Genomic DNA, 230,686 nt, shown 5'->3' on the forward strand with positions numbered 1-230,686 from the left:
TGATAGTAAGGCTTAAAAGTAGGTCTTTGAGATGACATATATCCTTTTTGTTTACACTATAAATATATGAAAATCAAACAATTAAAACAAATTATAAGCCTTAGATAATGCAAAAAAAAGAGACTGTCATTTTGAGACAGCCTCTTTTTGTGATTTAAACGGTCTATGTTTTATCATTTTTTTCGAATGGAAATCGCATTTTTATGCGCCTGCAAACCTTCAAGTTCAGCGAGTATTTCAACTACAGTCCCAAGGTGTTGGAGCCCAGTTTCGCTAATATGTTGGAAAGTAACTTTTTTTACAAAAGAATCCACCGATACGCCCGAGTAGGAGCGTGCATATCCCGATGTAGGCAGCGTATGATTAGTACCCGAAGCATAATCACCCGCGCTTTCCGGGGTTAAGTGTCCTAAAAATACTGAACCAGCGTTACTGATATAGCGTGTTATAGACTCCCATTGGTCCGTTTCCAAAATAAGGTGTTCCGGAGCGTAATCATTTGAAAATTGTAGCGCTTCATGAAGGTTATCAACAGTTACCGCATAAGAATTGTCAATAGCTTTTGCAGCAAGTTCCTTGCGCGGTAAGACCGCCAATTGGGCTGCCAGTTCTGTGTTGACCGCATCAACTATAGCCGTAGAAGTTGCAACCAAGACAGCTTGGCTGTCGACGCCGTGTTCGGCTTGTGCCAAAAGATCGGCGGCAATAAAAGCCGGATTAGCCGAGTCATCAGCGACGACCAATACTTCGGATGGGCCGGCAGGCATATCTATGCTAACATTTGCCAGACCCTGTATAATGGATTTTGCCTTTGTGACAAATTGATTTCCAGGGCCAAAAATCTTATCGACTTTGGGTATTGTCTGTGTTCCAAATCCCATAGCAGCAACAGCCTGAGCACCTCCAACCAAGTATATTCTATTTATCTTCAGTAATTTTAAACAAAAAGCGACAAACCCATTAATTTTTCCGTTGGATTGGGGGGGAGAACAAACGACAATTTCTTTGCACCCAGCTATTCTTGCGGGAATACCAAGCATTAAAAGTGTGCTAGGTAAGACCGCTGATCCTCCAGGGATATAGAGACCGACTTTTTCAATAGGGCGCACCTCCCGCCAGCATTTTACGCCGGGCATGGTTTCAACAGTGCGTTCTCTTTTTAATTGCGTACTATGGAACTTATGAATATTTTGAAAAGCAATTTCCAGTGCTCTTTGCTGATCACGGTCTATGGTAGATGCTAACGCATCGATATCGTCCTCGTCCAAATACAGTCGCTCGAGTTCAACATTGTCAAATTTAGCAGCATATTCGCGTAACACGACATCTCCTTGCTGGCATACCTGTTGAATAATTTCCTGGACAACCTCTTGTATCGCATTGTTCGGATCCGTGTTCCTGGCAACCAGTTGTTGAATTTCGGATTTTCCTAACGTCTTGTAATCATATTTTTTTAACATGGTTGTATAAGTGCATCAAGTTTAAAGAATGATTTTTTCAACGGGCATCACAACGATACCTTGGGCACCTTCAGCTTTTAATTTGTTGATCTTATCCCAAAAGTCATCTTCGGTGATAACGGTATGTACGGCTACCCAGCCTTCTTCTGCAAGTGGAACAACCGTAGGGCTCTTAACGCCGTGGAGTAAAGAAGTAATAGCTGGCAAATTCTTCTTTTCGACATTCAATACCACATATTTGGTTTCTTTTGCTAAAAGAACAGATTCGATGCGTTGTACTAATTCAGTCAAAACTTCATTACCCTCTAATCCTTTTCTTCCCACCAAAATGGCTTCTGAATTCTTCACATCAGCAAAAGGTTTCAAACCATTGCTTTTTAACGTTCCACCCGTAGATACGATATCACAGATTGCATCACTAAGGCCCAAGCCGGGAGAAATCTCAACGGAGCCAGAGATCAAACGGATGTCTGCATTAATATTGTACTCGTTTAGAAAGTTCTTGAGGATATTTGGATAAGAGGTCGCGATTGCTTTACCATTAAGGTCTTTAATGTCCTGAATGCTACTATCTTTGGGGATAGCTAATTTCAATGTGCATTTTCCAAAACCGAGCCTCTTGATGTATTCTACTTGGGATTCAGTCTCATCAATGATGTTTTCACCGACGATACCAAGATCGGCTATGCCTTGTTCTACATAACCCGGAATATCATCGTCTCTCAAAAACAATATTTCCAATGGAAAATTTCCCACAGTGGTAATTAAAGAGCTCTTGTAGTTCTCGAAGTCTAAACCACAGTTTTTCAGTAATTGAACAGATTTTTCGTTTAACCTACCCGATTTTTGGATAGCAATTTTAAGATTTTTCAACGCTTTATAATGTTAGCAGTAAATTATTAATAATAAGAAATCAAACAAGAGGGAAGGTATTCTACGTAAGAACACATTAAATTAACATATCGCCACAACGGCGATGATGGAAATGAAAATGATGTACGTAAGTATAAACCATGTTTGTATTAATAACTGTAAGCAAATGTATAGTAAATTAATTGGAAATCCAAGGCCATCATTTTAAAATTGTCATCTAAACAGGCTTATTATTAAGCGGATTCTAATTTGGATACAAAAATAAGTGGAAAATATGGCGAGTGTAGACTACATGCCAAATCTGGGCGTATGACAATACTGATTTGATAGCTTGGAGCATACTGTTTCGTATACTTTACAGACCAGTAATGAGTTTGATTCAAATTTAAACGTCTTTAATAAGGTGACAACTCACATAAATTTCCTTATTTTTAAGGGGTGAAGAAATTATAAATAGAGAGATTATTTACTGGATGAAAAGATTAGTTTTTATTTTTGTTTGCTGGTTGAATTGTTCCTATATCGGCGCTGTAGCGCAGGAAATACCTGCTTCTACATTAGATATCCGGATATTGGAGTCGATTGCTGAAACCAGGACTGTGCCTCAAACACAAACATTTAAAGTGCTTTCTGATATCAATAATTATGTTCAGATTGCAGTTCCCGTCGGTTTACTGGTTGCTGGTGCAGTCAATGATGATAAAATAATGCGTCAGAATGCTTTGTATGTTGCTAGCAGTACGGCTGTAACTGCTTTGGTGAATGTGGGTTTGAAACATTTGTTTAAGCGCAGTAGGCCTTTTAAAAAATATCCTAATTTCATATCGGTTCGTACGGCCAGTGGATATTCCTTTCCCTCTGGGCATACGTCTTCCGCTTTTGCTACCGCAACTGCTTTGTCACGTGCCTATTCGAAGTGGTACGTCGTCGCCCCATCCCTTTTATGGGCAAGTAGTGTTGGTTATTCACGGATGTATTTGGGCGTACATTTTCCCACCGATGTATTGGCTGGTGCTGCACTGGGAACAGGAGCAGCATTCGCTTTAGATGGATTAAAGAGATAATATAAAAAGAAAAAATGATGCAACAGGTTGTTAAAATATTAGTTGTTGGATGTGGAAATATGGGCGCATCTCATGCAAGGGCTTATCACGATTTAGATGGCTTTCAAATTGTAGGTCTAGTAGCTCGTGGAGAGAGCAAAGGTAAGCTGAATGAAGAATTGGGAGGAAACTATAAATTATTCTCGTCTTATGAGCAGGCACTTCAGGAAACGAAACCGGATGCCGTGTGTATAGCCACCTATCCAGATACGCATAGAGATTATGCTATAAAAGCCTTTCAGGCTGGGGCTCACGTCTTTATCGAGAAGCCTATAGCTGAAAACGTAATTTCAGCACAGCAGGTAGTGGATGCGGCAATAAAATACGATAGAAAATTGGTTGTTGGTTATATCTTGAGATACCATCCATCCTGGATCAAGTTCATCGAGATTTCTAAAACGATGGGAAAGCCACTTGTTATGCGTATGAACCTCAATCAACAGAGTCATGGATATATGTGGGATGTGCATAAAAATTTAATGTCTAGTTTAAGTCCCATTGTTGATTGCGGGGTCCACTATATTGATGTCATGTGTCAAATGGTGGGCGCAAAACCATTGTATGTATCTGCAATAGGTGCACGATTAACCGATGAGATTCCAGCTTGGAACTATAACTATGGGCAACTTCAGTTGCATTTTGAGGACGGTTCTGTAGGATGGTACGAAGCCGGATGGGGGCCAATGGTGAGTCAGAACGCTTTTTTTGTAAAAGATGTTTTTGGACCAAATGGTGCAGTTTCCATTGTCGCTAACAAAGCCAGCGATGAGGGGAAATCGGATTCGGTCGCCTCCCACACACAAACGGAAAGCCTAAGAATACATTATAGTGATTTAGATTCAGCCAATGAATTTAAGAAGGCCGATGAATGGATTAACTTATCGGATGAGCCTGATCATCAAGAATTATGTAATCGGGAGCAGCTATTCTTTCTGCGGGCAATTTTAGAGAATTTGGATCTTACTGATTCAATGGAAGATGCTATCAACAGTCTGCGAATCGCTTTGGCATGCGATGAAGCTGTGAAAACTAGATTGATGATAAAGTTGTAGTGCTTTTTTATTAAATATCTTGTGAATATTGTACTAGAATATACAGCAAGAAAGCGCTTAAATAAAAAAATAGCTTAAAAAAATAGACTTTTTGGTCTGTCTTTTGTTATTTAGCTACATATTTAACATTCTTATGAATAATTTACTCAAAGTTGCACTATTATTTGGATTATCAATTTCGACAACTTATGCGCAAGATAAGCAATGGCAGATGGAGTTGGTTTTTAAAGGTGAAGTGTCGCCTGAAAAGTTTGAAAATGACGTTCCAGAATTTGCAAAGGAGTTTTATGAGCCATTTCTGAAAGGAAAAATGGCTTATCTGAATGTAGAGGTTTTGGCTGATGCCGATTATTCTTCCACTATAGTGAATCAAAAGGCACATGCTGTTTTAAATCGAAAGTTAGCAAAAACGTATTCGTATTCAGCAGGAGATGATGTCGTCACTGCTGAAGCATATCATCCATCGTATAAGATTGTTGGTGTAAAGCCGGAAGAATCCGAAGGCCCTTATGTGCAGCTGCAAGATATGGGCGAAATAGAATCAATAGCGGGCATTACCTGTAAAAAAGCAAAGTTGTTTTTTAAAAACAATGCGGATTCGGCTATCGCAACCGTTTGGTATTCGGAAGCAGTACCGACTTATTATTTGACTGCCTTTCCATTTATAAATGATTTGCCTGGTGGTGTGCTTAAATTGTCTTTAGGTGAAAGCAATGAGCTTGGTTTCGAAACAACAAAAGTGGCCAATACATCTTTTGTTGCAGACTTTCAATTGCCTAAAAACGCGAAGGTTATTGATATCTCCGGGGGAGATAATGATAGCCAGGCAGAAGATGTCGGTTTATTTGAAGACACTTTTCCATTGGATAGATCACTTAAATGGACGATGGTTAAGGATAAAAATACCAATGATGAATATTATGGTATAAAAAACACGGCAGGAGAAGAAGTATTGCCTTGCTCTCTTTTCTCTTTAGCATACTTTAACGATCAAACTGCCATTGTTTCAGATAAAGATAATTATTTTTGGTTATTGGATAAGAAGGGGGGAAAGGTAAATAAAGAAGGATTTGACTGGCTGACGCCAGCAAATCAAAAAATTGCCATATTCCAAAAAGACGGTAATTTTGGATTGGTCACAGAAGAAGGGAAAATTCTGCTCGATAAGAAAGAAAACATCAGTAAATTTTTGGACAATTATCTGATGTTCTCTGAAAATGGTAAAATTGGATTGCTGGATGAACAGGGAAAGATTATATTAAAAGCGAATCTACTATTTCTAGATGCTGATCACGTCGGGAATGTTTTGATTCGCGAGAAAGAGGGCGAAGAAACGAAGAAGATGGACTTAAATACTTTCTTAAATTCTTATGTTAAGTAATTTTAAATCCATACAATCTATGTTTTAGCGGTTACAAAAAAAGGCTTTCAATAGGATGAAAGCCTTTTTTTGTAACCGCTAATTGAGAAGATATCCAATTATTAGGGAATGTTTAAAAACTTATGTGTTTGTAGCGAAATATCCCATTTCGGATTTTCTTTTACATATTCAATAATAAAAGGGGTCATTTCTTTTGATTTTGACCATTCAGGTTGAAGATATAATCTGCAGTTTGGTCCAACGAGTTGTCCGTATTCTTCTCCCCATGCGAAATCGCTTTTATTGAAAACGATCACTTTAAGTTCACCAGCAGCTTCTAATACATCTTTGCGAGGCGCTTTGAATTTCTTAGGCGATAAACATATCCAGTCCCATTCACCACTCAGAGGATACGCACCCGAGGTTTCAATAAAGGTCTTAATGCCCGCCTGATGGAGCCCTTTCGTTAGGTAATCCAAATTATAGATAAGAGGTTCTCCACCTGTAATGACAACTGTTTTCGCAGGATATTTGTTTGCGTTTTCGATGATCGAATCTGCTGTTGTAAGCGGATGTATCGAAGCATCCCAGCTTTCCTTTACATCGCACCAGTGGCAACCCACATCGCAGCCCCCCAATCGTATGAAATAAGCAGCAGTCCCGGTGTGGTAGCCCTCACCCTGAATAGTGTAAAATTCTTCCATTAAGGGCAATAGTGTTCCGTCTTCTGGTACTTGATTTGACATAATTAAAATTTCAGTCTGCAAAAGTAGCAAATATTAATGAGATGCTCAATTTGTCAACTGGCTTTTATCGGGCTTGCTATCATTTTTTAGTCATTCCAATTAACTATTGGATTTATTTATCACATTACTTTACAATAAACTGCTTTCGGAGGTGTAGTGGTAATCTCAACAGCGAGTCAAATGGATACCACTTAGTATACTAACAACGAGAAAACACTCCTTTTACAGGGGGATAAAAGGGGGATACAAGGGTATACCCCTGTTATCCCCCTGTTAACCCCTTGTTATTACCCTGTCAATGTTTAAATTGGTGCGAAGTAATTATTACAACTTACTCCAAGGAGTGAGTGGCTTTCCTTGGCCATAATACCGGTGCCCCACTCGAGTGTAAAATAGAAATGAGCAAGAGAACAATTATAATTAGGCCAAATAGGTAAAATGTATTTAATTGATGGGCGGGAGTGAAAGGAGGGCTGGCACGAGTACAGCGGCCCGTTCAGCACAAAGACATATTATTTATCAAAAATTTTACTAAATTTGTGACACAATTTATTTATTGAAACATAAGTGTAATAACATAATTGTACATGTTGTTTTATGTTTTCTATTTTTTAACGATTTAAAGATCATAGTTGTAAATGATTGATATTACACTACCTGATGGTTCCGTAAGAGCGTATAAACAAGGGATCACTGCTGCAGAGATTGCGTTATCAATCTCGGAGGGGCTTGCAAGAAACGTCCTTGCTGCCGAAGTAAATGGTGAAGTGTGGGATTCTGCCCGTGCTATTGAAAATGACGCTACTGTCAAGTTATTGACCTGGAATGATACCAAAGGTAAATCCACTTTTTGGCATTCTTCAGCCCACTTATTGGCTGAGGCTTTGGAGGCATTATATCCTGGGATTAAATTTGGTATTGGTCCCGCGATTGAAACCGGATTTTACTACGATGTTGATTTTGGTGATCGTGAATTCTCGTCTGATGACTTTAAAGCGATCGAAGACAAGATGCTGGAGCTGGCCAAACGAAAAGAAACATTTGAACGTAAAGCTGTTTCGAAATCGGATGCATTTGCTTACTTTACTGAAAAAGGAGATGAGTATAAGCTAGATTTAATCAAAGATTTGGAAGATGGAAAGATTACTTTCTATACTCAAGGGGGATTTACAGATTTATGTCGTGGCCCTCATATTCCAAATACTGGGTTTATCAAAGCGATTAAATTGACTAATGTTGCCGGTGCTTATTGGAGAGGTGATGAGTCTCGCAAACAGTTGACACGTATTTATGGTGTTACGTTCCCGAAGGCATCGGAGCTTACAGAATATTTGAAATTTATAGAAGAGGCGAAAAAACGCGATCACCGTAAACTGGGGAAAGAGTTGGAACTTTTTGCTTTTTCTGAAAAAGTTGGCGCGGGGCTGCCTCTTTGGTTGCCTAAAGGTGCTGCATTACGTCAAAAGCTTATAGATTTTTTACAGAAGGCACAGTTGAACTCAGGGTATGAACCTGTTGTTACTCCTCATATTGGGCATAAACAACTCTACGTGACTTCTGGACACTATGAGAAATATGGTGCAGACTCATTTCAACCAATAAAAACTCCTATCGAAGGTGAAGAGTTTTTATTGAAACCCATGAATTGTCCGCATCACTGTGAGATTTATAAAGTAAAACCACGTTCTTATAAGGATTTACCTGTCCGTTTCGCTGAATTTGGTACGGTATATCGTTATGAGCAATCTGGTGAGCTTCATGGTTTAACAAGGGTCCGTGGGTTTACTCAGGATGATGCGCATTTGTTTTGCCGTCCAGATCAGGTTAAAGATGAATTTAAAAAAGTAATTGATTTAGTTCTTTATGTATTTGGCGCGCTTGGATTCAATGATTATACTGCACAGGTATCGTTACGTGATCCTGAGAATCGCACAAAGTATATTGGTACCGACGAAAACTGGGCTTTGGCTGAGTCTGCAATTATTGAAGCCGCAGAAGAGAAAGGGTTACCAACCGTAGTGGAATATGGTGAAGCTGCTTTCTATGGGCCTAAACTAGACTTTATGGTGAAGGATGCTTTAGGACGTAAGTGGCAATTGGGAACGATACAAGTAGATTATAATTTACCTGAACGTTTTGAATTAGAGTATACTGGGAGTGACAATATGAAACATCGTCCAGTAATGATCCACCGTGCACCGTTTGGATCTTTAGAACGTTTTGTGGCTGTATTGATTGAACATTGCGCCGGGCAGTTTCCGTTATGGCTTGCGCCTGAGCAATTTATCGTCTTACCAGTGTCAGAAAAATACGAAGAATATGCGCAAAATGTTTTAAATTCGCTAAATAATTCCGATATTCGCGGACTGATAGACTTACGTGACGAGAAAGTGGGCAGAAAAATCAGAGACGCCGAAGTGAAAAAGCTTCCTTATATGTTGATTGTTGGGGAGAAAGAGGTAGAAAATGGCACAGTTTCTGTACGTAAACATGGCTCAGTGGAATTAGGAACTATGACTGCTGAGGCATTTAGAGATATATTAATTAAGGAAATAACCGTTTAATTTTTAAACATTTGGCATTAAAAAGACCAGGTGGTCCAAGACCACCAATGAGAAAGAAAGAACCAGATCACCGCATTAATGAGTTAATCAAGGTACCTGAGGTACGCTTGGTGGGAGATAATGTGGAACAAGGAGTTTTCCCTACGCGCAAAGCGTTAGAGTTGGCTGATGAGTTGGAACTTGATTTAGTGGAGATTTCGCCAAATGCTGTACCGCCGGTTTGTAAGATTATCGACTACAGTAAGTTTGTTTACGAACAGAAGAAGAAACAAAAGGAAATCAAAGCTAATGCAAAACAGACTGTTATTAAAGAAATTCGTTTCGGACCTAACTCTGGTGAGCATGATTTTGAGTTCAAATTAAAACATGCAATTAAGTTTCTAGAAAGTGGAGAGAAAGTGCGGGCGTATGTACATTTTAAGGGCCGTGCTATTGTACACAAAGATCAAGGTGAGATTTTATTGTTACGCTTCGCTCAGGCTTTGGAAGATTATGGAAAAGTGGAGCTTTTACCGAAATTAGAAGGTAAGCGCATGTTTTTAACAGTAGCTCCAAAGGCTCCAAAAAAATAAAAAGAATTCTAACAGATTGATATAAAATTTATAAGTATTATGCCAAAAGTTAAAACCAATTCCAGCGCAAAGAAACGTTTCAAATTGACTGGAACAGGTAAAATTGCAAGAAAAAATGCTTTCAAAAGCCACATCTTGACAAAAAAGAGCACAAAACGTAAACGTAACTTAACACAAACAAGTTATGTATCTGATGGCGATATGGGCAACGTAAAACGTATGCTTGCTATCGGTAAATAAGTTTTATTCGATTTTATTTAATAATAATTTTTTAACCGGGTATAGGGTCGTAAGTTCATTGAAATACATGGCACCTTCTACCAAACTAATTTTAAAAATATGCCACGTTCGGTTAACGCAGTAGCTTCTAGAAGAAGACGCAAAAAAATCCTAGGCCTTGCAAAAGGGTACTTTGGATCACGTAGCAAAGTTTATACTATTGCTAAAAATACAGTAGAAAAAGGTTTACAATACGCTTACCGCGATCGTAAAACCAAAAAACGCGAGTTTAGAGCTTTATGGATTCAACGTATCAACGCTGGAGCTCGTCAACACGGAATTTCTTATTCCCAATTGATCGGTAAATTAAATGCTAAAAATATTGGTTTGAACCGTAAGGTTTTAGCTGACTTAGCTTTAAATAACCCAGAAGCTTTCAAAGCAGTTGTAGACGCAGTAAAATAGAGTTTTTAATCCGCTATCAATTTGTTAGAGATATTAAAGGAGCCTAAAAGGCTCCTTTTTTTGTTTTAATGACCTAACTCAATGCTATACTTGATTTTATTTCCAATTGCCTAATGCTACTTTTAAAAGAATTACAATAATATATTATCGCTCCTCTCCCTGTATTATTTTTAATTAGGTTTGATTTTTGCTAATCTATAAAAAAGCAAATGATGAACTTGAGAACAATTATATTTGGATTTTCGCTTCTAGTGGTCGGGAGCGTGATGATTGCAGCTATGGATCCAGCTTCCAAAGCTGTAAACAACGTTGTTGTTAATCAGCAAGCAAAAGTCATCTTGATTGAAGGCGTGAACAATAACCGTACGATAGAGGCCAAAGCAGGAGAGGTCGTGCAAATAAGTGGAGCTGACAATAAAGTGGCCATCCGTGGCAATGTGAGCAAATTGATTATTGAAGGGAAAGGGAATATGGTAACGGGGAATGATATTGCCGCAATTACGATAGAAGGCGCAGACAATATGGTTAATATTGGCTCAGTAGAGACTGTTCAAATTGAGGGGATCAAAAACCATGTTCATTACAGGTCTACAAAAAATAAATCTGGACAGGTGAAAGTGTCTACAGAAGGTGCAGACAATATGGTAATGAAAGTGAAATAGTATATAAAGGAAAATGGGCTAATACAACAAGTATTAGCCCAACGTTCCACTATTTTTTATCATTACAATTTACTTTCTCTTTTTTTCTTTTTCTTGACAACTTTAGGCATGTGAGCTTGCTTTAACTCGTATTGTCTTTCAATGTATTGTATTATTTCGGAGGCGATATCCTTTTTGGTTGCTTTCTCAATACCTTCCAAACCAGGAGATGAATTAACCTCGAGTACTAAAGGACCGCGATCTGAAGGGATCATATCCACCCCACAAACTGTAAGTCCCAATTGTGCCGCTGCAGCAACTGCTGTTTCTCTTTCGGCTTTACTTAACCGGATAATCTGAGCTGTTCCACCACGGTGTATATTAGACCTAAACTCACCTTCCTTAGCTGTGCGTTTCATTGCGCCAACTACTTTTCCGTCCACCACGAATGCGCGAATATCAGAGCCCTTAGATTCTTTTATGAACTCTTGAATAAGAATATTGTTGCCAAGACCGTAGAACGCTTCAATAACAGAAGACGCAGCTTTCTTAGTTTCAGCAAGTACAACACCGATACCTTGGGTTCCCTCCAATAGTTTTATGACTAAAGGTGCTCCGCCAACCATACTGATGAGATCATCTACATCGGAGGCTGTGCGTGCAAAACCTGTAATCGGGAGTCCGATACCTGCGCCAGATAAAATTTGTAGACATCTTAATTTGTCCCGGGATCGGGTAATGGCTTGACTGGGATTGGCAGAAATAACATCCATGACCTCAAATTGTCTGACAATTGCAGATCCATAGAATGTTACTGAAGCTCCTATGCGAGGAATGATCGCGTCAATATCACTAAGATCCTGTCCTTTGTAATGGATACTGGGTTTACCTTGCTGAATACCGACATAACACTTGCTGTGATCAATGACGACACATTCGTGCCCTCTTTGTTGTGCGGCTTCTACGAGACGACGAGTTGAGTATAAACTCTTTACTGTCGATAATACGGCAATTTTCACGATTTGTATATTGAGTATATTTTATGCTAAGATAACAAAATAGCTTGGCTATTTGTTTTATTTTACCAGGGTCTTCCTGGATAGATTTTCTTTGGAAACATCAACCAAAAATCTTTTGTATAAGAAATTTTTACCCAAAAGCATGGGATAAGTCATCTGAGATCGATTTCTAAACGAGATCTTAATGTTAAATACCTGATTGTATAATGCAGCTGTTGTGCGGATATAGAAGCGCTTTTCTTCTTGACCGAATGAACTTTTTACCAGTTTTGTTCTATAGAGTTTTAACTTGAGCGTTTTTGTTTCTTTTGTCTCAAAATTTATGATAAGTTCGCAGATAATCCAGTCCTGACCATCTTCCTTAACTACCTTGTACGAGTTGCAGTGTAGTACCGATGAAGCAGCGCCGGTATCGACTTTTGCTTCTATACCATATATTCCCAATTCAGGTAAATCAAGGGTCTCTTTCCAACCCACAAGAAGTTTTTCTTTCATTTATACCAAATTGAAAAAATAGCCCTGTCCCATGTATAAGCAGGGGACAGGGATAAAATCTTTTATTCGTAGATAAATTCTCCGTAAGGAGAGGTTATAGTTACTCTTTTACCTGTAGATTCTTCTACCCGGCCTATGATCTGAGCCGGAATTCCGAATGACTCTGAAATGGCGATGATATCCGATGCAATCGATTCTGGGACATATAATTCCATACGGTGTCCCATATTGAATACTTTGTACATTTCTTTCCATTCCGTATCGGATTCTTTCTGTATCAATTCAAAAAGGGGTGGGATAGGGAAAAGATTGTTTTTTATGACGTGAACATTATCGACAAAGTGTAATACCTTCGTTTGTGCTCCACCCGAACAATGTACCATACCATCAATTTGCGAGCGGTACTTGTCTAGTATTTGCTTAATTACAGGCGCATAAGTACGCGTAGCAGAAAGAACCAACTTACCCGCGGTTATTTTTTCTCCTGTTTCCACTTCGATCTCATTGGTAAGAGCTTGGCTTCCTGCAAAGACCAACGGATAAGGAACAGCTGGATCATACGCCTCAGGATATTTTTCAGCTACTTTTTTGTTAAATACATCATGACGCGCAGACGTTAGTCCATTAGAACCCATTCCGCCATTGTAGGTCTGTTCATAAGTCGCTTTTCCATTGGACGCTAATCCAACAATGACGTTGCCGCCTTTGATACGATGATTTGAAATAACATCTTCACGTTTCATCCGACAGGTTACAGTACTATCCACAATGATGGTGCGAACCAGGTCACCAACATCAGCCGTTTCACCACCAGTAGAATAGATGCCGATTCCCAATTCGCGAAGCTCAGAAAGGATTTCTTCTGTACCATTGATAATTTCCGCAATCACTTCTCCGGGAATGAGGTTTTTATTTCTGCCAATGGTGGAGGAGAGAAGAATATTGTCAACAGCCCCGATACAGAGGAGGTCATCAATATTCATGATGATAGCATCTTGTGCAATACCTTTCCAAACAGAAATATCACCTGTTTCCTTCCAGTATACATATGCTAATGAAGATTTAGTGCCAGCCCCATCAGCATGCATAATATTACACCATTCTGGATCTCCACCCAAAATATCTGGAATTATTTTGCAAAATGCTTTGGGAAACAGTCCCTTATCTATGTTTTTTATCGCATTGTGCACATCCTCTTTCCCTGCGGATACGCCGCGTTGATTGTATTTTAAATCTGACATCTTACGGCAAAAATAAGGAATAGGACTGAATTAATGAATCTAATTCGTGTAATTTAATCACTTATTATTATACGCCAGTGTTCAATCAAATCTTCGAGATTGCTTTTTGCATTAGCTGGACTTGTGCTTGGTAAACAGCTATAAATAATGCCTGCCTTTTTCTCGAAATGCTTCAGATACAAACTGTATGCTTTTTGTCCATTAAAGATAATATGTTTGATTGAAGTGTGGGTCTCTAACAGCTCTGCAATCGCATTGGGGCGTTCATTTTGTATGGCTAAATCCATGCTTCCAGGACGAGAGGCTTCAGCACAAACATCCCAAAAACCAATATTGTTTCTGAGTAAGATACCTATCCGCTCGGTATAACTTATTGGCTCCGGTGCATTGAACAGATATTTGATGACTTTCCAAAATCGATTTTGGGGATGCGCATAATATTCATTTTCCACAAGCGATTTATCTCCGGGTAACGAGCCAAGGATGAGGATCTGGGTAGTCGAACTTACTATAGGCTGAAAGGATCTTTTGAGCATAACCAAAAATAGTAATTTTAAAATTTCATTTGACATATGAAAATATAATAGTATATTTATGATATTAAAATGATATCAAATATATATTAAAAAATTATGGAAAAACTTATTAAACCTATGTCAGGCTATTTAGCTTTATTGATTGCTGTTTTCTCTTTTGTCGCAGCAATATTTTCATTTGCTAACGTAGAAGAAAGCTCACTGTATGTCGTATTGGGAGTATTGTTGATGATCGCTACTTTTTTTATTCTGAAAGGATTAATGATCATTAATCCAAATCATTCCCGTGTATTAAATTTCTTCGGAAAATATGTTGGTACAGTAAAAGAGAACGGTCTTTTCTTTGTCAATCCCCTGTATTCGACTATACGGATAAGTCTTCGTTCAGATAATTTGCAGGGCCAGACATTGAAAGTAAATGACAAGATGGGAAATCCTATCGAGATTGGGGCCGTGATTGTTTGGCAAGTAGGAGATACCTATAAAGCCGCCTATGATGTAAGTAATTACACCTCATATGTGCGTACACAGAGTGAAGCAGCCGTAAGACATTTGGCTGGCAGTTTCCCCTATGATAATCTTGAGGATGAAGGTGCTGAAATTACATTACGAGAGGGTGGAGATACCGTAAACCATATTCTTGAACAAGAATTGTCGGATCGTTTGGCACCAGCTGGGGTTATTATTAAGGAGGCAAGAATAAGTCATTTGGCTTATGCTTCTGAAATAGCCGGCGCAATGCTTCAAAGGCAACAAGCAGCAGCTATTGTGGCAGCAAGGGCAAAAATTGTGGATGGAGCCGTTGGGATGGTCGAGATGGCCCTAAATAAGTTGTCAGAAAAGGATATCGTAGTGCTAGATAATGAGAAAAAAGCAGCGATGGTCAGCAATTTAATGGTGGTACTCTGTGGAGAGAAAGCAGCGACACCAATTGTGAATACAGGTACGTTGTACCAATAAACGAAATAGAATGGCGGATAAGAAAAACTTTATGCTGCGCTTAGACGATCAAATGTACAAAGCATTAGAAAAATGGGCGGCGGATGAGTTTAGAAGTGTGAATGGGCAGATAGAATATCTTTTACATAAAGCGCTACAAGAAAATAAAAGATTGGGTGCAGAGAAAAAGACTGCTGATAAGAAATAGGATACAATAAGCAACGAAAACTGTACCTTTGGCTTCGCATTTGACAAAGCTAAAGGTACTTTTTATTTAATGTTTTAACGAAAGAAGATGAAGATTAATCCAGCATATAAGTTATTGGTCGTAAGCACAAGTACAATTTATGGTAGTGAGTTTTTAGAATATATTAAGCACGACTTTGTCGAATTTATTCAGTCAGACGAATTATTGTTTATCCCTTTTGCGAGACCTTCGGGCATCTCATTTGATGCCTATACGGCTAAAGTTCAAGAAGCCTTAACAGATAGGGGGGTAACCGTCACGGGATTGCACCAGTTCCCGAATATGAAGAAAGCAATTCAAGATGCGAAGGCTATTTTTATTGGCGGCGGGAATACATTTTTACTTTTAAAAACCCTTTATGAACTGGATTTAGTCCAGCAATTGCGTTTACAAGTAGCAAAGGGAATTCCATATGTTGGCACATCAGCGGGTTCCAATTTAACAGGGCTGACTATTGGAACTACAAATGACATGCCTATTGTTTATCCGCCCAGCTTTGATGCGCTTGGTTTTTTACCATTTAATATCAATCCACATTATTTGGATCCATATCCAAAGTCCACGCATCGAGGGGAAACGAGAGAAACGCGAATTAAGGAATTTCATCAGCTGAATACGCAGCCCGTCATTGGTTTACGTGAAGGTAGCTGGTTGCATGTAAATGATGGAAAAATACAGCTGCAAGGTAATTTGGCTGCGTTGCTTTTTAGGCCTGGCCTAGAGCCAGTGGAGCTGGCGCCTGGATTAATTAATTTTTAAGCTATTGTAAAATCTATAGCGCTATTAAACCAAATACATCCGTCCACGCAGTATTAGGGGATTTAAGGCTTTATTAGCCCCAACTATCATTAGAAAAAATAGTGTTTCTATTTGTTGGAAATAATACAAAATAAGCTACTTTTGCCCTAAATCCATTAATTATCTTCCAATGGAACAAAATTCAGCATTACACCCAGCCGATATCGCGGAAGAAATCTCGCGTTTAAGCAAAGGCGAACAACATCAGCAATTTATAAGTTATCCTTTGGAGGATAGGTTGGAAATCTTTTGTTTTCTTGAATTGGATGTTCAATACACATTGATCAAATCAATGACGGAACATGAACTCTCCGAATTGCTGAATAATTTAAAACCAGATACCCGTAATGATCTATTGTCGGAACTGCCGGATGATTTAATTAAATACCTGATCAATCTTTTAAATGAGCGCGAAAAGCAAATGGCCTTGGAGCTGATTGGTTATAAGGAGGATAGTATCGCCCGTCTAATGACGCCAATGTATGTGCAAGTTCGCCCTTATTATACAGTTGACGACGTCTTTCGACATATTAAAGTGTTTGGAAAAAAGGCTGAAACACTCAATTTTATTTATGTTGTTGATGAGAAAAACGTGTTGATCGATGATTTGAAAATTGGTCAATTACTGCTATCAGATTCTTCGACAAAGATTTCTGATTTAATTGACTATAATTTTGCAGCGATTAAAGCTTCAACACCAATGGAGGAAGCTTTCGAGATTTTTCAGAAATATGACCGAAGCGCTTTGCCTATCATCACAGAAGCTGGCGTATTAGTCGGAATTGTCACATTCGATGATGTGCTAGACCGAATTGAAGATCGAGACACAGAAGATATACAGCGATTTGGAGGAATGGAAGAACTAGATCTGGCGTATACCAAAACCCCTTTATTACAATTGATTCAAAAAAGAGCCGGCTGGTTGATCATCTTATTTTTTAGTGAGATGCTTACAGCCTCAGCAATGGGATTTTTTGAAGGGGAATTGGAAAAGGCCGTTGTGCTAGCGTTATTTGTTCCCTTAATTATATCCAGTGGTGGTAATTCCGGATCGCAGGCCGCATCGTTAATTATCCGTGCAATGGCGCTAGGAGAATTAAAGCTTAAGGATTGGTGGTACGTGATGAAGCGTGAAGTCTCGTCAGGTTTGATTCTAGGGGGGATATTGGGGACGATCGGCTTTCTACGGATATTGGCCTGGCATTTTCTAGGTCTGTATGATTATGGTCCCTATTGGATTGCCATTGGTTTTACGGTAGCAGTTTCCCTATTGTTTATCGTTCTATGGGGAACGCTTTCAGGTTCGTTTATTCCATTTATTTTACGTCGGTTCGGATTGGACCCTGCTACAGCGTCGGCACCATTTGTTGCTACTTTGGTGGACGTTTCGGGATTGATCATATATTTTACTGTCGCTGCTTTCTTTTTGCAGGGAAAGTTATTATAGTTCGATGCTAAAGTCTACCATGAAGAGCCTAAATCATACCGCTCATTTTAGGCTCTTTTAACCGAATAATTTCTTTTTTTGTTAGTGAACTTCCTCCGTTAAACCATTCATTTATGCCTGCTTTATAAAGGGCGTTTGTTGAACGATGCGTTTGTAGTTAAGGCCGTTGCTATTACTATCGTTATTAAACGTATAGCGCTCGAAAGCACAGATCCTGTTTATAAATTGAGTCTTCGGTAGATTCTTTCCTTTAAACCGCCTTTTTGCGCAATATAAATTCCTTTTTTTCCTGAAAATATAAAAGCGACTATACATGCTATTGCTATAAATAAAATAGGTTGAATCCCAAATAGTTCATAGCCCATTACAATACAGGCAAGGGGCGTATTTGTAGCACCTGAAAATACAGCAACGAATCCCATCGCAGCCAAGAGGGCGACTGGAAGCGGAATAATCATGCTTAATGCGCTTCCTAAGGTTGCTCCGATAAAGAAAAGTGGCGTGACTTCTCCACCTTTAAAGCCAGCAGAAAGGGTGAAAGTTGTTAAAAGCAATTTGATGATAAAATCATAATAGTTCGACTGATTTACAAATGCATTCTGAATTGTTGGAATACCAAGCCCAATATAGCTGTTGATGTGAAATAAAGTAATAATGATTACCAAAATAATACCACCAAATACCGGTCTAAGCAGCGTGGATTTAATCCGTTTGAATTGCAGACTAAAGAAGTCACCGCACCATCTAAAAAGCCATGCAGTAATACCAAATAGGATGCCTGCGATGAGGCTAAATCCAATATTGGTCAAGGATAGTGCGGGAATAGCCCCATGAATTGGATAATGAGTGTGTGGGATATTCCACAATTGACAGCTGAAATTCGCTAAATAAGCGGTGAATAAACAGGGAAGAATACCGAATTGCCTTTTTTTGCCAATAAGTAAAACTTCCAGTCCAAATATCGTTCCGGCAAGGGGAGTGCCAAATACAGCCGCAAAGCCAGCGGTGATTCCGATAGATATCAATATACGGCGTTCAGTTTTATCGAAGTCAAACCAGCGATTGAGCTGATCGGAAATCGCTCCTCCAATCTGTACAGCTGTTCCTTCACGGCCTGCCGAGCCGCCAAACAAGTGAGTCAACAAAGTGCCGAATAAAGCTAAAGGTACCATAGTAAGGGGGATGCGGCGCTGAGGATGAAGGTATTCTTCAATGAGCAGGTTATTCCCTTTGCTTGAAGTATTACCCCAATACGTATAGGATAACGCGATAACTAGTCCCGCTAAAGGAAGGCCATAAATTATCAAAGGATGAGCTTCTCGGTAATGCGTTACCCAATTGAGGGAAAAGAGAAAAAACGCACAAATAGATCCTACGATAAAACCTATCACACTACAGGAGATAAGCCATTTAAGAAAAAAATGAAGATTGCTTTGATTTAAATGTATTATAGCCATCAGTCTACACTTTATATAAAATTGTCTTTTTATATTAAAATAGTAGACGTCATCAGCTTCGTAAGGCGGTTCAGGGCAGACATCATTGCCATATGTAATTCAAATTTACAAAAAGCGAATGATAATAGCAACCCAACCAGCGATCATAAGCAATCCACCAAGTGGCGTAATCGGACCAAGAAACTTAAGATTCTTCCTCCAATACTCGGCGAACGATAAAAAATAGATACTTCCGGAAAATAAGATAGTTCCTAAAGTGAAGAGATAAAATGCAACTCTTTCAGATTGATATTCAAAGGAAAGATTAAATCCCAAAGCCAATAGGGTTAGCGCAGTATACATTTGATAGCGAACGCCTACTTCAAACGACTCGATCTTCTCAGCTGATAAGATTTTTTTGAATGCATGGGCTCCAAAAGCACCGAGGATAATAGCGATACCACCAAGTAGGGCGGCTGTGATAATAACAAAATTTTGCATGCCTAAATTCACTAAATTGAGGGTTTGATCATATCAATATGTAGAATTCCAAAATCGGGGTAGGGGTCGGAAATTTGTTTAAATCCTAGCTTTTCATAAAAAGACTTTAAATGAAATTGCGCACCTATCTGTATCTCGCCTGCACCAAACTCTTCGTAGAGAACGGTAATCGAATGATTCATTAATTGTTGACTTAGTCCTGTTCCACGAGCCTGCTCTGCGACAATGACCCGTCCAATGGACGCTTGTGGGTAGGAAAGCCCGGGGGGGACCAACCTGGTGTATGCCATAATTTGATCATTTTGCTCCGTCCAAAGATGAAGACAAGCGAAATCTTTATCGTCCAATTCAGGGTATAAGCATTTTTGCTCCAAAACAAAAACATCCATTCGAAGCTTTAAGATGCGATACAATTCTTTCGTATTGAGTTGGTCAAATTTCTTGAGATTCCACTGAAAATCCATAATTGAAATAAAAAAAGAGTCAAATTATGCAATTGAGATATCAGGGCAGATGTACCCAATTTTATTTGACTCTATAGGTTTGAAAGATTATGCTAGAAGACGCTTAACAACTTCAGAAATAGTTTTACCGTCCGCTTGTCCAGCAAGCTTTTGATTTGTCGCTGCCATTACTTTACCCATATCTTTAATGGATGAAGCACCTGTTTCGGTGATAATTGCTTTGACGATGGCTTCAACTTCTTCCTTGCTTAATTGTTTTGGTAGATAGGCTTCAATAACTTTTTCTTCCTCAACTTCAATTTCATAAAGATCTTCGCGGTTTTGACTTTTATAAATTTCAGCAGATTCGCGACGTTGCTTTACGAGTTTTTGTAAAACTTTAACTTCCGCCTCCTGGGTAAGATCTTCACTGTGACCTTTTTCGGTTTTTGCAAGTAGAATTGCTGCTTTAATTGCTCGTAAACCACGTAATTTTGCGGTGTCTTTTGCGATCATTGCGGCTTTAATGTCTTGATTTATTTGTATTTCTAATGACATGATATTTAATTTATTTTCGATTGACAATGGTGCCCGTAGCTTGTGCAGTAGGCATTATTAATAGATCGTTGATATTGACATGCGCAGGTCTAGTAATGACAAAGAGGATGGTTTCGGCAATGTCTTTTCCTGTTAGAGGTTGCACACCATTATACACATTTTTAGCTTTTTCGCGATCTCCGTGGAAACGAACTTCTGAAAACTCCGTCTCGACCATTCCAGGGTCGATGGATGTTACTTTAATTCCTTGAGGCAGCAAGTCAATGCGCATGGCTTTGGTCAACGCATCAACAGCATGTTTAGTGGCGCAGTATACATTTCCATTCGGATAAACTTCTTTTCCTGCAATAGATCCCAAATTGACAATATGAGCACCGTTTCCAGCATCCATAAGTGGTATTACAGATTTACTCACATAAAGTAAGCCTTTTATATTCGTATCAATCATTCTATCCCAATCTCCGATATCTCCATTTTGAATCGGATCCAATCCTTGGCTCAAACCCGCATTGTTGATTAGAATATTTATATTTTTCCACGCTGAAGGTAGACCATCAATTTGATGCGCAACCTGCTCTGCATCTCGAACATCAAGTTCAAAAATGTGGATTTGAATTGTCGGGTAGGCAGCAAGAAGAGTATCTTTTAATTTTTCTAAACGATTTAGCCTACGGGCGCAGAGTAAAAGATTGTAGCCCTCTTTCGCTAGTAGCTCAGCGCAGGCCTGACCGATTCCAGAACTTGCTCCTGTGATAAAAACTGTTTTAGTCATATATTCTCACTCTTTGATAATAAAATATAATTAGATCAGCCTCAAACAATAGTAGCAGCATTGCGCTATTTTGTAGCAATGTAAATCGTACAGATACCAAATGTTTGCGTTCTAACAATAGTTTCATTGAAACCTGCCTTTTTGTTGATAGCAACAAATTTTTGTCCATCCGGAAATTGAGCAACAGATTCTGGTAGGTATTCATACGCGCTGGAATCTTTTGAAAAAAATTTTCCAATGGTCGGCGTGATAAACTTGAAATAAAAATTGTAGAGTTGTTTAATGGGGAATTTTTTAGGATTTGAAAATTCTAAAATCACAGCCTTTCCACCTGGTTTTAATACGCGGTAAATGTCTGACAGCCCCTTTTCTAAATTTTCAAAGTTTCGGACTCCGAAAGCTACTGTGACAGCGTCGAACGTGTTATCTTCAAACTGAAGCCTCTCAGAATCACCTAGTGCAACTTCAAATTGATTGCCCAAGCCCTTACTGGTTATCTTCTTCTTAGCGACCTCAAGCATTCCTTGGGATATATCAACTCCGATAATCTTTTTTGGATTCAGGATTTTAATTGATTCCAATGCAAAATCACCGGTTCCTGTCGCTACATCCAACATCAGTTGCGGTTTTATGGATTTCAAAGCGTTGATGGCTTTTTTGCGCCAGATAATGTCGATTCCCAAAGACAGGAAATGGTTTAAGAAATCATAGGAATGGGAAATGTTATCAAACATATCTGCTACCTGTTTTTTCTTTCCATCCTTGGTGTCTTTATAGGGTTTTAATGTTGAGGAGTCGTGCGTCATTTTACAAAGATACGATATATGAATATTTTTTAGTGCTTAAAAAGGGATTTGTTTTATGCAAAAGTGAGTTTGTTTCGATGATAGTGGCAGCTATTGATTTATTCAGTATCATTTTGCTTATTCACAATAACTTAAGTTATTAACATTTATTAATGTACTGGTTTTTAGTGTTATTTTTTTGTTTTCAACATTTTTTCAACAACACATGTTGAAAACTGTCGGTATAAAACTGTGTTCTTCAAAGCTTTTTGAGGTTTAGATGCCGTTCTTTAAATTTTGCTGTGTGTAACTATGCATGGCGGTGAATTTTATTTTTTATACATTTGTTATCCTATCTAGAATTTGTAAGGATAGCAAAGCTATATTTCTGATATAATATCATGATGAACGACAGTAATTTTGAAGCGAATAATACGGATAATAACAAACGGGGAAGTTATGGTGAACGCCGTACCAAATTAAATAATTTGGTGAGCGGTTTGGGCAAACTTCCGCCGCAGGCAGTAGATTTAGAGGAGGCTGTTTTGGGTGCTTTAATGCTTGAAAAGAATGCGCTGAGTGAGATTATCGATATTCTGAAACCGGAATCGTTCTATAAGGAATCACATCAAAAGATCTTTGAAGCGATTTTTGGTCTTTTTCAAAAAACTTCCCCAATTGATATTTTAACCGTTACTTCTGAACTTAGACGGATGGGCGCCCTTGAGATGGTCGGCGGTGCTTATTACATTACACAGTTGACGGATCGAGTCGTATCGGCTGCTAATATTGAATATCACGCACGTATCATTTCTCAAAAATATATTCAACGCGAACTTATTAAAGTTTCGACCGAAATTATTAATAGTTCATATGATGAGACCTCAGATATTTTCGATCTTCTAGATCATGCTGAGAAAAGCTTATTTGATATCGCGCAGAATAACCTGCGACGAGATTCGAGAAAGATGGATGATATTATGCGTGAAGCGATTTCAAATCTTGAAATGCTTCGAGATCGTACTGATGGTCTGACTGGTGTACCTTCAGGCCTAACAGCATTGGATCGAATGACTTCAGGGTGGCAACCTTCTGATCTTGTAATTATTGCGGCACGTCCAGCCATGGGAAAGACGGCATTCGTGCTTTCCGTTGCACGTAACGCCGCTGTGGAACACGGCAAAGCAGTTGCTGTATTCTCGTTGGAGATGTCATCGGTTCAGCTAGTCAATCGTCTTATCGCCGGTGAAACCGAAATTGAGCAAGAAAAATTGAAAAAAGGAAATCTAGCTGATCATGAATGGCAACAATTACATTCGCGAATCGGACGGTTGACTGATGCGCCTATTATTATTGATGATACTCCTGCACTGAATGTGTTTGAATTTAGAGCAAAATGTAGGCGTCTAAAAGCACAATACGACATTCAAATGGTGATCGTCGATTACTTGCAGTTGATGCACGGAAAAGCTGAAGGTAAAGGTGGTGGTAACCGTGAACAAGAGATTGGTAGTATTTCTCGTGCGTTGAAGTCTGTTGCAAAAGAATTAAATATTCCTGTGCTTGCATTGTCGCAATTGAGTCGTGCGGTGGAATCAAGGCCAGGTAATAGCAAACGTCCTATGTTATCCGATTTAAGGGAGTCTGGATCTATTGAGCAGGATGCGGATATGGTACTTTTCTTATATAGACCAGAATATTACGGCTTAACAGAAGATGAAGAAGGGCGTCCTACTGCTGGTGTCGGCGAAGTTATTATCGCCAAGCATCGTAATGGTGAGACCGGAATTGTTCCACTTCGTTTTGTCGGTAAATTTGTAAAGTTTGTGGATTTAGAAGATGAGTTTTCTGGTATGGGTGGGGGAGATGGATTCGGTGATGCACCTGCTACATTTTCTGCTTCGGCATTGAACCCATCACCAAACTTTGCTGATGATTTTAGTGCCGGAGGTTTCAGTGGCGGTATTACCATGCCATCTCGAATGAATGATATGCCCGATGATGCACCATTTTAGTGATTAATTTTACATATGTATTCCTAATAATAAAAAACCGAATGATTTAAATTCGGTTTTTTCGTTTAAAACGGTCATGTGCCTTATACTGCCTATGTGGGGGGGGCTTGTTATCTAGGTAGGGTATGAGTATCTGTCGATTGTCTGTATATGCTGTGGTTTATTTGATACACTTGTTAAATGCAGAATAGATGAAAAGTGAATGAATATAGGAACAATCGGAGTGAACAATTCTTGCCTTTTTGATTGGCTTTATTTTAAATAAATTAGAACTTTACTTAATTTGTACACATACCCAATTTATTAAGATTTTAGGGCTTGGCTAAATGTTGTGATCCGATTTAAAAGTGTCGGAAACAAGACAAGCGCTATTTTATTGCAACACTTATAAAATGTCTAGATGAAGATAACATTACTTTGCATAGGTAAGACGGATGAAAAATACCTGCTTGAGGGAATTGAAAAATACACTAAGCGATTAAAGTTTTATGTCAACTTTAGTATTGTTGTTCTTCCCGATATCAAAAATGTTAAGAGTCTTTCTGCTGAACAGCAGAAAGACAGGGAAGCCCTTTTGATTTTAAAGCAACTGCAGCCCCAGGATTTTGTTGTTCTGTTGGATGAACATGGAAAAGAATTTAGGTCCTTAGAGTTTTCTGCTTATCTGGAGAAGATGATGATACAAAGTGTCCAACATCTGGTGTTTGTCATTGGAGGGCCTTATGGTTTCGATCAAAAAATTTATGATCGAGCGAAGTCAAAAATCTCGCTATCCAAAATGACATTTTCCCACCAAATGATAAGATTGTTTTTTACAGAGCAGCTATATCGAGCTTTTTCCATCATGAAGGGCGAGCCTTATCATCACGAATAATATGGAAAAAAGTTGTTAACTTCATCATGAATAAAAACAAGCTTATGAATTTGCCAAATAAACGAGATTATCACTATAAAAGTGACGAAGGAGAGAAAAATAGCCAATTGAATAAATACATTATGATTGCTTGTATCATTATAGTAATCATATTGGCATTTTTTTTCGCATAGGTTGATACCTCGCCATACGGATGTTAGTAAAAGAAATAAATCTCTTACTTAATATCCGTATGGAGGATATCAGCAGATGATTTTAATAAAATTTAATTGAAGTATTTAAGCTAGAACGCTTAAATTTTTGGAGAAGGTTGGCAGGTTTTGCGCGTTCTTTTTGGCGTAGTGTTGTTTACGAATCCCCAATTAGTCATGTAGAACGATAAGGGATTGATCTCTAATAATTTTTTCATTTTTTCTTTTTTAACCATATAATAATTTATTGATACATTATGTATAACATCAATAATCGAGCCAAATTCCATTATTTGCCATTTTTGGCTAAATAACTACCTCTCTACTGCGGCTATTTGTGAATATAATTTAAGTCTAATTGAAAAAAGCAGCCCCGTGGGAAAGGGCTGCTCTAGATCAATTCATTTATTTTTTATCAATTTTATATAATTTTCCGAGGTCTGTTATAGCATACAAAGCACCATCTTGACCCTGAGTAATATCTCTAAATCGCTGTCCTTCATTACCTAATAGACGCTCTTCTCCAACCACCTTGTTATCCTTTAGTATAATTCTAGCAATATGCATGCTGCTTAGTCCGCAAATGAAGAGATTATTCTTCCATTCTGGAATGTTTTGCCCAGTATAGAAAGTAATTCCACTCGGAGAGAGGACAGGATCCCAGTAATAAACGGGTTGTTCTAATCCATCTTTTTGCTGTATACCCTCACCAACTTTATCCCCTTTATATTCTATGCCATACGTAATCGTTGGCCAGCCATAATTCTTACCAGATCCAATTCTATTCAATTCATCACCTCCACGTGGGCCAAATTCGGTTTCCCAAAGATCGCCAGTTTCCGGATGTAAGGCGAGTCCCTGAGGGTTGCGATGCCCATAGCTGAGAATTTCAGGGCGTGCATTCGATTTGCCCAAAAATGGGTTCCCTTGGGCAGGTTTTCCATCGGTGGTAATACGTAAAATCTTTCCTAATGCTGCATTTAAATCCTGCGCCAGAGGTCTTGTAACCAAATCAGACCTCTCGCCTGTGCTGACAATAATATTTCCATGTTTGTCAAATATAATGCGTCCGCCATAATGCAAGTTGCCTTTATGAGCAGGAGTGGCTTGATAGATCACCTTAGCACCTTCTATGGATTTTTCATCGGCAGATAGTTTTCCCTTTGCAACAGCAGTTAATGTTCCGGCGGCTGTATTATCGGAAAAAACCCAATATACCATACGGTTTGACTCGAAATTTGGGTCAAGTCGTACTCCCAAAAGTCCTCCTTGCCCGCTGCTATTGACCTGAGGTAAGCCCTTAATTGGTTCACTTAATTTCCCTTCTGCTGTTGCAATTCGGAAATCGCCCTCTTTCTCTGATATCAATAATCGGCCATCAGGCATTGCGGTGATGCCCCAAGGTGATTTTAATCCCTCTGCAATCACTTTACCGTTATAAGGTGTGGTGGTTTTTGCACCCTGAATTCTAGTTTGTCCTGCAAATGCCGGTTTATAATTTGTGTTTGCCTTTTGGGTTTCTACAGCAGGATAGCTTGTTGTATCCATCGGAGCATTCGCACTACTATCCGAACCTGAAGTCGAATTGGCAGGGCTTGAATGGCATGCCGTCAATCCTAATGATACTGTTAAAAGGCTTATAGTCAATTTGGTTTTCATTATCTGTAAGTTGTTTTGGTTTGATTATCGATTTGAAGATATTAAAAATTAACGAAATATTATTTTACGGGAATGTAATATTATAAATAGGATTACAGCCTATCCCAATGAAGACAGATAGATCGATCCTTTAACAGATGATTACAACTCGTCAAGACACTATTTTCCCGAAAGGCAACTGTTTACGATCTGCTGTAGTTCACTATCCTTGTTGATGTAATAATCACTTATATCCAGAATCGTATTGGTGTTTAAATTATATGTACATACAGGAAGGTAGTTGGGTTCTGCAGAGGTTTCCAACGTTTTAAAATACTCCGCACTTTCCTGAATACTTGAAAACTCTTTAGATTCGCAATGCTGTGTTTCCTGATTATATGCAATGGTTATAAAGTTCTTTTTCATGTTATCCACCTTTTAACAGAATAACGAAAATTGCGAAGTAAAAGTTTTAGAAATTTTTCAATTTAAAAATTATTGCCTCCTATTTTATCAAACGGTGATATGGCTGGCATCTATTGACTGTCCAAAAAATATCTTTGCTTTGCTTTCAAAATCTAGCGGATCATCGGTCGTATAAAATGCCAATTGTTCCTTTTGGGAACAAATCGTCTCAATTTCTTTATGTCTATTAAGATAGTCTTTTAAGCTAGCCGCGACAATAGGGCCTTGAGAGATGATCTGTATATGGTTTGGTACATATTTCTTGATTACAGGCAATAATAGCGGGTAGTGCGTGCAAGCAAGCACTATGGTATCAATCTGAGCCGATTGATGTAAAAGTTCCCGTATATCCTTTTCGACAAAATAATGGGCGCCTTCGGTATTAATTTCGTTGTTCTCCACTAGTGGCACCCAAAAAGGGCAGTCGTGCTGAAAAACCTCAATTTCAGGGTTAAATTTGTGAATTTCTATTTTATAGGATTCTGATTTTACGGTCCCTGTAGTGGCTAAAATACCAATTTTATTGGTTTTGGTAAAATTATGAACCATTTCGGTAGTGGGTCTAATTACTCCAAGTACTTTCTTTCCCACGGGAAGATCGTTTTGTTGAATGGTTCTTAATGCTTTAGCTGAAGCTGTATTACATGCCAGTATAACAAGGTTACATCCCAGGTCGAATAGTTTAAAAACACATTGTTTGGTGTAATTATAAACAGTCTCAAACGAGCGTGTACCATAGGGAACACGGGCATTATCACCTAAATAGATATAATCGTATTGAGGCAAAAGGTGTTGAATTTCTTTGAAAACGGTGAGACCGCCATAACCAGAATCAAAAATGCCAATAGGACCGGGAGCTTTTAAATTATTCATAACGTACTGTTATAAGTTCTTTCACTTATAACAGTACGTTACAAGATTCAGATTTATTGAAGCAAAGATGGTTTCTCTTTATATATTTTCCAAATTAATTCGCCAAATAATGTATTCGTCCAAGCAAACCAATGTCTTGTGAACTTTTTCGGATCGTCTTTATGAAAAGATTCATGCATAAAGCCGGTTCCACCATGAGTATTTACCAAAGTCTTAATACAGTTACGAATCTCCTCATCATTTGTCGAAGTCTGTGCCCGCATGATAATGGACATCGGCCAGATCATATCTCTGCCTATGTGAGGACCACCAATTCCTTCTGCTGCGGTTCCTTTGAAAAAGAATGGATTTTTATCGGACAGCACAAAGTTACGGGTACGTTGATAAACTTCATTATTAATATCGACAGCTCCTAAGTACGGTAAGGCCAGTAAGCTGGGGATATTGGCATCATCCATCATCAGATGACTCGAAAACCCGTCCACTTCGAAGGCATATATACGACCTAGTGTTGGGTGATCGATGATACCGTACTTATTTACTGCTGCTTCTACCTCGTTTGCAAGTGCTTCCATTTTATCGGCGAGTGCCTGTTCATTTTTGACTTTTTTCAATATCTCTGCAGATTGCCTAAGACTCACAATTGCAAACAAATTGGAGGGAATCAAAAAGGAGAAAATGGTAGAATCGTCTGAAGGTCGAAAACTAGAACAGATCAATCCAACTGGATTCACAGGATACCCATAACCATCAACCTGCAACGTATCTGATCCTCTTGAAGTAGTGCGCTCAAATTTATAAGGACCGAGACTGTCATTTCGTTGTTGCTCAACGAAAGTTTGATATATTTTATGTTGGGCGTCCAGCCATTCCTCATTAAATGGACTACTGTCTTTGGTTTCTTTCCAGTAATGATAGGCTAATCGAATTGGATAACACAACGAATCGATTTCCCATTTCCGTTCATGAATCCCAGGTTTCATGTCGGTATGATCGCTAAACCATTCGCCCTTTTTGGTTGGATCATTATAAAATGCATTGGCGTAGGGGTCAATATTGATGCATTTACTCTGCTTTTGGATTAGTCCAACAATCAGATCCTGTAGTTTTTTATCCTTTTTCATAAAGGGAAGATAGGGCCATACTTGCGCACTGCTATCACGTAACCACATGGCGTCTATATCTCCTGTAATAACGTACGTGTAGTTTCTTCCGTTTTGGACATAGGGGAAAACTGTGGTGTCAAGGGTATTGGGAAAACAGTTATTAAATAACCACGACAGCTCCTTATTTTTAACATTTTTCTGAAATTCTACAATAGCATCCTCTATTACTTTACTCGAAAAAAGCCTCTTCTCTTTGACGGTACGCACTGTAGGAAAAGAATGTTCTTGAGCAAATGAAAATTTGCTGGTAAGTGCACCCGCGGTTAACAGGCTTGCGTTTTGGATAAATGTTCTGCGCTTCATGCTTATTAGGACTGTTTATTTATGATATAAGGTTATTTAATAACATGCAAGATATAAATATTTTTGAATAAAAGGAATAGCAAATACGATTTAGCATTTTAAAATTGACCAAAGATGTGAATTAAGTCATTTTTATTCGGTTAATTTGCGTTTAGGAATGCATTTTGCTATAAAAAACAATCTTTTAAAAAATTTTATGAGGCTTAATATAACAAAAAACAATAATTTACTTCGATTGACGTTGGCAAGCATTGGAGTAGGCGTTTCCTTAGGAGCTGTTGCCCAAATTAAGAGCCAGCCTTATTCGTATCATTTTTATCAGAAAATGAACGATGCAGTTTATTCTACGGAAACCAGGATCCATACTTCCGCTAAACCCTTCGTCATTAAAGACTCTTTATTGTTAGCCAAGTTTGATTCAATTCAATCCAACAAACCCGTGTCTTCGTCCAACTGGTTTATGCGCAAGATTTTTAATGAACATCTTGTCCAAGTCGAGAAGGACGATTATACATTCTATGCTGATTTTTTACCAGATCTTTATATTGGAAAAGATATGCTAGGAGATAAACGGCGTACTTGGATGAATAGTAGAGGATTTCAGGTGGGTTTAAGTGTTGGGAACAAATTTACTTTCAATACGTCAGCATTTGAAAGCCAGGCAGTTTTTCCTAAGTATCTGGATGACTACATTGTTGCGAATAAAGTTGTTCCTGGCCAAGGAAATACGAAATTTCAGTCTAAAAATAAAATGGACTGGATGTATGCGACAGCGAGCATGACTTATGATGCACATAAATATATCCAGGCCACTTTGGCTTACGACAAAAACTTTATTGGAGATGGTTATCGCTCGATGCTTTTGTCCGACTTTTCTTCGAACTATGCCCATCTTAAATTGACCGGAACAATAGGAAATGTTCAATACACTTCAATTTGGGCCTATATGAACGATCCGACACACCCTAGACAAGATTTAACGGGCACATATCCTATGGAGGGGCAAAATAACACCCGCTTGGGAGATGGAAAGAAATGGGGGGCCTTTCAATATTTGGATTGGAATGTAACCAATAAATTATCTGTAGGTTTTTTCCAATCCGTTGTTTGGGCCGCGCAGGATGAAGGAGGAAGAAGAGGTTTTGATTTTAGTTATCTGAGTCCGGTTATCTTTATTCGTCCTGTCGAAAGTAATAATACGACTTCGCCGGATAAAATGTTTTTGGGCTTAACTTCCAAATATAAGCTTCCATATCGATTGACAGCATATGGCCAGTTCCTGTTAGGAGAGTTTACGGCGAAAGAATTTTTTGCAGGAAATGGATACGCACATAATAAATGGGGTGCACAGCTTGGCGTAAGAGGGTATGATATGTTTGGCGTAAAGAATTTAAACTTTCTAGCCGAATACAATACGGCTAGACCATATACCTACGCGCACTTTAAATCGTATTCAAACTATAGTAACAACGCCGAGCCATTGGCGCATCCAAAAGGGGCAAACTTTAGAGAACTTGTTGGACTGGTTAATTACGCATGGGACAGATGGGACTTTTCATTGCAGGGAATTTTTACTCAAAATGGGCTGGATCTACCCGACGGAAGTAATATGGGGGGAAACATCTTTCAGTCTTATAATACAATACCAAACTTATATGGCAATCATATTGCACAAGGTATAAAGAATAATATCTATTATGCAGACGCGAAGGCAGCCTATGTACTTAATCCAAAGTATAATCTTCGTCTAGAACTCGGATACACCCAACGTTATGCAAAAGCGAAATACGAAACGCCTATCGTCAATAAATCTGGCGTGATCTCATTCGGCCTTCGCTCAAGTTTCAGGGCAATTTATAATGATTTATAACAATGATATTCCGATGAAAAAAATCCTTATACTGAATGGCCCAAATTTGAATTTATTGGGTGTAAGAGAAAAATCAATCTATGGTAGCCAGGATTTCCTTAGCTATTTTGAGGAGCTTAAACAGCAGTTTGAAAGTTTGCAACTACACTATTTTCAAAGCAACTCAGAAGGAGGCCTAATCGATAAGATCCACGAGGTTGGTTTCGAGTTTGATGGAATTGTATTGAATGCCGGAGCGTATACACATACTTCCGTTGCGATTGGTGATGCGATTGCAGCTATTACGACACCTGTTATAGAGGTCCATATCAGTAATGTCCACCAAAGAGAAGAATTCCGCCATCACTCGTTTTTAGCGAAGAACTGTAAAGGCGTAATTTGTGGTTTTGGTTTAGACAGCTATCGATTAGGCATCGAAGCTCTTATCAAATAGAAAAGCGGGAATTTCCCGCTTTTCTATTTGATAATCAAGACGCTGCTCTAACCAATAAGACTTCTAATTTGGGCTTCGTCCGCTCTGATCTGCTCTTTCATTGCTTCTAACGAGTCGAAACGTTCGTCATGACGGATAAAGTGAAGGAATTTTACGCGCAGTGTTTTACCGTAAATATCCTGATCGAAATCAAATAGGCTGATTTCGATAGCTCGGTTCATGCCATCCACGGTGGGTCTAGTTCCTATATAACCCATACCTTTGGCAATTGAAACAGGGCTTTCTTCCTTGTATTCACCAGTAGTAATGTTTTGGATGTGATTGTAGATATGTACCTCAACTGCATATATACCATAGGCTGGTATAAGTTTATGCGGTTCGTGAACCTGTAAGTTTGCCGTAGGAAATCCGATCGTACGTCCGATTTGATCGCCTCTAATCACAGTGCCTGTCAATTCAAAAGGATAACCCAAATATAGATTTGCCGTTTTTATGTCACCCTTTATAAGTGCTTCGCGCACCCGTGTTGAGGATACGGCAATATCATTGATATCCTGCTCGGGGATTTCGTCGACACTGTAATCAAATATGGAGGCAAACTGTTCTAAATCACCCATACTACCCTTTCGATCCTTTCCGAAATGGTGATCGTAGCCTATCACAATTTTTTTGGTGCCGAGTTTTCCTACAAGAACATTACTAATATATTCTTCTGGAGTTTGATTGGAAAAATCACGGGAAAAGGGAATGATAATCAAATGGTCAATGCCAACTTTACTCAACTGACTGACCTTTTCTTCGATATCGTTGATTAAGCGTAAGCTATCATCATCTGGATTGATAATCAACCGAGGGTGTGGAAAAAAAGTAAGCAAAATTGTCTCCCCATTGATTTTATGAGCAGCTTCCTTTAAGTGGGCCAATATTTTTTGGTGGCCAATATGAACACCGTCAAAAGTGCCGATGGTTACAACTGCATTTTCAATAGGTGAGAAATCATCTAAACTTCTGTAGATTTTCATTTATAGGAGTTTTTGCAAAAATAAGATAAAGAATCAATAAAACGGGTTGGTAAAGTTATTTAATGATCTCTTTATGACGTTTTATTTCCGCGATAAGTTTTTCTAAATTCCAGGCATTTTCTACTGAATAATCCCCACTTTTGGTGCGCCTCAAAGAACTTAGATGTGATCCACTCTGTAAGGATTTTCCGAAGTCATAGGCCAGAGATCTAATGTATGTTCCCTTTGAACAGGATATGCGAAAATAAACGTTGGGGAGCTCGATCTTTTCAACAAGAAAGCTATTGATTCGAACTTGACGGGATTTTATTTCAACCTCTTCGCCACGGCGTGCCTTCTCATAGACACGTTCGCCATTGATTTTAATAGCCGAATGAGCAGGCGGAAATTGTTGAATTTCGCCTTCAAATGCTTTCGCAGCTTGCAGTATCATGTCATCTGTAATATGATCGATAGGAAATGTTTCGTTAATTTCTGTTTCCAGATCATAGGAAGGCGTTGTGGCACCCAAAGTAATGGTTCCAGTATATTCTTTGTCTTCGGCTTGGTAACTATCTATTTTCTTTGTGAATTTGCCTGTGCAGACGATAAGTAAACCGGTCGCAAGCGGATCTAAAGTTCCTGCGTGACCGACTTTTAATTTTAACGGCTTGATGGAGTTTCTGATTTTACCAACCACATCAAAACTAGTCCAAGTTAAAGGTTTATCAATCAACAACATTTCTCCTTCAGCAAAATGAAACTTCGCTGAGTTTTCACTAACCTCTATATTTTCCATCAAAAGATTTTAAATAATTTGTAAACTATGACCCGAAAGTAGGAGGGCAAGAATAATAACACCGACGATTATTCGATACCATCCAAATGCTTTAAAACCGTATTTAGTCAAGAAGCCGATAAAAGATTTAATCGCAACGATTGCGACAACGAAACCAATTAGATTGCCTATAATAAGCAAATTAAGCTCTTCGCCATTAAAGGTGTTCCCTTCTTTAAAGAACTTTAGCAGCTTTACAGCAGAAGCACCAAACATCATCGGCAAGGCAAGGAAGAAGGAAAATTCTGCAGCAGCTTTACGTGTCAGTTTTTGGGTCATACCACCGATAATTGTACTAGCAGATCTTGACGTACCAGGGATTAACGCAAGGCATTGATATACACCAATCATAAAAGCTTGTTTGTACGAAACTTTGTCGGAATCTTCTACGGTTGGCTTGTTAAACCACCTGTCGACAAAAAGTAACACTACGCCGCCCACAACCAACATGACCGCGACCATTAGAGGACTTTCCAATAGGGCGTCAATATAATCGTTGAAGAGCAAGCCCAACACTGATGCTGGAATAGCCGCAATGATCAATTTATAGTAAAATGAGAGCGATTTAAAAAAACGTTTGTAGTATAATACCAGAACGGACAATATCGTTCCCATCTGGATGACAATCGTAAATAACTTGACAAATGCCGAGGGTTGGATACCCATTAAGGCAGTGGCTATGATCATATGACCTGTCGAAGACACAGGCAAAAACTCCGTTAATCCTTCAATGATAGCAAGGATGATAGCTTCAATAATAGACATCTGTTAGAATTAAGATTATGCTTTAATTGGATTTGTTTTTGGGACGGTATAAAATTGCTGCAAAGCCTATTGCAAAACCGAGAACAACAACAATCGGTGCCAAAGTAATCTTGGTAAAGCTATAGATATCGGTTTCACCGGACATCAATGTAAAGCCAATGATTACAACCAATACGCTAGCTATAAACAGTTGGTAATTTATTTTGGAGAATACAAACGAACCTTTATTGACTGATTCGGTAGATTTCTTTATTTGAGCCATTTTTTTATCTGTATAAATCGTTAGATTGTGCCTTTAAGTACTTTGTTACAGCGAAATAAGTGCTAAGTCCCGAGATGAGAATCCCAATCAGGATTACTCCTAAAAATATTACAGCAAATTCAAACCAGTTGCGTAAAAATACCAGTTCGGGTATCTGCTGTTGCGCAAACTTCAAGGTTAAAATAAGCAGTAGAATCGCGATCAAGGAACCGAGTAAACCATGAATAATACCATAAGTTATAAATGGTTTACGGATAAAGTTTTTAGTAGCTCCGATGAGCTGCATACTTTTAATTAAGAAACGTTGCGAGTATATAGCAAGACGTATCGTGTTGTTAATTAAAGCTACGGCGATAATTAGCAGGATAACAGCAAATGCAAGTACAATCATCCCTATGATCCGAACATTTTTGTTCACCATGTCAATCAGAGACTCCTGATAAACCACTTCTTTAATTTTATTATTTTTAGAGATCTTCTCAATAAAAGTTTTAATACTATCTGTATTGGCATAATTCTCTTTCATATAAACATCCAAGGAAGGTAAAAGAGGGTTATGCCCCAGATACTGTACAAAATCTTCGCCAAGGTCTTCCTTTAGATTTTTTGCCGCTAACTCTTTACTAATATATTCGGTACGGAGCACATAGTTATCTTTTTCGAGGTCTTTTTGCAATGAAAGAACATCACCTTCGCTCGTGCCATCATTCACGATGACATTTAAGACAATATTTTCCTTAACGTATTTCGAAAGATTTTTAGCATGCACCAAGAGTAATCCCAACATACCTGTTACCAATAACACCAGAGCGATGCTGATAACCGTAGATACATATACAGATTTTGTTTTTCTTTTTTGTGTGCTTAATTCGTATTCTGACATAATAAGCGAAAATTTATTTGCGAAAGTAACTATTTGAGTGGAAGATTTCGAATTAATCTTATAATTACTTTGATAAAAATCAATCCGAACCCCGTTTTCTATCTATGTTTAATTAACTTTTCAATACTATAATTTATTGTTCAAACTACAAAACTTTTATCACATTTCAGTATTAAATCGTAATTTCGCCAGTCATAAAAATTCCTTAAGAATAAAAATGGAGTATAATCACAAATCATTAGAGAAAAAGTGGCAAAAATTTTGGGCGGATCATCAAACGTACAAAACGTCTGATACGCAACAAAAGCCAAAATACTATGTATTGGATATGTTTCCTTATCCTTCCGGAGCGGGGTTGCACGTTGGTCATCCGCTGGGCTATATTGCTTCGGATATCTTTTCAAGATATAAACGTTTAAAAGGTTTTAATGTATTGCATCCGATGGGCTATGATTCTTTTGGTCTTCCTGCGGAGCAATATGCGATTCAAACTGGCCAGCATCCTGCCGTAACGACCGAAGTCAATATCAATCGTTATCGGGAACAGATGGATAACATTGGATTCTCTTATGATTGGAGCCGCGAAGTACGTACTTCAGATCCTTCCTATTACAAATGGACGCAGTGGATTTTTATGAGATTGTTTGATTCTTGGTATAATAAAGAATCAGATAAAGCCGAACCGATCGAAACGTTGGTTGCAAGGTTTGCTAAAAATGGCTCTGCTGCTATTGCAGCAGTAGCTGATGAAGACGTTTTGGAATTTAGCGCCGAAGATTGGAAATCTTTTGATGAAGAAAAACAACAACGTGAATTGCTGAAGTACCGGATTGCTTATTTACGTGAAAGTACAGTAAATTGGTGTGCTGCGCTGGGCACAGTATTAGCGAATGACGAGGTAATCAATGGGGTTTCTGAGCGTGGAGGATTTCCCGTCGAGCAAAAGAAAATGATGCAATGGTCTATGCGTATCACGGCTTATGCCGATCGCCTACTAAGAGGATTGGATACGGTTGATTGGCCCGAACCTTTGGTAGAAATGCAACGTAACTGGATCGGAAAATCGGTGGGCGCTTCCGTGAAATTCCCCGTACCACAATTAGATACGGTCATCGAAGTTTTTACGACGCGTGTAGATACAATTTTTGGTGTTTCATTTGTCGTTTTAGCTCCAGAGCACGAATTGGTACCAGCATTGACTACCCCACAGCAACAATCGGAAGTAAATACCTATATCGAGAAAACTTCCAAAAAATCTGAATTGGATCGTATGGCTGATACGAAAACAGTTTCAGGAGCTTTTACAGGTTCGTATGCCAAGCACCCACTTTCGGGACAAGACGTACAGATTTGGATCGCAGATTATGTATTAGCCGGTTATGGAACAGGTGCTGTTATGGCTGTACCTAGTGGCGATCAACGGGATTATGTATTCGCTAAACACTTCGACCTTCCTATTATTCCTATTTCAGATACCCAAAATATTGAAGAAGAAGCTGATCCTAATAAGGATGGAAGATATATTAATTCCGATTTTATCAATGGTATGACTTATCAAGAAGCTGTACCTGCTTTAATTGCGAAGTTGGAGGCGATTAAATTGGGTAAGGCGAAAATAAACTTCCGTATGCGCGATGCCATTTTTGGACGTCAGCGCTATTGGGGCGAACCCGTGCCTGTATACTTTAAAAATGGATTGCCTTATTTAATTAAAGAGGAAGAATTGCCCCTATTATTGCCCGAAGTTGATAAATATTTGCCAACGGAATCAGGCGAGCCCCCTTTAGCAAGGGCAAAAGGTTGGAAATATGAAGATCAATATGAGTATGAATTGAGTACAATGCCCGGATGGGCAGGCTCTTCGTGGTATTGGTTTAGATATATGGATCCGAAAAACGACGGTGACTTTGTGTCAAAAGAAGCGGTAGACTATTGGAAAGCCGTAGATTTATATATCGGTGGTTCGGAGCATGCTACCGGGCACCTGCTGTATTCGCGCTTTTGGAATAAATTCTTAAAAGATTTGGGCTACCAGAACGAAGAAGAGCCATTCCGTAAATTGATTAATCAAGGAATGATTCAGGGGCGGTCCAATTTTGTATATCGTGTGCTAGATGAGGACGGGAGAGGTACAAATCAATTTGTGTCTTACGGGTTGAGAGATGAATATAAAACGATACCGTTACATGTTGACGTAAATATTGTCCAAAATGATGTGTTGGATTTGGAAAAATTCAAAAACTTCAGACCTGATTTTTCAAATGCTGAATTTGTATTGGAGAATGGTAAATATATCTGCGGTAGCGAAGTGGAAAAAATGTCGAAGTCCAAATTCAATGTAGTCAATCCAGATGATATTATCGAATCATATGGAGCGGACACACTGCGTCTGTACGAAATGTTTTTGGGGCCTTTGGAGCAAGCTAAGCCTTGGAATACTAACGGTATAGAGGGCGTTTATAAGTTTTTACGTAAAGTGTGGCGTCTGTTTCATGACGCCGAGGGCAATTTCAATGTTTCCGACGAAGAGCCTTCTAAAGCAGAATTTAAAGCCTTACATAAAATTATTAAAAAGGTAGAAGATGATATTGAGCGTTTTTCTTTCAATACTTCAGTTTCAGCTTTCATGATCTGCGTGAATGACTTAACAGATTTAAAATGCAATAAGCGACAGATACTGGAACAGTTAATTATCACGCTCCAACCGTATGCACCGCATATTACGGAAGAGCTGTGGACGCTATTAGGAAATGAAGCTGGCACACTTTCTTCCGCTTCTTACCCTATATTTAGACCAGAATATTTAGTCGAATCAGAATTTGCGTATCCGGTATCCTTCAATGGGAAGATGAAATTCAATCTATCGTTAACACTCGATCTAGATCAAAAGGCGATCGAAGATATCATCAGAGCACATGCCGATGTACAACGTCATTTAGATGGCAAAGCCATAAAAAAGATTATTTTTGTTAAAGGGAAAATAATCAATATTGTGGTCTAAACAGATTCACTTCCTAACAAAAAGCCGTTTTATCCATTCGATAAAACGGCTTTTTTATGCTAATACATCTTGAAACGCTATTGTCTTTTCAAAGATAGCTTTCGCATATGGGCAATTGGGAACAATTTTCGCATCGTTCTTTCGTGCGTAGTCAACTGCCTCCAGCACTAATTTTTTGCCTACACTCATTCCTCTATACTCTTCGTACACTTCGGTGTGGTCGATCGAAAATTCATGATCATTTTGCCACGTGTATTCTAAAATTCCGGCTTCACTATTTTCAACCTCCGCAACGAAATTGCCTCTGTCGTCTGTCTCGATGTTTCTTATTTCCATAATTTTTTTTAAAAAATAACGTCTTAAAGGGCGTTTTGTTTTACGTAATTTTTAATTTTTTGCTCACTGTTATGTTTGTTTTCCACTACGTTACCAGGTTTCCTTGATTAAAGCGAAGCACTTGGTATCGAGGACCAGCAAAGCGAATATGGATAGTCAATATGTATTTTTTTAAAGAATTTTTCGTATATTTGCAATTATCTCCTTAGAACACATCGCATTTTTATCTTTTCAACGAAGCTCTAAAGGTCCGAAACCTCCTCGGGAACATTTACTTTAATCCATATTGAATGAGCAAAAGCCAAATCACATTTAACAAAAAAGAACGAGAAAAAAAGAAATTACTCAAGAAACAGCAAAAAAATGAGAAGAAGGAATTCAATAAAACAAACAATGACAAGGGAAAATCTTTGGAAGAATTGTTTGCTTATGTTGATGAACACGGGAATATCTCAGACAGGCCTGCAATAAAATTGAAAGAAGGTGAGAGTCCAAGTATGGTCTCCAATCATCATGATGAGTATTCCTTTGGAAAAGTTGTCCACTATAACAACGATTCCAACTATGGATTCATCAGAGACAACGAAACCCAGCAATCTGTTTATTTCAACGACCGCCTGGTCGGGCAGAAATTGAATTTGAATCAGAAAGTGAAGTTTAAATTTAAGAGTGCTAAGCAAGGCGCGCAAGTGACTGAAGTCTTGATCGAATACTAGCAAGAAGAAAAAACACTGGAAATTTCAGGTGTTTATGATAGTAAGGCCCTTTGTTTGATGTCAAAGTTGTTGAAGTCAAACAAAGGTTTTTTTTTGCATGTTTAAATACTGTGCGTAGGAAACAGACCAATCCTCCTAATATGATTTATGGCACGGTTACATGATTTACTTTTTGCGCAGCTTTAATGTTACCGATTAGTTTTCCATTCAGATTTTCTAATCTGCATGTTGAGGGTTTTCCAGGTTTCACCCTCAATGGATAGTTCCGAACTAATGTTTTCGTTGGTCCGAAAACCTACTCCTTCATAGCATCGAATCGCATTGGAATTCCATTCATAGACATTCAGATCAGCTGTGTCATAGTTACCCTCTATAAAAAGTAGTCTAAGGAGTGCATTTACAGTGCTTTTGCCATAGCCTCTATTCCGTTCGGAGCTTTTTGCAATTAAAATACGGCAAAGTCTCGGGGTATTCCGCTCGAAGTTTAATTCACAATGACCAATAATTTCTTTAGTTGCTGTATCAGCTATTTTAAAGATTTGTCGCTTTGGATCTGTAATGTATTTTTCAAGTTGCTGGTCGGTAAGCGGAAAAGAAAAATAAGGTCCTGCAAACTGCAATAGTTCCCTTGCTGATCCAATCCACGATTTAAATAGTGGGAAATCTGACTTTTCGAATTGAAGGAGTGTTACCATGATTGTTGTTTTTTGTAGCCATTCGGATAGCGCAGATCCAATTTAGACAATTTTGGCAACCAATTCCAAAAATAACCCCTAATTTTACGAATCTTTTAAACACGTTATATGCGAAGCTTTCTTGAGGAGCGCAATCAGGTAATCAAAGAAGTTGCTGAATCAGGTCGTTATATAGCCTATATTCCAGACTAGCTTTTTTACTAGTGGGCGAAAGATTGATCGCCTTCGGTTAGCGCATTTTGCTATTGGTCTAAAATTTTATCGAAGGCAGCGTTGACCTTTCCTGTTGTTTTCCCGAAACAATTCCTGAGCTTTCCTGTATTTAATCATTCAGAGCAACGACAACCAGATTTGGATTTTTCTTACGAAGTTGCTCTTGTAAGAAGTCAAATGCCCCTTTTTGATTCATGGTAACTTGGTGGATTTTGTTGAATTCATTGTAGAAATAGACGCGATAGCTATTAGGGCCCCGGTAATTGCGTATGATTTTCGTTTCAATGCGATGGATCTGATTAATTTCAATACGTTTATTTCCGATCAGCGGGAAGAACAGAAGCTCATTTTTAAAAAAAACATAAGGTGCTATCGCTGAAAAGATGCGGGTCAATCGTTTGGTGTATTGCTCGTAGATAGTAAGGTCATCGATGTTTAGGTGTTGTAATGCCCGAATAAATTTTTGGTTCTTCCTATAAACTACCCAGCTTAAAAGTCCAAATACAAAACCTAAATAAATGAAAAGAAACGATAGGGTAGGGAGTGATTTATAGAAAAATGTAAGCCGATCTTCACTGCCTAACCAATGCTGGAAAAAGGCGGACAGGAAAAAGCCGTAGCAAAGTGCGAACATGGTGAGGAAAATTCCGACGATTACATTGCGGGTCTTTCTGACCTTCTTAAGCTCTGTTATTAAGAAAAATTTCAATGCTGAAGATTCGTTGCTCATGAAGTTTTGAAAAATTTAAATATAGTAAAAGGGTTTGTGTTCTTCCGTGAAAGTTGAATTTTAGCAATTTAAAAACTGGTTTTATATGATGTGTAGCTTTATATTTAGTTATTTATTTAATTGTATTATATCCTTTTATGTTTTAATTAATTCTCCTTTCTGTTGTTTTCTTTTTGTTAGACTTATTATTTACTAATGTGAAGCATCTTATTTTTAAATTTTTCTCGGTGCGGCAGTAATCACGCGATTAAGTTATTTTTAGCGCGTGTATGTTTTCTTTTTTATAAACGATATATCGGTCTTGCTACGTGAAGGAAAGTGTTTTAAATCGACTAAAAACACCTTTATAGGCTATATCTTAGAGCAGTATTGGCTTCGCTGCTTTTAGTTGAATCGACTATGCACTAAAATATGCAAGATTTCTATTATTTAAATCTTGTTTCCTTTACGGCAGCATTTAGAGGCTTTGTAGCTATTTTCTAACCCTTCTATACAAAGAGTTACCTTAATTCCTATTTATTGAGTTAGATCGCATCAAATAACTGCTAAATTGAAAGTTGCTACATTACCATGATCCATTCGGTCTATGTCGATTTACATCAATGTAGCATGGACAAGTCTAGAGAGGCATGGGGTAGGCGATCGCTCCAAACCGATGCTATTTAATACGGTGAAAAGGGTGGATAAAATTTTATCCGCCCTTTTCACCGTATTAAATAAGCCCTTAAAGTCATTTTTATTGCTAATTTTTTTGTTTATTTAAAATCTTAAAACTATTGTTTTTCAGATTTTAATAATTATTATATGTAGTATTTGTATGACCATGTGCTATATTATGCAAAATCGCCCTTATAGTCAGTAAATAGTCTTCTTTTTTTACCATTTAATCCAAAGGAAAGATGAAAGAAGGGGGTACTCATAGCATTATAAGCTCTTAGAAAATATAATCATTTTCCTCGTTTATAGTGCTTTTAACTATCATGTGTGTTATTCTCAATCGGTTATATTGGGACAGTACTTCATTGTCCTACCGATTTCGATATCATGACTGTTGCTTATGCTTTACGGAATTTATCGGTATATAAAACTATCGTATCGATTGAAGTTGGGTGCTATAGATGCGATTTTTTCTATCTTTTTTTTTATATATAGATCTTATTTTCAGTGTTATTATGTGGTTTATGTATATGGATGGTTGGTGTTTAAAATAAGGACATTTGGACATGACAATTAATCTGCGGACATGTTTGCAATCTTAATCTTTAGCCTGATAATTAAGTTTTATTCGGATGGATATGCATTTTAGTCAATAGAATTTTTCCGTTAATAAGCTCATCATTGAATTGGCCAACGGTCGTTTTTTGAAGCATTTCCGAAAGGTTATTGCGTATGGTCTTGAACTCGTGGTGTAGGGGGAAAGGATACTGTTCGGAACAAAATTCAAGCCCCATGCCGCAGCCGACAAACAGGCTTTCACCGTCGATGGCTTTAACGACTTCAGACAGTGGCGTAGACATATCTCCCTGGTCGAGGTAGAATCCACCACCAGGCCGTTTCATGGAGCGAATAATACCCGCTCTGCTTAGATTCTGTAATATCTTACCTAGAAAAGCTTCGGGAGAATGAATGTTTTCAGCTATTTCTTTTAGGGCCACACGCTTATTCTCTTAAGAGCTTTGAGCGATAAAGAAAACTGCCCGTATTCCATATTCACAAGTTTTAGAAAAAATGCCCATAATCTTCTTGCTTTTTTTGCAAATGTACAAAATCAAAAATAGCCATCGCTAATGATTAAAAATTAGAGATGACTATTTAAGGGATGGTGTACAGCTGTTAATTTAGTTGCAAAGATGCCGGGCGAAATTCCTCGAAATGTATGTTGTCAATATCAACACCCTGAGTGGTTAAATATTGAACGTGTTTTTTAATAAAGCCAGATGGGCCACAAAGGTAATAGTTTGCTTTCTGTGGAAGATGAGCGGCGTCTATCTTAGCCAGATCGACCCAGCCCTCGATTGCATTCGTACCTACATCTACTGCCTCATCGTAGAAAGAAAAACTAATCATGTGCTGCTGCTGGCTTTCCAATGTTTTTATCCTTTCTTTAAATGCGTGCAAATCCGGATTTCTACAACCGTGGATCCAGGTTAAAGGTGTCCCTTTTTTCTTGTCAGCCAACTGTTCCAGCATGGCAATTAATGGAGTCTGGCCAACACCGCCACTAATAAACACATGCGGTTTTTCATTCTCAATTAGCAGAAAAGAACCTGTTGGTGCTGTGAGTTCTAGTTGTTTGCCCACCTCCAAGTATTGGTGTAAAAAATTGCTCACCATACCTTCGGGAGTAAGTGTTGAGCTAGCAACCAGCCAAAGAGTTTAGTTCGATTCGGATCGCTTTAGGCTATTCCCAGGTTTTTAGGTTTTTCGGATAAAATGCCCATTCAGGAGTTTTTATCACGTTTTGATCTATATCATACCAGGGACTGAGTTTGCTATTGTTCCAATTGTTTAAAATTTGTATATCTTGAGCTGGCATGTAGCTTTGGGCGAGCAGCACGATTGTTTTCCCACTATCATCCTTGGCCAGATCAACAACGATAACTGCATGGCCAATAGGCGATCCTTTTTGAATGAAAGTGTCTCCAATTTTAACTTCTTGGGTAGTGTTTACATGATGAAGTTCGTCGTGTAGCGAAGCGGTATTAGCGTAGGCAAAGATGTACTCCAAGTACTTCCAATAGGTTAGGTAGGAGTAGTCTCCCTTTGCGTAGTTTGTATAGGCTCGGGGTTTGCCATCAGAGAGAAAGTTGAATTTTATATCCTTATAGCGCTTTTGTCCGTATAAATAATCCGCCCTGAGCCGCATGACTGCATCGGCACACTGATGTAAATCTCGTTTTCCTATGTCCAGTTTTACAACACTATTGTAGATATTTTGTCTACGTTTAATCTTTCCATTGTAATAATGTACCTCCTGATCGATAGGGTAAAGTGGAAGATTTTCAAGAAAATTCCCAAATGCATCAGCTTTGTATTGCAACCTTTTGAATCCTTCTGGTAATAAAAAGCGTGATTTGACCGTCATTCCATTGGGGTCAATAAATTGGTTTCCGTCAGTCCGTATAGCTTCCTTGGATGCTGAATCGATAGCTTGTGTTTTCGATGCGGTGATATTGGGCTGTCCACAACCAAGGAAAACCTGACAAGAGAACAAGGGAATGAGTATAGCTAGTGGCCTCATATTTCTACTTAGTGTATTGCAATCTAGCGAATATACTTAATTTTAAGCGGAAATGGAGGGAGGAGTGGAGCTTTAAAATTAAGAAATTTTTAAGCTATTGATTGGCCCTTTGGATCATTTTCTGATGTAGCTTAGCCGAAGTTAATAAGAATACGGTTATGTCAGAAAAACAGATTTTTCAGACGTCAAGCAAAAAGCGCTGGTACGCTTTTTCATGGATGAGCAGGGCATTGGTAATTGGTTTGATCATTGGTGTTATCGGTGTCGTTTACACATTGGGTAAGATCCAGATTCCTCCGTTTCCAACAATTAATACCAACACGCCGTTGACTGAAAAGTCTACTGCCAGATTAAAGAAATCAAAGCAATTCAAGGAATTTACAATTTTAAAATCCGAATTGGAGAAGATCAAACACGATCGTGATCTCAAGCATCTAAAACATATTGGCTCAAAAAGTAGGATCAATATGGGATTTTATGTCAGTTCCTGGTCAAACGAAGTCCGTGAGCAGTCCCTATCTGATTTACGCCGCAACATCGGTCATTTGGATATGGTCGCCATGGAGTCATTTTTTACAGTACCCAATCAGGATACGGTGGTAGATAAAGCGGATACTGCCGCGCTTAAGGTTATTCATAAGTATAAGCGTAAAGCTATCGCACAGATTTCAAATTTTAGTGGTAACGATTTTGACGGACAAACCGTAAAAGCAATCTTAGTTGATCCAGAAAAACAACAACGTTTTATAGACGATATTCTGTTAAAAGTGAAGCGAAATGGTTTTGGGGGAATAAATATTGATTTTGAAAACTTACAATTGGACGACCGGAAAACCTTAAATGATTTTATGGCACACATTTATACCGTGTTTCATACCGAGGGGCTGCTTGTGTCGCAGGATATTTCGCCCGAAAATGATGATTACGACCCGATCGCCTTACAGAAATACAATGATTACATTATCTTAATGGCCTATGATCAGCATTCCATTGAAAGTAATGCAGGCGCTATCTCCCATCAGGCATGGGTCGAAAAAAATCTCGATGAGCTCTGCAGTAAGGTCGATGCGGACAAGGTAATTTTGGCGCTGGCATGTTATGGCTATGATTGGCCTAAAGGTAGGGTTGGACAGACATTGACTTATGATAATGCCGTCATTTTGGCGCATAATTACAATGCCAAGATTGCTTTTGATCCCGAATCGGCAAATCTAAGTTTTAGTTATACCGACGGAGGAGGAATGTACCACGATGTTTACTTCACAGATGCAGCAACCTATTTTAATCTCATCCGTAAAGCAGATGACTGGGGATTAGCCGGTATTGCTCTTTGGCGTTTGGGTAGTGAAGATGCCCGTTTATGGTCTTTTATTTCAAGATCATTAAGTCAAGAAAGCTTAAAGAAAGATCCATTTGATTTTGGAAAGATACAACAAATCCTTGTTGGAGGAATTCAATATATTGGCGATGGGGAGATTTTGGATTTGGTAAATAGTCCCGCCCCTGGGGAAGCAAATTTCACTTATGACCCGTCGACGCTGATGGTAAAAGACCAGAAGTATGTAAAGACGCCAAGCAACTATGTGATCAAACGCTTTGGAGAAAGAGACAATACGGTAGTTCTTACATTTGATGATGGTCCAGATCCAACATACACACCGCAAGTATTGGATATTTTAAAAAAGGAACATGTACCAGGTGCTTTTTTCCTTGTTGGCGTGATGGCTGAGAAAAATATGGATTTGGTTCGTAGGGAATATCAGGAAGGACATGAAATTGGGAATCATACCTTTTTTCATCCTGATATGTCCACCATCGGACCTAATAGGGTCAAGTTTGAACTAAATGCAACCCGAAAAATCATTGAATGCATAACCGGTCACAGTACAATACTTTTTCGCGCACCTTTTAATGCCGATGCCGAACCACAGACCGTTGCCGAAATTCTACCGGTAGCTCAGAGCAGGAAGGAAAACTACATCAATATCGGAGAATATATCGATCCGAACGACTGGTTGCCCGGCCGTACCGCAGATGAGATCTATAATGAAGTGGTCAAACAGCGCGATAACGGAAACATTATCCTATTGCACGATGCCGGAGGCAATCGAGAAGCGACTATTGCAGCCTTGCCACGAATTATTCATTATTTCAAATCTCATGGTTATAAATTTGCAACGATTGGAGATTTAATGGGCAAAAAGCGTGATGAACTGATGCCTCCAGTAAAAAATGCGTCTGATTCAGGTTTCAGCGGATCTTCCAACCGTTTGTTTTTAGGAACCTTGTTTTATGGTAATATCTTCCTTAATCTGGTCTTTTCCATTGCCATTGTGTTGGCAATTTTTAGAACAGTAATGATTGCTTATTTGGCAATCCGACAAAAGCGAAGGAGTAAAAAGGAACGATTCCAATTGATAGTTGATCCTCAGGAGAAGGTTAGCGTTATTATTCCTGCCTATAATGAAGAAATAACCGTACTGGCTACGATACAAAGTCTTTTGAATTTGGATTATCCAGATTATGAATTGGTTTTTGTGGATGACGGATCGAAAGACAAAACGTTTGAGCTGGTTAGTAAGGTGTATGGCGACCACCCTAAAGTACGGCTGTTTACAAAACAAAATGGGGGCAAAGCTTCTGCGCTTAACTATGGTATCCAACAATCCCAAGCGCAGTTTGTACTCTGCATCGATGCCGATACGCAACTAAAGACAGATGCATTAAAACAATTGATGAAGTATTTCAATAAGGACCAGGTTGCAGCTGTTGCCGGAAGTGTGAAGGTCGGTAATGTACATAATATTTTGACACATTGGCAATCGATCGAGTACATCACGTCACAGAATATGGATCGACGAGCCTTTGATCTGCTCAATATGATATCGGTAGTGCCCGGAGCAATTGGCGCCTTTCGTAAATCCGCTGTTTTGGAGGTGGGTGGATTTACAACCGATACCCTGGCGGAAGATTGTGATTTAACCATGCGTATATTAAAAGCCGGTTATATCGTTCGTAATGCATCAGAAGCAATCGCGTACACTGAAGCGCCAGATACGGTTGGCATGCTCTTTAAGCAAAGATTCCGCTGGAGTTTTGGTGTATTGCAAAGTTTTTGGAAGAATAAACAGACCCTATTAAATCCTAGATACGGCTATTTTGGTATGGTTGGAATGCCCAATATTCTGATCTTTCAGATCATACTTCCGCTATTTGCGCCTTTGGCCGACATATTTATGTTGTTCTCCTTGGTGAGCGGTCTTTTCTCCCTAAGTGAGGTAAATGGTATCAGCTGGACAGGAATTGCAGGACTGTTTTCATTGCATACGGGGTTTGGTCAGGTGATGTTCTATTACTTCCTTTTTGTTGTCGTCGATATTTTCTTTGCGGCTATTGCGTTTAAGTTGGAAGGAGAAAAGCTCGTCAATTTAATTTATTTGTTTCCACAACGTTTTTTCTGGCGCCAACTGATGTACTTCGTTTTATTCAAGTCGGTCAGAAAAGCCATTAAAGGAGAATTAAATACATGGGGTACCTTGAAACGAACCGGAGGAGTGAAGCAGGTCACAGCAAGTGAATAGAAAGCACTCATTGACAGCGAAAGCATTGGATCGGCATGACATACTGCATGAGCATCACTATCCTTTGCCAAAAAGTATACTGATATTTTTATTTGATCTCAGGATTAGTTACTTTCAATAAAAATAAGAAGAACGATGAAGATACTATCCGCTCAGCAAATGAGGAGCATTGATGGCGAAACTTTAAAGGATCAAGGTATCAACAGCCTGGATCTTATGGAGCGTGCCGCAACCGTTGTTTTTGAGGAAGTTAAAAGACTTCATCCCCGGATGGAGTGTGAAACCTTTTACATTTTTTGTGGCAAAGGGAACAATGGTGGTGATGGTCTAGTGCTTGCTCGCTTATTGAATCAAGAGCAGGCATTGGTAAAGGTCTATCTCATCGATGTGGAGGAGTATTCCGCTGACAATCTTGCTAATCAAAAGCGTTTGTTCAACCAGTTAATCCAAAAGATCAATCCCGAAGAGCAGGTGGATATTCCTTCTAATGCAATCGTACTGGATTGCCTGTTTGGTTACGGGTTAAATACAGTACTCACAGCAGAATGGAACGGTATTATTTCTAGTATAAATGGATGCGGTGCAAAAATCTACGCAGTGGATATGCCTTCCGGGCTTCTCGCGGATAAAAATACCCCGCTTGAAGCTCTAGTTGTTAGGGCAGACTTTGTGTTTACTTTTCAGGCGCCCAAGCTTGCCCTGCTACTGCCAGAAAACCAATGGTACGTCAAAGACTTTAAGGTGTTGGATATCAATCTCAGTCGGCGGGCCATTGACGAAAAAGAAACTAATTTCTTTTATGTTGACCAGCTCCTTGTCGCCTCTTTTTATCGAAAGCGACGGAAATTTGATCATAAAGGGACATTTGGTCATACGTTGATCATTGGCGGGAGTAAGGGTAAAATGGGAGCTGTGCAGCTTGCACTACGAGCAGCCCTTCGCGCCGGATGCGGTTTAGCCTCAGCATATGTGCCCGCCTCTGGCAATACCATCTTACAGACTGCTGTACCCGAAGCAATGGTATTGACAGATCCTGAACAGGATTTTATTAGCCAAATCCCCAGCATCACGAGTTATCAGTCCATTGGCATCGGTATCGGTATGGGTACAACGCAATATACTAGTGATGCCTTAAAGGTATTTATTTCTAACGAAAGTAATACCCCGTTGGTATTAGATGCCGATGCATTGAATATTCTTGCTTGCGAACCTGATCTTTGGGCATTTGTACCGGCAGACAGTATATTGACTCCACATCCAAAAGAGCTTAGTCGAATATTGGGTCCTTGGAAGGATGATTTCGAAAAGATGGAAAAAGTAAAAGAGTTCGCCTTCAAACACCAATTTTATATACTGGTTAAAGGGGCCAATAGCATGATGGTTATGCCCGATGGGGCGCTCTATTTCAACAGTACAGGCAATGTCGGAATGGCGACAGGTGGCAGTGGCGATATACTGACAGGTATTATCACAGCGTTGCTTGGACAGGGGTATTCTTCCAAACAAGCTTTAATTATGGGAGTATATATCCATGGGCGTGCAGCAGATATTGCGGTAGAAAAGATTGGAGTCTATTCTTTGTTACCTTCCGACACGATCAATCATCTTTCCAATGCATTGATTGCAATAGAACAGGATTATGATGGATTGGTACATTGAACAAGTTTTTGCTGCCCGAACTTGGAAACTGCGAAAAGAAGTCTTTTCTCCCGGGGGGAAGCTTGGTGAAGTAATGCTAGATGGCGATTTTGAAGCCACGCATTTTGCAGCCTACGATGGAAATGATGTCGTTGGTGTTCTCAGCCTGATTTCTTTCGGCGATAACTACATGATCCATTTTCTTGCCGTTGCCCCACATCTTAGAATGAAGGGGATAGGCACGGCATTATTGGGCTATGCTAGACGATTTATAAGAACATTTAATGGTAAAGTTATCCTAGCCGAAGCCCTCCTTGATCAACAGCACTTTTGGAAAAAGAACGGTTTTGTTGCGGGAAAGCAAAATGATACCACTGTTACCTATTCATTAGCGCTAAAGTAATTTTATTCGCCAAGATTGGTAAATACGATAATAGGGTGCTACAGATCCATCCAGCATGTGTGACTTTACTAACTTTCGTCGTAGTTGATTCGATCAGATTCAGTTATCGGACGAAGGATCCGGCAAGGATTACCAGCCGCTATGACGTCTGATGGAATATCTTTAGTAACGACTGATCCAGAGCCTATCACCGAATTTCCTCCGATCCGTACGCCGGGATTGACAACAACATGCCCACCTATCCACACATTATCTTCGATAACGATTGGCAGCGCAAATTCCCAGCCTTGATTTCTTGCTTCAAAATGAATGGGGTGACCAGCAGTGAATAGGCTCACATTAGGTCCAAACAGTACGTTATCGCCGATAATAACTGGAGCACAGTCTAAAATAGTGCAATTATAATTGCTGTAAAAGTTTTCACCAATAGTAATATTATAGCCGTAGTCACAACGAAAGGGAGGCTCGAGAAAAAAACGGTGTCCTGTTGCGTTAAATAGTTTCTGAATAATCTGTTTTCTAAATTTAATTTGTTTAGGTTCCGAATCGTTAAATCGCTTAAGCTCTTCTTTGGCGTATTGCCTATCTTTAAATAACTGTCCATCCGAATCAAGGTAGGGAAGGCCGGCAATCATTTTCTCTTTTGGTGATTTCATTCAGTACTTACTTTTAGGTGGCAAACATAGATAAATTGATGATTAAATACAATACTAATTTGACGACCGTTCGTTGATGGGATTCAATCCCCAAGTACGTTTTCTTTGAATTCCTACCGATGTGACAAAACAATTTTCATCTGAAAAGCATTTAGATAGTGTAGCACACGTATGCTACGGCCTAGTTCTGGGCTTTATCCAATAATTATTATTTCAATGAAAATCGCTTATATAAGTACCTATTTACCCAAAGAATGTGGTATTGCCACCTTTACGTCAGATTTGTTGCAGGCTGTTGCGTTGCATAATCAGGAATTGACACAACATGTTTTTGCTGTTGCGGACCGGGATTATGTTTATCCCAGTGAAGTTGTTTTTAAAATAGACCAACATGCTCAGTTGTCGTATATTGAAGCTGCCAACTATATTAATGAAAATGGTTACGATTGTGTGCTATTGGAGCACGAGTACGGCATCTTCGGTGGTAATAGCGGGATGTATATCTTGTCCTTGATTAATGCGCTGCATATTCCATTACTGGTTAATTTTCACACCATCCTTGAAAAGCCGAATGTCGATGAAAAAGCTATTCTCATTGAAATCGTTAAGCGGGCTTCTATTGTTACTGTCATGAGCAATTATGCGATAACATTACTCAAAAATATTTATAGGGTCAATACGACAAAAGTTGTATTAATACACCACGGAGTGCCGGAATTTACCTTGGATCATGAACTTGCAAAGTTTAAAAAAGGCCTTTCGGGGAAGAAGGTTCTGTTGACCTTTGGTTTTTTGGGACGAAATAAGGGCATTGAAATGGTGATTGAATCCCTACCCGAAGTTGTCAAAGATGAACCTGACCTCGTATACCTCATCGTTGGTAAAACACACCCGAATGTATTGGCGCATTCGGGGGAGGAATATCGGGAGTATCTCGGCAGTCTAGTGGAAGCCTACCATTTGGAGGAACATGTTCGATTTATTAATTCCTTCGTTAGTCAGACCGATCTTGTCGAGTATCTATGCGCTTGCGACGTCTATGTCACTCCTTATATTAACGAGGCGCAGATTACCAGTGGGACGTTATCGTATGCCATCGGAGCGGGAGCAGCGGTAGTGTCTACTCCTTATTGGCATGCCAAGGAATTACTCGCCGATGGAAGGGGGGTACTGGTTGAATTTAAAAATTCCGCCAGAATGGCTGAAGTGCTTAAAAATCTGTTCTCAAATTTAGATTATCGCACCACATTACGAGACAACGCGGGTGCATTTGGAAAAGAGTTAACCTGGAAAAATATAGGCCTTCGGTACACGCGGGTTTTGGAAAAAATCATTCCAACCTCCGACGGCCTCAAAGAAAATGTAGCCTTTACAAAAGATGAAATGCCCAAATTCAGCTGGAAGCATATTGATCGACTTACTAATCAAGTCGGTATCTTACAGCATGCAACGTATTCCCTGCCAAACTACAAAGAAGGCTACTGCATCGACGATAATGCCAGAGCACTTCTACTCACCTTATTGGCTCAAGATGATTTTGCAGATAAGAAGTTAGATCGTCGTATCTCCACTTACCTCAGTTATATCTATTATCATCAGCGAGAAGATGGGCTATTTCATAATTTTATGGATTTCCAGCATAATTTTCTCGATGACGTCGGTTCGGAAGATTCCTTTGGTCGGACAATATGGGCCTTGGGCGTACTTCTTCGTAAAACTGAATTGACAAGCTACTACCAATTGGGACGCGAATTATTTTTTAGAGCTGTGCCAAATTTCAGTCAGTTGCGCTCCATCCGTGCGATAGCATATACCGTATTGGGAATTGCAGAATATTTGCAGGACCAATCCAACGATGAAGTAATGATAGAGTTGATGCGGACGCTTATTGGTAAGTTGGTGTGGGAATATGACGCCAGTTCTGATGAACATTGGCAATGGTTTGAGCCTGTATTGACTTATGACAATGCGATATTGCCCTATGCGTTATTGGCTGCTAGTTCATTTTTAAACGATGATAAAATAAAACAGTTGGGACTATCTACACTCAAATTTCTCGAAAGCATAACCATACAAAATGGCGCTCTTTCATTGGTTGGAAATCAGGAATGGGCCAAGCAAGGCAAGCATATCAGTAAATTTGGCCAGCAGCCTCTCGATGTAACGGCGATGGTATTTATGTATCGCGAAGCATTTAAACTGACGAATAAGAAAATCTATTTCAACCGAATGATTGCCTCGTTTCGCTGGTTTTTGGGAGAGAATGATCTTCGTCTTGGACTTTATGATGAGGAAACCAAGGGATGCTGCGATGGTTTGGAATCGTATGGCATCAATAGAAACCAAGGTGCTGAAAGCACCCTTTGTTTCTATTTAGCTTATGTTGAGGTATATCGTGCTTTTAAATATAGCGATCAGGGTTTAAGATAGCGAGTAGTAAATCTTCGAGTTTGATTGTTGCGTAAGTGGACTCATAATCAGACATCGCATAGGGTAAAATGAGGTGGTCATTGTGCACAATCGCTCCGCAAGAATAAATGACGTTGGGTACATATCCTTCCCGTTCTTCATCATTTGGGGTCATCAAGGGGCTATGTAGGCGACCAATTTCAACATGGGGGTTATCCAGGTCCAAAAGGGAGGCCCCCAAAACATACTCACGCATTGGCCCTACGGCATGGGTAAGGATCAGCCAGCCATACTGCGTTTCTATTGGTGACCCACAATTACCAATCTGCACAAATTCGTATGGATACTCGGGCTCTTGAATTCGGATAGCCGTTTCCTGCCATATATTAATATTGTTAGAGTAAGCAATATAATTGTTCTCGCCGTCAATGCGGCAGAGCATGGCATAGCGTCCGTTTATTTTTCGTGGAAATAGTGCTGCACCCTTATTGGCGATTTCACCATAAATAGGTTTCACTTTAAAATGGTAAAAATCTTTTGTGGTCAATAGTTTAGGGAGAATGCTAAATCCATCATAGGCGGTGTAGGTCGCATAATAGACGCTCTCACCTTTCTCATCTTTGAACTGGACAAACCGGGCATCTTCAATGCCTCTTTTTTCGGTGTCAGCGAGTGGAAAGATTACGCGTTCTGAAATGGAGGTGTCCCATGAGAACGTCATTTCATAATGCGAGGAAGCGAGCCAGAGCGCCTGCTGTAAAAATGTTACATTTTCAAGGTTTTCCTCGCTAACCTGGCGCACTTCATCAATATATCGCTTCAGTTCCTCGTAAGTAAAGGTATCTGTTAGTTTTGCCTCCAGTTTAGACTTCACTTCGGTGGGCTCGGCATGTAGCTCATTCATCTTCTTTAAGAAAGATTCCTTATGATAACGATGATTTTTGACTTGAATAGGTTTATCCAATAAACTACCGACATAGTCAATATGAATATTATTATTAACATCCAATGTGCCCGAGCGAAAAACGATAGAAGAAACATGGCCTTCACCAGTGGCCCTGAAACTTAAAATAATACGTTTTTCTCCTTTAAATAATTCTGTCTGGTCCGGATGTTCTATGATGGACGGATTAAATAAGGCCGCCGACTCTATCGAATACTCCATGGTAAAGTAAGAGCCAATCAGTAACTTGTCAATATGACTTAGTTTCTCTTTTGAAAAAGGAATCTTTGCCAATAAGTGGCTTACCCGATCAAAATTTCGTTCAAAGATATGAACAATGCTCCGATGTCTCTTGGTATAGCTTCGCAGGACCTGCCCAAAGACTTCTTTCCGCTGCGATTCGTTAAGGGATAAGATGCGTTGGATGACTTTGATTGTGCGATCATCTCCTAGAAAAAAGAAACGTGCTAGTACTCTTTTTTTATCTGGCTTAAAGTAAATATCTTTTCGTTCAACTTGTACTGGTTTATGCATAATATTATGTTCATGTTTACATCCTTATTAGAACGAATCGCGCCTGTCTTTTGTTTTTATTCCCAGTCAATAATCAAAGGATATCTGATAAAAATCGAGTAACTTTGGCTCAGGAAAATTTTAAGATATGATTGAAAATAGTTTAGATATGTTAGAGCCGAAAGCAATTTGGAGGAATTTCGCTGCTCTAAATAGGGTGCCAAGAGCTTCAAAAAAAGAAGCACTCGTGATTGCTTTTATGGTAGACTTTGGAAAATCACTAGGGTTAGCGACAAGCGTAGATGAGATTGGAAATGTGCTTATTAAAAAGCCCGCTACTGTGGGAATGGAAGATCGTAAAACGATTGTACTGCAGTCGCATTTAGATATGGTGCACCAAAAAAACAACGATACTATTTTTGACTTCGATACCGAAGGTATAAAAATGTATGTGGATGGTGATTGGGTAAGAGCAGAAGGCACCACTTTAGGTGCGGATAATGGTCTTGGCGTCGCGACAATCATGTCAATTTTGGAGTCATCTGCTATTGTGCACCCAGCTATTGAAGCCTTATTTACCGTTGATGAAGAGACCGGAATGACTGGAGCGTTAGGATTAAAAGGTGGCGTGCTCTCGGGCGAAATCCTGTTGAATCTGGATACCGAGAATGACACCGAGATTGATATTGGCTGTGCAGGAGGGATTGATGTAACAGCAACACAGTCGTATAGTGCAGAACCTTGTCCGTTTGACATGCTATCATTCGAACTTACGGTGAAAGGACTGCATGGAGGACACTCCGGAATGGATATTCATAAAGGTTTCGCGAATGCAAATAAGGTGATGAACCGCTTGTTATATAAAGCTTATCAACAGTATGGGCTTCGTATTGCGTCGCTGTTGGGCGGAAGCCTGCGCAATGCCATTCCGAGAGAAAGCGTTGCCAAGGTGGTTGTCGTTAAGGATAAGGCAAGTAGCTTTGTTCAGAATCTGACTCAATTGGCGCAGGATATTAAATTGGAATTTGCCACAACGGAACCGGCTATGGAAATAGTGGTGAGGCAGACTGATGCTGCTTACGCAACCGTAGTTCCGGTAGAGGTCCAGGAAAATCTAATCAACAGTGTTTATGCGGCCTTGAATGGAGTATACCGTGTGAGTGCCGATTTTGAAGACCTGGTAGAAACCTCCAATAATATTGCTAAAGTTGAAGTCGGTGGCGAAAAGGTTTCCATCAAATGTTTAACGAGATCTTCGGTCGAAACATCTAAATTTGATTTAGCCCAATCTTTGCAGGCTGCATTCGAACTAGGTGGTTTTAAGGTGGATTTTTCGGGTAATTACCCCGGATGGGCCCCTAATCCGAATTCTGAAATTTTGGAAGTTCTAAAATCCATTTACACGTTACAACACGGTGAAGCGCCAGAAGTCGTGGCCTGTCACGCTGGACTCGAGTGCGGTATTTTGGGCACAAACTACCCTGGAATGGATATGATTTCTTTTGGCCCTACTATCTTAGGCGCACATTCGCCAGCAGAACGCGTCTCCATTTCTTCCGTGCAGAAGTTTTGGAGGTTTATTCTCGAAATTCTTAAAAAGATTCCTGAAAAACAAATTTAAATAACAGCATCTTTAGTCCTCGACAGATAGTCGATATAATACGGCAGTAGATCATGAAAAAAGAAAGGTATGATGATAAACCATACCTTTCTGCTTTATACTAATTTATCTTTTTTATAGAAAAAATGAAAAAATATCCTTACTTTGAAACTGAAAAAACGATTTACTAGACCAAAATAATATGTAATCTCTCCATTCGAGAGAATCCTAATTATGATATAATGACTATAATCCTCATTGTAATCAGCATTTGTTTGCTCATCGTCTGCATCACTTATTTTAAGATCAATGCCTTTCTCGCTTTTTTGATTGTTTCGTTATTCAGTGGATTTTGTTTGGGTATTCCACCCGCAAAGCTATTGGGCACTGTCGAAAAGGGAATAGCCGGAGTGATGGGTAGCCTGACTTTAATTCTTGTCCTGGGGGCTATGCTGGGGAAAATTATCGCTGAGAGTGGTGCTGCTGAGATTATTGCAGAAAAAATGGTACGACTGATGGGGGCACGGCACCTCCAGTGGGGACTGATGTTGACAGGCTTTGTTGTTGGGATACCGCTATTTTATGGGATTGGATTTGTCCTGTTAGTCCCCCTGATATTTTCGATTTCTTACCGGTATAAATTGCCTGCAGTATATATTGGGTTGCCGATGCTGGCAGCCTTGTCGGTCACCCATGGATTTATTCCCCCACATCCTTCACCCGTTGCTCTCGTAGCCTTGTTTCATGCAGATATGGGATTGACGCTTATTTATGGTCTCTTAATTGCCATACCGGCAATCGTTTTGGGCGGACCTGTATTTGGGAGAAGTCTGAAAAACATACGACCAATTCGAGAATCAATTTTCCGCGAAAAAGATCGCTCAAATACTGCAGAATACCTCCGTCCGACTGTAGGCGTAAGTTTGACTGTCGCTTTGCTGCCGGTATTACTCATTGTTCTATTTACATTGCTTCCTTATTGCTATCACATAAGCGACGAGAAATTGGCGCAGGCATTAAAGTTTTTCGGTAACCCTACCGTTGTTATGTTGATCGCTATCGGTGTGGCCACTTATTTGTTAGGATTAAAACTGAGGCGATCGATGGCCAGTGTGATGACAGTCTATGAGTCTGCTGTGAAAGATGTTGCCATGATTTTATTGATTATTGCGGGATCTGGAATCTTTAAACAGGTGATGGAGGACAGTGGGGTAAGCCTGTTGTTGGCAAACATATTGCAGCAGCTTCCTATTTCGCCATTACTGCTGGCCTGGCTCATTACGGCCGTCATCCGAGGTTGTGTTGGATCAGCTACTGTTGCGGCATTAACGGCCGCAGGTGTTTTACTGCCTATTGTTACTGCGGGAAAAGCGGATCCCAATCTTATGGTATTGGCTATAGGAGCCGGAAGTCTGATGTTTTCACATGTCAATGATGCTGGCTTCTGGTTATTTAAAGAATACTTTGGCCTAAGCCTCAAAGATACGCTATACTCGTGGTCGGTGATGGAGGCGATTGTTTCCATCGTTGGGCTTTTAGCCCTTTTACTAGTACAATTAATTTTATATTAGCTATTATTTTAAATTTTAAAATCGTTAAAGATGTATAACGCAGATGAACAATTCGAAAAATTAGGTTTGACTTTACCTCCGGCGCCTGCACCAAAAGGCGTTTATAAACCATATGTTATCGATGGTAAATACCTCTATCTTTCTGGTCATGGTCCGGTGCAAGATGACGCCACGTTGATTATCGGTCGAATTGGAAGTGACATCAGTTCAGAGGAGGGCAAACTTGCCGCAAGACAAGTTGGTCTAACAATGTTGTCGACCATAAAAACCAACTTGGGATCATTGAACAAAATTAAACGGGTTATCAAAGTATTGGGTATGGTCAATTGCACCTCCGATTTTCTCTATCATCCCGGGGTCATTAATGGCTGTAGTGAACTATTTGCTGCAGTTTGGGGAGAAGAGAATGGTATTGGAACACGCAGTGCTGTTGGTTTTGGCTCTTTGCCCGATAATATTCCAGTAGAAATAGAAGCCTTATTTGAATTATACTAACCCGCTTCATATGGAAACTTGGTGTCATATAGATAATCTTGATCGGGTCGATTCGCCAGCTTTGCTTGTTTACCCCGACCGTATTGTAAAGAACATCGAAAGCGCTTTACTTAGGGTGCATGGGCAGGCTGACCGGTTGCGGCCGCATATTAAAACAAACAAGTGCCGGGAGGTATGCCAGCTTATGGTAGATAAGGGAATTACGAAATTTAAGTGTGCAACAATTGCAGAAGCAGAGCTGTTAGGTGCGATCGGAGCCAAAGATGTTTTGCTGGCGTACCAGCCTGTCGGACCTAAAATCGATCGTTTTCTCAATTTAATAGCGGCGTTCCCCGATACTCATTTTGCTTGTCTTGTGGATCATGTCGATGCTGCGCAGGATATTTCAAAGCGGAGTCTTTCGAAAGAATTATGCAGCGATGTTTATCTAGATGTCAATGTGGGCATGGGACGAACTGGCGTTTCGTTAGAGAGAATTGAACGGCTGGTTATGGATATCCATCTCTTGGAAGGAATTCAGCTTATCGGCCTGCATGGTTATGATGGTCATATTCATGATAAAGAGTATAAGTTTCGCCAAAAACAAAGTGAACGTTCTTATAGCATACTCGAAACCGCCTACCTTATGGCACAGGTGTCTACTTCGAAACCTTTAGCTAAAGTTATTGGTGGTTCACCAAGTTTCCCTTTTCACGCCGAGCGCACCGACGTAGAATGCAGTCCCGGAACGTTTGTGTTTTGGGATTTTGGCTATGCCGAAAATTATGTCGAGCAGGAATTTATACTCGCAGCAGTGCTTTTGACGCGTGTAGTTTCGATTGTTGATCACAATCACCTCTGTCTGGACTTGGGGTATAAATCAGTTGCATGTGAGTTGCCGCAACCCCGTGTCAAATTTTTCGATCCCCGTGTTGGACAAATAAAGATGCAAAGTGAAGAGCACTTGGTGGTCGAAGTTGCAAAAGCTTCCGAATTTAACATTGGCAATGCTCTTTATGCCGTACCACGGCATATCTGTCCTACGGTAGCTTGTTATGGCGACCTGCAAGTGGTTCACAAGGGGCAGGCAGATCAGGTTTGGACTGTTTACGCGCGAGATAAAAAGATAAATTATTGATATGTATGAATTTGAAATGCCATTCTTGGTAGACGCTCATTTGGATTTAAGCATGAATGCCATGGAGTGGAACCGGGATCTTCGACTTCCGATTACCGAACTTAATCGTCGGGAAGGGGGGATGAAAGACAAGCCAGATCGTGGTAGGGCAACAGTTACTTTTGATGAATTGCGTCGTGGTCATATTGGTTTGGTCGTTGCGACTCAAATTGCCCGTTTCGTGACACCTGAAAGTTCCTTGCCCGGTTGGTATTCCGCAGAACAGGCTTGGGCGCAGACCCAGGGGCAGCTCGCGTGGTATAGGGCAATGGAAGCTGACGGTCAGCTAAAAATGATTCGTACAAAGGCGGATTTGGATCAACATATGGTCCTATGGTCGGATGGTATTGATCATATGCATAAGCCGATTGGTTACCTGTTGAGTCTAGAAGGTGCAGATTCCATAGTGGATATCAGTAATCTGGAAACGGCATATAACTATGGTTTGCGAGCTATTGGGCCAGCACATTATGGGCCAGGTAGGTATGCTAATGGGACAGATGCATCTGGCAAGCTTAATGAGCAAGGCATCATGCTGTTACGCGAGATGGAGCGCCTAGGGATGATATTGGATGCGACCCACCTGAATGATGATGCCTTTTGGGACGCTGTCGAACGTTATCATGGCGCGATCTGGGCCAGCCATAATAATTGCCGCAAATTTGTGGACCACAATAGGCAGTTTAGTGATGAAATGATTAGAGCCCTTGTTGAGAAGCAAGCCGTCATTGGTGTGGCGCTAGATGCCTGGATGATGGTGCCTAACTGGATCCGAGGTATATCGGACCCTAAAACAAGCAATTGCTCCTTGGAAATCGTGGCCAACAATATTGACCATATTTGTCAATTGGCGGGAAATGTGAACCACGTGGGGGTGGGAAGTGATCTCGATGGAGCCTTTGGCCGGGAGCAATGCCCTTATGATCTAGAGACAATTGCCGATATCCAGAAAGTCTTTGGTATTCTCGGAAAACGAGGATATGGGAAAACCGATCTTGAAAAAATCGCCAGTAAGAATTGGCTTAATTTTATGCGAAATGTGCTGCCACAATCTTAAAGATAGCGTTGTGGCAGCATTGGGCACTGATGAAATCAATGACTATGTCAGGTATTTAAGATGTTTTAGGTTTTTAGTTACGCCGTTACGAGCGACATCACTTAGAAGACCTTATTGTCGCAGGACGCGTTGTTGTGTTTAGTAGAAAAATCAACTTCTTCCAATACTAATGAACAGATGAATCCAGTATTACGTGTGCAATTGTCCCTGATGATGTTTTTGACGTATTTTGTCAAAGGGGCTTGGTTTGTAACTTTGGGAACATACCTTATTAATTCGCTCAATGCTTCCGGTATGGAGGTAGCAAATATTTTTGCGACACAGTCGCTTGGAGCCGTATTTGCTCCTTTCTTTGTCGGTTTTGTCTCTGACAGATACTTTAATGCCGAACGCGTACTTTCAGCTTTACACCTGATTGGAGCGGTGCTACTCTATGGAATGTCACAGACACCCGATGCAACGCATTTCTATCCCTATGTATTTATTTACTTTATGGCATATATGTCGTCGCTGTCTTTATCTAATGGAATAGCATTCCGTCATATAGAAGATGCGAAGAAAGATTTTCCGGGATTGCGTGTTTGGGGAACGATTGGTTGGATCTGTTCGGGGCTTGTGATCAGTTATTTGTTTCGTTGGGACGCACCCGAATCGATAGCGGAAGGTGCCCTTCACAATACTTTTATTATGGGGGCGATTTGTTCACTGCTATTGGCATTCTTTAGTCTCGCATTACCAAAGACGCCGCCACAAGCCAACATTAAGGGGGAAAAATTTGATTTTGGAAAAGAGATTGGTTTAGATGCGCTAAAGCTTTTAAAGCAGCGGAGTTTTCTAATTTTTTTTGTAACAGCCATTGTCATCTGTATTCCGATTTCGTTTTATTACCAAAATGCTAATCCTTTTTTGGTAAATGTTGGCATCCCAAATCCGACTGCAAAGATGGCCATGGGGCAATTTTCTGAGGCAATTTGTCTGTTGTTGATCCCATTTTTCTTTAGAAGACTTGGGTATAAAAATATGATTCTATTAGGAATCTCCGCCTGGGCGCTCCGATACTTGTTTTTCGCATTCGGTGACGGTCAAGAAAGAGCATTCTTACTTGTATTCGGTATTTTATTGCATGGAATCTGCTATGATTTTATGTTTGTTGTCGGCCAGATCTATACAGATAGAATTGCTGGTGAAAAATACAAGGCTTCTGCACAGGGACTTATCACCATTGCAATGTACGGTGTAGGGATGTTGATCGGTTTTTGGGTTGCTGGTGCTGTATCGGATTATCTCAAAGCGGCCTATTCGTCACAATTTTGGGAATACCTTTGGTTTATTCCTGCCGGTATTTCTGGTTTTTGTCTTATGTTATTTGCCGTTTTTTTTAAAGAAGATAAAGCAATAGTGGATCGGGTAGTCAGCTAAAAAATGCGTTCTGCCCGATCAAGATCAGACTAGCCCGCATCCTTTAGCTAAATTCAGGGATATTTAAACTATTCGACTATACTTTCCAGTAACTGTTTTTCATGGAGTTCAAAATATTCACCTCTTTTCTCCATCAGTTCAGTGTGCGTACCTTGTTCAACAATTTCGCCTTGATCCATCACAAGAATATGATCTGCATTCTTGATCGTTGAGATGCGGTGCGCGATAAAAATACAAGTCTTGCCTTTCATAATGCGGCTGAGTGAACGGAGAATTGTTTCCTCCGTTTTTGTGTCCACGGCTGAAAGACAGTCGTCAAATATCAATACTTTGGGTTCTTTAATCAGGGCGCGAGCGATAGACACCCGTTGTTTTTGTCCACCAGAGAGGGTGATACCACGTTCGCCAACAGCAGTTTCAAAACCATCTTCAAAGGCGATAATATTGTCGTATACAGCAGCATCCTTAGCGGCCTGCTCCACTTGTTCCTGTGTAAATTGATCCAGGCCAAAGCCTATGTTATTAGCAATGGTATCCGAAAATAAGAAAACATCTTGTGGGACAAATCCAATTTGTTGGCGCAAGCTTTTGAAATCAAAAGCTTTGATCTCCAGATTGTCGTAATATATTTTTCCCTTATCGGTGTCATACATCCGGAGAAGTAAGTTGGCTAGGGTTGATTTTCCGGACCCTGTTTTTCCTATAATAGCAAGTGTTTTCCCGATCGGAATTTGAAAGGATATATTTTTAATGGCTTGAATGCCTGTTTCCGGATAAGTAAAGGAAATCTCCTCACCCCGGATTGCACCAGCTAATTCTTTGGTGCCTTTTCCATTTACAATTGGAGATTCCGTCTGAAGAAATTCATTGATGCGTTTTTGCGAGGCTGCGGCACGCTGCACCAGTGAAGTTACCCAAGCCAAGGACATCGCAGGGAAAGTTAATTGATTGACATAGATAATAAACTCCGCTATATTTCCAGCCGTTACAGTGCCTTTGGCAACTTCAATCCCACCAATGTAGATGGTAATTACCGTGCTGAGCCCAATAAGCAAAAGAATAAGCGGAAAGAAAACAGCCTGCACTTTGACAAGATCAAGAGCCGTATTTCGATAAATGGTACTTTCCTTCTCAAATTCCTGCATTTTATTTTGTTCTCTGGTATAGGTCTTGATGACGCGGATACCGGCAAATGTTTCCTGCACGAAAGAAGAAAGGTTGGCCAATTGTTTCTGTATTTTTAAGCTACGCTTGTTAATAATCTTATTGACAAATAAAATAATAACCGATAGAACCGGTATTGGCGCCAATGCATAGGTCGCCAACCGTCCATTGACGCTATACATCGCATAAATAACCATGATAGAAAGGACAACAGTGTTAATCGCATACATAATGGCAGGTCCCAGGTAGTTACGCACCTGATTGACATCCTCTGTGGCACGGCTCATCAGATCCCCTGTATTATTCTTTCTAAAGAAACCAAAGTTTAAATCCTGATAGTGGTTATAGATCTCATTTTTGAGATCGTATTCAATATAACGTGACGTTAAGATGATCGTTTGCCGCATAAAGAATAAGAAAATACCCCGTAAAAGCGAAAGAAGGAGCACGACGAAACCAAAAAACAGGAGACTGGTGCCAAATACCTGGTAGATGAGTTCCTGTCTTTCGAAACCATCAAATAGACGGTACAGATAGATGTTTTCCTGTACCAAATCAAATGCTTCGCGGATTACCTTTGCGGGCAATACCCCGAAATAGTTGGAGATGATAACAAAAATAACCCCTGGAATCAGTTTCCAGCGGTATTTATAAAAGTATTTATTTAAGTAGGCGAGATCCTTCATATTATGGATACAAAAGTAGAACTAATTCGTCAAAATGTTTTACGATTTAAGTGAATTTACTGTCATTCGGAAATCAAATGTTAAGTCTTGGATAAAAAAAGTTGTTACGCACAACGAATAATTTTCCTACTTTTGCATCAAGTGCCTTAAAAAATTAAAACAAATTAGAGTAGTACATTTTATGTCAACATCTCAAAATTCTATTTTTGAATTGATGAGCCAGTCTGGTCATCAAAACTTATTTTTCTGTAATGATGAATTAGTGGGCTTAAAAGCTATCGTTGCGATCCATGATACCACATTGGGGCCTGCGATAGGAGGGGTTCGTATGTTACCATACGAAAGTACAGAAGAAGCTATTGAGGATGCTTTACGTTTATCCAAGGCCATTACCTATAAGTCTGCCATCACCGGATTGAATCTCGGTGGGGGAAGTGCTGTGATAATCGGTAATAGCCGTTTGGACAAATCTGAGGTTTTATTGCGCCGTTTGGGCCAGTTCATTGAAGGATTGAATGGTAATTTCATTGCTTCTTTGGACGTAGGCACTACCCAACGCGATCTAGAACATATTTATACGGAGACCGACCACGTGGCTGGTTTGCCAAAAGCAATTCATGGTAGTGGTGTTGGCGATCCTTCGATCTTTGCTGCACAAGGTGTTTATTTTGGGATCAAAGCTTGTTTGAAAGAACTCTATGGGTCGGAGAGTGTAGCTGGCAAAAAGGTCATCGTCCATGGCGTAGGTGGAGTCGGTGAGCGTTTGATTGCGATGTTGCGTGAAGAGAATGCACGCGTGTATGTCAGTGATATTACAGAGGAGAAAATGTTGAAAGTAGCGGCCAAGTACAAAGCCGAGCCAATTCCCTACGGTGAAGTATTTGATCACGATTTTGATGTATATGCTCCTTGTGCATTGGGCGGTACAGTAAATCCAGAATCAGCGCAAAAAATGCAATGCAAAATTATTGCTGGTTCGGCAAATAATCAATTGAAAGATGAATTGATCACCAGTTCAATTCTGCATGAAAGAGGTATATTATATGCTCCGGACTATTTGATTAACGCAGGGGCATTAATTGGCTGTTATTCAGAAATTCAAAACTATGGTGTAGACCACACTGAATTTGTGATTAAAAATATTTATAATGCAACAAGAGACGTATTGAAAAAATCAAAAGAAGAAAATATCTCAACTTTTGAAGCGGCCAATCGCATCGCGGAGAAGCGTATCCAAGATATTAAAAAAATCAAGCGATAGTCTTCATTCCCAAAATCGTTCTTACTTATTATTTTATAAAAAAAATCGTTCTTTAAATTACTATGTTAAACAGGAGACACCTGAGGGTAAAAGTAGTGCAAACGCTTTATGCGTACAGTCTTTCGGAAGACAAAGACATCAAAACATTTGAAAAAGCACTATTAAAAAATGTGGATGAGGTCTATGAGATGTATATGTGGACACTGAATCTATTAGATGAAGTGTCAGATTACGTCTTAATAGATGCAGAGGGTAGGGCCAATAAATTCTTACCAACTGAAAAAGACTTGTCTTTAACGACCAAGTTAAGTACAAACACTTTTATTGAGTCATTGAGACAAAATCCACAATATGGAGAAGGTGTCAAAAAGTATAGGATTTCATGGAATTTTGATCCGGAGATCGTGCGTACCGTGTTTTTGCAATTAAAGGATTCTGAGGCTTATTTAGAATACTTGCAACAAGAAGATCGCTCGATTGGTACGGAAAAAGATATTATCAAACATATCTTTAAAAAGATCATCTTGAAATCGCCAGTTATTGAGCAGGTTTTTGAAGAAAAATTCATCAACTGGCAGGTGGATAAAGAAGTGTTGCAAGCACTTATTGCGAAGACATTTAAGAATTTCAGTTCGGAAGATCCGCGTAGAAATAAACTTGCAGAAATTACACAAAATTGGAATGACGATAGCGATTATATCATTACATTATTGGGTAAAACGATTCGCAATACAAATGAGTATCAAAAGCTTATCTCTGATAAAACAAAGAATTGGGAGTCAGATCGGATTGCTTTGATGGATACCTTATTGATGCGTATGGCGATATGCGAATTGATTAATTTTCCATCAATTCCCGTGAAAGTAACAATAAATGAGTATATTGAAATTTCTAAGGTATTCAGTACATTGAAAAGTAATACATTTATTAATGGTATCTTAGATAAAATATTGAACGATCTGAACCAGCAGGGAAGAATCCAAAAGGCAGGTCGTGGTTTAAGAGATTAACATCAATTCTGATAAATAATTTATACGAATGAAAAACTTTGGCAAATATTCGGTTTTAGCTTTGCTAGCAATGTTTTTCTTTTCTTGTGGAAATGCAAACAAGGGAAAAGAAGAAGGAGCGAGGATAGCAACTGACACCGCCGCTGCAGATAGCCTTTCTAAGGCTGCAGCACAATTGGGGAAAGTAGAATTTGAAGAATCTGCATTTGATTTCGGTCAGGTAAAGGAAGGTGCGCAGGTAAAACATACCTTTGCGCTTAAAAATACAGGTGATGCACCTATTATTATCTCGAAAGTGACAGCTTCATGTGGATGTACGCAGCCTGAATTTTCAAAAAGCCCTATTTTGCCGGGTGGAACATCTGAAATCCATGTAACTTTCAACAGTGAAGGACAAGTTGGCAAACAACAGAAGATCATTACGATTCAATCGAATGCTTCAAACGGTTTGACAACCGTGCAGCTAAAAGGCGAAGTATTAGCAAAATAACACATTATTAAACGATATAATTACAAATGAACACAGTATTATTACAAGCAGCGGGTGGCAATTTGATGAGTTTTCTACCAATGGTTTTGATTATCGTGGTATTTTATTTCTTCATGATCAGACCGCAAATGAAGAAGCAAAAAGATCACAAAAAATATATTGAAGAACTTGGTGTAAACTCTAAAGTAGTAACGACAGCTGGTATTCACGGTCGTATTGTAGAAGTATCAGATACTACATTCTTGGTTGATGTAGGTTCGGGCGTTAGAATTCGTTTTGACAAATCAGCAATCGCGTTAGATGCTTCTAAAGCTGCTAACAACACAGAGAAGAGCGCTTCATAAGCTTTTTCGAGAGAGAAATGAAGGCCAGTTTTTTAAGAAAACTGGCCTTTTTTTATTTTGGTTTATCAACGGAATGTCCATTTTTGTTAAAACCCCCGCTGAGTAAGAAAAAAATACGATATAAATTTTGTCGTTTTTAAAATTGAAGATTAGAACGCTGATTTTTATGCAAATTGATTAAGTTTGTATCATGGCGAATACAGTTCGAATAAATAAGATCCAACGGCGTAAGATAAATATCTTCATACGTTGTGTTGGAATTTCGTTGTTAGCTTGGCTATTATTTTCGATCTCCAACCAATATACTGTATCCGTCAAGGCCGCGATTGAATACGTTAATCTGCCAGAGAAGCGGGCGTTCCACCCGCAGCAGTCTGATACTGTAAAAGTTAAGCTGGAAATGACGGGATGGCAATTTTTATTTTCAAAAGCTGCTTTGGAAACACCTAAAGTTCAGGTCGACCTAAGCTCATTAAAAACCAAAGATTGGATCGTTTTTTCTAATCAGCTGGGATTTATTAATCGGCAATTTCCGCATGAACAGCGGGTCGTCTCTGTCAGTCCCGATACCTTGTTTTTTGATTTTTCGAAACAGACACAACGTAAAGTGCCTGTAAATCCCCTTGCTAATATTGCATTTAAACGGGGATACGGCTTTATCGCTGAAACCAAAGTTATACCAGCTTATGTGACCATCACCGGGCCTTATGAGGATGTCTCGGCAATTGAATACTGGGAAACCGATACCGTACGCGGGAAAGACGTGGAGACCGATGTACGAACTGTTGCAAATCTGGCGAGAAACCAAAAAGGGAATATCAATGTTTATCCAACGTCTGTTGAGGTGCTGATGCCAGTAGGTGAATTGACCGAGAAAGTAATCGAATTACCTGTCAAGGTGGAAAATGGACAACGGTATAGTTCGGTCAGACTTAGTCCAAGTAAAGTTGTTGTCACGGTATTGATGTCCGTAAAAGATTACAATAAGTATACTTCGCGCGATTTTGAGGCGGTGGTAGACCTTTCAGATTGGGAGAAGAATCAGGTACAGTACTTACCCATTTTATTGACCAAGGTTCCTGAATATTGTCAGATAATCAGCATTGTGCCCCAAAATGTAGACTTTTTTGTACGTAAATAACGATATTTTCATGAAGATTGGAATAACAGGCGGAATTGGATCAGGTAAAACATTTATCTGCAAGCTGTTTAAAGCCATGGCAGTACCTGTTTATAACGCGGATGAGGAAGCTAAAAAACTGATGAATACCGATATTCGGATTAAAAAACGCTTAATCGCGGAATTTGGAGCGGAGACTTATCCGGACGGGAAGTTGGATCGGGCTTTCTTAGCCCAACGGATATTTTCGGACAGAAAGAAGCTCGAACTTGTGAACGGAATTATACACCCTATCGTTATTCAGGAGGCGAAGGAATGGGCAGAACAACAAAAATCCCGTTATACACTCAAGGAGGCCGCCTTACTTTTTGAAAGCGGCTCTTATAAGGATCTTGATTATACTATTCTGGTTACCGCGCCTTTATCCGTACGTGTTCAACGCGTAATGGAGCGCGATAAGGTTACGGAAGGACAGGTCATGGAGCGAATTAATAAGCAACTCTCTGACGAAGAAAAGTTAAAATTGGCCGACTTTGTCATCGTTAATGATGGCACCACACCATTATTGCCACAAGTGTGGAATCTACATCAAAAATTTTTAAAATAATAGTATGTCTATAATATTGCCTGACTTCTTTGTCAGAAAGCCAGAAGGTTATTACTGCCGTTACGGTGATTTTTTTATCGATGCCAGCAATCCAGTTATGCATAATGTCGTATCTCATGCCCATGGCGATCATGCGAGCTCAGGGCACGACTATGTGTATGCTACCCATGCGACAACTTTGTTTATGAGCCACCGTTATAAGCAAAATCGGAAAGACTCCTATCAGGTTAAATTGTATAACAGCCCTTTTAAACTCGGTGCCGTCGAGATTACGTTAATACCGGCAGGACATATCCTCGGGTCGGCACAGATTCTAATGGAATATATGGGCGTGAGATATTTGTATACAGGCGATTATAAATTACAGCCCGATGATACCTGTGAACCCATCGAAATGCATCACGCTGATGTATTGATTACCGAAAGTACCTTTGCAAATCCAGCTGTTATCCATCCTGACCCGGCCGAGGAAATCAAAAAATTGGATGGTCACGCCAGTAATATCTTATTGGGTACTTATGTACTGGGGAAGGCGCAGCGAGTTACTGATTTGATCAATAGATACTGTCCGGATAGAAAAGTACTTGTGCATAGTGGAATATTACCGTACCACAGACTGTATGACGCATATGGACTGAAGAAATTAAATTACGAGCCTTATAACAGGAAGGAAATGAAACAGGGCGAACAGAATAAAGTTTATCTGGTTCCCCCAATGACATTTAATAGTTACTTCAGAGCGACCAAAGTATTGCGGGCGTTCGCTTCGGGCTGGAAGCGCCTGCAGGCACAGAATGATATCGAACTTTATATTTCCGATCACGTGGACTGGAACGACATTCTCCAGTATATCAAAATGGTTGATCCTCGGGAAGTATGGACACTCCACGGTGATGGAACGATTCTGAGAAGTTATTTCAATGATAAACTGATCGTCCGCGACGTCTTTCTGGCACAAGCATAAGTCTGTCAGTGTCGAAGATCTTCTGCAGGGTACACCCATGCCAAGAAAGTGGAGCAACTTATATCTTGGTGTCTCTATAACAGCGCCATACAACTGATTTCGATCGCTCATTTGAAAACTTCGCTGTATGACCAGCGAAGTTTCTATTTCATATTAACAATCTTGTCAACAACATAGACAGTATTTCCGCGCCAAGGAAGTACTCCATGATATTCTTTGTAACGTAGATCGAAATATTTGCCACTGTTTAGCTCCAATTGTTGAAAAACTGAATCGTCTTCAATAGAAAATTCAAATTGATTGCTGGCTATTCCTCCAGTTTTAATGCTTCCAAATCCTTCTTGGATGAGCTTGCCCTCATATGTCTTAAAAATATTACCCTTCCTTACAGCATAATTAAGATAGCCCGACTTGACACCCTCACCGAATACATAATAATATTTCCAGTAGGCATATGAGCCACCCCCGACGAGGATAAAGAGGATCAGGATGAGCAAAAATTTTTTTAATCCGGATTTCTTCTTTTGTTGTTCAGGTAAATTTTCCATTATGTATTTGAATTAAAATGGTTTGAAACAGTTTGTAAAACAATTAGAAATGTATTCTTTCGATACCCTATTGTGTAATTTCATCTAAAGATAAATAATGAACGGCATAAATGCTAGTGGTTTTTATTTAAAGTCAATGAAAAAGGTATTTTGGTGGATGCTAATTCTATTAGTTATTTTCTCCTTGGTGTGTGCTGTTATGCTAATTTTTGTAAATTTGTCTAATGGACTCAGCACGGGTATATCGCAAGATTATTCACTTGGATATGGACGCATTCTATGCATCTGTAGATCAGCGCGACTTCCCCGAATTTCGGGGGAAGGCAATCGCTGTCGGCGGATCTCCAGATGGGAGAGGGGTGGTTGCGACAGCAAGCTATGAAGCAAGAAAATTTGGTGTCAAATCTGCTATGAGCTCAAGAAAGGCTCTTCAACTGTGCCCTCATATTATCTTCACTTATCCTCGTTTTGATGTTTATCGGCAGGTTTCGTATCAGATCAGGGAGATTTTTCTACGGTATACGGACTTAATTGAACCACTTTCCCTGGATGAAGCATATTTAGATGTTACAGTGGATAAACAGGGAATCGGTTCGGCAATCGATATTGCCAAGGCGATTAAAGGAGCGATAAAGGACGAACTGAACTTAACGGTGTCCGCTGGTGTGTCTGTCAATAAATTTGTAGCGAAAATTGCTTCAGATATGGATAAACCCAATGGTTTGACATTTATTGGTCCTTCTAAAATTGTCAAGTTTATGGAGTCATTGCCCGTAGATAAATTTTTTGGCGTAGGGAAAGTCACTGCGAAGAAAATGCACGAATTGGGGCTTTTTACGGGGCTCGATTTAAAAAAACAGCGTGAAGATGATCTAGTCCGTTGGTTTGGAAAGACAGGTCATTTTTTTTACCGTATTGTCAGAGGTATCGATGACCGTCCAGTTGTTCCTAATCGCAGCAGTAAATCGATTGGTATTGAGGATACTTTTGAGGTGGATGTAGAAGCATTTGAAGAATTAAACAGCATTTTGCATCGACTCTGTAAACAGTTGTGGTTACGTATTGGGAAAAAGGAAGTTTCTGGACGAACGTTAACCTTGAAAGTTAAATATGCGGATTTTGTGCAGCTGACACGTAGCACAACCATAGAAAGTAGTTTCGACTCCGAAGACAAAATTTACGCTACAGCTCATCGTCTGTTAAACAAGGTTGAGCTGCTAAACAAGGTGCGTCTGTTGGGGGTTTCAATATCCAACTTTGTAGAAGAAACTGATTTTCCAAAGGAAGGTATACAGCTAAACCTTTTTGACCATCATCCTTAGTCAATAATCCGCACTATTGTTCGACTTTTGATAAGCTAAAGAATAAACAACATGTGAATTAAGCTTGTTACAGGCAAAATCATCGTTATTTGTCACAATTCTTTATCTTAGCCCAAATAATAATAAACATATCCAAAAAGTAATGAATACGGTATCAAGAGTACTCTTAGGTGCGTCTATCGTTTTTTTTGTGCACGAGACTGGTGTTGCGCAGAAGAAATTGGATTTTGCGCAGTCCTGGGGGCAAAAGCAATCTTTGACGGTCCGCACCAATCAGTATCCTGGCTGGGCAGACGGAACAGCTTACCTGGAGAATGATGTAAACGATGGTCGTTTGTATCAGGTCGACGTTAAATCAGGCAACAGAAGTATTTATACAATTCCTGCTAAAGAAGGAACGGTTGTCTACATCGATAACAACGATATCTTCCTAAAAAGCAGTGATGGAGCCGTAAAGAAGCTTACCAATTCGCCTGACATTGCCGAACAAAACCCCACGTTGTCACCAGATGGTAAATATGTGGCTTTCACGCGCAAAAGTAATTTATACAGCGTGGATGTGGTATCCGGAGAAGAGATGCAATATACACATGATGGTACTGACGTCATTTACAATGGTTGGTCATCTTGGGTGTATTACGAGGAGATTCTTGGGCGTCCGACAAAGTACAAAGCTTTTTGGTGGTCTCCAGATAGTCGTAAGATAGCATTTATGCGATTCGATGATACAAAGGTTCCGATGTTTCCTATTTATTCGTCGAAAGGTCAGCATGGTTATCTCGAGGAAACAAGATACCCTAAAGCGGGTGACCCGAATCCAGAAGTCAAAGTCGGTATAGTTCATCTTTCTGGGGGCAAAGTTACATGGGCTGATTTTAACGAAAAAGACGATCAGTATTTCGGTCAGCCTTATTGGGCCTTTGATAGTAAAAATCTAATGGTACAGTGGATGAACCGGGATCAGAACAATTTAAAGTTTTATCAGGTCGATCCGAACTCTGGTTTAAAAAAAGAAATCTATGATGAGCGTCAGTCTTCATGGATCAATTTGGATCACGATGAGCGTATAACTTATCTTGCTGATAATAAATATTATATCTTAAAATCGGACAAGTCAGGTTGGGCCCACTATTACCTCTATAAATTGGACGGTACATTGGTAAATCCCATTACCTCTGGTGAATGGCAGGTGACCGAATTGAAGCGGATCGATGAAAAAAACAAGGTGATCTATTTTACTGCACGTAAAGAAAACTCAGCGCGGTTTGATCTTTACCGTGTGGATTATTCGGGTAAAAATCTCAAACGTCTGACTTTTGGTGAGTACTCACACGATGTTAATGTATCGCCCAATGGCCAGTATTTTATTACTAAATATTCTAATGTAAGTACACCAGATAGATTTGCACTGTTGGATAATCGGGGTAAGGTCGTTAGGCAATTGGCGGATAGCAAAGCAGCAGATTTTGCTTCCTATACGTACGGTAAAACCGAATATTTACATATTAAATCGGATGACGGATTGTTCAATCTTCCCCTGACAATAACTTATCCGACAGATTTTGATCAATCGAAAGTTTATCCGGTTGTTTTCAGTATCTACGGTGGACCGGATGCTGGGACAGTAAAAGATACCTGGAAAGGGACAAACAACCAGTATTGGGCTAATGAAGGAGTTATTCAAGTCTCCGCAGATCACCGTGCTTCGGGGCATTTTGGCAAAAAAGGTGTTGCCTATATGCACCGTAATCTTGGTCATTGGGAGATTATTGATTATTCAACCATCGTTAAATGGTTGAAATCACAACCATGGGTGGCTAAAAACAAGGTGCTTATCACAGGGCATAGCTATGGTGGATACATGACCTGTTTAGCGATGACAAAAGCCGCTGATGTATTTGATTTCGGTATTGCAGGTGCGCCTGTAACGTCATGGGATCTCTATGATAGTCATTACACAGAACGATGGATGGATACACCGCAGGACAACCCGGATGGATATAAGGCCGGATCTGTATTGACTTATGCTAATCATTATAAAGGTGTGTTGCGTATTATGCATGGCGATATGGACGACAATGTACATCTGCAGAATACAATCCAGCTCGTCGATAAATTGACTGATCGAAATGTTCCTTTCGAATTGATGATTTATCCTGGAAGCCGGCATGGATTTGACCGATCGAAAAGCAAATATGATTTTAACGAACGTGCGCGTTTTTACTATCAATATTTACTGGAAAAGCCGCTTCCAAAAGAGTTTAAATAAGCCTAACTAAGGTGAAAATATAGCTTCCCCTGTCACTTCGATAGGGGATTTTTATTTTACGGAGTATTTTCATTTATTCACGCTGCCAAATATTCTCCATCGGGTTCTTCTTTATGTTAAATATGAGAAAAAAAGTGATTTTTCTGTGTGTGTAAATTGTTGAAAATTAAAAAATATGGCATCTTTGTAGAAGTTTATTCAAAGATAAAATGATTCAATTCCTAAAGGAAAGTACTTTTGCCGTTAATGAGGTTTTTAATAAGTCATTGGAGTTGCTGAAAAAGCATTATTTTTCGGTTGCCGGGCTTTGTTTTCTGTTATTTGTGACTTCTGGACTCTCCAATTATCTCGCAACATCGATTAGTGATTTCAATGTAGTGTTGAGTGGTTTTATGGCGTTTTTTTTCATGGTAATGTATTTCGGATTGAATATGACTTTGTTTAAGTATATTTTGAGTCTGATAGATGGAAATCATGATAAGAAACTGATTCAATGTATCCCAAGTTCAAAGGAACTCGTTTACTTTTTCGGAGCTATGCTCAGTATCATGGTGCTTTCAATAATGCTCTTACTGCTATTGGGGGCAGTTTCTTTACCCTTTCTTTATTTGTTTGAAAACGGTGAAAATCGTGTAGAGCTGATGAGCAATTTTACGATGTTTGTCGTTTTTGTGGCAGCCATATTGACCTTTCTCCTGATTATAAGAGTGGCATTTTATCCATTCTTCATTATTGATAAACACGCGGGTACTTTCAAATCTTTGCGTTTTAGTTTTGCACTGACAAAGGGTAACGTGTTCAAACTGTTGTTGATTTTGGCTGTGTTTGCTTTCTTTCAGTTGCTACAGATGTATTTTAATTTTTTAGAATATTACATAATTTTTATTATTTTGAACCTCGTGAGTTCTTTTTTGGTTGTACCTTTAGCTTGCATTGTCGTTTCGGTAGCTTATCGTTCAATGATGGCAGATTATCATGGTGGAGAGGATCCAAAGATTTTAAAAAATATATTTTAATTAATAGCAAAGGTTTTGAGTAAAAAAGGAATTGCCATTTTAGGGGCAACGGGAAGTATAGGCACACAAGCCTTGGATGTTATAAGAGCCTTTCCTAATCAATTTGAAGCAGTCGTTTTGACATGTGGTAGCAACGCTTCATTGTTAATTCAGCAGGCTTTGGAGTTTAAGCCCAAAGCAGTTGTTGTAACGGATTCCCTTCAATATAGTTATGTTCAGGACGCCCTAAAAGGGCATAATATCGCTGTTCTTTTAGGTGAATTGGGGTTGGTTGAAGTGGTTCAATATGAAGATGTTGATGTTGTCTTGAATGCGATTGTTGGGTCTGCCGGATTAAAGCCTACTGTGAAAGCGATTCAATCCAAAAAGGATATCGCTTTGGCTAACAAGGAAACACTGGTTGTCGCTGGCGAGCTGATTATGGCTTTGGTGCATGAATATGGCGTTCGAATGCTGCCTGTGGATTCAGAGCATTCGGCAATTTTTCAGTGTTTGACCGGAGAGGAGCATAATCCGATAGAGAAAATCTACATTACCGCTTCTGGCGGGCCTTTTAGAGGTAAAAGTAGAGCAGAGCTTCAATGTGTTACCAAGGCTCAAGCATTGAAGCATCCCAATTGGTCTATGGGAGCCAAAATCACGATTGATTCCGCTTCTTTGATGAATAAAGGCTTAGAAGTCATTGAAGCAAAATGGCTTTTCAATCTGTCGATAGATCAAGTTGATGTCATTGTACATCCTCAATCCATTGTGCATTCCCTGGTTCAGTTTCAAGACGGTTCTATGAAAGCGCAAATGGGGGTACCTGATATGAAATTGCCGATCCAATATGCGTTGACATATCCAGGACGTTTCGAAAATAATTTTGAGCGTTTTAATTTCATGGACTATCCAACGCTCAGTTTCGAAAAAGCAGATATGGAAACCTTCAGAAATCTGGCTCTTGCTTATGAAAGTTTGCGGGCCGGTGGCAATAGAAGCTGCGTATTGAATGCCGCCAATGAAGTCGTTGTAGATGCGTTCTTGAAAGATCGAGTTGGTTTTCTGGAGATGAGTGATGTTATTGAACAGACATTGGATCGAGTACAATTTATTGCTACACCGACGTTGGATGATTATCTGGAAACGGATCGTGTAGCAAGATTAATAACAAAGGAAATAATCAAAGATTAAATTTAAAAAGCATACATGGGTGTTTTAATTATGGTCGGACAAGTGATTCTAGGCTTGTCAATTTTAATTGTTCTACATGAGTTAGGACATTTTTTAGCAGCGCGTGCATTTGGTATCAAGGTAGAAAAGTTTTATTTGTTCTTTGATGCTTGGGGAGTGAAATTGTTTAAATTCAATTACAAAGGATGTGAATATGGTATTGGCTGGTTACCATTAGGCGGTTATGTCAAAATTGCTGGGATGATCGATGAGTCGATGGATACAGAGCAATTGAAGGGTGAACCACAGCCTTGGGAATTTCGATCAAAACCAGCTTGGCAACGTTTGATTGTTATGTTGGGCGGTATTATTGTCAATATTGTGGTCGGTGTTGTTGTTTTTTGGATGCTGACTTTTAAAATGGGCAATACGGATATCAAAATGAACCAGCTTGTAAACGGTATTGTGCCGGGCTCTATTGGTGAATCTATTGGTTTGAAAGCCGGTGATAAGGTGGTCGCAATTGATGGTAACCGCGTAGAGAACTACTCCGAACTGATCAGTTCCAAAGTCTTGATGGGCGGAGTTACACTCGCCGTCGAACGTGGTGGTGTGACTGAAGATGTCAAAGTTCCAGCCGATTTATTAAATACACTTTCTGACAAAAAAGGAGAGAAGTTTATTGAACCACGTGTTAGAACAACAAGCGTTGCTGAAGTTGCTCCGGGATCGGTGGCTAGTAAAATGGGTTTTGTGAAAGGCGACAGCATTATCGCTGTAAATGGTACGCAGGTTCCCTTCTTTGACCAATTTAAGACACAAATAAAAGCGAATATAAATAAAACTGTTGCTATTAAAGTACTGCGTAATGGAGAGGAAGTTTCACTGCAAGGAAATGTTCCTGCTGATGCTATGCTGGGAATAGGCATTAACCGTGATTATTCCATCAAGTCTTTTACAACACAATATACTTTGACAGAGGCACTCCCAATTGGTGCAAAGAAGGCTTTTACAGTGATTACCGATAATGCCAAAGGATTTGGCAAAATTTTCAAAGGTGAAGTGCGTGCTGATAAAGCCTTATCGGGTCCCATTGGTATCGCAACTTTGTTTGGTACGGAGGTGGATTGGATCCGTTTTTGGTCTTTGGTAGGCATGTTATCGATGGCATTGGCATTTATGAACCTATTGCCTATTCCAGCACTGGATGGTGGGCACGTATTATTCTTATTGATTGAAATGATACAAGGTAAGCCATTGAGCGAAAAATTCCTGGAAAAAGCGCAGATGGTTGGTTTCTTTATTCTTTTGGCTTTAATGGTCTTTATATTCGGGAACGATATTTTTAAGCTCTTTAAGTAACTCAATCGATCGCCAGCCGATGCTGACGGCATGTATATCATAAAGTAAAGGGGGCTAAATTCAAAGCCCCCTTTACTTTATGATATCGATACGCTTACAGGAAAAGGCTTCGCGTTGTATAATTATCTGCTAGCTGCATTCGCCCTTCATATGTTTTCATTTTATTTATTTCAGCCTTTAGGATGAAAATTTTTACAACAATAAATTCTCTATTTATATTGCTTTTGAAAAACAATTTTTCTAAGTTTGGTCATGGATGGAAGAAATAGAGCAGATGTAAAGCCTGGTATGTTGGTGAATATCGTCTTAAAAAAAGATCAACGTACTGGAAGTCTTACAGAGGGGATTGTGAAGGACTTGTTGACCTCATCCTCTTATCATTCGAGAGGAATTAAAGTGAGATTGACGGACGGCCAAATAGGAAGAGTGGCCGAAATTATTGAAGATGACTTTTAGCAGGTGTTCTACTGATCTTCCGCTCTTTTTTATTTAATCTTTCCTCATACTATTTATATGGAAAGATCTGCTGCCTATGGTGTTCTTTTTGAATAAATCAAATGTAAAGATTGTTGAATTATTATTAGTGGATATTTTGACATAAAACTTGCATAACGACATTATTATTACTAACTTTTTTCTGTATTTTTTATTTTATTACATATTTATATAATATTGTTTTTATAATTACTAAATGACGGTTTTTTCAAATGGATATCAAAAGTAAATGTACGATTGTCTATGCTGATGATGCATTGATTCATCATATACTGATGCGCGCAATGACTCAATCTCATTTATTGAATTTGGTTTATTGTGCTTCTAATGGGATGGACTTAATTGACTACCTCCATGACAACGGACATGAACTTCCTCAGATATGTATACTGGATCTACATATGCCCGTGCTAAACGGAATAGAAACGGCAAAAATAATGAAAGAAAAGTTTCCCTCCGTCAGAATATTCGGGCTGACATCGAGCAGTGATGAAAATGAACGGATGAAAATGCGGGACGCTGGGGCAGAAGAGATTTTTTCAAAGGAGCAAATGCCTTTATTAATGAAACAACTTGCTTCTTGAATATAAAAAGCTACACAAAAAAAGCCTAACATCTGTTAGGCTTTTTCTTTGGTTTCTAAAGCATCCTTGAATTTTAGCAGTCTAATCCAGGACGGACATTTACTTAAGTCTTTTTTCCATAAGCTTACATGGATAAAGCTTGTGCTTAAGAAGCGTTTAACGTCGAAGACTTGCATGTCCTGCTGTATTTCCAGCGTATCAGGAAGGTCTTTGGATTTAAAATATTGTTGTAATTCCTCTGGAGTCATACGACAAAAGTAAAGTTTTAAATCTTTATCTCCAACCTCCGCCAAGTGCGCGGTAAAGATCTACAAATGCATCTAAATGCTGCTGTCTTAACTCCACAAGGTCAAGGTCACTGTTTAATGCATTGCTTTGCGCAGTAATGACCTCTAAATAAGTGGCATATCCGCTTTTGAAGAGTAGATTCGCATTTTTTACCGCAAGTTGCGCATTATCCACTCTTTCTTTTGCCAGAGATAATTGTTCACGTTGTTTGTCTACTGTAACAACTGCATTAGAGACTTCGGCTACTGCCTCCACAACATTTTGCTGCAACTGAATTTCAGCCTTATCCCGTTCCAATTTGGCTACTTCATATTGTGTTTTTAATGTTCTGTTTTTGAAAATAGGTGTGGTTAAATTTCCAGTTATTCCGCCGAGTAATGCTCCAGGAATATGGAACCAATTTTTTGGAAGCATGCTATTAACCCCTAATACGCCACCGATAGTTAAGGATGGATAACGCATGGCCTGTTGGATATTAACGTTCGCATTGGCAGCCATCAATTGGAGCTCAGATGATCGGATGTCAGGTCTATTGCGAAGAATCTCTAATGGAGAACCGAGGGAGATGTCTTTGCTCTCGGCGAAGAGATGCTCGTAAGAGGTGCCTCTATTGATACTGTCGGGCAATTTTCCGGTTAGTGTCTGAAGGGCATTTTCCTGAATGACAATTTCCTTTTCCAGTTCGGGTACAAGGGACGCAGCTAAGAGACGCTGCGATTGTGTTTGTTGGATCGCCAAAGCGGTGATTTCACCAGCTTCATATTGTAACCTGATCATGCGGAGCGTACTATCGTTTAATTGGACGTTACGTTTAGCGACTTCTATTTTAGCATCAAGCATCAGAAGATTGAAATAGCCTTTTGCTACCGAAGTTATGATGGAGGTCTGTACAGCATTTTTTGCTTCCTCGGTATCCAAATATTCGGCCAATAGCTGCTCTTGTTTGCTTCCTATCTTCTTCCAGATATCTATTTCCCAGCTAAAGTTAATGTCTGAGCCAAACATTGACTGATAGACGAACATATTTTGAGGTGCTTTTTCACCTTTTTGATCATAGTATTTGGTCAGTGGGCCGCTGCCAAAATCCTGCGATCGCCAAGTCCGGTTTCCATTGGCAATGGTTGCATTTACACTCGGTAAGTAATTAGCCTTATTTTGCGCTAATAGCCGGTTTGAAATCTGCAGGTTGAGCAAGGCAGTCCTCATCTCAAAATTGTTTGATAACGCAGAATCAATTAATAACTTCAACGTCGGATCGTGGAAGAAAGATTTCCAATGAATTAGTCCCATACTGGAGGTGTCTCCGAAGAGGTCTAGTGTATCACCACGAAAATTTTCAGGAAGTTTTACTTTGGGCTGCACATAATCTTTTCCTACTTTACAAGCGTTCATCATTCCTAATAGGCCTATGATTATACCGATTCCCGAAATGTATTTTTTTATGTTTTTCATTATTCTTCCTCTTGTTTAGCTAGTTTATCATGTAGTTTTTCATCCAAGCTTTTAAATACGACAAATAATACCGGGATGATGAAGATACCAAACGCTACGCCAAAGAGCATACCGCCGGCGGCGCTGAAACTGATGGAGTGATTGCCGATAGCTGATGGCCCTACCGTCCACATTAGTGGTACTAGACCGGCTACAAATGCCAAACTGGTCATCAAGATAGGTCTTAATCTAAGCTTGGATCCATTGATGGCTGCTTCGACGATACTCTTACCATTTTTACGCTCCTGGACGGCGAATTCTACAATCAGAATTGCGTTTTTGGCCAAAAGACCAATAAGCATGATGAGCCCTACCTGAACATAAATGTTGTTTTGGAGTCCCACCAGGTTGATGACAGCGAAAACGCCGATCAGTCCCACTGGTATCGACAATAGTACTGCCCACGGAAGGATATAGCTTTCATATTGAGCCGAAAGCAGGAAGTATACAAAAAGAATACTAAGTGCAAAAATCAGCGCAGTCTGTGAGCCAGATTGGCTCTCCTCGTAGCTCATGCCCGTCCATTCAAATCCATAATTCCCAGGAAGGTTGCTATCGGCCATTTTTTGGATAGCCTGCATAGCGTCATCTGTACTGTAACCGTCGGCAGTGGTGATATTCACAGCGATAGCGTTGTACAAATTATAACGGGTTATGGTTTCGGGCCCCACCGTCTTCTCTAAGGTCAGGAGGGTATTTATAGGAACCATTTCACCTTTGCTATTCCGTACAAAAATTGAATTGAAGGATTCGGGATCTTTACGGAAATCAAAATCCGATTGGACATAAACGCGATACTGGCGGCCAAATCGATTGAAATCACTCGCTTGTACGCGTGCAAAGTAAGATCTGATGGTGGACATTAGATCTTTGATATCGACCCCCAGGGATTTTGCTTTCACAGCATCAATATTGACTTCATACTGCGGGAAGTTGGATTTGAAGCTTGTGTAGGCGCTTCGTATCTCTGGTAAGGTATTTAGCTGGTTTATAAATGTGTCGGCGATAGTATTAAAGTCTCTGATATCCCCACCCATCCGATCCTGAAGAACCATTTCAATTCCGGCAAAGTCTCCAAAACCCTGCACAGTAGGGCGAGGGAATACCGTAAACGTGGCTTCATTAATTTGGGATAGATCTTTTCTGATGGTATCCATAAAGGCATTGATATCCTGGATATGCTCACGCTTAGCGTGGGGTTTTAGGGTAATGTAACCAGCGGCAAATGCCGGACTTGAACTTCCATCTAGGGCATTAAAACCTGAAACTGTCGTCATTCCATTGATATCCTCTCTTTTCTTTAAAATACTATCGGCACGGTGAAGTACTTCCGTTGTCCGGCTCAATGACGCACCAGGAGGGAGGGCGATATTGTACGTGATAAAACCATCGTCCTCGGTCGGAATAAAACTTTTAGGGGTTTTGATCATAAAAAATGCGCCGAGTGCCGTAATCAAAATTAAACCTGTCCAGGCTATTTTTTTGTTCTTAATGAGAACTGTTACCACGGCAACATACCGTAAAGTAAGTCGATCAAAAGAGGTGTTGAACGCCTTGAAGAACCGGTTTTTAAATTGATTTATCTTGCTGGTTTTTTGATCGTTGTGATGTTGTGGCGTTTTAAGTAAGAGTGCACATAGTGCAGGGCTTAAGGTCAATGCATTGAGTGCTGAAATCAGAATTGCCGTTGCCAGCGTGTAAGCAAACTGTCGATAAAAGATTCCAGCCGGCCCTTCCATAAATCCAACGGGCAAAAATACGGCGGCCATGACCATAGTTATTGACAGAATGGCGCCTGTAATTTCGGACATCGTCGACAATGTCGCCGCTCGGGCTTTTAACCCTGTACTGTGCATTTTCTCGTGGATCGCCTCAACGACAACGATCGCATCATCCACCACAATTCCAATGGCCAATACCAAGGCAAACATGGTTAGGACATTCAGTGAAAATCCAAAAAGTTGCAGGAAAAAGAACGTTCCTACCAGCGATACCGGGATTGCAATGGCTGGAATTAAGGTAGACCTAAAATCTTGTAAGAAAATAAATACAATAACAAATACAAGGATAAAGGCTTCGAAAAGTGTGTGTTCGACTTGGTTGATCGATTCGTCGATCTGGTCCCTTACCGAGTACGTCACTTCGTAGTGTATGCCTTTTGGAAATGTTTTTGATTGTTCTTCGAGTACTTTTCTAACGGCAATATCAATATCATGAGCGTTAGAACCACTGGTCTGTGTTAGATTGAGGGTTAGGCCCGGATGTCCATTTACCTTATTATCGCTACTTAGATTGGTCGCTCCGAATTCTATTCTTGCGACATCCTTTAGATAGAGCACTGATCCATCTTCGTTGGTTTTAATCACAATATTTTGGAATTCCTCCGGTGTGGTGAAGCGCCCCTTATGGCGGATCACAGTCTCAAAAGCTTCGTCTGAAGTCTCCCCAAATTTACCAGGGGCAATCTCAAAGTTCTGATCTTTTATCGCGTCAGTGACATCCTGTGGAACCAAGTTGTAAAGGGCGAGCTTTTCGGGGTTTAACCAGAGTCTCATGGCATAATCCCTAGCCCCTAAGCGGGACACTTGAGCTACCCCATCTACACGTAGTAACGGGCGCATCAGGTTAATCTGTGCAAAGGCCTGTAGAAAAGTTTCGTCATAGGCGCTGTCTTGATGATCGGAGTATAAGTTGATGGTCATAATGACACCGGTTTGCCGTGGCATGACGGTGATACCCGCTTCATTTACTTCCGCGGGAATGGAGCTAATGGCTTTGGAAATCCGAGTCTGTACGTTAACGGAGGCAATGTCTGGATTGGTACCTGTCTTGAAATAAACAGAAACACTCCCAGACCCTGAGTTGGAAGCAGAGGATTTGATGTAAGTCATATCCTCTACACCATTGATGGCTTCTTCAATAGGTAATAAAACACTTTTTGCCACTGTTTCAGCATTCGCTCCAGGATAACTGAGTGAAACAAGCACACTGGGTGGTGCGATTTCTGGAAAGCGCGAGACAGGTAGCAATTTTAGGCCTACTAGACCTAAAATAACCAAGATAATGGAAACCACCGTGGCCAATACGGGCCTATTTATAAATGTTTTAAGCATATATATAGAATTTTAAACATGCTACTTTCAGTGCGCAGTATCACTGGCACAAGTAGCATGCAAAAATGATCAATAATTATTTCTGTAAAATTGGGGTTACCGGTGAACCGTCGGTCAATTTGTCAAAGCCGCTAGTAATAACACGATCGTTTTCCTTTAAACCTGAATAGACGATATAGTTGTTTTTACTTTTGCCCGAAAGCTGGAGATTTCGTTTCTGTGCCTTATTGTTTTGGTCCAATATATAGACAAAGGTTTTATCTTGCAATTCGTTTACAGCAATCTGAGGGATTTGAAGAACATCTTTCTTAATCTCAGCGATTTTAAGCGTACCGCTGCTTCCAGATCGGAGAATGTTATCATGATTTTGAAAGGTAGCGCGTAAGGAGATTGCTCCCGTGGTACGGTTGATTTGGCCATTGACCGCATCAACTATACCCTTTTTCGCATATTCTTCACCATCTGCGAGAACTAAAGTCACCTCGGGAAATACAAGTTTTTGATTCTGGTTGTATTTCTTACCTTCTAAGCTATCTTTTTTTGCCTGAGCTTTTGAAAAATACAGAAAATCAGATTCATTCATGGAAAAATAAACATACACTTCCTGAATATCGGAAAGATAGGTGAGGGGTTCTTTATCTCCCTTCGATACCAAATTCCCGATACGCTTTGGGATCCGGCCAATGTAACCGCTTACCGGTGCTGTGATAACGGTAAAATCCTTACTGATCTGAGCCGAGCGTACGGCCGCGATAGCTTGGTCGAGTGTTGCCTTGGCAACTTGATAATCTGACTTGGCAGAAGAAAGTCTGACGTCCGAAATAACATCATTTTGAACGAGCGGTTTCAATCGGTCTACTTCAAGTTGTGCGTTTTTAAGTTTGGCTTTAGCGACCTGTTCTGTAGCGATCATGTTATTCAGGTTTTCCTGATAGGTGGAAGGATCAACTTTAAATAGCTTTTGGCCTTTTTGTACAAAAGAACCTTCATCAACATAAATTTCCTGAAGTAATCCCTCGACCTGGGGGCGAACTTCTACATTAACCTTACCTTCGATTGTCCCCAAATAATCCTTGATGGTAATTGCATCTGATTTCTTTACGGTATAAACCGGTAAGGCGACGCTTTTTTCTTTGCTTTTATTTTCTTTTGAAGAACTTGAAGAACAACTTACCTGAGTGGCTAAGGCTGAACAAATCAATAGAGATACGTTAAAAATAGATAATGTTTTTTTCTTCACAATGATTGATTAATTTTTACGATATATGTGTGTGTAATATGAATATTACAATATAAACGTCAAATAGTTTAATTATTGTGAAGATTAACATTTGTTAACATCTCCAATTGGAGTTAATTATTGTTCAATTATTAACCAATATTAATGATTAATAGTTTCAGGTATTTGATAATGAAGTTTTTAGGGGAAGGAATACATCATATTTTCTCCCTTAGGAAAATATGATGTTATTGAGATAGAAACCTAAAATTTAAGGTGCTTTACGGTCAGCCCGTTATTAATAAGTTGTTTTAAGGCATCAATTCCTATGCTAATATGCGCTTCTACATATTTCGCCGTAACGGTTACGTCACTGACAGACGTTTTGACTCCTTCTGGAACCATTGGTTGATCCGAAACGAGCAGTAAAGCACCGGTAGGAATTTTGTTGGCAAAACCTACACTGAATATCGTTGCTGTTTCCATATCAACGCACATGGCACGGATTGATTTCAAATATTTTTTAAAGGCTTTATCATGTTCCCAAACTCGTCTATTGGTGGTGTATACCGTTCCTGTCCAGTAATCCCGCTGATGATCCCTTATTGTAGTTGATATAGCCTTTTGCATAGCGAAGGCAGGCAGGGAGGGCACTTCGGGCGGAAAATAATCATTCGATGTTCCTTCGCCACGGATAGCAGCAATAGGTAAAATCAATTCACCCACAGGAATCTTTTTCTTGATCCCACCCGTTTTACCCAGGAATAGTACTGCTTTTGGCGCAATGGCTGATAATAGATCCATAACCGTTGCGGCCATGGGGCTTCCCATACCGAAGTTGATGATGGTGATTCCGCCATCGGTGACCGACTGCATTGGTTTATCTTCGCCGTAGATGGGCGCATTATCATGCATTTCAGAAAACAGCTGTATATATTTTGAAAAGTTTGTCAAAAGGATGTATTCTCCAAACTCTTCTAACGGTCTTCCAGTATACCTGGGAAGCCAATTGTTTACAATTTCTTCTTTACTTTTTAAACCTGGTGTTATCGGACTATTTACTGTACTTTTGGCACTTTTCTTTTTTGTCATAGTCATTAAATTTAGTTTCTCGAATCTCTTATATTCCTATAAACATTCCATTATGTGTATGTTATTATTATTGTAATATAAGATTTTTAATTCTTTAAAAAAAAATCCCGTTCAGCTGAACGGGATTTTTTTAAGCGACTTTAAGCTTTTTCAAATCGGACTTCTCGAATTTTTTCTTCGCGTAGTCCAGAGTGATTTCCAAAGCTTTCTGTCCCGTCTGCTCTTTTGTTGATGGAATCTCAAACATCGCGTCCAGCATAATGGCTTCACAGATACTGCGTAAACCCCTAGCTCCGAGTTTGAATTCATCCGCTTTATCGACAATAAAGGTATAAACATCAGGATCAAATTTTAGTTCGATACCTTCATATTCAAACAACTTCTTATATTGTTTAACCAATGCGTTTTTGGGTTCAGTCAAGATACTCAGTAAAGTTTCTTTATCCAACGGATTTAGATAAGTCAATACTGGCAGACGCCCTATTAGCTCTGGAATCAAACCAAAGTTCTTTAAGTCTTGAGGAGTAATATATTTGTATAAGTTGTTCAAATCGATTTCCTCTTCGTCTTCATTCATTTTATAACCTACAGTCTGTGTACGTAAACGGTTTGCAATTTTCTTTTGAATACCATCAAATGCACCGCCACAGATAAAGAGTATATTACTAGTATTTACCGCGATCATTTTTTGATCAGGGTGCTTACGGCCGCCCTGAGGTGGAACGTTAACCACTGTACCTTCGAGAATCTTCAACAAAGCCTGTTGAACACCTTCACCTGATACATCTCTCGTAATGGAAGGATTGTCACTTTTACGTGCAATTTTATCTATTTCATCGATATAGATGATTCCGCGCTCTGCCGAAGCTACATCATAATCTGCTGCTTGAAGTAAGCGTGTCAAAATACTTTCTACATCCTCGCCAACATAACCTGCCTCTGTCAGTACAGTCGCATCTACAATACAGAATGGTACGTTTAATATCTTCGCAACTGTCTTTGCTAACAATGTTTTACCAGTACCTGTTTCTCCCACGATAATTAGATTCGATTTTTCGATCTCAATTTCGTCTTTATCCACTTTCTGATTTAACCGTTTATAGTGATTATAAACTGCTACCGAAATTACTTTTTTTGCATCATCCTGACCGATCACATATTGATCCAAGTGAGTTTTGATCTCAAAAGGTCGGATCAACTTTAAGGCAGTCTGTAATGTTTTGCTTTTTCGTTGTTTTAATTCTTCTGCTAAGATTTCGCCCGCCTGCTGGATGCATCTATCACAGATATGTGCACCGTTGCCCGCAATGAGCATCTGAGCCTCATTTTTGCTTATCCCACAAAACGAACAATGAATGTCTCTATCGTTATTCTTTGCCATTGTTATTTAATATTCTCCTTCTTAGGAAGTAAAATCTCATCAATCATACCGAATTCTTTCGCCTCATTGGCTTTCATCCAGTAATCGCGGTCAGAAGATTTTTCTACCCATTCGTAAGTTTGTCCAGAATGATCTGAAATAATGGTGTATAATTCTTCTTTCAATTTCATCATTTCACGTAAGTTGATTTCCATATCAGCTGCGACGCCCTGAGCACCACCAGATGGTTGATGAATCATGACGCGTGAATGACGTAACGCTGCACGTTTCCCTTTCGCACCAGCAACCAAAAGCACAGCTCCCATAGAAGCAGCAATACCTGTACAGATTGTTGCTACATCTGGAGTGATATATTGCATAGTATCATAAATCCCTAACCCAGCATACACACTCCCGCCTGGGGAATTAATGTAGATTTGGATATCTCGTTGTGCATCGGTAGACTGTAAAAACAAAAGTTGTGCCTGAATAATGTTGGCCACCTGATCATCAATACCGCTACCTAAAAATATGATGCGATCCATCATCAAACGTGAGAATACATCCATCTGTGCAACGTTCAATTGACGTTCTTCAACAATGTAAGGTGTAAGGTTTGTAGGAATGCTTGTCTCTGTGCGAGCGATGAAGCTGTCAACGTGCTGACTTCCAATACGGTGATGCTTTACTGCATATTTTCTGAATTCGTTTTTATCTATATTCATCTTTTTATTTTTTTCTGTTCTGTAGGACTAATATAAAACTATATTTTATAAATCAAATAAATTGAAAAGATGTTTTACATCTACTTTACATTTTTTTATTAGCTCCACTCACCGTCTGGCGATAAGGTAAAGACTAGGTTATTTTTTATGTGTTTCATGCATAGCTCCTTAGCCAATTTCATTGTAGCTGGGGAGGTCTTCTAAAAATTCATAGGACTCAGTCTTAAAATTAATTTTACAATAGTAATGATTTATGCCGTTGCTCACTACTAAGTAGGGGATGCGATGAACGGTGTTATAATTTGCGATTTGCTCAAATACTTGTTGGGTAATTTTTATATTTGGTGCCTTAAATTCCGCCAAAACGACCTTATGTCCATTGCTGTTGTAAATTAACAGATCACTTCGTTTCTGAAGGTTATTTAGTTTTAATCCGCCTTCGATATTCATCAGTGATTTGGGGTAATTTTTACTGATTGACAAATAGTTTATCCAATGCTGTCTAACCCACTCTTCGGGAGTTAACACCAGATCCTTTTTTCTGAGCTCATCGAAGATATAAATCGCATTGTTCTTTTTGGATATTTTAGCTTTAAACGGAGGCAAGTTCAGTGGAGTAGGTGAAAACATGAACAAATATACTAAAATTTCGGCAATACTAATAAATTGCCTCGGTCGGAAATATGCTGTTTTTTATGAACTTGCTGTCTCTAGGGGAAAGAAATAAATGTACTACGATAGTTCGGTCGCTGCATCTTACCGGTTTTAAACCAGTCAGTTACTGCTACGCTAAGGAGTGAACAACGATATAAAAGCATAACTTTGTGAAGTTCCGGGTTGATTTGCCATTAAAATTGTAATTTTGCTTCTCATATATGCCCGTGGTTGAATATTTTGAAGATTTTATTGAAGATGCATAAGCGCACCGTTAGGAGTTGTCGAAAATAGATCTCAAATTTGCATGGGGCAGTACGAAAAGTGTTTATTGGGGCCGAAGAAAATAAAAAATGTCGATAGTTTTTACATATGAACATACATCCGATCTTATCCGATATCAAAAACAGAGCTTTTAAACCCGTATATCTATTGCAGGGGGAGGAAAGCTATTTTATCGATACCATTGCTGATGCGCTTGAAGCGACGGTATTGACCGACGCACAAAAGGGGTTTGACCAATCCATTTTTTATGGAAAGGATGTTGATATGTCTACAATAGTCAATTCGGCTAAACGATATCCGATGATGAGCGATAATCAGGTTATCATTATTAAAGAGGCTCAAGAGTTAAAATGGAAGTCCGATACCGAAGAGCTGTTGACCAAGTACCTTGAGCATCTTACACCAACTACTATTCTTGTTTTTTGCTATAAACATGGCAAATTTGATAAGCGTAAAAAAATTTACAAAGTGTTCGAGAAAGCAGGATTAGTGATTGATGCTGCTAAACTGTATGATGATAAGGTAGCGCCGTGGATTGGATCCTACATGAAAGAGGCAGGTTGGCGTATTCATCCCCAGGCTAGTGTATTGATTGCTGATTATCTCGGTAATGACTTGTCCAAAATATCCAATGAACTGGATAAGCTTATGCTCAATGTTCCCAAAAATCAGGAAGTAAGTATGGATGACGTCGAACGTAATATTGGTATTTCCAAAGATTATAATGTATTTGAATTAAATACTGCATTAGCGAAACGGAATGCCTTAAAAGCGTATCAGATTGTCGACTATTTTGTGGCAAATCCCAAAAATAATCCTTTGGTTATGGTCATTGGTCAAGTGGCGACTTACTTTACTAAAATTCTAAAATATCATTATCTTATTGATAAGACCGCTGCCGCAAAAGAATTAGGTGTACATCCATTCTTTTTGAAAGAATATGAACTTGCGGCGAGAAATTACAATCGTAGAAAAACTTTCGACGTGCTCAATGTTCTAAAAGAGACTGATTTAAAATCGAAAGGTGTTCATGTTCCCAGCAATTTTAATAGCGCAGAGATTCTCAAAGAGATGATCTATCGGATACTCAATTAACTAGCCTAACGGAGTTTTAAACAAACAGACAAACAAACTTGCTCAGCTGTAAGACACCCCACAAGGTGTCTTTTTTTACATAAATTTAATAATTAAACATTTGTTTAAATTAAACGTTTGTTTAACTTTGCCCCGCATTTAATAACAATGAGGTTAGTTTCGTTGCTTAAGATGCGATTGTATCTTTAAAAGGATAATTGTTTATAATGGAATTTAACGAAAAACAGATTGATATTCTCCTTGCAGCAGAGCGTCTTTTTGCAACAAAAGGGTTTGATGGAACTTCCGTCCGTGATATCGCTAATGAAGCTAATGTCAATGTGGCGATGATCAACTATTATTTTGGTTCTAAAGACAAGCTATTGGATACTTTCTTTGAATGGCGTGTTCCTGATTTCATGATCAATGTGGATGAGCTTGCAGGTATTGATCATGCGTTGGATAAAATTGATGCGATGGTGGATCGATCAATTAAATCGATGAACTCTCACCGAAAGCTATATCACATTATTACCATCGAAAGTTCACTAAAGCAGCGGATGCTTATATCTGAGGCTTTTAGGAAGCTCAAATTACACAATTTAGAAGTGATCTCTGCTGTCATCAATGACGGGGTTGCGCAGGGGGTATTTAAGGCGGGGTATGATCCGATCTTGATTCATTCGATGATGATGGGAACTTTTATGAATTTCCAGATGAACCATAGCTTTTTACAGGATCAGTTGCATATCGATAATGATAAAGACTATGCACATTATATAGAAACAACGTTGACAGAATTTATACAGAAAACAATTAAAGCTTTATTGACATATGAAAAATAAGTTGGCCAATTTAAGTGCTTTATTGCTTTTAAGTCCTATAGGTTTATTGGCGCAAAACAATAAGCACATGACTTTGGAAGAGATAATTCACTTGGCCGCAAATCAAAGCGTGGAAGCGAAGTCTGCTGATACCAAGGTATTTGGAAGGCAGCTCGAAGTCGAAACTGCCAAATCAAAGCAACTTCCAGACGCAAAATTGGGAGGACAATACATGGCCATGACTACTCCAAATGTGAATTTAAAGTTGGCATTGGGTGAGGAAGGGTCTGCGCCGGATATTGCCGCGAATCAATTGTGGTTAGGGCAGGCTTCGGTAAGCCTGCCGATCTATACCGGCGGAAGGATTAAGGGAGGCATTGACATTGCAAAAGATGTATTGAAAGCCGAAGAATACAACGCTGTAGCGAGTAAGGAACAATTGGCTATACGCGCAGTGAATCTTTATCTAAGCCTTTATAAGGCTCAGCAAACCAATTTGTTGATTGCAGAAAATATCAAGCAGTCTGAGCAGCGGGTTTCGGATTTTAAAGCGATGTTAGACAATGGATTGATCGCTCGTAATGACTTATTGAAAGCTGAGTTGCAGTTATCTAACTATCAGGTATCGCTTCAGGAAGCACAGAAAAATATCAAGGTATTGAATTATCAATTGGCTAATTTCCTGAAGATTGATGAAGATACACAATTGGATCAGATTAATCTAGCGGATGTGAGGGGTGTTGATTTGGGCTTAAAAGCATCATTTGATGCTGCGAAAAGCACCCGTTCGGATGTGAAATCTATGGAATCACAACGTCTGGTTGTTGAAGATCAGTTGAAAGTAACCAAAGCTGCTGCCATGCCAACTGTCTCTGCAACGGCAGGTTACAATGCTTTTGGCCTTCAAAAGGTGGTTACTGTAACTAATGCAGCGATGATAGGCGTGGGGGTATCGTATGATATAGGTTCGCTCTATAAGAACAAAAGGGAGGTTAATGTCGCCAAAAATCGCATTAAAGAAATCGATGAACATATTGAACTATTAAACGACAAGGTGAAAGTTCAGGTACAGCAGGCGAACGAAAACTACATGTTGGCACAAAAGCAGGATGTAGTGTATCATCAGGCGCTGGATCAGGCAGTTGAAAATTATCGTATTACCAAAGATAAGTATGATAACGGTATTGCAGATACAGATGATTTGTTGACAGCAGATGTACAGCAACTTCAAAGTAAAATAAACCTTGCGATCAGCAAAGCAAACACAATCGAAAAATACTATGACCTTCTATTGGCAAATGGGTCGTTAAATATTAAATAGCAATTAATCTAGACATGGAAAATACAATAGAAAACGCACCTGAGAAAAAAGGTACAAATAAAAAATTCACCATTGTTTTGGCTGCACTCGTTATTTTCGGTGGGGCTTACGGTGGTTATAAATACTTGCATGGTCAGGCGCACGAAACGACTGATGACGCACAAGTAGAAAAAAACATGAGTCCGATTATTCCGCGTGTTGGTGGATTCATTTCGAAAGTCTACGTAAAGGATAACGATTTGGTTAAAAAAGGCGATACCTTGTTTACCATTGAAAGCCAGGATTATCAGGTTCGCGTAGATGAGGCTTTAGCAGCACTTGCAGCGGCTCAAAGCAGTTTTGATGTTTCAAAGGCGGACGTGTCTGCATCTTCGGCGAATGTAGCCATATCTGATGCAACGATCCAATCTAATTTGGGTAGTATTGAAGCGGCACGTATTCGTGCCAAGCAAGCGAATAATGATTACATCCGCTACCAAAACTTGTACAACAACCAATCGATTACGAAGCAACAATATGAACAAGCATTAACCGCTAAGCTAGAAGCTGACAAGCAGGTTGAAATTTTGCAACAACAACGTAATGCAAGTGCATCTCAACGCAATGCAATCGTTAGTAAAACAACAGTAGCTTCTAAACAAACGTCTGTTGCAGAGGCAAATATAAAGAGAGCGAATGCGCAGCTCGAAGCAGCTAAATTGAATCTCTCTTATACGGCGGTGCTCGCATCTGTAGATGGCCAGGTGTCCAATATCAAGGTGCAACCAGGCCAGATGGTCAATCCGGGACAATCGTTATTCTATATTGTAGATAATATTGAAACTTGGGTTGTAGCTAATTTTAAAGAGACGCAGCTGGAAAAAATGAAACCAGGCCAAAAGGTTGGAATTAAAGTGGATGCTTATCCTAATATCGAGTTTGAAGGCGAAGTAAACTCTTTTTCACCAGCTACCGGTTCACGATTCTCTTTATTGCCTCCAGATAATGCCACGGGTAACTTTGTGAAAACTGTGCAGCGTTTGCCAGTAAAAATTAAATTGACAAAAGACAATAAAGCAGAAAACGTGGCTTTGCTCAGACCGGGCATGAATGCTGACGTAGATGTGCATGTTCAATAATTATGGAAAATTTAAATCAACAAGATAGTCTGGTTGAATATGGTTTTCGACGCGTCGTAATCACTATTACAGCAGTGCTATGTGCTCTGCTGGAAATTGTGGACACCACGATTGTCAATGTAGCCCTTAACGATATGAAAGGTTCGTTGGGTGCTACGTTAACGGATGTAGCATGGGTGATAACGGCTTATGCAATTGCCAATGTTATTGTAATTCCGATGACCAGCTGGTTGTCCCAACAGTTTGGACGTAGAAATTATTTTGCTGCCTCTATTATCATATTCACCGTATCTTCATTTTTGTGCGGTAACGCAACCAATATGTGGGAACTCGTCGCTTTTCGCTTTATACAGGGGATGGGTGGGGGTGCCTTATTGGTTACAGCTCAAACAATTATTACGGAAAGTTATCCCAAAGAAAAACGTAGTATGGCTCAGGCGATCTACGGGATGGGGGTTATCGTTGGGCCTACATTAGGACCACCTCTGGGTGGTTATATTATCGATAATTTCTCTTGGCCGTACATATTTTATATTAATGTGCCACTGGGAATTATCGCTACATTGTTGACGTTGTCTTTTGTCCGCAGTCCCAAATATAGCCAAAAACAGTCTGCCAAAGAAGTGGACTGGTTCGGCATGATTTTCTTGGTTATGTTTATCGGATCGCTCCAATTTGTATTGGAACATGGGCAACAGGATGACTGGTTTGACGACTCCTTAATTCTGGGCTTATCGATCTTATCGGCTTTTGGATTGTTATTCTTTATCTGGCGGGAATTGGTATATGATAAACCTATCGTCAACCTGCGCGTATTGAAAGATAAAAATTTGCAGGTTGGTGTAGTGATGAGTTTTATACTCGGTTTTGGGCTGTTCGGGTCTACTTTTATTATACCGATTTATACCCAGTCTATATTAGGATGGACAGCAACAGACGCTGGTTTGCTGTTGTTACCAAGTTCGATCATGACTGGTATTATGATGCCGTTTATTGGTAAGATGATTCAAAATGGTGTACCTCAAAAATACATGGTTGCAGTAGGACTCAGTATCTTTTTTGGCTTCTGTTTTTGGATGTACAGTTTAATGACGAATGACACGGGTTCGGAGCACATGTTTTGGCCATTAATTTTACGTGGAGTTGGATTGGGATTGTTGTTCGTGCCTGTTATGACGCTTTCTTTATCGACATTGCAAGGTAAATCAATCGGTGAAGGTGCTGCTTTTACAGGGATGATGCGTCAATTGGGTGGTTCGTTCGGAATTGCATTGATTACGACTTTTATCGCCCGGGATACCCAAAAACATCGTGTTGATCTAGTTGGTAATTTGGACCCTAGTAAGTTTGATGTGCAGCAGCGTGTACAGCAATTGCAAATGAGCTTTCAGGCGAAAGGTTTTGCACCAAATGAAGCTTTGGCCAAAGCGTATCAGATATTAGATCTAAACGTGATGAAGCAAGCTACTGTGTTGTCCTATATGGATGTATTTCTGTATTTAGGGGTTGTATTTTTGATTTGCGTTCCTTTTGTATTGATGATAAAACAAGGCAAAACGCAGATCGATATGTCTAGTGTGCATTAGTCCAAGATCGCTCAGGTCCATTGGTTTTAAAGGAGTATCCTGTCCTAAACAGCACTTATCCATGTAATAAAAAGTCCTCAAAAAGTGTTTGAATTTTTTGAGGACTTTTTTTATACTCCGCTTTTTGTTTAGTAGTGCCGACAGTTGCCCTCGTCAATCTAAAAATTTGCAATTAAAAAACCTGATTTAAAATTGATTGTTTAATAAAAACTAGTTTAGGAGAACCCGTCTTTTTAGGAAGCAAAGGATAATTCCTTCTGAAATGTAATTCAGGTAGAGTTTTTATTTTAAAAATAGCAACTGCATGTATACAGAGAAACTTAATTTTTTGGCATTTATCATCCCATTATTTTTAATCTTGATGCTGTTGGAATATTGGTATAGCCTCAAAAAGCAGAAGTGTTTTTATTCTTTTGATGAATCCATCTCAAATCTCAATGTTGGTATCGTGGAGCGTATGTGTGATATGTTTTCCGTGAGTTTATTTTACTTTTTTTTCGTTTGGCTGTACCAAAACTTTGCGCTATTTCATATTGAAGCTAATCTTTGGACCTGGATTATTCTTTTTCTATTTACAGATTTCCTTTGGTATTGGTATCATCGATACAGCCATGAGATAAACCTCCTGTGGGCCGCCCATGTTGTCCATCACCAAAGTGAAGATTATAACTTTACGGTAGCAGCCCGCATTACTATATTCCAGGCTGTCTTTCGTTCGCTATTTTGGGCTTTTATTCCTCTTTTGGGTTTTCCGCCTTTTATGATGACCACTATTTTATTAGTTCATGGTGTATATCCATTTTTCTCCCACACGCAGACCGTTGGGAATTTGGGAATCGTGGAGCGGGTATTCGTCACGCCATCGCACCACCGCGTGCATCACAGCAGTAACGAAATTTATTTGGATAAGAATTATGGGGATATCCTAATTATTTGGGATAAGCTTTTTGGAACATTTATCTCGGAACAAAAGGAGCAGCCTTGTGTTTATGGTCTCACTAAGCCTATTCATCGATACACTTTTCTTTGGCAACATTTTCATTATCTATTTGAAATCGGCTTATCATTTCAGCGGGCAAAAGGATTTAAAAATAAGATGCGAAATATATTTGGTCGCCCTGATGACATACAGCCAGAAATTCGCGAAGAGCTAGAAGTACGGATATTTGCTGGAACTAAGTCGCAAGTTCACAAACGAGGCTTGAGCCGGTATATTTTTTTTCAGTCAATGTTGACGATGATCCTTCTTTTTTTCTTTTTGCTTTATGGGAATTATCAGCAAGTGATACAACTCGTTATCGGCGGCGGTTTTATTCTCTGCAGTGTCATTTGTATCGGTGGACTGCTAGAGCATGAACGATGGGTTTTTCCACTTGAAGTGCTTCGATTATTTCTATTTACGCTGTACATTGTCCTAACTTTTTATTCACCTTTGGGTGTTGTATTAATGGGATGTGGCGTTTTAGCGCTATTGATTTTTTATACAAGGCTGGCCAGCCATTACAAGAAAGTTCTTTGTCTTGAAAGGTGCTGATACAATATACGTTGTTTTTAAAATTTAGAAGTCGCACGCTCAATCATTTGTGGTTTTGTTGCATAAATCAGAAAATGATTGACAGTAGGATCTCGCCATAATATCCCATCCATATTGTGCTAAAGTATTTTGTTTAAATTGTTGGCTGAGTTTTTTATAATGAACTGGGTTGTCTAAAATAGCTTGGAGCTGTTCAATCCATGCTTTTTCGTCTTTGCTTGCTACAAGCAGACCATTGCAATCATGTGCAACAGCACTTGTGATTCCTTCCAATTCGGAGGCAACAACGATAGTTCCCGCGGTAGAAGCTTCTAGACAGACTAACCCAAAACCTTCCATATCACCCAACACTTCAATATTAGGCATCAAAAAGGCATGAGCGTTGGTCAAAAGGTGTTTAAGTTGTTCGAAGGGCACTTTTCCAAGATGTTCAATTTTTTCGGGATATGATTTCAACAGTTTTCGGATCAAACGTTGATCGGTCGGAAAGCCTAAGAATAGAGTGATGAGGTGATTAATTCCACTAGGAAAGAGATCTAAGAGGTATTCCTTCCAACGAGGTCTGCGATCGAATGGGCCGACCATTAGTAATTTGAAATCACCTTGAATAGCGGGTATCACATGCTGCATCAACCACGAAAAGCCCTTTCTTTTGACAGGTCGTCCTAATGTTATAAAGTAGGGTTTGCTTTCTATTTTTGTACCATTTACTTGAGCAGAGATTTGTATAGGATCTACACCGTTGGGGATGACAATAATTTTGGCGGGGTTGATACCCCGTAATTTCGCAGCGTCGGCGGTAGCTTGGCTCACAGCAACAATCTGATCAAATGTGTTGAACCTTGGTATGACTTTGCGTTGAAAATAACGAAGGGGAAAGACTATATCCAATCCATGAATTGTAACAACACGCTTTAAATGGTTGTAGCCTTTGTGAAAAGAGGCTAGGGATGCAATTAATCCATCATTGAAGTGAATAATTTTGATGCTGGGATTATCCTTAATTTTAACCAAAATGCGACGATTTAGCTGAATGAAAAATTTTAAAAGTGGTTCGCTGTTATCGTAAACTAAAGTGTGTACTTTCAAATAAAGTGCTGTCGTGTTGATCAGTTCGAAACTCTGTTTTTCCATACCTCCAACATTTGGTGGATATTTATGACTGACAAATAGTATTTCTATTTCAGATGAAGACATGCGCAGGTTTCTTTTTGATGAATAGATAAAATATAAATCCGATGGATAACCAGATGAGTTGTCGGCTGCGGCGTAATAAAGAAACGCTGAGCCAAATACTGGTCCCTGTAATGCCAACCATACTAAGTAGGAGCTTGTTGGCAATTTCTTCAATGCCAAGCTGCCCGGGAATAAAAGCGCCGATGCTTTTCAGGACGATGACACTCATATCCAGTATTAAACCATGTATGGGCTGCACAGTGGCACCCAAAAATTTTAAAATATAATAGAATTCGAGACTGCCAACAGTCCAATGAAGTACAAAGAGTAAATAAGAATACCAGAAAGTTTTATTTTGATTTCGATAAAAGTCTTTTACAGTCAAAAGTAGCGACAGAACTTGTGCTTTTGCTTTTCCGAGTACTGTTGCTGTTGAAGCCTTGTTTTCTGAAGGATTTTTTGTAACTATTAACCAGTAGAATATCAAAATCATCACTAATAGCAAAAGTATACAGATAATATAGATCAGGGGGCCAGCGTAAGATATAACATCATTTTTTAACGGAGATAGTATCAACCAGCAAATAGCGATCAGAAAAAGAGTCAATTGAGATAGTACGGCGGTAATTCGGGATATTGCTACTGAATTTAATCCCTCTTTTAAGGGGATGTTATAGCGGGTAATCAAGTCGGCTTTCAATAGATCGCCACCAATAATACTTGTAGGGTTAAATAACCCAACGGTTTCACCGATTTGGCGGATGGCAAAGAGTTCGATCAGATTGACCTTTTTTTTTGCGGCTCCCAAGCAAACCCACCAAGCTAAGGTTCCGAAAGAATAGGCTGCAAAAGTTGTAAAAAGAATAACGATGAAGTGATAACCCATGGATGACAGTTCTTTTTTTAATGCAGTTAAATTGCTTTGAGCTAAAAATATAGCAATAGAGGTTAAAGACAAAAACAGAAAGATACCTTTGATTAGTTTACTTAGTTGTGTTAATTTGCCCATGCCAAATCTATTGTATGTGTTTTTTCTGCCATCAATTCAATGTCTTTGAAATATCGAGCGGATAAACTATTCCAATCCAAGGGCTCCACATACAAGAGACCTTTGGTAACGAGATTCTTTGTTAACCTAGCGTCAGACAAGATCTTTTTGAGGTAATGAACATAGGCCGTTGGATTTTCAGAAGGACACTTAAAACCATTTTTACCGTGCTGGATTAGCGAGGCCGACCCCCCCCCGTCGGCGATAACACAAGGAAGTCCAGAGGCTAAGGCTTCGACAACAACATTACCATATGTTTCTGAAACGGAAGGAAAGACGAAAGCATCTGCTGAAGCATATAGAACCGCGAGTTCTTCATGATTTTTCTTTCCCAGAAAAATGGCTCGAGGCATCTCTTGCATCGCGATTGTTTTCGCTGTTCCCTCACCGACAACAATGAAGTTATAATCAAGATTTTGTGTCTGTATTTGTTGATAGATTTCAATAAGCGTTTTGATATTTTTTTCCCAGACAATACGACTGACAAAAAGGATTGTCGGTTTGTCATTCTGTGTGATATTCTGGATGTAGGCGATATTCTTTTTATGGGGAGTAAATAGGCCTGTGTCTATACCTCGTTGCCAGAGCTTTAGTCCTTCTGGTTTTAAACCGATTTGTCGCAACTCATTTAGAATGGATTTGGTTGGGACATAAACAATATCACATTTATTGTAAAAGTTGTTCATTGCTTTTTTTATCCATTTTTCCGTTGGTTTGACCAATGGTTGGACATTTTTAAAATAATAGGCAATGTATGAAATGAAGTGTGTATGGTAGATGGTAAGTACAGGGATACCCTTCCGTTTGGCGTAATTTAGGGCAAAGAAACCTAAGAGGGAAGGTGTTGCAATGTGGATTATTTCCGGAGCAAATTTATCTAAAGCGAGCTCAAGTTTCTTTTTGATAAGCTGTGGAATAGCTAGGCAATAATCGTCATTGACGGGTATTTTGAATGAAGGTACCTTGTACGATTGAAAATTTCTAAATTGTACCGGGCCACCACCATAAATAAAGAAGTAGTTGAATTTCAGCTGATCGATACGGTTGATCAGTTGAAACATTGTCCGTGATGCTCCGTCGAAATCCTCAACGAGTATTTCTGTAAAGAATGCTACCTTTCTCATGTTATTCTTATTAGGGGTTGTATAAAAATAGCTGAAAGCTTTAACGCATGTTTTATGGCGGTATTAATCTTTTGTCATTATAGTGTTTATAAATTATTAGTTTTTAATGATTTGTGCATAATTATTAAAAGGAAAATTAATTGTAAATGAGAACTGAGCTAATGTTGTTAGGGTAGATTTGGAAGGAACAAAATATTCTGCCCATGTTATTAAATCTATTGTTCGAAAGAAAAATCAGACCGAAGGATCTTCGAAAGATTCTCCTGTTGTTTATCTGTGCGTCTGCTGGTGTTATACTGGGTTTTAAGTTGAAACCTAAACATCAACCGAAGCTTAGTAATTTGGTGTATGCGGACATGCCGGAAGCGGTTTACGGAAGGCTCAATTTGTTAACATACAACATCGCTGGTCTTCCTGAATTAATTTCCAGTGCTGTAGCCAAGCGTTCTTCAAGTATTAGGTCCATCGGAAAACGAATCAATGCATTTGACATAGTCAATGTACAAGAAGACTTTAATTATAACAAATTTCTTTACAGTGAAAATAAACACAGTTACCGCACAGCAAACATGGGTGGAGTACCTTTTGGAGACGGCCTAAGTACGCTTTCAAAATACCCTATTGTTGAATTTAAGCGCGTAGCTTGGGCCGATTGTAATGGTGCAGATTGTCTCACCCCTAAAGGTTTTTCTTATGCTCGAATTCAATTGGCCAAAGCAGTATTTATAGATGTTTATAATGTACATGCAACAGCTCAGGATGATCAGAATGCGACTGTTGCCCGGCAGAAGAATATTAATCAGTTGAAAACCTATATTAAAAAGTACTCGGCTGGAAGACCTCTTTTGATTATGGGTGACTTCAATGCACACTATGCACACGAGCTGGATAACATCAGATCCTTTCAGCAGGACTTAGGTTTGGTGGATGCTTGGGTAAGCTTGCGGAATAAGGGTATTATTCCTCGTCTTCAGGATGATTTTGAAGCTAAAGCAGCGCTCGAATTGACAGAAGATTGCGAAGGAATTGATAAGATTTATTACCGCAATGATCATCATCTACTCTTTGAGGCTAAGAATTATCAAGTTCAAAAAAGGCTTTTTCAGAACGAACGCGGGCAGGATCTATCTGATCATTGTGCTGTCTCCCTACAGTTGGGCTGGCGCGTGGTCAAATCTTCATTTCAGTAATTACAAACAGCACTTTCTCAAATCTTTTCTATCAATCGCGATTAGCACTGAGCCCTTCAGTGCTTTTTTTATTGCCCATCAAAAAAGCCCCATAAAATAAATTATGGAGCCTTTATTAAATTGGGATAAATTATCTTATTTATACATTTCTGCACGTTGGGCTTTTACCACATCGCTATTGATGTATTCATCGTAAGTCATCAATTTGTCGATGATACCTTTTGGTGTCAATTCGATAATTCTATTTGCAACCGTTTCAGTCAATTCGTGGTCACGGGATGTGAACAACATTGACCCTTTAAAATCAGACATACCGTTGTTTAATGCGGTAATGGATTCCAAATCTAAGTGATTGGTCGGTTCATCGAAAATTAAGAAGTTGGCGCCCTGAAGCATCATGCGAGAGAACATACAACGCATTTTTTCTCCTCCAGAAAGTACAGATACTTTCTTCATAACTTCTTCACCGGAGAACAACATTTTTCCTAAAAATCCACGTATAAATTGCTCGTCTGCTTCTGGGTTAGTGGTATAGTTTCTGAGCCAGTCGACCAAATTTTCATTTTTACCTTCAAAGAATTCTGCATTTTCAATTGGCATATCGGCAGGAGTGATCGTAACACCCCACTTGAATTCACCGCCAAAATCGGTATCTCTACCCGTCAGGATATCGTAGAATGCGGTGGTAACCAGTGAATTTGGACCTAGTACAGCAATTTTATCACCTTTATTAATCATAAACGTGATATCTTTAAAGAATACCTCGCCATTGACCGTTTTGCTCAATCCCTCTACATGTAACGTTTGATCTCCCGGTTCACGATTCATGGTATTGAACATGATCGCAGGATACTTACGGTTAGACGGCTTAATCTCGTCGATATTGATCTTATCCAATGCTTTCTTACGAGAAGTAGCTTGTTTGGATTTAGAAGCATTTGCTGAGAACCGACGGATAAATTCCTGAAGTTCTTTCACTTTATCTTCCATTTTCTTGTTTTGATCAGAACGTTGCTTTAACGCCAATTGAGAAGATTCATACCAAAACGAGTAGTTACCCGTATAGATTGTCATCTTACCGAAATCAATATCCACTGTATGTGTACATACTGCATCCAAGAAGTGACGGTCGTGGGATACCACGAGAACAATGGCTTCATAACTTGCCAAGAAGTCCTCTAACCACGCGATGGTATTAATATCCAAATCATTGGTAGGCTCATCCAGAATCAAAATATCAGGTTTGCCAAATAATGCCTGCGCTAAGAGCACGCGGACTTTTTGGTTACCGTCGATTTCAGAAACCAACTTGTAGTGTAGTTCTTCTTTGATCCCCAAACTGCTCAATAAAGTTGCAGCATTGGATTCGGCATTCCAGCCATCCATTTCAGCAAAAAGACTTTCCAATTCGCCGGCACGTTCGCCGTCGGCATCGGAGAAATCCTCTTTCATGTAAATGGCATCTTTCTCTTTCATGATTTTGTAAAGCTCTTGGTTACCCATCATAACAGTTTCAAGAACAGTAAACTCATCGAAAGCATAGTGATCCTGGCTTAATACCGACATGCGTTCACCCGGGGTGAATGCCACTGAACCTGTCGAAGGATCAACCTCCCCGGAGATAATTTTCAGGAAAGTAGATTTACCTGCTCCATTAGCACCAATAATACCGTAACAGTTTCCAGGTGTGAATTTTAAATTGACATCTTCGAATAGTATACGTTTACCAAAACGAAGCGAGAGATTTGACACATTAATCATGCTGCAAAGATACGTTTTAATATTGTATTTTTAACTATTCAAGGGCATCAGTTGTATGGAGAAATTTAAGATAATTCTATTACAAAAATCAGCTTTTTACAGCTCTTATGGAAAAATAGTCTCCGGTGAAATTTTCTGACTGGAATACAATCATTGAAATGAAATGTGGAACGCGATATGCTGCGATGCGACTTAATGGATAAATTGCAAATTATAGTGCTCTTGATTTAAATTGGCTTCTTTTTTGTGGACGAGAGCTGAAATGAAATCAATTATGAAAAGAAATAGAATAAAAAGTGTTTTTATCCTCGCTGTTGCATTTATCTTTCATACTCAAGGAGCTTCGGCTCAATTTGGAGGGCTATTAGACAAAGCGAGCAAAGCTGTTGCTTCAAAGGGAAGCAAGATGCTGGGGCTGGACAAGTTGCTGAAAGAACCGGAAGCTATCCGTACCAGTTTTGAAGATGTCGATAGGAAAGGGGAGCAAATGCCCGATTTTCAAAATACGGCAGTTTACAAACCGTTAGAAAATCTACAAAGAAATGGAAGTGATGGCTATATATTGGAAGCCGGACATTTTGAAATGACCAATAAGAGCTATTGTTTGAAAGCGGGTACCTATGCACCTTCAAAAGGTGATGGTTATATGTATGCGCCTACACTGGGCAAAAAGAGAGAGGTAGTCATTGCCATTTTAAAGCGTGCTGAAAAGCACCCGGAAGTAGCACAGTCGGACATACAGATGTTATTGTGGACAATTATTGCGAAGACTAAATTTATTGATTATTCGGGGTCGGTGAAAGAGACAGCCTTAAAGTTACTAACCGCTGAACAAATTTTGCATTTGGAAGGTGGGGCTCTCGGTGTGTTGCCATTTGATGTTGTCCAAAAAGCCAAAGACCAGATGCCTCCAGCGGTTCAGACCATCTTTGAAGCGGAAAATAATATTCGACAATTGGTATCTTCGGGAAATTACTCCTATGGAGACTTTGAGCAATATGCAATAATGGCCGGTATGGCCGAACCTCGTGCGGATGTGCCAAGTGGAATTTGGACGCTTCATCCCGATGGTTATTATGTCCGTTATTTTCCAAGCGGGTATTCAATGACAAAAGTGCAGGTGTATGTCCCACAGGAATTAACTGCAAAGTTGAATGGGAAGAAACTCGTGTACGATGCAACGGACGATATTGCTTGTCCAGCGAATACTGGATCGCAGCGGTTAGCGCAAACCAATGAGCCAATTCCGCATTAAGGGCTTGGTAGGTATTGAAAGATCGGTAGGGGATTTGAGACACATGGGAGGAAATTTAATGAATAAGGGAGATCATTTGATCTCCCTTATTCATTAAATTTCCTCTTTTGCCTCCTGTACAATATATAAACAATGACAATAATAGCGATTATTGCTAAAATAATGTAATGGGAACCTGAATGTTGGGTTTTATCCTCTGTCGTCTGCGCATATGTAAAATTTGCTACGAAAAGAAGCACCATGAAAATCCACTTCTTGCACATAATAAACGGTTTATTAACTATAGTAGCAAGCTAAGTATTTTTTACAACAAAGTCAAATTAATTTGGTAAAATCACTGCGCTTTTTATAAATTTTAATAGATAACACCAACATCTTACCATGAAATCTTTTTTATTTCAAGTGCTCGGCTCATTTATTGCTCATAAAATTTAGATAATTACTCGTTAACCCTTTAATAAGAATGTGCATTAATAGGGGGGTATATTCCATAAATGGCCGTAAAATCGTATATTGTGAACCTTTGTGAGCATTTTTTAGATATTCAATCATGTCAAAACTTATCAATTTAACTGTCTTTAGGGAATTCTTAAAATCCAGCTTTGCGGGCGGAATTATCCTTTTTTCTTGTGTTATTCTAGCTTTGATCGTAGCAAATACGCCATTGTATTCTAGTGTAATGAAATTTCTCAATCAGGAGGTAGGTTTTAATAGCGGGCAAATTCATTTAAAATATTCGTGGTTATTGTGGCTCAACGATGGTTTGATGGCTATTTTCTTTTTGTTGGTAGGACTCGAGATAAAGCGCGAAATTGTGGAAGGCGAACTCTCATCGCCGAGTAAGGCAATCCTGCCGATATTAGCTGCAATTGGCGGTGCGCTTCTGCCTGCTATTATTTATTTTGCATTGAACCAGGGCGCCTCGACTGTGCATGGTTGGGGTATCCCCATGGCAACAGACATTGCATTTGCTTTAGCCGTTATCACGCTTCTTGGAAATAAAGTTCCTGCCAGTCTTAAGATCTTTTTGGCTGCTTTGGCCATTGTTGATGACCTACTTGCCATATTGGTGATTGCGATCTTTTATAGCAATGGTATTCATGCGACCTATTTATTTATTGCTATAGGTATCTTTCTATTTTTGATTTTGTTGAATAAATTGGGTGTTAAGGCCATCTGGGCTTACCTAATTCCGGGACTGTTTATATGGTACTTTGTGCACCATTCTGGTATTCATGCTACAATAGCGGGCGTACTAGTAGCCATGACGTTGCCAACAACACCAGACGCGGAAGAATCTCCGCTGGAAAAGCTGGAGCATCTGTTGGCCAAGCCTGTCAATTTCATTATCATTCCATTATTTGCTTTTGCAAATACACTGATTCCAATTCATGGCGAAATGATTGGTGGATTGACTTCAAAATTGGGTATTGGTATTATCCTTGGTCTAATCGCTGGTAAATCAATTGGAATATTCTTGATCTGTTTCATTGCTAAAAAACTGAAGATTGCACAATTACCTGAAGGAGCTGGCTGGAAGCAGATTTTTGGTGTAGGATTATTGGGTGGAATAGGTTTTACGATGTCCATCTTTATTTCCATACTTTCTTTTGATGATACCATATTAATTGAGGAAGCAAAGTTTGCCGTGCTGATCGCTTCTTTTTGCGCAGGCTTGCTCGGTTATACTGTTTTGAGTGTCGTGTCATCTGCAAACAAAAATCAAATTACCGATTAATTTCACCTACAAAAATAGTCCTATGTCTGGCTTACAATAGTGGGCAGGACAATTGTTTTGTTCAACTTCATCCCTATTATCCGCGTGGATTAGTCCCATGGCGACGTTGTTTGGAAGAAGATAACGAGCTATAGGTATTAATTTTGACTTTTATGAATTAGATTTAGTAATTTAGGGCACAACAATAAAAACAATACGTTGAGATTTGATGAATTTGGCTTTGTTCCAGCTTTGGAAGAAGGCTTAGAAAGTATGATGTTTGAGGAGGCTACGCCGATCCAAGAACAGACCATCCCGATTATTAAAGAGGGAAAAGATATGATTGCCTGCGCACAGACAGGTACAGGTAAAACAGCGGCTTATATGTTGCCGATCCTCGATGCGATAGCACGGGATTCAAGGGAATCCATTCTTGCTATTATCCTTGTTCCGACCCGGGAGCTTGCTATGCAAATCGATCAGCAAATTATGGGCATGTCTTATTATACAGGTGCAACATCCATAGCCATCTATGGTGGGGGCGACGGTATGGGCTACGAGCAGCAAAAGCGCGCTATACGGGAGGGGGTAAATATCATTGTAGCCACCCCAGGAAGGTTGATAAGCCATCTTACCTCCATGAAGATTGATCTCACTCATTTAAAGCACTTTGTATTGGATGAAGCCGATAGCATGCTGGATATGGGATTTCAAGACGATATCTTACGTATTGTAAGTTATCTGCCGAAGAAAAAGCAGATGCTTTTGTTCTCAGCAACTATGCCAGTGAAAATCAGGTCCTTTGCCCGAAAAATCCTGCAAGATCCTGTGGAAGTCAATATTGCCATTTCCAAACCTTCGGAAGGAATAGATCAACGTGTATATCTTGTCTATGATCAACAAAAAATGGAGCTCCTGAAATCCATATTGAAGGATCCGAACTATGTATCGGTTATTATTTTTGCATCCCAAAAAACTACGGTCAAACTTCTTGCTCAGGAATTACAGAAGCAAGGAATTGATGCCGAGGGTTTCCATTCGGATCTCGAACAGTCAAAACGGGAAGATATCATGGGCAGATTCCGTTCTCGTCAAGTTCGGGTATTGGTAGGGACCGATGTGATCTCTCGTGGTATCGATGTTGTGGGGATCAGTTTGGTCGTTAATTATGATGTTCCACCAGACCCGGAAGACTATGTTCACCGTATCGGGCGTACCGCTCGGGCAGCGACCACGGGAACCGCTATTACTTTTGTCAATGAGAAAGATCAAAATCGTTTTGCTCAGATTGAGAATTTAATAGGCTACCCGATTGAACAGCTACCATTGCCGGATGGGTTCGAAGTGGGACCTACTTACAAACCTGGTAAAAAAAATCCGCAGAATAAGAAGAAGCGTTTCAGTAGGAATAAAAATAAAAATCATCAGAAAGCTAAAAAGGCTTAGTTTTAAACTATAAAGCCCCCATATCAGAAGAATATGCGGGCTTTATAATGAAATGTATATTTTTATTCTATCGTCCACACGGCTAATTCATATCCATCAGGATCCTGGAACTGAAATCTTTTTCCACCCGGGAAACTAAAAATATCTTTTAATATCGTGCCGCCGGCACGGATAACCTGATCGCGCGTAACTTGCAGATCGTCTGCATAGATAACGACAAGAATGCTGCCGTTTACTGGGGTGCCGAGCATAAAGCCACCGTCAACATATTTTCCTCCAAAAGATGTATATTCCGGTCCGTAATCTGTAAACTCCCAACCGAAGCTCGTCGTATAGAATGCTTTGGCACGTTCAAGGTCACTTGATACAAACTCAAGGTATTGGATCTGCTGGTTAACAAATTTGTTTTCAGTATCGGTATTGCTCATAACGGAAATATCTATTTAATGTAATGTATAATAAATTGTTTGATCTATTTTGACGGATTGGGAATCAAAAGCCAAACCGTTTGATAAATATAAGGCTTTACTGAAAATGATACGCATTTTTATTTTCAACATGTCTTCTTCACAATTCAATCTGTTCCTCCACCCAGTGCACGGTAAAGATCTATAGTCGCATTTAGCATTTCCCTTTTTACTGTAATCCATTCCAAATCATTTTGAAGGGCGTTGTTTTGTGCATTTATCACTTCCAGATAGTTTGCCATTCCACTTTTGTAAAGCAATGTTGCATCAGCAGTAGCTTTGCCAAGTGCATTTGATTTTGCATGGATGAGCTGAAGTCGCTGTTCTGTGTGTTTAATTTTCGCCAAGGCATCAGAAACTTCTGAAACAGCGACCATAACCGCCTGCTTAAACTGCAAAGCTATCTTCTCACGTTCGATAACCGATATTTCATAGTTTGTTTTTAAAGCACCTTTCTGAAAAATTGGCTGTGCAATATTCCCGGCTATTGTTTTTACGATCGAACCCGGTAGATCAAACCATTTATTAAATTGAATGGAGTTTGTTCCAATGGAGGGTGTCAAACTGAGAGAAGGGTACATCGCAGCTTTGGCTAGCCCCATTCTGCTTGTGGCTGCAGCAACAGCGTATTCTGCAGCTCTGACGTCAGGTCTGCGGCTCAAGAGTTCGGCCGGTACTCCTGTGGCAAGTCCATCGCCAACAATTGTATCATCTAAACTTGCTGTACCTCGCATGTGCGCAGGGAAACTTCCGCAAAGAATGCTCAGTGCATTTTCTTCAACTTCCATATTTTGATAGGCTAGGGGAATTAACAATTCAGCAGTTTTCTTCTGTGCTTCTGCTTGCTCCACGGCAAGCGAACTGACCACTGACGAATTGTATTGCAGACGTATCATACGAAGCGTGCTATCGCTCAGTTGAACATTTTTTTGTGCAATCTTAAGCTGCTCATCCAAAGCGATTAGATTATAATAGGACTGGATGACCTGTACAATAATCCGAGTTCTCAAAGCCGATAAGTTTTCCTTTTGGCCAAAAAAGTTAGCCATGGATTCTTCTTTTTGCAATCTTGCCTTTCCCCAGATATCGGCTTCCCAAGAGATTCTGAGCATGGCGCCATAATCGTCCATATAGGGCGTTCCTATAAATTGATCGCTCAGCGAGCCATTTAAGGAGTTGCTCGATAACCAGGTTCTATTCGCTCCAATGCTTAAGTCAGCTGTCGGCAGTAACCCTTTCTTAGACTGTTTGTACGCGAGTTCTAGTTGTTGCATATTGAGAAGAGCAACATTGACGTCTGTATTGTTAGATAATGCTTTCTCAATGAGTGATGTCAACAAGGGATCCTTTACAAATTTGCTCCAGGATAGCTGTAGCGTATCAGACGTCAGGACAACCGCGCTGTTTTTAAAATTTTCGGGCAGCACCATCTCTTGACGTGTGTATTTTTCCCCCACGCTGCATGAGGACAATAAAAGGGCGCTGGCTGCGAAAATTGTTATATAGTGATGAAATTTTTTCATTTTAATCGTTTGTATTGTGTACTGTATTGCCCGTAAGTTTCTTACTGGAAACTTTTTCTTGCAAATATTGGAACACCAGGTACAGCAATGGTATGATGATTACCCCAAAGATTACTCCGCTTAACATACCCATTGCTGCTCCCGTGCTGATGGAATGATTACCCGTTGCTGTTCCGCCGGTAGCAAACATGAGCGGTATCATACCGGCAATGAAAGCGAGTGAAGTCATCAAGATTGGTCGCAGACGCGCTCTTGCTCCCTCAAGGGCCGAATCAATGAGTGATGAGCCTGCTCTTCTCCGCTGTAAAGCAAATTCAACAATCAAAATGGCATTTTTTGCCAAAAGACCGATAAGCATGATCAAGCCCACCTGGACGTAAATATTGTTGTCCAATCCAATAGCACGTGTTCCTAGGAAAGAGCCAATCATACCTGTTGGGATTGATAATAGGACGGCAAGGGGCAATAAATAACTTTCATACTGTGCTGATAGTAAGAAATATACAAATAGTAAGCTTAATGCTAGGATAAGTACGGTTTGATTGCCCGAAGACTTCTCTTCCAAGCTAAGTCCCGTCCATTCGTAGCTATAGTCTCCCGGTAACTTGGTCAATACATTTTTCTCCAATGTTTCCATGATCGCACCATTACTAATACCAGGCGTACTAACCACGTTTATCGTGAGTGAATTGTATAAATTATAACGGGTTACCGATTCAGGGCCATATACTTTAAGAAGGGTAACCAAGGTATTCACGGGAACCATTTGGCCAAGATTATTTTTGACAAATATTTCGTTGAAGGCTTCTTTATCAGTTCGATAAATACCGTCTGCTTTTACTGCTATCCGATAGAATTTTCCAAAGCGGTTGAAATTCAATGATTGGTCGCCCGCAAAGTAAGTTTGAACGGACGAAAGCATTTCACTGACATCTACGCCAAGTTGGGCAGCTTTGTCTTCATCTACTTCTAACTCCATCTGTGGATAATCTGCTCTGAACATGGTATAGGCAAGCTGCACCCCTGGTTGTTTCATAATCTGCGCAATAACGGAGTCGGACATTGCTTTCAGCTCTACCGGCGATTTACCAGCTCTGTCCTGCAAAACGAGTTCCGCGCCATTCATCATACCATAACCATCAACAGGAGGGGAGCGAAAGGCCATTGCGTTACCGTCTTTGACACTGGATAATTTTTGCGAGATCACTTGGTGAATCTGATCGATATCGTTCATCTCACCACGTTTCTTTTTATCTTTCAGGCGTATAAATCCTGTTGCATAGGCTGCGCTGGAGTTGTTGCCGATCATATTGAATCCAGTAATACTTGTATGGCTTTCAATAGAAGGGATATCGGCAAGTAGTTTTTCGATTTTTTCTACTGCTTTTGTGGTTCGATCAAGTCCCGTTCCTGGGGGCATTTCCAAACTGTATACAACAAAGTTATCATCCTCCATCGGTACAAAACTTTTGGAAGTGCTTGTCATGAGGTATCCCGCAACGCCAATTGTAGCCAGAATCAAAAGTGCCGAAATCCATTTTTTCTTTGCCAGGAATTTTAATGAACCAACGTATCGGTTAGTCATGTTTTCGAAGCCAGCGTTAAACGCTTTGAAAAAACGCTGAGAAAATCCTGTTTTTGGGGTCTGCCCATCGTGATTTTCGGCGTGCGTATTTTTAAGCAATAATGCGCAGAGTGCTGGTGTTAAAGTTAAGGCATTGATCGCAGAGATCACAATGGCGATAACAAGGGTGTAGGCAAACTGTTTATAAAACATGCCCGATGAACCTGTCATAAATCCAATAGGAATAAAAACTGCACACATTACCAAGGTAATAGAGATGACAGCCCCTGTGATTTCACTCATGGCACTATGGGTAGCCTGCTTACCGGTTAAATTGGAAGTCTCCATCTTTCCATGTACTGCTTCGACAACGACAATTGCATCATCGACAACGATACCAATGGCGAGTACTAAGGCAAATAATGTCAATATATTGATGGTAAAGCCAAACACCAGCAGGAAGAAAAAAGTACCTACGATAGCTACGGGAACTGCGATTGCTGGAATAATAGTCGACCGTATATCCTGCAGGAACAAAAATACAACGAGGAAAACCAAAATGAAGGCTTCAATCAATGTCGAACGTACTTGTGCCGTACTTTCATCCAAGCGTTCTTTGGTACTGATCAATTTAAAAATCTTGATTCCAGGAGGGAAGGAGCGTTGTGCTATTTCAATCTGTTTATCGATCCCGATTTCAATTTCATTTGCGTTGGAGCCTGATGTCTGGAATATACCAATGGTAACGGTATTGAGGCCGTTATTTTGCGAATTACCACTATAGCTGATCGAACCAAACTCGATACGTGCGACATCCTTTAAACGTACAATCTGAACATCATTATTTTTAACGATAATGTTTTCATACTGCTCTGGAAGGTTCTTTTTCCCTTTATAGCGTATGACATATTCAAGTGGTGCTTTTGATTCTTCCCCTAATTTTCCAGGTGCAGATTCCAAACTTTGTTTGGAAATTGCAGCAATGACTTCTTGTGGCACAAGTCCATAACTCGCCATTTTTTGCGGATTCAACCATACACGCATCGAATAGTCTTTGGAACCGAATACCATGGCCTGACCGACCCCAGGTACACGCTTGATCTGTGGGATCAAGTTGATGTTCACATAATTCTGTAAAAATAGTTCATCATATTTTTTATTATCTTCTGTATAGATATTAAATATCATGATCATACTATTTTGTTGCTTGGAGGTGGTTAATCCCATTCGGACAACTTCCTGTGGCAGGATAGGCGTAGCCTGTTGTACTCTATTTTGCACATTTACGGCTGCCTGATCTGGATTTACACCTGCTTTAAAGACAATACGTACAGAGAATGTACCATCATTACTTGTAGTAGATGTAATGTATTCCATATCCTCCACACCATTGATTTGCTCTTCAAGGGGTGTCACAACCGATCTCAATACTGTTTCGCTATTTCCTCCGGGATAGCTTCCGGTAACTTGGACCGTGGGCGGGGCGATATCCGGGAATCGCGTTTGAGGTAGCCTAAAAAGACCGATGACCCCCAGTATGACAAATATGATAGATATAACAGTTGCCAAAACTGGCCTGTCAATAAATTTCTTTAACATTTTAGTTTAAATTTTATAAAGCTTTTAGTACCGTTTTTTTCCAAAAGTGAATACTGAATGTATAGGCTTGTTGCCCTTCTTTGAGTAGTTCAGCTTTTGCTATACCTGCTATCCTTGTTACATGGTGGATTTTTTAGTCGGTTGAACTTGCATTCCATCATTAAGCATTTCAATTCGGTTCATAACGATTTTTTCACCTGTCTTCAGACCAGATTTCAGTAAATAGGCATCGGCGGTATTTCCTGCAATTTCAATCTGCTTCATAGAAACTTTGTTCTTTTCGCCAATAACATAAACGAAGTAGCGGTCTTGAATATCTTTCACAGCGGCCATAGGAACCAATAATACGTTTTCATGCGTTTTTTTTAAGATTACTTTCGCCGATCCACCTGAACGTAGGATTTTTTCAGGATTGATGAAACTTGCTTTCAGTGCCATGCTTCCGGTTGTTCTGTCGATGTTGCCACTGGCTAACTCTACCTTTCCGGCGTGGTTGTAGCGTGTTCCGTCCGCGAGTAATAGTGTTGCTTGCTGATGAGAAGATTTTTTATTTTGATCTTTGATGAAGGCGATGAAGTCGGATTCACTCAATGAAAAATAAACATTTACAGTATTGATCTCTGATAACGTTGTCAACGGTGTCACATCTGCTGCGGTAATTAAATTTCCGATCCTGTTGGGGATCCGGCCGATATAGCCGCTTACAGGTGCGTTGATCAGCGTAAACTTGGCATTTATTTGAGACGAACCCAGTGCAGCCTGTGCTTGTGCTACGTGTGCTTTTGCTGCGGCATAATTCGCCTCTGCAGTTTTTAATTGTAATTCAGTATACACTTTACCTTCGACAAGTGGTTTAATTTTTTCGATCTCCATTTTAGCGTTTTGTTCGGCTGATAAGGCCGCCTGATAGGCCGCTTTGCTGTTGTTTACCTGTTCGTTGTAGACATCAGCTTTAATTTTGAATAACGCTTGTCCTTTTGATACATAGTCACCTTCTTTGACATAAATTTGTTCAAGATACCCCGTTACCTGCGCTTTGATATCGACGTTGACAGTTCCCTCTAACGAGCCAGGGTACTTTTTTTCGGTTTCAGCCTGGGTCGGAGATAATGTGATAAAGTCAACAGTAACTGCCTGCTCTTGCGGTTGTTCCTGACTGCCTCCACAGGACGATAATAATGTTACTGCTGTAATAAGTGTAAGGAAATGTTTTAAAGTCATCGTTCTTTGTCCCATTTTATCATTGTATAATGAGGCAAAGAAAACAAAACTTCAAAGCCGCTAGGCATAGAAATAGACTGAGACGTTACAATTGCTTACTGAACCGTCAAAGTGATGATCTGAATTTTAAGACCTAAAGCTGTATAGCCTGCTTTTGATGAAGATAATTATGCGATGGATTAATGTTTGCTCTTCCGTGTAAGGAAAGCTAATTTTTTCCTTCACGCAAAAGAAGAGGATAGGTCAGTTTTGACCATCACGCAGGTGCAGAAAAATAATAGTGTTTGATTGGTCTTAAGTGTATTTTATATCCGCTATCAATAGTCTAACCAATTCTTCAGGAGCTGCGCTTTTTCTCTGCTCACAAGAATTTCCACTTCGTCGTTATTTTTCATTTCTATCTTAAGTTTTCCGTTAAAGTGATTATGCAATCTCTTGATGGCATCTATGTGCACGATGAATTGTCTATTGGCACGAAAAAATACTTTCGGATTTAATTGCTGTTCGAGTTCTTCCATGGTTTGCGGTACGATTTCGACCGTGCCGCATTTAAGCTGGGCATGGGTAAGTTTAAATTCTGAGTAGAAATATAATACATCTTCCACGAGGATGGTCTTAAAACCGTCTTTGAAAGGGATTAGAAAACGCAAGCGAAAATCTTTCGGATAGATAAAATCCAGTAAACCTTGAAGCGGTTGTTGGTTAATCAGCAGATCTTTCCGATGATCGAGTTTTTGGACGGCATTTTCCAGTTCTATTTTTTCGACAGGTTTGAGCAAGTAATCTATACTATTGAATTTAAAAGCCCTCACGGCATATTCGTCAAATGCAGTCGTAAATATGATTGGGCAGTCTATTTTTATGGTTTCTAAAATTTCAAAGCTTAAACCATCGGATAAGCGAATATCCATCATCACGAGATCTGGAAGCTCGTTACTATTAAACCAGTTGATGCTATCAGCGATATTATCCAATACATCCAAAATAACGATGGATGACTTAATTTCCTTCAAAAGTCGTTTTAAACGATCTGCATTGAGTTTTTCGTCCTCGATGATTAATACTTTCATTATACTCATTACGCTTGCGCTAAAAGTGGGAGGATTACATTAAATGTTTTTCCATCATTATTAATTTGCAATTTTAAGTTTGAAAGCAAATCGTATCTTTTAATGATGTTTGAAATACCGATTCCAGATGATTCGGAGACACGCTCAATCGGAATTAATATGTTTTCAACAACAAGTTGATTGTGGGCGTTGGTATATACTTTGATTTTCAGTGGTTTTTTCTTATTTGTCTGGTTATGCTTTAAAGCATTTTCTACCAATAACTGCAAGGTGAGCGGTGGCAATTGGAAATTGCGTTTGGCAGGGTTAACGTTTATCTCGAAGTTAACTCCATCTCCAAATCGGCTTTTGATAAGAAATATATATGAATTTAGAAAATTGAGCTCTTCTTCTAGTGAGATAATATCTTTTTTAGAATTGACAAGAAGGTAGCGATATATCTTGGAGAAGTTTTCTGCATACTCGTAACCTGATTGCTGGTCTTCGAGAATGATTTCTGATAGTACGCTCAGGTTATTAAATACAAAATGAGGGTCGATTTGTAACTTTAACGATTGAAGTTCTGTTTCTAGAATGACCTGATCGAGCTTAGCGGCACGCATGGATTCATTTTTCCAGTTGGTGATCAAATGACTACCGATATTGATACCCATTATCATGAGCGCAATCAAAACACTAATTGTAATATTTTGTATCATGCCCCTTTTTTCCTCCAACGATGGTGCTATAGTAACATTTTGGGGACCAACGTAATATTTTGAGATGAGGTACTCCAAGAGTAAGTTGATAAATAATACCGTCAAGAGATTGATGACGGTTTCAAGTAGCAGTCGCTCCGTCGGGCTATCTTTCCAAGTTAAGAACTTGTCAAGTTTGTCATGGACAATGATGCTGAATTCGGATATGATAAAGCTGTAGATGATCGTAAAAGTCCACTCCCCGAGTATTTCGAACATGTTTCTTTGAAAATAGCCATTCCAACAACTCGAGAAAGGATCTATAATATATGCGACCAAATAAATGAGCAGAAAGGACAGAAAGGTGAATATCAGCCTTTTTTTATTTTTACTAATTAGATTATTCTCGTCTTTATAGATCGTTATATCCCGCATTCGTTTAACTTATATTTCTAGGTGAAATCTATACAAATTTTGTAATTTCTTTTAGTATTAGACGACAAATTTCTGCTGAAGCGTATAAAGCCCCTACTGAAATATCAATTTGATGCACTCAGCCGTATATTGTTGTAGCACACAAAAGAGGGGACCCTAGGGTCCCCATCTACCAGATATGTATAAATAAAATTAGAAAATGCTTGTTTAAAGCCTTAATTATTGCTCCATCCACCGCCTAAGGACCGATAAAGATCAACAACAGCAGCAAGCTCCGCTTTTTTCACCTGAGCGAGCTCAAGCTCGCTTTGTAAGATGTTGCTCTGGGCCGTTATTACTTCCAGATAGGTGGCCATTCCAGTTTCAAATAGAAGGTTCGCATGTTTTGTAGCTTCTTTCAACCGGTTGGTTCTATCCAATGTAATCCGTTGTTTTTCTTTCAATTTTTTAATTGAAATTAGCGCGTCGGCTACTTCCCCAGCAGCTGAGATTACTTTTTGCTTGAAAATCAAGACGTTCTTTTCTTGTTCAACACGTGCCAGTTCATACTGGGTTTTCAGTTCCTTACGCTGTAAAATCGGCTGTGTAATACTTCCTGTAATTGCACCGAATAACGACGCAGGTAAGTTAAACCAATTGCTTGCTTTGAATGCATTTACACCAGCTTCAGCACTAATGACCAAAGAAGGATACATCCGCGCTTTTGCGTATTGCTGATAAGCCTGTGAAGCCGTGATAGCGAGTTCCGCTTGTTTGACATCGGGACGATGACTTAACAAATCGGCTGGGATACCCGTTGCTAAGTCTTCAGGAAATTGAATGTTCGACAATTTCTCCGTTATTTGAATCTCCTGTGGAAGTTTTCCACTAAGAGTCTGAATAGCATTTTCCTGAATATGGATCTGTTGTTCAAAGTCAGGAATTAAGGCGGCGGCGGCCAATCGCTGCGCATCGACTTGTTCCAAAGCAAGCAGGGTAATGTCACCGACTTCATATTGCTGCTGCACGATACGTAAGGTTGTATCACTTAATTCCAAGTTTTTTTTGGCGATATCACGCAATTGATAAAGCATAAGAAGTTGATAATAGCCTTGAGCAACTTGGGCAATTAATTGGGTCTGGATTACTTTTTTTGCTTCTTCTGTCTGCAGATAAGAAGCTAAAGCGGCGATATTTTGGTTTTTGATTTTACCCCATATATCGGCTTCCCACGATAAACCTAAGGATGCTGTATAATCCTCCACATGATGTTGGCCTAAAAACTGCCCTAGGCTCAATCCATTCATGCTGTTATTGGACGGATTAGTGCTATTTCCACGGATCTGTAATTGGGCCGTGGGAAGATAGTTTGCCTTTGCTTGTTTGAGGCTCAGTTGAGACGCTTCTATATTTTTCAGTGCCAGTTGCATGTCTAAGTTATGTTGTATAGCACTATCGATCAAGGTTCGTAAGACCTGATCCGTAAAAAAATCACGCCATGGAATAGAGCCTATACTAGTTTCCTGCGGAGCGTTAATCTGCTCGCGGTATTGTTCGGGTAAGTTCGGCGCAAGATGCTGGTTGCTGACCAATTTCTCTGTTTTGCAAGACCATGCGACAAAAGATAAGATCAAAACCGTCAGTAATTTTGCTTTACTATTTGTGTATTTAGATGTTGTCATGATGTACTAATTGTTTGTGTGCAGGGGTATTTCCAACGAAGCTTGTTCCTGTTCACGCTGTTTTTGTTGCGGAGCGCGTCCTATTTTCTCTTGTATAAATTGAAAGAAAATAAAGAGTATTGGGATAATAAAAAGACCTAAAACGACTCCAGTAAACATACCGCCCGCAGCGGCAATACTGATAGAGTGATTTCCTTGAGCTGATGGGCCAACAGCAGTCATCATTGGAATCATTCCAACGATAAAGGCCAGCGAAGTCATGATAATTGGTCTCAACCGTAACCGTGCTGCTTTCAGTGCTGCACTAGGAATAGATAACCCCTGTTTACGTCCCTGGATAGCAAATTCTACAATTAAAATCGCATTTTTAGCCAATAAACCAATCAACATGACAAGCGCGACTTGTACATAGATATTGTTGGCAATATCAGTGAAGCTAATTGCCGCGAAGACTCCAAATATACCGGTAGGTATAGAGAGAATAACCGCTAATGGAATGATATAACTTTCGTACTGTGCTGCAAGTAGGAAATAAACAAATATCAGACAGAGGATAAAAATCAATGTGGACTGACCTCCAGAGACAATTTCTTCTTTGGTCATGCCTGAAAACTCATAAGTGAACCCAGTAGGCAATTGTTGTTTCGCAACTTCTTCGACCGCACGGATAGCATCTCCCGAACTATATCCTGGTTTTGGTATCGCATTTATTCCAATCGAATTAAATAGGTTGTAACGGGATGCTGTTTCCGGGCCATATACACGTTCTAATTTTACTAATGTATTGATGGGAACCATGTCTCCTAATCTGTTTTTTACAAAAATTCCGTCCATCGAAGTTGGTTCACTTCTATCCTTAGCATCGGCTTGCACCATCACACGGTAATACTTTCCAAAGCGATTAAAATCTGAGGCTTGAGCACTACCAAAATAGGCTTGCATGGTCTGTAGTATGCTTTTTGTGCTTACGCCAAGTTGTTCTGCTTTAATATCATCCACTTGGAGCTCATACTGTGGATAATCTGCTTTAAAGGTTGTGAAGGCCATCATGATCTCAGGACGTTTCATCAATTCGCCAATGAACTTTTGGCCTATGCCACTGAATTTTCCAAGTTGTCCGCCGGTTCTGTCCTGTAATACCATGTCCAGACCATCTACGTTACTGAATCCTGGAACAGTAGGGAAGGTAAAGACAAAGAAATTTGCGCCTTTTATATTTGCCAAGCGCTGATTGACATCGGTCATAATAGCGTTGATATCTTTTATCTTACCGCGCTCGTCGTGTGGTTTGAGGAGGATAAATGCAACACCTGCAGATGGACTTGTAGATTGTGTCAAAATATTGAATCCGGCAAGTACATTTAACGTTTTGGTAAAATCAGCATGTTGAAGTTGCTTTTCTGCTTCGGCCAATGCTCCTGATGTACGATCTAAAGAAGCACCTGCTGGCATAGACAGCGATATTGCAATGAATCCTTGATCTTCAGATGGAATAAATCCGGTAGGCGTTCTACGAATCATAAAGATGGTCAAAAGCAGAGTAATTGCTAATCCCGAAAATGCAACCCATTTATAACGAATCAAGAAGCGCAGACTACCTAAATAGTTTTTAGTCAACCGGTCAAATCCAACATTGAATCCAGCAAAGAAACGTTCCTTGAAATTAAGTTTCTTAGCATCAGAATGACCATGATGCGTTGGTTTTAAGAAGAGTGCACATAACGCAGGACTTAGTGTCAAGGCGTTCACTGCTGAAATAACAATTGCAATCGCTAATGTAAATGCAAATTGTCGGTAAAACACACCGGTAGAACCTTCCATAAAGCCGATGGGAAGGAACACGGCAGACATGACTAGGGTAATAGAGATGATTGCACCGGTGATTTCACTCATGGCAGAGGTTGTCGCTAATTTAGGGGGTAAGTTCTCATGTTCCATCTTGGCGTGCACAGCCTCTACGACTACAATTGCATCATCGACGACAATACCAATGGCAAGGACGAGTGCAAATAAGGTCAGCAGATTGATGGAAAAGCCAAAGAGTTGCATGAAGAAAAATGTTCCTACGATGGCTACGGGGACAGCAATCGCGGGTATTAATGTCGATCTAAAATCCTGAAGAAATAAAAAGACAACTAAAAATACCAGTATAAATGCTTCAACAAGTGTATGCTTAACTTGGTCAATGGATTGATCAAGCGCATCTTTTGTATTGTATAAAACAAGGTATTTGACACCTTTGGGAAAACTTAAAGAGGCTTTTTCCATAAATTCCTGGATTGCAATCTGAATTTCGTTTGCATTTGACCCGGCCAGTTGCATGACTCCAATGTTTAATCCTGCTTTACCGTTGATACGGGTATGACTCGCATACGTATAAGATCCTAACTCTACCCGAGCTACATCTTTTAGTTTTAGTACAGAACCATCGGTATTGGAGCGAATAATAATGTTTTCGTAATCACTAGGTTGATTGAGTTTACCTTTATATTTGATAACAAATTCGAATGCTTCGCGACTGTTCTCGCCGAATTTACCAGGAGCAGCTTCTACGTTTTTATCCTGGATGGCAGCCATTACCTCTTCAGGTGTTAATTTATAGTTCGCCATTTGGTTTGGATTGAGCCATACACGCATGGAGTAGTCTTTGCTACCGCCAAATGGAAGCGCCTGTCCAACCCCCGGTATCCGTTTTAGTTCGGGAATGATATTGATCTGCGCGTAGTTGGTAATAAAGGTCTGATCGTATTTACTCTGATCTTCCGTGTAAAGGTCCAATACCATGATTAAGCTGTTTTGCTGTTTAGCGGTGGTGATACCGGCTTGTACAACTTCAGCTGGCAATTGGCTCGTTGCCTGAGCCACACGATTTTGTACGTTCACGGCCGCTTGATCGGGGTCTGTGCCCAGTTTAAAATATACCGTAATCATTAACGAACCATCATTACTAGCGGTAGAGCTCATATAGCTCATATTTTCCACTCCATTGATGGATTCTTCGAGCGATGGGGCTACGGCGCGTAGCACCGTTTCGGCATTTGCCCCAGGATATAATGCCGTTACTTGCACCGCCGGCGGTGCAATATCGGGAAACTGCTGCAAAGGCAGTTTAAGGATACCAATCACTCCCAATATGACAAGTAAAATGGAGATAACGGTAGCAAGTACAGGTCTTTCGATAAATTTCTTAAGCATGTGTTTTCTGTTATTATAATGAGTTGATGCTATCTATAGGTAAAATTTGTGGTGTAATTTTCTGTCCATCCTGAAGCAAGTCGATGCCTTTATAGACAATTCGGTCCCCCGAATTCAGTCCTTTACTTACTAGATAATTTGTGCCACTTTTTCCTATGACCGTAATTGGCTGTTGGACCACTTTATTTTCTTTGCTAACGGTATAAACGAATATTTTATCCTGCATTTCAAGGGTAGCAAGCTGCGGTACCAATAATGCTTGGTCATATTTCTTCTGTAGTCTGACGCGTCCGGTGTTTCCATTGCGTAATACCCCTTCTGGATTAGTAAAAGTTGCACGAAGTGTAATCGCGCCGGTATGTTTATCAAACTGTCCATCGACCATATCTATTTTTCCTTTCTGATCGTAAATTGTCTGATCCGAAAGAACTAGGCTGATGGGAGGTAGGTTGCGAAGCTTTTGTTGTAGATTAATTCCTTCCGTATTGTTTTTGAATGCGATAAAGTCATTTTCTCCCAATGAGAAATAAACATGAAGATCGCTTACATTTGACAATGCTGTAAGAGGCTGTGAGTCTGTTGGGCCCACCAAACTTCCTTGTTTGCGCTGCAACCTGCCGATGTATCCTTCGGCTGAAGCCCGTATTAAAGTGTATCCCACATTTATTTTTGCAGCCTCCACCGCCGATAGCGCTAGTTGTACATTTGCTTTAGCAGCATTACGGGCGCTAATTGCTGTTTTTAGCTGAAAATCCGTCAGTACTTTGGTATTTACCAATTTCGTCTTCTTTTCGACTTCCAACTCAGCATTTTCCAAGGCAGCTCTTGCTGCAAGTAGAGTTGCCTTCGCTTGGTTTAATTGTTCCTGATAAGGGCGGTCGTTGATCTTGAATAGTGCCTGACCTTTACTCACTTTAGCACCTTCATCGATATAAATGTATTCCAAGATCCCCTCTACCTGTGGTCTGATTTCGATATTAGCCGATGCCTCAATAGTGGCAGGATATTCTTGATAAACGGTCTCGTTACCTTTCTCGATCGTGAGGACAGGCAGGTTAACCGGCGGAGAATCAACTGTTTTACTCGTTCCGGTTGAACAGCTATATAGAATGATTACACTCAGCAAATATGAGGTCTTTACGATATTAATTCGTTTAACACTGTTAAGTGTAAGGGCGTAAAGCATTTTAAGATTTGATAATAAATTCGTTTTCATTTGATATTAATAGTTGAAGTTTTGGTGTATTTAACGGTGTTAGATTTTTTAACGTTGTATTTTTTAGTATAAAAAAAATTAGTCAGTTAGCGAGCGAGTGATACCATAAATGGCATCTTTTAAAACCTCTTGATTGGTTGTGTCACCATTTCCCTGGTTTACCAGATTGATCGAGACTAGTCCATGTATGATCGACCAATAGGTGAAATACTTTCGACAGATCAATTCTTCTGATGGCTCTTTATCTTTCATGATTTCTCGGATGACATCGCTAATAAGTTTTCCATGAGATTCCGCACATTTATATGTTTTTTCAAAACCACAACAGGCAGTTCCTACTCCAAACATTAACTGGTACAATTCCCGTTCTTCAAAAGCAAAATCCCAATAGCTAAACCACATTGCTTCTAATTGTTTCTCGAGATCGGTTTCAGTTGATTTGGCTTTTTTTACTTTTTTGGCTAGTAGGAGATAGCCTTGGCTGGCAAGCTCCATTAAAATAGCATCTTTATTAACAAAGTACTCATATATCATGGGGGCAGTATACTCAATGATATCTGCAATTTTGCGCATACTTAAAGCCTGCCATCCTTCTTCTTTTACGATTTGGAGCGCAGCATCTAGAATATTGGATCTATTCTCACCTTTGAGCCTTTGTATACGTTCTTTACTACCCATGTTTATGTGTAAACAATTTAACAGTGTTAAGCAAAATTGATATTTTTAATTTTATTTATTGACATCTAAAAGTCATTAAATAAAAATACATCAATTTGTAAGCTCAATATTGGCATTTAATCGTTTTAACCAGACCTACCTCGTGTACAGAAAGTGTACACTTATTAGCGTCGCAATCCAATAGGTTACTTGTCCGAACTGCGCTTCGGACCACTAGCTGGTGTAGATTTTGCGATTACTATATGAAGGGAAAGGTTATTCAGTCGATAGCTTCGGCGGCAAAAGTTGATGTGTTGCTATATAAGTTGGTTTTTGGCATAAAATATACTTAAATTTATACTATGCTAACAGAAACTTTAAAAAGCCTTTTCCACCGGGACTTAAACCGACTACGAAATGAAATTTCATTATACAAGAACGAGAGAAATATATGGGTTATTGAAAGTGATATTTCTAATTCAGCAGGTAATTTGTGTTTACATTTGATTGGAAATCTTCAAACCTATATCGGTGCGGAATTAGGAAAGACAGGATATATTAGAGACAGAGCTGCAGAGTTTTCTTTAAAAGATATTCCTCGAACAGTATTGATAGATCAAATAGACGATACGATTGATGTGGTTACCCGTTCCTTGGATCTGTTATCGGAAGAAAACCTTCAAGAGGTGTATCCCATACTCGTGTTTGAGGAAAAAACAACGACTCAGTATTTGCTTGTTCATCTGACTACCCATTTAACTTATCATCTTGGACAAATAAATTATCACCGTCGACTGTTAGATTAATCTGGATAGTAATTCGCTTATTATGCTGCGCCTACTATCCAATTGGCGCATGCAAACCTGTTGTCGCCTTTGGATCTTAGCTGCCGACATCCTTCGAACTGAGCGCCATAAGCTTCACCGAAATAGCCGCATTATTCTAAAAAAGGAACTGAATTTTTTGATTCTTTGTTTTAAAAGGTGAACTTTATCCCAATTATACATCGAGGCCATCAAACATTCTATCTATATCGACTGTTGATTTCTCGAAGACCGACGGAGATAGAATGAGAAGAATCTTTACATTAATCGCCTGCTGCTGTATTTTTAATTCACAAGCGCAGCGTATAGACAGTATGACCACGGTTATTGCGCCCGAATATGACCGTGTGGGCTTACTGCATCGATTTTGGCTCGGAGATAGTTACCGTAAATTATACAATACTCCTGTTAAGATGCGGGTGATGAATCTCGGTACGGAGCGAGGTGGACTTCAGATTGTTAAGTTAGGCGGAGGAATGCAGACACAGTCGCTTCGATTGGTAGATTCTATGGGTAGGGAGTGGGTGCTCAGGTCTATACAAAAATATCCTGAACGCAGTCTACCAGAAAGCCTTCGAGAGACATTTGCAAAAGATATTGTACAAGATCAGATTTCGATACATCACCCATTTGGGGCATTGACTGTACCGCCATTTAATAAAGCATTGGATATTCCTTCAGCTTCGCCGGAACTGGTTTTTGTAGGAGATGACCCTGGGTTAGGTGAGTATCGCGAAGTCTTTAAAAATAGGGCCTATATGTTTGAGTCTCGTACCCCTTTTGAGGATAAGAAAACAGATAACACGGCAAAGGTCATGCGTAAGGTGTTAGAAGATAATGATACGCAAATTGATCAAAAGCTTACGTTACGCGCCCGGATGCTCGACTTTACGCTTGGTGACTGGGATCGTCATGAAGATAACTGGCGTTGGGATCCTGAAAAGGAAAAAGGTAAAAAGATCTATACTCCTGTCCCTAGGGACAGGGATAAGGTATATTATAAAACATCGGGTGTATTTCCAACATTACTTTCCTATCAATGGTTGAAGGCCCATTTGCAACCATTTAGTCCGCATATCCGTAATGTGCCTCACTGGAATTTTAACGCTAGCACTTTTGATCATTTCTTTCTTACTCATCTTACAGAAGATGAATGGATTGATGAAATACAATTGGTTCAGAAAACATTGACGGATTCGTTAATCCACCAAGCGATGTTAACGATGCCCGATACCATTGTGAAAATGAGTGCCAATGAATTGGAAACAAATATTCGCTCGAGAAGGGACGAACTGATGGAAAGCGGGCTAACTTACTATCGATTTCTTGCGCGTATCGTTGAATTACCATTGTCTTCCAAGTCTGAATTTGTAGATGTTGATTACAATAAAGATGGTTCAGTTACGATTAATATCCACAATAAGAAAAAAGATGGAACCGAAGGGCGAAAATTGCTGAAGCGGACTTTTTTACCTGATCAGACTAAAGAAGTCCGTATTTATGGCATATCGGGTGCTGATGAATATAAGCTACATGGGTCGGGCAAATCGCCTATAAAGATCCGGCTAATTGGTGGTGATGGACAAAATCTGTACCGTACAACTGATAAGTTTGTCAATGGGAGAAATGTTTACATCTATGATGCGAAAGAGCAAGTACCGGGTACTATGCATGTCGATGATGATATTCATCTCAAGCTGAGCAAAGATACCGCTGTCCATAAGTTTGATTACGAGAATTTTATCTATGATCGTAAAGGGGTCGTTTTTAACCTTGATTATGGAATGGACCGTGGGCTTATTTTTGGACTGGGGTACATGATCGAAAATCAGGGGTTTAGAAAAAAGCCCTATGCTTATCGACACCAGTTTTTGGCTAGTTACCTAACTGGTCGAGAATCATTTATGTTTGATTATAAAGGGAATTACAAAGATCTCATTGCGGGGCACGATCTTTATATTCATCTTTCTTCTCTTGGTCCCAAAAACCTGAGTAATTTCTTTGGATATGGGAACAATACTAGTTTTGATAAGTCGGGTTCAAAGGGTATTTCCTTTTATCGGAATCGATATGATCTTGTGAGCGGAGACATTTTTCTGGAAAAGTATTTAGACCCTAAATTCAAGGTATTCTATGGATCTTCGTCCGAATATTATACAAGTAAAGAATCGAATAATTTTGGACGTTATTTCGAGGAGTTCAATCAAAAATATCCATTAGAACCGATCTATGGAAATAATTTCTTTACGGGGCTTACTGCCGGGATAGAATATGATACCCGTGACAATGTTGCTAATCCTAAATCTGGAGTACACCTACATACCAGGTTAGGCTGGAATACAGAAATTGGAGGCGAAGGACGAAACTATACGAAACTACAGCACGCTATGAGTTTTTATAAAACCATTGCCAACAATTATGTTACTTTTGCTAACCGGGTAGGATTTGATGCTGTATGGGGAAATCCCTATTTTTATCAGCATGCACAAATAGGAGGTGAAATGAGCTTAAGGGGATATAATTCACGGCGATTCACTGGAAAAACAGCTCTTTATAATAATTTTGATATGCGATTAAAATTATTTAGCTATGCTTCTTATATCGTTCCTGGAACAGTAGGAGCAATTGGTTTTTATGATGTCGGAAGGGTATGGATGAGTCACGAAAACTTGAATGACTGGCATATGGGTTATGGAGGTGGGATTTATTTTATGCCCGGCGACCTACTCACAATCCAGGGTGTAGTGGGTTTTAGTAAAGAAGCAACCTTGCCTTATCTACGCGTTGGACTTTCTTTTTAAAGACCTAAAAGGGAGCTTCCTAAGTATGAATTGAAATGAAATCGGAGATCAAAAAAAAATTAGATAAAAATTTCGCGGAGCGTAGGCTGCGGAATAGCAGCGTCGATTTGTCTGTACTAAAACACTATAAGACCTACGCAAAGACTTTTGCCGACATTCATAATGGTATAGCGGTACTGAGTGACCTGACAGCGAACTGGAGTTATACCTACATCGGTAAACTTGCAGAGCGGCTTTACCTTCCCGAAAATGATAAGAAGATTGAAATAAATAGTATTTGGGAGGATTTTCTTCTCGAACGTGTTTATCCTGAAGATTTGGCTGTTAAACATGCTTTGGAGCTTCAGTTTCTCAACTTGGTCAAAAAGATAGATACAGCTGATCGATTCAATTATCAAGCAAACAGTGTCCTTAGGGTCGAGGGGAGGGAGGGGCAAATCATGCAGTTGTCCCATCAGATTTTTTATTTGGACACTCCAGGGCCCGAATTTCCGCAGTTGGCTTTATGCTGTTATACCGTATTGCCAGAAATTGAAACATCCATCAATCTGCGAAATTATATTCTCAATCAAGTAACAGGTGTTGTCTATCACCTGGAAGGTTATGGCGCGAAAACTTCGATTAGTACACGAGAGAAGGAAATTTTAAGCTGTATCAAGGAGGGAATGATTAGCAAGCGAATTGCCGAAAAACTTGGACTAAGTATAAATACAGTAAATCGTCATCGCCAAAATATACTCCAAAAGCTTCGTGTTCGAAATTCATATGAAGCAGTAAGTGTGTTTAATAAGATACAGCAGGATCATACTGAACAGATTTAAGATAACGCCCGTCTATGTGGCTATCTTAGGCGGGCGTCAGTATTCTTAGTTTGAATTATTATCTTTCAGCCATTTACTTCGACGTTGATCTGCAAGATGTTTGATCGTAAAATAATCAAATTTGGCCTCAAACCCATTGCCGTCTGGTGAAGCGGCCATTAAACCAACCATAACAGGATGATTATCCTGTAGCCAGGCATTTCTCATCATAATATACTCCTTGTCATCAAAAGAATAGAAAAATTCAACAGCATCTAATCGGCGTATCGCCTTGATCCAGATGTAGGGGATTTCCTTATCGATCGGAACAATACTCCAATCACTCGTTTTATGGGTAACGACCGTACTTAAATTATATTTTCCGTCCACAAATTCGATTCCCGCTTTTATATAGTTTTCATGATCAATGCGCAGCATAATACCTGCTTGATCGAACCGGGTTTTGTAGTTGGCGGAGATCTTCGCCTTGACTTCAAACTCTCCCCCGCGTAACGTATAGAAAAATGGGGCGTCATCTACTGTAAATCCATAATGGGAGATACGCCAATAATCGCTTTTAGGCGTAACAAGCATCGACAGCGAATTGTTTTTGATACTCCATTCTGTCGGTTCGTTAAACCAAAGCATCCGATCCAATTTTTGTGCGCTAGCCTGTACAGTTAGTAATAGAAGTAACGAAGCTGCTAAAAATGTCCTTATAGTTTTCATGTTTTTGTTTTTGTGATGAAATTGATTTCATCAGCAAAGATATTTAAGCATAGTATAAGTTTTCAATACTGATAAATAACCACGTTTTCAATAATACCCATTGTAATTTATTTGCAATTTAATTGCATTTAGTGTTTTTGCTACATAGTTGCAATAGTAAAAAATATTATCTTCGCAAAGTTGACTTTTAATCCATTAGTATACCGTATTGGTATGGCCTACAGGATTGATTTTCAATATTAAACATGATAAGCAACGGCAGTATGGAATTTTGGGAACGTAATTTTGTAGAGAAGCAGGAAATGTGGGGAGATGAAGCCGCAAAGTCTACACGTCTTGCAGTGCGCTTCTTTTTGGAGCGCAACATCAAAAATATCCTGATCCCCGGGTTCGGCTACGGTCGCAATGGTCGCCCGTTTTTAGAAAACGGAATAAAAATTACAGGTATTGAGATCTCTAAAACTGCCATTGAACTCGCCCGTAAATCCTTTGGGGCAGATACGGTTATCCATCATGGTTCGGTTAATGAAATGCCCTTTGATCGGGATATATATGACGGTATATTTTGTTATGGGCTTATTCATCTATTGGATGCTGATGAACGCATTGCGTTAATCCAGCATTGTTATGACCAATTGGCTGAAGGAGGTTTTATGATTTTTACGACCGTATCAAAGCTATCAAGCATCTATGGAAAGGGGGAGGCCATAGGCACTGATCGATTTGCAATGTTTGGAGGAGTACATATGTTCTTTTACGATGTTGATTCCATTCATGCCGAATTCGATTTCTATGGATTAATCGAAATTAGGGAAGTGGAGGAAAATTTTCCATTCTACTTCATCATTTGTCAGAAGCGGACTAATAATTAATAATGTATATATGAAAGATGATAGAAGTTTTGAGGTAATTATTATTGGGGGAAGTTATGCCGGGCTTTCTGCAGCGATGGCATTAGGACGATCCTTGCGAAACGTGTTGATTATCGATAGTGGTCTACCTTGTAATAGGCAGACGCCCCACTCCCATAATTTCATCACGCATGATGGCGAAAAGCCGCTGAGTATAGCTGAAAAAGCGAGGGAAGAAGTCCTTAACTACCCCAGTGTCAAGTTTCAGAAGGGACTTGCTGTGGTCGGTACGAAGACAACTGAAGGTTTTGAAATAATTACCGAGAATGGGGAGGTCTTTAAGGCTAAAAAGCTCATTTTCGCCACGGGTGTGGAAGATATTATGCCTAGTATACAAGGATTTTCAGCCTGTTGGGGAAGTTCGGTTATCCATTGTCCATACTGTCACGGCTATGAATTCCGGAAGGGAAAAACTGCAATTATAGCGAATGGTGAAAGAGCACTTCACCTTGCAGGTTTGGTTCACAATCTATCGTCCGACTTAACACTGCTGACTGCAGGTAGAGCAGGGTTCGATGTCAAGCAGATAGAAAAACTAAATCGACATGGTATTGCTATTATTGAAGAAGAAATCAATAAAATCCAACATAAGAATGGATGGGTTCAGCAAGTTCAATTAAAAGACGGGCGTGAACTTGCCTTCGATGCTGTTTATGCTGCCATTCCTTTCAGACAACACACTACTATTCCTGCTGCCTTAGGTTGTGAAATAACCGAACAGGGGCATATCCAAGTAGATAATTTTCAAAAAACTTCACTCGCAGGAGTATTTGCCTGTGGAGACAACTCCAGTGCGATGCGTTCAGTGGCGAATGCTGTTGCTACGGGAAATTTAGCTGGAGCAATGGTCAATAAAGAACTTGTCGACGAAGCTTTTTAGTGACTGTACTAATCTGTTTTCGGGCGTTAGTCGTACCTTACTCCCGTCTATTGGCACGTCCTTACTCTAAAGTTGTTACTGAAAAATTACATGTGACAATAGCAGATGTAATGGAAGAATCTAGTTATAAAAAAGATGAAACCACTATCGGTTTCATCTTTTCTACATTGGCCTAGAGATACCTTCCATAGCGAACAGCTGTTTCTTGATAGCTATTGCTTAACTTAACCTATAAGGAGAATAGGACTTTTTAATTACAATGGTTTTATTTTTAAATTTCTAAATGAGACACCTCTTGACCAATCCTGAAGCGCTATTTTTCCACTAATATGCTGACCAAACTCCGGATAATCTTTGAAATTACTATGTTTTACTAAATCTTTCCATTTTGCTGAATTAAAATCCATTTCAGCGGTGATTTTACCATTGAGGTAAAAAGTGACTTTTCCATTCTTTTGGATGATACTTGATTCATTCCAAGCATCTTGCGCTTTAACATTGACAAAGTTTTGCTGCGGTAGAAATGTATAGAGACATCCCGAACGCTTTAATGGCTTATCAAAATCAGGATGAGAATCGGCCAACAATTGGTACTCTGGTCCTGAATGGTAGGTCGCATCGATATCCGGTTTTTCCTGTACATTGACAAAAACACCGCTATTTCCTTCTTTTTCCAGTTTCCATTCAAACTTAAACTCATAGTTTTTATACTCCTTGTCCGATACTAAATCATATTTTTGGCTTTCGTTTTTGGGATCGCAGTATATCGTTCCATTTTTAACGATCCACGCTGTAGGCGCATTTTTACTATTATTGTACGTATGCCAATTGTTGAGTGTAGTACCATCAAATAGGAGTTGCCACCCATTACTTTGCTCTTCTTCTGTCAATGTATTGGGATTGCTTTTTTCACTTTGGCAGGACAGTAAAACAAAGCCCATAAAGACCGATAAGATAATTTTCTTAAAAAGGTTTAAGTCTATCATAGTTTAATTTCTATAAGTGTTCGTTTGGTAATTCTATGTTTCAACAGCTAAGCGCTAATTAATATAGTGTCTTCACTTGTTACGTTTCTACTAAGATAATTTTAAATACTTACTTTGCGCAACAATCTGCTTTTCCTCTGCAAATTAGTTACACAGTGCTTCTGATTATACAATCGAAAAAACGCCTCTTAGCATATGCATTTATCAATTTTTAAACCTTACTGTCTAGCCAGTTGAAACCATAACTGTCTAGTCAGTCGGTTGGACAGAGCGCATTAACTTGCCCCCTTTTTTTCAGAAGTGTAAGACAAGGTACAAATTATAATAATTTGATCACATTTTCCGCACAGTCATTCTCATTTTGATAAAAGGACCCTATCAAAATGATAGGGTTTCCAAATTCTTTTCGGAGTGTTTATTTTTTTATTCGCTGATTAATAGTTGTTTATGCTGTTTTTTGGCATGCTGGAACAACCTTTGGCTTATTGGGACAAATGACAATACAAATGGGAACAGAACGAAAAAGAATAACCTGCGGCAAAAGTCCTCCAAAGGAGTGATTGTCACAAATTCTAGTATGTAATGGAAATTTTAAAAAAAAAGAAATCGCGAATCACTAATAAAATTTAACAATGGTAATGACAATCATACTCCTCATAACTGGAATCTTTTGCTTCTGGTTATTCTACAAAATGGTGGATTTTTTTGAGAAAATATAGAAGAGATCATATGAAAGAGAAGCAAGACAATAAAGGTACAGTATCGCCGCACAATATATCGGGAGACCGCATAGCGAAGATTATTTTAATGGTGCTAATTATTGCGATGGTTTTTCAGCTCTATGTCGGTTAGATTTTGAAGTATAGTTCTATTCAAACATGAAAAAATTAAATCAATACAGGGCAGGTTTGTATATGGCCCTTCATTATAAGGAAATTCGATCGGAGATTAATTTCCTGCTTCGGAAGCACAATTTTGCCGGCGTCTTGCAGGCTGTGATTAATCATCTTCGACACTTGATTACCGTGCGCAGCACAGACAAAATCTGTCAGCATATCGAGTTTCTCGGAACGATTTACGGCCATGGAAACCATTACGTCAAATATATTTTGGAAAACCTTTTTGTAAGATCCTTGGGAGGTCTTCAACGCATCAGTACCGTTCATACATGGACCGTAATCGAAGCTCGGTTGCCCGTACCTTTTTTAGAAATCCGTAAAGGACAACAAATACATAATCTATTCATATCAAAATAAATGACAGCTTTATTTATTGTAGCACTACTGGTTTTTGGATATATCTGTTATGTACTTCTAAAACCTGAAAAATTCTAATAATGAGATTGCTCATACGATATCGTCACTCATGTAATAGTGCTCTACCCTACCATGAAATGGAAAAAGGGGTATGGTGTGAGTTAAAGATGGGAAATGATACACTTTTTATACAAATCAATTAAAGAAATGAATACAGAGATTCTTGGAATCATAGTAATGTTCATCGTAACATTGCTGCTTGGACTTCCCCTGGGAAAATATATAGCTAAGGTATATGGCAATGAAAAGACGTGGTTAGATCCATTCTTTGAGCCCATTGAAAGATTTTTTTATCGACTGACAGGAATTGAACCTACTTCCCAGATGACTTGGAAACAACACCTTATTGCTCTTTTGACTATCAATTTGGTTTGGTTTCTATTGAGTATGGTTATCTTAATGAATATGGGGCATTTGCCTTTGAATCCCGATGGAAATCCAGGAATGACTGCTGATTTGGCTTTTAATACCAGTATATCCTTTTTGGTCAACTGTAATCTTCAGCACTATTCGGGTGAATCTGGCGTAAGCTATCTTGGACAAATTTGGCTCATGTTTCTTCAGTTCGTGACAGCCGGTGTTGGCATGGCTGCCGCAGTTGTTATTTTCAAAGCTTTTAGGGATAAAACAACAACCCAATTGGGTAATTTTTATGATTTCTTTGTAAAATCATGTACCCGTATTTTACTGCCTCTTTCTGTGTTGGTTGCTACCGTTTTTGTGTTCCAAGGCATGCCTATGACCTTCGAAGGTAAGGACAGTATGGTGACAATGGGCGGAGATACTTTAGAGGTGAGCCGCGGACCAGTAGCTGCCTTTGTTCCAATTAAACATCTGGGTACAAATGGTGGTGGTTTCTTCGGCGCGAACAGCGCGCATCCACTCGAGAATCCGAATTATTTGACCAACATGGTTGAAATGATCGCCCAGTTTATTATCCCGATGGCCATGATATTTGCCTTTGGTTTTTTTATTCGCAAACGCAAATTTTCATGGATGATGTTTGGTGTAATGACCATTGGTTTTCTCCTGCTGGTCATTCCAAATATAAAAATGGAGCTTGCAGGAAATCCAGCTATTGCACAGATGGGGATTGACACATCGATGGGAGCTATGGAGGGAAAAGAGGTACGTATAGGTGCCGCCGCATCAGGGTTTTGGAGTATGGTTACAACGATGATTTCGACAGGTTCGGTCAATTCGATGCATGATAGTTATATGCCCTTATCTGGAATGAACGAATTGATAGCCATGATGGTAAATGCCTTCTATGGTGGTGTGGGAGCTGGAATACTCAACTTCTTTATTTTTATTATACTCGCTGTTTTCATCAGCGGTTTAATGGTAGGGCGTACGCCTGAGTTTATGGGTAAGAAAGTGGAAGCGCGCGAAATGAAAATCGCCATGATTGTTGCTCTTGCCCATCCTTTTCTAATCCTTGTCGGTACAGCACTTGCGACAGCATTTCCAGCCCAGGGTGCTTCTACATTGAACAATCCTGGATTCCATGGTTTTAGTGAAATATTGTACGAATACACCTCATCTGCGGCGAACAATGGAAGTGGCTTTGAAGGGCTTGGAGACAATACAATTTGGTGGAATATCTCGACGGGTATCGTCTTGTTGCTCGGCCGTTTTATACCGATCATAGGCCCTATAGCTATTGCAGGATTGTTGGCCGAAAAGAAATTCATACCAGAAGGGGAGGGGACGTTAAAGACAGATACCAGTACATTCGGTTTGATGGTATTTGCCGTGATTGCGATTATCGCAGCGCTCTCTTTCTTCCCAGCACTGGCCTTGGGTCCAATAGCGGAATATTTTTCCATGTAATACGTAAAATTAAAGCACTTTAAAATGAGCAATCAACAAACATTGTTTCAGAAAGAACTTGTCCAAAAAGCATTAAAGCAATCTTTCGTGAAGCTGAATCCGAAAATAATGTTCCGTAACCCAGTGATGTTTACCGTAGAAGTCGGAACATTGATTATGGCTGTGGTCTGTCTATGGATAATGGCTGGAGAAAAATCACAAGGTACATTGGGGTATAATTTTACGGTATTCGTTATTCTATTTTTGACCTTGCTCTTTGGCAACTTTGCAGAGGCAATTGCAGAGGCCCGGGGTAAAGCGCAAGCAGACAGCTTGCGGAAAACAAGGGAGGAAACCCCCGCAACTTTACGCGATGGCCGGGTAGTCTCATCCGCACAATTGAAAAAAGGTGACGTGTTTGTCTGTCAAGCCGGGGATGTAATTCCGTTGGATGGTGAGATTATTGAGGGATTGGCAACCATTGATGAAAGCGCAATTACAGGGGAATCGGCACCGGTAATCCGCGAGGCTGGGGGAGATAAAAGCTCAGTTACCGGTGGTACCAAGGTGCTGTCGGATCGAATTGTTGTACAGGTGACAACAGAACCGGGCGAAAGCTTTTTAGATAAGATGATTGCTTTGGTCGAAGGGGCTAGCCGACAAAAAACGCCGAATGAGATTGCATTGACGATCCTTCTAGCAGGTTTTACACTCGTGTTTATCATCGTAACCGTAACCTTAAAACCATTTGCAAATTATGCCAATGTCGGTATCACCATAGCGTCGTTTATTTCACTCTTCGTCTGTCTTATTCCCACCACAATAGGCGGTCTTCTATCGGCAATTGGTATAGCGGGGATGGATCGGGCACTTCGCGCGAATGTCATTACGAAAAGTGGTAAAGCCGTTGAAACAGCTGGCGATATTGATGTATTGTTGCTGGATAAAACCGGAACAATCACCATTGGAAATCGTAAGGCGACAAACTTTTACCCTGCAGATGGTGTCATGATGGAATCGTTGGTGCGGGCGGCAACGTTGAGCTCGATGGCTGATGAAACACCTGAGGGCAAATCAATCGTAGAATTGGCGGAGGTTAATCCTTCGAGCTATAAGGTCGAAAACCCCGAATTTATCAAGTTTACCGCCGAGACCCGCAGCTCAGGAATAGACTTTGCACAAACACGTATCCGTAAAGGTGCGACCGATGCTATTCGAAATATTGTTTTAAAAGCTGGCAATAGATTTCCGCAGGAAATCGAAGAACGCGTGAAGCTTATTTCCCAAAACGGTGGTACACCACTGGTCGTTGCCGAGAATGAACAGGTGCTGGGAGTGATAGAATTGCAGGATGTAATAAAACCCGGAATACACGAAAGATTTGAAAGATTGCGAAAAATGGGTATCAAGACTGTTATGGTGACGGGAGACAATCCGCTAACTGCCAGGTATATTGCTGAAAAAGCAGGCGTAGATGATTTCATTGCAGAAGCTAAGCCTGAAGATAAGATGAACTACATTAAAAAAGAACAGCTCGACGGGCGATTGGTAGCAATGATGGGGGATGGCACAAACGATGCCCCGGCACTTGCGCAAGCCGATGTTGGAGTAGCGATGAATAGTGGAACACAAGCTGCAAAAGAAGCCGGCAACATGGTCGATCTTGACAACGATCCCACCAAATTGATTGAAGTGGTAGAAATAGGTAAGCAATTGCTGATGACTCGGGGTACGCTAACTACGTTCAGCATTGCAAACGATGTCGCCAAATATTTTGCTATTATTCCGGCCTTGTTTATTGCAGCAATACCGGCACTTCAGGGCTTGAATATCATGCAGCTCAGTAGCCCCCAAAGTGCTATACTATCTGCCGTTATATTTAATGCCATTATTATTCCATTACTTATTCCCTTAGCATTAAAAGGTGTTGCATACAAACCGATCGGTGCAAGTGCATTGTTGCGACGAAACCTGCTCGTATTTGGACTTGGAGGGGTACTTGTTCCATTTGTTGGAATCAAGGCCATCGATCTACTGGTTTCTCTATTCATCTAATGAATTTTAATCACAAAAGAAAATGAAAACACATCTATATCCAGCGATAAAGATTACAATGATTTTATTGCTCCTACTGGCAGTTGTATATCCAGCCCTTGTATGGGCGATAGCTCAAATAGCACCCAATCGTGGAAAAGGCGAAATCCTAAAACATAATGGTCAGACGTATTACAGGAATATTGGCCAGGCTTTTTCAGGCGATGATTATTTCTGGTCGCGTCCTTCAGCAGTCGGTTACAACGCAGCAGGATCTGGGGGAAGCAACAAAGGTCCGTCCAATGGAGAATACCTTTTGGAAGTGAAATCCCGTATTGATACTTTCTTAGTGCACAATCCTACGGTAAAACGCGAACAGGTACCTGTAGACATCGTTACAGCCAGCGGTAGTGGTTTGGACCCCGATATTTCCGTTGAAGCAGCAAAAATACAAATTGACCGTATTGTGAAAGCGAGAGGTATATCTGTCAATAGCTTACAGTCTCTTGTCGATGCCCACGTGCAGGCACCTTTGTGGCATATATTCGGACCTCGAAAGGTCAATGTCCTTGAACTAAATATAGCATTGGATAAGATGGCTGAAAAATAAAATTGACCGGAGGAGCCCTTGACATCCACTTTATAACAACGATATATATGAAAAAACTCGCGATGTTGGCCTTTATGTTACTAGGCACAACACAATTATTTGCACAGCAGGATACGACTAGAAATATCTCATTGGCTATTAGCGGTTACCTTGAAGCATATTACCTTCGGGACTTTAATAATCCAATTGGAAACACCCGCCCCGGGTTTGTTTATAGCCATAACAGAGCGAATGAAGTAAACATAAATTTGGCACTTTTAAAAGCTGCATACGAAACAACGAATACCCGTGCAAATCTTGCATTAGGTGTCGGTACATATATGAATGCCAATTATAGTGCGGAACCTGGCGTTTTAAAAAATATTTACGAAGCGAATGCTGGTGTTCGCATCTCGAAAAAGCACAATCTATGGATCGATGCCGGAATATTTTCCTCCCATTTGGGCTTTGAAAGCGCTATAGGAAAGGACAATTGGACTGTAACGAGAAGTATTTTTGCTGATAATTCGCCATATTTCGAAACTGGCGCAAAAATATCGTACACATCTGCTTCTGGAAAACTGTTTTTAAGTGGGCTTGTTTTAAACGGCTGGCAGCGTATTCAACGTGTAGATGGCAGTAGTTTGCCTGCATTTGGACATCAATTGGTCTATAAACCCACAGATAAATGGACCATTAATAGCGGTTCTTTTATCGGCAGCGATAAAGCGGATAGTGTAAGACAGATGCGTTATTTCCATAACCTGTATGCAATCTATCAAATGCACCAAAAGCTAGGCATTACAGTGGGATTTGATATTGGGGCAGAACAAAAAGCAAGGGGGAGCTCAACGTACAACGTATGGTACACGACCGTGTTAATTGCACGATACGCAACGACTGAAAGATTTAGCTTAACAGCAAGAGGAGAATATTACAACGATAAACATGGTGTTATTGTTTCTACTGGAACAGCTCAGGGCTTTCAAACATTTGGCTACTCTTTAAATGCTGATTATGCGATTCTCCCAAATGTTCTTTGGCGTACAGAGTTGCGCAACCTCAGGAATAAAGATGCTATGTTTCTTGATCGGTCAAATCAGCTGCTTAAAAATACCGTGACGGCTGTCACGGCACTAACGGTTAGTTTTTAAAAACAAAGGTTCCTGCCTTGTGTTACATCGGCAGGAACCTTTTGACAATGAAAGGTATTAGACATGGAAGAAAGGAAAAGCGCTGAGCACTTTCTGGATCTGATCCGGAAATCGAAACGAGGGCGATTCAAACTTTATATTGGAATGAGTGCTGGTGTCGGAAAAACATATCGCATGCTACAGGATGCACATACACTTTTACAGGGCGGAATCGATGTGCGTATCGGCTATATTGAGACCCATAATCGAAAGGATACACATCAATTGCTTGATGGTATTCCGATTATTGCTCGGCGTCATCTTTTTTACAAAGGCAAGCAGTTGGAGGAATTGGATCTGTATGCTGTTTTGAATTCACGTCCAGAGGTTGTCATTATCGATGAGCTGGCACATACCAATATTGAAGGCAGCAAAAATGCCAAACGATGGCAAGATGTCATCGAAATTCTCGAAGCAGGGATTAATGTAATCAGTGCTGTTAATATCCAGCATATCGAAAGTTTAAACGAAGAAGTCAAAGCAATTACAGGGATCGAAGTGCAAGAAAGAGTTCCCGACAGTGTTATTGATTCTGCAGACGAAGTCGTTAATATTGACCTCACCGCAGAGGAACTTATTGTTCGTCTAAAAGAGGGCAAGATCTATGATGCCTCAAAAATTCAGGCTGCACTTCAAAATTTCTTTAAAAGTGAGCATATTTTGCAGTTGCGCGAGATGGCATTGAAGGAAGTGGCCTCCCAGGTTCAGCGCAAAGTAGAGACCGAAGTGCAGCCCCAGCGATGGGTGCGAAAGGAACGTTTCTTGGCCTGTATAAGTTCCAATGAAACAAAAGCAAAAAACGTCATCCGAAAGACAGCAAGATTGGCAGGATATTACAACAGTAGCTGGTTTTTGCTATATGTACAGTTACCAAAAGAACGCGGCGATCGGATTGCGTTGAATAAACAACGGCACTTGATCAATAATTTCAAATTGGCAACAGAACTAGGAGGGGAAATTATTAAAGTAGAAAGCCGGAGCGTAGCCAAGGAGATCATCACCCTCTGTGTGACACGTAAGATCACTACAGTTTGTATTGGGAAACCGCGGTTGTCCCTTTTGAGGATTTTACTGGCTAGAGATATTTTTAGCAAACTTTTGGCACAGCTGTCTACTGAAGATGTTGATCTGATAATATTGTCTTAATGATAAAGACCAATTTTGAATAAGATGAAAATAAAAACCAAACTTACATTCGGTGTGGGGGCACTGTTTCTCATGATCTTTTTACTTGCCGCGTTAAGTGGCTGGTATGTGAACCGATTAAAAAAAGATACCGCAAATATATTGACGGCGAACTATAATACGCTGCTGTATGCCAAAAATATGTTATTGGCACTGGAGGAAATTCCTGTGGAAAAAAAGGCTTTTACCAGCTTCGAAGTCAATCTGGACAAACAACGGAAAAATGTTACCGAAGTTGGGGAACAGCAAACGACGAATGCAATAGCGAAGCATTTTTTACAACTGAAAGATAAACCCCTAAATATTGCTGTTGTCTCCTCCATCAGAAAGGATATTGCATTATTAATGGAGCAAAATATGATCGCAATTTCCCGGAAGAGTATTGTCGCGGATAAAACTGCAGAACATGCCATTCTGGTCATTTCATTTGCCGGCGCACTCTGTTTTATTATAGCTTTCATTTTGTTGGTCAACCTGCCATCCAATATAGCTGATCCGATTGCAAGATTGACGGCTAGCATTCGACAAATTGCAGGACAGAACTACAAGGAACGTATTGATAATCAGAGTATTGGTGAGTTTGCCGAACTTGTTACCTCATTTAATTCCATGGCAGAGAAATTGGAAGAATACGCTGAAAGTAAACTGGAAAAAATTTTAAAAGAAAAAAAACGAATAGAGGCTCTCGTGGACAATATGCGTGATCCTGTTATTGGTTTCGACGAGGAACGGAGGGTTATCTTCGTTAATGAAGAGGCTCTTCGCATCACAAGCCTGCACAAAGATCAACTTCTTGGAAGGTCTGCTTTAACGGTTTCGGAAGAAAACGATCTCGCGAAAGATATTTTTAAAGATCTTCTTATTCCTGCAGCAAATCGGGAAAAAAATGCCATTAAAATATATGCAGACGACAGAGAAAGCTATTTCGAAAAAGATGTTATTGATATTAATGTGCTGCCGACTGGCGAATCTGAGCCAAAATTTATCGGTCAGGTAGTTATTCTAAAGAATATCACACCATTCAAGGAACTCGATCTAGCAAAAACGAACTTTATCGGTACCGTATCCCACGAGTTCAAGACACCTATTGCAGCGATTCAGATGGGAGTTCAATTGCTGGAGAACGAGCAAATAGGCCCGTTGAATACCGAACAGCTCGCGCTGGTAAATGGAATAAAGGATGATTCCAACCGCTTACTTCAGATTACAGGCGAACTGTTAAATATGACCCAAGTTGAAAGCGGTTCTATTCAGATTAATTTACATACGACAGAAATACAGCCTATTATTGAATACGCAGTCATGGCTAATCAATTTGCTGCCAACCAGAAAAATATTCATTTTACTATTGAAGTAGCGCCGACGGCGAAGTACATTGTTGCTGACAATGAAAAAACAGCGTGGGTATTGACAAATTTCCTTTCCAATGCAGTACGATATTCCTACGAAGATTCTGTCATCCATATAGCCGTTGAAAGTATAGGACTTAAAACCAGATTTACCGTAAAAGACAATGGACAAGGAATAGAAGCTAAGTACCTCGAGAAAATCTTTGCACGTTACTTTCGTGTGCCGGGCTCTAAGAAAGGGGGAACCGGTCTTGGTTTAAGTATCAGTAAAGAGTTTATAGAAGCACAGGGGGGAGAAATCGGCGTTGAAAGTGATTATGGTGCTGGAAGTTCTTTTTATTTTTCATTGCGCAGTGCGGCTTCCAGTGAAAACTAATGTCTCCGATGGATAATTATTTTATAATATCCAATAATTCTACGTCAATGGCTCCAGCATTTTCCGCTAGATTCGGATCTACACCATGTGCATAATAGAGGTCTATCGTATTTGTAACCAGACGTTTCAGACTTTTTTCCACCGTTATTTTTATCCATTTAGGTAAACTATCGTCTTTTCTAAAGCGGCAATGCGCTACTTACTTCGAATGATTCATGATTTTGTTGCTATTTTTGGAGTGTTCAGAATGGGTTTTCTGAGGGATAAAATTTTTACACGTTGCGACCATGATTAAAATTTACCACAATATACATTGTAGCAAGAGCTGCAATGTACTGAAACTGTTAGAAAAGCATAGCGCTCAATTTGAGGTACACGACTATCTAAACGACGTGCCGACCAAGGCACAATTAGTCGAGTTATTGGGGCAACTCGGGATAACACCTTTTGAGCTCATTAGAAAAGGAGAATCGGTGTTTCAAGAGAAATTTCAAAACCGTCAACTGACGGATGAACAATGGATAGATGTGCTTCTAGCACATCCTATTTTGATTGAGCGACCCATCGTGGTAAAGGACGGTGTCGCAGTAATTGGTAGGCCGATTGAAAAAGTCATAGAACTCATTGCTATCAAACCATAGCAATCGCTTAATTTTTTTTTAAGTTATTTCAAATATTGAATATTGAGCTACAAATATCGTCAAAATTTGACCTAATATAGGTTCTAGATATACTGATTGAATAATTATATGCAGATTTATAGCATCAAATGAAAGATGCTACACGCATTTAATATTATATAGCATACTAACAATAAATAATTTTGGTTTGAAAAGAATACTACTTGTACTATTTATTTTGCTCATTGCATTTTTAGTGACAGCCTTTTTTGTGAAAGTCAATAAAAATGAGACTTTGTTGTATAAAATGCAGCAGTGGATGACGTATGATAAGACGGATTGGGAAAATTATGAACACAATAAGAAACTTCTTGCTGCTGTAACAAACGAATCCGCTATGACCGATGTGGTTGCGGCCGCTCCAGAAAATGACTTATATCCAGTGGATACAAATCGCGTATCGCCGGAGTTTAAGGCATTGGAAATCGAAAGAATTAAAAAAGCCGATTTTGAACGATTAGTGGCCACGAAGTTGGCGCCAGACCATGAAGACGCGCAGATCGCATTAATTCATCTCACAGATCGTAAATTGACCGATGTCATTATTAATCAAAAGATCAATATTAAAGTTGGAACCTGTTATCAAAATCCGAACATATCAGGTTATTATCGCTGCGTAAGTTGCATGATTTTACTGTATAATCGAGAGAAGAAAGATTGGGTTGAAGCTCCAAACGGAGAGAATTTTATGAAAAATGCCTATGACTTTTATCAAACGTCGGAAGGAGATATTTGGCATGCACGCGAATTATCCATGCAGATCCCTTATGATTATGCTTTAGTTGCAAAGTATAGCAGGTAAGTTTTTATGCAGTTAATAGCCATAGGATTATGTTGAAATTTTTTAAAGAATTATTAAATGCAGCGAAGCTTGGCGTAAACGAGCCCAAAGAAGCACTCAGTTTAAAAGCTGGAGAGGAACAAAAGGCTGAGAGCACATTGATCGATAGCAACATAATCTTGGGTATTCCTTATGAAGAACAGTTTGGTAACGCACTTGGAGCCGCATTTAGAGTGATTGTTTTTGGGGACTGGTTTACCGTATCCGGAAGTAACGGCGATGACGGGAGCTATCCTCTTCACTTATATCAATTTGGAAATTATCCAAAAATTGATCAATACAGAAATGATTTTATCAGACTGTTAAAAAGTGACTTTGCTATCGCAGATACGGAAAGTTGTCTCGATAGTTTGAGTTCATATTTTAATTTACTTGGCATAAAAAAGAGAGGAACCGCATTGGAGGAAAAAAATGGTCAAATTGATATCGATGTTTGGAACATTTCCAAAGTAGGAGTAGATGCTTTTGCTATTGCTATAATAAGCTATATTACCACATCTGCAACCGACGCTGGGTACCTTTCAAAACCTGTGGCTTTAAATATTCTAAAGAATTTGTCTCAATATGCGAAAAAGCATTTTGGTGATTGGTTTTTATTTGCTGATTATTTTTTAGAAGGAGAGAACCATGTAGGTTTAAATAGCAAAATCAGGAAATCTTATTTGAAAAGATACATCGGATATTTGAGGGAAAAGAAAGGAAGTCCCTGGAATAATATAGCATGGCGTGCAGGAAGCCCGTCTGGAATACTTACACATTTGACTTGGAGATTCCAGCTGAAAAAATATCTTCATATCGAAGAATTTGAAAATCAAGTTAACGCGTATCAAAAAGGTACAGTTGAAAAATGGAATTATTGGATCCCGAATCAAATTGTCATTGACAAAGCAGAAATTGAGGTCTGCTATCGTGTCTGGATACGGAGTATGAACGATTTAGAAGAAAATGAATATTTATTGTACAATGAGATAGAGGCCTTTTCTGAAGATAAGAATCACGCTGGATTTTACCAGATAGAATTGTGCGCAAAATTAAAGTCTTCAAATAGCCGATATTTTACGGCGTTGGATTTGCTTTATCAATTGGAGCAACAAATCGCTCAGAAAGAACTTCGAGACCATGTCTTTTTTGAAGGATTGGATGTAATTGAAAAAGATGAAGAGGGAATTCCGATGTTCTATCTGAGTTGTGGAAGTTAAAATACTAACTGATTCGGCGAATGTACGAATCAGTCAGCTTTATCTACGCAAAGGTTCGGTCGATGGTCCTACTCAATGTTACCCTTATATTTGATTGCATCATTGACATAGAGCACTGATTTCTTGGCATCGTATCGATAGCTATCCTTTTGGTAAATGTCATTATCAACTTTATCTAGGAGAATGTTATTTTTACTGTCATCAGGTAAAAATAATTCTGCCTTTGACTTATCTTCGCTTAGCACAACGAAGGCACTTATAACGGCTTTTCCTTTTTCTACATCAACCGGATTTAAGCGAAAGCCAATAGTAAAGACCTGGATACAGCCCTGCTTGATCTCACTCCATGTTTGTCCTGCCGATACAAGACAGCCGTGCTCATCCTTGCTACCGCCGATTGATGGCGTTTCTCCTTTCACGCTGTCAGTCGCTGAATGTGTGGTTTCATTGTCCCTTTGAGCATTGTTACAAGCGGCTAAAGTAACAAGGCCGGCTACTATACATGCTAATTTTCTCATATGAATCAGGTTTTAAATTTCATGATGTTCATACAATAAATATACCACAGTCAAATATACCACAGTGTTTCATCCTAAATAGATATATTGATGAGACTTCAGACCCTATTATAGAGGAACTATACAGCTCAGTTATTTGCTTATTTTACATGCAGAAAGCTGCCTACTGTTTAGATTAATGAATTATAGTTGGAGTGTTAAAGCTTTACCGCTGATGATGCATATAACGTTCCAACCTTCGTATGCGCTGTTTATTCTTACCATCGACACGGGATGCAACTGCCCATATAGCTGCGGGAATCCAGCCCAGTATGGTCATCTGCAGAATCAAACAGAGGATACCGCTTAGAATCTTTCCGCGCAAAAAGAATGATAACCAAGGAAGTAAAACTGCTATTAATATCATAAATAATAGGTGAATTATAGAATAAAATACAAATCAGCGTATTGATTTATAAAGGTCGAAAATAATATCGACTAAAGCAAATTGGGTTACTTTTTTGCTCTGTTTAAATGCATTAATAGGCAATGCTTAGAGGTTACGTTTTGTCAGAAAAAGTAAATGTTAAGAAAACTTAAAATATACTATTTGATCATTAAATTTTAAAATTTTAGCTTGGAGTGGCACCAATGTTGATATCTTCCTATCGTATAGCGTAGGTGCAGTTAACATAGAATAAATGACGGAAAACATGAGTAGTATTATTGAAAATTTAAACAACAAATATAGTGGATACCTGGAAGATGAAGGAAAATGGCTCAATGAAGGGTTTCAAAATATTTTTATCGATGGCGTGCCGAGTAAAGAAAATCTGAAAACATCAGTTTACCTCATGTTGCCACAAGAGATAAGAGAATACGTCGATCAATTGTTACCGAACGACTGATTGTAAGTCCCCGACGACTTCAGATAATAGGCGATATGGCCCTATTTCATTTGCAAATAACTACAAATTTATTTTAGTTTGAAGATCTTTACGACGTATTAAAATCGTAACTCAAAAAAATAATTTGATTGATAATTCCCATGAGGCCATTTCACTTTCTATTCCAAGCTACATCTTATCTGATTTTTTTATCTGGTATCCTGTATTCCTGTCAACCGAAAAACGGGGATAGGGTGATACTTGAAAAAATGGATAAAACATTCAATGTGTCCAGATTTTATGAACCCAAAATAAAGAGGAGTGAGGAATTGTTGCATGCAGATGTTAAAAATATGGATAAAAAAAGGCTAAAGGAAATCTTTGAAACTGCCATATTTAAAAAGGATACCCTGGCTATTTTCAATTCGGAAGGCAGTCTACCGACAGCATTTTATCTGGAATCTACCGGTGGTTGGGGTACAAGAAAGCTAAAGCCAGTCAAAAATTTTGGATATCGTTATACCACTGTTTCTTACAATGAAGAAAAAGATACCATAGCGCTCTTTAACGGAGTCTCATTTCCTGCCCTAACGATGGCGGAAGATCAAGGTGGTAAATTTGCTTATCTAAATGCGATGAAGAGCTCAAAAAATAAAGATGATTTCGATAAAATTCATCGCTATTTACAAAAAAACTATACAGCACTAAAGCTTCAGAATGATGTCGGCGGCAGTATAGAAGGTTGGGAAAGCGAAGATTTTTATTATTTTTTATTAAAAAAAAATAGACGGGAAGAACAGATTTTCTCATTCGGGGAAGATGAAGATAATGAACCTGCAATCACTGAAATTGTCGATATCCGTTTGGAGATTTACGGTAAAATGTATATCCAAACGATGAGAAAAGAACACGTTTATCTACCAGATTATATCCCTAATGGCAATGAATAGACGTACAAAAGGTTAGACACTCAGTCTTGATAAATCCACTAGTTTTAAATCTATCATCGTTTCTCGATTCGCCAAAGAATACGAACAGTAAAGATTAACAAGAGAAGATAAAGGAAATCAATACCCATAATAAAAAAATAATGATATAACTTTTGTTTTCGACATTTTTTATATATTTGTCGAACAATGACAGGTCAACAGGAAAATATTAGAGAAGAAATTATCCTATCTTCCATGAAAGTGTTTGAAACATATGGATTTGCAAGAGTCTCTATGCAGGATATTTCAAAAGCTTGTGGAAAGGGGCGTAGCACTTTGTATTATTATTTTACCAGTAAAATGGACGTGTTCGATGCAATTGCGGAGTACCTGTGTCAACAAGTATTTCAGGTTGCGAGTCAAACATATCATAGAGATGCTACATTGGAAGATAACCTAGTTGGTTTTTTACAGGCAAAATTGCGTCAAATTAACGTAATCACTAAGCGTTTTCATCTCGCATTTGAAGATATGAAGTCAGATCCAGCTTTGATGGTTTCAAAAACGCGTTACATGTTGGATGACGAAATCAAGCTGATCCGTGAAATGATTGAATTAGCCATTAAGAAAGAGGAGATTCAGCCACTTGGCGAAAATGACATCTTATTCTTATCGGAAATGTTAGTGACCACATCGCGTTGTTTTGAGCAGGAAGTTTTACTCTTTGATCGTTTTCCAGATTTTGAAGCCCGACTTTCTTGGCTAACAAGTATCTGCGTCAAGGGGCTTCGCTAATAGTTTTACAGTAAGGAAAATTTTTTGGATAGTAAGGAATATACCTGCTGTTTTTTTGTTTTCTGATTCGACATAAATACAAAATATGTCTATATTAATTTTTAAACTCTTTTAATAAAAAACATATATGGGGAAAAGTACTGTGGCATTAAATGCAAAAGTGGGCAAGTCGGTAAAGAGTGTTGCATCAGAAAGGTGCATTTTGATTATGGTGGAGGGAGAGCAAGCCGGCCGTACTGAGATTATGGGACTGTTGGATCCAGATATAGATTGTTATTTATTAATCAACAGTGATGTAGAGCGGTTGGATGGGCTTGCTCTTGCGCTGGAAAATGAAAATAAAAAAGTTCGACTAGCCCGGGACATTGAAGAACTAAAGCAGATGCACTTTTTGAGCCATCACCTACAACAAATTGCCGTTAAAATTTTGAAATAATCTAAATATGTATAAAGTAGTTTATTCGTTGTCTCGCAAGCTAAAATGGAGAGCCAGCGAGATTTATCATTTTCTCTATCAGAGTTTCCCTGAGATAAAAAATATTGATCTCATGTTGGATGACCAACAATTTCTGCTTGTCCTTCGGATGAGTAGCCGACTAGAATTCTCTATTCTGAATATATGTCAGCAGCAAGGTTTGGCAATGCAGTTTGTACAAGTAGAGGATACTGATTAGTGCATTTGGTTTATAACACTTCGTATATTTAAAGTGCTTTTTAACCCAGTATGTGATGAGCTATAAAGAAATTGCAATTTGAGCCTTCGAATAATGCTAATTTAAAAGTTACTATTTACTTTTACTGTAATTCCTTCAAAACATTTTTCACATCCAGTGGTTATTTTTATCGCGTGGATGGACTTAGGAGCTATGGGGATTTTAGGCATTTATTCAAAAATAATATAACGATTTTATCAAGTATGAGTACATTTTCAATTAAAGCGTTTGGCACAAGCGCACCAGCTGCCGAGCTGCAACAGATGGCTATTGAACGGCGTGAAGTCACTGGAAAAGATGTCGAGATTGATATCTTATTTTGTGGTGTTTGTCATTCTGACTTACATACAGCGCGAAACGAGTGGGGTGGGACTGTTTACCCAAATGTACCCGGCCATGAAATTGTAGGACGAATCACTAAAGTTGGGGATGCTGTAACCAAGTTTAAAGTCGGCGATTTAGCCGGCGTAGGTTGTATGGTAGATAGTTGTCGCGAATGTGAAAGTTGCAAAGAAGGGCTGGAACAATATTGTGAAAATGGAAATATCCAAACATACAATGGACACGATAAACACCTCAATAAACAGACGTTTGGTGGTTATTCCGAACGCATAGTGGTGGATGAGGGTTTTGTGCTTCATATCCCTGCAAATTTGGACCTCGCAGCAACAGCTCCTTTATTGTGTGCCGGAATTACTACCTATTCCCCGTTGAGACATTGGAATGTGGGACCAGGACAAAAAGTTGGTATAGTTGGTATTGGCGGTTTGGGCCATATGGGTGTCAAAATAGCCAAAGCAATGGGCGCTCAAGTGGTTGTGATTACAACTTCTGTTTCGAAAGTCGACGATGCTAAACGGTTAGGTGCTGATGAAGTCATCTTATCAACCGATGCAGAACAAATGAAAGAGCATGCGGGAACATTACATTTCATTTTAGACTGCGTTTCGGCACAGCATGACATCAATGCCTATTTAAGTTTATTGAAGCGGGACGGTTCACTGACCCTTGTCGGTGCTCCAGAACATCCATTACCCGTCGCTCCGTTTAGTCTGATTCCAACGCGTAAAAGTTTTTCAGGCTCGATGATCGGTGGAATTGCAGAAACGCAGGAGATGCTTGATTTTTGCGGTAAGCACAATATTACATCCGATATCGAGCTAATTAAAATGCAGGATATCAATCATGCCTACGACAGGTTACTGAAAAGTGATGTTAAATATAGGTTTGTTATCGATATGGCAAGTTTGAAAAACTAATCCAATATAATTTTTCAACCCTGAACCATCAGGCATCATATCTATTACTCTTGATGGTTTAGTTTGTATAGCATTAATGATGACTAATTGCTGCACTGACCATTTGTGCCGAAGAGTTGTTAGCTAAGATTAGGGAATGGAAAATTCGTCATTTTATGGAAAAAATTAAAGTTACTATATTTTGGTTTCGGCGGGACTTACGCTTAGACGATAATAGCGGTCTTGCTCGCGCGCTGACGATTGGAATCCCTGTATTGCCCATATTCATATTTGATGAGGAAATTTTGGAGCAATTGGAAGATAAACGGGACCGTAGGCTTCATTACATTCATCAAGCGCTAACGCATATCAATGCTGTACTGCAAGAAAGTGGTGCCTCGTTAAATACATTTTACGGTAAACCTATCAATATTTTTAAAAACCTAGCTGAAAAATTTGACATCCAGGGAGTTTATTGTAATCGAGATTATGAGCCGAAGGCAATTCGTAGGGACAAGGAAATTTTCGAATATTGCAAATCGATTGAAATTCCTTTCAAAGCTATAAAAGATCAGGTAATTTTTGATAAGGGAGACATTTTAAAGAATGATGGAACGCCATATACGGTTTATACACCGTATGCAAAAAAATGGCGGGAGAAATTGAGCCCCGACGATTATCGTTCCTATACTTATGGAACGGAATTTTTCTTTCAGCAAAAACAGCAGCGAATCATTCCGTTAAAACAGATGGGTTTCTTAGAAACAGACCTCATTTTTGAAGAACCGCATCTAGATGCCAGTATCATAGACCATTACGATGAAACACGCGATTATCCAGCTTTAACGGGTACCACCAAATTGGGGATAGCACTTCGTTTTGGAACCATCAGTGTTCGTAAATGTGTTGCATTTGCGTTAAAACATAATGCAACATGGTTATCTGAGTTGATCTGGCGTGAATTTTTTATGCAGATACTTTATCACTATCCCCATGTCGTTACCGAATCCTTTAGAAAGCAATACGACACTATACCATGGCGGAATGATGAAGAGGAATTTCTGCAATGGTGCAAGGGAGAGACCGGATATCCCATGGTCGATGCAGGCATGCGACAATTGAATACTTCAGGCTATATGCACAATCGTGTACGAATGGTCGTGGCAAGTTTTCTTTGCAAGCATTTATTGGTCGACTGGAGGTGGGGGGAGGCTTACTTCGCTCAAAAGCTAAATGATTATGACCTGTCTGCCAACAATGGCAACTGGCAGTGGGCCGCTGGGAGTGGCTGTGATGCTGCACCTTATTTTCGGGTTTTCAATCCGGCTCTGCAAGCGGAAAAGTTTGATAAAAATCAGGAATATATAAAAAAGTGGGTACCGGAATTAGGTACTGCAGATTATTGCCAGCCTATGGTAGATCACCAAATGGCTCGCGATCGAGCAATAAAAACCTATTCAACGGCTTTGAAATAAAAATGCCAATGTCTGCCTAGAACGTCAGGTTTTACTAACTGGCAAACAGGGATAGACATTGGCTATTTGTGAATTTACTAATCTAAGAATTCATCAACAAAAGCGTCAAACACCTGTGGATTTTCGGCTTGAACCCAGTGACCTGCATTAGGTATTGTTTTAAACTCAGCATTTGGAAATTGTTCCTTGATCTTTGCCTTATCTTCCGGTAATATATATCTTGATTTCTCGCCCGCTAAAAATAAAGTGGGGCCGCTATATATCCCTGATTTTACCCCTACTGTTATAAATTCAGTATATTTATTTTTTAAAACATCCAAGTTAAATCGCCAATCTAATTTTCGATCTGCTCTGATATATACATTTTTTAATAAAAATTGGATAACACCAGGGTCGTTTAAATAGTGCTCAATCTTATCTTGTACATCCTTTCTAGTTTCTAACGTCGTGATAGCTACAGCAGACAATGCATCGAAGATATCTTCATGATGTGGAGGATAAGCTTTGGGAGCTATATCAGCGATAATCAGTTTTTCAATTTTTTCTGGATGGTCGATAGCAAATTGCATTGCCACTTTTCCACCCAAAGAGTGCCCCAGAAGTGCTATTTTATCTGTTCCGATGGACCCTAGATAAGTAAGAAGGTCGTCTACCATCACTTCTATTGACATTTCGTCACTGTGAAAGCTACGGCCATGGTTACGTAGATCGAGTAAATGTACCTGTCTTTTCTCCCCGAAACTACGGCCAAAGGATCCCCAGTTATCTGCCATTCCGAATAGACCGTGCAGCACAATTAATGGCGTTCCACCATTATTTGCACCATATATTTTACTGTGTTGTAGTTCTTTCAATGTCATGATAGCTCCAATTTCAAATTTTCATTTGTATGCGATGAGTATATGTAGCGAAGTTAGCTTTTGTTGCTGAATTTTTGAACCAAATTATGTAAAACATTTATCCCTTTAGAAGTTCATTCCATGTTATTATCATTGCCACTTTTCGTCAGATTTCGCAGGGCATTACTGGCTATATATTCTTTGCCGCTCAGCGAAGCAAAAGGTTGATTGTTTACAATGGGAATAAATTTTTATTAAAAGTGATTTTCATCACTTTTTTCTTGAAAAGTAAAATCTATCTTTACTACAGTAGCACTTAAAAGGATATTATTGAACTTGCTATTAATAAATTTAGCCATAAAAAATATATTATTTGGGGGTTTTCTCTTACGAGAGGCCCCTAATTTTTTTTACCATCGCTCAGGTTAAGTGGAGTGTTTATACACTTTTTCATAGGCTAAATTCTTGGTTTAAAAAAATGCCCCATTTTAGTCGCTTTCAATAAATTATTCAAAATGGTTGAAGAATATCTAGCTATTGAAAACTAAAAAATTGCATTTTCTGCAGTTAATATAATAGGGGAGCCATCAGTAATCAGAATCGTGTGTTCATGCTGAGCCATGAAACCGCCCTTATCGCCAACCATAGTCCAGCCGTCACTGAGTTCAGTCGCGTAAGTTGATGCTGTTGAGATAAAAGTTTCAATAGCAACCACAGTGTTTTTACGAAACCTGCGTTGGTCGAAGCGATTTTTATAATTCAGCAATTCATCAGGCTCTTCGTGCAGACTTTTTCCTACACCATGTCCACCAAGATTTTTGATAACTTTATACCCCCTTTTTTTAGCTTCAGTTTCAATAAGATGCCCAATGTCTGCTATTTTTACGCCACCACGGATGTTACTGATTGCTTTTAGAAGAATTTCTTTGGACGCTGTTACCAATTTTTCATGTTGATGAATATCTTTTCCGATAACAAAGGAACATCCATTATCAGCCCAATAGCCATCGAGCTCTGCAGATACATCAATATTGATCAAGTCCCCCTCTTGCAGTATCCTTTCTGCATGCGGTATTCCGTGACAAAATTCGTTGTTTACACTAATACAGGTATAGCCAGGAAATCCATACGTGAGTGCTGGAGCAGAATTTGCACCCATACTTTGTAATATTTCGGCTCCATATTCGTCAAGCTCTTTCGTAGACATTCCCACTTGAGCATATTGTATCATGGATTTTAACGTCTTTGCAACAGCATTGCTAGCTTTTTGCATGCCTGTTAATTCGGTTTCATTCGTTATGGACATCGCTAATATTTATTGTGAAGCATGTAAGATCTGTTCCCAGACCATGTGGTTCTATTGGAATATAAACCGATATAAAATTCTTAATTTAATTCGATTAAAACAGCGATTTAATTCCGATTAAAAGCAAATATACGACATTTTAACAACTAAGGTTACGGAGGACGGATGGTAAAGCATTTTTAACAATGTGAACAGTTTGATCCCTGAAATTTGATGTTTAGACATTTGATTTTTTATGTATCTTTACATAACTTTAATGAGTTGCTATAGATCATTTAAATTGGAAAAAATGGCTTTGTTAGATAATCTGGAGTGGCGCTATGCCACAAAAAAATACGATCCTTCGAAAAAGGTCGCTCAACAAGATGTAGACAAGATTTTGGAAGCTGCACGAATGGCACCCAGTTCCTCGGGGCTTCAGCAGTTTCGTGTAATCGTGATTAAAAATCAGGAATTAAAAGAAAAAATAGTACCCATAGCCTGGGGGCAACAGATTGTTGCTGATAGTTCGCATTTGCTGGTATTTGCAGGATGGGATAAATATACTGACGAGCGAATTGACAGCACTTTTGACCAAATGAATGCATCACGTGGTTTGCCACTTGATACAACAGATGAATATAAGAATAACTTAAAAGCACAATTGGCGACTTTTACCGAAGAGCAGCAGGCTGCGCATGCAGCAAAACAAGCCTACATTGCTTTTGGGTTGGCAATTGCGCAAGCAGCAGAACTAGGTATTGATGCAACACCAATGGAAGGTTTTTCAAATGTGGAGTTAGATCAATTGCTAGGATTGGACAAACTTGGGTTGAAGAGCGCGACCATGCTCCCTTTGGGATATCGTATGGAAGGGGAAGACTGGTTGTTGAAATTGAAAAAGTTTAGACTTCCAAAAGAAGAATTTTTAATCGAGCTCGCCTAGGCAGTCGCGTTATCATACTGAAAAGCGTTTCAATTAATTTTTGAAACGCTTTTTTTTGCTATAAATGCTATTGAAATTGATGAGCAATGCCATCGATTAAACACCTGTGTATTTGTGGTTGAACCGGCTACGGCTTTCCGCCCAATCAATCCATAGAATAATGAAAAAAATTCAATCACAAGTGCAGCCTATGTTTACATGTGTATACATATATATACACCTCTGCCTATTTTTTGTAATTATACAAAAAATCTTACTTTAGCATAAGCAATCTAAATGATGAATTTAAAAATTGACCATAAGAGTCCTGTACCGTTGCATATTCAAGCAGAAAGTTTACTGCGGGATCTTATTAGACAGCCGGAGTATATGGAGGGTAAATTATTGCCCAATGAAATTGAATTGGCAAAAAGATTGGCTATCTCCCGTTCTACGTTGCGTTTAGCGATCAATAAACTTGTTTATGAGGAGCTGTTAATTAGAAAAAAGGGGGTAGGAACAAAAGTGGCTAAACCCAAATTCAGTTCGAAGTCCAAAAACTGGTTGAGTTTTTCACAAGAAATGAAAAATCGTGGGATTGAAGTAAAGAATTTTGAATTACACGTTAGCTGGGTGGTACCTGATCAAGCAATTTTAAGATTTTTTGCACTCGACGAAAATCAAAAATTATTAAAATTAGAGCGCTTAAGAGGGAAGAAAGACGATCCATTTGTCTATTTTATTTCTTATTTCCATCCGCGAATAGGACTAAGCGGTGATGAAGATTTCAAACGATCACTATATGAAATTTTGGAAGCCGATTATCACGTGGTAGCAGATCTATCCCAGGAGGAGTTGGATGCTATGCCAGCAAGCAAATTTATAGCAGATAAATTGGAAATCAATGTAGGCGACCCAATCCTCTCCCGTAAGCGTTTCGTATTTGACCAGTCTGGAGAACCCATTGAGTACAATTTAGGTTTTTACCGCGCCGAAAGCTTTACCTACACTGTGGAAAGTAGGAGAGATTATTAAGGATGCGTTGTTTTTTCTCTTCCCCTACTGTATAGTATGTTTATACATAGTTTATTTTTTGTAAGTTTACTGGGGAACCTAATTGAGAAAAATGATAAAACATATTATTTGTTATTTTTGTATTTTAATTACCGGTATGGCAACTGCTTTTGCTCAGCAAAAGGAAGATTTGACCGCCTTTGTAAACCCTAATATTGGATCAGTCCATAGTCGTTATTTCTTTTATACACCGGCAGCAGTACCTTTTGGAATGGCTAAGCTCGCTCCGAGCACAAATGGAAGTTATGGAAACAAGTCGGGCTGGGAGGCTGTGGGCTATGACGATAGACATACATCGATAGAAGGATTTGCGAATTTTCACGAATTCCAAATTGGAGGAGTGGTATTTGCGGCATCTGTTGGAAAATTGAAAACGACGCCTGGTAAACTTGATCTTCCCAAAAGTGGTTACCGTTCCACTTTTGATAAGAAGGATGAATTTGCGACAGCGGGCTATTATCGTGTCAAGCTGAAGGATTATGATATACTTGCGGAGCTCACAGCGACAAAGCGGGTTGGTTTTCATCGGTATACTTTCCCAAAGACTAACGAAGCCAACATTATTTTCGATATTGGCCATGTTATGGGGGAAAGTGGGCCAGTCGTGGATGCTGAGGTCAATTACGACAAACAACACGTGTGGGGCTATGTAGTCACCAATCCTGTATACGTACAAAAATATCAGCAGGGCGCAACAGTCAAAATGTTTTTCTTTGCGCAAATAAGCAAAAAGCCGAAATCTTTTGGAACATTTAGAGACTCAATCACTTTTGAGCAACATACGAGCATAAAAGGGCAGGGAACTGGACTCTTCCTGAAATTTGATACTCAAGCAGGGGAATCCATCGAAATCAAGACCGGTCTGTCTTATACCTCTGTAGAAAATGCCCAGTTGAATTTGTTGAAAGAAGGAAAAGGACTGTCCTTTGATACAATGAAGAATAATGCCTTGCAAACCTGGAATAGTGAACTGGGAAGAATTTTGGTGGAAGGGGGCAAAGCGGACGACCGCCTTAAATTTTATACCGGATTATACCATGCCTTGCTTGGTCGAGGACTTGCCAGTGATGTAAACGGAGCTTATCCCAAAAATGATGGCTCAGTAGGGCATATAGCATTAGATAAACATGGATTGCCGATTCACCATCACTATAATACCGACGCGATATGGGGTGCATTTTGGAATTTGACGCAATTGTGGTCTATTGCCTATCCAGACTATTATAATGATTGGGTGCAGAGTCAATTGTTGGTCTATCGCGATGCGGGTTGGTTAGGGGATGGCATCGCCAATAGCAAATATGTTTCGGGTGTAGGAACCAACTTTACGGGGTTGGCAATTGCAGCGGCCTATAATGTGGGTATTCGTGACTATGATGTGAATCTTGCTTATGCTGCGGTGCGCAAAAATGAATTGGAAGCGAAGGACCGTCTGCCAGGAGCAGGTAAGTTAGATCTCGGAGTCTTTGTCCGTAAAGGCTATTCGCCCTATATTGAAGACAATAGTGTGAGTCCGGAATTAATGACTAGCGGCTCTCCGTTTGGCGCCTCCCACACATTGGAATATGCTTTTTCAGCCGGAGCCGCCGCACAATTTGCAAAATCGTTGGGGCACCAAAAAGATTATGTTAAATTTCAGGAATTATCTGGCGGGTGGCGCACGCTTTACGATGCCACAACGAAGTTTATGCGCCCAAAGGATAGTGTAGGGAAATTTATATCAAACTTTAACCCTTATGCATCATGGCGTGGATTTCAGGAAGGAAATGCTTGGCAATATACGTTTTACGTTCCGCATGTTCCACAAGAATTGGTTAAGTTGGTAGGAAAGGATTTATTCAACCGACGATTAGATAGTATCTTTACGGTGTCACAGAAGAACGTTTTTGGAGGGGGCACCCATATTGATGCTTTTGCTGGAATTGAAAGTCTCTATAATCATGGTAATCAACCGAACCTGCATATCTCTTGGCTGTTCTATTTTTCTGGTAGACCTGACCTAAGTCAGAAATGGGTTCGGGCAATTTGCAATGAATTTTATGGTACGGATGCCCTACACGGCTATGGCTATGGACAGGATGAAGACCAAGGCCAGCTCGGAGCTTGGTATGTCTTATCCAGTATAGGGCTATTTGATGTACGGAGCTTAACCACCGAACAGCCAGCGTTTCAGATTGGCGCACCTCTGTTCGATCGGGTAACGATACAATTACCGGAGAAATTACGAAAAAATAAATTTATAATTCAGGTGACTAAAGAGCAGCCCAATAGTTATATTCTGGATCAGGTTCGGTGGAATAATCGCCCTTGGAAAGGTTGGCAACTTCCTTTTGAACGTCTGGTGGAAGGTGGGATTTTAGACCTCAAGTTGAAAGGCAACTAAATTTAAACAATAAAAAAAATAGCCCCATTCGGGGCTATTTTCAGGTAGGTTGGTTTGTTGATTGCCTACGCGATTTCGGCAATAAAATTGCCATCTTGATCCAAATCTGCCTTATGAGCTGCAATTTGTTGAAGATTAATATGACCGATTACATATTTGAAATCTGATGCGTAATATCGTTCTGTGATTTCACTGAAGTTTAACTTTTCAATCAGTGCATCGTCAGCATATCTCAAATAGACTTTGATTAAATAATCTTGACTATAACTTAATGTGCTGGATTCTAAGTGTTTTTTATATTCATAACGGTATCCATAACGAAGGGCAGCAATATCTGACAATACAGCAGAACCAGTTGGATGACCACCCGCCCCTTTACCGTAGAAAAACTGTTCGTCTGCAAATGCCGCTTTAACCAATACACCGTTGTTTTCATTTTCCACATTATAGAGCATGCTGTCTTTACCTATCAGACGTGGTAATACATAAAGTACAACCTTGTCGCCGTCAATCTCTTTTGCGGTAGGTATCAATTTGATCTTGAAATTTTTCTCTTTTGCAAAACGAATATCTTGTTGCCCCAGTTTGTCTATACCAATATTAAAGACATCGTCTGGTTTGACATAGATTCCATACGCGTGTGAAGCAACAATACATACTTTAAATTTGGGGTCAAATCCACCTACATCCAAGGTTGGATCTGTTTCTGCAAATCCGAGTTCCTGTGCTTTCTTCAAAGCATCTGCATAGTGCTGGTTTTCGTTGAAAACTTTAGATAGAATATAGTTGGAAGATCCATTAAAAATGCCACTAACAGAGTGGAGTAATTCATTATCATAATACTCTTCTAAATTCCGGATAATGGGAATACTTCCACAAACAGCACCTTCATACAATAAGCTTGTGCCATATTCATGCTGGATATCGACCAGTTCCTCCAAATGGCTCGCAATCATTTTTTTATTGGCTGAAACTACATTTTTTCCCGATTTCAGTGCGCGAACAGTTAGTTGGTAAGCTGCTTCGGCATCATCAATCAGTTCGACAACAGTATTAATTTCTGGATCACCTAAAATTGCCTCCGCATCAGTAGAAAACAGCTCAGCTGGTAGCGAGCGTTTTTTATTACCGTTTTTAATCACGAACTTCTTGATTTCCAGATTAAGATTTTTGGTTTTGATAATATCATAAAGACCTTGGCCTACAACACCAAATCCAAACATCCCTATTGTTAATTTATTGCTCATATCTCTTCTTATATTCTCTTATTATATTGTTCAATCTATTATACTAATTCAGGAACACATGCTTTCTCCGCTCTCAGAAAGTGGCTAATAGTTTCCGTTAGTTTTGTTGTTTCGATTAAAAAGCCGTCATGACCATAGGTTGATTCAATCTCTTCGTAACGAGCATTGGGAATATGCTGTGCTATGAATTGTTGCTCTTGTGGAGGAAACAATAAATCTGTATTGACACTTAATACCAATGTTGGACAGCTAATGCTTGCTAATGCAGATTCAATAGACAATCTACCGCGCCCCAAATTGTGGCTATCCATTGCTTTAGTCAGGAAATAATAGCTGTAAGCATTGTAGCGGTTTACTAATTTTTCCCCCTGATAGTTTTGATAAGATGAAGCTTTGTAGTCGCCTAGCTTATTATTATCATTTTCGCTCTGCGTATTACTATAGGTTGTATAATTACGGTACGACAGCAATGCCATTGAACGTGCCACCTTTAGTCCCTTAGCACCGCCATCAGGATGGTTGGCATAAAAGGTGCGGTCGGTTGTAATGGCAAGGCGTTGGCTCTCATTGAATGCAATACCCCATGGTGAATGAACAGCATTTGTGCCAACGACGATTAAATGATCGATTGCGATTGTGTTGGACGCGGCCCATTCCAATGCCTGCTGCCCCCCTAATGAGCCCCCGATCAGAACGTTAATACGCCTGATTTCCAGATGGTCAGCAAGAAATTGGTGTGCACAGGCCAAATCTTTTACCGTAAACTCCGGAAATGATAGATAATAGGGGTGCCCAGTGGATGGGTTAATAGACAATGGGTTGCTACTGCTATAGGCCGACCCAATGACGTTGGCGCAGATGATATAATAGTCGCTCGGGTCAAATAAGTCATCGGTTCCAAAAAGGCCCGGCCACCAATCCAAGACGTTTGCATTGGCCGTTAGGGCATGACATACCCAGATCACATTGCTGCGATCTGGATTAAGTTTGCCAAACGTCTCATAACTGATTTGTAAATCAGTAAGCTCTCGTCCATTTTCAAATACAAAAGGCTTCGGGTGCAGATAAATATGCTTACTCATTTTACATTTAAATTTTATAGCCGACTAAAGTCTAATTAGTTGATTTTATCAAAAGCTTGTTGTAAATCTGCTTTGATGTCATCAATATGTTCTATTCCCACTGACAGGCGCAATAGTCCTTTGAACACACCCGCATGCGCTTGATCTTCGTCACTCAATTGTTGGTGGGTCGTTGCGGCTGGATGAATAATCAGCGATTTAGTATCGCCTACGTTAGCTAAATGACTGATTAATTCTAAACTGTCGATAAAGTCATTGGCTTTCTGGGCTGCGTCGCCCTTTAGCTGGAAAGAAAGCACTGCGCCGTACCCATTTTTAAGATATTTTTGCGCATTAGCGAAGCTTGGAGAGCTTTTTAATCCTGGATAATTTACCTTTTCTACCTGAGGGTGGGCCTCAAGCCATCTAGCGATTTCCAACGTGTTGTCGACATGCCGTTGTACACGTAAAGACAATGTTTCAAGGCCTTGTAACAACAAGAATGAATTGAAAGGAGAGAGTGCTGGTCCAAAATCTCTCAATCCCTCTACACGCGCGCGAATTGCAAATTGTATATTGCCAAATGGGCCATTTTCACCAAAAACATCTGAAAAGACCAATCCGTGATAGCCCTCAGATGGTTCAGAAAATTGTGGGTACTTCCCATTTCCCCAGTTATAGTTACCTCCATCAACGATGACGCCGCCAATGCTTGTTCCATGCCCACCAATCCATTTCGTTGCCGATTCAACGACCACATTTGCGCCATACTCTAAAGGTTTAAATAAATAACCCCCAGCTCCAAATGTGTTGTCAACAATTAATGGCAAATCGTATTTTTTGGCTACAGCGGCAATTTTTTCAAAATCAGGAATATTGAAGCTTGGGTTCCCTATTGTTTCGACATAGATTGCCTTAGTTTTATCGTCAATGAGCGCTTCTATTTTATCAGCTTCAGCATCGGTGGCAAAACGAGCTTCAATACCTAGCCGTTTAAATGCAACTTTGAATTGATTGAATGTACCTCCATATAAGTTGGACCCTGCAACGAAATTGTCGCCGCTTTCAAGGATATTATTTAATGCAATAAACTGCGCAGCCTGACCAGATGCAACTGCGACTGCGGCAACACCACCTTCTAAAGCTGCAATCCGTTGTTCAAATACATCCGTAGTTGGATTCATGATCCGGGTATAAATGTTTCCAAACTGTTTTAATGCGAATAGATTGGCCCCATGTTCTGCATTTTCAAAGACAAAAGATGTTGTTTGATATATAGGAACTGCTCTGGATCCTGTGGTAGGATCAGCGACTTGGCCAGCATGAACCTGTAGTGTTTCGAATTTCAAATTTTTGTTAGAAGACATAATAGATCAGATTTTAAGGTTTCAAAAAAGAATTTGTAAAGGTAAAAGAGAAGCATACACACCTACTTGGAAGGTCTGTCAAATCGTTATCCAAGAAAAAGGAAATGATTTTTAACAAGCAGGGAAGTGTGTATGCATACGCATTCGCATCGATACTTTTTTACGATGTAGTACACTTTTGCTGTTCGCAAGGTTCAGTTGTATTGAACCTGAATTTTTAATAGATTTCAGTAATTTAATAAGCATTGTCTTATATCATTTATATGCTCCAAAACGATATTATTTTGGACAGGAATTGGCACCTTTTCAAGCAAATTGAAGGTTGCCAGTGGGTCATTGAGCCAGTCTCTCGCCACTTCTTTATAAATCAAGACCTACTGATTAAGGAAGGTGTTGATTAGAAATCTTCTTTCGAAGACGACACAAATATAAACTTCTTTTTTATTAAAGCAAAAGAAATACGTTTTTTTTACTTAAAAGAGCGTTACTTCGGGAGCTGTAATCGCATATTTGTTATTCAATATTGATACATAAATACATAGCTTGCCTTTATGGTTTTCTTAAGTTGATATTTTCTGCCAGCTGATCTAAGTCGGTTAAAAGGGGTTTTAAAGCATCAATTCTGCAGTGGATACCCTGTTGTATGTCGTGATTCGCTTTTCTTCCTAACGATATGGAGAGACCAACCAAATGCGAATTGATGCGATAGGAGAGTGCTTGAAAATGATGGATATGGGACCAGTCTACCCACTTGTGTTCAGGTTCCTTCTTCATTTGATTGATCGCATCGGAAAAGAGAGCCATGGCAGTCTGTGCTTTTTTCCGAGCCAGTCGAATGTCGAACGAACTTTGCAGATCATCAGATAGGCGTTTGTTGATAATTTGAAAATAATGGTGGTTGTATAATGCGACCTCTTTTGCCAAGTGGACCATGCTCGTGCTTTGGCGTACGGGTATCAAAAAATAGCCCGCTATTGCCAGCAGCGCACCAACTAAAGTAAAAATTATTCTACTGCCTAAAATGATATTAATATTTCCTTCAAATAAGTTTAATGCGATGACTATGCCCAGCGTAATAAAGATCACACTGACCATATAATTTGATCGGTTGAATAGGAAGAATCCAAATAATCCAATAGCGGCAATTAGAAGAAGAACGGGCAGAAAGTCAATGGAGACCAAACAGAGTATTCCGACGGCAATTCCCGAAAATGTACCTAGTATGCGTTCTATATTGCGTGTTTTGGTCATTGAAAATGCAGGTCTCGCAACGATGGCAATAGTGAGTAAGATCCAATAAGTATATTTAAAATCCAAGAAAGAAATACCGATCAATGCGCCTGTTCCGAAGAGAACGGCCATCCGGAGTGCAAAACGGAAAATTGGATTATGGAGATTGAGTCTGCTCTTGATATCACTTAAATTACGCAAAGGGCGATTGATAAATTGCTGATACTCATTGGTGTCAATTTTGTTTTTGATTTCTTGATTTTGATAAAAAGCAACTTGAATCCGTTTGAGAACTTCAATAATAGCTTCAATATTACGGATGATGGAAGCGAGAATACCATCTGCTGGGGCAGTCTGTTGTTCTTGAATCTCCTTTAGATCCAACAACAGCGCATTGATTTTACTGTGGTTATCGTAGAGCTGCTCTGCATAGCGAAACCTTTTATTAGGCTGCGAAAAACTATCGATTTCCAAGGCCAGTAATGTTATGCTACGACGAATTATGGGAAGGCTACAGGTATCCAGCAAATTTTTTCGAATGGCATCATAGTCATGATCCAATGCAATAATTAATTCGTGTAAATCAATTAATCCATAGACCTGACTAAGCCAATAGTTGCTTTTGTGCCAGCGTTGGCTTATGATTTTTTCTTCCCTGAATAAGAGGGATCTGATTTGCTCCTGTTGTTCACTGATCTGACCATAAATTTTTCCGACGCGGCTGTAAGTCAAGTCCAGCGGAATATCCGGATCGTAAGATTCAGAACGTATCAATAGAAATTGAGATAAACCGTGAAACCCATTGGCCATGGCGTGTTTTAAAGAGCGATAGGGTTGTATGTAAGCCTGCAATAGACTAAAGAAATAATAGATGCTGGCGCCTGCAGTAATTTGTAAGCTCACTGAAAGCGGATGCTGAGGGGCCATGCCGATGACAAAGCTCATCAGAATCAATGTCATGTTCCCAATTGCGGCATAACGGGGGCCTAAAACCCCGTAAAAAGTGCAGATAAAGCCTGCGGAACTCAATAAAATAACCAGCGGCCAATGATAAGGAAAAAGAAAGGCTGTAAGAATCGAAGCAATAAAGAAAGTGGGAATACAAACAAGAGCGGAAGAAAATTTATCTTTCCGATTACCTGGAGGATCGGTTAATGTAGTCAATAATGATCCCACCCCAATACCTATGGCTGCGTTTGCTGTCGCACCCAACAGATAGATCGCCAAACTCGGCAAAATGCTGATAGATACATTGCGCAAAGCATCGCCAGTATGTTCTCCCTGGATGAATCGGATAATATGGATATAAAAAAGGTAGAATCTTTTCTTTAATGATTCAATGCTCATCAATCAGTTTACTAATTTTCGGTGTAAAAATACAAATATTATGCTTAATATTTGTATTGTACATTTTATTTGTTTTGAATTTTGTTTATTTTTTGAATTTTTATTTTGATTCGATGTGCTTTTCTTGCGCTGTGCTTCTTGGAGATTCAAGATTAGCTGGGATGATTTTACCGGCTTTAGCATCGATCAGTGAAGGATATGGTTTACCGATGTTATTTGGCTGTCTACCGAGTGAATCGGACGATCTATCTATTTCTACTAGTCAATGTGTAATGAATATACGAGGTTTGTTGTCATTATTATGAAGTTGACTATCTAATCGATAGCCTAAAGAAACTACATTATGAAACCACAAAAAATTAAATTGCTTTTATTTTCACTTTTTTTAGTCCTGATTTCTATTGCCGGACCCGTTTCAGCACAGTCTGACGGGGGAAGATTACATACAGTCGTTGTTGGACAAGACAACCAGCCTATTGTGGCTGCAAATATTTCACTATTTCGGAAGCCCAATGATATCTTGTTAAAGGGAACTTTATCCAACGAAAATGGAGAAATTGTGTTGTCTGCGATCCCCGAGGGCAAGTATAGCCTACGTGTGTCCACGGTAGGGTATGCTGTTTATCATTCTGCTGAAATGGTCGTAAATACGGGAGATCTCAAGATGCTGGATACGATTCGTTTACAGGTGGAAAGTAAAGTGTTGAGTGAGGCGCAGGTGATCGTTAAGAAGCCATTGATTGAAAGTCATCTCGATAAAGTTGTCCTCAATGTCGAAAACAGTATTTTGGCAACAGGGAATAACGCATTGGAGCTCCTGCAAAAGGTTCCAGGAGTAACTTTAGATAACAAAAAGATCAATCTGCGTGGAAAAAGTAATGTGATTATCATGATTGATGGTAAGCCTACTTATCTTTCTGCGGATGAAGTGTCGCGATTATTGGAAAATACAGCTTCCAATGCAATAGCGTCGATCGAGGTGCTCACCAATCCACCCGCAAAATACGATGCCGCAGGGAATGCAGGAATTATTAATATTAAGACAAAGAAGAATACGCAATTTGGAAGTAATGTTAGTTTAAACCTCAATTTAGGGCAAGGTAAATATACAAAGGGGGATGGTGGCTTTCTAATAAACCACCGTAACAATTGGGTGAACTTATTTTCTTCTTATAACTACGCAACTGCCTTAGGATTTAATGATTTAGATATCGATAGAGCTGTAGATACCAAAACCGGGACGACTTTTTTTAATTCGGATTCTTATTCGAAATTCCGTTATCGAGGCCATAATTTTAAATTTGCGGCAGATTTTAACCTAGGGAAAGAGGAGGTCATTGGATTTGTGGTTAACGGTAATGTAAGTAATGGCCATTCAACACGCGCGGGAAGTAATCTGATCGCCTCTCAAAAAGGTATGCTTGATTCGATTGTATTAGGAAGCAATTTGTCAGATTTTAAATACCATTACCTCACTTATAATCTTAACTACAAAAAGACATTTGATACTTTAGGGACTGAATTGACCATTAATGGAGATTATTCATATTCGAAAAATAATGACAATAGCACCGTTGGAAACCGTTTTCTGGACGCAAATTGGGAGGAATTTAAATCACCGAATATTTTCCGCAATGATATGCTTTCTAAGACAAACATATTAGTTTTTAAAACCGATTTTGTGCATCCCTTTAATAAAACGACCAAACTTGAGGCGGGCTTAAAATATAGCCGTGTAAAAACAGATAATAATTTGTTGTACGAAGATCAGGATCAGCAAGGCGAGTTCGTGCAAAATAATGGTCAAAGTAATCAGTTTTTGTATAATGAAAATATAGCTGCAGCTTATTTCAGCCTAAATAAATCGTTCGGAAAATTTTCGGTACAAACTGGACTGCGTGTTGAAAATACGAGCTCCCTGGGAAACTCGGTGACGCTTGGGCAACAAACAGAACGTGCCTATACTGATTTTTTCCCGTCAATATTTGTACAGCAACAGATAAATGATGATCATAAGCTTGGTGCGAGTTATAGCAGACGTATTGACCGCCCTGATTATGGGGCATTGAATCCCTTTGTGTATTATTTGGATCAATACACGTATCAGTATGGCAACCCTTATTTAAATCCACAATATACCAATTCGTATGAAGTAAATTATACCTTTAAAGAACGCTATTTATTGAGTTTCGGCTACAAAAGGACTAAAGATGCCATCACTCAGGTCATAGAAAGCAATTCGGAGACCAAAGCTATTGCACAGACAGACCGAAACCTGGCTTATTTTGATTATTACAATATGAATGTCAATATACCCATTAAGCTTTTCAAATGGTGGAGTATTTCTAACAATGCCATCGCTTTTTATAATAAGTTTAGTTTGGATGAACACTCCGGAGCGCAACGCCAATTGGAAAAGTTATCTTTCCAGGTAAGTTCCAATCATGATATTCGAATTGGGAAAACAACAAATCTGGAGCTGACAGCCAATTATTTTTCGCCAGCAGTTTATGGGGTATTTAGTTTTCAGTCTTACTATGGTATCGATCTAGGTGCTGGAAAAACATTTCTTGACAAAAAATTGAATGTGAAGTTGGCTGTAAATGATGTGTTGAATACAAGAGGTCAGCGCAGATTGTCGAGTTATCAGGAAAATGGATACTATCGTATACGAAATGGATATGATAGTCGGGTTATCCGATTGTCAGTCTCTTATCGTTTTGGTAATATGAATATTAAGTCAGTCAATAAGAAGGCTGGTAACAATGATGAAGATAATCGATTAAAAAAATAGGAGCTACTGTTGTAAGGGGAGATAAGGAGCAAGATGTAGCGAACGTTTCCCTAAAACAAAAAGAGCCTGCGATATCGCAGGCTCTTTTTGTTTTAGGGAAGTTATCTTAGCTTAAAAATAAGATTTCTCTTAATTTCGGTAGAGGCCATTTTTTATCATCAACAATTTTCTCCAATTTGTTGACATGATAACGAATGACATCAAAGTAAGGTTTAACCAATTCATCATACGCGATTGATCTTTCACGAACGTCGTCGATTTGATTTGCTTTTTTACGTTCTTGGCGCATCGCTTCAGCTTGTTCCAAGATGGTATTAACATGTGATGATATACGTTCTACAAAATTCAATTGAGAACTGAACGACGCAGCAGCAAGACCAAGGTCTTTTAATCCTTTGACGTTTTCAATCAATTCATTTTGATAAATGAAACACGCAGGAGCGATTTGGTTGTTAACCATTTCTTCGATCACACGAGCTTCAATCTGTAATTTTTTGTAGAAGTTTTCCAGTAAAATCTCATGACGAGCTTCTGATTCACGTTTTGTGTAGATACCGAGCGACTCAAACAATGCCAAAGATTCCTCTTTAACATATACGTCAAGCGCTCTAGGTGTAGATTTGATGTTCGAAAGACCGCGAGCTTCGGCTTCTTTTTCCCAGTCCTCACTATATCCATTACCTTCAAAACGGATCGCTTTTGAATCTTTTATGTATTTGCGGACTACGTTTAAGATCGCGAGATCCTTTTTAGTGCCTTTTTTGATTTGTTTATCAACTTCTGTTTTGAACTCGATCAACTGTGCAGCAACGATTGCATTCAATACCGTCATTGGTAAAGCGGAGTTTGCCGAAGAACCGACCGCGCGAAATTCAAATTTGTTACCGGTGAAAGCAAATGGCGATGTACGATTACGGTCTGTATTGTCTAATTTTAATTCAGGAACTTTAGGAATTCCATGCCATAAATTCGCCTCTGCTTTCACTTTTTTAGCGACGCGGGCCGATTCAACTTCTTCAAGAAGTTCATCCAATTGAGAACCTAAGAAAATTGAAATAATTGCTGGAGGAGCTTCGTTTGCACCCAAACGGTGGTCGTTGCTTGCACTCGCAATAGAAGCGCGCATTAAATCAGCATATTCATAAACGGCTTTGATGGTGTTGACAAAGAAAGTCAAAAACATCAAATTATTCTTCGGAGTTTTACCCGGAGACAATAAGTTTATACCTGTATTTGTGATGAGAGACCAGTTGTTGTGTTTACCCGATCCATTAACACCAGAGTATGGTTTTTCATGTAACAATACTTTAAAGTTATGTCTTAAAGCTACTTGCTCCATGAGGTTCATTAACAATTGGTTGTGGTCGATTGCCAAGTTGATCTCTTCATACATTGGCGCACACTCAAATTGCGACGGAGCAACCTCGTTGTGACGAGTTTTTAATGGAATACCTAATTTTAAAGCTTCATTTTCCAAATCCACCATGTAAGCCAATACGCGTTCTGGAATGGCACCGAAATAATGATCTTCCAATTGCTGCCCTTTAGCAGACATGTGTCCAAATAACGTACGGCCAGTTAATTGAAGGTCTGGACGAGCATTATATAAAGAAAGGTCGACCAAAAAATATTCTTGTTCAATGCCTAAAGAGGCATTGACTTTGGTAACAGATTTATCAAAATATTGAGCGACATCAGTTGCTGCTTTATCAACGGCATTGATAGCTTTTAACAAAGGTGCTTTATAGTCTAATGATTCTCCTGTATAAGAAACAAAAACCGTAGGAATACAGAGTGTTTTACCAGCTCCTGTTTCATAGATGAAAGCTGGAGACGATGGATCCCAAGCAGTATAACCTCTAGCTTCAAACGTGTTGCGGATACCACCATTCGGAAATGACGATGCATCTGGTTCTTGTTGAACTAATGCGTCAGCTGTAAATTTTTCAATTGCTTCACCGTTTTCGTCAGGTTCAAAGAATGCATCGTGTTTTTCAGCAGTCGAACCAGTTAGGGGTTGAAACCAGTGTGTGTAATGTGAAACACCGTGATTAAGTGCCCAAGTTTTCATCGCTTGTGAGATATGCTCAGCTAAATCTCTTGAAATAATTTGGCCCTCTTCAATGGATGCAACTAACTCCTTATATGAATTTTTAGGAAGGTAGTCTTTCATTTTGTTTACGGAAAAAACATTCTTTCCGTAGATGTCAGTTGCTTTTTTAGTTTCAACTTTTTCAAATGAAGCGATTTGGCGTGAGCCAGCTGCTTCTACTGCTTTGAATCTTAGGTTCGACATTTGTATTTTGTAGTTAAATTACAGTTTTGTTGATTTTGTTTTTCAAAAATATCGTGTTTTTGTTAAAAATTGAAATTTTTTTGATGTTTTTTTTAAAAATAATTTGGGAAATAGAGTTTTTAGCTATTAAAAAAGGTGTGATTTTTAAAAATCACACCTTTTTATTGTTTTGTGCTAGAATTCAAGTCCCCAGTCTATTCCTTTTTCCGTGGCTGGAATCCCTTTCTTCATCCAATTGGGTGCAGGGGCTCCTTTTAGAAAATGGTCGAAGAACTGCTGCTCTCGAATTTGTATATCTTTTCTGTTTTGTCGCAGCATCAGATTGTGCTCGTCACCATTGTAATTCAACATCCATACAGGTTTTTTCAATCGGCGCAATGCGGTAAACATTTCAATCCCTTGATACCATGGCACAGCACCATCATTGTCATTTGCCATGATAACAACGGGAGTATTTACTTGATCTAAATGGAATAATGGTGAATTTTCAATATAGAGTTCTGGTGCTTCCCATAGCGTTTTACCGATACGACTTTGTGTATGTTCGTATTGAAATTGACGTGACATGCCGCTTTGCCAGCGTATTCCGCCATAGGCCGAGGTCATATTGACGACAGGAGCCCCAGTCCAGGCTGCCGCATACATATTCGTCCGTGTAATCAGATGTGCCACTTGATAGCCGCCCCAGCTTTGTCCTTGGATTCCCATTTTCGTACTATCAACCCAGCTGTTTTGAGCCAGGTATTTCATGCCCGAATTAATGTATTCTTCCGCCGATTTGCCAGGGTGCCCGGTTTTGTAACTGATGTTTGGTGCGAAGACCAAATATTCGTTACTAACGAAATAAGGGATGTTTAAACGCGAAGGGGTAGGTGCAGGAGCCTGATAGGTGTATAGACCATCGGAGAGCTTTTCGTAAAAATAAGCGATGATCGGATATTTTTTTGCCGGATCAAAATTTTCCGGTTTATACAGAATACCTTCCGCTTGATTGCCTTCAGGCGTGGTCCAGTGAACCAATTCTGCTGTACCCCAATTATAATTAGCCTGTTGCTGGTTTATATTGGATAACTGTAATTCATCGTTGAATTTTGCGGTATTTGTATACAGGTTGGGAGACATTATATAATCCTCCTTACTGTAAAGGATGGTTTTTTGATCTGCGGAGGCACTAATGTTCTTGAAAGATTTAGGCGCAATCAGGAGGCTTTTTGGGTCATTGCGTTGTCCTTTGAACTGGTAAAAACCCGATTCTTTAGTCTTGTTGTTGAAGGATGTCAGATAGCCGCCCTTTTTATAGTCAAGTGTTGTGGCTTGGTTGCGGTCTTCTTCTCGTCTAAAAGGCAAGTAACGGAATGTTGTCTGTGACGCCGCACCATAACCATTGGTTAAAATAGATTTACTTGAGCCGTCTAAATTAAAATACCAGATGTCATATCTTGAATTGACGTATATCCCCTTATAGTCTGGCGTCCAGGCAGCCATACCATAGCCCTGTGGAGTGGTAGGCATATCATTTTCTTCATCGGAGAACGATGCGGGTATGCCGTCATTCAGCACGATCTTTTTCTTTGAACTGATGTGGTAGGAGTTCCAAGTCCCCCTGTCCTGATCAAAAAACACAATATATTTTGCATCGGGACTTAAAATCGCATTTCCTGAAAAGTTTGAAAGAATTAATTCTTTATTCCCTGTTTTCGTCGAGACCAGGTAAATGTCATCCCGTGTACTACCTTCCCATTGGCTTTCAATTCGTTTGCCGAAATCAGTTCGCGCCAAGATATATTCCCCGTTTGCATCTGGGGTAAGTGAAGTTGAATTAAACGTATTGTCTGTCAGCGAAATAATCGTGCGATTATATTGGGGGTAAGTGACCGCCAAGAAGTTTCTTGCGAGTTCTTTCTTCAGATTTACCAGCTGCATAGGTTGTAAGTAGTCGTCTTGCCAATGCCAAACATCCACTTTCGCATGCTCGAAATCCACTAGGGTGGTATCTTTGACACGAGGTATTGGTGCTATTCCAAAAAACAACTTCTCTCCATTTTTACTAAAACGGATTTCACCATCTCCGCTAACGGCCCAGTTTTTAGGTATGCCGTTGCTGGTTTGTGTTGCAAGATATTGGGCTGTATCTATCGCATTTGTATAATAATATAGCTTATAATTTTTTAGTAATGCTTTTTCATTTGAGAGGTCCCCTAAGTAAGCGAGCTGATCGCCTGCATCATCAAACTTGAAATTTTTGTAATTGCCTTTTCCATTTGATATCTTTTTGAGCTTTTTGGTTGCTAATTCGTAAAGGTATACACCAGACTCTTTTGATAAGCTGTCTTTTGTATCTGTTTTTTTGGAGAAAACGATTTTCGACCCTGTTTTGTTCCATTCATACTGATCTACAGCCGAAAATTGGACGGAATCTCCAGTATTTAAATCGTATAAAGCAAGAGTTGCAATCGTCTTTTTCTTTTTATCACTGTTCTTATTTTTTGAACCAGCATTTGTGGCAGCATTTGGTGTGGCTTGCTCACTTACTTCTTTATCAAAAAGGAAAGAAACGAAATTATTGTTCTGCTCGGAAATTTTATAGGACTTTACCTGCGGAAATTTAACGAGGGCAAAGGTTGTTAAATTGTAAATGCCGAGTGAGTCTTTGGGAAGATCTTCAGCTTTTTTCTTTTTGATCTTAGCCTCCCGGGTGGCTGCAAACGGGGCTTTGATCAAGCTTACTAAATTATTTTCATTATCCGTTAACTTCGCATTATAGCCTCTAGGAATTTGAGCGATTTCTTTGCTATCTTTTGTTTTTAAAAAAAGTTGACCGTCTCCTTCTTGGGGGATGACTTGAAATAGGATAAATTTACCTGATTTACTGATGTATGGCGCGGAGATATTTTGCCAACCATCATATACTGTATGATCCAACGGTTTCTTTTGAGCATGGGCAGCAAACGCTGCTAGAAAACAAAATGGAATACAGATATTTTTCTTATTCATATTTTAATACTTTTTGTCGCAATTTATCTATAAAAAATAAAAAACCGTTGATTTTTTGGTATATTCATTGTTACGTAAACATAAAAAACTGGTTATGAAATCTTCATCCTCTATTATTGCTTCAGTTATCTTGGGGCTTGTAATCGTAGTCACTGCCTGGATCGTGGGAGCCGCATACCGATATAAGTTCAAATCCATGCAGACGATCACCGTAAATGGGAATGCCAAAAAGGATTTTGAGTCCGATTTGGTCAAATGGAGCGCTACTTTCAGCAGAAAAAACTTCGAGTTGAGTGCAGCCTCTGCTCAATTGGCAACAGATCGTGATTTGGTTCGGGAATTTTTAGTTCAACAAGGGGTGAAAGCCGGCGAGATCCGTTTTGAAGCTGTCAACATTGCGAAGGACTTTGAATACCATACTGATGGGAAGGGCAATGGTTACAATACTTTTTCTGGATATACTTTGTCTCAGACGGTGAGTGTGGAATCGAAAGATTTGAACAAGGTGGATAATGCCTCAAGAGAGATATCCACGTTAATTTCCAAAGGAATTGAGCTCAGTTCAAGTACCCCTAATTATTATTATTCTAAGCTGGAAGATCTGAAATTGGAACTTATTTCGCAAGCCTCAAAAAATGCACATCAGCGTGCTAATAATATTGCAACCGAGTCGAATGCCGAATTGGGCAACCTTGTAAAGGCAGATCTTGGAATTTTTCAGATAACTGGTCAAAATGATAACGAAGAATATTCCTCTGGGGGGGTGTTTAATACAACCTCACGGAAAAAAACGGCGAACATTACCGTCAGAGCAAGTTATCTGAGTAACTGATAGAAAATTATTTGGCTGAATTTCAGCTTTATATTCATTTATACGGTAAATTTATTCAAAAAGTTTTCTCTTTTTCACGAAAAAACCTACTTTTGCATCATCCCAAACGGATATGCCCGGATGGCGGAATTGGTAGACGCGCTGGTCTCAAACACCAGTGGGAAACCGTGCCGGTTCGACTCCGGCTCCGGGTACGCAGAGCCTCTTTACTTTAGTAAAGAGGCTTTTTTGGTTTATGGGCTTTTTTCAATGAATCATCACATCCGATGATCACGCCGAGATGATCCTTTTTTGTTACATAAGCGAAGTTCCCTGCCTTTTTTTCTCTTAATTTTTTAGCTACACCTGATGGCGATCAAATGGCAACCAATTTAACCGTTACGTCACTACTTGTTCAGTGTTTGTTCAGTGTTCGTTCAGTGATGACTCAGTGAGAATTGAATAAGCAGTGACTGATTACTGTCCATATATAAAGTAAATATTGTTTTTTGGTACAAGTTGGTATTAGGATATCCTAGTTTTATTAGTTATCTTAGTTAATTGCAACTATGCCAATTCTAGCATGGTCAATAACGGTTTGGTTTTACTGTTTTCAGACTCGGTTTGTCTCCGTTTCCAGCATTTATATTAACATAGGTATACGATAGGATCCGGTCCGGAAGGATTTAAAAGCAGATGCAATACGGTACAACAACATGTCGTTTTCTCGGGTAAAAAACTGGCGATAAAAGATTGAAAATTGGTCAGGCAGTTTTCGCCTTTTAAAAACCTTTTTTTATATGAATTTTGTTGTTTAAATTGGAAATACCAAATGTAAACTTGAATGAAGGTATTTTTTCTATCGCTGGGATTGTTCTGCTTTCTCCTCACTCAGGGGCAAGTAGGCTTTGTATTGAATGGAAAAAAGCAGGCTAAATTTTCTTTCCTCTTTGTACATAACTTGGTCATCATTCCAGTTTTGGTGAATGGTTATACGATGAACTTCCTCTTGGATACAGGCGTAAAGGAAACTATGATATTTGGCGAGACATTAAAATCAATCGATACCGCCGTTTTTGTCAACAAATTTCAGGGTTTAGGTCGTGAAGAGGGACTGGATGGTTATTTGTCGATTAATAACCATGTAAATATAGCTGGTGTATATGAAGATTTGGACCAGCCAATATACATTCTACAAAATGCTCATATTGATATCTCTACTCGCATAGGAGTAGAGGTAAATGGCATTATGGGAAGTCGTTTTTTTGAAAACCACATGATAGAAATTAATTTCCAAAAACATCGCATCACGTTATTTCCTAAGACAAATCGGCCCAAGGGGCTGGAGAAAATGCAATGTTTACCGTTGGATATTGTAAATAGCCGCCCCTATATTGCAGTTGCTTTCAGACAGGATGATGCCGTGATCGATGGCCGAGTATTGATTGATATGGGAAATAGCGATGCTTTGATGCTTATACCTTCGAAGTTAAATAATTTCGATATTAAACCTCCTTTTATCGATGACTATATTGGGCAAGGCTTTAATGGCGAGATTTACGGGAAAAGAAATAGAATACGGTCGCTCGAACTCGGTCCGTTTACAATGAATTATCCGCTTGTCGCCTATCCTGAGTTGAGCTCGTTACAACATGCGACATTTGTAAGTGAAAGGATAGGCTCTCTTGGCAACGAATTGTTGCGTCGATTTAAAGTCATCTTAGACTATCCAAATAAAGTAATCTATCTCCGTAAGAATAAGGATTTTGATCGTTTTTATTATTTGAATATGAGTGGTCTAGAAATTATACATGATGGTATTCAATACGAAAGAGAAGAAATACCAGTGGTCCTTCAAAAAGATGGTGGTACAGAGGTGAGAATGGGAAATAGTGTGCAATATCGCTTTGTGCTCCGAAATATGTATAAGATTGCAACGGTGCGTGAGGGGTCACCTGCGGCAATCGCAGGACTACTGCCTGATGATAAAGTCATAAGGATCAATGGTCGGTCCGCATCTTCATTTTCTTTGGAGTCGATTCATAATCTTTTTAAATCTGAAGAGGGTAAGGAGATGCGTTTTCGTGTGATGAGGGGCGGGAATACAGTGGATTTTAAATTTGTATTAAAAGATCCTCTTCCATTCAACGTAGATTAAAATAGCTTCTGTTTTTTTATTATCTAAATATACTTATATTTGCGCTCAATATTATTATAATTTTAACACTTTAAATACGAAGAGATATGTTGGTCGCTAGAAAGATAACACAGCAAGCTTTTAAGGCAAATGGATTTGCCGAAAGCATTCTTCGTGCTTTTTGTAAGATGTAAGATATTGTTCGAAATATAAGCGTATCCTGATAGATTCAATCCGCTAGGATGAATTGTCAAGTAGCTTAATTCTTTTGGAAAACCAATTTATACAAATCAAGAAGCCGAAGTTCATTCGGGCTTTTTTTATTATCCGGATTTGATGTTCAATTAAACGAGCTAACCGCAATAGGCGATGATCGCTTTGTGTCTTTGTGCGTACACATCACAGGAATAGAAGCGATGTTGCGCGCGCCGCTGGAGGATAATTCGCAGAATTAAACGTTTTATATCCAAAATATGTTCCCGAATTTTTTCAACATGCTGTCAATTTGATTCGCAAGAACAGATTGACCGTTAACTGTTTATTTTTTTAATAAAAATGGGAAGTAAATTATCAGGGAAAGATCTAGTTAAAATAGGATTTCCTAAAAATAATGTAATTAATACAGCTTTAGGGCTGATCACAAGGTATCGTAAGAAAGAAGAAAAAACAACGATTCTTCTTGAACTTACGGAGCTGTTAGAAGCTCCAGAGCGGTTTATGGGGCATAAAATATGGGGCAAAGTATCTGAAGGGTTGGTTAAGCCCGTTGAGCTGCGCATGCAGGAACTGCATTCACATCCTGCTCCATTTAGCATATTTGGAGAGAATGAAATTGATGAGCAGGCCAAAAGGCAATTGTATGATGCTTTGAGATTACCAATTTCAAGACAAGGTGCATTGCTACCGGATGCACATACGGGTTACGGGCTTCCTATTGGAGGCGTGCTGGCTGTAGAAAATGCCGTAATACCATATGGCGTAGGTGTCGATATCGGTTGTCGGATGAGTCTGTCGCTATTCGATTTGCCGGGTAGTTATTTCAAAGGGAGAGAATTTCAACTTAGAAATATATTGAAGGAAAATACCAAATTTGGTTTAAATGAAACACATCGTGATAAACATGATCACGCTATTTTCAGCAGAGCTGAATTTCAGGACATTCCGATGCTCAAAGAGCTGTTAGGTAAAGCGTACAGACAGTTTGGGACTTCCGGCAGCGGTAATCATTTCGTTGAATTTGGTATAGTTGAACTTCATACCGTGAGGGATGAATGGGGAATAAGTCCAGGGCAGTATCTGGGAATCTTATCCCATAGTGGCTCTCGAGGACTGGGCGCGCATATCGCTAAACATTATACAGCTCTTGCTGTACAGCAATGTCCCTTACCGCGCCACGTGCAGCATTTGGCCTGGCTGGATTTAGCAAGCCAAGAGGGACAGGAATATTGGATGGCAATGAATTTGGCGGGAGAATATGCACAGGCCTGTCATGCAGATATTCATCGACGTCTGGCGAAAGCACTTGGGGGTAATCCCATCGTAACGATCGAAAACCATCACAATTTCGCCTGGAAGGAACTTGTGAATGGTGAAGAATGTATCGTTCACCGGAAGGGCGCAACGCCTGCTGGTGATCGTGTGCTGGGGATAATCCCTGGTTCTATGACAGCGCTAGGATTTATTGTGGAGGGGAAGGGAAACCCACTAAGTTTACAGTCTGCTTCACATGGAGCTGGGCGTGTTATGTCGAGGTCAGCCTGTAAAAACAGTCTGACAAAAAGCGCCATGATGAAAGATCTGGAAGCCCATGGGGTGCATTTAATTGGTGGGGCATTGGATGAATCACCGCGAGCTTACAAAGATATTGATCGGGTAATGAACTTACAGCAAGAACTGGTTAGTGTTCTCGGTACATTCAGTCCGAAGATCGTTCGTATGGATAAATAATATGATGGAGGAAAAGTACTTGCAAGTTACCTCAGGACGAGGTCCTAAGGAATGTAATTTGGCGGTTAGGCTAGTCGCTAGCCGCATCACTCTTGAAGCGAGCAAAGTTGGGGCAATAGCCGAAGAATTAGAAACAGAAGAAATTGATGGACTTCCCTGTTCTTCGACCTTCCGGCTGAGGGGAAATGATCTGGATCAATTGTTGGATAAATGGATTGGTACAGTCTGTTGGGTCTGTAAAAGTCCCTTTCGTCCTTTGCATAAACGCAAAAATTGGTTTGTGGAAGTAAAACCCTATTCTCCGGTACCAAAGGAAGATGTACTGCATTTGAAAGATGTCTATTTTCAGGCAATGCGTAGCAGCGGAGCAGGAGGCCAACATGTTAATAAGGTCAGTTCAGCAGTCAGAGCAACGCATGTTCCTAGCGGTATCAGTGTACAGGTGATGGATACGAGGTCGCAGTTGCAGAATAAAGAGATTGCACTGCTGCGATTAGCGGAGCGTTTGAGGGAATTGAGCCGTGAGGAGTTAAATGTGGCCAATGAGCAAAAATGGAAAAATCAAATCGAAGTGAAGAGGGGGCAGGCAAAGCGGGTTTTTCATGGTCCTAATTTTATCGAAAAATAGTTTTTTTTGTGCATTTATAAACAAAGCAATGATCCATGTGGTCATTCGGATTTAGATAGAAGCCTTGAACCTAAGTTCAGGGCTTCTTAAATTAGGTGAAGTGCTTTTTTGTTTATAGCCGTATTTTCTTCTGTAAATAACCTTGCGTTTAGAAATTAATTTGTTTTATTGGTGTGTTAATTTGTATCTTTAAGAAGAACGCTCTAAAGAAGAGTGTTTAGACTACGTAAACTAAATTAGTCGCTGTTGCCTGTATCTAAAGGTAATTGCAGGGCTTGGAATTTCAAATTCTATATTATGATAAAATCCCCAGGTTTCCTCTTTAGGGAAGCGATTAAGAACGAAAAACCATTGCAAATTGTTGGAGCCATTAATGCTAATCATGCTCTTTTGGCTGATCAGGCCGGTTTTAAGGCAATTTATCTTTCTGGCGGTGGTGTTGCTGCCGGTTCATTAGGAGTTCCAGACCTTGGCATTACCACACTTCACGATGTTTTGATTGATGTAGATCGCATTACAAATGTATGTCATCTCCCTTTGATGGTGGATATTGATACCGGCTTTGGTCCGTCGGCCTTTAATGTTGCCCGAACGATAAAGTCGTTAATTAAGGTGGGTGCAGCAGCAATACATATGGAGGATCAGGTGGGTGCTAAACGTTGTGGACACCGGCCGGGTAAAGAACTGGTCTCTTCCTCTGAAATGGTCGACCGCCTAAAAGCGGCAGTGGACGCGCGAACGGATGAACATTTTGTCATTGGTGCACGTACAGATGCACTCGCTTCGGAAGGTATTGAATTGGCTCTGGAACGAGCTGTCGCATATAAAGAGGCTGGAGCAGACTTTATCTTTGCTGAAGCAGTACACCATTTGGACCAATACGTCCAATTTAGTGCCGCGACTGGCCTCCCTATTTTGGCGAATATCACCGAATTTGGACAGACACCGTTGTTTAATCTGGATGAACTGCGTCAGGCGGACGTTTCTATTGTTCTTTATCCACTTTCTGCTTTCCGTGCGGCTAACAAAGCGGCTACGGAGGTTTATCGCCACATTCGGCGAGATGGCGGACAGGCTAATATGATCGAGCACATGCAGACGAGAGAAGAGTTATACAAAAGTATCGATTATTATGCCTATGAAAATCGATTGGATCAATTGTTTAATAAATAATTTTATCAGATGGAAGAGACAAACGGTACGGGTTTTAAGCCTAAAAAAAGTGTAGCACTCTCTGGTGTACCGGCAGGTAATACCGCTTTGAGTACTGTCGGAAAAAGTGGTAATGATTTGCATTATAGGGGGTATGATATCTTGGAGTTGGCGCATCAAGCCAGTTTTGAGGAGGTGGCCTACCTGCTTGTTTATGGGAGCTTACCAACTCAGGCGCAATTAAGCAGTTATCAAAGTCAGATCTTAAGTCAGCGTGGGTTGCCGATTACTGTTCAGCACGTACTGAAGCAATTGCCATCCACTGCTCATGCCATGGACGTCTTGCGAACTTATGTATCTTTTTTTGGAAGTGTTTCACCCGAAAAAGAAAGCCATCCCATTGCTGGGGCTCGGGATATTGCAACTCGCCTGATGGCGTCAATGGCTTCAGCGCTGTTGTACTGGTACCATTTCAGTCAGCATGGCCGTGAAATTGAGGTTGAGACAGCTGATGCAACTTTAGGTGGCCATTTTCTGCATCTGCTACATGGAAAGGTACCCGCCGCTTCTTGGGTAAGAGCTATGCAAATTTCACTCAATTTATATGCAGAACATGAGTTTAATGCATCTACATTTACAGCGCGGGTCATTGCTGGGACAGGTTCTGATATGTATTCCTGTATAGCTGGTGCGATAGGTGCGTTACGCGGACCTAAGCATGGCGGGGCCAATGAGGTCGCTTTTGAAATACAGAGCCGTTATGCAAATGCTGATGAGGCGGAAGTGGATATCCGGAGACGATTGGCTAATAAGGAAGTTATTATTGGGTTTGGTCATCCTGTATATACCATCTCTGACCCAAGAAATGAAGTGATAAAACAAGTGGCAAGGGAGCTTTCGGAGGAAGCTGGAAACATGACACTCTATCTGATCGCAGAGCGATTGGAAAAAGTCATGTGGGAAGAAAAGAAAATGTTCCCTAATCTAGATTGGTACTCGGCAGTGTCCTATCATATCATGGGCATTCCGACAGAAATGTTTACTCCTTTATTTGTCCTCTCACGTATTACCGGATGGTCTGCGCATGTCTTCGAACAGCGTCAGGATGGAAAAATTATCCGGCCAAGTGCACATTACACTGGTCCCGACAATAGAGCTTTTGTGCCTATTTCTGAACGGTAAATAGGACTGGGGGCAAGAAGCCAAACCTCTTTGTTAGCATATAGCTATTAGGAAAATTAGGCGTAAGAGCGGATTTTAATCAATAAATAAAACGACAGTCTTATACAACATACACGAATGGGCTCAGCAATATCAAATGAAAGACCACAGCCAGATCAGGTTTTAGTGGACATTGTGGACTATGTTCTACACGATCAAATTGGAGGGAAAGTCGCTTGGAATACGGCTTTCTATTGTTTTCTCGACACAGTTGGTTGCGGCTTGGAAGCACTAACATATCCCGCCTGTACCAAACTCTTAGGGCCTGTTGTTGCCGGTACCATTGTGCCAAACGGCGCACGGGTACCAGGTACAAATTTTCAATTGGATCCGATACAGGCGGCGTTCAATATCGGCACGATTATTCGATGGCTAGATTTTAATGATACCTGGCTGGCTGCGGAGTGGGGACATCCATCAGATAATTTGGGTGGTATTTTAGCAGTGGCAGATTGGTTGAGTCGAATCAATATAGCTAACGGTCAAAAGCCGTTAAAGACTAAAGCGGTGCTGGAAGCAATGATTATGGCCCATGAGATACAAGGTGTTTTAGCACTTGAAAACTCTTTTAATAAGGTGGGGATAGACCATGTTATTTTGGTGAAGGTGGCTTCAACAGCTGTTGTAGGTAAGCTTCTCGGTCTAACAAGAGAAGAACTTCTCAATGCGGTTTCGTTGGCTTTTGTTGACGGGCAAGCATTACGCACGTATCGACACGCACCAAATACAGGTAGCCGAAAATCCTGGGCTGCCGGAGATGCTACTTCGCGTGCTGTTCGGCTCGCGTTGATCGCAAAAACTGGAGAAATGGGCTACCCCTCTGTTTTGACTGCGCCAACATGGGGATTTTATGATGTATCTTTTCGAGGGAATCCATTTAAATTTCAACGGGAATATGGATCTTATGTAATGGAAAATATTCTTTTTAAAATCTCTTTTCCGGCCGAATTCCATGCGCAGACTGCAGCTGAAGCTGCTATGCAACTTTATCAGCAACTGAAAGAATTTGGAAAGAGCAGTGCGGATATCGCTCGTGTAACCATCCGCACACATGAAGCCGCTATTCGTATTATTGATAAAAAGGGGCCTTTACACAATCCTGCAGATCGGGATCACTGTATTCAATACATGGTGGCGATTCCGTTGATATTTGGCCGGTTGACAGCTGACGACTATGAAAATCATATTGCTTCTGATCCGAGAGTCGATACGCTTCGCGATAAAATTTCCTGTGTTGAAGATGCGCAGTTCACTGCTGACTATCACGATCCTCAAAAACGTGCAATATCAAACGGTTTGACAATTGAATTGATTGACGGTACAATATTGCCTGAATTAGTGGTTGAATATCCGATAGGTCATCCCAGGCGTAGGGCAGAAGGTATTCCTAAGTTAATTGAAAAATACAAAACAAATCTTGCTCGTGTATTTTCGGAAAAGCAACAGCAAACCATCCTTGCTGCAACTTTGGACTACGATACATTCCTTGAGCAGGATGTTTCGCATCTCATGGATTTGTTTGTCCGCCAATGGTAGCGAAGTAGGGCGGCATTCAATGTCGCCCTACTTTTTTTATTACCTCGCTACATCACTAAATCACTACGCTGTTTTAAGATTGTAATAGGTATACTGTACCTCTTCGTATTTTTATAATCAGCTATTAGATTCGCATCGGAGCATGCAGCAGCAGTCTCAAATTCAAGTTAGCTGATACAGGGCCAGTTTGACTCGAAGCCATGATAAAATCTGAAATTCTTGTTCGCCAGTTTTTTTAAAGATTCGGGGATGTCCCATTGATCGCCAAGGGACTGAAATACCTGACATTCGGCCACGAAAACCGGAAGCGTTGTGCGGTCGATGTGGCTAAATACTCCACCGGTATAAGAGGCATAACCTACGCCTAAAATAGCGCCGATGTCACCGTCGATGGGCTGATCGAGTATGCCTTCTTCGAGGCATCGATAACTATCTAATGCCATGACATGCAACAAACGTTTATGAATTGTCGTAGGCTTTACATTTTCCTTTAAAGATGAAATTTTGGGATTCTTCCAAATCGTTTTGTTTTCACTTGCGTAATCGTAGAATCCTGCTCCCCATTTTTTTCCTTTTCTTCCCTGGTCGACTAGCGATTTCAGGTAGTTATATGCGCGCTTCTGGCTGGCATGCAGCCGAGGTAATTGATCGTAAACATGTAACATCAGTTCCAGGGAAATTTCGTCCAATACTGCCAAGGGCCCCACTGCAAATCCTGCTGCCGCCGCTTCTTGTTCGATCAGCTCCGGTGAGATACCCTCCAGGACCATGGTAATACCTTCGAGTAAATAGTTGAAGAATACGCGCGAAGTGAAGAAGCCAGGACCATCATGTACGACTATCGGAACTTTATTTAGGCGTGAAGCTGTAATAAGTGCTTTCTCTAAAGTTTTTTGTGCGGTTTGTTTACCGCAAATGATTTCGACAAGGGGCATGCGATCTACCGGAGAAAAAAAATGCATACCTATAAAATTTTCGGGATTGTTGGATGCTTTTGCAAGCTCGGTAATGGGCAATGATGTGGTATTTGTGGCGAAGAACCCATCTTGGTGTAAATAAGGTAAGCTTTGTCGTGTTACTTGTGCTTTAAGGTGGAAATCTTCAAATACCGCTTCAATAACGCAATCAGATCCGTCAAGATCTGCCATTTGATCGGTGGGTTTGATACGAGCAAGTAATTGGTGTTGTTGTGAGGAGGTGATGCCACCGAAAGAGAATAGTTTTTTGCATATCCGATTGGAATAGGCTTTGCCCTGTTCAGCTTGGTTGAGTGTAACATCTTTTAAAACGACCTCAATTCCCGCTCGCGCAGCTTCATAAGCTATACCAGATCCCATCATACCGGCGCCCAATATGCCGATTTTTTTTAGGTTGTAGTCGTTACCATGTGTGATCTTCGTGGATGATTTTGCTGATTTTACGCCGTAATGCAGTGTGCGGACCATACTCAATGTCTCGGGAAGGCTGAAGGTTTCCAGGTATAACTGTGCTTCCTTCTCGGCGATTTCAAGAGGGCTGGATGAAGAGTTTGCTGTTAATAACTCAATAACAGCATTTATGCCGGGATATAAACCGCGTGCCTTTTTTTGAATATTGAAGACTGCGTCGGCTGTTATTTTGTCGGTATGCCGACTCTCTTGTTTATCAAAACATTGAGGTGTATGGCGGATCGAGGTTTTGGCTAAATATAGGCAGTCATCGGAGTGATACGCTAATTCGTCTACCAATCCCAGGTTGTGGGCTTCCTCACTATTCCAAAGTTTGCCTTGTGTCAGCAAGCGGAGCGCATCGTTGGCACCGATCAATGGTGGTAAGTAGACGGTTGTACCAAAAGCTGTAAACAGCCCGTATTGAGCTTCGGGGAAGCCTAATTCTATTTGTGTTGGTGTAATTCGATAGCTAGACCACAACATACTTGCTAGTGCTATGCCTGAACAATTACCAGTAAAAATGGAAACAATAGGTATATTAAACGTTTTCCAGCGCAATACCTTTGATAGAAGCGTGTATAAGTTTGAAGAAGTTGCACGGCTCAGTGAAAATTGCTCAAATAACTGAATATATTCGATTTTTTCATCTTGAATAGGGCAAGTATACACAACGCCTTTGATTTCTTTCGTTTCGAGAACAAGCGTGACCAGGTCAACAAATTGCGTGAGATAACCCACAATATCCAGCGGCTCGGCTATTGCCGTTGAGATGGGGCTTATTGTAATGATATGATGATCGTCCTGTTCTACCCAAAAGAGGGGATGTGTCCTATAAGATTCGTTTTCCTGCATAATACTTGGCAATAGGTGTTGCGTTACTTCGATTATTGATTGGAACTTTTGGATGGATAGGTTACATGATCTATCGTCATTTTGGAGATGATTTCGAGCATGATTTCTGATGTGCCGCCAATAATAGTTCCTACACGCACATCGCGATATAACCGGGCGATTTTATAATCTTCTGTAAATCCATAGCCACCAAATAATTGGAGACATTGATTTACAACGTTCAGCGCAAGCTCACTCGCTTGTAGTTTAGCGATGGAGCATTCCTTCACGGCATATTCCTGCTGATTTTGTAGGTCGCAACAATAGTAAATAAAAGCCTTCGTCGTAGCTATATTCGCTTTCATCTGCGCGAGGCGATGCCGGATGGTTTGAAATTCCTGAATTTTCTTGCCGAAGGCTTCACGTTGTGCTACATAGTCAAGTGTATACTGAAATGCAGATTCCGCGGTAGCAAGACTATGGATAGCTGCAGTTAGTCGTTCCAATTGGAGCCCATCCATTAAGTAGCGGAATCCTTCTCCTTCTTTACCAATGAGGTGCGAAATAGGGACCCGAACGTTGTTAAATCCTAATTCAGCTGTATCAGAGGCATGCCAGCCTAGTTTTTTGATTTTGCTTGACGAAACGCCAGTTGCATTTCGATCCATAAGTAGCAAGCTGATACCCTTTGTACCCTGTTCAGGAGATGTCTTGACAGCTGTAATAAAGAAATCACCATAATACCCATTAGTGATAAAAGTTTTAGACCCGTTGACAATATAAAAATCTCCATCGCGTACGGCTGTTGTCTTGATTTGCTTTACATCAGAACCGGCTCCGGGTTCCGTTATAGCCACAGCACTGACCATATCACCTGCAATAACGGGCTGAAGATAACGTGCTTTTAGATCCTCTGAACCATATTTGAGTAAGTAAGGAGCGGACATAAACTGAATAACAAGTGCGGAAATAGTAAATCCTCCAGAAAAGCAAGATGATAATTCTTCACAAAGGATCAAGGAATAATAGAAATCCAGGTCTACTCCGCCGTAAGCTTCTGGCATATTTAGTCCCATAAGTCCCATATCACCCATTTTTTTCCAAATATTCCGATCTATTTCACCTCTATTTTCCCAGTCGTCGATGTAAGGTGTAATTTCTTTTTGAATAAATGCGCGAAGTGTATCGCGAAAAATATGATGTTCGGCTGTGAACCTGACTGTATGCATAATCGTTTATTTTCCTTATTGGTTATTTTTGAAATACGAGCGCGTTTACGTATCTGCTCTTTCGGGATATTACCTATACTAATTTAATTAAAAGCTTTGGCTTTTTACAAATATTTATTCTTTATTTTTCGTTCAATTGTTTAAGTAGGGAAGTTTTTCAAATGTTTTTTTGCTATTTATTCTGTTTTAATGTGTAAAAATAAAACGGCGTTGTTGTGCTGTATCTGTTAAATTTTTTATCTTTAAACATCAGGAAGGTGGCCGGGTTATCATCAGGAAAGCCATCTGATTTTAGCAAAACAATTATAAACTTTTATAAGATGTCAAAAAGAGTATTTATCGTTGCTGCGAAACGTACGCCAATTGGAAGTTTTGGTGGTGCATTATCGACCCTATCGGCACCAGAGCTTGCAGCTCACGCTGTTCGTTCTGTTGTTAAAGAAGCAGGTGTTGCTAGCGATTTGGTTGAGGAAATCATTATGGGTTCAGTTTTGCAAGCAGACTTGGGGCAAGCGCCGGCGAGGCAGGTGGCCAAGCTTGCTGGTCTTTCGGATCATACGGTTGCAACAACCATTAATAAGGTCTGTGCGAGCGGTATGAAAGCAATAGCCGTTGCTGCGCAGGCTATTTTTTTAGGCGACGCCGATATTATAATTGCGGGTGGGATGGAGAGTATGAGTAGAGTGCCTTATTATGCTAATTCCATGCGTTGGGGTGCTAAGTTTGGTACGCAGCGTCTGAGTGATGGTTTACAGCGTGACGGCTTGAGTGACGCCTATTCAAATGAAGCTATGGGGTGCTTCGCCGAGCTATGTGCCGAAAAATATCACATAAGTCGTGAAGAGCAGGATAGCTATGCCATCCGCTCTTATAAACGCAGTCTCGATGCCTGGCAGAAAGATAAGTTTTTAAAGGAGGTTCAATCTGTAACAATACAAGGTCGTAAAGGGGACACCGTAGTTTCGGAGGACGAAGAATTTTCCCAGGTCAATTTTGACAAAATACCCGAACTTAAACCAGCCTTCAAGAAGGAGGGGACTGTAACTGCAGCAAACGCATCGACCATCAGTGACGGAGCGGCGGCTGTCCTTTTGGTTTCTGGCGAAAAAATGGAAGAACTTAGACTTCATCCAATTGCAGAAATTGTCGCTTATGCTGATGCGGAACAGGCTCCAGAATGGTTTACAACGGCCCCAAGCGTTGCTACCGAGAAAGTGCTGAAAAAAGCTGGATTGACACTCCAAGATATTGATTACTTTGAATTTAATGAAGCCTTTTCTGTTGTGGCGTTGGTAAATGCACAAATTTTGGGTTTGCCAATGGACAAAGTCAACGTGTATGGAGGAGCTGTCTCTTTAGGTCATCCATTAGGTTGTTCGGGAGCAAGAATCGTGGTTACATTAAATAGTATTTTAAGACAAGAGGGAGGCTCATTGGGGCTTGCGGCAATCTGTAATGGTGGCGGTGGCGCATCTGCCATGATAATCAGAAGAACTTAATTCTTCTTCCAGATCAGATTATTGTACTTACCTGGAAGAAGCTCTATTCATTTATTCTATTGTTGATCATTCATAGCTTCCAAGAGAATTGTTCTATTGGTGACAGCATAGATTGATTCTACTCTTCATATAAGCGGTTTGCCTCGACTCCGTGAAGGGCTAGTTCCGATTCGATTTCCGTAGGGTTGAGTCGGATACCTTCTATGGTTAATAGATTATAAATAGAATCCAAGTCGATTTTCCATTCGTGGATGCCATTCAATTTTTCAATAGCGTCTTTGATTTTGTCTACAAGACTGGGATGTTGAGCATTAGTTTCGAAAATGAGCTTTTCCATAGTGTTCCATATTAGGCCCGATAAAAAATCAGGCGTGTTTAACCAAAATAGTATAGACAATCATTTGATCGGCTAATTACGATAGTATCAATATACGCATAATAATGTTAAATTAATGGTCTAAAATGATTAAATTGTAATGAAGCTGTTAATTTTTGTAATAAATATGAGAATAGAAGGGCTGTATTTCGATACTTGAATGCATGATTTTTTGATACACTATTTTTATGGGTACTGAAATTTTGGTAAGTTTGGATTTATCATGACTATTGAAATCTCTTATATCATCATCTTATCACTGCTCGCTATTGTTGTAGTACTATGGATCTTATATTTTGTTTTGAGAAAGAAATATAGGAAGTTGCTGCTAGAGAACACGCGCCAAAAGGAGCTTTTTAATCGCATGGATAACCAAAAAATCGAGCATTTTCACCGCGCACAGTTAAATCCTCATTTGCTAAAAAATTCGTTGAACGGAATGCTCTCTCATGCTTATCAGACCTATTATACCATGGACAAATTGGCTATGGTATTGGATTATGTATTGTATGAGAGCGAAGATGAACTCGTTTCACCTAAAGCCGAGATTGAATTTGCGCGCAATCTCATTGAGATTAACAAAGTAAAACTGAGCCCGTTATTTGATATACGTGTTAGGTTTGACATTGATGAGGTAAATAGTTCGATGTTGAATACACCGTCGTTGATTCCTTTGGTGTCTGTTGATTTAATTGAAAATGCGTTTAAGCATGCTGATTTTCACGGTTCTGATTCTTTTATTTCCATCGTATTAACATTTAGGAATGGTTGGCTGGACCTTATGGTGAGCAATAGAATATCAAAACGGTCTCCCTTGCAAAAGTCAAAAAGTGGAATAGGTAGCAAAACTTTGGAGGAGCGTCTGATGTTGTATTATCCGGGTAGGCATCAGTTGCGCAGATTTGTAGAAAATGATGTGTATAATGCCCACCTTCAAATCAGATTATATGCAGAGTGAAAGAAACCTAAAATGTATTCTTTTGGATGATGAAATACCAAGTTTGAGATTTTTGAAAATGCTCTGTGAGCAAATTCCTGGTTTGGAGGTCGTCAAAACTTTTAATGATCCGGCGGTACTATTGAGAGAATACGGTACGCTAAGTTTTGATTTTTGTATTCTGGATATTGAAATGCCAGAATTTAATGGATTCGATGTCGCCAGAGCACTGAAAGACTTTCCAATTGTTTTTTCTACCGCATATAAACAATATGCAAGTGATGCATATGATATCAACGCAGTAGATTACATGCGTAAACCAATATCATTGCAACGTCTTCAGCAAGCTATTACGAAGGTGGCGCAAATAATCAATAATCAGCCTGAAATTATGCTTTTTGGCCAGTTCAACACGAATAAAGGAAAAACGATTTTGTATTTCGATCAGATCAACTATGTTCAGATTGCTGAGGTGGACAGCCGAGATAAAAAAGTCCATTTGGCTGATGGTTCGTCCATTTTATTGAAAAATATAAGTTTTGATAAGTTGCTGGAGATTTTGCCTGTGCAGGACTTTATACGTATCAATAAAAAAGAGGTGATTGCAACCAAGATCGTTAAATTTTTCTCTGCTGATGAAATTACAAGCAACCTGTTGGATCCACAAGCTATGCCCATTATTTTCAATTTAGGCGAATCGTACAAGAAAATGTTTTTCGAGAAATTCAGCTGATTACAAAATTCTGTTGTTTCATTACATATTTCTTCAAACTGCGCTAGCGAAAAGCATTAAAACTCTTAGAGAATTATATTTTTGTTGTGACCGCATTTACAAAACCCCATGTTGATGTCTATCTCCCCGGGACTTAGTATGCCGTTATTAGGACATTTATTTCAATTGCTATAGAAGATGAGAAAATATAGAAACACGATTTTCTATGTGGTTTTGATCGGTACATTACTCGCCGTAATGTATTGGGTGATTCGTTTGGGAACACAGCTAGAAGCTCCAGAGCTTCTTCGGGGAGAAAAAACAAATAATGGTGCTTGGGAGGATTTTATATCTACCTTATTCGATAGTCTGCAGCATCCATTAGCGATATTGTTGGCTCAAATTGTAACGATTATTATCGCGGCGCGTATCATGGGCTGGATTTGTATTAAGATTAAACAGCCCGTCGTTATAGGCGAGATGCTCGCAGGGATTATATTGGGGCCTTCGTTATTGGGTGTTTATTTTCCAGGATTCTCCCATACGCTCTTTCCAATAGAATCGTTGAGTAATTTGCAGTTTTTAAGTCAAATCGGACTGATCTTATTTATGTTTATCATTGGTATGGAGTTAGATTTGAATGTGCTACGGAATAAAGCGCACGACGCTGTGGTCATTTCTCATGCAAGCATTGTGATTCCATTTACCTTGGGAATCTCATTGGCCTATTTTTTATACCTGTTCCATCCACCTAAAAATGTAGAATTTTTATCCTATAGCTTGTTTATTGGTATTTCAATGAGTATCACCGCATTTCCTGTTCTTGCTCGAATTATACAAGAGAGGGGGTTGCAGAAAAGCAAGTTAGGTGCAATGGCGATTACCTGCGCTGCGGCAGATGATATTACAGCTTGGTGTATTTTGGCTGTGGTAATTGCCATTGTAAAGGCAGGTGATTTTGCCAGTGCTTTGTATTTAATCGGCTTGGCTATTGGTTATGTGTTCGTTATGATCAAAATCATTAGACCATTTTTAAAGCGCGTAGGGGAGGTGAAGGGAAGTAAAGAAGCTTTAAGTAAACCTGTTGTAGCGATTTTCTTTATCGTGTTGTTGTTATCTTCTTATGCGACCGAAGTGATCGGTATCCACGCACTTTTTGGCGCATTCATGGCGGGTGCGATTATGCCTGAAGGAAGTCGATTTCGAACAGCATTTATTGAAAAAATCGAAGATGTAGCGACCTTGTTGTTGCTACCATTATTCTTCGTCTATACAGGGCTGCGGACGCAGATTGGTTTGCTTAATGACCCTCATTTGTGGATAATCACCGTTGGTATTATTTTGGTAGCGGTGATTGGTAAATTTATGGGTAGTACATTAGCGGCACGTTTTGTCGGTCAAAGTTGGAAAGATAGCCTAAGTATTGGTGCATTAATGAACACGCGGGGTCTGATGGAGCTTATTGTACTCAACATTGGATATGATCTTGGCGTATTAAGTGCAGAATTATTTTCGATGATGGTTGTTATGGCCTTAGTAACCACTTTTATGACAGGACCATCCTTAGATCTTATCAATTTTCTTTATCGACCCCGAAAAACGCTCATGCGGGAAGATCTGCAGGATAAATCAAAATTTAAGATTCTATTGTCTTTTGCAAAAAGTAATACTGGGATTTCACTTTTATATCTGGCTAATGCTTTAACATTGAAATCAAAAAAAAATGCTGAAATTACGGCGCTGCATATTGAACCTTCCAATGAGTTACATCACTATGAAGTGGAAACCCAAGAGTTAGATAGTTTTCGTGAAATAAAGCAGGTTGCTCAGCAACTTGATCAACCGATTAAGACCGTATTTAAGATTTCGAGTGATATTGATAGTGGAATTGTTCAGACGTCCAACGAAGGCGATCATGATCTGCTCCTCTTGGGTGTAAGCGAATCTATTTATGAGGGTAGTTTATTGGGAAGGTTTTTAGACTTTACGACACGAATTATAAACCCCGAGAAGTTATTCCATACAGTTACAAATGCCGAATCACCCTTTACAACATTTGACAGAAATCAACAGATCAATGCCAAAGTGAGTGCCATGGTGGGCGTTTTGATTGACAAAAACTTTGTGAAAGCAAGGCGAGTGACCGTTCCCATTGTCTTGGAGAACGATGAATTTCTCTACGAAATGATACAGCGCTTTATCCATCATTCAGATGCTCAAGTTATTGTTTGGGACGTAAATCAAGTCTTGAGAACCAATGCGGGTTTTAAAGAGAAACTTCGGCAATTGGAACAACTTGTACCAAATCATCTGACTATAACTGAAAAAGCGTTAGACAGTGATACCTGGCAGGAGCAGGATCTCATGTTGATCAGCTTGCCCAGCTGGAACAAGATTATCAATAAGAAAGTACATTGGCTTTCTGCTACACCGTCAACGTTGTTGATGGCTGATCGTAAGCCCTAAAAAAAGTAGCCTTAAACAAAAAGCCCTTAAATCAAATGGATTAAGGGCTTTTTGTTTAAGGCTATGAATGCTTATTTACTTGTTTTTTCTATTTTGATCTTTAATCCGATCAGTTTTTCAATATCAGCCAGATAAGGTCTTTCTTCCACATCACAGAAAGAGATTGCTTTTCCTTCGAGTCCGGCCCTTCCTGTTCTTCCGATGCGATGAACATAGGTTTCAGGTACATTAGGGAGATCATAATTGATAACGAGGGGAAGTTGTTCGATATCGATTCCTCTTGCAGCAATATCGGTGGCAATTAATATTTTTAGATGATTGTCTTTAAATTCACCCAGTGCCTTTTGTCTGGCATTTTGAGATTTATTTCCGTGAATGGCTGCTGCTCTCAAACCATTTTTCGCAAGTAGCTTAACAATTTTGTCGGCTCCGTGTTTTGTTCTGGAGAATACGATCGTACGTTCCTGTTTAAGTTTTTTTAATAGGACCGTTAGCAATTTGATTTTATCCTTCTTTTCAACGAAAAATACCGATTGATTTACTTTTTCGGCTGTTGAGCTTACCGGAGTAACGTCAACTTCCAAAGGTTTATTCAATATTCCATGGGCAAACTTACGGATGTTGGGAGGCATTGTTGCCGAGAAAAATAGTGTTTGTCTCTTTGACGGAATCTTAGCTAGGATCTTTTTTATATCATGTATAAAGCCCATGTCCAGCATGTTGTCGGCTTCGTCCAATATGAGCATTTCGATCTTATCTAGAAAAACGATCTTTTGGTTTATTAGATCCAGTAAGCGCCCCGGGGTAGCCACCAGGATATCAACGCCCTTTTTTATTTCTTTGACCTGTTTTTCTTGGCTTACTCCGCCGAAAATAGTGCAATAGTTTAATTTTAGATATTTTCGATATAAATTTATATTATCTCCGATTTGAATAGCCAGTTCACGTGTTGGCGTAAGAATCAGTGCCCTAATCGGAACGAATTTACCTGATGTCTTGGTTTCTTCAAGGCGTTGTAAAAGGGGGAGTGCAAAAGCGGCAGTTTTCCCTGTGCCCGTTTGTGCACACCCAATCAGATCGTTTCCTTTCAGTACAATTGGAATCGCCTTTTGTTGAATTGCTGTGGGATGTGTATAGCCTGTTTCTGTTATTGCTTTTAAAAGCGGATCGATTAAACTGAGTTGTTTAAATTCCATGCGTAGTATGTTCGAATTTGTCTTAAATAAAACCTTTTCAAATCATTGTATGCTTTTTATTTGAATGCCAAAAGTCTTCAACGAAAAAGTATAAGATTAATGAAAGTTGTAAAGGAAGAATAGGAAAAAGAAATGGGATAAGTCATCATGAATTACCCCATTTAACAAGAAAGTGTATTTTTTGGATTACGCCAATTTTACATTTGTAGCGCTGATCCCCTTTGGAGTTCTTTCTACATCATAAGTAACAACGTCGCCTTCAGATACTTGGTTTTTAAGCGCAGAAACGTGTACGAAAACATCTGCACTACCATCCTCTGGTGTAATAAAACCAAAACCTTTAGTTTCATTGAAAAATTTAATTTTACCTGTATTCATTATTTTTAATTAAGTGCGGCAAGTTAGGTATAAAAAACCATTAATCGCTCATTTTTTTTGATGAATTACAAAATGTGTTGTTCAGTTGACTAATTTTCATCGTCTATGTAAACTTTCGTTAGGTTTGTATATATATATTTTACAATGCGTATTGCAGGCACCTAAATTCATTTTTGTAATTTCATCGAAGCAATTTGCTTTTTATAAAAAAGGGAGCATTTCTCAATAAGGTATTCATCGGGGCGTATGTATTCATATCGATCACCTCGGCAATGCGCAAATAACAATTTTTAAACCATTATCTAATGAATAGAAAAGATTTTATTAAATCGTCCACTGTTTTGGCTGCATCATCGTTTTTCTTAAATGTCCAAGGTTCCAGTTTATTAGATCAGTCTATTCGAGTTGGACTGATTGGTGTAAATGGCATGGGCTGGTCAGATTTGAATTCATTATTAAAGAATGACGGGATTGTGTGTACGGCTCTTTGTGACGTAGATGATAATATTCTTAAAAAGAGAGCGGAAGAGCTGCGGAAAAGAAACATACACGTCGAAACTTTTGTGGATTATAAAAAGATGCTCCAGAGCTCACGTGTGGATGCAGTGATCATTGCAACGCCGGACCATTGGCATTGCCTGCAAATGGTAGATGCTGTCAATGCAGGAAAGCATGTGTATGTAGAGAAGCCCATTGGCAACTCTATTCTTGAATGTCAATTAATGGTTCAGGCTGCGAAAAAGAATAAGGCTATTGTTCAGGTTGGCCAATGGCAAAGAAGTCAGCAACATTTTCAAGACGCTATTGATTTTGTTCATTCTGGAAAATTGGGCAAAATAAGATTAGTAAAGGCTTGGTCCTACCAAGGGTGGAAAAGTGCTATTCCCGTTGTACCTGACGAACCAGTTCCGGCGGGTGTTCATTATACGGAATGGCTTGGACCGGCGCAAAAAAGACCATTTAATTTGAATCGATTTCATTTTAATTTTCGATGGTTTTGGGACTATGCGGGTGGCTTGATGACCGATTGGGGGGTACATATGTTGGACTATGCTTTACTTGGTATGAACGTTTCCGATCCAAAGTCTATTATGGCCTCAGGGGGAAAATTTGCTTTTCCAGATGACGCTGGACAAACGCCGGATACGATGACGGCCGTGTACGAGTTTGAGGGTTTTAATATTCAATGGGAACATGCCAAAGGAATTGATCTTGGTCCATATAACCGCAACCACGGTGTCGCATTTATTGGTAACAATGGTACGCTGGTTTTAAACCGGTCGGGATGGGAGGTGATTCCGGAAAAGGGGCGGATGGAAGCGGTCGCTATGCAACCTTCTTTAGACGACGGACTAGACAAGCACATGGAAAATTTCGTCACTGCCATTCGTCAACGTAATCCGCACTTACTTCATGCACCAATTGAAGTTGGCGCCCATATTGCCATCTTTTCTCAGCTGGGAAATATAGCATTCAGGACAGGACAAAAGCTCTATTGGAATAAAGAACAACAGAATTTTACGGATAAGAAGGCAAATCAGTACTTAGCATCGATTTATCATAATGGGTATAAATATCCAAAAGTATAATGCATTGCGACCGGTTGTTGATTAAAATGAATAATCAACAACCAATGGATCATTTCTGTACATCTTTGAGGACAAATTCATTTGCAAGATCGATCTCCTCACGATTGATGCTATGACCTCCGTTTGAATATATTGCGAGCTTTACGTTCGCATTCATTTTTTCGAAGATGGATGCTGTTGTTTTGACACGTTCTAATGGAACGTGAAAATCAGGATCGCTAGTGCCGAGTAGAATTGGAGTCTGTGCAAAATCTCCGCTGTAATTCTCGTGGTTAATTTCCTCACCAATCACGCCGCCGATAATTGCGACAGCACCTCCATAATGCTGTGCATGGCGTGCAAGATATTCGAGCGTTAAGCAAGCTCCTTGAGAGAATCCGAAAAAATAAATGTCTTTGGCGAGGATTCCCCGCGCTAAAGCCAGTTGAACGGTATGATCGATTAAGGTCAGTGCCGCACTCAACCACGGTTCGTTCTGTTGAACCGGAGCAATAAAAGAGAAGGGATACCAACTTTGATTTTCAGCTTGTGGTGCCAGCAGTGCAAAATTATCGACCTGAAGATACGATGACAGGCTAAGTATATCTTCGGCACTTCCGCCCCGACCATGGATCATGATGATCGCTTTTTTTGCCTGTTCTAAATTGTGGCCGGCTCTCTTTATGTTTATTGGATGACTCATGTTGCGTTTTCTTTTTTGATAATTATGTCGTTCTTCTAAACCAAATATCTTGATAGCGCTCGGGATGACGATGAAATTGTGCATTTACATAAGGACATAATGGAACAATTTTCATGTTGTTTTCGCGGGCATAAGATACGAGCTTTTCAAGAAGTATTTTTGCAAATCCTCTGCCCTCATACGCATTATTTACCTCGGTGTGGTAAACAACGAGATTGCCATCGATGATCGCAATGTTCATTAAGCCGGCTTTATGATTATCGGAGAATAATTGCAGTTCGCCACGTTGATTTTTGTCCAGGATAATTTCAGTTCTTTCCATAGCTCTTTTTTTGCAAGTGATATTGATATGATTTAGTTATCTAGTCTATTTTCGGTAATATTTCTTCAATTTGTAATCGATGGCTTTCATACTGCTTTGGCAATTTGAGTGCCGAACCTAAACTTGATAAAGGTTCATCCGCTGTAAAGCCGGGGTTATCGGTAGCGATTTCAAAAAGTACGCCTCCTGGTTCACGAAAGTATAACGAGAAAAAATAGTCTCTATTTATTTTAGGCGTGATATCTAATCCTGCTGAAAGTATTTTTTCGCGGTACTCCATCAAAACGTTATCGTCTTTCACGCGAAATGCGACATGATGGTTTGTACCGGCCGCATTTTTGCCGTAGGTCATATTTTCATCTGCGATGATGTCGACGATGTTGGCCGTGGCTATACTGTCCGTCGTCAATCGATAACGATTGTCAATCTGCCGGCTAAGCGTATAGCCTAAAATATCGGTCAGTATTTTTAAGGTTGGCTCGGCCTTTCTTAATGAAAGCGTGACATTATGAAAGCCTTTTAAAGCATTTTCTGCTTGGATATCGGTGGTTGTCCAAGGATTTCTTGGGTCATTTGTTTCAATAAATTGAAGCTGCAACCCGTCAGGATCATTAAATGAAATTAGTCTCTCTCCAAAAATCTCACCTTCTATCCAATGGATCTGATGTTGTGTTAAGCGATTTCCCCAAAAATCTAGACTGCCTTTCGGTACAGAATAGCCGATGTGGGTAGCCATTCCTGCACCTGATGCTCCTTTTCCGATACCTTCCCAGGGGAAAAAAGTAAGGATAGTACCAGGTTCTCCCAATTCATTGCCGAAGTAGAAGTGGTAAGTGCCGGGATCGTCAAAGTTTACCGTTTTCTTTACAAGACGGACACCCAGTACTTGCGTATAAAAATCGAGATTTCGTTTTGCATTATCGGCTATCGCAGTAATGTGATGCAATCCTAATATTTTATTTTCCATATTAACGTATTATGTTTTCTTGACTAATGTAAAGTTACGCCAACCCAAAGGAAGTTTTATTGAACTAGATTAATAAAATCAATTGTGTATCAATAACGGTATCTCTGTAAATTAAAGTTGAAAATAACTTATTTATTAGGAATATAGGCGATGAATTTTTGCCATACAACAACTATTCTTCGCAGTGTTTGTTCTTAATAAAACATTATTTGATCAATTTCCTTATTATTTACGCGGCGTTCAGTAATGTTTTTGTTAACTTCACAGTGATAATAAACCTGATCTAAATACTGGAGATAAATGGTAAATAATGTTTTTCCTGAAAATGAGTTAAGAAGGATAGAAAAACTGAAATCCTATGAGTTAATGGGGCTCGGGAAAGACCCGGAATTAGATGTTTTTGCGCAGGCAGCCTGTTTGATTACAGATTGTCCTGCTGCTCTAATTGCCATGATGGAACAAGAAACGCAACGTATTCAGAGTTGCGTTGGGATAGCGTTGGACACTGTGGACAGGAAGAATACCGTCTGTCAGTATACGATCATGAGTAAAGAAGTGCTCATCATTGAAGACACTTTTAACGATGTTCGCTCTTCTTCCAATCCCTTGATTCGCGAGGGAAATATCCGTTTTTACGCGGGGGTCCCGCTTTTGGACGATGATGGTGATGCGCTTGGGACAATTTGCGTGATTGATTTCCATCCCAAACAGCTTTCAGAGAAACAGGTCAGCTCCCTGGCAGAATTAGGCAAGGCAGCGACCAAGATATTACTGGGAAAGCATCGAAAAAAACAGGCGGGTTATTTCGCTGAAATTTTTCATTTGACCAACAATATCATTTGTGTTTTGGATGATATGCACAATGTTAAAGATGTTAATCCTGCATTTAGTAAAGTTTTGGGATTGTCCCGCTCGGACAGCTTAGGCAAATCTATTTTCACTTTATTGGGTGATACTGAAGAAAAATTAGCATTCGACTTGAACCGGGTAGCGGAAACAAAATACGGTATCCAAAGCAGTAGTACGACTCGAATGGAGAACGGCCAAATGGTGGAGATTGAATGGAATTTTAAATTTGATGCAGTCAACCGTGATATTTTGGCTTTTGGCAGAAATGTGACAGCGGAACGGGAAGAAAAACTGAAACTGGAAAATTCTGAGCGTAGATTCCGTAGCTTTTTTGAAAATGCCATTGGCCTGATGAGCATGCATGATATGGAAGGCAATATTTTATCAGTTAATGAAAAAGGAAGAGAGTTATTAGGTTATTCCAAAGAGGAGGTCAAAGGACTTAATCTAAAAAACTTGGTCCCGGCTCATCATGTTGCTTTAGTCGCAGATTATCTTCAACGTATTGCGAGCAACCGAGAGGATTCAGGAATGATGGTTTTGCAAACAAAAGATGGTGAAGATATCTCTTGGCTTTATCATAACATGCTAGAAACTGATGAAAATGGAAAGTCTTACGTTGTCAGCACTGCGTTAAATATGACGGATCGGCTACGGCTTGAAAATGATCTTTTGCATACCAAGCAGATCTTAGAACAGACAAATGCTGTCGCTCAAGTTGGTGGATGGGAGGTAGACCTGGTTAACAATAAGGTCTATTGGTCGGATTCTACAAAGCTTATCCATGGTGTACCTCTTGATTTTACACCGGATTTTGAGCATGCTATCGGATTTTATGAACAGGAGAGTCAGGGCACATTGCGACGAGTATTTGAAGAGGCAATTGCTTCCAGGACACCTTATGATACGGAATTACGTCTACTAAAGCAAAGCGGCGAGTCGATTTGGGTACGCGTAAAGGGTATTCCCGAATTTGAAAATGATTTATGCAAACGTGTGTATGGAATTATACAGGATATCGATCATAGTAAATCGCTATTTCTGGAATTAGAACGCAAAGAATCGATGTTACGCGCCTTTGTAGATTACGTTCCGGCTTCTGTTGCTATGTTTGACCGTGATTTTAACTATATTTCGGTTAGTAATCAATGGTTGGAAGACTTTCATGATGGGGCCAGTTTACCGACTAATAGTAACTTTTTGGATCTTTTTCCTCATATTCCGGAAAATAGAAAAAAAATATACCGCGATGCTTTGGGTGGCATACCTTATAAGAATAGGGATGAGATTATTCAGGCTGGTGGATTGGCCGAAGCGCAGCATTTCAATTGGGAAGTTAGACCATGGCATCTTGCTGATGGAAGTATCGGCGGGATCATTATTTTTACGCAGAACATAACAGAGTCAGTAAAAATAAATGATGAATTGAAATTAGCAAAAGAACTAGCCGTGCTAGCCAGTAAAGCAAAGTCCGAATTCCTGGCCAATATGAGCCACGAAATTCGAACACCTTTAAACGGGGTGATCGGATTTTCGGACTTATTGCTGAAAACGCCATTAAATGATACGCAGTTGCAGTATCTTGGCTATATCAATGAATCGGGGAATAGCTTGCTCAATATTATTAATGACATTTTGGATTTTTCAAAAATTGAATCCGGAAAACTTGAATTATTTGTTGATAAATATAATATATATGATGTAGCTAATCAGGTTATTAATGTTGTTCTCTATCAAGCCCAGCGAAAGGATGTCGAACTGCTTCTGAATATTGAGCAGGGGCTACCCGCTTTTGTTTGGATTGATGAATCACGTATCAAGCAAGTATTGGTGAATCTGTTGGGCAATGCTGTGAAGTTCACAGAAAAAGGCGAGATCGAATTTAAGATCAGTAAGCGCTATAATAGCGAGGATAAATTAGCGCTACGTTTTGAAGTCAGAGATACTGGTATTGGAATTCCGCCCGACAAGCAACAACGTATATTTGATGCTTTCACCCAAGAAGATAGTTCCGTAAGTAAACGTTATGGTGGCACCGGACTTGGTTTGACAATCTCTAACAACCTGTTGAAATATATGGGAAGCAAACTGAATTTGGTGAGCAAAATGGGCGTCGGGTCCACATTCTTCTTTGATATTGAGGTCCGATTTGAAGAACAGGAGGATATAGATACAGAACTACCTTTAAATCGTGTCCTTGTTGTTGATGATAACGCTAATAATCGGATCATTCTTCAACATATGCTATCGTATAAGAACGTCGACTCTGTACTCGCGGCTAATGGTATGGAAGCTTTACAGTTATTGATGAAAGGTGAAAGGTTCGATGTTATTTTAATGGACTATCATATGCCGATATTATCGGGCCTAGAAACGATCGGTAAAATCAAAGAACTCTTTCTGAAGCAAGAGGAAGGCATTCCATTGATTGTGTTGCATACCTCATCGGAAGAGCATGAGGTGATTTCGGCATTCCGACAGGAAGAGCATTCTTTCTGTTTGCTTAAACCCATTAAGTCAGAAGAGTTATATTCAACACTTCGCCGAGCGATCCAGCAAAATAGGCAAGAAGCCGTCCAATCAAAAGCTAATGAAAATTTGTCTGTGTCTTCAGATTTTTATCATAAGGAAATTCAGGTCTTATTGGCAGATGATAATGCGGTCAATATGGCGCTCAATTTGCGCATTATGGCCAGTATAATGCCGGGTGCACGCCTGACAGAAGTGTCTGATGGCGCTCAGGCCATTGAGGCCTGTAGGAAGAAGACATTTGATTTTATTTTAATGGATGTTCAGATGCCTGAGGTCGATGGTATTGAAGCTACCAAACAGATTCGCCAGATTAAAGGTTACGCCGAAACACCTATAATTGGTGTTACAGCCGGTAATATTTCGGGAGAAAGGGAACGCTGTCTAGCGGCGGGGATGTCCGATTTTTTAGCTAAGCCTATTCGACAACAAGATTTGTACATAGCGTTGGATAAAGCAATATCCGGTACTCCTATTGCTGACGACGCCTCCGAATTAGCACACGGCGATCAACATTTAGACATGCATCGCTTGGATGAACAGGCCGGTGATGATCCTGCATTTTTAGCTTTTTTTCTGGATTTGGTCGTACGGGAGATAACAGGGGCTAGAAAGCAGCTACAGGTGGCAATCCATGCAGATGATTTTGTCCATGTCAAGGAGCTGCTACACAAATTGCGGGGCACTGCTTCAACAGCAGGGCTTGTCAAATTGGCCGAGATGACAAAAGAATTGGAAACAAGTTCGACCATTGAAACTGATCTTGCGAACGCTTTCAGAGCAATTGAACAAGAAATGGATATAGGTTTGGAACTCATTACAAAAATTTTAAATAAATAACGCTATGTTGATTTTAATAGCTGAAGACGACGAATTGATATTACGTACTGTTGAACACAAGTTGGTAAAAGAAGGGCACGAAGTAGTGTTGACCAGAAATGGTCGTGAAGCGATAGAGAAAATTAATGAACTGGATTTGGATTTAATTGTGACGGACATTATGATGCCTTTTGCTTCTGGTATTGAAATCCTTTCGGCGATTAAGCGTGTTGGAAAGGAGATTCCTGTCATTGTATTGTCGAGTATGGGCCAGGAGGAGGTTGTGGTCGATGCCTTCGATTTAGGAGCATCAGATTTTATGGTTAAGCCATTTAGTCCAAACGAGCTCATTCTCAGAATAAAACGCCTAAAAAATAAATAAACAATATGTATCACCATATCGCACTACATGAACTTATTCTTGCGATAGTTATCGTGTTGATCTTAGTACTGTTGTTGATTATTACAGTATTGGGTTACAGCTTCTATAGTTATCGAATACTTCATAATAAGCAATCTTGGAGAGAAATCATCGAGCATAAGATTATGGAGACAATCGTAGGGAATGATGACCGTAGTGATAGCGATAAGGAATTTGCGGAACATTTAAAGGAGCCTTCATTTCGGGCACTTTTTTTAGATGTACTGGTTGATTCGGATAGAAAATTTTCTGGTGGTGCTAAACAATCGATTAATAGGCTGTTTCGTGATTTTGAACTCGAGGATGAAGCCTGGCGTAAACTCAGGCATCGCAGCGGCTATTTGGTAGCCGGCGGTGTTCAGGAGCTTGCAGCGATGAATGTTGAAGCTGCAATACCTGAAATCATGGCGAAGTTGAACGATCCCCGAACTGCTGTTTATCAGGAGGCCCAATATGCAATTGTCAGTTTTAAGGGATACGAAGGCCTTGGCTTTTTGGAGCATTTCGATAAGCCGTTATCAGATTGGCAACAGTTGCGCTTATTGTATTCCATTCATGATATACCGGAACAATCTGATTTGCAAGTTGATCATTGGATTAATAGCACAAATGATTCGGTTGTTGTATTCACTTTACGTCTAATCCGAAAATTCAGATTGATGACCCTCTATACGGCGGTTCATAACCTGTTGGCTCACCCATCGACGATGGTTCGTGTACAGGCTGTAAGAACTTTACAGGCCATCGAGCATCGTGGGACAATTCAGCAATTTATACAGAGTTTCGATCTGCAGCCACTCGCAGTGCAGAATGAGATTCTGAAAGCGATGAAGATAGCCAAGAGTAAAGAAAGCGAGCATTTTCTTAAAGAACTACTGTGGAATCATCCCCAAGTATCAATTAAAATTTCTGCCGCCGAAGTACTTGTCGTTCTTGGAGAAGAACACTATTTGCAGGAGGTATCACAAGCTGGAGATACCTACGACGAACTTAGACGAATTATTAAACACGCTTTGCAAGAGAAAAAATGTTAGAGTTTTCCCATATCGCATATGAAATTATAGTTTGGTTATTTTTGCTTTATTCCGGGGCGGTATTTCTTATTTATACTTGGATAGGATTATATGCTTATGGAGCTGTGTTTCGTTACAAACATGATAATACGTCTACGGACTATAGTATTATTGCCACCAATCCCAATGCACCTACATTCAGTCTGATTGCACCAGCCTATAACGAGGGCATGACCATCGTTGAGAATGTGCGGTCCTTATTGTCGTTGTATTACCATAATCTAGAAATTATTATCGTAAATGATGGGAGTAAGGATGATTCTATATCAAAATTGATCACGTCTTATGAACTTGAACCGACGTCTTTCTTTGTTCAAGGAAACATTGAGACGAAGGAGATACGGGGAATCTATAAAAGTAAAAACCCGGCTTTTAAGAAGCTGATTGTTGTAGACAAAGCGAATGGCGGCAAGGCGGACGCGCTTAACGTTGGGGTGAATATCTCTTCTGGAGATTATATCGTTTGTATTGATGTGGATTGTATTTTAGAACAGGATGCGATTTTAAAATTAGCGAAGCCATTTCTAGAACAAACTGACAAACGCGTTATCGCTTGCGGTGGCGTTATCCGTTTGGCCAACAACTGTAACGTCGTGGATGGGTCTGTTGTGGATGTTAATTTGCCAAAGTCTTGGTTGGGGCGCACGCAAGCTTTAGAATATATCCGTGCTTTCATTTTAGGGCGAATGGCTTGGTCTAGAGCTTCGGGATTAATTCTGATTTCAGGTGCATTTGGCGCTTTTGACCGCGAGATTGTGTTGGCTTGTGGAGGCTACGACAGAAATACGGTTGGGGAGGACATGGAGCTTGTTGTTCGTATGCGTCGCTATATGGAAGATCAAAAGCAGGCTTATGAGGTCGTTAATATTCCTGATCCCTTATGCTGGACGGAGGTGCCAGAGTCTAAGGAGGTGCTGCGCAAGCAGCGTAATCGTTGGATGCGCGGCACTATGGAAACCTTATGGAAGCATCGCAAACTCATGTTCAATCCGAAGTATGGCCGTTTCGGTATGGTTAGCATGCCTTATTGGTTTTTCTTTGAATTTTTGGGCCCCATTGTCGAATTTACAGGTTACATTGTCTTTCTGATCTTTTTTATACTCGGAATCATCAACTGGTCATTTTTCTTTGCACTTTTTGCACTAGTTATTGCTTCGGGAATTTTGTATTCAATCTATGCGATCCTGGTTGACCTTGTTAGCCACCAGGTCTATTCAAAGAAGCGCGACCTTTCGACGTTAATAACTACCGCCATCCTAGAACCACTTTACTTTCACCCCATTGTTGTTAAAGCTGGCGTACAAGGGGTGGTTGACTACTTTCGTAAGCAGCATGGCTGGGGAGAAATGACTCGACAAGGCTTTCAGCAGAAGGATGTGAATGAATCGGTTTGGAAATACATCGGTCAACGTTTGAATCGGTCGTTAAAAAGCTTGGGGCCGGTGATGGTAATATTCGTCGCGCTCTACCTGTTATCCGTTGGTGTAGAATGGTGGTGGTACGGCCGTCGATTTGTTCAGCTTTCGGAGGTCCATGCAGGCAAATACCTTTTTTTGGACAATATCTTATTTATTTTCCAATCATTAGCCTGTTTGGGCATGGGTTATTTATTGCTTCAATTTATAAGCAGTTTCTGGGCTAGAGTACTGATCGTCATTTCTTTTTCGTTTATTGTCGTCATGCAATTTATCTTATTTCTCTATTTTGGTGAATCGAGAAATTTGCTTGGAGCTGATATGTTCTACTACAGTTCGGAAGAGATGAAGCAAATTTTGGAGGCTAGCGGTATGTTGAGTTTTACTAATATTGCGTTGCTTTTATTATTGATAGTGATTTCTTGGGTTCCCCTTTGGATTGCGAATAAGCAAACGTTCAAGAGTTCCTATGTGGGTATTTCTTTGTTATCTTTAGGCGTTGTATCGTTCTTTTTGTCTTCAAGTTCACTTTTGGGCAGTAGCACAGAAAAGGATGAGTTTGTGGCAAACGCAAGCCGTAGTAAATGGCGTTATTTCTTTAATTCCAATTTATCAAATTATGTGGATGAGCATCCGGGTATGCTCGCAATGTTCCATAAAGAGGAGGAGGATACAAAGGTGTTGGACACTAAATTTCCTTTTTTGAAAAAAGAAGATACCAAAGATTTTCTAGGAACACACCTTCAGAAAACGACGAAAGTGCCCAATTTAGTTATTCTCGTCATTGAGGGGTTAGGGCATGCCTATAGCGCTGAAAATGGCTATATCGGTAACTTCACGCCTTTTATCGGTAGATTGAAACAACAATCGCTGTATTGGGACAATAACATGAGTTCTTCAGGGCGGACATTTTCTGTTCTGCCTACGATAACAGGCTCACTACCTTTTGCTATGCACGGTTTTTTAGAGCAGGATACCTTACCAGACAATTTCAATCTATTTAATATTCTAAAGAGCAATGGATTTAATACTGGTTTTTTCTACGGCGGTCATTCAAATTTTGATTTCATGAAGAAGTTCATGGATTATAATAAAATTGATATGCTCATTGATCAGGCAGCATTTGGTCCTCCGTATAAGAAATTGCCTGAAAAAGGAGGGGAAAGTTGGGGATATGAAGACCAAGCTGTATTTAGTAAGCTTCTTGAGGTACAGAAAGTGCAGCAACAGCCCTATTTCCATGTGCTTTTGACCTTATCTACACATAATCCATTTTTGATTAATAACGCGGCACATTATGAGCAATTATTTGATCAACGTATGGCGACGTTGAACCTTAAGGCAGAACAAAAAAAGTGGGCTTTAGAAAACCGTACGCAGCTGGTCTCGGTGTTGAATTTGGATGATGCGATGGAACAATTTTTTGAATCGTACAAAAAGAGAGCAGATTTTGCAAATACGATTTTTGTCATCACTGGCGACCATGCGATGCCAGAGATACCTTTACAAAGCAAAATTGATCGCTATCATGTTCCGCTATTGATTTATTCGCCACTTTTAAAGGCTCCTAAGACTTTTCATCATTTTGTCAGTCACTTTGATGTTGCACCTTCCGTATTGGCTTACTATCGAGAGAACTTTGGCGTGAAAACTCCATCTCAAGTTACTTGGATAGGTGAGGGCCTCGATAAAGGGGCATCGGCACAGGGTAATGGCATCGGTATGATGCAGAGTAAAAATCAGTTGATTGATTTTGTAAGAGGTAATTACCATCTTTCCGACGGGCAATTGTATCAATTAGATGGTGTGCTCAATGAAGATATCGGCTCGGATAATGCGAAAGAGGAGGTTTCAAAGCGCTTTGAATTATTTAAGCGAAAGAATAAGCTATTTTATACACAAAAGCGACTTCTCCCGGATAGTGTCTATACCAATTATTTCAATCTGGCAGAAAAGCGCTAGAATTTTCGAATATAACCAAGGATGATGTCTAGTTGATTTCCTTTTTCTTTGGGACGGAATTCTTGGTTATAATAGGTGCCTGAAATCGAAAACAGATTGCTTTGCTTAACGGAGAAATTATATTCAGCCCCCACTTTGAACGTCTTTAATTTATAAGAAGCATTATCCAATAGATTGTTTCGGTTTTCTTCTGGGCTCAGACCGGTTCCAGCATTAAATCCAAAATAGTCGTTAGCCCCTTTGGTGTAATAACGTACTGTTCCTGTATACGATTGGGAGATATTTTTTTCACCAGGTGTGAGATAAGTCCTCAGATTGAACCACAAGTTTTGATAATATTTTCCTACTGAAGCCGTGTACATCCAGATATTGTCACTAAAATAAAGTTGACGATAACCAATTTCCCCTTCAAAGCTATTCGGAAGATTAGCATAAAGAGACAGTCCCGTTCTATATTTCGCAAAAATACCGACGTTATTGGAATAGCCCGCTCCGACATATAGGTAGAATATATTTGACAGACGCGGATAGGCCTCCATTTCAAACTGTACGCCATTTTCAGCAAATTTATTTGCATAATTGGTTCTAAAAATTACCGATCCTATTGGAGTCGCCCGCTTATAACTTAAGCCGATGATGTGCCAATTGTGATCAAATTGCTTGTCAAAATGAACAAAATTATAGGTCAGACCAATCGCATTTTTTGCTGTATACTCTTCAATATTTTTTGCCAATGCTCTGGCCTCCGTATTTTTTGGATTAATTGCCAACAAACTATGAATTGCCTTTTCGGCAGTTTCGTAGTGATCATTGCTATAGCTTATTTTGCCTTTTAGCAATAATAAATCCTGAGATTGCGGATGTATGCTTAGTCCTTTATCGGTAATTGCAATTGCTCTGTCAGCCTGATCGTTCCAATATTCAAGTGAAGCGTAGGCTAAAAAGAAATCCTCATCGGTGGTGTTTTTTCTATCCAGTTCTGTAAAGATGGCCCTTGCTGAATCTATCTTATCGGACCATGTATAAATGCGCGCTAAAAAAATATTGATATCCGTGTAGTCCGGTGCTTGAAGAAGAGCCTGTTTGGACAATTGAATCGCTTGTGGATAATCTTTTGAATCAAAAGCGACCTTTCGCGCTTTTGCAAAGAGATCGTCGGCAGTGAGTTTTGTCTCTTGTGCGATGGAGAATAAAGGTATAAGCGATAGGGAGAGTAATGGATAAATTACTTTTTTCATTCCGGATTGTATAGTTGACATTTAAGCTTGCTAATATATAAACTAAAATTAGCAAAATTTGTTTGTGCACAGTTGTTTTAAATAAATTTTTGAGCGCTCGTGAATCCCTCTAACCCATTTATGGAATACCGTTTAGGATCGACCGTTAGAATGAAAGTTTAGAAAACCGCCAATGCAAGGTATCGATAATGGTTAACTGGTTGCTGTCTACAGGTAAACCGGTTATTATTTTGAGTACTTGCATAGCCATCATGCTACCTATGATCCCTGGTAGTGGGCCAAGTACTCCATTTTTATCGCAATTTGGAAACTGATCGGGGTTTGGGGGGGGGGGAAAGATATCCAACAGGTTTTTACTGCCTTCAAAGTTAAAAACTGCCAGCTGTCCTTCAAAGCCGTATATGCTCCCATATACCAAGGGTTTATCGAGTTGCAAGCAGATTTGATTCAGGAGGTAACGCGTCGTGAAGTTATCCGAGCAATCTACTATTATTTGATAGGGAGCAAGAATAGCAGCTGCGTTGTGGGGTTCTATTTTTACCGGAACGGTATGAAAATCAATCGTACTATTATGCTCTCGAATATAGTCGTGGGCACTTTCAGTTTTCGTTTTGTGAATGTTGTTTTCGGAGTGAATGATCTGTCTATTTAAATTGTGGAGTTCAACGTGGTCAAAATCAGCCAGGCCAAGTTTACCTATACCTGCAGCGGCTAAATATTGAAGGACGGGACTCCCTAGCCCCCCCGCGCCAACAATCAATACCTTGGCATTCATGATTTTTCGTTGTCCGGAGACGCCAATTTCATCGATAAAAATCTGCCGGCTATAGCGCTCAAAAATGTTATCTTTTTTCATGTATTTAACGTACTATGCCAGCGAAATTGGTTTCCCAGTCTTTCATTACCGGCGAGTATCCCATTTTTCGGATTTGATTTTTTATTGTTTCCATATCCCTTTCATCGCTTACTTCAAATTGTTCTAAAGCTTGTGGATCGACAACATAGCCCCCGGGATTTGTTTTTGATGCAGCGCTCATCGTCGTTACTCCAATGGGTATAATATGATCTCTAAAAGTTTCGTTTTCCCTTGTGGAAATAGAGATTTCCAAATTTTCATTCCACAGGCGATATGCACAGATCAGCTGCAGTAGATCGCGGTCGGCCAAATGAAAATTTGGTGCCACAGAGCCAGCAGCTGGACGCAGCCGTGGAAAGGAAATTGAATAACGAGTCTGCCAATAATGTTTTTGTAAATAAGCAATGTGTGCGGTGGTAAAGAAACTGTCCACCCGCCAGTCTTCGAGCCCCAGTAATACACCCAATCCGATTTTATGGATGCCTGCCCGGCCTATACGATCAGGTGTATCCAAACGATAATCAAAATTTGACTTTTTTCCTTTGGGATGATATTGCTTATAAACTTCCCGGTGGTATGTCTCCTGATAAACCAAGATGGCATATACGCCAGCGGCATGCAATAACTCGTACTCGGATTGTTCCAACGGTTGTACCTCAATGGATATCTGGGAAAAATGGGACTTTAGAAGTTGAATAGCATGTAGGAAATAATTGATTTCAACAGTTTTGTTAGCTTCTCCGCTAACGAGGAGGATATGGTTGACTCCCATAGATTTAAGTGCCATCGCTTCCAGTAACAACTCGGTATCGCTGAGCGTCTTTCGCCTGATTTTGTTGTCCATGCTGAAACCACAATAAGTGCAAATATTTTGGCACTCATTGCTGAGGTAAAGGGGAGCATACAGCTGAATAGTTTTGCCGAATCGGCGCTGTGTGAGTTGTTGTGTCTTTTGAGCCATTTGTTCCAGATATGGAGCCGCTGCCGGAGCGGTAAGTGTGCCAAAATCATATAGGGTCAAATGATCCTTATTTAGCACATGCTGTACATCCCGATCTGTGGTGCTGTAAATTTGCATTTGGATTTCATCCCAGGAGTATTGATTGAAAAGCATTTTAAAATCGGTCATAATGCAATGATTAGTCTAACAAAAATGAAGTTAACGGGCTCGAAGCGACGGCATGTGCTCCGACCTTTCCTAAGCCGGCCTCATAGGCTCTTCGTCCAGCTGTAACCGCTTCTTTGAATGCTGCGGCCATGCGTACGGGGTTATTGGAAATGGCAATTGCCGTATTCACTAAAACAGCGTCTGCTCCGATTTCCATAGCTTTGGCGGCATCGGAAGGCGCTCCGATGCCAGCATCTATAACGACGGGTACGTTACTTTGTTCAATGATAATTTCAAGAAAGTCCAAAGTACGAAGTCCTTTATTACTGCCAATAGGAGCACCTAGAGGCATAACTGCTGCTGTGCCTGCATTTTCCAGCCTTTTACAAAGTACTGGATCTGCATGGATATATGGCATGACGACGAACCCCAATTTGGCCAACGATTCAGTTGCGCGTAAGGTTTCAATGGGATCAGGCAATAGATAGCGAGGATCGGGATGAATTTCCAACTTTACCCAGTTTGTTTCCAAAGCCTCTCGTGCAAGTTGGGCTGCGAGTACCGCTTCTTGAGCAGTACGTGCTCCCGAGGTATTGGGAAGCAAATGAATATTTTTCAGATGGAGGGCATTCAGGATATTATCGTCTACGGTGTTCTGATCGATGCGTTTGAGGGCCACGGTAACCAACTGGGAAGCCGAAGATTCAATGGCATGGCTCATTTCTGTGAGATTGCCGAACTTGCCCGTACCCAAAAATAACCTGGATTCAAATACGCGATCGGCTATGGTTAAATTGCTCATATTAAAATTTTGTTGATTGATGAAACGATTGCTGGATTATGGGTTATACGAGCGGAAAGTGCAATTCCATAAACTCCAGTTTGTAATAGCTGTTGAATGTCTTCGAGGTGGGCTATACCGCCTATCGCGAATATCGGGATAGGGGATAACCCTTCTCGTCTGACCTGCCTAATGATATTTTCATATCCGTCAAGCCCCAATACGGGACTTAGTTTTTGTTTTGTCGTCGTAAATCGGAATGGTCCAAGCCCGATATAGTCACAATTTTCGGTTATTCTTTGATTTACATCTGTAAAGCTATTGGCAGTACCGCCGATTATTTTTCCTGGCCCCAATAGCTTCCTTGCCGAAGCGATACTGCCGTCCTCCAGTCCGAGATGTACGCCGTCTGCGTCTACAGCCGCTGCAAGTCTAGGATGATCATTGATGATACAGGTGGCGCCGTATAGCGAACACACGTTTTTGATCTCTTCTGCCAATCTGTAAACATGCTCTTGGCGAGCTCCTTTCCACCTAACTTGTATCCATTTGACACCAGCATCAAGAGCCTTTAAAATATTATCTTTCTGTGCAGCTAATGTTTGTCCTTGTGATATGTATTGGAGTTTTTCCATAGTTTTTGTTGACATGCAATGAAATTTTGAATTGGGTCTGGATGCTGCCATAAAGCGCCATACAAAGCAATTCCATCTGCGCCTTCCTGCAATGGGAGGAGGCAGTTAGCTTGGTTTATACCGCCAAGTGCTATCAGACGAACCGTAAAATTAACGCGTTTTGGAAGTTGATTCAGTTGGGCATTATCTCGTCCGTATCCTTTTTTTGAAATACTCGGAAATATCGGACTGAGAAGAGCATAAGCCCAGCATTCATCCAGTTTGTTGAATGCCAGGATATCATGTACAGATGTTGAGCAAATAATTGGAGCGTTCATCTGACTGGAGGGGCTATGCTGTCTACTCCATTCATTTATATGAATGCGTGCGATCCCAAGTTCGGCCGACAGGTGAGGGTGGGAATGGAGGACCAACTTTTCAAGATATGCAGGATCTATTGATTCTACATATCTTGCCATTTGTAAGTCTGTAAAATGATATTTGCGTAAGTGCAGGAAATCGAGTCCCTTCTCAAAAAGTGTATGGAGAACCGCTTTTTCGGCATCTATGGTCTCTTCCGGCGTTAGTGCAATGATCATGAATAGATTTCTTTACCCTGTGCGATAAATTCTTGCGATTTTTCAAGCATACCCTGCGCTGCACTATCACGTATTTCTTGCGTAATTTTCATGGAGCAAAATTTGGGGCCACACATGGAACAGAAATGAGCGACTTTAGCTGCATCTGCAGGCAAGGTTTCGTCATGATATTCCCGTGCGGTATCCGGATCTAGTGAAAGATTGAATTGATCTTCCCATCTGAATTCAAATCTTGCTTTACTTAAAGCATTGTCACGATACTGTGCTCCAGGGTGTCCTTTAGCCAAATCAGCAGCATGCGCGGCTAGTTTGTACGTGATGACACCATCTTTAACATCTTTTTTATTGGGTAATCCGAGGTGTTCTTTTGGGGTAACATAACAAAGCATGGCACAACCGTACCAACCTATCATCGCGGCTCCAATGGCCGAAGTAATATGGTCATATCCCGGAGCAATATCAGTGGTAAGCGGGCCTAAGGTATAAAATGGAACTTCATTACAACATTCCAGTTGTTTGTCCATATTTTCTTTGATCAGTTGCATTGGGACGTGACCGGGGCCCTCTATCATTACCTGAACATCGTGTTTCCAGGCGATCTTCGCAAGTTCACCCAATGTTTCGAGTTCAGCAAATTGAGCCGCATCGTTGGCGTCCGCAATAGCTCCAGGGCGAAGACCATCGCCAAGTGAAAAAGCGACGTCATATTGTTTCATAATCGAGCAGATTTCATCAAAATGGGTATAAAGAAAGTTTTCTTTGTGGTGAAAAAGACACCATTTAGCCATGATGGAACCACCTCTTGAGACGATACCAGTTACCCTTGAAGCTGTAAGATGAATATAGCGAAGCAGTACACCTGCATGTATAGTAAAGTATGAAACACCTTGTTCTGCCTGTTCGATCAAGGTGTCTTTAAATATCTCCCAAGTAAGGTCTTCGGCTACCCCTTTTACTTTTTCTAATGCTTGATAGATTGGTACGGTGCCGATTGGAACGGGTGAATTGCGGATGATCCACTCGCGGGTTTCATGAATATTTTTACCTGTGGAGAGATCCATGATGGTGTCGGCCCCCCAACGGCAGGCCCAAACCGCTTTCTCAACTTCCTCTTCGATACTCGAGCTAACAGCACTATTGCCAATGTTGGCATTGATCTTAACCAGGAAATTACGGCCAATGATCATCGGTTCACTTTCAGGGTGATTGATATTATTGGGAATGATCGCTCTCCCGGCAGCGATTTCTTCGCGGACAAACTCGGGAGTAATCTTTTTTTTAGGTGTTCTGGCGCCAAAGTTTTCACCTGTATGCTGATGATCCATTCCAGGTGTGGTGGCTACTAGCTGCTCGATACGTTGATTTTCCCGGATAGCTACGTACTCCATTTCGGGGGTAATGATGCCTTTCTTTGCATAATGTAATTGGGTGACATTTCCGCCAGAAGTGGCCACCTTCGGTTTATGACTATAGGCAAATCGGAGCGCATCAAGCGTTGGATCAAAGAGCCTTTTTTGTCCGTATTGGGATGTAATGTTGGCTAGCTGGGTTACGTCCTGGCGATTCAATATCCATTGTTCGCGAAGCCGCGGGAGACCTTTTCGGATATCGATCTGAAAATCCTCATCGGTATATGGACCAGAAGTATCGTAGATTGTGATAGGGGGATTAATTTCTACTTGTCCATTGCTCAATTTAGTTGGACTTAAAGAAATTTGGCGCATAGCAACTTGAATAGGAAATAGCGTTCCAGGTACAAAAATTTTCTTTGAGTTGGGAAAAGGGGATTGCGTAATTGTTTCAGCTGTCATTTTTCTGAATTGAAGTGAATGATTAGGGTGATTTTTTTAAAATCATTATCCGCCTTGCGATGCGGTTATTAAGATGATTTGATCGTGAGGATTGAGTGTTGTTGTAGCCCAATCTTCCTTGGGTATAACATGGTTGTTGATGGCAGCGGCAACACCTTGGGTTTTGCCAGATAATTCCAAGACCAATAATTCCTCAAGTGAAGAAGGGGCGGGGTCGAAAAATCGAATTTGATGGTTTATTGTAAGTTCCATTCCTTAATTTTTTTGGTTAAACTTTAGGAATGGCTACACGAAGGTACAGCAAAGCACCTGTTAGACAGCTCACTTTTCCCTACGCCAGTATGATCCGGATCAGGTTCTAAGGGTAAAATCTCAGCCTGCACAAGCAGACACCCCTAAAGTTAAAACGAAGATAGTATTATTTTTTTGAAAGTTGCAAGAATTTTAATTTAAATGCCTCACAGATAGATCAGGAAAGTGCAGGTCGCGATTTGGGAAATATTTAATATATTCGTTTTTTAATCAGCTAAAACAATTTAACAGTCACCGACAATTATACCCTTTAATGCGTAGGATTTTATTAACAATACTATTGTGTATGACAAGTATTGCATATGCACAATCTAAGAATAACTGCACTGCTGTACAGTTGACATGCGAACATCTGGTCAATCCGCTAGGCATTGACGCATCCCGTCCGAGACTAAGCTGGCGCCTTGAAGACCAGCGAAGGGGCGCTTTACAACAAGCTTATCAGATTCTTTTAGGGCAAGATTCTCTTGAATTGTTACACGGGGCAAAAGCGCATTGGGACAGTGGAAAGCAGCTAAGTTCGGCGATGTTGGTGCAATATAATGGTACCGAGTTAAAGCCGCGGACAAAATACTTTTGGCGAGTTAAAGTATGGGACCGAGACGGCATTTCCAGCGTTTCAGCAATAGCATCTTTCGAGACTGGAATGATGGGGAAGGATCTTTGGACAGGAAAATGGATCAGTGACAATAAAGATATCAATGCGCGCAACGCTCCGTATTTTAGGACTGAATTCACTGCCAAGAAGCGAATAAAATCGGCTCGTGCTTATGTTGCTGCTGCCGGATTATATGAACTTTCTATTAATGGCGTGCGCATTGAAGACCACCGTCTTGATCCCATGTATACGCGATTTGATCGTCGAACACTTTATGTGGTAGAGGATGTTACCGGACAACTTCAACGAGGTGCGAACGCGATTGGCGTCGTTTTGGGAAATGGATGGTATAATCATCAACCGCTGGCGGTATGGAACTTTCATCAAGCCCCATGGCGAAATCGGCCAACATTCTGTTTGGAGCTTAAAATCGAGTATACAGACGGCACACAGGAAACGGTCGTTTCAGATAAGCAGTGGAAAACAGCTTCCGGTCCAATTATCTATAACAATATTTACACGGGTGAGCATTACGATGCTCGAATTGACATGCCCGGGTGGGATATGCCAAAATTTGAAGATTCAGCCTGGCAGACCGTTCAATATAGAACTGCTCCATCCACCTACATCGTTTCTCAACAAATGGTTCCGATTCGACTAGGAAATGTATTCAGACCAAAATCAGTCACAAAGATTGACCAGCGTACGTATGTTTTCGATATGGGGCAGAATATGGCGGGGATTACAAGGGTTCAGATAAAGGGGCCGAGGGGTACTGTTCTGCGTATTAAGCATGGTGAACGGTTACAGTCTGATGGCCGACTCGATCAGTCCAATATCGATATTTACTATCTTGGCGATAAGGAAAGCGAGCCATTTCAGACGGATATACTAACCTTAAGTGGTCGCGATGATGAGTTTATGGCTAAATTTGGTTATAAAGGCTTTCGTTATGTCGAGGTTAGCAGCAGCACAGCGATAGCTTTGGATAGTTCTGCTGTGACTGCCTATTTTATGCACAGCGATGTTGAACCTATCGGACAGCTTAAAACATCCTCGGAATTGATTAACAAACTATGGAAAGCGACCAACAATGCCTATTTGTCGAATTTGATGGGGTATCCTACGGACTGCCCGCAACGCGAAAAAAATGGTTGGACAGGGGATGGTCACCTGGCGATTGAAACTGCCCTGTATAATTTTGACGGTATTACAGTTTATGAAAAATGGCTGGCCGATCATCGTGATGAGCAACACGAGAATGGCGTATTACCAGATATTATTCCAACGGGTGGATGGGGGTATGGTACAGCGAATGGTCTTGACTGGACAAGCACCATCGCCATTATCCCTTGGCAGATCTATCAGTTTTATGGTGATCCGCGTGCATTGGAAGAATGCTACGATAATATTAAACGCTATGTCGATTATGTCGACGGCATCAGCCCCTCAGGCCTTACTACTTTTGGACGCGGAGATTGGGTTCCAGTTAAGGCTCAGTCCAATTTGGAACTGACGTCATCTGTTTATTTCTATGCTGATGCGACCATTTTGGCTGCAGCTGCAAAGTTGTTCGGAAAAACGGCAGACCATCAAAAATATGATCAACTTAGCAAAAGAATCAAGGCGGCAATTAATGCGAGATTTTTGAATGTTTCTAGTGGAATTTATAACAATGGAACACAGACGGAATTGAGTGTGCCGCTCTATTGGGGAGTTGTCCCTGACGAAATGAAAGCGAGGGTTGCGGCCAATCTAAATAGGAAAGTTGAAGGAGCTCACTTTCACTTGGACGTAGGGGTATTGGGAGCAAAAGCCCTCTTGAATGCATTGAAAGATAACGGGTATGGGGTTACCGCGTATAAAGTTGCGGTACAAGATACCTATCCGTCCTGGGGATGGTGGATTGTCAATGGGGCGACAACATTGTTAGAGAACTGGGATTTAAAAGCAACTCGGGATATTTCGGACAACCACATGATATTTGGTGAAATTGGTGGCTGGTTTTTTAAATCTATCGGCGGGATTCTTCCTGATCCCGAACAACCTGGATTCAAAAACATACTGTTGAAGCCTATTTTTCCTCAGGAATTGAAAGAATCATCCATCTCTTACGAATCACCCTATGGTAAAATTTTATCTCATTGGAAATTAAGTGGTAATAAGATTATATATGATGTTCAGATACCTCCAAATGCGACGGCGACATTTTATCCTCCAAATAATGTAAGCAATGGTAATATTATTGCATTGAAGGCTGGTAAACACCGGTTGGAATTGGAACTCAAGTAGCATTTTACTGGTATCAATCCTATTGTATTTGATTGATACCAGCAAAAATATTTTATATTTGGAAGAAATACGTGGAACGATTTTACCTCTTTGACTTCATCTTCCAATATAGGAAATTGAAGTCAATCGTATCAAAATGAAATTTTCATCTTTTGGAAACTTGTCGTAATTAGGTGCAACCAAAAAAATAGAATATTTTTAAAGGCGTTCTTTGTCGGATAAATTGACTGTCTAAATCATTATAGCGACGAGGAAATAAATACTAGCTAGATAATTGATAAAAATGGATACAAAATATCAAACAATTGATACAGCAAATTGGAAGCGAAGGGAGCACTTCGACATTTACCGTGGGGATGTAAAATGTGGTTTTAGCCTTACAGTTAAGCTCGATATATCGGCGGTGGTCCAATTTGTAAAAATGCGCGGTTATAAGTTCTATCCTGTCATGATTTACCTCCTTTCGAGGGCTGTGAACCAACATGCTGAATTCAAAATGGCAATGAGAGGTAGCGAATTAATTTGTTGGGACAGGGTTGACCCTATTTACACAATACTGCATAAAGAAGCCGAAACTTTTTCTGCATTGTCAATAGGATATCAGGAAAACTTTACCTCTTTTCTGCAGGAATACGAGCATGTTGCTGAAAAATACAGTGATAACAAGCTCTTTTTCCCAGAAAAACCGCCAAAAAACCATTTTAATATTTCTGCTCTTCCCTGGATTCATTTTGATAGTTTCAATCTTAATGTTGCAGATTTTAGCAATTATTTTTCACCGACATTTACGATTGGAAAATATAAGGTTGAAGGAGATAAGACCCTTATGCCATTGGCTATACAGGTACATCATGCCGTTTGTGATGGTCTGCATGTTGCCAAGCTGATCGATACGCTTGAAGCACTTTTTCAGGACGTCGAGTCTTTTTAGTCGATCGAAACTCTACATCCCATAGTGTTATTATAGTTACATATAGTTTAATTTTATTCTTTGTTTGCTATTTTAATACTGCTTTTTTTATTTTTTTGTATCTTTAGTATGTTTTTAAACTAAATAATCCTCGCATTGTTATTTTAATAGCATGCTAGCGATAGGCATCAAATTGGTTTTTGCAATTCATATTCAAATGAAGTATACATTATATAGGGAACAACAATTAGCTTGCGATATAGCGCGCGCTTGGAGTTTTTTTTCGTCTCCACAAAATCTTGCTCAAATAACGCCAAAGGACATGGGCTTTGTGGTTGTTTCGGAATTTAATGGAGAAGAAATCGTAAAGGGGATGGTCATCGATTATTTAGTATCTCCAATTTTTCGAATTCCGTTGAAGTGGAAGACCAAAATAACACAGGTGGAAAAGAATAAGAGTTTTACTGATTTTCAGTTAAAAGGACCTTATCGATTTTGGAATCATTTTCATGAATTTATTTCAAATGAAAAAGGCGTGTTGATGAAAGATACTGTTGTTTATGAATTGCCCTTCGGAATATTAGGCACAGTTGCGCACAGTATATTTGTTAAAAGGAAATTAGATCAAATTTTTGATTATCGCTATGAGATTTTAGAAGAGCTATTTAATCGTAATAAAAAGGTATGATAGCTACTCTTTAATCGCCTATCGATCGGGCATAATCTAATAAATCGGCCTTTATTAAAATATTTTATAACGTATACAATGAAAAAAATCTACCAAATAGTCAATGGAATTGTTTTAGTCGTTACTGTAGTTATCAATTATTTATCCAATACTGGTATTTTTAACGGGGAAACGATGGCAACGATATCGGCCAAGTATCAAAATCTTTTTACACCGGCCGGGTATGCTTTCTCCATTTGGGGCTTGATATATCTGGGCTTGTTTGGATTTGTGGTCTATTTTGGCCCACTTTTAAAACAGACCGGAGAAAAGGAAGAAGTGATCTCAAAAGTGGGGTGGTGGTTTTCGGTCTCTTGTTTGGCAAATTGTCTATGGGTTATTACCTGGTTGTACGACTACACTTTTGTGACCATTTTTTTGATGCTCCTGCTCTTTGTATCTTTGTTACAGATCATTCAGAATACTCGGACTATTGCTTTTGAATCAAACCTTAAAAAGCTTGCCTTTTTAAAGTTGCCTTTTCATCTTTATGCTGGGTGGATTTCTGTCGCTTTGATTGCCGACGTTGCGGCATATCTTACCAAGATAGGTTGGGATGGATTCGGAATATCTGCAACGACATGGACACTTATCATGTTTGTAGTTGCGCTAATAATTCATTTGCTGATGATTTGGCAATGTCGTATGCCCGCATTTGGACTTGTAGCTGCCTGGGCTTTAATTGCAATTGCAGTGGCTAATAAGGGGATGAATAGCGTCGTATATACAGCGGCGATGGTAGTAGCAATTATTGTGCTGTTAAACCTGTTTTCCTATTGTATTCGATATCGTAAACAACTATTATTATAGCAGTTAAATGATAACTAAGACGCATTAGCGTGAGCCTCGGCCGATCTGTCGTCGGTCGAGGCTTGAAATTGTTTGATTAATTTTCTACCTTAGACTTTTCATCAGCAAGCAATTCTTCCACACATATTTTACCGAATTTATCCGCTGCTAGTGGACTGTCGGCGGTAATCAGCTTCCGGTCAATGTGGCAATCGCCGCTAATTTTTTTATTTAAAATTTCAATCCCCAGCTTTTTCAGTTTCTCGCCATATAGCCAAGGCATTTCGCCGGGCTGGTATCCACTTTGTGGCAGAATGAGATCCATTTCGTCAGGAAATGAATTGATTTTATATCCTTTATATGGAAAATCACCCTCATCAACACCTTGTGCAGCAGATAAGAGGGCTGCGGGCCCATGGCATATTGTCAGCATAAATTTATCTTCGGCTATTACCCATTTAATCAGCTCTTTTACATCGTTATTTTCGGGAAGGCCGAGCATTGCGCCATGTCCTCCCGGGATGAAGACAGCCACATAGTCGACATACGATTTAGCGGTGTCCGCTACAAAATCCTGGAGACTGTGTGGGTTTGAAAACTGTGTATTGTATTTTTCGAGAATTTTGCCAATATGCTCGTCTTCATAAGGCATTGCCCACATCTCAAACTTCACGGTGCCACCAGTTGGCGTATAGAAATCCACGTCAAATCCGGCTTGGTCAAAATGAAGAATAGGAACGAGTGTTTCAACGGGATGATTGCCAGTAGAAAATTTCTTGCCATTTTTCATGGTCATATAGCGTTCCTCCGTACAAAGTACAAGAATTTTTTTTCTCGTATCTTTGTTGCCCTCGTCATATTTCTTCTTACTATAGTCGGTTTTTGTAGTAACCATTGCTTTTCTCGAAAAAAAAGAAGGCTCATAGCCAACGCCGTCAAATACTGGCTCTTTGCTCAAATCTTTTGAAAATAATGACATAATATATGTATTGTTTATGGTGTATAATTTATCGTACTTATGATATCAAATGTTTTTGCCAGCTTATCGTTCGTTTATTCTCCAAAACAGCCGAAACACGCTGTGGAAAAAATAACACATTTGCATGATCTTAAAGCATAACAACTCTGAGGGCAATGCTGTTTTGTTTAAAAATCTATATCGCATACAAAAGCTTTTTTAGTTTATTTTGATACTAATAATATCGTATTACAGCCTTCAAAATGATTTTTCATGACAAATATCAATTAATTTGGTTTATTATTAAACTATTTTGTGCTCTTGCTTGTTTGTAAATCAAAAGATTAAAAATTATAATTATGAAATTCAACAAGAACATCAAACGACTATCGAGTATGGCATCAGCCTTAATGGTATTCTCGATGATTACACTATCATGTAGTAAAGATGATGACAAGCAGATGGAAACAACGGGAACAATCTCTGCGATGGTATCCATGAACAAGGATTATTCCATATTAGCCTCTGCCGTGACAAAGGCTGGTCTGGGCGAAACGCTTTCTTCGACGGGACCATTTACAGTATTTGCTCCGAATAACGCTGCTTTCGAAAGCTCAGGGATGACTTCGGCAGATATTAGTAGTATGTCTGCGGAAAGCTTGAAATCTGTTTTGTTATACCATACACTATCCGCTAAAGTAGTCGCTTCTAGTGTACCCGCCGGCCCTAATGCAGAAGTAAAGACAGCAAACGGAAGCAATGTTTATGTCACTAAAAATAGTAAGGGTGTATTTGTAAATGGCTGGGCGGTAACCTCGCCAGATATGATGGCTACGAATGGTGTAATTCATGGTATTTCTCATGTACTTATGCCCGCAACAAAAAATATAGTGGAACTTGCGACAGCTAATAGTGATTTATCTTTCTTAGTTGCTGCAGTGTTGAGAGCAAGTCAAGGAACGACAAATGTTGCTCAATTGTTGAGTGGATCAGGACCATATACAGTTTTCGCACCTACAAATCAGGCTTTTATCAACGCGGGTTTCAACACAATAGCTTCAATTAATCAAGCTGATCCCGCAGTACTGACAAAGATTCTAACCTATCATGTTCTTTCAGCTAGGGCGTTCTCTTCTGATCTTTCAGACGGACAGATGCTAAGTACCCTAAACGGTGAAAAAATCACGGTGAAATTGTCTGGAAAGGCAATGCTGAAAGGTAAAAGTAATACCAGTGAGGCCACAATAACTGGCGTAAACATGCTGGCAACAAATGGTGTTGTCCATGTAATTGATCAAGTTCTTCTTCCTTAATTTAGCTTTATGCTAGCTGCTAGTTTGGCCGCAAAGAATGAGATTCTTTGCGGCCAAAACTTTTTATATGCAGCATATAAATATATCCCGATGTGAATTACTTCCAATGGGGAAGTTTATTTTTAATAAACCTGGCCGAAATATTATTAATAAATATGTTCAACGGATCAGAATTTAGCGGTCATTATAGATCTTCATGGGCAGCCTGTTCATAATTGAAAGGATTTACGCTAATTTCAATCATTAGATTCTCAAAGTAGCAATAAAATCCGAATGTATTTCTGATTTTTTTTGGCGCTGCATCAATTTTCAATTCTTCGTTGTTTTTTAAAAGTTCGAAAATGTTTTGGACTGCAATTTCGTTGTCTTGATAAAACCCAATATGGAAATTCTTAGGATATTGTGGTACATCTTTCTCTTTGTTCAATTCTTGTCCCCAAATTACAAGTACGAAATTATTGTTATCCTTCAGTACCGCCATTTTACTATTCCGGTTGACCATTAAATTGAACTTGAAAATATCTGTCAATAAATTAACGGCTTTATCGACATCCTTTACGACAAGATTGATATGATTAATACTCATTTTTTTGTTGATTTACAGACAAAGTTAGCGATCGGTTAATACACTCAATTGGATAAATCGGTCGTTTTCATTTTTATGTAGTATAGTTGGTCTTACACCTGAGAATTTCTTTATCTGTCTAATGAAATGGGATTGATCTACATAATTGAGTTCCGGATAAAATATGCCGACTTTTAATTGTTTTAGGGAGTTTGAAAAACGAATAATATTGATGTAAGATTTTAATGGAATCCCAAACCAGTGGTTGAAATAGCGGTTTATCTGCCTGTTGCTCCAAATAATCTTATTAGACAGTTCTTCCACCGTCGTTTGACCTTTTGATAGGTAGATATGTTCGAATAGTTTTTTTTTCCTCACATCTATCTTGTTTTCGAGTTGCTTTTCGAATATGTTACAGGCTTTGGTGTAAAAGTTTCCAAAATCTGCAAGATCATTTTTGCCAAATCCCAAATAATCATTTGCCAGTACTAGCCTTTGGTTTCTTAATTTTTTGAAAGACTGCTTAAAAATATACTCAGCGGCCAACGGATAAAAACTTATGGCAAACATCGTCGATTTCGGATAGGGCGGTTTTAAAATGGGTTTATCACAGACTCCGGAAATGAAGATCTGGATATTATTATTTTCTTCCATCAGGAGAAATAAATCTATTTTTCCGTCAGGTATGATAATGCCTTCATCTATCTTATCCGAATGATTTTTCAACATCCAAATACTTTCTATTACCGCAGTAAGTGATGGAGGCGGGGCTAAAGATGTATATTCCAGCGCATATTTAGGTAAATTCATACTGATAGTCCATACAAAACAACATGTTGCAAAAGTAATATCGACATACACGTTTTTTATTAGCAAACGTAGTGTATAAAAGAACGTAGTGTCTTTTCAACAGCAAGTTACAAATTAAATGCTGCTTCTGTTAAAATTTAATATAACATTCCAAGTTAGCTTTAGTCGTACGGAAAAATACAATTAGGCCAGCAATAGCGAGCAATGCTTTCATGTATGTTTTCCTTAAGCGCAATTCTTTAAAAACCTTTTCACTTCGACGTTTGTGTTATATCAAAATTGGACGTATCGCGAATTGAAATCTAGGATTTTTCAATCGCCAAAAGAAAAGACACTAAAGCAAAATACCATGGCAGATAATAAATCTAAAAGAGGGAAATCCGACAGAAGCAAAGTAAGCGGATCAGAACAATACGAAATTCAATATTTTAAGAATAAGATGGGGGTGAGCAGTCAAGCTGTTGTTGGCGCGATACGGGCGACCGGATCGAATGAAAGAAAAGTTCTTGAAGATTATTTGAAGAAACGGCACGGAAAATAAACGTTATTTTCAATATACTTAAATACAGTAGTTATGGGACTGTCTAAATATCGCGAAAAGCGTTCCGAGGAGAACACCCCAGAACCATTTGGAGGAAAGCCAAACGGAAAGGAACTTCGGTTTGTAATCCAAAAACATGATGCTTCACATCTACATTACGACTTTCGTCTTGAAATGGGCGGTGTTCTGAAAAGTTGGGCAGTTCCTAAGGGTCCATCAATGGATCCAAGTGTCAAACGCCTCGCTGTGATGGTGGAGGATCATCCCTATGATTATCGAAGTTTTGAAGGTACAATCCCTAAAGGACAATATGGCGGAGGCACGGTTATCGTTTGGGATGAGGGATACTATGAACCGGCTGATGGGATCGTCAAGGATATCTCCAAACAAGAAAAAGATTTCTTACATCAACTTCATTCTGGCAAGCTTAAATTTAAGCTTAACGGTAAAAAGCTTAACGGCGAGTTTGCTCTTGTTAAGGCTCATGGGAGGGGAGATAATGGTTGGCTTTTAATGAAGCTGGAGGATCAATATGCTAGCGATAAGGATATTACTGAAAACGATAAATCGGTGATATCGGGTAAAACTATTCAGCAAATGGAAAGGTCACCTGATAAAGTATATGGTGAAAATATCATTAAGAAAAACAGCACAGTAAAAGATAATCGTTCGACTAAAGACAAGGCATCCAAACTAATCAACGATCAGTTGGAAGCTGTTCCAAAGCATCGCGCTAAAAGCAAGAGGAATCTTCAGACCTTATTAAAAAATGCGCCCACAAAGAAGTTCTATTCTCATATAGAGCCTATGCTAGCAACGCTTGTGGATAAGCCGTTCGATGATGAAGGGTGGGTATATGAAGTTAAATGGGACGGCTACAGGGCAGTTGCTTTTATGAATAAGGGTGAAGTTGAACTAAAATCCCGTAATGACAAAAGCTTTAATCAAAAATTCTATCCGCTCTATGAGCAATTGAAGACTCTTAAATTAGACGCCATCTTGGATGGAGAAGTGGTCGTTTTAGATAAAAATGGCACAGCCAGTTTTGGAGCGCTACAAAACTGGCGCAGCGAAGCGGATGGTGACCTCGTTTATTACGTTTTTGATATCTTATGGTATCAGGGCCACGATTTGAAGGACATGCCATTGCTTGAGCGCAAATCAATTTTGAAAGAAGTTCTTCCTGAGAGCAACAGCATTCTAGTCAGCGAACACTTTGAAACTTCCGGAATTCATTTTCTGGAGGAGGCCAAGAAATTGGGGCTTGAAGGGATTATGGCAAAGCGGAAGACTAGTTTATATCATGTTCACAACCGTTCCAAAGACTGGTTGAAAATTAAAGCGAACAAAAGGCACGAAGTCGTCATCGGTGGTTTCACTTTGAATGATGATTCCAGTAAATTGTTCAGTAGTTTATTAGTCGGTGTTTATGAAGGGAAAAAATTGATTTATACCGGAAAAGTAGGTACTGGTTTCAATGTAAAACTTCAAAAGGAGATGATGGAACTATTTAAGCCGCTGATTGTTTCCAAGACAGCTTTCTCTGAAGAACCCGACGTTAATAAGCCTTCGAGGTTTAGACCAAATCCGCTACATGCTACTGTGACATGGCTTAAACCGGAACTTGTATGCGAGGTGAGTTTTACGGAGTTAACCAGCGATGGTATTATGCGTCATCCCTCGTTTAACGGAATGCGAGAAGACAAACGTGCTAAAAATGTTGTTCTTGAAGATGAAGCTCCTACTGAAAAAATGGTCGATCATATGGAAGATAAAATAGTTTCGTCAAGAGTGAAGGGGCAGCGGAAGAGCCTCTTAAATCCCTCGGATAAAACCCAGGTCAGAAAGGTAAATAAACATGAATTGAAGTTTACCAATCTGGATAAGGTTTTTTGGCCGAAAGAGGGAATAACAAAAAGAGACCTCATCAATTACTACTATCAGGCCGCTCCATTTATATTACCTTATTTAAAGGATCGGCCGCAAAGTATGAATCGATTTCCCAACGGAATTGAAGAAGATGGTTTCTACTTTAAGAACGTGACCGATACGGCGCCAGACTGGGCGGAAACTTATCTTTACCACAGTGAAGCTGATGAAAAAGACCGTCATTATCTTGTTGGGAAGGATGACGCTACACTACTTTATATGGCGAATCTTGGCTGTATAGAAATGAATCCCTGGAGTAGTACTGTGAAGAAGCCTGACAATCCATCGTTCTGTATTATAGACCTTGATCCGGATAAAAATTCTTTTGATCAGGTTATTGAGGCTGCACAGGTCACAAAGCACATATTGGATGATATGGGGGTATCGAGCTATTGTAAAACCAGCGGTTCTACGGGGCTTCACATCTATATCCCGCTTGGCGGGAAATATACTTACGATCAATCCAAAGAGTTCGCCCGGGTTATCGTTACCCTGGTCCATCATGAGCTTCCTAAATTCACGAGCTTGGAGCGATCCATAAAAGATCGCAAGGGCAAAATGTATCTTGATTTTCTGCAGAATAGGCCTCACGCAACAATTGCGGCAGCCTATTCCGTTCGTCCTAAACCCGGAGCCACTGTGTCGATGCCATTACACTGGGAGGAAGTGAAAAAAGGTTTAAAAATAAGTGATTTTCATATTTTAAACGCCATTGAGAGGATGCGAAGTGAAGGAGATATTTTTAAACCGGTATTGGGAAAAGGTATCAATCTAAAAAGTATAGTAGATAAACTTTCTAAATAACGGTTTTCATTTTCAGTAATCTATAATTTTAAATTAATCATTATGAACGTAAAACGTTTTTTTGGGACAGTATTAACTGTTCTTGGTATTGTCGGTTTAATTTATACCGGATATGAACTTATCAATAAAAGTGCTGCCTATACTACTTTAGGCGTAATTGGTGTATTGGGATTAATCTTCTTTTTCGCTGGTATAGGCCTTGTAAAGAGTACCAAAGATGAGGCCTAATTATAAAAACAATTTTATGAAACCGTTCCCAATTATTGGGAACGGTTTCATAAAATTTAATCATAACCTATGCCTAAAATCCTGAAAGCCTTTATCTAATTTAGGATAACTAACGTATCTATGTCATTTTGCTTGGACATTTCAAACATTCCTGCACATGATCTGAAATCACCATAAAGTATGAAACTAAAGTATCCGTTTTACTGTCGGTGATTATATAGAATGTTGTTGTTGGTCAATCTTTAAAAAAATATAATTTAATGAAAATAAGGCGTTTTATTGCGTTGGGTATCTTAGGGCTTTATCCGGGGCTATTAGCATCTCAGGTTCCCACACGCGCTATGGATGTGCGAAAAGAAGAAAAAGTGTTTGTTGTTAGGCGGTATTTGGATCGGGTCGCTTCATGGCAGTTGGACAGTATCGAACATAATGGGCTCCGTCATGCTGGCCGTGAATGGACTTCAGCAACTTTATTTACGGGCCTGATAGAGATGACAAAGCAATCAGGCGGTGCGCGTTATGCCAAGTATCTCGAGTCGGTAGGCGAGCAGTTTGCTTGGAAAATGTATGCGGACAACTATCGGTATTATGCGGACAATTATTGTGTTGGGCAGTTGTATACCTGGAAGTATACTCGCGATAAAAATATCGATTACATAGCAGATTTCGTCAGGTTGGCTGATACATTGGTAAGTCGTCCACATAGCGAATCATTGGCTTGGAAAAATAATATTGCACTGCGAGAATGGGCTTGGTGCGATGCTTTATTTATGGGACCACCGGCACTTTCGTCAATTTATAAAGTGACGGGCAATCTACAGTATCTTGATTTGGTAGACACTTTATGGTGGAAGACGACAAATTATCTTTACAATCCCAAAGAGCGTTTGTTCTATAGAGATCAAAGTTATTTTGATAAAAAGGAAAGCAATGGTCATGACGTCTTCTGGTCTAGGGGAAATGGCTGGGTTTTGGCTGGGCTGGTTCGTGTCTTGAATGATATGCCAAAAGATTACAAAAGCCGCGCGAGATGGGAAGATCTCTATCGTAGCATGGTAAAGCGCATTGCTTCTTTGCAACAGCATGACGGTTATTGGCGGACGAGCCTTTTGGATCCTGAACGCTATCCAGCTAAAGAAACCAGCGGTACAGCACTATTTACGTATGCAATAGCATGGGGGATAAACAATAAAGTCATTCCTTCAAAAGATTATGAAACTGTCGTATGGAAAGGTTGGAATGCACTTGTTAATGCGGTTCATCCCGATGGAAAACTGGGCTATGTACAGCAAGTAGGCGAGGCTCCAGGCGAAGTAAACTACGATGATACGGAAATTTACGGCGTGGGCGCATTTCTTTTGGCTGGTCATGAGTTATTGAAACTCGCAGAAAAAAGTAGCGCTACAGGAAAAGAAATAATTGTAGGTAATAGGTAGGTAGGAAAAATTGGTCGTAGCGTTGTCTAAGGCCAATCATCCGAGCGAAAAGACGCTACAGGAATACCTTCCGTACGATAAAGTTCTCCGAAACACCAGTCATGAAAAGCGTAGCGCACGGCGACGGGTGCTTTCACGGCAGTTGAAGTTACGGCAATACGGTTATTTTGCAGTATGGCTATTGCCGGATGAAAGATTTGATCGGCGCCAGCGAGTTCAAATTGGGTTAATGATTTTCCATAGCTTGTGATACCTAAGGGACAATGCTTCAATGAAACAAGTACTGTATCATGGAGGATGACGATTTTATCCAACGTTGGCGTTTGGTAAACGATTCCATTTTTTTGATAATGGCTACCCAATGCCCAGCTTGCCAATCGTTGTGCAACAATCGTTTTATTGGCTGGATGGATATTATGCATTTCACCTCCATCTATGGTAGAAGCCATTCCCGCATTGGACAAGCTGTCTTGCGTTTTGAGTTGTATTTCGCGAAGGCGTGGTAATAAAACTCCCTGTCCACCGGCATATTGCATTGGAGCGATCTCTACATAGTAAAAAGGCCATTCTCCTATATCCCAACTCTTTCTCCAATCACGGATCATATTGGTCTGTAAAATGTTATAATCATAATAATTATATCGGTTTTGTTCGCCTTGGTGCCAAATTACACCTGCAATTCGAAATCCGATTAGTGGACAGATCATCGCATGATAAAGATTGCCCGGCTGTTGGTGGACTTGTTTTCCAATCGCTCTATTGGGTAATTTTTGTTGTCTTATAGATCTTTCTACAAGCGATGGCCGCATCCATGCTTCAATTGGTGAGCCACCCCAAGTGGTTTGAATAATGCCTATGGGCACGTTAAGGTGCTCATGTAGATACTTTGCAAATTGGTAGCCCACCGCACTAAAATTAGCTGCCGACGCCGCATCTGCTACAGACCAATTTCCGTTTAAATCAAACGCTGCAGTTTCGGCATGCGCTCTTTCTACTCGAAAGAGACGAATCTGGTCATTGGGTGACGCTAACAGCAATTCTGCCGCATGTAGAATAGGTTGGCCATAGTAGCCCTTCATGGGCATGTCCATATTGGACTGACCGGAGCATATCCAAACCTCGCCGATCAAAACATCGTGCAATGTAATTTTCTCTTCTTGTTGTATTTGTATGTTGTAAGGCCCACCTGCTTTTGGAGTTACTATCCATAGCGACCAATTTCCATCTTGATCTTTAGCTGTTTTATAGCTCTTGCCATCCCAGGAAGTTGTCACCTGTATTTTCTTTTTTGAGGTGCTCTTCCCCCAGATCTTGATTTGACTTGATTGCTGCAATACCATATTATCAGCAAAAAAATGTGGTATGGTTAACGCTGCAAAGCTTAGTTGACAAATGAATAAGCTGAATATAAGGGCGATGATATATTTCATGTATTGAACTTTTTATTCCGTGTAAGATTTGCTATAAATCCAGCAATGATCAACACAGCCAATCCTACAGTCATGACCATGTACGAGAACTGCGAAGTTAATGCACCAAGAATCATAATTCCGATCCCGACTACTGCCATAGAAGCGGCAATAACCCTAATTCCAAATCGATTCTGCAGCTCGGTGTCAGTATTTCTTATATCGAAGTTTTGGGTAATGCAATTGTTCTCTTTGGCCGTCATAGGGACTAGGACATGTTGCGCCACTTGACCTGTTGAAAGATAGTACAACTCAAAAGCAGTTAATATAAGGATTGGAATTCCCATGCCGAATGTAGTTTCCATCGTTAAATTTAGCTTCAATCCTAATACGCCTGGTGCAATTGTTTTTAAAAATAGATTGACAAACAAGGAAATGATCGTGGCACATACGACCGAAAATCCGGTTTGTCTTTTTGAGAATAAGCTCCATATAATGGGCGCGAAGAGGGCCCCGCCGGCGATGGATGCAGTGCTCAGTACAACATTGACGATCCCTCCCGCAGATGGTATCCACATGGCAATTAGGATGGTACCTATGCCAAAGATCAACGTAAATAATCTTGCTACGGTAATAACCGATTTTTCAGAAGCTTCGGGCCTGATTAGGTTCTTATATATATCTTGGGCAAATACCGTCGCGGCCATATTTATCGTGGTGTTCGCTTTACTTGATGTGGCCGATACCATCCCTGCCAAAACCAAGCCGATAAGTCCTGCAGGCATGACCTTTTGGATAAGCATCATATAGGCATCTTCCACCTCGAGTCCGCCCAGATTAGGATTAATAATGCGATAGATCATCGGCGGAAGCATCCAAATCAGTGGACAGATAAAGTATAGGATGCTAAAAATACCCGATACTTTTTTTGATTCTTTTGCCGATCCTACACTGGTATAGCGTTGTACATAGGACCAATTCCCGCCAAGATAGAATGTCTGGTATACAATAAAAGCCAGCATGAAACCAACGGTATATTCTTCATTAAAAGGTTTGAAAAAATCTTTGGGCGCCTCGCGGACCAAGGTTTGAAAGCCACCAATTTCACTGAATGCAATTGGAATCACGATGACTACTGCAGCTGATAATATAACGAATTGTACCACATCCGTCACCAAGACGGCCCATAACCCACCCGCAGCGGTATACAAGATGATAATGAGTCCAATGATCACAATACACAGATTTACCGGCAAATCGGCCGCTACGTGAACCATTTTTCCTACGGGATAAAGAACTGCGGCGGTAGTGAATAAGCTTAAAAGCAAAGTCATATAGGTATAAAACTGCTTTTCCTTCTGACCAAAGCGTTTTCCTATATATTCTGCGGCAGTTGCCACACCTGTTTTTTTCCATCTTGAAGCGATAAAAAGGGTGACAAGCAGACCGCTAATAGCCATCGTCAATTGGATGGCATTTGCGATTAGTCCGTGTGTGTAAGCAATCGACCCCCAGACTACAAATGTGCCTGCGGAAAAATAACTTATGAAAAGAGACAGTCCATTGATCCACCAGGGTGTTTCACCACCTGCTTCAAAAAAAGCTTGTCCAGTCTTACTTCCTACCCGTGTAAAAGTGAGTCCAATAGCAAAAATCAATAGGCTAAAAATGCCCATCACGATATAGTCTAACTGTATCATTCTATAGTTCTTTTAAAAGATCATTTATTTTTTTCGAAGCAACGAATATCAAATAGCGATGCAGGCACATGATCTGACGGGTGTAGCATTTGTATACTAAGGCGTTTAGTGCGTATCGGTTCGGGGAAGGTAATTCGGTTTAATGTCCTAAAGTTATCAGATGTTGAATATATAATCTTACCTGAGGAATCTTTGATGTTATATGCGCGCACACAGAAAGGCATTATGTTTTCTGGGTGACTCATTAATACCGATTCCATGGCATGGTCAAAGTCCGTGTCAAACCACAGATCTATGCGAGCGATTTCCTGCGGATTATCCCAATCGAGCACAACGGTAGGTGTCTTATCTTCAGGGTGTGCAACCCAAGCATTTGTAGTCGTTACCGGTCTATTCACGCCATTTTTCAGTTGATTACTTGCAAAAGTATCTATTTGCTGTTTGAAAGATACAGCTATGTTTTGTCCATCGGGTCTGCGCTGTGGGCACCAGAATTCAAATTCGTCTACACCAACACCAGTAATTGGTATTTGCTTTCCATTGTTGGATACTGCTTTGTTAAAAGAGTTAAATACGGACATTACGCCTGTTACACGTTGATTTGTATAGCCCAATTGTATGTTAGGGTTAGATTGGAAAGTCAGAAAGACATATCCATCAGAAGCTAATGGTGTATCAAAATCAATGTCGATTGAAGTGGTTCCCTTGGTAAGTGGAATCGTGCGTGTCGCAAGCGTAATATCTGGAGTGAAATTTCCAGCTTTCTCCGATATCCGTATCGATGTCTCCAAAACGGTATCTTGAAGTACTTGCAGGGCAAGTTGGAAAACTGGAAGTTTCCCTTTTTTCATGGGGAGCAGCTGCGCTGATGGTAAAGTCAGCGGCTTCCATAGACTGACGTCACCAAAACCAGTAAACGGTAATTCACTGGAAGTACTGATTTGCGCCTGGAGTGCAAGATCATGCTCTTCGCGTAAGGCCAAAGACGGAATATGCTGACCTTCTGCCATTAAACGTTGTTGCAGTTGATGCATATTATTGTCTAAGGTCAGTTGCTGGGGTGACAGCTGGAGTTCTTTGCACAGCGCTGCTGCCATACCTACAGCTTGACCGACATAAGCACAGGTTGCCATAACTCGCGTAGCGCCAAACGCCACATGACTTACGCTGATTATACGTCCGGTCAGAAATAGATTACGAATATTTTTGCTATATAGGCTTCTATAGGGGATATCGAATATTCCCTTGCTATGCCATTGGTTACAGCCTGGCAGTTCACTATAGACGCCGTCGGCGGGATGCAAGTCGATTGACCAGCCGCCATATGCAACCGCATCTGGATGCTGACGCTGTTCAAGGAGATCCTGTTGTATCATCATATAGTCTCCTTCAAAGCGCCTACTCTCACGTTTTCCAGGTATCATTCCTACCCATTCCAAGGTAAGTGTTTCGGATTCGGGAAAATTTCCGGAGTTTTTGATATAATTCCATACTCCATAGATGATTTTCCATAGTTCCCATTTGATGGTTTCAGTATCATGTACAGTATCCAAACGTCCTCCATACTCCACCCACCATAGTTTACATCCATGTTCGTTCGCTTTAAACTGTTTAAATCGCGGGATTTGACTGATCTCTTTAAGAGCGAATGCAGGAGGGATAAATGAAACAGGCATCCCCGTATCCTTGGTATAGAAATATAAAGAATGGCCCAGTAACTCGCCATATTCCTTACTTGGCGCCATGCCTTCACCAAATTCCTCTCTACTTTCAGCGCCCATACGGAATGCAGCTCCTGCGAGAAAACCGACTATACCATCTCCAGATGCATCGCAGAATAAGGGTGAATGGAAGGTGTATAGGGTCGAATTCTGGCTACAGAAAGCACGTACACTTTCTATGTGGTCTGCAGCAGATTTTTCTACATGGTATACAGCTGTATTCAAAAAGAGACGAATGTTTTTTTCCTGATTTACTTTATCCATCAGGATCATATCCAAGATGATTGGGTTTCCTTGCGGATTGCGATAGGTGTTTTCGACCAGAATTTCGTCGATTACGCCACCTTCTCTGGACCATCGATTATTGTTTCCCATATGTGAGGTGGCTCCTAACATCCAAAGGCGAACTTCGCTGGAGGCATTGCCACCCAAAACGGGTCTATCTTGTATCAAGATTACGTTTAAACCTTGACGCGCGGCAGTAATGGCGGTGCAGATGCCCGACATCCCTCCACCTGTCACGATCAGATCGCTATCGTATTGGATATGTTTTAGATTTCTTTTTTCTTGCGTGTTACTAGTAATCATGGATATAACTGGAATTAAGTGCTATCATTCGTTAAGACCAAATTTATCCATTCTGAGGGTAGGAGCTGGTGCACTTTGCTGTTAAATTTCCATGGGAACGCTCCCTAAATTTGGGAACGCTCCCGTGTGCGTTGCTGTTTTTGGGAATTATGCTCCTGATCGTACAGTAGAATCACGTACCATAAGTTTAGCTTCCATCGTGCGGATGATTGGCTTCCATTCTTCCATATCTTTTCCAATTAACCCCAATAGGAGTCCCATCGCTGTCTTGCCTATCTCCCGTACAGGCTGTGCGACTGTAGTGAGACTAGGTTCGGCGAAGCTTGAACCATAGTTGTCACTGAATCCGACCACAGCAATATCTTCAGGGATACGTTTATTCATTTTTTTAATTATCTGCATAGCCTCTATTGCAGTGGGATCATTTACAGCGAAAATACCATCTATGGGATTTTCGAGTTCCACAAGAAATTTAACAAACATCTTGATTTTATTTAAGCTGAGGTCTGAGTCAATAATTAAATCCTGATCGATCGGAATGCCGTGTTTGGTTAAAGCATCACAATATCCATTAAGTCTTTTTTGACTAATACTGAGTTGCCTCGGACCTGCTAAGTGTGCTATTCTGCGCCTTCCCAAGCTGATGAGGTGCTCCACCGCATGGAATGCGGCATCGTAATCATTGACCACGACCTTAGGTACCATAATTTCATTGCAAACCCTATTGAAGAACACAATCGGAATTTTTTTAC

194 protein-coding genes, 1 tRNA gene, 1 pseudogene and 3 riboswitches (1 of these 199 cut by a window edge) are annotated in these 230,686 nt (G+C 39.8%); of the genes and pseudogenes, 106 read left to right on the forward strand and 90 right to left on the reverse strand.

The window, feature by feature from the left end; genetic code table 11:
- Positions 1-173: 173 nt before the first annotated feature.
- Both hisD and hisG read right to left on the reverse strand, forming a co-directional pair.
- Positions 174-1,460, reverse strand: a complete 1,287-nt coding sequence (hisD, locus tag J2X77_RS13820) for a histidinol dehydrogenase (RefSeq protein WP_209574625.1) — start codon at positions 1,458-1,460, stop codon at positions 174-176.
- Between the two features lie 21 nt (positions 1,461-1,481).
- Positions 1,482-2,333 (reverse strand): ATP phosphoribosyltransferase, encoded by an 852-nt coding sequence (hisG, locus tag J2X77_RS13825; protein WP_209574623.1) that lies wholly within the window; start codon positions 2,331-2,333, stop codon positions 1,482-1,484.
- 473 nt (positions 2,334-2,806) lie between these two features.
- Between hisG and J2X77_RS13830 the strand changes: the two genes are divergently transcribed.
- From J2X77_RS13830 to J2X77_RS13840, 3 genes are all read left to right on the forward strand, one after another.
- A complete protein-coding gene (locus J2X77_RS13830) occupies positions 2,807-3,397 on the forward strand; it encodes a phosphatase PAP2 family protein (protein ID WP_209574621.1) in 591 nt (196 codons plus the stop codon).
- Positions 3,398-3,411: 14 nt separating this feature from the next.
- Entirely contained in the window at positions 3,412-4,488 is a 1,077-nt protein-coding gene (locus tag J2X77_RS13835; protein ID WP_310081197.1) for a Gfo/Idh/MocA family oxidoreductase, read from the forward strand.
- 133 nt (positions 4,489-4,621) lie between these two features.
- The gene (locus J2X77_RS13840; protein WP_209574619.1) at positions 4,622-5,869 is read left to right on the forward strand and encodes a hypothetical protein; all 1,248 of its coding nucleotides are present in this window, start codon (positions 4,622-4,624) and stop codon (positions 5,867-5,869) included.
- 101 nt (positions 5,870-5,970) lie between these two features.
- On the opposite strand, the gene J2X77_RS13845 is transcribed toward J2X77_RS13840, so the two are convergent.
- Entirely contained in the window at positions 5,971-6,594 is a 624-nt protein-coding gene (locus J2X77_RS13845; protein WP_209574616.1) for a 7-carboxy-7-deazaguanine synthase QueE, read from the reverse strand.
- Between the two features lie 638 nt (positions 6,595-7,232).
- Between J2X77_RS13845 and thrS the strand changes: the two genes are divergently transcribed.
- The 5 genes from thrS to J2X77_RS13870 all read left to right on the forward strand — a co-directional run bounded on the left by thrS (position 7,233) and on the right by J2X77_RS13870 (position 11,076).
- A complete protein-coding gene (gene thrS / locus J2X77_RS13850) occupies positions 7,233-9,158 on the forward strand; it encodes a threonine--tRNA ligase (RefSeq protein ID WP_310081200.1) in 1,926 nt (641 codons plus the stop codon).
- A gap of 11 nt (positions 9,159-9,169) precedes the next feature.
- Positions 9,170-9,730, forward strand: coding sequence for a translation initiation factor IF-3 (gene infC, locus J2X77_RS13855; protein WP_075993338.1), 561 nt, complete (start codon positions 9,170-9,172; stop codon positions 9,728-9,730).
- 39 nt (positions 9,731-9,769) lie between these two features.
- Entirely contained in the window at positions 9,770-9,970 is a 201-nt protein-coding gene (gene rpmI / locus J2X77_RS13860; protein ID WP_002993964.1) for a 50S ribosomal protein L35, read from the forward strand.
- A 99-nt stretch (positions 9,971-10,069) separates the two neighbouring features.
- Positions 10,070-10,414, forward strand: coding sequence for a 50S ribosomal protein L20 (gene rplT, locus J2X77_RS13865; protein ID WP_046674462.1), 345 nt, complete (start codon positions 10,070-10,072; stop codon positions 10,412-10,414).
- A 212-nt stretch (positions 10,415-10,626) separates the two neighbouring features.
- Positions 10,627-11,076 carry a DUF3060 domain-containing protein gene (locus J2X77_RS13870; RefSeq protein ID WP_209574612.1) on the forward strand — a complete coding sequence of 150 codons (450 nt, stop codon included), beginning with the start codon at positions 10,627-10,629 and terminating at the stop codon, positions 11,074-11,076.
- 62 nt (positions 11,077-11,138) lie between these two features.
- Here the strand turns inward: J2X77_RS13870 and rimK are convergent, their stop codons facing one another.
- From rimK to J2X77_RS13890, 4 genes are all read right to left on the reverse strand, one after another.
- Positions 11,139-12,074, reverse strand: coding sequence for a 30S ribosomal protein S6--L-glutamate ligase (gene rimK, locus J2X77_RS13875; RefSeq protein ID WP_293879431.1), 936 nt, complete (start codon positions 12,072-12,074; stop codon positions 11,139-11,141).
- A gap of 57 nt (positions 12,075-12,131) precedes the next feature.
- Positions 12,132-12,569 (reverse strand): RimK/LysX family protein, encoded by a 438-nt coding sequence (locus J2X77_RS13880; protein ID WP_209574610.1) that lies wholly within the window; start codon positions 12,567-12,569, stop codon positions 12,132-12,134.
- A 62-nt stretch (positions 12,570-12,631) separates the two neighbouring features.
- The gene (locus J2X77_RS13885; RefSeq protein ID WP_209574608.1) at positions 12,632-13,810 is read right to left on the reverse strand and encodes an AIR synthase related protein; all 1,179 of its coding nucleotides are present in this window, start codon (positions 13,808-13,810) and stop codon (positions 12,632-12,634) included.
- Positions 13,811-13,863: 53 nt separating this feature from the next.
- Positions 13,864-14,346: a DNA-deoxyinosine glycosylase gene (locus J2X77_RS13890; protein ID WP_209574606.1), complete on the reverse strand. Its 483-nt coding sequence runs from the start codon at positions 14,344-14,346 to the stop codon at positions 13,864-13,866.
- A gap of 96 nt (positions 14,347-14,442) precedes the next feature.
- Here J2X77_RS13890 and J2X77_RS13895 point away from each other — a divergent pair, with 96 nt between their 5' ends.
- The 4 genes from J2X77_RS13895 (at position 14,443) to mgtE (ending at position 17,777) form a co-directional block, all read left to right on the forward strand.
- Positions 14,443-15,306, forward strand: a complete 864-nt coding sequence (locus tag J2X77_RS13895; RefSeq protein WP_209574604.1) for an SPFH domain-containing protein — start codon at positions 14,443-14,445, stop codon at positions 15,304-15,306.
- Between the two features lie 10 nt (positions 15,307-15,316).
- Positions 15,317-15,493 carry a ribbon-helix-helix domain-containing protein gene (locus tag J2X77_RS13900; protein WP_153848792.1) on the forward strand — a complete coding sequence of 59 codons (177 nt, stop codon included), beginning with the start codon at positions 15,317-15,319 and terminating at the stop codon, positions 15,491-15,493.
- A gap of 87 nt (positions 15,494-15,580) precedes the next feature.
- The gene (pepE, locus tag J2X77_RS13905) at positions 15,581-16,291 is read left to right on the forward strand and encodes a dipeptidase PepE (protein WP_209574601.1); all 711 of its coding nucleotides are present in this window, start codon (positions 15,581-15,583) and stop codon (positions 16,289-16,291) included.
- A 169-nt stretch (positions 16,292-16,460) separates the two neighbouring features.
- Complete coding sequence (gene mgtE / locus J2X77_RS13910; protein WP_209574599.1) at positions 16,461-17,777, forward strand: magnesium transporter; 1,317 nt, start codon at positions 16,461-16,463, stop codon at positions 17,775-17,777.
- A 218-nt stretch (positions 17,778-17,995) separates the two neighbouring features.
- Here mgtE and J2X77_RS13915 read toward each other — a convergent pair whose 3' ends face one another.
- The 6 genes from J2X77_RS13915 to ubiE form a co-directional block, all read right to left on the reverse strand.
- On the reverse strand, positions 17,996-19,234 hold the full coding sequence (locus tag J2X77_RS13915; RefSeq protein WP_209574597.1) for a voltage-gated chloride channel family protein: 1,239 nt from the start codon (positions 19,232-19,234) through the stop codon (positions 17,996-17,998).
- Between the two features lie 36 nt (positions 19,235-19,270).
- A riboswitch (Fluoride riboswitch) is annotated at positions 19,271-19,333 on the reverse strand.
- A gap of 6 nt (positions 19,334-19,339) precedes the next feature.
- Positions 19,340-19,714: a DUF423 domain-containing protein gene (locus J2X77_RS13920; protein ID WP_209574595.1), complete on the reverse strand. Its 375-nt coding sequence runs from the start codon at positions 19,712-19,714 to the stop codon at positions 19,340-19,342.
- A gap of 11 nt (positions 19,715-19,725) precedes the next feature.
- The gene (locus J2X77_RS13925) at positions 19,726-20,178 is read right to left on the reverse strand and encodes a GNAT family N-acetyltransferase (protein ID WP_209574593.1); all 453 of its coding nucleotides are present in this window, start codon (positions 20,176-20,178) and stop codon (positions 19,726-19,728) included.
- An 87-nt stretch (positions 20,179-20,265) separates the two neighbouring features.
- The gene (locus J2X77_RS13930; RefSeq protein ID WP_209574591.1) at positions 20,266-20,715 is read right to left on the reverse strand and encodes a GatB/YqeY domain-containing protein; all 450 of its coding nucleotides are present in this window, start codon (positions 20,713-20,715) and stop codon (positions 20,266-20,268) included.
- A gap of 10 nt (positions 20,716-20,725) precedes the next feature.
- Positions 20,726-21,487 carry an SDR family oxidoreductase gene (locus J2X77_RS13935; protein WP_209574589.1) on the reverse strand — a complete coding sequence of 254 codons (762 nt, stop codon included), beginning with the start codon at positions 21,485-21,487 and terminating at the stop codon, positions 20,726-20,728.
- 65 nt (positions 21,488-21,552) lie between these two features.
- Positions 21,553-22,293, reverse strand: a complete 741-nt coding sequence (ubiE, locus tag J2X77_RS13940) for a bifunctional demethylmenaquinone methyltransferase/2-methoxy-6-polyprenyl-1,4-benzoquinol methylase UbiE (protein ID WP_209574587.1) — start codon at positions 22,291-22,293, stop codon at positions 21,553-21,555.
- Between the two features lie 383 nt (positions 22,294-22,676).
- Between ubiE and dnaB the strand changes: the two genes are divergently transcribed.
- Together dnaB and rlmH are read left to right on the forward strand one after the other, a co-directional pair.
- Positions 22,677-24,287 carry a replicative DNA helicase gene (dnaB, locus tag J2X77_RS13945; RefSeq protein WP_370877891.1) on the forward strand — a complete coding sequence of 537 codons (1,611 nt, stop codon included), beginning with the start codon at positions 22,677-22,679 and terminating at the stop codon, positions 24,285-24,287.
- A 400-nt stretch (positions 24,288-24,687) separates the two neighbouring features.
- Entirely contained in the window at positions 24,688-25,161 is a 474-nt protein-coding gene (gene rlmH / locus J2X77_RS13950) for a 23S rRNA (pseudouridine(1915)-N(3))-methyltransferase RlmH (protein WP_209574583.1), read from the forward strand.
- A gap of 596 nt (positions 25,162-25,757) precedes the next feature.
- Here rlmH and J2X77_RS13955 read toward each other — a convergent pair.
- From J2X77_RS13955 to J2X77_RS13970, 4 genes are all read right to left on the reverse strand, one after another.
- Positions 25,758-27,011 (reverse strand): PQQ-dependent sugar dehydrogenase, encoded by a 1,254-nt coding sequence (locus J2X77_RS13955; RefSeq protein ID WP_209574581.1) that lies wholly within the window; start codon positions 27,009-27,011, stop codon positions 25,758-25,760.
- Positions 27,012-27,170: 159 nt separating this feature from the next.
- A complete protein-coding gene (locus tag J2X77_RS13960) occupies positions 27,171-27,416 on the reverse strand; it encodes a hypothetical protein (protein WP_209574579.1) in 246 nt (81 codons plus the stop codon).
- 87 nt (positions 27,417-27,503) lie between these two features.
- Complete coding sequence (gene murI, locus J2X77_RS13965; protein WP_209574577.1) at positions 27,504-28,328, reverse strand: glutamate racemase; 825 nt, start codon at positions 28,326-28,328, stop codon at positions 27,504-27,506.
- A gap of 53 nt (positions 28,329-28,381) precedes the next feature.
- Positions 28,382-29,797: a glycoside hydrolase family 125 protein gene (locus J2X77_RS13970; protein ID WP_209574575.1), complete on the reverse strand. Its 1,416-nt coding sequence runs from the start codon at positions 29,795-29,797 to the stop codon at positions 28,382-28,384.
- A gap of 196 nt (positions 29,798-29,993) precedes the next feature.
- Here J2X77_RS13970 and J2X77_RS13975 point away from each other — a divergent pair, with 196 nt between their 5' ends.
- Both J2X77_RS13975 and aroQ read left to right on the forward strand, forming a co-directional pair.
- Positions 29,994-31,667: a gliding motility protein RemB gene (locus J2X77_RS13975; RefSeq protein ID WP_209574573.1), complete on the forward strand. Its 1,674-nt coding sequence runs from the start codon at positions 29,994-29,996 to the stop codon at positions 31,665-31,667.
- A 13-nt stretch (positions 31,668-31,680) separates the two neighbouring features.
- The gene (gene aroQ / locus J2X77_RS13980; protein WP_209574570.1) at positions 31,681-32,100 is read left to right on the forward strand and encodes a type II 3-dehydroquinate dehydratase; all 420 of its coding nucleotides are present in this window, start codon (positions 31,681-31,683) and stop codon (positions 32,098-32,100) included.
- Positions 32,101-32,147: 47 nt separating this feature from the next.
- Here the strand turns inward: aroQ and J2X77_RS13985 are convergent, their stop codons facing one another.
- Genes J2X77_RS13985 through J2X77_RS14005 form a run of 5 tightly spaced genes read right to left on the reverse strand, consistent with a single transcriptional unit; the run spans position 32,148 to position 35,849 of the window.
- A complete protein-coding gene (locus J2X77_RS13985) occupies positions 32,148-33,122 on the reverse strand; it encodes a bifunctional riboflavin kinase/FAD synthetase (RefSeq protein WP_209574568.1) in 975 nt (324 codons plus the stop codon).
- Positions 33,123-33,177: 55 nt separating this feature from the next.
- Positions 33,178-33,900, reverse strand: coding sequence for a tRNA pseudouridine(55) synthase TruB (truB, locus tag J2X77_RS13990; RefSeq protein ID WP_209574566.1), 723 nt, complete (start codon positions 33,898-33,900; stop codon positions 33,178-33,180).
- A 9-nt stretch (positions 33,901-33,909) separates the two neighbouring features.
- Positions 33,910-34,704: an undecaprenyl-diphosphate phosphatase gene (locus J2X77_RS13995; RefSeq protein ID WP_209574564.1), complete on the reverse strand. Its 795-nt coding sequence runs from the start codon at positions 34,702-34,704 to the stop codon at positions 33,910-33,912.
- Positions 34,705-34,726: 22 nt separating this feature from the next.
- A complete protein-coding gene (locus tag J2X77_RS14000) occupies positions 34,727-34,966 on the reverse strand; it encodes a DUF3098 domain-containing protein (protein ID WP_209574562.1) in 240 nt (79 codons plus the stop codon).
- 4 nt (positions 34,967-34,970) lie between these two features.
- Positions 34,971-35,849 carry an ABC transporter permease gene (locus J2X77_RS14005; protein ID WP_209574560.1) on the reverse strand — a complete coding sequence of 293 codons (879 nt, stop codon included), beginning with the start codon at positions 35,847-35,849 and terminating at the stop codon, positions 34,971-34,973.
- Between the two features lie 217 nt (positions 35,850-36,066).
- Between J2X77_RS14005 and leuS the strand changes: the two genes are divergently transcribed.
- Positions 36,067-38,850, forward strand: a complete 2,784-nt coding sequence (gene leuS / locus J2X77_RS14010; protein WP_209574558.1) for a leucine--tRNA ligase — start codon at positions 36,067-36,069, stop codon at positions 38,848-38,850.
- A gap of 54 nt (positions 38,851-38,904) precedes the next feature.
- Here leuS and J2X77_RS14015 read toward each other — a convergent pair whose 3' ends face one another.
- Complete coding sequence (locus J2X77_RS14015; protein WP_209574557.1) at positions 38,905-39,186, reverse strand: GNAT family N-acetyltransferase; 282 nt, start codon at positions 39,184-39,186, stop codon at positions 38,905-38,907.
- 290 nt (positions 39,187-39,476) lie between these two features.
- On the opposite strand from J2X77_RS14015, the gene J2X77_RS14020 reads away from it, so the two are divergent.
- On the forward strand, positions 39,477-39,902 hold the full coding sequence (locus tag J2X77_RS14020; protein ID WP_209574556.1) for a cold-shock protein: 426 nt from the start codon (positions 39,477-39,479) through the stop codon (positions 39,900-39,902).
- A 188-nt stretch (positions 39,903-40,090) separates the two neighbouring features.
- Here J2X77_RS14020 and J2X77_RS14025 read toward each other — a convergent pair whose 3' ends face one another.
- The 5 genes from J2X77_RS14025 to J2X77_RS14045 all read right to left on the reverse strand — a co-directional run bounded on the left by J2X77_RS14025 (position 40,091) and on the right by J2X77_RS14045 (position 44,781).
- Positions 40,091-40,597 carry a GNAT family N-acetyltransferase gene (locus J2X77_RS14025; protein ID WP_209574555.1) on the reverse strand — a complete coding sequence of 169 codons (507 nt, stop codon included), beginning with the start codon at positions 40,595-40,597 and terminating at the stop codon, positions 40,091-40,093.
- Positions 40,598-40,919: 322 nt separating this feature from the next.
- The gene (locus tag J2X77_RS14030) at positions 40,920-41,540 is read right to left on the reverse strand and encodes a hypothetical protein (protein ID WP_209574553.1); all 621 of its coding nucleotides are present in this window, start codon (positions 41,538-41,540) and stop codon (positions 40,920-40,922) included.
- 1,274 nt (positions 41,541-42,814) lie between these two features.
- Positions 42,815-43,195, reverse strand: a complete 381-nt coding sequence (locus J2X77_RS14035) for an Rrf2 family transcriptional regulator (RefSeq protein WP_310081229.1) — start codon at positions 43,193-43,195, stop codon at positions 42,815-42,817.
- A gap of 178 nt (positions 43,196-43,373) precedes the next feature.
- On the reverse strand, positions 43,374-43,874 hold the full coding sequence (locus J2X77_RS14040; protein WP_209574551.1) for a hypothetical protein: 501 nt from the start codon (positions 43,872-43,874) through the stop codon (positions 43,374-43,376).
- Between the two features lie 67 nt (positions 43,875-43,941).
- Positions 43,942-44,781: a DUF4846 domain-containing protein gene (locus J2X77_RS14045; RefSeq protein WP_209574548.1), complete on the reverse strand. Its 840-nt coding sequence runs from the start codon at positions 44,779-44,781 to the stop codon at positions 43,942-43,944.
- Between the two features lie 158 nt (positions 44,782-44,939).
- Between J2X77_RS14045 and J2X77_RS14050 the strand changes: the two genes are divergently transcribed.
- From J2X77_RS14050 to J2X77_RS14060, 3 genes are all read left to right on the forward strand, one after another.
- Entirely contained in the window at positions 44,940-48,362 is a 3,423-nt protein-coding gene (locus J2X77_RS14050; RefSeq protein WP_209574546.1) for a glycosyltransferase, read from the forward strand.
- Positions 48,363-48,497: 135 nt separating this feature from the next.
- Positions 48,498-50,021: an NAD(P)H-hydrate dehydratase gene (locus J2X77_RS14055; protein WP_209574544.1), complete on the forward strand. Its 1,524-nt coding sequence runs from the start codon at positions 48,498-48,500 to the stop codon at positions 50,019-50,021.
- Positions 50,002-50,403, forward strand: coding sequence for a GNAT family N-acetyltransferase (locus tag J2X77_RS14060; protein ID WP_209574542.1), 402 nt, complete (start codon positions 50,002-50,004; stop codon positions 50,401-50,403). Before J2X77_RS14055 ends, J2X77_RS14060 begins: the two co-directional genes overlap by 20 nt.
- A gap of 68 nt (positions 50,404-50,471) precedes the next feature.
- Here J2X77_RS14060 and J2X77_RS14065 read toward each other — a convergent pair whose 3' ends face one another.
- Positions 50,472-51,059, reverse strand: coding sequence for a sugar O-acetyltransferase (locus J2X77_RS14065; RefSeq protein ID WP_209574540.1), 588 nt, complete (start codon positions 51,057-51,059; stop codon positions 50,472-50,474).
- 216 nt (positions 51,060-51,275) lie between these two features.
- Between J2X77_RS14065 and J2X77_RS14070 the strand changes: the two genes are divergently transcribed.
- Positions 51,276-53,489, forward strand: a complete 2,214-nt coding sequence (locus tag J2X77_RS14070; protein ID WP_209574538.1) for a glycosyltransferase family 4 protein — start codon at positions 51,276-51,278, stop codon at positions 53,487-53,489.
- Here J2X77_RS14070 and J2X77_RS14075 read toward each other — a convergent pair.
- Positions 53,461-54,945, reverse strand: a complete 1,485-nt coding sequence (locus tag J2X77_RS14075) for a glycoside hydrolase family 130 protein (RefSeq protein ID WP_209574536.1) — start codon at positions 54,943-54,945, stop codon at positions 53,461-53,463. The two genes, J2X77_RS14070 and J2X77_RS14075, sit on opposite strands and share 29 nt — an antisense overlap.
- A gap of 127 nt (positions 54,946-55,072) precedes the next feature.
- Between J2X77_RS14075 and J2X77_RS14080 the strand changes: the two genes are divergently transcribed.
- From J2X77_RS14080 to J2X77_RS14105, 6 genes are all read left to right on the forward strand, one after another.
- Complete coding sequence (locus J2X77_RS14080) at positions 55,073-56,545, forward strand: aminoacyl-histidine dipeptidase (protein WP_209574534.1); 1,473 nt, start codon at positions 55,073-55,075, stop codon at positions 56,543-56,545.
- 221 nt (positions 56,546-56,766) lie between these two features.
- Positions 56,767-58,095, forward strand: coding sequence for a gluconate:H+ symporter (locus J2X77_RS14085; protein ID WP_209574531.1), 1,329 nt, complete (start codon positions 56,767-56,769; stop codon positions 58,093-58,095).
- Positions 58,096-58,125: 30 nt separating this feature from the next.
- Positions 58,126-58,590 carry a RidA family protein gene (locus J2X77_RS14090; protein ID WP_209574529.1) on the forward strand — a complete coding sequence of 155 codons (465 nt, stop codon included), beginning with the start codon at positions 58,126-58,128 and terminating at the stop codon, positions 58,588-58,590.
- A gap of 10 nt (positions 58,591-58,600) precedes the next feature.
- Complete coding sequence (locus J2X77_RS14095; protein ID WP_209574527.1) at positions 58,601-59,707, forward strand: D-TA family PLP-dependent enzyme; 1,107 nt, start codon at positions 58,601-58,603, stop codon at positions 59,705-59,707.
- 1 nt (position 59,708) lies between these two features.
- A complete protein-coding gene (locus tag J2X77_RS14100) occupies positions 59,709-60,803 on the forward strand; it encodes a membrane dipeptidase (protein WP_310081236.1) in 1,095 nt (364 codons plus the stop codon).
- A 177-nt stretch (positions 60,804-60,980) separates the two neighbouring features.
- Positions 60,981-62,222, forward strand: coding sequence for an MFS transporter (locus tag J2X77_RS14105; protein WP_209574524.1), 1,242 nt, complete (start codon positions 60,981-60,983; stop codon positions 62,220-62,222).
- Positions 62,223-62,290: 68 nt separating this feature from the next.
- Here the strand turns inward: J2X77_RS14105 and J2X77_RS14110 are convergent, their stop codons facing one another.
- Positions 62,291-64,072, reverse strand: a complete 1,782-nt coding sequence (locus J2X77_RS14110) for an ABC transporter ATP-binding protein (protein ID WP_209574523.1) — start codon at positions 64,070-64,072, stop codon at positions 62,291-62,293.
- Between the two features lie 181 nt (positions 64,073-64,253).
- Here J2X77_RS14110 and J2X77_RS14115 point away from each other — a divergent pair, with 181 nt between their 5' ends.
- The 7 genes from J2X77_RS14115 to J2X77_RS14145 all read left to right on the forward strand — a co-directional run bounded on the left by J2X77_RS14115 (position 64,254) and on the right by J2X77_RS14145 (position 69,868).
- Entirely contained in the window at positions 64,254-65,333 is a 1,080-nt protein-coding gene (locus J2X77_RS14115; protein ID WP_209574521.1) for a Glu/Leu/Phe/Val dehydrogenase, read from the forward strand.
- 62 nt (positions 65,334-65,395) lie between these two features.
- A complete protein-coding gene (gene nusB, locus J2X77_RS14120; RefSeq protein WP_209574520.1) occupies positions 65,396-66,343 on the forward strand; it encodes a transcription antitermination factor NusB in 948 nt (315 codons plus the stop codon).
- Between the two features lie 28 nt (positions 66,344-66,371).
- A complete protein-coding gene (locus J2X77_RS14125) occupies positions 66,372-66,833 on the forward strand; it encodes a DUF1573 domain-containing protein (RefSeq protein ID WP_209574518.1) in 462 nt (153 codons plus the stop codon).
- A 26-nt stretch (positions 66,834-66,859) separates the two neighbouring features.
- Entirely contained in the window at positions 66,860-67,177 is a 318-nt protein-coding gene (gene yajC / locus J2X77_RS14130; RefSeq protein WP_209574516.1) for a preprotein translocase subunit YajC, read from the forward strand.
- A gap of 190 nt (positions 67,178-67,367) precedes the next feature.
- Positions 67,368-68,318: a YbbR-like domain-containing protein gene (locus J2X77_RS14135; protein ID WP_209574514.1), complete on the forward strand. Its 951-nt coding sequence runs from the start codon at positions 67,368-67,370 to the stop codon at positions 68,316-68,318.
- 10 nt (positions 68,319-68,328) lie between these two features.
- Complete coding sequence (coaE, locus tag J2X77_RS14140) at positions 68,329-68,904, forward strand: dephospho-CoA kinase (protein ID WP_209574512.1); 576 nt, start codon at positions 68,329-68,331, stop codon at positions 68,902-68,904.
- 4 nt (positions 68,905-68,908) lie between these two features.
- Positions 68,909-69,868, forward strand: coding sequence for an exonuclease (locus J2X77_RS14145; RefSeq protein ID WP_209574510.1), 960 nt, complete (start codon positions 68,909-68,911; stop codon positions 69,866-69,868).
- Positions 69,869-70,011: 143 nt separating this feature from the next.
- Here the strand turns inward: J2X77_RS14145 and J2X77_RS14150 are convergent, their stop codons facing one another.
- Complete coding sequence (locus J2X77_RS14150; RefSeq protein WP_209574508.1) at positions 70,012-70,416, reverse strand: hypothetical protein; 405 nt, start codon at positions 70,414-70,416, stop codon at positions 70,012-70,014.
- 224 nt (positions 70,417-70,640) lie between these two features.
- Here J2X77_RS14150 and dinB point away from each other — a divergent pair, with 224 nt between their 5' ends.
- The 7 genes from dinB (at position 70,641) to J2X77_RS14185 (ending at position 78,616) form a co-directional block, all read left to right on the forward strand.
- Positions 70,641-71,738: a DNA polymerase IV gene (gene dinB, locus J2X77_RS14155; protein WP_209574506.1), complete on the forward strand. Its 1,098-nt coding sequence runs from the start codon at positions 70,641-70,643 to the stop codon at positions 71,736-71,738.
- A 142-nt stretch (positions 71,739-71,880) separates the two neighbouring features.
- A complete protein-coding gene (locus J2X77_RS14160) occupies positions 71,881-74,007 on the forward strand; it encodes a S9 family peptidase (protein WP_209574504.1) in 2,127 nt (708 codons plus the stop codon).
- 209 nt (positions 74,008-74,216) lie between these two features.
- Positions 74,217-75,023 (forward strand): beta-carotene 15,15'-monooxygenase, encoded by an 807-nt coding sequence (locus J2X77_RS14165; protein ID WP_209574502.1) that lies wholly within the window; start codon positions 74,217-74,219, stop codon positions 75,021-75,023.
- A 15-nt stretch (positions 75,024-75,038) separates the two neighbouring features.
- Complete coding sequence (locus J2X77_RS14170) at positions 75,039-76,196, forward strand: 1-deoxy-D-xylulose-5-phosphate reductoisomerase (RefSeq protein ID WP_209574500.1); 1,158 nt, start codon at positions 75,039-75,041, stop codon at positions 76,194-76,196.
- A gap of 15 nt (positions 76,197-76,211) precedes the next feature.
- The gene (gene rseP / locus J2X77_RS14175) at positions 76,212-77,537 is read left to right on the forward strand and encodes an RIP metalloprotease RseP (protein WP_209574498.1); all 1,326 of its coding nucleotides are present in this window, start codon (positions 76,212-76,214) and stop codon (positions 77,535-77,537) included.
- A gap of 252 nt (positions 77,538-77,789) precedes the next feature.
- The gene (locus J2X77_RS14180; RefSeq protein WP_209574496.1) at positions 77,790-77,993 is read left to right on the forward strand and encodes a YwbE family protein; all 204 of its coding nucleotides are present in this window, start codon (positions 77,790-77,792) and stop codon (positions 77,991-77,993) included.
- 251 nt (positions 77,994-78,244) lie between these two features.
- Entirely contained in the window at positions 78,245-78,616 is a 372-nt protein-coding gene (locus tag J2X77_RS14185) for a response regulator (RefSeq protein ID WP_209574494.1), read from the forward strand.
- A gap of 35 nt (positions 78,617-78,651) precedes the next feature.
- On the opposite strand, the gene J2X77_RS14190 is transcribed toward J2X77_RS14185, so the two are convergent.
- The 8 genes from J2X77_RS14190 to J2X77_RS14225 all read right to left on the reverse strand — a co-directional run bounded on the left by J2X77_RS14190 (position 78,652) and on the right by J2X77_RS14225 (position 88,534).
- Positions 78,652-78,864, reverse strand: coding sequence for a DUF6965 family protein (locus tag J2X77_RS14190; RefSeq protein ID WP_209574492.1), 213 nt, complete (start codon positions 78,862-78,864; stop codon positions 78,652-78,654).
- A 25-nt stretch (positions 78,865-78,889) separates the two neighbouring features.
- Positions 78,890-80,356 carry an efflux transporter outer membrane subunit gene (locus J2X77_RS14195; protein ID WP_209574490.1) on the reverse strand — a complete coding sequence of 489 codons (1,467 nt, stop codon included), beginning with the start codon at positions 80,354-80,356 and terminating at the stop codon, positions 78,890-78,892.
- Positions 80,356-83,508, reverse strand: coding sequence for an efflux RND transporter permease subunit (locus tag J2X77_RS14200; protein WP_209574488.1), 3,153 nt, complete (start codon positions 83,506-83,508; stop codon positions 80,356-80,358). The genes J2X77_RS14195 and J2X77_RS14200 overlap by 1 nt, the downstream gene beginning before the upstream one ends.
- A gap of 76 nt (positions 83,509-83,584) precedes the next feature.
- Positions 83,585-84,748, reverse strand: coding sequence for an efflux RND transporter periplasmic adaptor subunit (locus J2X77_RS14205; RefSeq protein ID WP_310081245.1), 1,164 nt, complete (start codon positions 84,746-84,748; stop codon positions 83,585-83,587).
- Between the two features lie 243 nt (positions 84,749-84,991).
- Entirely contained in the window at positions 84,992-85,825 is an 834-nt protein-coding gene (locus J2X77_RS14210) for an AMP nucleosidase (RefSeq protein ID WP_209574486.1), read from the reverse strand.
- Between the two features lie 124 nt (positions 85,826-85,949).
- Complete coding sequence (clpX, locus tag J2X77_RS14215) at positions 85,950-87,200, reverse strand: ATP-dependent Clp protease ATP-binding subunit ClpX (protein ID WP_209574484.1); 1,251 nt, start codon at positions 87,198-87,200, stop codon at positions 85,950-85,952.
- Between the two features lie 2 nt (positions 87,201-87,202).
- On the reverse strand, positions 87,203-87,904 hold the full coding sequence (clpP, locus tag J2X77_RS14220) for an ATP-dependent Clp endopeptidase proteolytic subunit ClpP (protein ID WP_209574482.1): 702 nt from the start codon (positions 87,902-87,904) through the stop codon (positions 87,203-87,205).
- Positions 87,905-88,072: 168 nt separating this feature from the next.
- A complete protein-coding gene (locus tag J2X77_RS14225) occupies positions 88,073-88,534 on the reverse strand; it encodes a type I restriction enzyme HsdR N-terminal domain-containing protein (protein WP_209574480.1) in 462 nt (153 codons plus the stop codon).
- A 396-nt stretch (positions 88,535-88,930) separates the two neighbouring features.
- Between J2X77_RS14225 and holA the strand changes: the two genes are divergently transcribed.
- The 6 genes from holA to J2X77_RS14255 all read left to right on the forward strand — a co-directional run bounded on the left by holA (position 88,931) and on the right by J2X77_RS14255 (position 96,300).
- Positions 88,931-89,938, forward strand: a complete 1,008-nt coding sequence (gene holA / locus J2X77_RS14230) for a DNA polymerase III subunit delta (protein ID WP_209574478.1) — start codon at positions 88,931-88,933, stop codon at positions 89,936-89,938.
- A 206-nt stretch (positions 89,939-90,144) separates the two neighbouring features.
- A complete protein-coding gene (locus J2X77_RS14235) occupies positions 90,145-90,762 on the forward strand; it encodes a TetR/AcrR family transcriptional regulator (RefSeq protein WP_209574476.1) in 618 nt (205 codons plus the stop codon).
- Entirely contained in the window at positions 90,752-92,062 is a 1,311-nt protein-coding gene (locus tag J2X77_RS14240) for a TolC family protein (protein ID WP_209574474.1), read from the forward strand. Before J2X77_RS14235 ends, J2X77_RS14240 begins: the two co-directional genes overlap by 11 nt.
- Before the next feature lie 14 nt (positions 92,063-92,076).
- On the forward strand, positions 92,077-93,180 hold the full coding sequence (locus J2X77_RS14245) for an HlyD family secretion protein (protein WP_209574472.1): 1,104 nt from the start codon (positions 92,077-92,079) through the stop codon (positions 93,178-93,180).
- 2 nt (positions 93,181-93,182) lie between these two features.
- Entirely contained in the window at positions 93,183-94,766 is a 1,584-nt protein-coding gene (locus tag J2X77_RS14250) for an MDR family MFS transporter (RefSeq protein ID WP_209574471.1), read from the forward strand.
- A gap of 304 nt (positions 94,767-95,070) precedes the next feature.
- Positions 95,071-96,300, forward strand: coding sequence for a sterol desaturase family protein (locus tag J2X77_RS14255; protein WP_209574468.1), 1,230 nt, complete (start codon positions 95,071-95,073; stop codon positions 96,298-96,300).
- 39 nt (positions 96,301-96,339) lie between these two features.
- On the opposite strand, the gene J2X77_RS14260 is transcribed toward J2X77_RS14255, so the two are convergent.
- From J2X77_RS14260 to J2X77_RS14270, 3 genes are read right to left on the reverse strand one after another with little or no spacing between them, the layout of a single operon-like run.
- Positions 96,340-97,497 (reverse strand): glycosyltransferase family 4 protein, encoded by a 1,158-nt coding sequence (locus J2X77_RS14260; protein WP_209574466.1) that lies wholly within the window; start codon positions 97,495-97,497, stop codon positions 96,340-96,342.
- Entirely contained in the window at positions 97,484-98,485 is a 1,002-nt protein-coding gene (locus tag J2X77_RS14265; RefSeq protein ID WP_209574464.1) for a lysylphosphatidylglycerol synthase domain-containing protein, read from the reverse strand. Before J2X77_RS14265 ends, J2X77_RS14260 begins: the two co-directional genes overlap by 14 nt.
- Complete coding sequence (locus J2X77_RS14270) at positions 98,473-99,648, reverse strand: glycosyltransferase family 1 protein (RefSeq protein WP_310081252.1); 1,176 nt, start codon at positions 99,646-99,648, stop codon at positions 98,473-98,475. Before J2X77_RS14270 ends, J2X77_RS14265 begins: the two co-directional genes overlap by 13 nt.
- Before the next feature lie 203 nt (positions 99,649-99,851).
- Here J2X77_RS14270 and J2X77_RS14275 point away from each other — a divergent pair, with 203 nt between their 5' ends.
- Positions 99,852-100,838 (forward strand): endonuclease/exonuclease/phosphatase family protein, encoded by a 987-nt coding sequence (locus tag J2X77_RS14275; protein WP_209574459.1) that lies wholly within the window; start codon positions 99,852-99,854, stop codon positions 100,836-100,838.
- Between the two features lie 135 nt (positions 100,839-100,973).
- Here J2X77_RS14275 and J2X77_RS14280 read toward each other — a convergent pair whose 3' ends face one another.
- Positions 100,974-102,599: an ABC-F family ATP-binding cassette domain-containing protein gene (locus J2X77_RS14280; RefSeq protein WP_209574457.1), complete on the reverse strand. Its 1,626-nt coding sequence runs from the start codon at positions 102,597-102,599 to the stop codon at positions 100,974-100,976.
- Between the two features lie 274 nt (positions 102,600-102,873).
- On the opposite strand from J2X77_RS14280, the gene J2X77_RS14285 reads away from it, so the two are divergent.
- The 3 genes from J2X77_RS14285 (at position 102,874) to J2X77_RS14295 (ending at position 107,017) form a co-directional block, all read left to right on the forward strand.
- Positions 102,874-103,854 carry a hypothetical protein gene (locus J2X77_RS14285; RefSeq protein WP_209574455.1) on the forward strand — a complete coding sequence of 327 codons (981 nt, stop codon included), beginning with the start codon at positions 102,874-102,876 and terminating at the stop codon, positions 103,852-103,854.
- 550 nt (positions 103,855-104,404) lie between these two features.
- Positions 104,405-105,592 (forward strand): Na+/H+ antiporter NhaA, encoded by a 1,188-nt coding sequence (gene nhaA / locus J2X77_RS14290; protein WP_209574453.1) that lies wholly within the window; start codon positions 104,405-104,407, stop codon positions 105,590-105,592.
- A 198-nt stretch (positions 105,593-105,790) separates the two neighbouring features.
- Positions 105,791-107,017, forward strand: coding sequence for a DEAD/DEAH box helicase (locus tag J2X77_RS14295; RefSeq protein ID WP_209574451.1), 1,227 nt, complete (start codon positions 105,791-105,793; stop codon positions 107,015-107,017).
- A gap of 62 nt (positions 107,018-107,079) precedes the next feature.
- Here J2X77_RS14295 and J2X77_RS14300 read toward each other — a convergent pair whose 3' ends face one another.
- From J2X77_RS14300 to J2X77_RS14345, 10 genes are all read right to left on the reverse strand, one after another.
- Positions 107,080-107,445 (reverse strand): VOC family protein, encoded by a 366-nt coding sequence (locus J2X77_RS14300; protein WP_209574449.1) that lies wholly within the window; start codon positions 107,443-107,445, stop codon positions 107,080-107,082.
- A 146-nt stretch (positions 107,446-107,591) separates the two neighbouring features.
- Positions 107,592-109,007 carry an efflux transporter outer membrane subunit gene (locus tag J2X77_RS14305; RefSeq protein WP_209574448.1) on the reverse strand — a complete coding sequence of 472 codons (1,416 nt, stop codon included), beginning with the start codon at positions 109,005-109,007 and terminating at the stop codon, positions 107,592-107,594.
- A gap of 1 nt (position 109,008) precedes the next feature.
- On the reverse strand, positions 109,009-112,170 hold the full coding sequence (locus tag J2X77_RS14310; RefSeq protein WP_310081257.1) for an efflux RND transporter permease subunit: 3,162 nt from the start codon (positions 112,168-112,170) through the stop codon (positions 109,009-109,011).
- A 117-nt stretch (positions 112,171-112,287) separates the two neighbouring features.
- Positions 112,288-113,406: an efflux RND transporter periplasmic adaptor subunit gene (locus J2X77_RS14315; RefSeq protein ID WP_209574443.1), complete on the reverse strand. Its 1,119-nt coding sequence runs from the start codon at positions 113,404-113,406 to the stop codon at positions 112,288-112,290.
- A gap of 302 nt (positions 113,407-113,708) precedes the next feature.
- Positions 113,709-114,470, reverse strand: coding sequence for a LytTR family DNA-binding domain-containing protein (locus J2X77_RS14320; protein WP_310081259.1), 762 nt, complete (start codon positions 114,468-114,470; stop codon positions 113,709-113,711).
- Entirely contained in the window at positions 114,470-115,417 is a 948-nt protein-coding gene (locus J2X77_RS14325) for a sensor histidine kinase (protein ID WP_209574441.1), read from the reverse strand. Before J2X77_RS14325 ends, J2X77_RS14320 begins: the two co-directional genes overlap by 1 nt.
- A 371-nt stretch (positions 115,418-115,788) precedes the next feature.
- Complete coding sequence (locus J2X77_RS14330) at positions 115,789-117,234, reverse strand: efflux transporter outer membrane subunit (protein ID WP_209574439.1); 1,446 nt, start codon at positions 117,232-117,234, stop codon at positions 115,789-115,791.
- 6 nt (positions 117,235-117,240) lie between these two features.
- On the reverse strand, positions 117,241-120,429 hold the full coding sequence (locus J2X77_RS14335) for an efflux RND transporter permease subunit (RefSeq protein ID WP_209574438.1): 3,189 nt from the start codon (positions 120,427-120,429) through the stop codon (positions 117,241-117,243).
- A 13-nt stretch (positions 120,430-120,442) separates the two neighbouring features.
- A complete protein-coding gene (locus tag J2X77_RS14340; protein ID WP_209574436.1) occupies positions 120,443-121,645 on the reverse strand; it encodes an efflux RND transporter periplasmic adaptor subunit in 1,203 nt (400 codons plus the stop codon).
- Positions 121,646-121,723: 78 nt separating this feature from the next.
- The gene (locus J2X77_RS14345) at positions 121,724-122,323 is read right to left on the reverse strand and encodes a TetR/AcrR family transcriptional regulator (RefSeq protein ID WP_209574434.1); all 600 of its coding nucleotides are present in this window, start codon (positions 122,321-122,323) and stop codon (positions 121,724-121,726) included.
- A 341-nt stretch (positions 122,324-122,664) separates the two neighbouring features.
- Here J2X77_RS14345 and J2X77_RS14350 point away from each other — a divergent pair, with 341 nt between their 5' ends.
- The 3 genes from J2X77_RS14350 (at position 122,665) to J2X77_RS14360 (ending at position 126,748) form a co-directional block, all read left to right on the forward strand.
- Positions 122,665-123,108, forward strand: a complete 444-nt coding sequence (locus J2X77_RS14350; RefSeq protein WP_209574431.1) for a DUF1572 family protein — start codon at positions 122,665-122,667, stop codon at positions 123,106-123,108.
- 263 nt (positions 123,109-123,371) lie between these two features.
- Positions 123,372-125,927, forward strand: coding sequence for a BamA/TamA family outer membrane protein (locus tag J2X77_RS14355; protein WP_209574429.1), 2,556 nt, complete (start codon positions 123,372-123,374; stop codon positions 125,925-125,927).
- A gap of 35 nt (positions 125,928-125,962) precedes the next feature.
- Positions 125,963-126,748, forward strand: coding sequence for a helix-turn-helix transcriptional regulator (locus J2X77_RS14360; protein ID WP_209574427.1), 786 nt, complete (start codon positions 125,963-125,965; stop codon positions 126,746-126,748).
- A gap of 45 nt (positions 126,749-126,793) precedes the next feature.
- Here J2X77_RS14360 and J2X77_RS14365 read toward each other — a convergent pair whose 3' ends face one another.
- On the reverse strand, positions 126,794-127,456 hold the full coding sequence (locus J2X77_RS14365; RefSeq protein WP_209574425.1) for a DUF1349 domain-containing protein: 663 nt from the start codon (positions 127,454-127,456) through the stop codon (positions 126,794-126,796).
- Positions 127,457-127,701: 245 nt separating this feature from the next.
- Here J2X77_RS14365 and J2X77_RS14370 point away from each other — a divergent pair, with 245 nt between their 5' ends.
- Positions 127,702-128,328: a bifunctional 2-polyprenyl-6-hydroxyphenol methylase/3-demethylubiquinol 3-O-methyltransferase UbiG gene (locus J2X77_RS14370; protein ID WP_209574423.1), complete on the forward strand. Its 627-nt coding sequence runs from the start codon at positions 127,702-127,704 to the stop codon at positions 128,326-128,328.
- A gap of 10 nt (positions 128,329-128,338) precedes the next feature.
- The gene (locus tag J2X77_RS14375) at positions 128,339-129,247 is read left to right on the forward strand and encodes an NAD(P)/FAD-dependent oxidoreductase (RefSeq protein ID WP_209574421.1); all 909 of its coding nucleotides are present in this window, start codon (positions 128,339-128,341) and stop codon (positions 129,245-129,247) included.
- A 254-nt stretch (positions 129,248-129,501) separates the two neighbouring features.
- Here the strand turns inward: J2X77_RS14375 and J2X77_RS14380 are convergent, their stop codons facing one another.
- Positions 129,502-130,233, reverse strand: coding sequence for a DUF1080 domain-containing protein (locus J2X77_RS14380; RefSeq protein WP_209574419.1), 732 nt, complete (start codon positions 130,231-130,233; stop codon positions 129,502-129,504).
- Between the two features lie 729 nt (positions 130,234-130,962).
- Here J2X77_RS14380 and J2X77_RS14385 point away from each other — a divergent pair.
- The 9 genes from J2X77_RS14385 (at position 130,963) to J2X77_RS14425 (ending at position 140,087) form a co-directional block, all read left to right on the forward strand.
- A complete protein-coding gene (locus J2X77_RS14385) occupies positions 130,963-131,085 on the forward strand; it encodes a hypothetical protein (protein ID WP_310081262.1) in 123 nt (40 codons plus the stop codon).
- Positions 131,086-131,111: 26 nt separating this feature from the next.
- Positions 131,112-131,489 (forward strand): hypothetical protein, encoded by a 378-nt coding sequence (locus J2X77_RS14390; protein ID WP_209574417.1) that lies wholly within the window; start codon positions 131,112-131,114, stop codon positions 131,487-131,489.
- On the forward strand, positions 131,490-131,567 hold the full coding sequence (locus J2X77_RS14395) for a potassium-transporting ATPase subunit F (protein WP_209575115.1): 78 nt from the start codon (positions 131,490-131,492) through the stop codon (positions 131,565-131,567).
- A gap of 129 nt (positions 131,568-131,696) precedes the next feature.
- Positions 131,697-133,382, forward strand: coding sequence for a potassium-transporting ATPase subunit KdpA (gene kdpA / locus J2X77_RS14400; RefSeq protein WP_209574415.1), 1,686 nt, complete (start codon positions 131,697-131,699; stop codon positions 133,380-133,382).
- A 24-nt stretch (positions 133,383-133,406) separates the two neighbouring features.
- Entirely contained in the window at positions 133,407-135,416 is a 2,010-nt protein-coding gene (kdpB, locus tag J2X77_RS14405; protein WP_209574412.1) for a potassium-transporting ATPase subunit KdpB, read from the forward strand.
- Positions 135,417-135,438: 22 nt separating this feature from the next.
- Positions 135,439-136,005, forward strand: coding sequence for a K(+)-transporting ATPase subunit C (locus J2X77_RS14410; protein ID WP_209574410.1), 567 nt, complete (start codon positions 135,439-135,441; stop codon positions 136,003-136,005).
- Positions 136,006-136,052: 47 nt separating this feature from the next.
- A complete protein-coding gene (locus J2X77_RS14415) occupies positions 136,053-137,138 on the forward strand; it encodes a porin (RefSeq protein WP_310081265.1) in 1,086 nt (361 codons plus the stop codon).
- 63 nt (positions 137,139-137,201) lie between these two features.
- On the forward strand, positions 137,202-138,323 hold the full coding sequence (locus J2X77_RS14420; RefSeq protein WP_209574406.1) for a sensor protein KdpD: 1,122 nt from the start codon (positions 137,202-137,204) through the stop codon (positions 138,321-138,323).
- Positions 138,324-138,347: 24 nt separating this feature from the next.
- Positions 138,348-140,087: an ATP-binding protein gene (locus J2X77_RS14425; RefSeq protein ID WP_209574404.1), complete on the forward strand. Its 1,740-nt coding sequence runs from the start codon at positions 138,348-138,350 to the stop codon at positions 140,085-140,087.
- A 16-nt stretch (positions 140,088-140,103) separates the two neighbouring features.
- On the opposite strand, the pseudogene J2X77_RS14430 reads toward J2X77_RS14425, so the two are convergent.
- A pseudogene (locus J2X77_RS14430) lies at positions 140,104-140,247 on the reverse strand (hypothetical protein); the annotation flags it as partial.
- A gap of 127 nt (positions 140,248-140,374) precedes the next feature.
- Here J2X77_RS14430 and arsC point away from each other — a divergent pair.
- From arsC to J2X77_RS14445, 3 genes are all read left to right on the forward strand, one after another.
- Positions 140,375-140,728, forward strand: coding sequence for an arsenate reductase (glutaredoxin) (gene arsC, locus J2X77_RS14435; RefSeq protein ID WP_209574402.1), 354 nt, complete (start codon positions 140,375-140,377; stop codon positions 140,726-140,728).
- A gap of 187 nt (positions 140,729-140,915) precedes the next feature.
- Positions 140,916-141,569 carry a hypothetical protein gene (locus tag J2X77_RS14440; RefSeq protein ID WP_209574400.1) on the forward strand — a complete coding sequence of 218 codons (654 nt, stop codon included), beginning with the start codon at positions 140,916-140,918 and terminating at the stop codon, positions 141,567-141,569.
- Between the two features lie 29 nt (positions 141,570-141,598).
- Positions 141,599-142,807 (forward strand): DUF1266 domain-containing protein, encoded by a 1,209-nt coding sequence (locus J2X77_RS14445; RefSeq protein WP_209574398.1) that lies wholly within the window; start codon positions 141,599-141,601, stop codon positions 142,805-142,807.
- Between the two features lie 68 nt (positions 142,808-142,875).
- Here J2X77_RS14445 and J2X77_RS14450 read toward each other — a convergent pair whose 3' ends face one another.
- Positions 142,876-143,325: a hypothetical protein gene (locus J2X77_RS14450; protein WP_310081269.1), complete on the reverse strand. Its 450-nt coding sequence runs from the start codon at positions 143,323-143,325 to the stop codon at positions 142,876-142,878.
- A gap of 205 nt (positions 143,326-143,530) precedes the next feature.
- Complete coding sequence (locus J2X77_RS14455) at positions 143,531-143,731, reverse strand: YqaE/Pmp3 family membrane protein (RefSeq protein WP_209574393.1); 201 nt, start codon at positions 143,729-143,731, stop codon at positions 143,531-143,533.
- A gap of 286 nt (positions 143,732-144,017) precedes the next feature.
- Here J2X77_RS14455 and J2X77_RS14460 point away from each other — a divergent pair, with 286 nt between their 5' ends.
- From J2X77_RS14460 to J2X77_RS14490, 7 genes are all read left to right on the forward strand, one after another.
- On the forward strand, positions 144,018-144,212 hold the full coding sequence (locus tag J2X77_RS14460; RefSeq protein ID WP_209574391.1) for a hypothetical protein: 195 nt from the start codon (positions 144,018-144,020) through the stop codon (positions 144,210-144,212).
- A 248-nt stretch (positions 144,213-144,460) separates the two neighbouring features.
- Positions 144,461-145,141, forward strand: a complete 681-nt coding sequence (locus tag J2X77_RS14465; protein ID WP_209574389.1) for a hypothetical protein — start codon at positions 144,461-144,463, stop codon at positions 145,139-145,141.
- A 186-nt stretch (positions 145,142-145,327) separates the two neighbouring features.
- Entirely contained in the window at positions 145,328-145,915 is a 588-nt protein-coding gene (locus J2X77_RS14470) for a TetR/AcrR family transcriptional regulator (protein ID WP_209574387.1), read from the forward strand.
- A 127-nt stretch (positions 145,916-146,042) separates the two neighbouring features.
- Positions 146,043-146,351, forward strand: a complete 309-nt coding sequence (locus J2X77_RS14475; protein WP_209574385.1) for a hypothetical protein — start codon at positions 146,043-146,045, stop codon at positions 146,349-146,351.
- Between the two features lie 7 nt (positions 146,352-146,358).
- On the forward strand, positions 146,359-146,589 hold the full coding sequence (locus J2X77_RS14480; protein ID WP_209574383.1) for a hypothetical protein: 231 nt from the start codon (positions 146,359-146,361) through the stop codon (positions 146,587-146,589).
- Positions 146,590-146,831: 242 nt separating this feature from the next.
- Positions 146,832-147,887 carry an NAD(P)-dependent alcohol dehydrogenase gene (locus J2X77_RS14485; RefSeq protein WP_209574381.1) on the forward strand — a complete coding sequence of 352 codons (1,056 nt, stop codon included), beginning with the start codon at positions 146,832-146,834 and terminating at the stop codon, positions 147,885-147,887.
- 155 nt (positions 147,888-148,042) lie between these two features.
- Entirely contained in the window at positions 148,043-149,341 is a 1,299-nt protein-coding gene (locus J2X77_RS14490; protein ID WP_209574379.1) for a deoxyribodipyrimidine photo-lyase, read from the forward strand.
- A gap of 77 nt (positions 149,342-149,418) precedes the next feature.
- Here the strand turns inward: J2X77_RS14490 and J2X77_RS14495 are convergent, their stop codons facing one another.
- Positions 149,419-150,201 carry an alpha/beta fold hydrolase gene (locus J2X77_RS14495; RefSeq protein ID WP_209574378.1) on the reverse strand — a complete coding sequence of 261 codons (783 nt, stop codon included), beginning with the start codon at positions 150,199-150,201 and terminating at the stop codon, positions 149,419-149,421.
- Between the two features lie 523 nt (positions 150,202-150,724).
- Positions 150,725-151,486: a type I methionyl aminopeptidase gene (gene map / locus J2X77_RS14500; RefSeq protein ID WP_209574376.1), complete on the reverse strand. Its 762-nt coding sequence runs from the start codon at positions 151,484-151,486 to the stop codon at positions 150,725-150,727.
- A 289-nt stretch (positions 151,487-151,775) separates the two neighbouring features.
- Here map and J2X77_RS14505 point away from each other — a divergent pair, with 289 nt between their 5' ends.
- From J2X77_RS14505 to J2X77_RS14515, 3 genes are all read left to right on the forward strand, one after another.
- Complete coding sequence (locus J2X77_RS14505) at positions 151,776-152,411, forward strand: nitroreductase family protein (RefSeq protein ID WP_209574374.1); 636 nt, start codon at positions 151,776-151,778, stop codon at positions 152,409-152,411.
- A gap of 276 nt (positions 152,412-152,687) precedes the next feature.
- Positions 152,688-153,425: a GntR family transcriptional regulator gene (locus tag J2X77_RS14510; protein ID WP_310081276.1), complete on the forward strand. Its 738-nt coding sequence runs from the start codon at positions 152,688-152,690 to the stop codon at positions 153,423-153,425.
- 136 nt (positions 153,426-153,561) lie between these two features.
- Complete coding sequence (locus J2X77_RS14515) at positions 153,562-155,847, forward strand: GH92 family glycosyl hydrolase (protein WP_409050315.1); 2,286 nt, start codon at positions 153,562-153,564, stop codon at positions 155,845-155,847.
- Between the two features lie 65 nt (positions 155,848-155,912).
- Here J2X77_RS14515 and J2X77_RS14520 read toward each other — a convergent pair whose 3' ends face one another.
- From J2X77_RS14520 to J2X77_RS14535, 4 genes are all read right to left on the reverse strand, one after another.
- Positions 155,913-157,094, reverse strand: coding sequence for a homoserine dehydrogenase (locus tag J2X77_RS14520; protein ID WP_209574370.1), 1,182 nt, complete (start codon positions 157,092-157,094; stop codon positions 155,913-155,915).
- Positions 157,095-157,132: 38 nt separating this feature from the next.
- On the reverse strand, positions 157,133-158,176 hold the full coding sequence (gene metX / locus J2X77_RS14525; protein ID WP_209574368.1) for a homoserine O-acetyltransferase: 1,044 nt from the start codon (positions 158,174-158,176) through the stop codon (positions 157,133-157,135).
- Positions 158,177-158,211: 35 nt separating this feature from the next.
- On the reverse strand, positions 158,212-159,522 hold the full coding sequence (locus J2X77_RS14530; protein ID WP_209574366.1) for an O-acetylhomoserine aminocarboxypropyltransferase/cysteine synthase family protein: 1,311 nt from the start codon (positions 159,520-159,522) through the stop codon (positions 158,212-158,214).
- A 256-nt stretch (positions 159,523-159,778) separates the two neighbouring features.
- Positions 159,779-159,891, reverse strand: a riboswitch (SAM riboswitch).
- A 180-nt stretch (positions 159,892-160,071) separates the two neighbouring features.
- Complete coding sequence (locus J2X77_RS14535; RefSeq protein ID WP_209574364.1) at positions 160,072-162,099, reverse strand: FUSC family membrane protein; 2,028 nt, start codon at positions 162,097-162,099, stop codon at positions 160,072-160,074.
- A 343-nt stretch (positions 162,100-162,442) separates the two neighbouring features.
- Here J2X77_RS14535 and J2X77_RS14540 point away from each other — a divergent pair, with 343 nt between their 5' ends.
- A complete protein-coding gene (locus J2X77_RS14540) occupies positions 162,443-164,893 on the forward strand; it encodes a TonB-dependent receptor domain-containing protein (RefSeq protein WP_209574362.1) in 2,451 nt (816 codons plus the stop codon).
- Positions 164,894-164,999: 106 nt separating this feature from the next.
- Here the strand turns inward: J2X77_RS14540 and J2X77_RS14545 are convergent, their stop codons facing one another.
- Together J2X77_RS14545 and J2X77_RS14550 are read right to left on the reverse strand one after the other, a co-directional pair.
- Positions 165,000-167,189 (reverse strand): glutamine synthetase III, encoded by a 2,190-nt coding sequence (locus J2X77_RS14545; protein WP_209574360.1) that lies wholly within the window; start codon positions 167,187-167,189, stop codon positions 165,000-165,002.
- A gap of 174 nt (positions 167,190-167,363) precedes the next feature.
- The gene (locus J2X77_RS14550; protein ID WP_209574358.1) at positions 167,364-170,183 is read right to left on the reverse strand and encodes a prolyl oligopeptidase family serine peptidase; all 2,820 of its coding nucleotides are present in this window, start codon (positions 170,181-170,183) and stop codon (positions 167,364-167,366) included.
- Between the two features lie 94 nt (positions 170,184-170,277).
- On the opposite strand from J2X77_RS14550, the gene J2X77_RS14555 reads away from it, so the two are divergent.
- From J2X77_RS14555 to J2X77_RS14590, 8 genes are all read left to right on the forward strand, one after another.
- On the forward strand, positions 170,278-171,015 hold the full coding sequence (locus tag J2X77_RS14555; protein WP_209574356.1) for an SIMPL domain-containing protein: 738 nt from the start codon (positions 170,278-170,280) through the stop codon (positions 171,013-171,015).
- Between the two features lie 114 nt (positions 171,016-171,129).
- Positions 171,130-171,209 (forward strand) — tRNA-Leu (locus J2X77_RS14560).
- A 629-nt stretch (positions 171,210-171,838) separates the two neighbouring features.
- Positions 171,839-173,152: a PDZ domain-containing protein gene (locus tag J2X77_RS14565; protein WP_209574354.1), complete on the forward strand. Its 1,314-nt coding sequence runs from the start codon at positions 171,839-171,841 to the stop codon at positions 173,150-173,152.
- Positions 173,153-173,686: 534 nt separating this feature from the next.
- Positions 173,687-175,078, forward strand: coding sequence for an RtcB family protein (locus tag J2X77_RS14570; RefSeq protein ID WP_209574352.1), 1,392 nt, complete (start codon positions 173,687-173,689; stop codon positions 175,076-175,078).
- 1 nt (position 175,079) lies between these two features.
- A complete protein-coding gene (prfH, locus tag J2X77_RS14575) occupies positions 175,080-175,706 on the forward strand; it encodes a peptide chain release factor H (RefSeq protein ID WP_209574351.1) in 627 nt (208 codons plus the stop codon).
- A gap of 297 nt (positions 175,707-176,003) precedes the next feature.
- Positions 176,004-176,879, forward strand: a complete 876-nt coding sequence (gene prpB / locus J2X77_RS14580) for a methylisocitrate lyase (RefSeq protein ID WP_209574349.1) — start codon at positions 176,004-176,006, stop codon at positions 176,877-176,879.
- Positions 176,880-176,888: 9 nt separating this feature from the next.
- Positions 176,889-178,040 carry a 2-methylcitrate synthase gene (gene prpC / locus J2X77_RS14585; protein WP_209574347.1) on the forward strand — a complete coding sequence of 384 codons (1,152 nt, stop codon included), beginning with the start codon at positions 176,889-176,891 and terminating at the stop codon, positions 178,038-178,040.
- Between the two features lie 117 nt (positions 178,041-178,157).
- On the forward strand, positions 178,158-179,615 hold the full coding sequence (locus J2X77_RS14590; protein ID WP_310081288.1) for a bifunctional 2-methylcitrate dehydratase/aconitate hydratase: 1,458 nt from the start codon (positions 178,158-178,160) through the stop codon (positions 179,613-179,615).
- A 167-nt stretch (positions 179,616-179,782) separates the two neighbouring features.
- Here the strand turns inward: J2X77_RS14590 and J2X77_RS14595 are convergent, their stop codons facing one another.
- Positions 179,783-181,897 carry a 3-hydroxyacyl-CoA dehydrogenase NAD-binding domain-containing protein gene (locus tag J2X77_RS14595; protein ID WP_209574343.1) on the reverse strand — a complete coding sequence of 705 codons (2,115 nt, stop codon included), beginning with the start codon at positions 181,895-181,897 and terminating at the stop codon, positions 179,783-179,785.
- A 32-nt stretch (positions 181,898-181,929) separates the two neighbouring features.
- Entirely contained in the window at positions 181,930-183,105 is a 1,176-nt protein-coding gene (locus tag J2X77_RS14600; RefSeq protein WP_209574341.1) for an acyl-CoA dehydrogenase family protein, read from the reverse strand.
- Positions 183,106-183,425: 320 nt separating this feature from the next.
- Here J2X77_RS14600 and J2X77_RS14605 point away from each other — a divergent pair, with 320 nt between their 5' ends.
- Entirely contained in the window at positions 183,426-184,604 is a 1,179-nt protein-coding gene (locus J2X77_RS14605) for a thiolase family protein (RefSeq protein WP_209574339.1), read from the forward strand.
- A gap of 118 nt (positions 184,605-184,722) precedes the next feature.
- On the opposite strand, the gene J2X77_RS14610 is transcribed toward J2X77_RS14605, so the two are convergent.
- The gene (locus J2X77_RS14610) at positions 184,723-184,941 is read right to left on the reverse strand and encodes a hypothetical protein (protein ID WP_209574336.1); all 219 of its coding nucleotides are present in this window, start codon (positions 184,939-184,941) and stop codon (positions 184,723-184,725) included.
- Positions 184,942-185,203: 262 nt separating this feature from the next.
- On the opposite strand from J2X77_RS14610, the gene J2X77_RS14615 reads away from it, so the two are divergent.
- The 3 genes from J2X77_RS14615 (at position 185,204) to J2X77_RS14625 (ending at position 189,095) form a co-directional block, all read left to right on the forward strand.
- Positions 185,204-185,938, forward strand: a complete 735-nt coding sequence (locus J2X77_RS14615) for a histidine kinase (protein ID WP_209574333.1) — start codon at positions 185,204-185,206, stop codon at positions 185,936-185,938.
- Positions 185,928-186,650, forward strand: a complete 723-nt coding sequence (locus J2X77_RS14620) for a LytTR family DNA-binding domain-containing protein (protein ID WP_209574330.1) — start codon at positions 185,928-185,930, stop codon at positions 186,648-186,650. Before J2X77_RS14615 ends, J2X77_RS14620 begins: the two co-directional genes overlap by 11 nt.
- A gap of 177 nt (positions 186,651-186,827) precedes the next feature.
- Positions 186,828-189,095, forward strand: coding sequence for a cation:proton antiporter (locus J2X77_RS14625; RefSeq protein WP_209574325.1), 2,268 nt, complete (start codon positions 186,828-186,830; stop codon positions 189,093-189,095).
- A gap of 71 nt (positions 189,096-189,166) precedes the next feature.
- Here the strand turns inward: J2X77_RS14625 and J2X77_RS14630 are convergent, their stop codons facing one another.
- Positions 189,167-190,291 carry a DEAD/DEAH box helicase gene (locus tag J2X77_RS14630; protein WP_209574322.1) on the reverse strand — a complete coding sequence of 375 codons (1,125 nt, stop codon included), beginning with the start codon at positions 190,289-190,291 and terminating at the stop codon, positions 189,167-189,169.
- Positions 190,292-190,477: 186 nt separating this feature from the next.
- Positions 190,478-190,669, reverse strand: coding sequence for a cold-shock protein (locus J2X77_RS14635; protein WP_046672944.1), 192 nt, complete (start codon positions 190,667-190,669; stop codon positions 190,478-190,480).
- 305 nt (positions 190,670-190,974) lie between these two features.
- Here J2X77_RS14635 and J2X77_RS14640 point away from each other — a divergent pair, with 305 nt between their 5' ends.
- Positions 190,975-192,258: a Gfo/Idh/MocA family protein gene (locus tag J2X77_RS14640; protein WP_209574319.1), complete on the forward strand. Its 1,284-nt coding sequence runs from the start codon at positions 190,975-190,977 to the stop codon at positions 192,256-192,258.
- Between the two features lie 49 nt (positions 192,259-192,307).
- Here J2X77_RS14640 and J2X77_RS14645 read toward each other — a convergent pair whose 3' ends face one another.
- The 3 genes from J2X77_RS14645 to J2X77_RS14655 are packed head-to-tail and all read right to left on the reverse strand — an operon-like array spanning position 192,308 to position 194,229.
- On the reverse strand, positions 192,308-192,940 hold the full coding sequence (locus tag J2X77_RS14645; RefSeq protein WP_209574315.1) for an alpha/beta hydrolase: 633 nt from the start codon (positions 192,938-192,940) through the stop codon (positions 192,308-192,310).
- 22 nt (positions 192,941-192,962) lie between these two features.
- The gene (locus J2X77_RS14650) at positions 192,963-193,262 is read right to left on the reverse strand and encodes a GNAT family N-acetyltransferase (protein WP_209574312.1); all 300 of its coding nucleotides are present in this window, start codon (positions 193,260-193,262) and stop codon (positions 192,963-192,965) included.
- Between the two features lie 40 nt (positions 193,263-193,302).
- Positions 193,303-194,229, reverse strand: coding sequence for a ring-cleaving dioxygenase (locus J2X77_RS14655; RefSeq protein WP_209574308.1), 927 nt, complete (start codon positions 194,227-194,229; stop codon positions 193,303-193,305).
- Between the two features lie 300 nt (positions 194,230-194,529).
- On the opposite strand from J2X77_RS14655, the gene J2X77_RS14660 reads away from it, so the two are divergent.
- From J2X77_RS14660 to J2X77_RS14675, 4 genes are read left to right on the forward strand one after another with little or no spacing between them, the layout of a single operon-like run.
- A complete protein-coding gene (locus J2X77_RS14660; protein WP_209574305.1) occupies positions 194,530-198,447 on the forward strand; it encodes a response regulator in 3,918 nt (1,305 codons plus the stop codon).
- Positions 198,448-198,451: 4 nt separating this feature from the next.
- Entirely contained in the window at positions 198,452-198,808 is a 357-nt protein-coding gene (locus tag J2X77_RS14665) for a response regulator transcription factor (protein ID WP_209574302.1), read from the forward strand.
- A gap of 5 nt (positions 198,809-198,813) precedes the next feature.
- Positions 198,814-199,881: a HEAT repeat domain-containing protein gene (locus tag J2X77_RS14670; protein WP_209574299.1), complete on the forward strand. Its 1,068-nt coding sequence runs from the start codon at positions 198,814-198,816 to the stop codon at positions 199,879-199,881.
- On the forward strand, positions 199,875-203,297 hold the full coding sequence (locus J2X77_RS14675; protein WP_209574295.1) for a sulfatase-like hydrolase/transferase: 3,423 nt from the start codon (positions 199,875-199,877) through the stop codon (positions 203,295-203,297). The genes J2X77_RS14670 and J2X77_RS14675 overlap by 7 nt, the downstream gene beginning before the upstream one ends.
- On the opposite strand, the gene J2X77_RS14680 is transcribed toward J2X77_RS14675, so the two are convergent.
- From J2X77_RS14680 to thiS, 8 genes are all read right to left on the reverse strand, one after another.
- Complete coding sequence (locus J2X77_RS14680; protein WP_310081302.1) at positions 203,294-204,535, reverse strand: YaiO family outer membrane beta-barrel protein; 1,242 nt, start codon at positions 204,533-204,535, stop codon at positions 203,294-203,296. The genes J2X77_RS14675 and J2X77_RS14680 overlap by 4 nt on opposite strands.
- A gap of 145 nt (positions 204,536-204,680) precedes the next feature.
- Positions 204,681-205,391, reverse strand: coding sequence for a HesA/MoeB/ThiF family protein (locus tag J2X77_RS14685; protein ID WP_209574290.1), 711 nt, complete (start codon positions 205,389-205,391; stop codon positions 204,681-204,683).
- 4 nt (positions 205,392-205,395) lie between these two features.
- Positions 205,396-206,520, reverse strand: coding sequence for a 2-iminoacetate synthase ThiH (gene thiH, locus J2X77_RS14690; protein ID WP_209574287.1), 1,125 nt, complete (start codon positions 206,518-206,520; stop codon positions 205,396-205,398).
- 10 nt (positions 206,521-206,530) lie between these two features.
- Positions 206,531-207,301 (reverse strand): thiazole synthase, encoded by a 771-nt coding sequence (locus J2X77_RS14695; RefSeq protein ID WP_209574284.1) that lies wholly within the window; start codon positions 207,299-207,301, stop codon positions 206,531-206,533.
- The gene (locus J2X77_RS14700) at positions 207,298-207,930 is read right to left on the reverse strand and encodes a thiamine phosphate synthase (RefSeq protein ID WP_209574281.1); all 633 of its coding nucleotides are present in this window, start codon (positions 207,928-207,930) and stop codon (positions 207,298-207,300) included. Before J2X77_RS14700 ends, J2X77_RS14695 begins: the two co-directional genes overlap by 4 nt.
- Positions 207,876-208,493, reverse strand: a complete 618-nt coding sequence (locus J2X77_RS14705; RefSeq protein WP_209574277.1) for a thiamine phosphate synthase — start codon at positions 208,491-208,493, stop codon at positions 207,876-207,878. The genes J2X77_RS14700 and J2X77_RS14705 overlap by 55 nt, the downstream gene beginning before the upstream one ends.
- Complete coding sequence (gene thiC, locus J2X77_RS14710) at positions 208,490-210,304, reverse strand: phosphomethylpyrimidine synthase ThiC (RefSeq protein ID WP_209574270.1); 1,815 nt, start codon at positions 210,302-210,304, stop codon at positions 208,490-208,492. Before thiC ends, J2X77_RS14705 begins: the two co-directional genes overlap by 4 nt.
- Before the next feature lie 45 nt (positions 210,305-210,349).
- Positions 210,350-210,556 carry a sulfur carrier protein ThiS gene (gene thiS / locus J2X77_RS14715; RefSeq protein WP_209574267.1) on the reverse strand — a complete coding sequence of 69 codons (207 nt, stop codon included), beginning with the start codon at positions 210,554-210,556 and terminating at the stop codon, positions 210,350-210,352.
- Positions 210,557-210,615: 59 nt separating this feature from the next.
- Positions 210,616-210,711, reverse strand: a riboswitch (TPP riboswitch).
- Positions 210,712-210,902: 191 nt separating this feature from the next.
- Between thiS and J2X77_RS14720 the strand changes: the two genes are divergently transcribed.
- From J2X77_RS14720 to J2X77_RS14735, 4 genes are all read left to right on the forward strand, one after another.
- Entirely contained in the window at positions 210,903-213,506 is a 2,604-nt protein-coding gene (locus J2X77_RS14720; RefSeq protein WP_310081306.1) for a family 78 glycoside hydrolase catalytic domain, read from the forward strand.
- 283 nt (positions 213,507-213,789) lie between these two features.
- Positions 213,790-214,437 carry a type A chloramphenicol O-acetyltransferase gene (gene catA, locus J2X77_RS14725; RefSeq protein ID WP_209574261.1) on the forward strand — a complete coding sequence of 216 codons (648 nt, stop codon included), beginning with the start codon at positions 213,790-213,792 and terminating at the stop codon, positions 214,435-214,437.
- A 196-nt stretch (positions 214,438-214,633) separates the two neighbouring features.
- Positions 214,634-215,104, forward strand: coding sequence for an SRPBCC family protein (locus J2X77_RS14730; protein WP_209574258.1), 471 nt, complete (start codon positions 214,634-214,636; stop codon positions 215,102-215,104).
- 78 nt (positions 215,105-215,182) lie between these two features.
- The gene (locus tag J2X77_RS14735) at positions 215,183-215,953 is read left to right on the forward strand and encodes a hypothetical protein (protein ID WP_209574255.1); all 771 of its coding nucleotides are present in this window, start codon (positions 215,183-215,185) and stop codon (positions 215,951-215,953) included.
- 76 nt (positions 215,954-216,029) lie between these two features.
- Here J2X77_RS14735 and J2X77_RS14740 read toward each other — a convergent pair whose 3' ends face one another.
- Positions 216,030-216,911, reverse strand: a complete 882-nt coding sequence (locus J2X77_RS14740; RefSeq protein ID WP_209574252.1) for a DJ-1/PfpI family protein — start codon at positions 216,909-216,911, stop codon at positions 216,030-216,032.
- 338 nt (positions 216,912-217,249) lie between these two features.
- Between J2X77_RS14740 and J2X77_RS14745 the strand changes: the two genes are divergently transcribed.
- Complete coding sequence (locus tag J2X77_RS14745) at positions 217,250-218,203, forward strand: fasciclin domain-containing protein (protein ID WP_209574249.1); 954 nt, start codon at positions 217,250-217,252, stop codon at positions 218,201-218,203.
- A gap of 184 nt (positions 218,204-218,387) precedes the next feature.
- On the opposite strand, the gene J2X77_RS14750 is transcribed toward J2X77_RS14745, so the two are convergent.
- Positions 218,388-218,789, reverse strand: a complete 402-nt coding sequence (locus J2X77_RS14750; RefSeq protein ID WP_209574245.1) for a VOC family protein — start codon at positions 218,787-218,789, stop codon at positions 218,388-218,390.
- Between the two features lie 24 nt (positions 218,790-218,813).
- Complete coding sequence (locus J2X77_RS14755; protein WP_209574240.1) at positions 218,814-219,578, reverse strand: AraC family transcriptional regulator; 765 nt, start codon at positions 219,576-219,578, stop codon at positions 218,814-218,816.
- 349 nt (positions 219,579-219,927) lie between these two features.
- Here J2X77_RS14755 and J2X77_RS14760 point away from each other — a divergent pair, with 349 nt between their 5' ends.
- From J2X77_RS14760 to J2X77_RS14775, 4 genes are all read left to right on the forward strand, one after another.
- Positions 219,928-220,119, forward strand: coding sequence for a DUF3606 domain-containing protein (locus J2X77_RS14760; protein WP_209574237.1), 192 nt, complete (start codon positions 219,928-219,930; stop codon positions 220,117-220,119).
- A 33-nt stretch (positions 220,120-220,152) separates the two neighbouring features.
- Positions 220,153-222,852 carry a DNA ligase D gene (gene ligD, locus J2X77_RS14765; protein WP_310081311.1) on the forward strand — a complete coding sequence of 900 codons (2,700 nt, stop codon included), beginning with the start codon at positions 220,153-220,155 and terminating at the stop codon, positions 222,850-222,852.
- A 42-nt stretch (positions 222,853-222,894) separates the two neighbouring features.
- On the forward strand, positions 222,895-223,080 hold the full coding sequence (locus J2X77_RS14770) for a hypothetical protein (RefSeq protein WP_310081313.1): 186 nt from the start codon (positions 222,895-222,897) through the stop codon (positions 223,078-223,080).
- Positions 223,081-223,340: 260 nt separating this feature from the next.
- On the forward strand, positions 223,341-224,516 hold the full coding sequence (locus J2X77_RS14775) for a glycoside hydrolase family 88 protein (RefSeq protein ID WP_310081315.1): 1,176 nt from the start codon (positions 223,341-223,343) through the stop codon (positions 224,514-224,516).
- Between the two features lie 26 nt (positions 224,517-224,542).
- Here the strand turns inward: J2X77_RS14775 and J2X77_RS14780 are convergent, their stop codons facing one another.
- From J2X77_RS14780 to J2X77_RS14795, 4 genes are all read right to left on the reverse strand, one after another.
- Complete coding sequence (locus J2X77_RS14780; protein WP_310081317.1) at positions 224,543-225,946, reverse strand: sialate O-acetylesterase; 1,404 nt, start codon at positions 225,944-225,946, stop codon at positions 224,543-224,545.
- Complete coding sequence (locus J2X77_RS14785) at positions 225,943-227,625, reverse strand: sodium:solute symporter family protein (protein ID WP_310081319.1); 1,683 nt, start codon at positions 227,623-227,625, stop codon at positions 225,943-225,945. The genes J2X77_RS14780 and J2X77_RS14785 overlap by 4 nt, the downstream gene beginning before the upstream one ends.
- 20 nt (positions 227,626-227,645) lie before the next feature.
- On the reverse strand, positions 227,646-229,934 hold the full coding sequence (locus J2X77_RS14790; RefSeq protein WP_310081321.1) for an FAD-dependent oxidoreductase: 2,289 nt from the start codon (positions 229,932-229,934) through the stop codon (positions 227,646-227,648).
- Between the two features lie 147 nt (positions 229,935-230,081).
- On the reverse strand, positions 230,082-230,686 hold the 3' portion of the coding sequence (locus tag J2X77_RS14795) for a LacI family DNA-binding transcriptional regulator (protein ID WP_310081323.1). The gene runs 424 nt beyond the window's last position; 605 of the gene's 1,029 nt are visible here — the last part of the coding sequence; its start codon lies off the right edge, out of view; it ends in the stop codon at positions 230,082-230,084.

It is taken from the genome of Sphingobacterium sp. 2149 (genome assembly GCF_031455655.1).
GTDB lineage: Bacteria > Bacteroidota > Bacteroidia > Sphingobacteriales > Sphingobacteriaceae > Sphingobacterium.

Bases quoted from the DNA above. Each gene is read 5' to 3' on its own strand.
- J2X77_RS14445 (WP_209574398.1), top strand. From the start codon at position 141,599: ATGTTGAAATTTTTTAAAGAATTATTAAATGCAGCGAAGCTTGGCGTA.
- J2X77_RS14360 (WP_209574427.1), top strand. From the start codon at position 125,963: ATGAAATCGGAGATCAAAAAAAAATTAGATAAAAATTTCGCGGAGCGT.
- J2X77_RS14510 (WP_310081276.1), top strand. From the start codon at position 152,688: ATGATGAATTTAAAAATTGACCATAAGAGTCCTGTACCGTTGCATATT.
- J2X77_RS14380 (WP_209574419.1), bottom strand. From the start codon at position 130,233: ATGATAGACTTAAACCTTTTTAAGAAAATTATCTTATCGGTCTTTATG.
- J2X77_RS14315 (WP_209574443.1), bottom strand. From the start codon at position 113,406: ATGGGACAAAGAACGATGACTTTAAAACATTTCCTTACACTTATTACA.
- J2X77_RS14355 (WP_209574429.1), top strand. From the start codon at position 123,372: ATGAGAAGAATCTTTACATTAATCGCCTGCTGCTGTATTTTTAATTCA.
- arsC (WP_209574402.1), top strand. From the start codon at position 140,375: ATGATTAAAATTTACCACAATATACATTGTAGCAAGAGCTGCAATGTA.
- aroQ (WP_209574570.1), top strand. From the start codon at position 31,681: ATGAAAAAAATCCTTATACTGAATGGCCCAAATTTGAATTTATTGGGT.
- J2X77_RS14610 (WP_209574336.1), bottom strand. From the start codon at position 184,941: ATGGAAAAGCTCATTTTCGAAACTAATGCTCAACATCCCAGTCTTGTA.
- J2X77_RS14135 (WP_209574514.1), top strand. From the start codon at position 67,368: ATGGCGAATACAGTTCGAATAAATAAGATCCAACGGCGTAAGATAAAT.
- holA (WP_209574478.1), top strand. From the start codon at position 88,931: ATGAACATACATCCGATCTTATCCGATATCAAAAACAGAGCTTTTAAA.
- J2X77_RS14160 (WP_209574504.1), top strand. From the start codon at position 71,881: ATGAATACGGTATCAAGAGTACTCTTAGGTGCGTCTATCGTTTTTTTT.
- J2X77_RS13975 (WP_209574573.1), top strand. From the start codon at position 29,994: ATGAGGCTTAATATAACAAAAAACAATAATTTACTTCGATTGACGTTG.
- pepE (WP_209574601.1), top strand. From the start codon at position 15,581: ATGAAGATTAATCCAGCATATAAGTTATTGGTCGTAAGCACAAGTACA.
- J2X77_RS14385 (WP_310081262.1), top strand. From the start codon at position 130,963: ATGAAAGAGAAGCAAGACAATAAAGGTACAGTATCGCCGCACAATATA.
- J2X77_RS14310 (WP_310081257.1), bottom strand. From the start codon at position 112,170: ATGTTAAAGAAATTTATTGACAGGCCAGTTTTGGCAACTGTTATATCT.
- J2X77_RS13920 (WP_209574595.1), bottom strand. From the start codon at position 19,714: ATGCAAAATTTTGTTATTATCACAGCCGCCCTACTTGGTGGTATCGCT.
- J2X77_RS14275 (WP_209574459.1), top strand. From the start codon at position 99,852: ATGTTATTAAATCTATTGTTCGAAAGAAAAATCAGACCGAAGGATCTT.
- rseP (WP_209574498.1), top strand. From the start codon at position 76,212: ATGGGTGTTTTAATTATGGTCGGACAAGTGATTCTAGGCTTGTCAATT.
- J2X77_RS14750 (WP_209574245.1), bottom strand. From the start codon at position 218,789: ATGAGTATTAATCATATCAATCTTGTCGTAAAGGATGTCGATAAAGCC.
- J2X77_RS14790 (WP_310081321.1), bottom strand. From the start codon at position 229,934: ATGATTACTAGTAACACGCAAGAAAAAAGAAATCTAAAACATATCCAA.
- J2X77_RS14195 (WP_209574490.1), bottom strand. From the start codon at position 80,356: ATGAAAAACATAAAAAAATACATTTCGGGAATCGGTATAATCATAGGC.
- J2X77_RS14530 (WP_209574366.1), bottom strand. From the start codon at position 159,522: ATGTCTTCTAACAAAAATTTGAAATTCGAAACACTACAGGTTCATGCT.
- J2X77_RS14625 (WP_209574325.1), top strand. From the start codon at position 186,828: ATGAGAAAATATAGAAACACGATTTTCTATGTGGTTTTGATCGGTACA.
- J2X77_RS14375 (WP_209574421.1), top strand. From the start codon at position 128,339: ATGAAAGATGATAGAAGTTTTGAGGTAATTATTATTGGGGGAAGTTAT.
- J2X77_RS14020 (WP_209574556.1), top strand. From the start codon at position 39,477: ATGAGCAAAAGCCAAATCACATTTAACAAAAAAGAACGAGAAAAAAAG.
- J2X77_RS14110 (WP_209574523.1), bottom strand. From the start codon at position 64,072: ATGAAGGATCTCGCCTACTTAAATAAATACTTTTATAAATACCGCTGG.
- thiH (WP_209574287.1), bottom strand. From the start codon at position 206,520: ATGACCGATTTTAAAATGCTTTTCAATCAATACTCCTGGGATGAAATC.
- J2X77_RS14465 (WP_209574389.1), top strand. From the start codon at position 144,461: ATGGATAAAACATTCAATGTGTCCAGATTTTATGAACCCAAAATAAAG.
- J2X77_RS14555 (WP_209574356.1), top strand. From the start codon at position 170,278: ATGAAATCTTCATCCTCTATTATTGCTTCAGTTATCTTGGGGCTTGTA.
- J2X77_RS14595 (WP_209574343.1), bottom strand. From the start codon at position 181,897: ATGCAGGAAAACGAATCTTATAGGACACATCCCCTCTTTTGGGTAGAA.
- J2X77_RS14620 (WP_209574330.1), top strand. From the start codon at position 185,928: ATGCAGAGTGAAAGAAACCTAAAATGTATTCTTTTGGATGATGAAATA.
- J2X77_RS14395 (WP_209575115.1), top strand. From the start codon at position 131,490: ATGACAGCTTTATTTATTGTAGCACTACTGGTTTTTGGATATATCTGT.
- J2X77_RS14225 (WP_209574480.1), bottom strand. From the start codon at position 88,534: ATGTTTTCACCTACTCCACTGAACTTGCCTCCGTTTAAAGCTAAAATA.
- J2X77_RS14590 (WP_310081288.1), top strand. From the start codon at position 178,158: ATGGGCTCAGCAATATCAAATGAAAGACCACAGCCAGATCAGGTTTTA.
- J2X77_RS14005 (WP_209574560.1), bottom strand. From the start codon at position 35,849: ATGTCAGAATACGAATTAAGCACACAAAAAAGAAAAACAAAATCTGTA.
- J2X77_RS14025 (WP_209574555.1), bottom strand. From the start codon at position 40,597: ATGGTAACACTCCTTCAATTCGAAAAGTCAGATTTCCCACTATTTAAA.
- J2X77_RS14695 (WP_209574284.1), bottom strand. From the start codon at position 207,301: ATGAGCAATTTAACCATAGCCGATCGCGTATTTGAATCCAGGTTATTT.
- hisD (WP_209574625.1), bottom strand. From the start codon at position 1,460: ATGTTAAAAAAATATGATTACAAGACGTTAGGAAAATCCGAAATTCAA.
- dinB (WP_209574506.1), top strand. From the start codon at position 70,641: ATGGACTCAGCACGGGTATATCGCAAGATTATTCACTTGGATATGGAC.
- nusB (WP_209574520.1), top strand. From the start codon at position 65,396: ATGTTAAACAGGAGACACCTGAGGGTAAAAGTAGTGCAAACGCTTTAT.
- J2X77_RS14045 (WP_209574548.1), bottom strand. From the start codon at position 44,781: ATGAGGCCACTAGCTATACTCATTCCCTTGTTCTCTTGTCAGGTTTTC.
- J2X77_RS13880 (WP_209574610.1), bottom strand. From the start codon at position 12,569: ATGAAAGAAAAACTTCTTGTGGGTTGGAAAGAGACCCTTGATTTACCT.
- J2X77_RS14770 (WP_310081313.1), top strand. From the start codon at position 222,895: ATGAACGTAAAACGTTTTTTTGGGACAGTATTAACTGTTCTTGGTATT.
- J2X77_RS14265 (WP_209574464.1), bottom strand. From the start codon at position 98,485: ATGGGCAAATTAACACAACTAAGTAAACTAATCAAAGGTATCTTTCTG.
- J2X77_RS14180 (WP_209574496.1), top strand. From the start codon at position 77,790: ATGGATGGAAGAAATAGAGCAGATGTAAAGCCTGGTATGTTGGTGAAT.
- J2X77_RS14105 (WP_209574524.1), top strand. From the start codon at position 60,981: ATGAATCCAGTATTACGTGTGCAATTGTCCCTGATGATGTTTTTGACG.
- J2X77_RS14245 (WP_209574472.1), top strand. From the start codon at position 92,077: ATGGAAAATACAATAGAAAACGCACCTGAGAAAAAAGGTACAAATAAA.
- nhaA (WP_209574453.1), top strand. From the start codon at position 104,405: ATGTCAAAACTTATCAATTTAACTGTCTTTAGGGAATTCTTAAAATCC.
- J2X77_RS14630 (WP_209574322.1), bottom strand. From the start codon at position 190,291: ATGGAATTTAAACAACTCAGTTTAATCGATCCGCTTTTAAAAGCAATA.
- J2X77_RS14210 (WP_209574486.1), bottom strand. From the start codon at position 85,825: ATGACTATGACAAAAAAGAAAAGTGCCAAAAGTACAGTAAATAGTCCG.
- J2X77_RS14700 (WP_209574281.1), bottom strand. From the start codon at position 207,930: ATGTCAACAAAAACTATGGAAAAACTCCAATACATATCACAAGGACAA.
- J2X77_RS14635 (WP_046672944.1), bottom strand. From the start codon at position 190,669: ATGAATACAGGTAAAATTAAATTTTTCAATGAAACTAAAGGTTTTGGT.
- J2X77_RS14545 (WP_209574360.1), bottom strand. From the start codon at position 167,189: ATGTCGAACCTAAGATTCAAAGCAGTAGAAGCAGCTGGCTCACGCCAA.
- J2X77_RS14250 (WP_209574471.1), top strand. From the start codon at position 93,183: ATGGAAAATTTAAATCAACAAGATAGTCTGGTTGAATATGGTTTTCGA.
- murI (WP_209574577.1), bottom strand. From the start codon at position 28,328: ATGAATAATTTAAAAGCTCCCGGTCCTATTGGCATTTTTGATTCTGGT.
- J2X77_RS13970 (WP_209574575.1), bottom strand. From the start codon at position 29,797: ATGAAGCGCAGAACATTTATCCAAAACGCAAGCCTGTTAACCGCGGGT.
- J2X77_RS14460 (WP_209574391.1), top strand. From the start codon at position 144,018: ATGAGTAGTATTATTGAAAATTTAAACAACAAATATAGTGGATACCTG.
- J2X77_RS14350 (WP_209574431.1), top strand. From the start codon at position 122,665: ATGCTAACAGAAACTTTAAAAAGCCTTTTCCACCGGGACTTAAACCGA.
- J2X77_RS14260 (WP_209574466.1), bottom strand. From the start codon at position 97,497: ATGTCTTCATCTGAAATAGAAATACTATTTGTCAGTCATAAATATCCA.
- ubiE (WP_209574587.1), bottom strand. From the start codon at position 22,293: ATGACGCACGACTCCTCAACATTAAAACCCTATAAAGACACCAAGGAT.
- J2X77_RS14150 (WP_209574508.1), bottom strand. From the start codon at position 70,416: ATGGAAAATTTACCTGAACAACAAAAGAAGAAATCCGGATTAAAAAAA.
- J2X77_RS14600 (WP_209574341.1), bottom strand. From the start codon at position 183,105: ATGCATACAGTCAGGTTCACAGCCGAACATCATATTTTTCGCGATACA.
- J2X77_RS14075 (WP_209574536.1), bottom strand. From the start codon at position 54,945: ATGCATAAACCAGTACAAGTTGAACGAAAAGATATTTACTTTAAGCCA.
- J2X77_RS14370 (WP_209574423.1), top strand. From the start codon at position 127,702: ATGATAAGCAACGGCAGTATGGAATTTTGGGAACGTAATTTTGTAGAG.
- J2X77_RS14450 (WP_310081269.1), bottom strand. From the start codon at position 143,325: ATGAGAAAATTAGCATGTATAGTAGCCGGCCTTGTTACTTTAGCCGCT.
- J2X77_RS13870 (WP_209574612.1), top strand. From the start codon at position 10,627: ATGAACTTGAGAACAATTATATTTGGATTTTCGCTTCTAGTGGTCGGG.
- J2X77_RS13890 (WP_209574606.1), bottom strand. From the start codon at position 14,346: ATGCTCAAAAGATCCTTTCAGCCTATAGTAAGTTCGACTACCCAGATC.
- J2X77_RS14455 (WP_209574393.1), bottom strand. From the start codon at position 143,731: ATGATATTAATAGCAGTTTTACTTCCTTGGTTATCATTCTTTTTGCGC.
- J2X77_RS13840 (WP_209574619.1), top strand. From the start codon at position 4,622: ATGAATAATTTACTCAAAGTTGCACTATTATTTGGATTATCAATTTCG.
- J2X77_RS14565 (WP_209574354.1), top strand. From the start codon at position 171,839: ATGAAGGTATTTTTTCTATCGCTGGGATTGTTCTGCTTTCTCCTCACT.
- prpB (WP_209574349.1), top strand. From the start codon at position 176,004: ATGATAAAATCCCCAGGTTTCCTCTTTAGGGAAGCGATTAAGAACGAA.
- J2X77_RS14680 (WP_310081302.1), bottom strand. From the start codon at position 204,535: ATGAAAAAAGTAATTTATCCATTACTCTCCCTATCGCTTATACCTTTA.
- leuS (WP_209574558.1), top strand. From the start codon at position 36,067: ATGGAGTATAATCACAAATCATTAGAGAAAAAGTGGCAAAAATTTTGG.
- J2X77_RS14415 (WP_310081265.1), top strand. From the start codon at position 136,053: ATGAAAAAACTCGCGATGTTGGCCTTTATGTTACTAGGCACAACACAA.
- J2X77_RS14095 (WP_209574527.1), top strand. From the start codon at position 58,601: ATGGAAACTTGGTGTCATATAGATAATCTTGATCGGGTCGATTCGCCA.
- J2X77_RS14270 (WP_310081252.1), bottom strand. From the start codon at position 99,648: ATGAGAAAGGTAGCATTCTTTACAGAAATACTCGTTGAGGATTTCGAC.
- J2X77_RS14485 (WP_209574381.1), top strand. From the start codon at position 146,832: ATGAGTACATTTTCAATTAAAGCGTTTGGCACAAGCGCACCAGCTGCC.
- J2X77_RS14280 (WP_209574457.1), bottom strand. From the start codon at position 102,599: ATGATTAATGTGTCAAATCTCTCGCTTCGTTTTGGTAAACGTATACTA.
- rplT (WP_046674462.1), top strand. From the start codon at position 10,070: ATGCCACGTTCGGTTAACGCAGTAGCTTCTAGAAGAAGACGCAAAAAA.
- J2X77_RS14165 (WP_209574502.1), top strand. From the start codon at position 74,217: ATGATTCAATTCCTAAAGGAAAGTACTTTTGCCGTTAATGAGGTTTTT.
- J2X77_RS14645 (WP_209574315.1), bottom strand. From the start codon at position 192,940: ATGAGTCATCCAATAAACATAAAGAGAGCCGGCCACAATTTAGAACAG.
- map (WP_209574376.1), bottom strand. From the start codon at position 151,486: ATGTCCATAACGAATGAAACCGAATTAACAGGCATGCAAAAAGCTAGC.
- J2X77_RS14780 (WP_310081317.1), bottom strand. From the start codon at position 225,946: ATGAAATATATCATCGCCCTTATATTCAGCTTATTCATTTGTCAACTA.
- J2X77_RS13960 (WP_209574579.1), bottom strand. From the start codon at position 27,416: ATGAAAAAGAACTTTATAACCATTGCATATAATCAGGAAACACAGCAT.
- J2X77_RS13835 (WP_310081197.1), top strand. From the start codon at position 3,412: ATGATGCAACAGGTTGTTAAAATATTAGTTGTTGGATGTGGAAATATG.
- thiC (WP_209574270.1), bottom strand. From the start codon at position 210,304: ATGACAGCTGAAACAATTACGCAATCCCCTTTTCCCAACTCAAAGAAA.
- J2X77_RS14665 (WP_209574302.1), top strand. From the start codon at position 198,452: ATGTTGATTTTAATAGCTGAAGACGACGAATTGATATTACGTACTGTT.
- J2X77_RS14535 (WP_209574364.1), bottom strand. From the start codon at position 162,099: ATGAGCATTGAATCATTAAAGAAAAGATTCTACCTTTTTTATATCCAT.
- J2X77_RS14540 (WP_209574362.1), top strand. From the start codon at position 162,443: ATGAAACCACAAAAAATTAAATTGCTTTTATTTTCACTTTTTTTAGTC.
- ligD (WP_310081311.1), top strand. From the start codon at position 220,153: ATGGGACTGTCTAAATATCGCGAAAAGCGTTCCGAGGAGAACACCCCA.
- J2X77_RS14340 (WP_209574436.1), bottom strand. From the start codon at position 121,645: ATGAAAACGAATTTATTATCAAATCTTAAAATGCTTTACGCCCTTACA.
- rpmI (WP_002993964.1), top strand. From the start codon at position 9,770: ATGCCAAAAGTTAAAACCAATTCCAGCGCAAAGAAACGTTTCAAATTG.
- J2X77_RS14490 (WP_209574379.1), top strand. From the start codon at position 148,043: ATGGAAAAAATTAAAGTTACTATATTTTGGTTTCGGCGGGACTTACGC.
- catA (WP_209574261.1), top strand. From the start codon at position 213,790: ATGGATACAAAATATCAAACAATTGATACAGCAAATTGGAAGCGAAGG.
- J2X77_RS14420 (WP_209574406.1), top strand. From the start codon at position 137,202: ATGGAAGAAAGGAAAAGCGCTGAGCACTTTCTGGATCTGATCCGGAAA.
- J2X77_RS14605 (WP_209574339.1), top strand. From the start codon at position 183,426: ATGTCAAAAAGAGTATTTATCGTTGCTGCGAAACGTACGCCAATTGGA.
- J2X77_RS14255 (WP_209574468.1), top strand. From the start codon at position 95,071: ATGTATACAGAGAAACTTAATTTTTTGGCATTTATCATCCCATTATTT.
- yajC (WP_209574516.1), top strand. From the start codon at position 66,860: ATGAACACAGTATTATTACAAGCAGCGGGTGGCAATTTGATGAGTTTT.
- J2X77_RS14505 (WP_209574374.1), top strand. From the start codon at position 151,776: ATGGCTTTGTTAGATAATCTGGAGTGGCGCTATGCCACAAAAAAATAC.
- J2X77_RS14735 (WP_209574255.1), top strand. From the start codon at position 215,183: ATGAAAAAAATCTACCAAATAGTCAATGGAATTGTTTTAGTCGTTACT.
- J2X77_RS14235 (WP_209574476.1), top strand. From the start codon at position 90,145: ATGGAATTTAACGAAAAACAGATTGATATTCTCCTTGCAGCAGAGCGT.
- J2X77_RS14670 (WP_209574299.1), top strand. From the start codon at position 198,814: ATGTATCACCATATCGCACTACATGAACTTATTCTTGCGATAGTTATC.
- J2X77_RS14475 (WP_209574385.1), top strand. From the start codon at position 146,043: ATGGGGAAAAGTACTGTGGCATTAAATGCAAAAGTGGGCAAGTCGGTA.
- thrS (WP_310081200.1), top strand. From the start codon at position 7,233: ATGATTGATATTACACTACCTGATGGTTCCGTAAGAGCGTATAAACAA.
- J2X77_RS14550 (WP_209574358.1), bottom strand. From the start codon at position 170,183: ATGAATAAGAAAAATATCTGTATTCCATTTTGTTTTCTAGCAGCGTTT.
- coaE (WP_209574512.1), top strand. From the start codon at position 68,329: ATGAAGATTGGAATAACAGGCGGAATTGGATCAGGTAAAACATTTATC.
- J2X77_RS14125 (WP_209574518.1), top strand. From the start codon at position 66,372: ATGAAAAACTTTGGCAAATATTCGGTTTTAGCTTTGCTAGCAATGTTT.
- J2X77_RS13900 (WP_153848792.1), top strand. From the start codon at position 15,317: ATGGCGGATAAGAAAAACTTTATGCTGCGCTTAGACGATCAAATGTAC.
- J2X77_RS14085 (WP_209574531.1), top strand. From the start codon at position 56,767: ATGACTATAATCCTCATTGTAATCAGCATTTGTTTGCTCATCGTCTGC.
- J2X77_RS14055 (WP_209574544.1), top strand. From the start codon at position 48,498: ATGAAGATACTATCCGCTCAGCAAATGAGGAGCATTGATGGCGAAACT.
- J2X77_RS14090 (WP_209574529.1), top strand. From the start codon at position 58,126: ATGTATAACGCAGATGAACAATTCGAAAAATTAGGTTTGACTTTACCT.
- J2X77_RS14185 (WP_209574494.1), top strand. From the start codon at position 78,245: ATGGATATCAAAAGTAAATGTACGATTGTCTATGCTGATGATGCATTG.
- J2X77_RS14740 (WP_209574252.1), bottom strand. From the start codon at position 216,911: ATGTCATTATTTTCAAAAGATTTGAGCAAAGAGCCAGTATTTGACGGC.
- J2X77_RS14145 (WP_209574510.1), top strand. From the start codon at position 68,909: ATGTCTATAATATTGCCTGACTTCTTTGTCAGAAAGCCAGAAGGTTAT.
- J2X77_RS14050 (WP_209574546.1), top strand. From the start codon at position 44,940: ATGTCAGAAAAACAGATTTTTCAGACGTCAAGCAAAAAGCGCTGGTAC.
- J2X77_RS14775 (WP_310081315.1), top strand. From the start codon at position 223,341: ATGAAAATAAGGCGTTTTATTGCGTTGGGTATCTTAGGGCTTTATCCG.
- J2X77_RS14305 (WP_209574448.1), bottom strand. From the start codon at position 109,007: ATGAAAAAATTTCATCACTATATAACAATTTTCGCAGCCAGCGCCCTT.
- J2X77_RS13930 (WP_209574591.1), bottom strand. From the start codon at position 20,715: ATGTCATTAGAAATACAAATAAATCAAGACATTAAAGCCGCAATGATC.
- J2X77_RS14060 (WP_209574542.1), top strand. From the start codon at position 50,002: ATGATGGATTGGTACATTGAACAAGTTTTTGCTGCCCGAACTTGGAAA.
- clpP (WP_209574482.1), bottom strand. From the start codon at position 87,904: ATGAATATAGATAAAAACGAATTCAGAAAATATGCAGTAAAGCATCAC.
- J2X77_RS14425 (WP_209574404.1), top strand. From the start codon at position 138,348: ATGAAAATAAAAACCAAACTTACATTCGGTGTGGGGGCACTGTTTCTC.
- J2X77_RS14325 (WP_209574441.1), bottom strand. From the start codon at position 115,417: ATGTTCGAAATACTCGGGGAGTGGACTTTTACGATCATCTACAGCTTT.
- J2X77_RS14345 (WP_209574434.1), bottom strand. From the start codon at position 122,323: ATGGGTAGTAAAGAACGTATACAAAGGCTCAAAGGTGAGAATAGATCC.
- J2X77_RS13925 (WP_209574593.1), bottom strand. From the start codon at position 20,178: ATGGATTTTCAGTGGAATCTCAAGAAATTTGACCAACTCAATACGAAA.
- prfH (WP_209574351.1), top strand. From the start codon at position 175,080: ATGATGGAGGAAAAGTACTTGCAAGTTACCTCAGGACGAGGTCCTAAG.
- J2X77_RS14675 (WP_209574295.1), top strand. From the start codon at position 199,875: ATGTTAGAGTTTTCCCATATCGCATATGAAATTATAGTTTGGTTATTT.
- kdpB (WP_209574412.1), top strand. From the start codon at position 133,407: ATGAGCAATCAACAAACATTGTTTCAGAAAGAACTTGTCCAAAAAGCA.
- J2X77_RS14755 (WP_209574240.1), bottom strand. From the start codon at position 219,578: ATGAATTTACCTAAATATGCGCTGGAATATACATCTTTAGCCCCGCCT.
- J2X77_RS14655 (WP_209574308.1), bottom strand. From the start codon at position 194,229: ATGGAAAATAAAATATTAGGATTGCATCACATTACTGCGATAGCCGAT.
- J2X77_RS14320 (WP_310081259.1), bottom strand. From the start codon at position 114,470: ATGAGTATAATGAAAGTATTAATCATCGAGGACGAAAAACTCAATGCA.
- J2X77_RS14480 (WP_209574383.1), top strand. From the start codon at position 146,359: ATGTATAAAGTAGTTTATTCGTTGTCTCGCAAGCTAAAATGGAGAGCC.
- thiS (WP_209574267.1), bottom strand. From the start codon at position 210,556: ATGGAACTTACAATAAACCATCAAATTCGATTTTTCGACCCCGCCCCT.
- J2X77_RS13885 (WP_209574608.1), bottom strand. From the start codon at position 13,810: ATGTCAGATTTAAAATACAATCAACGCGGCGTATCCGCAGGGAAAGAG.
- J2X77_RS13995 (WP_209574564.1), bottom strand. From the start codon at position 34,704: ATGTCTATTATTGAAGCTATCATCCTTGCTATCATTGAAGGATTAACG.
- J2X77_RS14100 (WP_310081236.1), top strand. From the start codon at position 59,709: ATGTATGAATTTGAAATGCCATTCTTGGTAGACGCTCATTTGGATTTA.
- J2X77_RS14650 (WP_209574312.1), bottom strand. From the start codon at position 193,262: ATGGAAAGAACTGAAATTATCCTGGACAAAAATCAACGTGGCGAACTG.
- metX (WP_209574368.1), bottom strand. From the start codon at position 158,176: ATGAGTAAGCATATTTATCTGCACCCGAAGCCTTTTGTATTTGAAAAT.
- J2X77_RS14730 (WP_209574258.1), top strand. From the start codon at position 214,634: ATGAAGTATACATTATATAGGGAACAACAATTAGCTTGCGATATAGCG.
- prpC (WP_209574347.1), top strand. From the start codon at position 176,889: ATGGAAGAGACAAACGGTACGGGTTTTAAGCCTAAAAAAAGTGTAGCA.
- J2X77_RS13955 (WP_209574581.1), bottom strand. From the start codon at position 27,011: ATGAAAACCAAATTGACTATAAGCCTTTTAACAGTATCATTAGGATTG.
- J2X77_RS13915 (WP_209574597.1), bottom strand. From the start codon at position 19,234: ATGGCTATAATACATTTAAATCAAAGCAATCTTCATTTTTTTCTTAAA.
- J2X77_RS14470 (WP_209574387.1), top strand. From the start codon at position 145,328: ATGACAGGTCAACAGGAAAATATTAGAGAAGAAATTATCCTATCTTCC.
- J2X77_RS14760 (WP_209574237.1), top strand. From the start codon at position 219,928: ATGGCAGATAATAAATCTAAAAGAGGGAAATCCGACAGAAGCAAAGTA.
- J2X77_RS14240 (WP_209574474.1), top strand. From the start codon at position 90,752: ATGAAAAATAAGTTGGCCAATTTAAGTGCTTTATTGCTTTTAAGTCCT.
- J2X77_RS14040 (WP_209574551.1), bottom strand. From the start codon at position 43,874: ATGGTGAGCAATTTTTTACACCAATACTTGGAGGTGGGCAAACAACTA.
- J2X77_RS14515 (WP_409050315.1), top strand. From the start codon at position 153,562: ATGGCAACTGCTTTTGCTCAGCAAAAGGAAGATTTGACCGCCTTTGTA.
- J2X77_RS14000 (WP_209574562.1), bottom strand. From the start codon at position 34,966: ATGGCTCAAATAAAGAAATCTACCGAATCAGTCAATAAAGGTTCGTTT.
- J2X77_RS14615 (WP_209574333.1), top strand. From the start codon at position 185,204: ATGACTATTGAAATCTCTTATATCATCATCTTATCACTGCTCGCTATT.
- clpX (WP_209574484.1), bottom strand. From the start codon at position 87,200: ATGGCAAAGAATAACGATAGAGACATTCATTGTTCGTTTTGTGGGATA.
- J2X77_RS14300 (WP_209574449.1), bottom strand. From the start codon at position 107,445: ATGAGCAATACCGATACTGAAAACAAATTTGTTAACCAGCAGATCCAA.
- J2X77_RS13895 (WP_209574604.1), top strand. From the start codon at position 14,443: ATGGAAAAACTTATTAAACCTATGTCAGGCTATTTAGCTTTATTGATT.
- J2X77_RS13935 (WP_209574589.1), bottom strand. From the start codon at position 21,487: ATGACTAAAACAGTTTTTATCACAGGAGCAAGTTCTGGAATCGGTCAG.
- J2X77_RS14330 (WP_209574439.1), bottom strand. From the start codon at position 117,234: ATGACAACATCTAAATACACAAATAGTAAAGCAAAATTACTGACGGTT.
- J2X77_RS14745 (WP_209574249.1), top strand. From the start codon at position 217,250: ATGAAATTCAACAAGAACATCAAACGACTATCGAGTATGGCATCAGCC.
- rlmH (WP_209574583.1), top strand. From the start codon at position 24,688: ATGAAGATAACATTACTTTGCATAGGTAAGACGGATGAAAAATACCTG.
- J2X77_RS14520 (WP_209574370.1), bottom strand. From the start codon at position 157,094: ATGAGCAATAAATTAACAATAGGGATGTTTGGATTTGGTGTTGTAGGC.
- J2X77_RS13845 (WP_209574616.1), bottom strand. From the start codon at position 6,594: ATGTCAAATCAAGTACCAGAAGACGGAACACTATTGCCCTTAATGGAA.
- J2X77_RS14570 (WP_209574352.1), top strand. From the start codon at position 173,687: ATGGGAAGTAAATTATCAGGGAAAGATCTAGTTAAAATAGGATTTCCT.
- J2X77_RS14410 (WP_209574410.1), top strand. From the start codon at position 135,439: ATGAAAACACATCTATATCCAGCGATAAAGATTACAATGATTTTATTG.
- J2X77_RS14080 (WP_209574534.1), top strand. From the start codon at position 55,073: ATGATTGAAAATAGTTTAGATATGTTAGAGCCGAAAGCAATTTGGAGG.
- J2X77_RS14660 (WP_209574305.1), top strand. From the start codon at position 194,530: ATGGTAAATAATGTTTTTCCTGAAAATGAGTTAAGAAGGATAGAAAAA.
- J2X77_RS13830 (WP_209574621.1), top strand. From the start codon at position 2,807: ATGAAAAGATTAGTTTTTATTTTTGTTTGCTGGTTGAATTGTTCCTAT.
- truB (WP_209574566.1), bottom strand. From the start codon at position 33,900: ATGGAAAATATAGAGGTTAGTGAAAACTCAGCGAAGTTTCATTTTGCT.
- J2X77_RS14640 (WP_209574319.1), top strand. From the start codon at position 190,975: ATGAATAGAAAAGATTTTATTAAATCGTCCACTGTTTTGGCTGCATCA.
- J2X77_RS14495 (WP_209574378.1), bottom strand. From the start codon at position 150,201: ATGACATTGAAAGAACTACAACACAGTAAAATATATGGTGCAAATAAT.
- J2X77_RS14720 (WP_310081306.1), top strand. From the start codon at position 210,903: ATGACAAGTATTGCATATGCACAATCTAAGAATAACTGCACTGCTGTA.
- J2X77_RS14365 (WP_209574425.1), bottom strand. From the start codon at position 127,456: ATGAAAACTATAAGGACATTTTTAGCAGCTTCGTTACTTCTATTACTA.
- J2X77_RS14115 (WP_209574521.1), top strand. From the start codon at position 64,254: ATGTCAACATCTCAAAATTCTATTTTTGAATTGATGAGCCAGTCTGGT.
- mgtE (WP_209574599.1), top strand. From the start codon at position 16,461: ATGGAACAAAATTCAGCATTACACCCAGCCGATATCGCGGAAGAAATC.
- J2X77_RS14030 (WP_209574553.1), bottom strand. From the start codon at position 41,540: ATGAGCAACGAATCTTCAGCATTGAAATTTTTCTTAATAACAGAGCTT.
- J2X77_RS14070 (WP_209574538.1), top strand. From the start codon at position 51,276: ATGAAAATCGCTTATATAAGTACCTATTTACCCAAAGAATGTGGTATT.
- J2X77_RS14285 (WP_209574455.1), top strand. From the start codon at position 102,874: ATGAAAAGAAATAGAATAAAAAGTGTTTTTATCCTCGCTGTTGCATTT.
- J2X77_RS14190 (WP_209574492.1), bottom strand. From the start codon at position 78,864: ATGACTCCAGAGGAATTACAACAATATTTTAAATCCAAAGACCTTCCT.
- J2X77_RS14705 (WP_209574277.1), bottom strand. From the start codon at position 208,493: ATGATCATTGCACTAACGCCGGAAGAGACCATAGATGCCGAAAAAGCG.
- J2X77_RS13985 (WP_209574568.1), bottom strand. From the start codon at position 33,122: ATGAAAATCTACAGAAGTTTAGATGATTTCTCACCTATTGAAAATGCA.
- J2X77_RS14335 (WP_209574438.1), bottom strand. From the start codon at position 120,429: ATGCTTAAGAAATTTATCGAAAGACCTGTACTTGCTACCGTTATCTCC.
- J2X77_RS14015 (WP_209574557.1), bottom strand. From the start codon at position 39,186: ATGGAAATAAGAAACATCGAGACAGACGACAGAGGCAATTTCGTTGCG.
- J2X77_RS14785 (WP_310081319.1), bottom strand. From the start codon at position 227,625: ATGATACAGTTAGACTATATCGTGATGGGCATTTTTAGCCTATTGATT.
- dnaB (WP_370877891.1), top strand. From the start codon at position 22,677: ATGAACGACAGTAATTTTGAAGCGAATAATACGGATAATAACAAACGG.
- J2X77_RS14065 (WP_209574540.1), bottom strand. From the start codon at position 51,059: ATGAAATCACCAAAAGAGAAAATGATTGCCGGCCTTCCCTACCTTGAT.
- J2X77_RS14200 (WP_209574488.1), bottom strand. From the start codon at position 83,508: ATGCTTAAAACATTTATAAATAGGCCCGTATTGGCCACGGTGGTTTCC.
- kdpA (WP_209574415.1), top strand. From the start codon at position 131,697: ATGAATACAGAGATTCTTGGAATCATAGTAATGTTCATCGTAACATTG.
- J2X77_RS14685 (WP_209574290.1), bottom strand. From the start codon at position 205,391: ATGAAAAAAGATAACATTTTTGAGCGCTATAGCCGGCAGATTTTTATC.
- J2X77_RS14390 (WP_209574417.1), top strand. From the start codon at position 131,112: ATGAAAAAATTAAATCAATACAGGGCAGGTTTGTATATGGCCCTTCAT.